General features: G+C 71.5%; 192 protein-coding genes and 6 pseudogenes (2 of these 198 cut by a window edge). 113 read left to right on the forward strand and 85 right to left on the reverse strand.

Annotated features, from left to right (window positions below; translation table 11 throughout):
• Together ACZ6ZP_RS13280 and ACZ6ZP_RS13285 are read left to right on the forward strand one after the other, a co-directional pair.
• On the forward strand, window positions 1-875 hold the final stretch of the coding sequence (locus ACZ6ZP_RS13280; protein ID WP_469406778.1) for a bifunctional sugar phosphate isomerase/epimerase/4-hydroxyphenylpyruvate dioxygenase family protein. It extends 931 nt beyond the left edge of the window; the window shows 875 of its 1,806 coding nt (coding positions 932-1,806); the start codon falls outside the window, past its left edge; the stop codon is at window positions 873-875.
• A 59-nt stretch (window positions 876-934) separates the two neighbouring features.
• Window positions 935-1,612: a TetR/AcrR family transcriptional regulator gene (locus tag ACZ6ZP_RS13285; protein ID WP_351157229.1), complete on the forward strand. Its 678-nt coding sequence runs from the start codon at window positions 935-937 to the stop codon at window positions 1,610-1,612.
• Between the two features lie 16 nt (window positions 1,613-1,628).
• Here the strand turns inward: ACZ6ZP_RS13285 and ACZ6ZP_RS13290 are convergent, their stop codons facing one another.
• Window positions 1,629-2,414 (reverse strand): DeoR/GlpR family DNA-binding transcription regulator, encoded by a 786-nt coding sequence (locus ACZ6ZP_RS13290; RefSeq protein WP_351157226.1) that lies wholly within the window; start codon window positions 2,412-2,414, stop codon window positions 1,629-1,631.
• A 252-nt stretch (window positions 2,415-2,666) separates the two neighbouring features.
• Between ACZ6ZP_RS13290 and ACZ6ZP_RS13295 the strand changes: the two genes are divergently transcribed.
• From ACZ6ZP_RS13295 to ACZ6ZP_RS13340, 10 genes are all read left to right on the forward strand, one after another.
• Window positions 2,667-4,070 (forward strand): MFS transporter, encoded by a 1,404-nt coding sequence (locus ACZ6ZP_RS13295; RefSeq protein ID WP_469406779.1) that lies wholly within the window; start codon window positions 2,667-2,669, stop codon window positions 4,068-4,070.
• A complete protein-coding gene (locus ACZ6ZP_RS13300; protein WP_469406780.1) occupies window positions 4,070-5,632 on the forward strand; it encodes an FGGY family carbohydrate kinase in 1,563 nt (520 codons plus the stop codon). Before ACZ6ZP_RS13295 ends, ACZ6ZP_RS13300 begins: the two co-directional genes overlap by 1 nt.
• On the forward strand, window positions 5,625-5,798 hold the full coding sequence (locus ACZ6ZP_RS13305) for a hypothetical protein (RefSeq protein WP_469406781.1): 174 nt from the start codon (window positions 5,625-5,627) through the stop codon (window positions 5,796-5,798). The genes ACZ6ZP_RS13300 and ACZ6ZP_RS13305 overlap by 8 nt, the downstream gene beginning before the upstream one ends.
• Window positions 5,791-5,955 carry a hypothetical protein gene (locus ACZ6ZP_RS13310; RefSeq protein WP_469406783.1) on the forward strand — a complete coding sequence of 55 codons (165 nt, stop codon included), beginning with the start codon at window positions 5,791-5,793 and terminating at the stop codon, window positions 5,953-5,955. The genes ACZ6ZP_RS13305 and ACZ6ZP_RS13310 overlap by 8 nt, the downstream gene beginning before the upstream one ends.
• Window positions 5,948-7,462, forward strand: coding sequence for an FGGY-family carbohydrate kinase (locus tag ACZ6ZP_RS13315; RefSeq protein WP_469406784.1), 1,515 nt, complete (start codon window positions 5,948-5,950; stop codon window positions 7,460-7,462). The genes ACZ6ZP_RS13310 and ACZ6ZP_RS13315 overlap by 8 nt, the downstream gene beginning before the upstream one ends.
• Window positions 7,459-8,085: a histidine phosphatase family protein gene (locus ACZ6ZP_RS13320; RefSeq protein WP_361472875.1), complete on the forward strand. Its 627-nt coding sequence runs from the start codon at window positions 7,459-7,461 to the stop codon at window positions 8,083-8,085. The genes ACZ6ZP_RS13315 and ACZ6ZP_RS13320 overlap by 4 nt, the downstream gene beginning before the upstream one ends.
• Window positions 8,086-8,126: 41 nt before the next feature.
• Window positions 8,127-9,170, forward strand: a complete 1,044-nt coding sequence (locus ACZ6ZP_RS13325) for a 2-hydroxyacid dehydrogenase (RefSeq protein WP_469406785.1) — start codon at window positions 8,127-8,129, stop codon at window positions 9,168-9,170.
• Between the two features lie 42 nt (window positions 9,171-9,212).
• On the forward strand, window positions 9,213-10,181 hold the full coding sequence (locus tag ACZ6ZP_RS13330; RefSeq protein WP_469406787.1) for an oxygenase MpaB family protein: 969 nt from the start codon (window positions 9,213-9,215) through the stop codon (window positions 10,179-10,181).
• Window positions 10,163-12,400, forward strand: coding sequence for a serine/threonine-protein kinase (locus ACZ6ZP_RS13335; protein WP_361472868.1), 2,238 nt, complete (start codon window positions 10,163-10,165; stop codon window positions 12,398-12,400). The genes ACZ6ZP_RS13330 and ACZ6ZP_RS13335 overlap by 19 nt, the downstream gene beginning before the upstream one ends.
• A gap of 109 nt (window positions 12,401-12,509) precedes the next feature.
• Complete coding sequence (locus ACZ6ZP_RS13340) at window positions 12,510-14,060, forward strand: phytoene desaturase family protein (protein ID WP_469406788.1); 1,551 nt, start codon at window positions 12,510-12,512, stop codon at window positions 14,058-14,060.
• 49 nt (window positions 14,061-14,109) lie between these two features.
• Here ACZ6ZP_RS13340 and ACZ6ZP_RS13345 read toward each other — a convergent pair whose 3' ends face one another.
• Window positions 14,110-15,921 (reverse strand): serine hydrolase domain-containing protein, encoded by a 1,812-nt coding sequence (locus ACZ6ZP_RS13345; protein ID WP_469406789.1) that lies wholly within the window; start codon window positions 15,919-15,921, stop codon window positions 14,110-14,112.
• 175 nt (window positions 15,922-16,096) lie between these two features.
• Here ACZ6ZP_RS13345 and ACZ6ZP_RS13350 point away from each other — a divergent pair, with 175 nt between their 5' ends.
• Together ACZ6ZP_RS13350 and ACZ6ZP_RS13355 are read left to right on the forward strand one after the other, a co-directional pair.
• Window positions 16,097-17,200 carry an NAD(P)H-dependent flavin oxidoreductase gene (locus tag ACZ6ZP_RS13350; protein WP_469406790.1) on the forward strand — a complete coding sequence of 368 codons (1,104 nt, stop codon included), beginning with the start codon at window positions 16,097-16,099 and terminating at the stop codon, window positions 17,198-17,200.
• A gap of 24 nt (window positions 17,201-17,224) precedes the next feature.
• A complete protein-coding gene (locus ACZ6ZP_RS13355) occupies window positions 17,225-18,778 on the forward strand; it encodes an acyl-CoA synthetase (RefSeq protein WP_469406792.1) in 1,554 nt (517 codons plus the stop codon).
• Here ACZ6ZP_RS13355 and ACZ6ZP_RS13360 read toward each other — a convergent pair.
• Window positions 18,775-19,683, reverse strand: coding sequence for a nitroreductase/quinone reductase family protein (locus ACZ6ZP_RS13360; protein WP_361472855.1), 909 nt, complete (start codon window positions 19,681-19,683; stop codon window positions 18,775-18,777). The genes ACZ6ZP_RS13355 and ACZ6ZP_RS13360 overlap by 4 nt on opposite strands.
• A gap of 157 nt (window positions 19,684-19,840) precedes the next feature.
• On the opposite strand from ACZ6ZP_RS13360, the gene ACZ6ZP_RS13365 reads away from it, so the two are divergent.
• On the forward strand, window positions 19,841-20,239 hold the full coding sequence (locus tag ACZ6ZP_RS13365; RefSeq protein WP_383817148.1) for a MarR family transcriptional regulator: 399 nt from the start codon (window positions 19,841-19,843) through the stop codon (window positions 20,237-20,239).
• A 124-nt stretch (window positions 20,240-20,363) separates the two neighbouring features.
• On the opposite strand, the gene ACZ6ZP_RS13370 is transcribed toward ACZ6ZP_RS13365, so the two are convergent.
• Complete coding sequence (locus tag ACZ6ZP_RS13370; RefSeq protein WP_399971787.1) at window positions 20,364-22,784, reverse strand: penicillin acylase family protein; 2,421 nt, start codon at window positions 22,782-22,784, stop codon at window positions 20,364-20,366.
• Between the two features lie 140 nt (window positions 22,785-22,924).
• Here ACZ6ZP_RS13370 and ACZ6ZP_RS13375 point away from each other — a divergent pair, with 140 nt between their 5' ends.
• Entirely contained in the window at window positions 22,925-24,424 is a 1,500-nt protein-coding gene (locus ACZ6ZP_RS13375; RefSeq protein WP_383816574.1) for an acyl-CoA synthetase, read from the forward strand.
• Between the two features lie 23 nt (window positions 24,425-24,447).
• On the opposite strand, the gene paaK is transcribed toward ACZ6ZP_RS13375, so the two are convergent.
• Entirely contained in the window at window positions 24,448-25,734 is a 1,287-nt protein-coding gene (gene paaK / locus ACZ6ZP_RS13380) for a phenylacetate--CoA ligase PaaK (RefSeq protein WP_351157187.1), read from the reverse strand.
• A 179-nt stretch (window positions 25,735-25,913) separates the two neighbouring features.
• Between paaK and ACZ6ZP_RS13385 the strand changes: the two genes are divergently transcribed.
• Window positions 25,914-26,759, forward strand: a complete 846-nt coding sequence (locus ACZ6ZP_RS13385; protein WP_383816578.1) for an alpha/beta fold hydrolase — start codon at window positions 25,914-25,916, stop codon at window positions 26,757-26,759.
• A 49-nt stretch (window positions 26,760-26,808) separates the two neighbouring features.
• A complete protein-coding gene (locus tag ACZ6ZP_RS13390) occupies window positions 26,809-27,438 on the forward strand; it encodes a chorismate mutase (protein ID WP_469406793.1) in 630 nt (209 codons plus the stop codon).
• Window positions 27,439-27,686: 248 nt separating this feature from the next.
• Here ACZ6ZP_RS13390 and ACZ6ZP_RS13395 read toward each other — a convergent pair whose 3' ends face one another.
• Complete coding sequence (locus ACZ6ZP_RS13395) at window positions 27,687-29,300, reverse strand: acyl-CoA synthetase (RefSeq protein ID WP_383816584.1); 1,614 nt, start codon at window positions 29,298-29,300, stop codon at window positions 27,687-27,689.
• Window positions 29,301-29,514: 214 nt separating this feature from the next.
• On the opposite strand from ACZ6ZP_RS13395, the gene ACZ6ZP_RS13400 reads away from it, so the two are divergent.
• The 6 genes from ACZ6ZP_RS13400 (at window position 29,515) to ACZ6ZP_RS13425 (ending at window position 35,044) form a co-directional block, all read left to right on the forward strand.
• Window positions 29,515-30,315, forward strand: coding sequence for a crotonase/enoyl-CoA hydratase family protein (locus ACZ6ZP_RS13400; RefSeq protein WP_361472833.1), 801 nt, complete (start codon window positions 29,515-29,517; stop codon window positions 30,313-30,315).
• Window positions 30,316-30,399: 84 nt separating this feature from the next.
• Entirely contained in the window at window positions 30,400-31,359 is a 960-nt protein-coding gene (locus ACZ6ZP_RS13405) for a Zn-ribbon domain-containing OB-fold protein (RefSeq protein WP_399971797.1), read from the forward strand.
• Complete coding sequence (locus tag ACZ6ZP_RS13410) at window positions 31,360-32,436, forward strand: thiolase domain-containing protein (RefSeq protein ID WP_361472829.1); 1,077 nt, start codon at window positions 31,360-31,362, stop codon at window positions 32,434-32,436.
• A gap of 8 nt (window positions 32,437-32,444) precedes the next feature.
• Window positions 32,445-33,611 carry a thiolase domain-containing protein gene (locus ACZ6ZP_RS13415; RefSeq protein ID WP_351158001.1) on the forward strand — a complete coding sequence of 389 codons (1,167 nt, stop codon included), beginning with the start codon at window positions 32,445-32,447 and terminating at the stop codon, window positions 33,609-33,611.
• A 107-nt stretch (window positions 33,612-33,718) separates the two neighbouring features.
• The gene (locus ACZ6ZP_RS13420; protein ID WP_351157173.1) at window positions 33,719-33,982 is read left to right on the forward strand and encodes a DUF397 domain-containing protein; all 264 of its coding nucleotides are present in this window, start codon (window positions 33,719-33,721) and stop codon (window positions 33,980-33,982) included.
• Between the two features lie 168 nt (window positions 33,983-34,150).
• Window positions 34,151-35,044 (forward strand): universal stress protein, encoded by an 894-nt coding sequence (locus tag ACZ6ZP_RS13425; protein ID WP_469406795.1) that lies wholly within the window; start codon window positions 34,151-34,153, stop codon window positions 35,042-35,044.
• A gap of 327 nt (window positions 35,045-35,371) precedes the next feature.
• On the opposite strand, the gene ACZ6ZP_RS13430 is transcribed toward ACZ6ZP_RS13425, so the two are convergent.
• The gene (locus ACZ6ZP_RS13430; RefSeq protein WP_469406796.1) at window positions 35,372-36,103 is read right to left on the reverse strand and encodes a leucine-rich repeat domain-containing protein; all 732 of its coding nucleotides are present in this window, start codon (window positions 36,101-36,103) and stop codon (window positions 35,372-35,374) included.
• A 173-nt stretch (window positions 36,104-36,276) separates the two neighbouring features.
• Here ACZ6ZP_RS13430 and ACZ6ZP_RS13435 point away from each other — a divergent pair, with 173 nt between their 5' ends.
• From ACZ6ZP_RS13435 to ACZ6ZP_RS13445, 3 genes are all read left to right on the forward strand, one after another.
• On the forward strand, window positions 36,277-39,177 hold the full coding sequence (locus ACZ6ZP_RS13435) for an ATP-binding protein (protein ID WP_399971804.1): 2,901 nt from the start codon (window positions 36,277-36,279) through the stop codon (window positions 39,175-39,177).
• 85 nt (window positions 39,178-39,262) lie between these two features.
• Window positions 39,263-39,763 carry a hypothetical protein gene (locus tag ACZ6ZP_RS13440; protein ID WP_351157164.1) on the forward strand — a complete coding sequence of 167 codons (501 nt, stop codon included), beginning with the start codon at window positions 39,263-39,265 and terminating at the stop codon, window positions 39,761-39,763.
• A gap of 135 nt (window positions 39,764-39,898) precedes the next feature.
• Window positions 39,899-42,232, forward strand: a complete 2,334-nt coding sequence (locus ACZ6ZP_RS13445) for a glycoside hydrolase family 95 protein (protein ID WP_469407247.1) — start codon at window positions 39,899-39,901, stop codon at window positions 42,230-42,232.
• A gap of 69 nt (window positions 42,233-42,301) precedes the next feature.
• Here the strand turns inward: ACZ6ZP_RS13445 and ACZ6ZP_RS13450 are convergent, their stop codons facing one another.
• Window positions 42,302-44,299 carry an N-acetylmuramoyl-L-alanine amidase gene (locus tag ACZ6ZP_RS13450; RefSeq protein WP_351157162.1) on the reverse strand — a complete coding sequence of 666 codons (1,998 nt, stop codon included), beginning with the start codon at window positions 44,297-44,299 and terminating at the stop codon, window positions 42,302-42,304.
• 424 nt (window positions 44,300-44,723) lie between these two features.
• Here ACZ6ZP_RS13450 and ACZ6ZP_RS13455 point away from each other — a divergent pair.
• Window positions 44,724-44,942: pseudogene (locus tag ACZ6ZP_RS13455) on the forward strand (YdcF family protein); the annotation flags it as partial.
• A gap of 78 nt (window positions 44,943-45,020) precedes the next feature.
• Here ACZ6ZP_RS13455 and ACZ6ZP_RS13460 read toward each other — a convergent pair.
• Window positions 45,021-46,064, reverse strand: a complete 1,044-nt coding sequence (locus tag ACZ6ZP_RS13460; protein ID WP_469406798.1) for a hypothetical protein — start codon at window positions 46,062-46,064, stop codon at window positions 45,021-45,023.
• Window positions 46,065-46,611: 547 nt separating this feature from the next.
• On the opposite strand from ACZ6ZP_RS13460, the gene ACZ6ZP_RS13465 reads away from it, so the two are divergent.
• Window positions 46,612-47,049, forward strand: a complete 438-nt coding sequence (locus ACZ6ZP_RS13465) for a hypothetical protein (RefSeq protein WP_469406801.1) — start codon at window positions 46,612-46,614, stop codon at window positions 47,047-47,049.
• A 105-nt stretch (window positions 47,050-47,154) separates the two neighbouring features.
• The gene (locus ACZ6ZP_RS13470; RefSeq protein ID WP_469406803.1) at window positions 47,155-48,069 is read left to right on the forward strand and encodes a hypothetical protein; all 915 of its coding nucleotides are present in this window, start codon (window positions 47,155-47,157) and stop codon (window positions 48,067-48,069) included.
• Window positions 48,070-48,138: 69 nt separating this feature from the next.
• Here the strand turns inward: ACZ6ZP_RS13470 and ACZ6ZP_RS13475 are convergent, their stop codons facing one another.
• Together ACZ6ZP_RS13475 and ACZ6ZP_RS13480 are read right to left on the reverse strand one after the other, a co-directional pair.
• The gene (locus tag ACZ6ZP_RS13475) at window positions 48,139-48,975 is read right to left on the reverse strand and encodes an alpha/beta hydrolase (RefSeq protein ID WP_351157154.1); all 837 of its coding nucleotides are present in this window, start codon (window positions 48,973-48,975) and stop codon (window positions 48,139-48,141) included.
• 144 nt (window positions 48,976-49,119) lie between these two features.
• The gene (locus ACZ6ZP_RS13480) at window positions 49,120-50,313 is read right to left on the reverse strand and encodes an ROK family transcriptional regulator (RefSeq protein WP_351157152.1); all 1,194 of its coding nucleotides are present in this window, start codon (window positions 50,311-50,313) and stop codon (window positions 49,120-49,122) included.
• Window positions 50,314-50,504: 191 nt separating this feature from the next.
• Between ACZ6ZP_RS13480 and ACZ6ZP_RS13485 the strand changes: the two genes are divergently transcribed.
• The 6 genes from ACZ6ZP_RS13485 to ACZ6ZP_RS13510 all read left to right on the forward strand — a co-directional run bounded on the left by ACZ6ZP_RS13485 (window position 50,505) and on the right by ACZ6ZP_RS13510 (window position 59,346).
• Window positions 50,505-52,013 (forward strand): sugar ABC transporter ATP-binding protein, encoded by a 1,509-nt coding sequence (locus tag ACZ6ZP_RS13485; protein ID WP_469407250.1) that lies wholly within the window; start codon window positions 50,505-50,507, stop codon window positions 52,011-52,013.
• Window positions 52,010-53,014: an ABC transporter permease gene (locus ACZ6ZP_RS13490; RefSeq protein WP_469406805.1), complete on the forward strand. Its 1,005-nt coding sequence runs from the start codon at window positions 52,010-52,012 to the stop codon at window positions 53,012-53,014. The genes ACZ6ZP_RS13485 and ACZ6ZP_RS13490 overlap by 4 nt, the downstream gene beginning before the upstream one ends.
• Window positions 53,011-54,021 (forward strand): ABC transporter permease, encoded by a 1,011-nt coding sequence (locus ACZ6ZP_RS13495; protein WP_351157148.1) that lies wholly within the window; start codon window positions 53,011-53,013, stop codon window positions 54,019-54,021. Before ACZ6ZP_RS13490 ends, ACZ6ZP_RS13495 begins: the two co-directional genes overlap by 4 nt.
• Entirely contained in the window at window positions 54,021-55,256 is a 1,236-nt protein-coding gene (locus tag ACZ6ZP_RS13500) for a substrate-binding domain-containing protein (protein ID WP_469407252.1), read from the forward strand. Before ACZ6ZP_RS13495 ends, ACZ6ZP_RS13500 begins: the two co-directional genes overlap by 1 nt.
• Window positions 55,253-56,125, forward strand: a complete 873-nt coding sequence (locus ACZ6ZP_RS13505) for a sugar phosphate isomerase/epimerase family protein (RefSeq protein ID WP_361464175.1) — start codon at window positions 55,253-55,255, stop codon at window positions 56,123-56,125. The genes ACZ6ZP_RS13500 and ACZ6ZP_RS13505 overlap by 4 nt, the downstream gene beginning before the upstream one ends.
• A 98-nt stretch (window positions 56,126-56,223) precedes the next feature.
• Window positions 56,224-59,346 (forward strand): ThuA domain-containing protein, encoded by a 3,123-nt coding sequence (locus tag ACZ6ZP_RS13510; RefSeq protein WP_469406807.1) that lies wholly within the window; start codon window positions 56,224-56,226, stop codon window positions 59,344-59,346.
• A gap of 78 nt (window positions 59,347-59,424) precedes the next feature.
• On the opposite strand, the gene ACZ6ZP_RS13515 is transcribed toward ACZ6ZP_RS13510, so the two are convergent.
• Complete coding sequence (locus ACZ6ZP_RS13515) at window positions 59,425-60,564, reverse strand: aminoglycoside phosphotransferase family protein (RefSeq protein WP_351157142.1); 1,140 nt, start codon at window positions 60,562-60,564, stop codon at window positions 59,425-59,427.
• 234 nt (window positions 60,565-60,798) lie between these two features.
• Here ACZ6ZP_RS13515 and ACZ6ZP_RS13520 point away from each other — a divergent pair, with 234 nt between their 5' ends.
• Complete coding sequence (locus ACZ6ZP_RS13520; RefSeq protein WP_351157140.1) at window positions 60,799-62,298, forward strand: DNA-binding protein NsdB; 1,500 nt, start codon at window positions 60,799-60,801, stop codon at window positions 62,296-62,298.
• Between the two features lie 60 nt (window positions 62,299-62,358).
• On the opposite strand, the gene ACZ6ZP_RS13525 is transcribed toward ACZ6ZP_RS13520, so the two are convergent.
• The 3 genes from ACZ6ZP_RS13525 to ACZ6ZP_RS13535 all read right to left on the reverse strand — a co-directional run bounded on the left by ACZ6ZP_RS13525 (window position 62,359) and on the right by ACZ6ZP_RS13535 (window position 66,127).
• On the reverse strand, window positions 62,359-63,801 hold the full coding sequence (locus ACZ6ZP_RS13525) for a PP2C family protein-serine/threonine phosphatase (protein WP_469406810.1): 1,443 nt from the start codon (window positions 63,799-63,801) through the stop codon (window positions 62,359-62,361).
• 169 nt (window positions 63,802-63,970) lie between these two features.
• Window positions 63,971-64,615, reverse strand: coding sequence for a response regulator transcription factor (locus ACZ6ZP_RS13530; protein ID WP_351157136.1), 645 nt, complete (start codon window positions 64,613-64,615; stop codon window positions 63,971-63,973).
• 12 nt (window positions 64,616-64,627) lie between these two features.
• Window positions 64,628-66,127 (reverse strand): sensor histidine kinase, encoded by a 1,500-nt coding sequence (locus ACZ6ZP_RS13535; protein WP_361464168.1) that lies wholly within the window; start codon window positions 66,125-66,127, stop codon window positions 64,628-64,630.
• Window positions 66,128-66,248: 121 nt separating this feature from the next.
• Between ACZ6ZP_RS13535 and ACZ6ZP_RS13540 the strand changes: the two are divergent.
• Together ACZ6ZP_RS13540 and ACZ6ZP_RS13545 are read left to right on the forward strand one after the other, a co-directional pair.
• Window positions 66,249-66,906 (forward strand): annotated as a pseudogene (locus ACZ6ZP_RS13540) (Orn/Lys/Arg family decarboxylase); the annotation flags it as partial.
• A gap of 206 nt (window positions 66,907-67,112) precedes the next feature.
• Window positions 67,113-67,994 (forward strand): SDR family oxidoreductase, encoded by an 882-nt coding sequence (locus tag ACZ6ZP_RS13545; RefSeq protein WP_468613306.1) that lies wholly within the window; start codon window positions 67,113-67,115, stop codon window positions 67,992-67,994.
• 92 nt (window positions 67,995-68,086) lie between these two features.
• On the opposite strand, the gene ACZ6ZP_RS13550 is transcribed toward ACZ6ZP_RS13545, so the two are convergent.
• Window positions 68,087-69,328 (reverse strand): MFS transporter, encoded by a 1,242-nt coding sequence (locus ACZ6ZP_RS13550; protein WP_469406813.1) that lies wholly within the window; start codon window positions 69,326-69,328, stop codon window positions 68,087-68,089.
• 277 nt (window positions 69,329-69,605) lie between these two features.
• Between ACZ6ZP_RS13550 and ACZ6ZP_RS13555 the strand changes: the two genes are divergently transcribed.
• The gene (locus ACZ6ZP_RS13555) at window positions 69,606-69,965 is read left to right on the forward strand and encodes a winged helix-turn-helix transcriptional regulator (RefSeq protein WP_351157125.1); all 360 of its coding nucleotides are present in this window, start codon (window positions 69,606-69,608) and stop codon (window positions 69,963-69,965) included.
• Between the two features lie 112 nt (window positions 69,966-70,077).
• On the opposite strand, the gene ACZ6ZP_RS13560 is transcribed toward ACZ6ZP_RS13555, so the two are convergent.
• From ACZ6ZP_RS13560 to ACZ6ZP_RS13575, 4 genes are all read right to left on the reverse strand, one after another.
• Window positions 70,078-70,551: a response regulator transcription factor gene (locus tag ACZ6ZP_RS13560; RefSeq protein WP_361464161.1), complete on the reverse strand. Its 474-nt coding sequence runs from the start codon at window positions 70,549-70,551 to the stop codon at window positions 70,078-70,080.
• 820 nt (window positions 70,552-71,371) lie between these two features.
• Window positions 71,372-72,439: a histidinol-phosphate transaminase gene (hisC, locus tag ACZ6ZP_RS13565; protein ID WP_469406814.1), complete on the reverse strand. Its 1,068-nt coding sequence runs from the start codon at window positions 72,437-72,439 to the stop codon at window positions 71,372-71,374.
• 216 nt (window positions 72,440-72,655) lie between these two features.
• On the reverse strand, window positions 72,656-74,005 hold the full coding sequence (gene aroA / locus ACZ6ZP_RS13570; RefSeq protein ID WP_469406815.1) for a 3-phosphoshikimate 1-carboxyvinyltransferase: 1,350 nt from the start codon (window positions 74,003-74,005) through the stop codon (window positions 72,656-72,658).
• A gap of 331 nt (window positions 74,006-74,336) precedes the next feature.
• Window positions 74,337-74,783, reverse strand: coding sequence for a flavin reductase family protein (locus ACZ6ZP_RS13575; protein WP_366461704.1), 447 nt, complete (start codon window positions 74,781-74,783; stop codon window positions 74,337-74,339).
• A gap of 589 nt (window positions 74,784-75,372) precedes the next feature.
• Here ACZ6ZP_RS13575 and ACZ6ZP_RS13580 point away from each other — a divergent pair.
• The 11 genes and pseudogenes from ACZ6ZP_RS13580 (at window position 75,373) to ACZ6ZP_RS13630 (ending at window position 85,137) form a co-directional block, all read left to right on the forward strand.
• Window positions 75,373-76,614, forward strand: a complete 1,242-nt coding sequence (locus ACZ6ZP_RS13580) for an ATP-grasp domain-containing protein (RefSeq protein WP_469406817.1) — start codon at window positions 75,373-75,375, stop codon at window positions 76,612-76,614.
• 58 nt (window positions 76,615-76,672) lie between these two features.
• On the forward strand, window positions 76,673-77,767 hold the full coding sequence (locus tag ACZ6ZP_RS13585; RefSeq protein ID WP_469406818.1) for a DUF1611 domain-containing protein: 1,095 nt from the start codon (window positions 76,673-76,675) through the stop codon (window positions 77,765-77,767).
• Window positions 77,768-77,799: 32 nt separating this feature from the next.
• On the forward strand, window positions 77,800-79,116 hold the full coding sequence (locus ACZ6ZP_RS13590; protein WP_469406820.1) for an ATP-grasp domain-containing protein: 1,317 nt from the start codon (window positions 77,800-77,802) through the stop codon (window positions 79,114-79,116).
• Window positions 79,117-79,251: 135 nt separating this feature from the next.
• Window positions 79,252-80,001 (forward strand): iron-containing redox enzyme family protein, encoded by a 750-nt coding sequence (locus tag ACZ6ZP_RS13595; RefSeq protein ID WP_469406821.1) that lies wholly within the window; start codon window positions 79,252-79,254, stop codon window positions 79,999-80,001.
• Window positions 80,002-80,144: 143 nt separating this feature from the next.
• Entirely contained in the window at window positions 80,145-81,026 is an 882-nt protein-coding gene (locus tag ACZ6ZP_RS13600) for a phytanoyl-CoA dioxygenase family protein (RefSeq protein WP_366461650.1), read from the forward strand.
• A gap of 192 nt (window positions 81,027-81,218) precedes the next feature.
• A complete protein-coding gene (locus ACZ6ZP_RS13605) occupies window positions 81,219-82,319 on the forward strand; it encodes an LLM class flavin-dependent oxidoreductase (RefSeq protein WP_469406823.1) in 1,101 nt (366 codons plus the stop codon).
• 315 nt (window positions 82,320-82,634) lie between these two features.
• Window positions 82,635-82,961, forward strand: a complete 327-nt coding sequence (locus tag ACZ6ZP_RS13610) for a hypothetical protein (protein WP_469407282.1) — start codon at window positions 82,635-82,637, stop codon at window positions 82,959-82,961.
• A 29-nt stretch (window positions 82,962-82,990) separates the two neighbouring features.
• Window positions 82,991-83,569: pseudogene (locus ACZ6ZP_RS13615) on the forward strand (PP2C family protein-serine/threonine phosphatase).
• Between the two features lie 96 nt (window positions 83,570-83,665).
• Window positions 83,666-84,007, forward strand: a complete 342-nt coding sequence (locus tag ACZ6ZP_RS13620; RefSeq protein ID WP_351157098.1) for an ArsR/SmtB family transcription factor — start codon at window positions 83,666-83,668, stop codon at window positions 84,005-84,007.
• A 3-nt stretch (window positions 84,008-84,010) separates the two neighbouring features.
• Window positions 84,011-84,517 (forward strand): SRPBCC family protein, encoded by a 507-nt coding sequence (locus tag ACZ6ZP_RS13625; protein WP_469406824.1) that lies wholly within the window; start codon window positions 84,011-84,013, stop codon window positions 84,515-84,517.
• Window positions 84,517-85,137, forward strand: coding sequence for a dihydrofolate reductase family protein (locus tag ACZ6ZP_RS13630; protein WP_469406825.1), 621 nt, complete (start codon window positions 84,517-84,519; stop codon window positions 85,135-85,137). The genes ACZ6ZP_RS13625 and ACZ6ZP_RS13630 overlap by 1 nt, the downstream gene beginning before the upstream one ends.
• Before the next feature lie 133 nt (window positions 85,138-85,270).
• Here the strand turns inward: ACZ6ZP_RS13630 and ACZ6ZP_RS13635 are convergent, their stop codons facing one another.
• From ACZ6ZP_RS13635 to ACZ6ZP_RS13645, 3 genes are all read right to left on the reverse strand, one after another.
• A complete protein-coding gene (locus ACZ6ZP_RS13635; RefSeq protein WP_351157985.1) occupies window positions 85,271-85,705 on the reverse strand; it encodes a DUF2267 domain-containing protein in 435 nt (144 codons plus the stop codon).
• A 110-nt stretch (window positions 85,706-85,815) separates the two neighbouring features.
• Window positions 85,816-86,205, reverse strand: a complete 390-nt coding sequence (locus tag ACZ6ZP_RS13640) for a DUF2267 domain-containing protein (RefSeq protein WP_351157090.1) — start codon at window positions 86,203-86,205, stop codon at window positions 85,816-85,818.
• A gap of 151 nt (window positions 86,206-86,356) precedes the next feature.
• Entirely contained in the window at window positions 86,357-86,791 is a 435-nt protein-coding gene (locus ACZ6ZP_RS13645; RefSeq protein WP_351157087.1) for an Hsp20/alpha crystallin family protein, read from the reverse strand.
• A 127-nt stretch (window positions 86,792-86,918) separates the two neighbouring features.
• On the opposite strand from ACZ6ZP_RS13645, the gene ACZ6ZP_RS13650 reads away from it, so the two are divergent.
• On the forward strand, window positions 86,919-87,581 hold the full coding sequence (locus ACZ6ZP_RS13650) for a type III effector protein (protein WP_469406827.1): 663 nt from the start codon (window positions 86,919-86,921) through the stop codon (window positions 87,579-87,581).
• 49 nt (window positions 87,582-87,630) lie between these two features.
• Here ACZ6ZP_RS13650 and ACZ6ZP_RS13655 read toward each other — a convergent pair whose 3' ends face one another.
• Window positions 87,631-88,419, reverse strand: coding sequence for a SigB/SigF/SigG family RNA polymerase sigma factor (locus ACZ6ZP_RS13655; protein ID WP_351157082.1), 789 nt, complete (start codon window positions 88,417-88,419; stop codon window positions 87,631-87,633).
• A 305-nt stretch (window positions 88,420-88,724) separates the two neighbouring features.
• On the opposite strand from ACZ6ZP_RS13655, the gene ACZ6ZP_RS13660 reads away from it, so the two are divergent.
• Together ACZ6ZP_RS13660 and ACZ6ZP_RS13665 are read left to right on the forward strand one after the other, a co-directional pair.
• Complete coding sequence (locus ACZ6ZP_RS13660; RefSeq protein ID WP_351157080.1) at window positions 88,725-88,952, forward strand: DUF5133 domain-containing protein; 228 nt, start codon at window positions 88,725-88,727, stop codon at window positions 88,950-88,952.
• 202 nt (window positions 88,953-89,154) lie between these two features.
• A complete protein-coding gene (locus tag ACZ6ZP_RS13665; protein WP_351157078.1) occupies window positions 89,155-89,982 on the forward strand; it encodes a VOC family protein in 828 nt (275 codons plus the stop codon).
• A gap of 60 nt (window positions 89,983-90,042) precedes the next feature.
• Here the strand turns inward: ACZ6ZP_RS13665 and ACZ6ZP_RS13670 are convergent, their stop codons facing one another.
• From ACZ6ZP_RS13670 to ACZ6ZP_RS13685, 4 genes are all read right to left on the reverse strand, one after another.
• Window positions 90,043-91,263 carry a metallophosphoesterase gene (locus ACZ6ZP_RS13670; protein ID WP_351157075.1) on the reverse strand — a complete coding sequence of 407 codons (1,221 nt, stop codon included), beginning with the start codon at window positions 91,261-91,263 and terminating at the stop codon, window positions 90,043-90,045.
• 240 nt (window positions 91,264-91,503) lie between these two features.
• Window positions 91,504-92,175, reverse strand: a complete 672-nt coding sequence (locus ACZ6ZP_RS13675) for a DUF4232 domain-containing protein (RefSeq protein WP_468613284.1) — start codon at window positions 92,173-92,175, stop codon at window positions 91,504-91,506.
• A gap of 294 nt (window positions 92,176-92,469) precedes the next feature.
• Window positions 92,470-95,817 (reverse strand): S8 family peptidase, encoded by a 3,348-nt coding sequence (locus tag ACZ6ZP_RS13680; RefSeq protein ID WP_469406831.1) that lies wholly within the window; start codon window positions 95,815-95,817, stop codon window positions 92,470-92,472.
• A 266-nt stretch (window positions 95,818-96,083) separates the two neighbouring features.
• Window positions 96,084-96,563 carry a CGNR zinc finger domain-containing protein gene (locus tag ACZ6ZP_RS13685; protein WP_366461641.1) on the reverse strand — a complete coding sequence of 160 codons (480 nt, stop codon included), beginning with the start codon at window positions 96,561-96,563 and terminating at the stop codon, window positions 96,084-96,086.
• Window positions 96,564-96,669: 106 nt separating this feature from the next.
• Here ACZ6ZP_RS13685 and ACZ6ZP_RS13690 point away from each other — a divergent pair, with 106 nt between their 5' ends.
• Window positions 96,670-97,536, forward strand: coding sequence for an alpha/beta fold hydrolase (locus ACZ6ZP_RS13690; protein WP_361464128.1), 867 nt, complete (start codon window positions 96,670-96,672; stop codon window positions 97,534-97,536).
• A 77-nt stretch (window positions 97,537-97,613) separates the two neighbouring features.
• Here ACZ6ZP_RS13690 and ACZ6ZP_RS13695 read toward each other — a convergent pair whose 3' ends face one another.
• The 3 genes from ACZ6ZP_RS13695 to ACZ6ZP_RS13705 all read right to left on the reverse strand — a co-directional run bounded on the left by ACZ6ZP_RS13695 (window position 97,614) and on the right by ACZ6ZP_RS13705 (window position 99,670).
• Entirely contained in the window at window positions 97,614-98,495 is an 882-nt protein-coding gene (locus ACZ6ZP_RS13695) for an SDR family NAD(P)-dependent oxidoreductase (protein WP_399971851.1), read from the reverse strand.
• Window positions 98,492-98,989 (reverse strand): MarR family winged helix-turn-helix transcriptional regulator, encoded by a 498-nt coding sequence (locus tag ACZ6ZP_RS13700; protein ID WP_361464125.1) that lies wholly within the window; start codon window positions 98,987-98,989, stop codon window positions 98,492-98,494. Before ACZ6ZP_RS13700 ends, ACZ6ZP_RS13695 begins: the two co-directional genes overlap by 4 nt.
• Before the next feature lie 90 nt (window positions 98,990-99,079).
• The gene (locus ACZ6ZP_RS13705) at window positions 99,080-99,670 is read right to left on the reverse strand and encodes a TetR/AcrR family transcriptional regulator (RefSeq protein WP_361464123.1); all 591 of its coding nucleotides are present in this window, start codon (window positions 99,668-99,670) and stop codon (window positions 99,080-99,082) included.
• A gap of 316 nt (window positions 99,671-99,986) precedes the next feature.
• Here ACZ6ZP_RS13705 and ACZ6ZP_RS13710 point away from each other — a divergent pair, with 316 nt between their 5' ends.
• Window positions 99,987-100,580, forward strand: a complete 594-nt coding sequence (locus tag ACZ6ZP_RS13710) for a dihydrofolate reductase family protein (RefSeq protein ID WP_366461639.1) — start codon at window positions 99,987-99,989, stop codon at window positions 100,578-100,580.
• A 271-nt stretch (window positions 100,581-100,851) separates the two neighbouring features.
• Entirely contained in the window at window positions 100,852-101,274 is a 423-nt protein-coding gene (locus ACZ6ZP_RS13715; RefSeq protein ID WP_351157982.1) for an Hsp20/alpha crystallin family protein, read from the forward strand.
• A gap of 275 nt (window positions 101,275-101,549) precedes the next feature.
• Here the strand turns inward: ACZ6ZP_RS13715 and ACZ6ZP_RS13720 are convergent, their stop codons facing one another.
• The 4 genes and pseudogenes from ACZ6ZP_RS13720 to ACZ6ZP_RS13735 all read right to left on the reverse strand — a co-directional run.
• The gene (locus ACZ6ZP_RS13720; protein ID WP_351157051.1) at window positions 101,550-102,383 is read right to left on the reverse strand and encodes a PIG-L family deacetylase; all 834 of its coding nucleotides are present in this window, start codon (window positions 102,381-102,383) and stop codon (window positions 101,550-101,552) included.
• A gap of 250 nt (window positions 102,384-102,633) precedes the next feature.
• Window positions 102,634-103,050, reverse strand: a complete 417-nt coding sequence (locus tag ACZ6ZP_RS13725; protein WP_361464119.1) for a (R)-mandelonitrile lyase — start codon at window positions 103,048-103,050, stop codon at window positions 102,634-102,636.
• A 91-nt stretch (window positions 103,051-103,141) separates the two neighbouring features.
• On the reverse strand, window positions 103,142-104,422 hold the full coding sequence (locus ACZ6ZP_RS13730) for an MFS transporter (RefSeq protein WP_361464117.1): 1,281 nt from the start codon (window positions 104,420-104,422) through the stop codon (window positions 103,142-103,144).
• A gap of 322 nt (window positions 104,423-104,744) precedes the next feature.
• A pseudogene (locus tag ACZ6ZP_RS13735) lies at window positions 104,745-104,846 on the reverse strand (SDR family NAD(P)-dependent oxidoreductase); the annotation flags it as partial.
• A gap of 281 nt (window positions 104,847-105,127) precedes the next feature.
• Here ACZ6ZP_RS13735 and ACZ6ZP_RS13740 point away from each other — a divergent pair.
• Window positions 105,128-106,012, forward strand: a complete 885-nt coding sequence (locus tag ACZ6ZP_RS13740; RefSeq protein WP_351157045.1) for a helix-turn-helix transcriptional regulator — start codon at window positions 105,128-105,130, stop codon at window positions 106,010-106,012.
• An 80-nt stretch (window positions 106,013-106,092) separates the two neighbouring features.
• Here the strand turns inward: ACZ6ZP_RS13740 and ACZ6ZP_RS13745 are convergent, their stop codons facing one another.
• Window positions 106,093-106,509, reverse strand: coding sequence for a CBS domain-containing protein (locus ACZ6ZP_RS13745; RefSeq protein ID WP_469406833.1), 417 nt, complete (start codon window positions 106,507-106,509; stop codon window positions 106,093-106,095).
• 406 nt (window positions 106,510-106,915) lie between these two features.
• On the opposite strand from ACZ6ZP_RS13745, the gene ACZ6ZP_RS13750 reads away from it, so the two are divergent.
• The 4 genes from ACZ6ZP_RS13750 (at window position 106,916) to ACZ6ZP_RS13765 (ending at window position 115,176) form a co-directional block, all read left to right on the forward strand.
• Complete coding sequence (locus ACZ6ZP_RS13750) at window positions 106,916-109,522, forward strand: hypothetical protein (RefSeq protein ID WP_399971862.1); 2,607 nt, start codon at window positions 106,916-106,918, stop codon at window positions 109,520-109,522.
• 15 nt (window positions 109,523-109,537) lie between these two features.
• Complete coding sequence (locus ACZ6ZP_RS13755; RefSeq protein WP_399971864.1) at window positions 109,538-113,155, forward strand: Hsp70 family protein; 3,618 nt, start codon at window positions 109,538-109,540, stop codon at window positions 113,153-113,155.
• 5 nt (window positions 113,156-113,160) lie between these two features.
• Window positions 113,161-114,345 carry a hypothetical protein gene (locus ACZ6ZP_RS13760; RefSeq protein WP_469406836.1) on the forward strand — a complete coding sequence of 395 codons (1,185 nt, stop codon included), beginning with the start codon at window positions 113,161-113,163 and terminating at the stop codon, window positions 114,343-114,345.
• Between the two features lie 276 nt (window positions 114,346-114,621).
• A complete protein-coding gene (locus ACZ6ZP_RS13765) occupies window positions 114,622-115,176 on the forward strand; it encodes a hypothetical protein (protein ID WP_361464110.1) in 555 nt (184 codons plus the stop codon).
• Window positions 115,177-115,202: 26 nt separating this feature from the next.
• Here ACZ6ZP_RS13765 and ACZ6ZP_RS13770 read toward each other — a convergent pair whose 3' ends face one another.
• From ACZ6ZP_RS13770 to ACZ6ZP_RS13820, 11 genes are all read right to left on the reverse strand, one after another.
• A complete protein-coding gene (locus ACZ6ZP_RS13770; protein WP_366461703.1) occupies window positions 115,203-116,426 on the reverse strand; it encodes a low temperature requirement protein A in 1,224 nt (407 codons plus the stop codon).
• Window positions 116,427-116,640: 214 nt separating this feature from the next.
• Window positions 116,641-117,255 carry a hypothetical protein gene (locus tag ACZ6ZP_RS13775; RefSeq protein WP_351157030.1) on the reverse strand — a complete coding sequence of 205 codons (615 nt, stop codon included), beginning with the start codon at window positions 117,253-117,255 and terminating at the stop codon, window positions 116,641-116,643.
• A gap of 99 nt (window positions 117,256-117,354) precedes the next feature.
• Window positions 117,355-117,942, reverse strand: a complete 588-nt coding sequence (locus ACZ6ZP_RS13780) for a hypothetical protein (RefSeq protein ID WP_366461635.1) — start codon at window positions 117,940-117,942, stop codon at window positions 117,355-117,357.
• Window positions 117,943-118,146: 204 nt separating this feature from the next.
• On the reverse strand, window positions 118,147-118,986 hold the full coding sequence (locus tag ACZ6ZP_RS13785; protein WP_351157026.1) for an endo alpha-1,4 polygalactosaminidase: 840 nt from the start codon (window positions 118,984-118,986) through the stop codon (window positions 118,147-118,149).
• Window positions 118,987-119,112: 126 nt separating this feature from the next.
• Window positions 119,113-119,991 (reverse strand): SIS domain-containing protein, encoded by an 879-nt coding sequence (locus ACZ6ZP_RS13790; protein ID WP_366461634.1) that lies wholly within the window; start codon window positions 119,989-119,991, stop codon window positions 119,113-119,115.
• An 84-nt stretch (window positions 119,992-120,075) separates the two neighbouring features.
• Window positions 120,076-121,386, reverse strand: coding sequence for an alpha-glucosidase/alpha-galactosidase (gene melA / locus ACZ6ZP_RS13795; RefSeq protein WP_361464104.1), 1,311 nt, complete (start codon window positions 121,384-121,386; stop codon window positions 120,076-120,078).
• Window positions 121,383-122,339: a carbohydrate kinase family protein gene (locus tag ACZ6ZP_RS13800; protein ID WP_361464102.1), complete on the reverse strand. Its 957-nt coding sequence runs from the start codon at window positions 122,337-122,339 to the stop codon at window positions 121,383-121,385. Before ACZ6ZP_RS13800 ends, melA begins: the two co-directional genes overlap by 4 nt.
• A gap of 71 nt (window positions 122,340-122,410) precedes the next feature.
• On the reverse strand, window positions 122,411-123,301 hold the full coding sequence (locus ACZ6ZP_RS13805) for a carbohydrate ABC transporter permease (protein WP_361464101.1): 891 nt from the start codon (window positions 123,299-123,301) through the stop codon (window positions 122,411-122,413).
• Complete coding sequence (locus ACZ6ZP_RS13810) at window positions 123,301-124,251, reverse strand: carbohydrate ABC transporter permease (RefSeq protein WP_383816693.1); 951 nt, start codon at window positions 124,249-124,251, stop codon at window positions 123,301-123,303. Before ACZ6ZP_RS13810 ends, ACZ6ZP_RS13805 begins: the two co-directional genes overlap by 1 nt.
• 19 nt (window positions 124,252-124,270) lie before the next feature.
• Window positions 124,271-125,599 (reverse strand): ABC transporter substrate-binding protein, encoded by a 1,329-nt coding sequence (locus ACZ6ZP_RS13815; protein WP_383816696.1) that lies wholly within the window; start codon window positions 125,597-125,599, stop codon window positions 124,271-124,273.
• Between the two features lie 151 nt (window positions 125,600-125,750).
• Window positions 125,751-126,569, reverse strand: a complete 819-nt coding sequence (locus ACZ6ZP_RS13820; RefSeq protein WP_383816698.1) for an endo alpha-1,4 polygalactosaminidase — start codon at window positions 126,567-126,569, stop codon at window positions 125,751-125,753.
• A 269-nt stretch (window positions 126,570-126,838) separates the two neighbouring features.
• Between ACZ6ZP_RS13820 and ACZ6ZP_RS13825 the strand changes: the two genes are divergently transcribed.
• Window positions 126,839-127,597 carry a DeoR/GlpR family DNA-binding transcription regulator gene (locus ACZ6ZP_RS13825; protein WP_383816701.1) on the forward strand — a complete coding sequence of 253 codons (759 nt, stop codon included), beginning with the start codon at window positions 126,839-126,841 and terminating at the stop codon, window positions 127,595-127,597.
• 69 nt (window positions 127,598-127,666) lie between these two features.
• Here the strand turns inward: ACZ6ZP_RS13825 and hemC are convergent, their stop codons facing one another.
• A complete protein-coding gene (hemC, locus tag ACZ6ZP_RS13830; protein WP_351157007.1) occupies window positions 127,667-128,602 on the reverse strand; it encodes a hydroxymethylbilane synthase in 936 nt (311 codons plus the stop codon).
• A 178-nt stretch (window positions 128,603-128,780) separates the two neighbouring features.
• Here hemC and ACZ6ZP_RS13835 point away from each other — a divergent pair, with 178 nt between their 5' ends.
• Window positions 128,781-129,260: a GNAT family N-acetyltransferase gene (locus ACZ6ZP_RS13835; RefSeq protein WP_351157005.1), complete on the forward strand. Its 480-nt coding sequence runs from the start codon at window positions 128,781-128,783 to the stop codon at window positions 129,258-129,260.
• An 89-nt stretch (window positions 129,261-129,349) separates the two neighbouring features.
• On the opposite strand, the gene ACZ6ZP_RS13840 is transcribed toward ACZ6ZP_RS13835, so the two are convergent.
• The 3 genes from ACZ6ZP_RS13840 to ACZ6ZP_RS13850 all read right to left on the reverse strand — a co-directional run bounded on the left by ACZ6ZP_RS13840 (window position 129,350) and on the right by ACZ6ZP_RS13850 (window position 132,990).
• Complete coding sequence (locus ACZ6ZP_RS13840; protein ID WP_469406842.1) at window positions 129,350-130,867, reverse strand: MFS transporter; 1,518 nt, start codon at window positions 130,865-130,867, stop codon at window positions 129,350-129,352.
• A 15-nt stretch (window positions 130,868-130,882) separates the two neighbouring features.
• Window positions 130,883-132,409, reverse strand: coding sequence for an MFS transporter (locus ACZ6ZP_RS13845; RefSeq protein ID WP_383816705.1), 1,527 nt, complete (start codon window positions 132,407-132,409; stop codon window positions 130,883-130,885).
• A 167-nt stretch (window positions 132,410-132,576) separates the two neighbouring features.
• Window positions 132,577-132,990 carry a VOC family protein gene (locus ACZ6ZP_RS13850; RefSeq protein ID WP_469406843.1) on the reverse strand — a complete coding sequence of 138 codons (414 nt, stop codon included), beginning with the start codon at window positions 132,988-132,990 and terminating at the stop codon, window positions 132,577-132,579.
• A 284-nt stretch (window positions 132,991-133,274) separates the two neighbouring features.
• Between ACZ6ZP_RS13850 and ACZ6ZP_RS13855 the strand changes: the two genes are divergently transcribed.
• From ACZ6ZP_RS13855 to ACZ6ZP_RS13880, 6 genes are read left to right on the forward strand one after another with little or no spacing between them, the layout of a single operon-like run.
• Window positions 133,275-134,885 carry an ABC transporter substrate-binding protein gene (locus ACZ6ZP_RS13855; protein WP_351156997.1) on the forward strand — a complete coding sequence of 537 codons (1,611 nt, stop codon included), beginning with the start codon at window positions 133,275-133,277 and terminating at the stop codon, window positions 134,883-134,885.
• Window positions 134,886-134,941: 56 nt separating this feature from the next.
• Complete coding sequence (locus ACZ6ZP_RS13860; protein WP_366461701.1) at window positions 134,942-135,895, forward strand: ABC transporter permease; 954 nt, start codon at window positions 134,942-134,944, stop codon at window positions 135,893-135,895.
• An 8-nt stretch (window positions 135,896-135,903) separates the two neighbouring features.
• The gene (locus tag ACZ6ZP_RS13865) at window positions 135,904-136,776 is read left to right on the forward strand and encodes an ABC transporter permease (protein WP_383817167.1); all 873 of its coding nucleotides are present in this window, start codon (window positions 135,904-135,906) and stop codon (window positions 136,774-136,776) included.
• Window positions 136,773-137,813, forward strand: coding sequence for an ABC transporter ATP-binding protein (locus tag ACZ6ZP_RS13870; protein WP_351156992.1), 1,041 nt, complete (start codon window positions 136,773-136,775; stop codon window positions 137,811-137,813). The genes ACZ6ZP_RS13865 and ACZ6ZP_RS13870 overlap by 4 nt, the downstream gene beginning before the upstream one ends.
• The gene (locus ACZ6ZP_RS13875) at window positions 137,810-138,844 is read left to right on the forward strand and encodes an ABC transporter ATP-binding protein (protein WP_383816710.1); all 1,035 of its coding nucleotides are present in this window, start codon (window positions 137,810-137,812) and stop codon (window positions 138,842-138,844) included. The genes ACZ6ZP_RS13870 and ACZ6ZP_RS13875 overlap by 4 nt, the downstream gene beginning before the upstream one ends.
• Window positions 138,845-138,855: 11 nt before the next feature.
• Window positions 138,856-140,712 (forward strand): gamma-glutamyltransferase family protein, encoded by a 1,857-nt coding sequence (locus ACZ6ZP_RS13880; RefSeq protein ID WP_469406845.1) that lies wholly within the window; start codon window positions 138,856-138,858, stop codon window positions 140,710-140,712.
• Between the two features lie 141 nt (window positions 140,713-140,853).
• Here ACZ6ZP_RS13880 and ACZ6ZP_RS13885 read toward each other — a convergent pair whose 3' ends face one another.
• The 4 genes from ACZ6ZP_RS13885 to ACZ6ZP_RS13900 form a co-directional block, all read right to left on the reverse strand.
• Window positions 140,854-142,116, reverse strand: coding sequence for a cation:proton antiporter (locus ACZ6ZP_RS13885; protein ID WP_469406847.1), 1,263 nt, complete (start codon window positions 142,114-142,116; stop codon window positions 140,854-140,856).
• Window positions 142,117-142,120: 4 nt separating this feature from the next.
• Window positions 142,121-142,606, reverse strand: a complete 486-nt coding sequence (locus ACZ6ZP_RS13890) for a cation:proton antiporter regulatory subunit (protein ID WP_351156982.1) — start codon at window positions 142,604-142,606, stop codon at window positions 142,121-142,123.
• 130 nt (window positions 142,607-142,736) lie between these two features.
• The gene (locus tag ACZ6ZP_RS13895) at window positions 142,737-144,278 is read right to left on the reverse strand and encodes an ATP-dependent DNA ligase (protein ID WP_361464079.1); all 1,542 of its coding nucleotides are present in this window, start codon (window positions 144,276-144,278) and stop codon (window positions 142,737-142,739) included.
• 209 nt (window positions 144,279-144,487) lie between these two features.
• Entirely contained in the window at window positions 144,488-146,020 is a 1,533-nt protein-coding gene (locus tag ACZ6ZP_RS13900; protein ID WP_469406848.1) for a sigma factor, read from the reverse strand.
• 207 nt (window positions 146,021-146,227) lie between these two features.
• Here ACZ6ZP_RS13900 and ssgD point away from each other — a divergent pair, with 207 nt between their 5' ends.
• Together ssgD and ACZ6ZP_RS13910 are read left to right on the forward strand one after the other, a co-directional pair.
• Window positions 146,228-146,641: a spore wall synthesis regulator SsgD gene (gene ssgD, locus ACZ6ZP_RS13905; protein WP_361464076.1), complete on the forward strand. Its 414-nt coding sequence runs from the start codon at window positions 146,228-146,230 to the stop codon at window positions 146,639-146,641.
• A 91-nt stretch (window positions 146,642-146,732) separates the two neighbouring features.
• Complete coding sequence (locus ACZ6ZP_RS13910; protein ID WP_469406851.1) at window positions 146,733-147,476, forward strand: siderophore-interacting protein; 744 nt, start codon at window positions 146,733-146,735, stop codon at window positions 147,474-147,476.
• Here ACZ6ZP_RS13910 and ACZ6ZP_RS13915 read toward each other — a convergent pair.
• Window positions 147,452-148,636 carry a D-alanyl-D-alanine carboxypeptidase family protein gene (locus ACZ6ZP_RS13915; protein WP_469406852.1) on the reverse strand — a complete coding sequence of 395 codons (1,185 nt, stop codon included), beginning with the start codon at window positions 148,634-148,636 and terminating at the stop codon, window positions 147,452-147,454. The two genes, ACZ6ZP_RS13910 and ACZ6ZP_RS13915, sit on opposite strands and share 25 nt — an antisense overlap.
• A gap of 151 nt (window positions 148,637-148,787) precedes the next feature.
• Here ACZ6ZP_RS13915 and ACZ6ZP_RS13920 point away from each other — a divergent pair, with 151 nt between their 5' ends.
• The 3 genes from ACZ6ZP_RS13920 (at window position 148,788) to ACZ6ZP_RS13930 (ending at window position 150,841) form a co-directional block, all read left to right on the forward strand.
• The gene (locus tag ACZ6ZP_RS13920; protein ID WP_351156965.1) at window positions 148,788-149,489 is read left to right on the forward strand and encodes a restriction endonuclease; all 702 of its coding nucleotides are present in this window, start codon (window positions 148,788-148,790) and stop codon (window positions 149,487-149,489) included.
• A gap of 172 nt (window positions 149,490-149,661) precedes the next feature.
• Entirely contained in the window at window positions 149,662-150,489 is an 828-nt protein-coding gene (locus ACZ6ZP_RS13925) for an NAD(P)H-binding protein (protein WP_351157971.1), read from the forward strand.
• Entirely contained in the window at window positions 150,434-150,841 is a 408-nt protein-coding gene (locus tag ACZ6ZP_RS13930) for an MmyB family transcriptional regulator (RefSeq protein ID WP_469406853.1), read from the forward strand. The genes ACZ6ZP_RS13925 and ACZ6ZP_RS13930 overlap by 56 nt, the downstream gene beginning before the upstream one ends.
• Here the strand turns inward: ACZ6ZP_RS13930 and ACZ6ZP_RS13935 are convergent.
• Genes ACZ6ZP_RS13935 through ACZ6ZP_RS13945 form a run of 3 tightly spaced genes read right to left on the reverse strand, consistent with a single transcriptional unit; the run spans window position 150,807 to window position 152,701 of the window.
• Entirely contained in the window at window positions 150,807-151,298 is a 492-nt protein-coding gene (locus ACZ6ZP_RS13935; RefSeq protein WP_351156960.1) for a glutathione peroxidase, read from the reverse strand. The two genes, ACZ6ZP_RS13930 and ACZ6ZP_RS13935, sit on opposite strands and share 35 nt — an antisense overlap.
• 42 nt (window positions 151,299-151,340) lie before the next feature.
• Entirely contained in the window at window positions 151,341-151,886 is a 546-nt protein-coding gene (locus ACZ6ZP_RS13940) for a hypothetical protein (RefSeq protein WP_351156957.1), read from the reverse strand.
• Between the two features lie 32 nt (window positions 151,887-151,918).
• Window positions 151,919-152,701, reverse strand: a complete 783-nt coding sequence (locus tag ACZ6ZP_RS13945) for an ABC transporter permease (protein ID WP_351156954.1) — start codon at window positions 152,699-152,701, stop codon at window positions 151,919-151,921.
• A gap of 182 nt (window positions 152,702-152,883) precedes the next feature.
• Here ACZ6ZP_RS13945 and ACZ6ZP_RS13950 point away from each other — a divergent pair, with 182 nt between their 5' ends.
• The 3 genes from ACZ6ZP_RS13950 to ACZ6ZP_RS13960 all read left to right on the forward strand — a co-directional run bounded on the left by ACZ6ZP_RS13950 (window position 152,884) and on the right by ACZ6ZP_RS13960 (window position 155,508).
• Window positions 152,884-153,969 carry an S-(hydroxymethyl)mycothiol dehydrogenase gene (locus ACZ6ZP_RS13950; RefSeq protein ID WP_351156952.1) on the forward strand — a complete coding sequence of 362 codons (1,086 nt, stop codon included), beginning with the start codon at window positions 152,884-152,886 and terminating at the stop codon, window positions 153,967-153,969.
• Complete coding sequence (locus ACZ6ZP_RS13955) at window positions 153,969-154,598, forward strand: MBL fold metallo-hydrolase (RefSeq protein ID WP_469406855.1); 630 nt, start codon at window positions 153,969-153,971, stop codon at window positions 154,596-154,598. Before ACZ6ZP_RS13950 ends, ACZ6ZP_RS13955 begins: the two co-directional genes overlap by 1 nt.
• A gap of 190 nt (window positions 154,599-154,788) precedes the next feature.
• The gene (locus tag ACZ6ZP_RS13960) at window positions 154,789-155,508 is read left to right on the forward strand and encodes a DUF2470 domain-containing protein (RefSeq protein WP_351156946.1); all 720 of its coding nucleotides are present in this window, start codon (window positions 154,789-154,791) and stop codon (window positions 155,506-155,508) included.
• On the opposite strand, the gene ACZ6ZP_RS13965 is transcribed toward ACZ6ZP_RS13960, so the two are convergent.
• Window positions 155,479-155,769, reverse strand: a complete 291-nt coding sequence (locus ACZ6ZP_RS13965; protein WP_351156943.1) for a DUF1232 domain-containing protein — start codon at window positions 155,767-155,769, stop codon at window positions 155,479-155,481. The two genes, ACZ6ZP_RS13960 and ACZ6ZP_RS13965, sit on opposite strands and share 30 nt — an antisense overlap.
• A 215-nt stretch (window positions 155,770-155,984) precedes the next feature.
• Here ACZ6ZP_RS13965 and ACZ6ZP_RS13970 point away from each other — a divergent pair, with 215 nt between their 5' ends.
• Together ACZ6ZP_RS13970 and ACZ6ZP_RS13975 are read left to right on the forward strand one after the other, a co-directional pair.
• Window positions 155,985-157,184 carry an amidohydrolase family protein gene (locus ACZ6ZP_RS13970; protein WP_351156941.1) on the forward strand — a complete coding sequence of 400 codons (1,200 nt, stop codon included), beginning with the start codon at window positions 155,985-155,987 and terminating at the stop codon, window positions 157,182-157,184.
• Entirely contained in the window at window positions 157,177-157,764 is a 588-nt protein-coding gene (locus ACZ6ZP_RS13975) for an isochorismatase family protein (RefSeq protein ID WP_383816745.1), read from the forward strand. The genes ACZ6ZP_RS13970 and ACZ6ZP_RS13975 overlap by 8 nt, the downstream gene beginning before the upstream one ends.
• A gap of 16 nt (window positions 157,765-157,780) precedes the next feature.
• Here the strand turns inward: ACZ6ZP_RS13975 and ACZ6ZP_RS13980 are convergent, their stop codons facing one another.
• The 3 genes from ACZ6ZP_RS13980 to ACZ6ZP_RS13990 are packed head-to-tail and all read right to left on the reverse strand — an operon-like array spanning window position 157,781 to window position 160,958.
• Window positions 157,781-158,566 (reverse strand): SDR family NAD(P)-dependent oxidoreductase, encoded by a 786-nt coding sequence (locus tag ACZ6ZP_RS13980; protein WP_469406856.1) that lies wholly within the window; start codon window positions 158,564-158,566, stop codon window positions 157,781-157,783.
• Window positions 158,567-158,583: 17 nt separating this feature from the next.
• A complete protein-coding gene (locus ACZ6ZP_RS13985) occupies window positions 158,584-159,276 on the reverse strand; it encodes a TetR/AcrR family transcriptional regulator (RefSeq protein WP_366461621.1) in 693 nt (230 codons plus the stop codon).
• 53 nt (window positions 159,277-159,329) lie between these two features.
• Window positions 159,330-160,958 carry an alpha-amylase family glycosyl hydrolase gene (locus tag ACZ6ZP_RS13990; protein WP_469406858.1) on the reverse strand — a complete coding sequence of 543 codons (1,629 nt, stop codon included), beginning with the start codon at window positions 160,956-160,958 and terminating at the stop codon, window positions 159,330-159,332.
• 85 nt (window positions 160,959-161,043) lie between these two features.
• Here ACZ6ZP_RS13990 and ACZ6ZP_RS13995 point away from each other — a divergent pair, with 85 nt between their 5' ends.
• A complete protein-coding gene (locus ACZ6ZP_RS13995; protein WP_361464060.1) occupies window positions 161,044-161,712 on the forward strand; it encodes a HalD/BesD family halogenase in 669 nt (222 codons plus the stop codon).
• Here the strand turns inward: ACZ6ZP_RS13995 and ACZ6ZP_RS14000 are convergent.
• Window positions 161,709-162,902, reverse strand: a complete 1,194-nt coding sequence (locus tag ACZ6ZP_RS14000; protein WP_469406859.1) for a lactonase family protein — start codon at window positions 162,900-162,902, stop codon at window positions 161,709-161,711. The genes ACZ6ZP_RS13995 and ACZ6ZP_RS14000 overlap by 4 nt on opposite strands.
• A gap of 353 nt (window positions 162,903-163,255) precedes the next feature.
• Between ACZ6ZP_RS14000 and ACZ6ZP_RS14005 the strand changes: the two genes are divergently transcribed.
• Window positions 163,256-163,642, forward strand: coding sequence for an STAS domain-containing protein (locus ACZ6ZP_RS14005; RefSeq protein WP_366461617.1), 387 nt, complete (start codon window positions 163,256-163,258; stop codon window positions 163,640-163,642).
• Window positions 163,643-163,748: 106 nt separating this feature from the next.
• A complete protein-coding gene (locus ACZ6ZP_RS14010) occupies window positions 163,749-164,438 on the forward strand; it encodes a L,D-transpeptidase (RefSeq protein ID WP_469406860.1) in 690 nt (229 codons plus the stop codon).
• 62 nt (window positions 164,439-164,500) lie between these two features.
• Here the strand turns inward: ACZ6ZP_RS14010 and ACZ6ZP_RS14015 are convergent, their stop codons facing one another.
• Window positions 164,501-166,348: a choice-of-anchor A family protein gene (locus tag ACZ6ZP_RS14015; protein WP_399971914.1), complete on the reverse strand. Its 1,848-nt coding sequence runs from the start codon at window positions 166,346-166,348 to the stop codon at window positions 164,501-164,503.
• Between the two features lie 311 nt (window positions 166,349-166,659).
• Here ACZ6ZP_RS14015 and ACZ6ZP_RS14020 point away from each other — a divergent pair, with 311 nt between their 5' ends.
• Both ACZ6ZP_RS14020 and ACZ6ZP_RS14025 read left to right on the forward strand, forming a co-directional pair.
• Window positions 166,660-167,316, forward strand: a complete 657-nt coding sequence (locus tag ACZ6ZP_RS14020) for a TNT domain-containing protein (protein ID WP_469407258.1) — start codon at window positions 166,660-166,662, stop codon at window positions 167,314-167,316.
• Window positions 167,317-167,323: 7 nt separating this feature from the next.
• Window positions 167,324-167,560, forward strand: a complete 237-nt coding sequence (locus ACZ6ZP_RS14025) for a hypothetical protein (protein ID WP_351156913.1) — start codon at window positions 167,324-167,326, stop codon at window positions 167,558-167,560.
• On the opposite strand, the gene ACZ6ZP_RS14030 is transcribed toward ACZ6ZP_RS14025, so the two are convergent.
• A complete protein-coding gene (locus ACZ6ZP_RS14030; protein WP_469406863.1) occupies window positions 167,549-168,721 on the reverse strand; it encodes a GTP-binding protein in 1,173 nt (390 codons plus the stop codon). The genes ACZ6ZP_RS14025 and ACZ6ZP_RS14030 overlap by 12 nt on opposite strands.
• 6 nt (window positions 168,722-168,727) lie before the next feature.
• On the reverse strand, window positions 168,728-168,898 hold the full coding sequence (gene rpmF, locus ACZ6ZP_RS14035; protein WP_351156907.1) for a 50S ribosomal protein L32: 171 nt from the start codon (window positions 168,896-168,898) through the stop codon (window positions 168,728-168,730).
• 153 nt (window positions 168,899-169,051) lie between these two features.
• Here rpmF and ACZ6ZP_RS14040 point away from each other — a divergent pair, with 153 nt between their 5' ends.
• The 9 genes from ACZ6ZP_RS14040 to ACZ6ZP_RS14080 all read left to right on the forward strand — a co-directional run bounded on the left by ACZ6ZP_RS14040 (window position 169,052) and on the right by ACZ6ZP_RS14080 (window position 180,210).
• The gene (locus ACZ6ZP_RS14040) at window positions 169,052-170,560 is read left to right on the forward strand and encodes a membrane-associated oxidoreductase (RefSeq protein ID WP_469406865.1); all 1,509 of its coding nucleotides are present in this window, start codon (window positions 169,052-169,054) and stop codon (window positions 170,558-170,560) included.
• Window positions 170,561-170,688: 128 nt separating this feature from the next.
• The gene (locus ACZ6ZP_RS14045) at window positions 170,689-171,783 is read left to right on the forward strand and encodes a substrate-binding domain-containing protein (protein WP_383816774.1); all 1,095 of its coding nucleotides are present in this window, start codon (window positions 170,689-170,691) and stop codon (window positions 171,781-171,783) included.
• A 91-nt stretch (window positions 171,784-171,874) separates the two neighbouring features.
• Complete coding sequence (locus ACZ6ZP_RS14050) at window positions 171,875-173,206, forward strand: ABC transporter substrate-binding protein (RefSeq protein ID WP_469406866.1); 1,332 nt, start codon at window positions 171,875-171,877, stop codon at window positions 173,204-173,206.
• 109 nt (window positions 173,207-173,315) lie between these two features.
• Window positions 173,316-174,287: a carbohydrate ABC transporter permease gene (locus ACZ6ZP_RS14055; RefSeq protein WP_366461611.1), complete on the forward strand. Its 972-nt coding sequence runs from the start codon at window positions 173,316-173,318 to the stop codon at window positions 174,285-174,287.
• Complete coding sequence (locus ACZ6ZP_RS14060; RefSeq protein WP_469406868.1) at window positions 174,284-175,147, forward strand: carbohydrate ABC transporter permease; 864 nt, start codon at window positions 174,284-174,286, stop codon at window positions 175,145-175,147. The genes ACZ6ZP_RS14055 and ACZ6ZP_RS14060 overlap by 4 nt, the downstream gene beginning before the upstream one ends.
• Before the next feature lie 45 nt (window positions 175,148-175,192).
• On the forward strand, window positions 175,193-176,215 hold the full coding sequence (locus ACZ6ZP_RS14065; RefSeq protein ID WP_469406869.1) for a hydroxyacid dehydrogenase: 1,023 nt from the start codon (window positions 175,193-175,195) through the stop codon (window positions 176,213-176,215).
• Window positions 176,212-178,119 (forward strand): DUF2264 domain-containing protein, encoded by a 1,908-nt coding sequence (locus ACZ6ZP_RS14070; RefSeq protein WP_469406870.1) that lies wholly within the window; start codon window positions 176,212-176,214, stop codon window positions 178,117-178,119. The genes ACZ6ZP_RS14065 and ACZ6ZP_RS14070 overlap by 4 nt, the downstream gene beginning before the upstream one ends.
• Before the next feature lie 55 nt (window positions 178,120-178,174).
• Window positions 178,175-178,987: a MerR family transcriptional regulator gene (locus ACZ6ZP_RS14075; RefSeq protein ID WP_469406872.1), complete on the forward strand. Its 813-nt coding sequence runs from the start codon at window positions 178,175-178,177 to the stop codon at window positions 178,985-178,987.
• Window positions 178,984-180,210, forward strand: a complete 1,227-nt coding sequence (locus ACZ6ZP_RS14080) for a glycosyltransferase (RefSeq protein ID WP_469406873.1) — start codon at window positions 178,984-178,986, stop codon at window positions 180,208-180,210. The genes ACZ6ZP_RS14075 and ACZ6ZP_RS14080 overlap by 4 nt, the downstream gene beginning before the upstream one ends.
• On the opposite strand, the gene ACZ6ZP_RS14085 is transcribed toward ACZ6ZP_RS14080, so the two are convergent.
• Both ACZ6ZP_RS14085 and ACZ6ZP_RS14090 read right to left on the reverse strand, forming a co-directional pair.
• The gene (locus tag ACZ6ZP_RS14085) at window positions 180,207-181,868 is read right to left on the reverse strand and encodes an amidohydrolase (RefSeq protein ID WP_469406874.1); all 1,662 of its coding nucleotides are present in this window, start codon (window positions 181,866-181,868) and stop codon (window positions 180,207-180,209) included. The genes ACZ6ZP_RS14080 and ACZ6ZP_RS14085 overlap by 4 nt on opposite strands.
• A 54-nt stretch (window positions 181,869-181,922) precedes the next feature.
• Entirely contained in the window at window positions 181,923-183,404 is a 1,482-nt protein-coding gene (locus tag ACZ6ZP_RS14090; protein WP_383816786.1) for a purine-cytosine permease family protein, read from the reverse strand.
• 215 nt (window positions 183,405-183,619) lie between these two features.
• Between ACZ6ZP_RS14090 and ACZ6ZP_RS14095 the strand changes: the two genes are divergently transcribed.
• Window positions 183,620-184,189, forward strand: a complete 570-nt coding sequence (locus ACZ6ZP_RS14095) for a TetR/AcrR family transcriptional regulator (RefSeq protein ID WP_361464201.1) — start codon at window positions 183,620-183,622, stop codon at window positions 184,187-184,189.
• Between the two features lie 65 nt (window positions 184,190-184,254).
• Window positions 184,255-184,479: pseudogene (locus tag ACZ6ZP_RS14100) on the forward strand (hypothetical protein); the annotation flags it as partial.
• A 427-nt stretch (window positions 184,480-184,906) separates the two neighbouring features.
• On the opposite strand, the gene ACZ6ZP_RS14105 reads toward ACZ6ZP_RS14100, so the two are convergent.
• Window positions 184,907-186,397, reverse strand: a complete 1,491-nt coding sequence (locus ACZ6ZP_RS14105) for a cytochrome P450 (protein WP_351156870.1) — start codon at window positions 186,395-186,397, stop codon at window positions 184,907-184,909.
• A gap of 108 nt (window positions 186,398-186,505) precedes the next feature.
• On the opposite strand from ACZ6ZP_RS14105, the gene ACZ6ZP_RS14110 reads away from it, so the two are divergent.
• Window positions 186,506-187,117, forward strand: coding sequence for a TetR/AcrR family transcriptional regulator (locus tag ACZ6ZP_RS14110; protein ID WP_351156867.1), 612 nt, complete (start codon window positions 186,506-186,508; stop codon window positions 187,115-187,117).
• 142 nt (window positions 187,118-187,259) lie between these two features.
• Here the strand turns inward: ACZ6ZP_RS14110 and ACZ6ZP_RS14115 are convergent, their stop codons facing one another.
• The 5 genes from ACZ6ZP_RS14115 to ACZ6ZP_RS14135 all read right to left on the reverse strand — a co-directional run bounded on the left by ACZ6ZP_RS14115 (window position 187,260) and on the right by ACZ6ZP_RS14135 (window position 191,556).
• Window positions 187,260-187,451: a DUF5999 family protein gene (locus ACZ6ZP_RS14115; RefSeq protein WP_351156864.1), complete on the reverse strand. Its 192-nt coding sequence runs from the start codon at window positions 187,449-187,451 to the stop codon at window positions 187,260-187,262.
• Window positions 187,452-187,574: 123 nt separating this feature from the next.
• Window positions 187,575-188,030 (reverse strand): hypothetical protein, encoded by a 456-nt coding sequence (locus ACZ6ZP_RS14120; RefSeq protein ID WP_469406877.1) that lies wholly within the window; start codon window positions 188,028-188,030, stop codon window positions 187,575-187,577.
• A 5-nt stretch (window positions 188,031-188,035) separates the two neighbouring features.
• The gene (locus ACZ6ZP_RS14125) at window positions 188,036-188,671 is read right to left on the reverse strand and encodes a hypothetical protein (RefSeq protein WP_351156858.1); all 636 of its coding nucleotides are present in this window, start codon (window positions 188,669-188,671) and stop codon (window positions 188,036-188,038) included.
• 157 nt (window positions 188,672-188,828) lie between these two features.
• Window positions 188,829-190,106 (reverse strand): PucR-like N-terminal domain-containing protein, encoded by a 1,278-nt coding sequence (locus ACZ6ZP_RS14130; protein WP_351156856.1) that lies wholly within the window; start codon window positions 190,104-190,106, stop codon window positions 188,829-188,831.
• 136 nt (window positions 190,107-190,242) lie between these two features.
• The gene (locus tag ACZ6ZP_RS14135; RefSeq protein WP_351156853.1) at window positions 190,243-191,556 is read right to left on the reverse strand and encodes a lipase family protein; all 1,314 of its coding nucleotides are present in this window, start codon (window positions 191,554-191,556) and stop codon (window positions 190,243-190,245) included.
• Window positions 191,557-191,721: 165 nt separating this feature from the next.
• On the opposite strand from ACZ6ZP_RS14135, the gene ACZ6ZP_RS14140 reads away from it, so the two are divergent.
• On the forward strand, window positions 191,722-192,987 hold the full coding sequence (locus ACZ6ZP_RS14140; RefSeq protein ID WP_361464021.1) for an AMP-binding protein: 1,266 nt from the start codon (window positions 191,722-191,724) through the stop codon (window positions 192,985-192,987).
• A gap of 260 nt (window positions 192,988-193,247) precedes the next feature.
• Entirely contained in the window at window positions 193,248-193,988 is a 741-nt protein-coding gene (locus tag ACZ6ZP_RS14145; protein ID WP_469406879.1) for a MerR family transcriptional regulator, read from the forward strand.
• Here ACZ6ZP_RS14145 and ACZ6ZP_RS14150 read toward each other — a convergent pair.
• Window positions 193,954-195,405: an MFS transporter gene (locus ACZ6ZP_RS14150; RefSeq protein WP_469406880.1), complete on the reverse strand. Its 1,452-nt coding sequence runs from the start codon at window positions 195,403-195,405 to the stop codon at window positions 193,954-193,956. The two genes, ACZ6ZP_RS14145 and ACZ6ZP_RS14150, sit on opposite strands and share 35 nt — an antisense overlap.
• Window positions 195,406-195,653: 248 nt before the next feature.
• Here ACZ6ZP_RS14150 and ACZ6ZP_RS14155 point away from each other — a divergent pair, with 248 nt between their 5' ends.
• The 3 genes from ACZ6ZP_RS14155 (at window position 195,654) to ACZ6ZP_RS14165 (ending at window position 202,633) form a co-directional block, all read left to right on the forward strand.
• Window positions 195,654-197,468 (forward strand): fatty acyl-AMP ligase, encoded by a 1,815-nt coding sequence (locus tag ACZ6ZP_RS14155; RefSeq protein ID WP_469406881.1) that lies wholly within the window; start codon window positions 195,654-195,656, stop codon window positions 197,466-197,468.
• The gene (locus ACZ6ZP_RS14160) at window positions 197,465-201,541 is read left to right on the forward strand and encodes an alpha/beta fold hydrolase (protein WP_469406882.1); all 4,077 of its coding nucleotides are present in this window, start codon (window positions 197,465-197,467) and stop codon (window positions 201,539-201,541) included. The genes ACZ6ZP_RS14155 and ACZ6ZP_RS14160 overlap by 4 nt, the downstream gene beginning before the upstream one ends.
• Before the next feature lie 69 nt (window positions 201,542-201,610).
• Complete coding sequence (locus ACZ6ZP_RS14165; RefSeq protein WP_469406883.1) at window positions 201,611-202,633, forward strand: alpha/beta hydrolase; 1,023 nt, start codon at window positions 201,611-201,613, stop codon at window positions 202,631-202,633.
• On the opposite strand, the gene ACZ6ZP_RS14170 is transcribed toward ACZ6ZP_RS14165, so the two are convergent.
• A complete protein-coding gene (locus ACZ6ZP_RS14170) occupies window positions 202,575-203,558 on the reverse strand; it encodes an acyl-CoA desaturase (RefSeq protein ID WP_361464009.1) in 984 nt (327 codons plus the stop codon). The genes ACZ6ZP_RS14165 and ACZ6ZP_RS14170 overlap by 59 nt on opposite strands.
• A gap of 228 nt (window positions 203,559-203,786) precedes the next feature.
• Here ACZ6ZP_RS14170 and ccrA point away from each other — a divergent pair, with 228 nt between their 5' ends.
• Complete coding sequence (gene ccrA, locus ACZ6ZP_RS14175) at window positions 203,787-205,061, forward strand: crotonyl-CoA carboxylase/reductase (RefSeq protein WP_366464167.1); 1,275 nt, start codon at window positions 203,787-203,789, stop codon at window positions 205,059-205,061.
• Between the two features lie 110 nt (window positions 205,062-205,171).
• Complete coding sequence (locus ACZ6ZP_RS14180) at window positions 205,172-205,639, forward strand: VOC family protein (RefSeq protein ID WP_351156827.1); 468 nt, start codon at window positions 205,172-205,174, stop codon at window positions 205,637-205,639.
• Window positions 205,640-205,712: 73 nt separating this feature from the next.
• Here ACZ6ZP_RS14180 and ACZ6ZP_RS14185 read toward each other — a convergent pair whose 3' ends face one another.
• From ACZ6ZP_RS14185 to ACZ6ZP_RS14195, 3 genes are all read right to left on the reverse strand, one after another.
• Entirely contained in the window at window positions 205,713-206,126 is a 414-nt protein-coding gene (locus ACZ6ZP_RS14185) for a hypothetical protein (RefSeq protein WP_351157962.1), read from the reverse strand.
• 2 nt (window positions 206,127-206,128) lie between these two features.
• The gene (locus ACZ6ZP_RS14190; protein WP_351156824.1) at window positions 206,129-207,439 is read right to left on the reverse strand and encodes a polysaccharide deacetylase family protein; all 1,311 of its coding nucleotides are present in this window, start codon (window positions 207,437-207,439) and stop codon (window positions 206,129-206,131) included.
• Between the two features lie 230 nt (window positions 207,440-207,669).
• Entirely contained in the window at window positions 207,670-210,027 is a 2,358-nt protein-coding gene (locus ACZ6ZP_RS14195; protein ID WP_469406886.1) for an ATP-binding protein, read from the reverse strand.
• Between the two features lie 186 nt (window positions 210,028-210,213).
• Here ACZ6ZP_RS14195 and ACZ6ZP_RS14200 point away from each other — a divergent pair, with 186 nt between their 5' ends.
• The 3 genes from ACZ6ZP_RS14200 to ACZ6ZP_RS14210 all read left to right on the forward strand — a co-directional run bounded on the left by ACZ6ZP_RS14200 (window position 210,214) and on the right by ACZ6ZP_RS14210 (window position 213,423).
• Window positions 210,214-212,031, forward strand: coding sequence for an ABC transporter ATP-binding protein (locus tag ACZ6ZP_RS14200; RefSeq protein WP_383816833.1), 1,818 nt, complete (start codon window positions 210,214-210,216; stop codon window positions 212,029-212,031).
• A 69-nt stretch (window positions 212,032-212,100) separates the two neighbouring features.
• Window positions 212,101-212,652 carry a DinB family protein gene (locus tag ACZ6ZP_RS14205; RefSeq protein WP_469406887.1) on the forward strand — a complete coding sequence of 184 codons (552 nt, stop codon included), beginning with the start codon at window positions 212,101-212,103 and terminating at the stop codon, window positions 212,650-212,652.
• 87 nt (window positions 212,653-212,739) lie between these two features.
• On the forward strand, window positions 212,740-213,423 hold the full coding sequence (locus tag ACZ6ZP_RS14210; protein ID WP_383816839.1) for a M15 family metallopeptidase: 684 nt from the start codon (window positions 212,740-212,742) through the stop codon (window positions 213,421-213,423).
• Here the strand turns inward: ACZ6ZP_RS14210 and ACZ6ZP_RS14215 are convergent.
• The gene (locus tag ACZ6ZP_RS14215; RefSeq protein ID WP_351156814.1) at window positions 213,398-214,048 is read right to left on the reverse strand and encodes a TetR/AcrR family transcriptional regulator; all 651 of its coding nucleotides are present in this window, start codon (window positions 214,046-214,048) and stop codon (window positions 213,398-213,400) included. The genes ACZ6ZP_RS14210 and ACZ6ZP_RS14215 overlap by 26 nt on opposite strands.
• Window positions 214,049-214,195: 147 nt before the next feature.
• Here ACZ6ZP_RS14215 and ACZ6ZP_RS14220 point away from each other — a divergent pair, with 147 nt between their 5' ends.
• From ACZ6ZP_RS14220 to ACZ6ZP_RS14230, 3 genes and pseudogenes are all read left to right on the forward strand, one after another.
• Window positions 214,196-214,756, forward strand: a complete 561-nt coding sequence (locus ACZ6ZP_RS14220; RefSeq protein ID WP_361463997.1) for an NAD(P)H-dependent oxidoreductase — start codon at window positions 214,196-214,198, stop codon at window positions 214,754-214,756.
• 365 nt (window positions 214,757-215,121) lie between these two features.
• Window positions 215,122-215,345 (forward strand): annotated as a pseudogene (locus tag ACZ6ZP_RS14225) (TetR/AcrR family transcriptional regulator); the annotation flags it as partial.
• A gap of 102 nt (window positions 215,346-215,447) precedes the next feature.
• Window positions 215,448-215,909 carry an SRPBCC domain-containing protein gene (locus tag ACZ6ZP_RS14230; RefSeq protein WP_383817177.1) on the forward strand — a complete coding sequence of 154 codons (462 nt, stop codon included), beginning with the start codon at window positions 215,448-215,450 and terminating at the stop codon, window positions 215,907-215,909.
• 5 nt (window positions 215,910-215,914) lie between these two features.
• Here the strand turns inward: ACZ6ZP_RS14230 and ACZ6ZP_RS14235 are convergent, their stop codons facing one another.
• The 3 genes from ACZ6ZP_RS14235 to ACZ6ZP_RS14245 are packed head-to-tail and all read right to left on the reverse strand — an operon-like array spanning window position 215,915 to window position 219,188.
• On the reverse strand, window positions 215,915-216,604 hold the full coding sequence (locus tag ACZ6ZP_RS14235; protein WP_383816845.1) for a YoaK family protein: 690 nt from the start codon (window positions 216,602-216,604) through the stop codon (window positions 215,915-215,917).
• Between the two features lie 50 nt (window positions 216,605-216,654).
• On the reverse strand, window positions 216,655-218,196 hold the full coding sequence (locus ACZ6ZP_RS14240; RefSeq protein WP_469406890.1) for a carboxylesterase/lipase family protein: 1,542 nt from the start codon (window positions 218,194-218,196) through the stop codon (window positions 216,655-216,657).
• Entirely contained in the window at window positions 218,193-219,188 is a 996-nt protein-coding gene (locus ACZ6ZP_RS14245) for an MBL fold metallo-hydrolase (RefSeq protein ID WP_469407260.1), read from the reverse strand. The genes ACZ6ZP_RS14240 and ACZ6ZP_RS14245 overlap by 4 nt, the downstream gene beginning before the upstream one ends.
• 177 nt (window positions 219,189-219,365) lie before the next feature.
• Here ACZ6ZP_RS14245 and ACZ6ZP_RS14250 point away from each other — a divergent pair, with 177 nt between their 5' ends.
• Window positions 219,366-220,301 (forward strand): helix-turn-helix domain-containing protein, encoded by a 936-nt coding sequence (locus ACZ6ZP_RS14250; RefSeq protein ID WP_469406891.1) that lies wholly within the window; start codon window positions 219,366-219,368, stop codon window positions 220,299-220,301.
• On the opposite strand, the gene ACZ6ZP_RS14255 is transcribed toward ACZ6ZP_RS14250, so the two are convergent.
• Complete coding sequence (locus ACZ6ZP_RS14255; protein ID WP_351156799.1) at window positions 220,298-221,602, reverse strand: ROK family transcriptional regulator; 1,305 nt, start codon at window positions 221,600-221,602, stop codon at window positions 220,298-220,300. The genes ACZ6ZP_RS14250 and ACZ6ZP_RS14255 overlap by 4 nt on opposite strands.
• A 192-nt stretch (window positions 221,603-221,794) precedes the next feature.
• Here ACZ6ZP_RS14255 and ACZ6ZP_RS14260 point away from each other — a divergent pair, with 192 nt between their 5' ends.
• Window positions 221,795-223,114 (forward strand): ABC transporter substrate-binding protein, encoded by a 1,320-nt coding sequence (locus ACZ6ZP_RS14260; protein ID WP_351156796.1) that lies wholly within the window; start codon window positions 221,795-221,797, stop codon window positions 223,112-223,114.
• 26 nt (window positions 223,115-223,140) lie between these two features.
• Window positions 223,141-223,348 carry the start of a carbohydrate ABC transporter permease gene (locus ACZ6ZP_RS14265; protein WP_383817183.1) on the forward strand. Its footprint extends 785 nt past the window's final position, so only the first 208 of its 993 coding nucleotides appear in the window; its start codon is at window positions 223,141-223,143; the stop codon falls past the right edge of the window.

A 223,348-nucleotide genomic window follows, 5' to 3' on the forward strand; every position in this document is an offset into this window, starting at 1 on the left:
CCTGGAAGCCGGTCGAGCTGTGGGAACAGGGGGAGGCCCGCATCCTGCTCAACACCGGGGTCAGCGGCCGTCGTCAGGACCCGGCGCTGACGGCCATCGGCGTGGAGACCCCCGAACCGCACCGGGCCGCGCGGCGCGCCGAGGCGGTGCTCGCACCTGTGGTGCCGCGCCGTCGGGCAGCACGTGACGCACCGCTTGACGCGGTGGCCGCACCCGACGGCACGGAGGTCTTCTTCTGCCGCACGGACCAGCCCGACCACCCCAGCTGGAGAGGCGACTTCACCGACCTGCCGGCGCGTGCCGTGCCGCCGCAGCGGCGCGAACCGGCCGCCGCCGTCCGCCGCATCGACCACATCGCCCTCACCCAGCCCTGGCACCAGTTCGACGAGGCAGCGCTGTTCCACCTGGGCGTGCTGGGCCTGGAGGCGGACGGCAGCCTCGATCTGGCCGATCCCTATGGCCTCGTACGCAGCCGGGCCGTCGCGTCCCCCGACGGCGGTGTGCGCGTCGTCCTGAACATCGCCCCGGCGCCGGACGCCGAGGGCGCCCGCCTCCAGCACATCGCGCTGGCCACGGACGACATCGTCGGCGCCGCCCGGCGCGTCCTGGACAGCGGCACGGGCCTGCTGCCGATCTCCGCCAACTACTACGACGACCTCGCCGCCCGGTACGAGCTGGAGCCCGAGCGCCTGGCCACCCTCGCGGAGCTCGGCATCCTCTACGACCGGGACGAGAACGGGGAGTTCCTCCACTGCTACACCGCCACCGTCGGGCGCGTCTTCTTCGAGTTGGTGCAGCGCACGGGCGGCTACCGGGGCTACGGAGCGCAGAACGCGGCCGTACGGCTGGCCGCCCAGCACCTTCATCAGCATTAGCCGCCATCAGCACCAGCATTAGACTGACCGGCGCCGATGAGTCCGCCCTGAGGAGCCGCATGGCCGCCGCCGTCCCCCCGCCGTCCCCGCCTGCCAAGCGAACACGGGACGCGGCCCGTACGCAGGGGGAGATCCTCGATGTGGCCACCGAGGAGTTCGCCCGCATGGGCTACGCGGGGGCCAGGGTGGACGAGATCGCCGCCCGCATGCGGACCACGAAGCGGATGATCTACTACTACTTCGGCAGCAAGGACCGGCTGTTCACCGCCGTCCTCGAGCGGGCCTACAAGGTCATCCGGTACGAGGAGCAGCAGCTCGACGTCGGGCATCTGGACCCGGTGGCCGCCATCCGCCGCCTGGCCGAGCTCACCTTCGACCACCACGAGGCGCACCCGGACTTCATCCGCCTCGTCAGCATCGAGAACATCCACGAGGCACAGCACATCGCCGCGTCGCCGAGTCTGGCCTCGCTCAGTTCGCCGGCGATCGACGTCATCGCCTCGATCCTCGAAGCCGGGCGTGAGCAGGGCGTGTTCGCGGCCGAGGTGGACGCCGTCGACCTGCACGCGATGATCAGCTCGTTCTGCTTCTTCCGGGTCTCCAACCGGCACACCTTCCGCACGCTCTTCGGCCGCGACCTCACCGAGGTCTCGCGCCGCGAGCACTACCGGACGATGCTGGGGGACATGGTCATCTCCTACCTGACCGCGGATCTGCCCGGTCCGGACCGGAGTTGACCCCTCGACGGGCGCGTCACCGATCGCGGGCAGGCACCACCATCACCTCGGTGCCGGCCGCGCGCACCGCCCGCACCTGCTCCGCCGCAAGGCCGTCGTCCACGATCAGCAGATCGAAGTCGGTGAGCGGCGCGAGCGCGTACAGACCGTCCTTGCAGAACTTGGTGTGGTCCGCGACCAGTACCCGCCGCGCCGCGCACTCCATCATCGCCCGCTTGACCTGCACGGTCTCCGGCGAGGTGTGGTAGCAGCGGCCGTTGGTGACGGCCGTCGTGGACATGAACAGGACGTCGGCGCGGAAGGCACGGACCGCGTCCGCGGTGTGCAGGCCCATGAAGGCGTCGTACGCCGGGAAGTACGCACCGCCCAGCGTGATCAGTGAGATGCCGGGTTCCTTCGCGAGCGTGGTGATGGCCGGCAGGGAGTTGGTGATCACGGTCAGCGGGGTGTGCTCGGTGGTCTGGTGCGCGAGCAGCAGGCAGGTCGTGCTGTCGTCGAGCAGCACCGTCTGACCCGGCACCAGCAGCGTCGCGGCGGCCCGAGCGAGCAGCTGCTTGGTCTGCGCCATGGTCGCCATCCGCTCCGCGACACTGCCGTGGAACTGCGCCGACGGCAGCCCGGTCGCACCGCCGCGCACCTTGCGCAGCCAGCCCTGTGCCTGCAGGGCGTCCAGATCGCGGTGCGCGGTCATCAGACTGACGCCGAACTCCTCGGCGAGGTCCGCGGTGCGCACGAAGCCGCGCCCGATGACGGCCTCCCGCAGCTGCCGCCGCCGCTCCTCCTGGGCCTCCACCCGGTCCATCGCAGCGCTCCCTCCGGTATCCGCGCCCTGGCCCGCAGGTGGCACGTGTGTGAACTCGCCGCGTTATGTTCGCACGGATCTAACGCGCCCCGCCCGCGGAGCGCGGCGTCGGCGAGCGGCTCCGGTTCGACGCAACACGGCAGGTCGCCGCCCCGATGGGAAGATTCCGGCCGCCATTGACTCGTCTTTCCGGCCAGCTGTTCCATCAGCTCGTCCGTCCCTCCTGCCGCCGCCGCAGAAAGGGGAGAGCCGATGCCGACTCCTCCGACCCCTCCTCCGCGTTCGCTGATCACACGCCTGGGCATTCCGCCGACCCTCGCCTGGGGCTACCTCGGGCTGCTCCTCTTCATGATCGGGGACGGGGTCGAGTCCGGTTATCTCTCTCCGTACCTGATCGACGAGGGCATCTCGCAGCCCCGGGTCGCGCTGCTGTTCACCGTCTACGGAGCCGCCGCGGCCATCGCCGCCTGGCTCTCCGGCGTCCTCTCCGATCTGTGGGGCCCGCGCCGCGTCATGTGGACCGGCCTGGGCATCTGGGGCGTCTTCCAGCTCCTCTTCCTCGTCCTGGCCATCCCCATGACCAGCTATCCGCTGATGATGCTCGGGTACGGCCTGCGGGGCCTGGGCTACCCGCTGTTCGCCTACGGGTTCCTGGTCTGGATCGCCTCGGTGGCGCCGTGCGCCCGGCTCGGCACGGCCATGGGCTGGTTCTGGTTCGCCTTCACCGGCGGCCTGCCCACCCTCGGCTCGCTGGTCGCCAGCGGACTCATCCCGCAGATCGGCGCCTACGCCACCCTGTGGTCGGCGCTGGTCCTGGTGGCCGCGGGCGGTCTGATCGCCCTGCTCCTCGTCCGCGACGACGGGGGCGGGAAGCGGCCGCGGGGCGAGACCGAGGGGCCGCTCGCCACGCTCGTCGGCAGCGTCACGGTCCTGTGGCGCAATCCCCGGGTCGGCGCGGGCTCGCTCGCCCGGGTCATCAACACGGCCTCGCAGTTCGGCTTCTTCGTCATCATGCCGATCCACTTCACGAAGACGGTCGGCTTCAGCCTCACCGAGTGGCTGCACCTGCTCAGCGCGATGTTCGCGACCAATATCTTCGCCAACCTGCTGTTCGGCGTGGTGGGCGACCGGTTCGGCTGGCGCCGCACCATCGCCTGGTTCGGCGGCGCGGGCTGCACCGTCAGCACGCTGCTCCTCTTCTACGTGCCGAACGCGGCGGGCGACAACTTCCCGCTCGCGCTGCTGGCCGCCGCCTTCTACGGCGCTACGCTGGCCGGGTATGTACCGCTTTCGGCACTGGTGCCCTCGCTGGAGCCGCGGCACAAGGGGCAGGCGCTGGCCGCGCTCAACCTCGGCGCGGGCGCCAGCACGTTCATCGGCCCCGCGGTCGTCGCCGTCTTCGTCGGGCCGCTCGGCGTCACAGGGGTGGTCTGGATATTCGCGGGGATGCATGCGGTGAGCACCGTGCTCGCGCTCTTCCTGAAGCTGCCGGACGACGCGGGCGCGGCACCGGCGGACGGCGCCGCGCAGGACACCGGCGCCCCGCAGGACACCGCCGCACCGGAGCACGCCGCGCCGGAGCACGCCGCGCCGGACGCCGCGCCCGCCACCGCCGCGCCCGCCACCGCCTCGGCCGGTGTGAAAGGACTGACCTGATGTCCGTACTGACCATCGACGTCGGCACCACGATGATCAAGTCGGTCGTCTTCGACGACCAGGGCAAGGAGATCGCCGTCTCCCGGCTCGCCACCGAAGTCCTGCGGCCCCACCCCGGCTGGGCGGAGCAGGACATGGACGCCGTCTGGAACGCCGTCGTCCATACTGTCCGCAGCGTGCTCTCCGGCCTCGGCGACCCCGTCTGGCTGGTGTCCTTCACCGCCCAGGGCGACGGCGCCTGGCTCGTCGACGAGGCCGGCCGCCCTACCGGGCCCGCGATCCTGTGGTCCGACGGCCGGGCCGGCGACCTGCTCACCGCCTGGCAGCGCGACGGCGTACTCGAAGCCGCCTTCCGCCGCAACGGATCGCTGACCTGCGCCGGCATGCCCAACGCCCTCTTCAGCTGGCTCGCCGCCCACGACCCGGACCGCCTCGCACGCTCCAGCACCTGTCTGACCGCCGCGGGCTGGCTCTTCCTGCGCCTCACCGGTGTCCGCGCCTGCGACGAATCCGACGCCTCCGCCCCCTTCCTCGACCACTCCACCGGCGACTACGACCCGCGGATCCTCGACCTGTTCGGCCTGAGCGCCTACCACCGCCTCCTGCCGACCGTCCTCGGGGAGTCGGAGCGGATCGCCGAGATCACCGGCGAGGCCGCGGGCCAACTGGGGCTGCCCGCCGGTCTTCCGGTCGTGATGTCCCCGTACGACATCGCCGCCACCGCCCGCGGCGTCGGCGTGGTCAATCCGGGCCAGGCGTGCAGCATCCTCGGCACCACCCTGTGCACGGAGATCGTCCGCACGGACGTGGACACCGGCGGCGAACCCTCCGGCATCAACATCGCCTACCGAGGCCGCGAGCGGGTGCTGCGCGCCTTCCCGACCCTCAACGGCGCCGAAGTCCTCGGCTGGGCCGCGCAGATGCTGGGCCTCGCCGGGCCGCCGGACCTCGCGCGGCTGGCCTTCGCATCGGAGCCCGGCGCCCGCGGGCTGCTGTTCCTGCCCTACCTCTCCCCGGCCGGCGAACGCGCGCCCTTCCTCGACCCGCACGCCCGCGGCTCCTTCTGGGGCCTGTCCCTGGAACACTCCCGTGCCGACCTGGCCCGCGCCGTCTTCGACGGGCTCTCGCTGGTCCTGCGCGACTCGCTGGCCGCCGCCCGCACGGAGGTGAGCGAGCTGCGGCTGTGCGGCGGCGGCGCCAACAGCGACGCGTGGTGCGCGCTGATCGCCGACGCGACGGGCGTGCCGACCGCCCGCTCCGGCGACACCGAACTGGGCGCCAAGGGGGCCTTCCTGACCGGCCTCGTCCGCTCCGGCGCCGAGAGCAGCATGCACACCGCCGCCGCCAAGTACGTCCGGATGCAGAGCAGGTGGGAACCCGACACGGAACGCGCCCAGTTCTACGCCGCCCTGTACGAGGACTTCCTCGACCGGCGGGCCATCGCCCGCGAGGCCGGCTGGCGGGGCCGTGCGGTCTGGCGGGGGAGCAGTGCCACGGGGCCGACCGGGAGCCCACAGGACGGCGACCGTTCCCCCACCGGCCCAGGAGGCATCCATGCCTGAGAGTTCCTCCGCCGACGCCCTCCTCAACGGCACCGGGCAGGCCATCGCCCGCGGGGCCGGCCGGCGGGGCGGCGCGATATGGCAGGGGAGCAGTGCCACGGGGCCGACCGGGAGCCCACAGGGCGGCGACCGTTCCCCCATCGGCCCAGGAGGCATCCATGCCTGAGAGTCCTTCCGCCGACGCCCTCCTCGACGGCACCGGGCAGGCCATCGCCCGCGAGGTCGGCCGGCGGGGCGGCGCGATATGGCAGGGGAGCAGTGTCGCGGGGCCGCGCGACGACGGCGACGACAACCGCACCGACCCGGGAGACATCCATGCCTGAGACCCCCTCTGCCGACCACGCCCCGGGACCCCTCGACGGCATCTGGCTCGGCCTCGACCTCGGCACCCAGAGCGCCCGCTGCGTCGCCGTCGACGGCACCGGGCAGCTCCTCGCCAGTGCCTCCCGGCCGCTGACCAGCCACCGCGACGGCGTACGCCACGAGCAGGACCCCGAGCAGTGGTGGACCGCCCTGTCCGCCGCCTGCCGCGAGGCCCTGGCCGGACTCGACGCGCGGCGCGTCCGCGGGCTCGCCGTCGACGGCACCTCCGGGACGATCCTGCTCGCCGACGCCGCGGGCCGCCCGCTCACGCCCGGCCTGATGTACGACGACGGGCGCGCCGCCGACCAGGCGGCGACCGTCAACGAAGCGGGCGGCGAGGTCTGGCGCGAGCTCGGCTACCGCAGCATGCAGCCGTCCTGGGCGCTGCCGAAGCTGGCCTGGCTCCTGGACCACGACGCGGCGGCGTCCCGGGCGGGGGCCCGCCTCCTGCACCAGGTCGACCTGGTCACCTGGCGACTTGCCGGACACCAGGTCGCCGCCGACGCCAGCCACGCCCTCAAGACCGGCTACCACCTGGTCGACGAGCGCTGGCCGCACAAGGTCATGGCCGAACTCGGCGTGCCCGAGGGCCTGTTGCCCGACGTCGTACGCCCCGGCAGCGTGCTCGGTACGGTGTGCGCCGCGGCCGCGGAAGCCACCGGCATCCCCGAGGGCACCACCCTGGTCGCCGGCATGACCGACGGCTGCGCCGCCCAGATCGGCGCCGGAGCCCTGGAGCCCGGCGCATGGAACGCGGTGCTCGGCACCACCCTCGTCCTCAAGGGCACCAGCCCGCACCTGGTCCGCGACCCGGCGGGCGTCGTGTACTGCCACCGCGGGCCGGGCGACACCTGGCTGCCGGGCGGCGCCTCCAGCAGCGGCGCCGGAGTCGTCTCCCGGCACTTCCCCGGCGAGGACCTGGACGCGCTCACCGCTCAGGCCGCCGCGCTCGACCCGGACGCGGTCGCCTACCCCCTGGTCTCCACCGGCGGCGAACGCTTCCCCTTCCGCGCCCCGCAGGCCGAACCCTTCATCCTCGGCCAAGTCCCCACCCGTGCCGCCGAGTTCCACGCCTACCTGCTCGGCGTCGCCTGCCTGGAACGGCTCTGCCTCGACTACCTCGACCACCTCGGCGCCCCCGTCGACGGCCCCCTCACCCTCACCGGCGGCGGCGCCCGCAACCGCTACTGGTGCACGCTGCGCGCCGAGGTCCTCGGACGTCCCGTACGCCTGCCCGAACAGGCCGAAGGCGCCATCGGCATGGCGGTGCTCGCCGCCACCTCCTCCGGCGCGAGCCTCCAGGAGACGGCCGCGGCCATGGTCCGGACCGGTGCCGAGATCCACCCGTCGCCGGACCGCACCGCCCGCTACCTCCCCGCCTATCTCCGCTTCATCGACGAACTCACCCGCCGCGGCTGGCTCGACCAGGCCGTGGCCGACCACGCCCGCAGGAGGGCAGCGCAGTGACCGACTTCATCCTCGTACGCCACGGCGAATCCGTCTGGCACGCGGAGAACCGCTACGCGGGACGCACCGACGTACCCCTCACCCCGCACGGCCGCGAACAGGCCGCCGCGCTCGCCCAGTGGGCCGTCACCGCCGAACTCACGGCCGTCTGGAGCTCCCCGCTCTCCCGCGCCCGGCTCACCGCCGCGCCCGCCGCCGAGGCCTGCGGTCTGCCCCCGCGCGTCGACGAGCGGCTCAACGAACTCGACTTCGGCGAGGGCGACGGCCTGACCAGGGACGAGATGCGCGAGCGCTTCCCGGAGCAGCTGGCGGCCTTCCTCGACGACCCGGTCGCCCACCACCTCCCCGGCGGCGAGGACCCGCGCAAGGCCGCGGCACGCGCCGCCGACTGCCTGGCCGACATCGCCCGCGCACAGCCGCACGGCAGGGTCCTGCTCGTCGCCCACTCCACCCTCGTCCGGGTGCTGCTCTGCCACCTCCTGGGCATTCCGCTCGCCGACTACCGCCGGGTCTTCCCCCAGCTGTACAACGGCGCCCTCACGGAGATCCGGATCGAGGACGGACACACCGCGCTGCTGCGGCTCAACACCCCCGCGACGCACCAGACCTCCGACATCCGCTGACCGGCCACCCCGCCCCACCGCCCTTCAGGAGAGACCCACCCATGAGCACCACCGTCCTCGCCGCCGGCAACCACTTCATCCGCCCGAGCCTGTTCACCGAGGCCGTGCGGGCCGCCGCCGGGGAGCTGCCGCTGGACGTCCGTGAGCTCCAGTTCCCCTGGCCGCACACGCCGTTCGGCCCGGTCGGAGAGGTCATCGAGGCGTCCGGCAGCGAGGAGGAGATGATCGAGGCGCTCCAGGGGGTGCAGGTCTGCGTCACCGAGCACGGCTCGCTCACCGAGCGCATCCTCGCCAACTGCCCCGACCTGAAGCTGTTCTGCACCAGCCGCGGCGGCCCGGTCAACGCCAACCTCGACGCCGCGACCCGGCACGGCGTGGCGGTCTGCTACGCCCCCGGCCGCAACGCCACCGCCACCGCGGAACACACCCTCACACTCATGCTCGCCGCCGCCCGCGGCGTCGGCGACACCCACACCGCCCTGCGCGAGGGCACCTGGCGCGGCGACTACTACGACTACGACAACTGCGGCATCGAGATCGACGGCGCGACCGTCGGCCTGATCGGCTACGGCGCCATCGGCAGCCGGGTCGCCAAGGTCCTGCGCGCCATGGGCGCCGAGATCCTGGTGCACGACCCGTACGTGCGGCCCGAGGCGCTGGCCGGTGTCGCGGAGCAGGTCTCCCTCGCCGAACTGCTGCGCCGCTCGCGCATCGTCTCCCTGCACGCCCGGGTCACCGACGAGACCAAGGGCATGATCGGCCGCGCGCAGATCGCCGCGATGCCCCGCGGCTCGATCCTGGTCAACTGCGCCCGCGGCGCACTGCTCGACTACGAAGCCGCCTGCGACGCACTGGACTCGGGCCACCTCGCCGGGGCGGGCTTCGACGTCTTCCCCGAGGAGCCCCTGCCCGCCGACTCCCGTCTCCTCACCGCCCCCGGCGCCGTCCTCACCCCGCACATCGCGGGCGGCAGCCGGCAGGTCGCGCACACGGCCGCGAACATCGTCGCCGCGGAGGTCGGCCGCTTCCTGCGCGGCGAGCCGCTGGAGCACTGCGCCAACCCCGAGGTGTTCAAGGCGGGTTGAGCCCGGCAGCGGCGGCGTAGCCTGCGGTCAGGAGGTGGTTGTATGCGCGAGACATCCTCATCGGCGCAGCCGGGGGCGGCGGACCGGCCCCCGGCCGACCCGGGGCTCTTCGGGCCCTCGTCCGTGACCTGGCAGATGCACGGCGACCCGATGATGTGGGTCGCCGGTATCCGCGCCCTGTATCTGCAGGCCCTGCACCCCCGCGCGGTCCGCGGCGTCATGCAGAACTCCGATTTCCGCAAGGACGCCTGGGGCCGCCTCATGCGCACCGCGAACTTCGTGGGCACCACCACGTACGGCACCACCGAGGTCGCCGAGCACGCGGGCGCACGGGTGCGGAAGATCCATACGATGATCAAGGTCACCGACCCCGACACGGGGGAGCGGTACGGCGTCGACGAGCCCGGCCTGCTGCTCTGGGTGCACTGCGCCGAGATCGACTCCTATCTGCACGTCGCACGCCGCTCCGGATTCCGCCTGACCGACGAGCTCGCCGACCGGTATGTCGACGAACACCGCGAGAGCGCCCGGCTCGTCGGCCTCGACCCCGCCGACGTACCGGCGTCGACCACCGAGCTCGCCGCGTACTTCGAGCGGGTGCGGCCCGAACTGGCCGCGGGGCCCGAGGCGCGCGACGTCGACGACTTCCTCCAACGTCCGCCGACCCACCCCCTGTTGGTCCCGGCGCGCGCCCTGCTGTGGCGGCGCGTGGCGAATCTGGCGTACGCCGCGCTGCCGCCGTACGCCCACGAGCTCTACGGCAGGGCGGCCCCGCCGCCCGCCACCGTGACCCGGCGACTCGTCACCACCGGCACCATCCTGCGCACCGTTCCCGCACGTCTACGCTGGCAACTTCCCCCGAAGCACATTCTGCGCGCCATGGCCAGGCTCGGGCCCGGCGCCCGGCCTGCCCCGTACAAACTCGACAGGCGGACAGCCATACTGGACGGGCCGGGGAGGGCGAAGCGAAGCAACGGGGGCGACGGCGGGAGATGGCGGACACCAGGCTGATCCAGGGCCGGTACCGGCTGCTGGACCTGATCGGGCGCGGCGGCATGGGCGAGGTGTGGCGTGCCCGCGACGAGTCCCTCGGGCGCAGGGTCGCCGTGAAGTGCCTCAAGCCGATGGGGCCCCAGCACGACCAGTCCTTCACGCGCGTGCTGCGCGAGAGGTTCCGGCGCGAGGCACGCGTCGCGGCGGCGCTGCAGCACCGCGGCGTCACCGTCGTCCATGACTTCGGGGAGCACGACGGCGTCCTGTATCTGGTCATGGAGCTGCTCGAAGGGCGCAATCTCAGCCAGCTCCTGGAGGACAACAAACAGCATCCGCTGCCCGTCGCGGACGTCGTGGAGATCGCCGACCAGGTGGCGTCCGCACTCGCGTACACCCATGAACAGGGCATCGTGCACCGGGACCTGAAGCCCGCGAACATCATGCGGCTCACGGACGGCACGGTGAAGATCTGCGACTTCGGCATCGCCCGGCTCGGCCACGACATCGGCTTCACCTCGCGCCTGACCGGCACGGGCATAGCGATGGGCACCCCGCACTACATGTCGCCCGAGCAGATCAGTGGCTCCCAGGTCGACCAGCGCAGCGACCTCTACTCCTTCGGGTGCGTCCTGTACGAGATCGCCACGGGGGCGCCGCCCTTCGACCTGGAGGACGCCTGGGCGGTGCTCGTCGGCCACCGCGACACGGCGCCCGAGCCGCCGCGCAGGCACCGCGACGACCTGCCCGAGTACTTCGAGAGGATCGTCCTGGACCTGCTCGCCAAGGAGCCGGACGCGCGGCCCCGGGACGCGCGCGAACTGGGGCGCCGCATCGTCTCCGGCCGCACCGTCCCCACGTACGTCCCCACCGTCGTCACCCCGCCGGTGCGCCGCCCGGAGCAGCCGCCCTCGCGCGAGCCGCGGCTCCCCTCGTGGACGCGCGGCATGACCACCGGGCACAAGGCGAACGGCGCGTCCGAGCTGCGGATCACCCCGCCCGACACGGCCGCGGGCCTGACCGGCGAGTGGATCCCGCGCGCCGACGCGCGCCGGACCGCGACCCCGCGGCAGCCCGAGCGGCCCACCCCGTCACCGGAGCTGGTCGCCACCCTCGTCAGCCGGCACAACGCGGGCCTGAGCCTGGGGCGTCTTGGCCGGTGGGCCGAGGCGGGCGAGGTGCACCGCGCGGTGGCCGCCGAGCGGGAGCACGCCCTTGGCCCCGACCACCCCGACACGCTCGCCAGCCGCTACGAAGTGGGCTTCACGCTCAGCCGCACCGGCCGCGCCGCCGACGCCCTGCGCGAGTACGGCCGCGTCGCACAGGGCAGGGAGCGCACGCTCGGCCCCGAGCACCCCGACACGCTCGCCGCGCGGCAGGAGATGGCGTACGTCATGGGGCAGTTGGGGCGGCACTTCGAGGCGCACCAGATGTACACGTCGGTCCTGGCCGTCCGGGAGCGGACCGCGGGCCCCGACCACCCCGACACCCTGCGCTGCCGGCACAACCTCGCGTACAACCTCAGCAGGCTGGGCCGCCTGGAGGACTCCTACCAGCTGGCCCGCCAGGTCGCGTTGGCCCGCGCGCGCGTCCTGGGCGAGACACATCCCGACACGCTTGTCACCCGCTACGAAGTCGCTTACGCGCTGGGCCAGTTGGGCCGCTGGCCCGAGGCGCTGCAGACCTACCGCGAGGTCGCCGACGCGCGCGTGCGGGCGCTGGGCGCCGACCACCCCGACACCCTCGCCGCCCGCTATGAAGTGGGCATCAGCCTCGGCAGGCTCGGCCGCAGCGGCGAGGCCCTTGAGCTGTACCGCGACCTGATCGACGACCGCACCCGGGTGAACGGCCCCGCCGACCCCGAGACCCTGCGCGCCCGGCACGGCCTGGGCGTCAACCTCGGCCGCCAGGGCCGCTGGGAGGAAGCCCTGGCCGAGGCCCGTGACGTGTGCGCGATACGCGAACGCGTCCTGGGCGGCGACCACCCCGACACCCTGGTCAGCCGCCGCGAGGTGGCCGTGGGCCTGGGCTGGCTCGGCCGCTGGGCCGACGCCCTGACCGAGTACCGCCGGGTCGCCGCCGCCCGCGAGCAGGTCCTGGGCGCCGACCACCCCGACGCCCTGGCCAGCCGCAACGACGAGGCGCACTGCCTGGAACAGCTCGGGCGCGGCACCGAGGCGGTCGAGCTCTACCGGCGGGTGGCGGCCCTGCGCCAGCAGCGGGCCTCCGGCGGGCACTGAGGCGCGGGGAGAGCAGAGGGTTTCGGTCCGTGGGCGCCTGTCGGCGCGTCGTGGGTGGTCGCGCAGTGCCCCGCGTCCCTTCGGGGCCCTCCACGTGTTACCAAGGGCTATGCCTCCTCGCGATCGATACGACGCCGTCATCGTCGGCGGTGGTCACAACGGACTCGTCGCCGCCGCCTACCTCGCCCGCGCCGGACGTTCCGTCCTGCTTCTGGAGCGGCTCTCCGGCACCGGTGGCGCCGCCGTGTCCAGCCGCCCCTTCGCCGGGGTCGACGCCCGGCTCTCGCGCTACTCGTACCTGGTCAGCCTCCTGCCGCGGAAGATCGTCCGGGACCTCGACCTGGACTTCCGGGTGCGCACCCGCACCGTCTCCTCCTACACCCCCACCGAGCGCGACGGACAACCGGCCGGACTGCTCGTCGGCGGGGGAGAGGCACGCACCCGGGACGCGTTCGAACGGCTCACCGGCGGCCCGCGCGAGTACGAGGCCTGGCGGGAGTTCTACGCCATGACCGGGCAGGTCGCCGAGCAGGTGTTCCCCACACTGACCGAACCGCTGCCCACGCGCGAGGAACTGCGTGGGCGGGTCGGTGACGAGGCCGCCTGGCGGGCGCTCTTCGAGGAGCCCATCGGCGCCGCCATCGAGGAGCGGTTCGCCGACGACCTGGTGCGCGGCGTGGTGCTCACCGACGCCCTCATCGGGACGTTCGCCGACGCCCACGACCTGTCCCTGCGCCAGAACCGCTGCTTCCTCTACCACGTCATCGGCGGCGGCACCGGCGACTGGAACGTGCCGGTCGGCGGCATGGGCGCGCTCACCGGAGCCCTGGCCGCCGCGGCCCGCGCGGCGGGCGCCGAGCTCGCCACCGACCACGAGGTCACCCGGATCGAGTCGGACGGGCAGACGGCCGAGGTCACCTACCGCACGCCCGACCGCGAGGCCACCGTCGCCGCCCGGCACGTCCTGGTCAACGCCTCGCCGCAGGAGCTCGCCGAGCTCGTCGGCGACACGCCGCCCGCCCCGGCCGAAGGAGCCCAGCTCAAGGTCAACATGCTGCTCGAACGGCTGCCGAGACTGCGCGACACCTCCGTCGACCCGCACGAGGCCTTCGCCGGGACCTTCCACATCGGGGAGGGCTACGACGAGTTGGCGGCCGCGTACACCCAGGCCGCCTCCGGACAGCTGCCCGCCGCGCCGCCGTCCGAGATCTACTGCCACTCCCTGACCGACCCCAGCATCCTCGCCCCCGACCTCGCCGAGCGCGGCTTCCAGACCCTGACCCTCTTCGGGCTGCACACGCCCGCCCGCCTCTTCGCCCACGACAACGACGCCGTACGGGCCGAACTGCTGAAGTCGACCCTGGCGCAGCTGGACGCGCACCTGGCCGAGCCGCTCGCCGACTGCCTGGCCACCGATGCCGAAGGACGCCCCTGCATCGAGGCCAGGACCCCGCTCGACCTGGAGCGCGACCTGCGCCTGCCCGGCGGCAACATCTTCCACCGCGACCTCGCCTTCCCCTACGCCCAGGACGACACGGGACGCTGGGGCGTGGAGACACGGCACGCGAACGTCCTGCTGTGCGGGGCGGGCGCCGTGCGCGGCGGCGGGGTCAGCGGCATCCCCGGACACAACGCGGCGATGGCGGCGCTGGGGGAGTAGGGCGGCGGGCAGGCCGGCTTGCGGCCTGCCCTCGGTTCCCGGCCCGCCCTCAGTCGGCCGACGAGGTCCAGCCCACCGCCTCGACGCGCGCCGCGTCGGCGGGCCGTGCCTCGTCGAAGGCCGTACGGCCGCCGTCCTCGACCCGCAGCCCGTCGGCGTACGCGCCGCGCCCCACGTAGAGCTGGTCCGTCGCGTACCGCCAGCGCAGCCGCACCCGTTCACCCCGCCGGCCGGAGAGGTCCGCGGCCAGCCGGTGCCAGACGCGCCCGGACCAGCCGGAGGCCGTGCCGTCGGGATGCTGCCGGGGGTCCGACCCCCTGTGCTGCGTCGTGAACGGCACCGGCTGCCACGTCGTGCCGTCGTCGCGCGAGGCCTCCAGGCGCAGCTGGTCCGAGCCCGGCTCGGTGTCCCACCACAGCGAACACCGCAGCCGCGCGCGGTCCGTGGTGAGGGTCAGCGGCGGCAGCGTCAGGGTGGCCGTGGTGGCGTTCGCCATGCCGGAGAACCAGGCGGTGCGCCCGTGCGCGGGACGGACCGGGACGGCGCGGGCCATGCGGTTGGCCGCCGCCACCCTGGGGGCGGAGCCGGAGCGCCAACTGCGCACCGGGTGGACCGAGTTGCCGAGGACGACGAGGAAGGAGTCGGTCGTGGGGTCCAGGACGAGGGAGGTGCCGGTGAATCCCGTGTGGCCCGCGGTGCGCGGTGTCGCCATCGCGCCCATGTACCAGTGCTGGTAGAGCTCGAAGCCCAGCCCGTGCTCGTCGCCGGGAAAGGCGGTGTTGAAGTCGGTGAACATCAGCTGCACGGACTCGGCGGACAGGATGCGGGAGCGGCCGTAGACCCCGCCGTTGAGCAGCGTGCGGCCGAGGACCGCGAGATCCCAGGCGCAGGAGAAGACGCCCGCGTGCCCGGCGACGCCGCCGAAGGCGAAGGCGTTCTCGTCGTGCACCTCGCCCCACACCATGCCGCGGTCCAGGCCCGACCAGGGCAGGCGGGCGTCCTCGGTGGCGGCGATCTTGGGCTGCCAGGACGCGGGCGGGTTGAAGCGCGTGCGGCGCATCCCGAGGGGAGCGGTGATCTCGTCGTGGAGCAGGGCGTCCAGGCCGAGGCCCGTGATCTCTTCGAGGACCAGCTGGAGCGAGATCAGGTTCAGGTCCGAGTAGAGGTACTTGGTGCCCGGCGGGTTGAGCGGCGCCTCCTGCCAGATCAGGCGCAGCCGCCCCTCGCGCGTGGGCTCCTTGTAGAGGGGGATCCAGGCGCGGAACCCCGAGGTGTGGGTGAGGAGCTGGCGAATGGTGATGTCCTGCTTGCCCGCGCCCCCGAAGTCGGGGAGGTAGGAGGCGACCTTCGCCTCCAGCTCCAGCTCCCCCCGCTCGATCTGCTGCACCGCGAGCAGCGAGGTGAACAGCTTGGAGACGGAGGCCAGGTCGAAGACCGTGTCCTCGGCCATCGCGATCTGCCGGTCGGCCGGCAGCTCGACGCCGGTGTCGGTCTTCTCGTCGTACGCCGCGTAGCGCACCGCCTTGCCGATGGGCCGGTGCAGGGCGACCGTGCCGCCGCGGCCCGCGAGCAGGACCGCGCCCGCGTACCAAGGGTGCTTGGGCGAGGGGCCGAGGAACTGCTCGGCGTCGGCGACCAGTTGCCGCAGATGCCCGGCGAGCAGCCCGGCCCGCTCGGGGGTGCCGGGCCGCAGCGTCGGACGCCCGGCGCCGGCCGCGGACCCCGTCACCGCCGCGGCGGGACCCGCGGGGAACGGCACAAGGGCGAGCGCGCCGCCCAATGCCGCAACGCCCGCGCCCAGTTGGCGTCGGCTGAGACCGCCACCGCCCGCTCTGTCCGCCGCCCCGCTGTCCTCGGCCATGACCGTGCCCCCTCCTGGAACGCTCCGGAGCTGAAATTATCTTTCGGGATCACAAGAGACTGCTGAAACTTTCATGTCACTGCCCGGCCCTGTCAACCGCGGGCGCCTGGCAAAGATCTGACACTGCATCAGAAAATCTCTTCCGTCGTCCGGACGGCTGCGGCATCCTGCGCCCATGCAGACAGACCTGAGCAGGAAACTGGGGATCGAGCACGCCATCTTCGGCTTCACGCCCTTCCCCGCGGTGGCCGCCGCCATCAGCAGGGCGGGCGGATTCGGTGTGCTCGGCGCGGTCCGCTACACGGCGCCCGACGAGCTGGCCCGGGATCTCGACTGGATGCAGGAGCACGTCGACGACCGGCCCTACGGGCTCGATGTCGTGATGCCCGCCAAGAAGGTCGAGGGGGTGAGCGAGGCCGACGTCGAGGCGATGATCCCCGAAGGACACCGGCAGTTCGTCCAGGAGACCCTCGGCAAGTACGGCGTACCCGAACTCGCCGAGGGCGAAGCCTCCGGCTGGCGCATCACCGGCTGGATGGAGCAGGTCGCCCGCAACCAGCTCGACGTCGCCTTCGACTACCCGATCAAACTCCTCGCCAACGCGCTCGGCTCACCGCCCGCCGACGTCATCCGGCGCGCCCACGACCACGACGTCCTGGTCGCCGCTCTCGCGGGCAGCGCACGCCACGCGCGCAAGCACGCGGAGGCGGGCATCGACGTCATCGTCGCGCAGGGCTACGAGGCGGGCGGCCACACCGGCGAGATCGCCTCCATGGTCCTGACGCCCGAAGCCGTCGAGGCCGTCGCGCCGCTGCCGGTCCTCGCGGCCGGCGGCATCGGCAGCGGGGAGCAGATCGCGGCCGCGTTCGCGCTCGGCGCGCAGGGCGCGTGGCTCGGCTCCCTCTGGCTCACCACGACGGAGGCGGACCTGCACTCGCGGGCGCTCACCGAGAAGCTCCTTGCGGCGGGCTCGGGCGACACGGTCCGCTCGCGCGCCCTGACGGGCAAGCCCGCACGCCAGCTGCGCACCGAATGGACCGACGCCTGGGACGACCCGAACGGACCCGGCACGCTGCCCATGCCACTGCAAGGGCTCCTGGTCGCCGAGGCGGTGTCGCGCATTCAGAAGTACGAGGTCCAGCCGCTGCTCGGCACACCCGTCGGGCAGATCGTCGGCCGGATGAACAGCGAACGCAGCGTCCAGGCCGTCTTCGACGAGCTGACCCGCGGATTCGAGCGTGCCATCGACCGCGTGAACCGCATCGCCGGACGCGGCTGACGAGACGACGGAGGAGAGGCCCCTATGAGCAGCACGCCCCCCAACGGCTTCTGGGCGCAGGCCCAGGCCGACCCGGACCGTGCGGTACTGATCGCGCCCGACGGCGAGGAGTGGACCGCGCGACGCCTGCACGCGGCGGTCAATCAACTCGTCCACGGGCTGCGCGCCGCGGGCCTCGAACGCGGCGACGCCTTCGCCGTCGTGCTGCCCAACGGCGTCGAGTTCCTCACCGCGTACCTGGCGGCCTCACAGGCCGGTTTCTACCTGGTCCCGGTCAACCACCACCTGGTCGGACCGGAGATCGCCTGGATCGTCGCCGACTCCGGTGCGAAGGTGCTCGTCGCGCACGAGCGGTTCGCCCAAGCGGCGACCGACGCCGCCGACGAGGCGAAGCTCCCCGCCACCCACCGGTACGCCGTGGGCGCCATGGAGGGCTTCCGCCCGTACGCCGAACTCCTCGCAGGACAGCCGGAGTCCGTGCCCCGGGACCGCACGCTCGGCTGGGTCATGAACTACACCTCGGGCACCACGGGACGCCCGCGCGGCATCCGCCGCCCGCTGTCCGGCAAACTCCCCGAGGAGTCCTACCTCGGCGGCTTCCTCGGCATCTTCGGCATCAAGCCCTTCGACGGCAACGTGCACCTCGTCTGCTCGCCGCTCTACCACACCGCGGTCCTCCAATTCGCGGGCGCAGCCCTGCACATCGGCCACCCGCTGGTCCTGATGGACAAGTGGACGCCCGAGGAGATGCTCCGCCTCATCGACACCTACAAGTGCACGCACACCCACATGGTGCCGACCCAGTTCCACCGCCTGCTCGCACTGCCGGACGCCACGAAGGCGGCGTACGACGTGTCGTCCATGCGCCACGCCATCCACGGCGCCGCGCCCTGCCCCGACCACGTCAAACGGGCGATGATCGAATGGTGGGGCGAGTGCGTCGAGGAGTACTACGCGGCCAGCGAGGGCGGCGGTGCCTTCGCCACCGCGCAGGACTGGCTCAAGCGCCCCGGAACCGTCGGCAAGGCCTGGCCCATCAGCGAACTGGCCGTCTTCGACGACGACGGCAACCAACTGCCGCCCGGTGAACTCGGCACCGTCTACATGAAGATGAGCACCGGCGGATTCTCGTACCACAAGGACGAGTCCAAGACGAAGAAGAACCGCATCGGCGACTTCTTCACGGTCGGCGATCTCGGGCTCCTCGACGAGGAGGGCTATCTCTACCTCCGCGACCGCAAGATCGACATGATCATCTCGGGCGGGGTCAACATCTACCCCGCCGAGATCGAGTCCGCGCTGCTCACCCACCCCGCCGTCGCGGACGCCGCCGCGTTCGGCATCCCGCACGACGAGTGGGGCGAGCAGGTCAAGGCGGTCGTCGAGGTGGCGGATGGCCATGAGGCGGGCGACGCGCTCGCCGCCGACGTCCTGGCCCACTGCGAGCGCCAGTTGGCGGGCTACAAACGCCCGAAGAGCGTCGACTTCATCGAGGTCATGCCCCGGGACCCGAACGGCAAGCTCTACAAGCGCCGCCTGCGCGAGCCGTACTGGGAGGGCAGGGAACGGGCGGTCTAGGGGCGGGTGCCGTACAGCGCGGGCAGGAGCTGTTCCTCCTCGTAGGCGAAGTGCTCCTCGAGGCCCGACGCGAGTCGGTCGAGTTCGCCGGCCAGGTCGGGGGCCGCGTCCGGGTCGGCGACGAGCGCCTCCAGTTCGGCCAGGGTCCGAGCGACCGTCTTGTGCTCCTCGCGGAGTCTGGCGATCCCCGGGGCCAGCTCCGGGAACTGGCGCTCCAGGTCGGTGAAGGCGCCGTCCTCGTTGGTGTGGTGCTCGTGGAGCGCGCCGCAGAGGGTGAGGCAGTGACGCGTGAGCTGGTGGCCGAGTGACAGTGCGGGGCGGTCGGCGCCGGTGGCCCGGTGCTCGGCCGCCTCCTCGCGTAAGGCGGTGAGTTCGGCGCGCAGTTCGGCGTGCACGCGGACCAAGTGGTCGGCGATCGCGCGATGGCGCGCCGGGTCGGCCGCGCTCAGGCGGTGCAACGCGATGACGGGGATGGTGCGGGCCGTGCCCTGCTGGTAGGCGGTGAAGGCCGGATCGCGCTCGCACTGCGCCGCGTACTGGCGGTCGCGTTCCTCGCCCTGGAGGGGCTCGGCCGTGGCCGGGAAGCGGTCGATGCCACCTTCGCCGTCGGCGATCTCGACGGTGATCCGTGGGTCGGCCAGGAGGTTGTGGTACCAGTCGGGGTTCTTGTCGCCGCCGCCGTTGGAGGCGAAGACGAGGAGCCGGTCTCCGTCGCGGGCGTACACGGCGGGGTTGCTCCGGGGCTGCCCGCTGCGGGCGCCGGTCGTGGTCAGGAGGACGAGCGGGGCGCCGGCGAACATGCCGCCGACCTGGCCGCCGCCTGCGCGGAACTCCGCCATGAGCTGCTGGTTGAACGCGGCGGGGGAGAAGGGCTGTGCGGGCTCTGCGGGGTGTTTCCCGGGCATGGCTGTGAACCCTTTCGATAGCATCGGCAGCGCAAGCGCGTTTGCTTTGAAAGCGAAATAGCTTTGAGGTCAAAGCTATTGAGGAGGGTGGCGAGTGTCAACCGGCGACCAGGCCGGTCCGGAGGTCGACGACGCCGTCCGGGCCCTGCTCCTGCTGATGCCGCGCATGGTCGGGCGGGTCAAGCGGATCAAGATCCCCGAAGAGCTGCAGTCGCTCGCGCTCGCGCCCCGCCACCTCTCGCTGCTCGCCTACCTCCTCTTCGACGGCCCGATGAGCGTCAACGACCTGGCCGCCCGCCTGGAGGTCGCCCCGACGACGGTGAGCCTGATGGTCGGCGAGCTGAGCCGTAAGGGGGTCCTGGAGCGGCGGGAGGACGAGGTCGACCGCCGGCGCAAGATCGTCAGCATCGCGGACGACCGCCGCGCGGCGATCGACGGCTGGCTCGGCCGCGGCGCCGTCGCCTGGCGCAAGGCGCTCGCCCCGCTGACGGCGGCCGAACGGAAGCTGTTCGTCGACACGCTCGCCGCGTACGAGGACGGGCTCGCCGACGACTGACTCCCTCCGCGCCACGTGGAGCAGTACCGCGCGGAGCCGCACAGCACGAAGCCGCACAGCACGGAGCCGGGCCACACCGCGCTTCAACGCGGCATGACCCGGCCCCAGTCGGTGCGGCGCCGCCTCAGCGGTGCTCGCGCACCTTGACCACCTTCAGCTTCGGGTCGCCCAGGATGTCCTTCTCGCAGAACCGCGACGTCACCCAGCGCTCATCGGCGTACAGCCGCGTCTGATCGCTGTAGTGCGGCGAGTTGGGGTTGGACGACTGCGAGTAGCTCAGGAGCGTGCGCGCCTGCGGGCAGCGCCCCTTGTCCCAGCCGACGGCCTGGATGTGGCTCGAACCGTGCGCCACCTCGGTGTAGCCGCCGCCCTTCGCGTCCCAGACCGGCTCGACCTTGTTCCACACGCCGATCGACTCCGTCCCGCCGTGGATCGGCAGCCGCTCCGCACCGCGTACGACGAACTGGTTCCTGCCCAGCGGCGCGTCGAGCGCGATGCCCGCCCCGCTCAGCTCGGTCACCGTGTCGGCCAGCGCGGTCGCGAAGCCCGGCGCGGCCGTGTTGAGGGTGTTCGGCGTGCGCACCGGGTCGGCGGCGGAGAACGGCACCTTCCACAGCTGGGCGTTCGGCACGGCCGCCACGAGCTTGCGCCAGAACCGGTCGAAGAGCAGAGCGCCCTTGCTGTCGGTGTTCATGCCATGGTCCCAGGCCTTGAGGGCGGCACAGGCCTTGCGTACGTCGACGGCCTTGCCGTCACTGCCCGTCGCGGTGCCCCCGGGCAGTGCGGCACACGCCCGCGCCGCGTCGTCGGCGGCCAGATCGCCCGCGGGCGCGCGGTTGGCGAACTGCTGCTTCTGGAGGTCCTTGACCGTCAGGCCGCCCTCCTTCGCCATCGCCGCCACATCCTCGACGGCGCCGCGCGTCCGCATGGAGCGCTGCGTGCCGATCGTCCCGAAGATCCGCTCGTAGCCCGTGATCGGCCGGTCCGCATTCGTGAGCCAGGCGCTGTCGTTGGAGTTCTCGGCGTACGGGGCGTCCTTGAGCGTGGGCATCTTCGAGGGGCCGAAGATGCCGGGCTGGAGAGCGTCCTCGTCCGAGCCGAGCGCGCAGTCACCGCGCGAACCGTCCAGCACGGCCACGCCCGACGCGGGATACGTCACCTTGCCCAGGTCCGTGGAACAGCGCCGGGCCAGGTCGTCGGTGATGCGGGGCAGCACCTGCGACTGGCTGAGCAGCGAGTGGCCCTTCCTGTCCGCGGCGATGGTGTTGACCCAGGGAAGGCCCTGGGTCTCGCGCAGCGCCTTCAGGACACCGTCGGTGGAGCGGGCCTTGCCGAAGCCGAGGTCGGTGTCGCTGCCGCGCAGGTTCGTGGCGTTGGGGTCGTTCAGGGCGTACGCCGTCTTCGCCGACCACGGCAGCGGGAGCTGTGCGCCCATGCCGGTGGTGACCGGCCCGTACCGGGTCCACCACTGGGTGCGGGTCACCGGAGCGCCGTCCTTGACCGGCACCTGGACCGTCCGCTTCGTCATCTTCTCCGGCTTGCCGTCCACCAGATAGGCGGTCGGATCGGCCGGGTCCAGCGTGAGCTGATGCAGGTTGAGGGTCACCCCGGTCGCCACCGTGTGGCTCCACGCCACATCGCCGTTGAAGCCGATGTTGACCACGCTCGTGCCGAGCAGCGAACCGCCCGAGACGTTCAGCTCGCCCGGGATGGTCTGCTGCGACTGCCAGAAGCGCCGGCCACCCTGCCAGGGGTAGTGCGGGTTGCCGAGCAGCAGACCCTTGCCGTTCGCGGTGGTCCTCCCGCTGAACGCGACGGCGTTGGAGCCCATGACGGCCTCGTCGGCCGAGAACAGCTTGCGGGCCTCCTTCGCGGTGCGCTCGGGGTCGGGCGCGCGGTCCGGGGCCGTCGCGGCCGGCGGCTGAGCGGCGGTGATGCCGTCGATGCCACGCCCCTGACCGCCGAGGACCTGCACGGCGAAGCCCTGGCGGGCCACGTCCAGGGAGGTGATCGGGCGCAGCCACTTGGCGCCCTTGCAGGCCGGGTCGGTGACGCGGTTCTGCTTCAGCCAGGCGTTGTAACCCGCCGCGAAGCCGCGCATCAGCTTCTTCGACTCGGCGCTCGGCCCTGCCGGGGCGGGCTGCTTGAGGAGTCTCTCCACCGTGTGCGTGTCGCGGACCCCGCCGAAGTAGAGGTCGCTGGAGAGGTTCGTCGTCGCCGAGGAGAGCGAACCGTCGGGCTTGCCGTCAGGACCGAAGTGACGTGACCGCTCCCCGCGCACCGTCACGTACCCCTCGGCCAGGGTGCACACCTGGTCGGCGGCCTGCGCCCAGCCGGTGCCGAAGCCGAGGTTCTCGTAATCCTTGGCGAGGATGTGCGGAATGCCGTACTGGGTGTAGCGGACGGTCGCGGACAGGCCGCCACCCGACGGGTGGGCGTCGTGCGCCTGCGCCGCGCCGGCGGTGACACCGGACGACGGCAGGAGGGCCGTGGCGGTCAACACGCTGATGCCGAGGGCCGTCAGGCGCCTGGAGCGGATGCGCATTGGTGCCTCCCAACTGGAGTGAGGGCAGGGGCGGTTGAGCGTACCAATCGGTATGTCCCTTGATCGAGCACCGGGACGGACCAGTTCGTACCGTGTCCGGAACCTTGACCGCCGAGACGCGCGCGGCACAGGATCACGCCATGACGGGTGTACGCAGCAATACGGTCGACGGGGTCCTGCGGCGCAGTGCGCGGCGCGTGCCGGGGCGAGTGGCCCTGCGCTATGGGGAGCGGGTCTGGACGTACGCCGAACTGGACACGGCCGTGTCGCGGGCCGCCCAGGTGCTGCGCGAGGAGGGCCTGGGCCACGGTGACCGCGTCGGCGCCTACGCCCACAACTCGGACGCCTATCTCATCGGCTTCCTGGCGTGCTCGCGGGCAGGCCTGGTCCACGTGCCGGTCAACCAGAACCTCGTCGGCGAGGACCTGGCGTACATCGTGGGGCAGTCGGGCAGCGCACTGGTCCTCGCCGACCCGGACCTCGCCCCGCGCCTTCCCGGTGACGTGCGCGTCATCGCCCTCCGCGACGCGGACGACTCACTGCTCGCACGGCTCCCGGGTGCGGTGGCGTACGACGGTGAGGAGCCCGGCGCGGACGACCTCGCCCAGCTGCTCTACACCTCCGGCACCACCGCAGCGCCGCGAGGCGCGATGATGACGCACCGCGCCCTCGTGCACGAGTACGTCAGCGCCATCACCGCCCTCGACCTCAAGGAGACGGACAAGCCCGTCCACTCGCTGCCGCTCTACCACTCGGCCCAGATGCACGTCTTCCTGCTGCCGTATCTCGCGGTGGGCGCCGAGAACACCGTCATCGACGCGCCCGACGCCGAGCGGATCTTCGAGCTCGTAGAGGCGGGCCGCGCCGACAGCCTCTTCGCGCCGCCCACCGTGTGGATCGGCCTCTCGAACCACCCCGGCTTCGCCACCCGCGACCTCGGCGCCCTGCGCAAGGCCTACTACGGGGCGTCGATCATGCCCGTCCCCGTCCTGGAGCGGCTGCGCGAACGGCTGCCGTCGCTCGGCTTCTACAACTGCTTCGGGCAGAGCGAGATCGGCCCCCTCGCCACGGTCCTGGGGCCCGATGAGCACGAGGGGCGGATGGATTCCTGCGGGCGGCCCGTCCTGTTCGTGGAGGCGCGGGTCGTGGACGAGCGCGGCATCGAGGTGCCCGACGGGACACAGGGCGAAGTGGTCTACCGCTCGCCGCAGTTGTGCGAGGGCTACTGGGACAAGCCCGAGGAGACCAAAGAGGCGTTCCGCGACGGGTGGTTCCACTCCGGGGACCTCGCCGTGCGGAACGAGGAGGGCTACTTCACGGTCGTCGACCGGGTGAAGGACGTCATCAACTCCGGCGGTGTGCTCGTCGCGTCGCGCCAGGTCGAGGACGCGCTCTACACCCACGAGCGGGTCGCGGAGACGGCCGTGATCGGACTGCCGGACGAGCGCTGGATCGAGGCGGTCACCGCCGTCGTCGTACGCAACGGAGAGGTGACCGAAGCCGAACTCATCGACCACGCACGCGAGAAGCTCGCCCACTTCAAGGCGCCCAAACGGGTCCTCTTCGTGGACGAGCTGCCGCGCAACGCGAGCGGGAAGATCCTCAAGCGGGAGCTGCGGGACCGCTTCAGCGCGTCGTAGGCGCTGCGTGGTCGGCCGCTCGGCTACTTGTCCCGCAGATCCACGATCCGCTTGAACTTGCCCACCGACCGCTCGATCGTCTCCGGATCGACGATCTCGACCGCCACCGAGACGCCGATGCCGTCCTTCACCGCCGACGCGATCTCCCGGGCCGCCGCCTCGCGCCGCTCGGGGGTCGTGTCCGCGCGGGACTCGGCCCGCACCGTCAGCGCGTCCATGCGGCCCTCGCGGGTCAGGCGCAGCTGGAAGTACGGGGCGACGCCCGGGGTCCGCAGGACGATCTCCTCGACCTGCGTGGGGAAGAGGTTCACGCCGCGCAGGATCACCATGTCGTCCGAGCGGCCCGTGACCTTCTCCATCCGGCGGAAGGTCCGCGCGGTGCCGGGCAGGAGGCGGGTCAGGTCGCGCGTGCGGTAGCGGATGACGGGCATGGCCTCCTTGGTGAGGGAGGTGAAGACCAGCTCGCCGCGCTCGCCGTCCGGGAGGACCTCGCCGGTGATCGGGTCCACCACCTCCGGATAGAAGTGGTCCTCCCAGATGTGCAGGCCGTCCTTGGTCTCCACGCACTCCTGGGCCACCCCGGGGCCGATGACCTCGGAGAGCCCGTATATGTCCACCGCGTCGATCGCGAACCGCTCCTCGATCTCGCGGCGCATCTCCTCCGTCCACGGCTCGGCACCGAAGATGCCGACCTTGAGGGACGTCGTGCGCGGGTCGACGCCCTGGCGCTCGAACTCCTCCAGGAGCGTCAGCATGTACGACGGGGTCACCATGATGATCTCGGGGCGGAAGTCCTGGATCAGCTGGACCTGGCGCGCCGTCATGCCGCCGGAGGCGGGGATCACCGTGCAGCCGAGCCGCTCGGCCCCGTAGTGCGCGCCCAGACCGCCGGTGAACAGGCCGTACCCGTACGCCACATGGACCTTGTGCCCGGGACGGCCGCCCGCCGCGCGGATCGAGCGGGCGACGACGTCCGCCCACATCGACAGGTCCTGCTCGGTGTAGCCCACGACCGTGGGCCGCCCCGTGGTGCCGCTGGACGCGTGCAGGCGCCGCACCTCGGACTGCTCGACCGCGAACATCCCGAAGGGGTAGTTGTCCCGCAGATCGGTCTTGGCGGTGAACGGGAAGCGGGCCAGGTCGGCGAGCGAGCGGCAGTCGTCGGGGCGCAGGCCCGCCTTGTCGAACGCCGCCCGGTAGAAGGGCACGTTCTCGTACGCGTGCAGCAAGGTGTCCTGCAGGCGCTCCAGCTGCAGCGCTTCGAGCTCCTCGCGCCCGAGGCGCTCCGCCGCGTCCAGCATGGCCGTCATATGGAGTTTCTCCCGTCCCAAACGGGCGACCGATCATTCGGTCGTGGATCTTCTGTCGAGGTCAGTAATCCAGCCCCGGAGGCGGCCGTCAAGAGATCGCACAGGGCCGCTTTGAGCTGGGGCGCCTTGCGGCCCAACGGCATTGTCCGGGTGCGGCGCGAGATGTGATGATCACCCCCATGCCGACATTCACCGCATACGACGGGACCGAGCTCGCCTACCACGAGAAGGGGGAGGGCGAGCCGCTGCTCTGCGTGCCGGGCGGCCCCATGCGCGCCTCCGCCTACCTCGGCGATCTCGGCGGCCTGACCGCGCACCGCCGGCTGATCCTGCTCGACCTGCGGGGCACGGGCGACTCCGCGGTGCCGACCGACCCGGCGACGTACCGCTGCGACCGGCTGGTGGACGACGTCGAGGCGCTGCGCGAGCACCTCGGCCTCGAAGAGGTAGACCTGCTCGGCCATTCGGCGGCGGGCAACATCGCCACGCTGTACGCGGCCCGCCACCCGAAGCGGCTCCGCCGCCTCGTCCTGATCACCCCGGCCACGCAGTCGCTCGGCCTCACGCTGGGCGCGCGGGATCACCTGGACGCCGCCTTCGCCCGGCGGAACGAGCCCTGGTATCCGGCCGCCGAGGCCGCCCTCAAGGAGATCGCGGGCGGGCGCGATCCCCTGGAGGTGTGGGAGGCGATCGTGCCCCTGGCCTACGGGCGCTGGGACGACGCGGCGCGGGCGCACCAGGCGGCGAGCGCGCGGGAGAAGAACGCGGAGGCGGCTGCTCTGTTCTACGGTGACGGAGCGTTCGACCCCGCGGGTACGCGCGCCGCCCTGGCCGGGCTGACGGCGCCGGTGCTGGTCCTCGCGGGGGAGTACGACGCCGCGCCGAACCCCGCGCACGCGCAGGAGTTCGCCGGGCACTTCCCGGGCGGCGTGCGCCAAGTGCAGCCGGCCGGTGGGCACTTCCCGTGGCTGGACGATCCGGAGGGGTTCGCGCGGCGGGTGGCGGGGTTCCTCGCGCAGGACTAGGGCTGCCAAGGCTCGGATCAGCAAGACTCGGACCACCAAGGAGAAAACTGTGCGTCTTACCTCGTCCGCAGGGCGTCTGTTCGCCGCCGGGGCTACGACGGTGGCTCTGTTGGCCGGGAGCGGGGCGGCCGTCGCCGCTGCCGCGCAGCCGTCCGCGGTCACGTCGTCCGTCGCCTCCTCGGGGGCGTACGCCCGGCTCCACCCGCTCGTCGATCTCGCCGCGCAGCGCCTGGCCACGGCCGATCTTGTCGCCGCCGCCAAGTACGGCACCGGTAGCCCTGTCGACGACCCTGCCCGCGAGCAGCAGGTTCTCGACGATGTCGCGCGGCAGGCACGGGAGTTGGGCGCCGATCCCGAGGCGACCGTGCGGATCTTCCGGGACCAGATCGAGGCCAACAAGGTGGTGCAGCGGGAGCTGCACCGGCGGTGGGACGCGGATCCCTCGCAGGCGCCGGGGCCGGGGGAGCGGCCTGACCTTGCGGAGGTGCGCAAGGAGATCAACCGGGTGAACGGGGAGTTGGTGCGGGGGATCGCTCTGTCTTCCGCTGCGCGGTCGGCTTCGTCCTGCCGGGGGCTTGTGGTCGTGGGTGCCGTGCGGGTTCGCCATGAGCGGCAGCTTGATGCGCTGCATGCGGTGGCTTTGGGGCGGGCGCTGCCGTCCGTCTGCGCGGCGGCTTGACGGTCCCTTCCAGACCGCCGCTTCGCGACGGATGCTTTCCCGCCCACCCACCCGATCACCCCGCGGTGTGTCGGCTTGGGTGGGTGGGGTTGTCCGGCGGTGTGTCGGCTCGGGGTGGGTGGGATCACTCCGGGGTGTGTCGGCTCGGGTGGGCAGGACCGCCTCGTGGCGTTGCCGGCTTGGGTGGGTGGGATTGCCCTGCGGTGTGTCGGCTTGGGTGGGTGGCATTGTTCTGCGGTCGTGTCGGCTCAGCCCTTTGCTGCCACCGACTTCGCCCACCGGTAGTCCGCCTTGCCGCTCGGGGAACGCTGGATCTCGGTGGTGAAGACCACGGAGCGGGGGATCTTGTAGCCGGCGAGGTGGGTGCGGCAGTGGGTCTGGACGGCTTCCAGGTCCAGCGGGGGTGCGCCGTCCCGGAGTTGGATCACGGCGGCCACGCGGCTGCCCCAGCGTTCGTCGGGGACACCGGCGACCAGCGCGTCGTACACGTCCGGATGTGACTTCAGCGCCTGCTCGACCTCCTCCGGATACACCTTCTCGCCACCGGTGTTGATGCACTGCGAGCCCCGGCCGAGGACGGTGACGATGCCGTCCTCGTCGACGGTGGCCATGTCGCCGAGCAGCACCCAGCGCTCGTCGCCCTTCTGGAAGAAGGTCTCGGCGGTCTTCACCGGGTCGTTGTAGTAGCCGAGCGGCACGTGGCCGCGCTGGGCAAGGCGGCCCACCTCGCCCACCGCCACCGGCTCGTGCGTGGCCAGATCCACCACCTGCGTACGTTCGTTGACCTCGAGCCGGAAGCCCTTCTCCGGGCCCGAGTCGTCCGTCGCCTTGCCGTTGGACCCGGACTCGGACGACCCGAAGTTGTTCAGGAGCAGGACGTTCGGGGCGAGCTCCTGGAACTGGGCGCGCACGGTCTCCGACATGATCGCCCCGGAGGATGAGACGCTGAACAGCGAGGACAGGTCGGTGCCCTTGAGCGGGCCGTGCAGGGCGTCGATGAGGGGCCTGAGCATCGCGTCGCCCACCAGCGAGACGCTGGAGACCTTCTCGCGCTCGATGGTGCGCAGCAGTTCCTCGGGGACGTACTTGCGGTGAATGGCCACCCGCTGGCCGTAGTTGAAGGCGATGAACGACGTCAGCGTCGACGTGCCGTGCATCAGCGGGGGAGCGGGGAAGAACGTGATGCCCGGTCCGCCCGCCGCGACGCGCTCGGCCAGTTCCTCGGGCCGCTTCACCGGCTCGCCCGCGGGTTCACCGCCGAAGAGCCCGGCGAAGAACAGGTCCTCCTGGCGCCACATGACGCCCTTGGGCATGCCGGTGGTGCCGCCGGTGTAGATGATGAACAGGTCGTCGGCCGAGCGCGCCGCGAACCCGCGCTCCGGCGAACCGGCCGCCTCGGCCCGGGTGAAGGCCACCACGTCGAGCGCGGGCGCGTCGGCCGGCGGGGTCCCCACCCGCACCAGATGCCGCAGCTTCTCCGTACGCGGCAGCGCCGCCGCGACCCGCTCGGTGAACTCCGCGTCGAAGACTAGCGCGGCGAGGTCCGCGTCGCGGTACAGGTAGACCAACTCTTCTTCGACATAACGGTAGTTGACGTTGACCGGGACGAGGCGTGCCTTGAGGCAGGCGAGCACGGTCTGCAGGTACTCGACGCCGTTGTAGAGGTGGAGCCCCAGATGTTCGCCGGGCTTCAGGCCGCTGTCGATCAGGTGGTGCGCGAGACGGTTGGCGGCCCGGTCGAGCTCGGCGTACGTCAGCCTGCGTTCCGCCCCGGTGCCGGGGTGATCGATGTACACGAGCGCCTCGCGGTCGGGGACCACGTCGACGACCGACTCGAACAGGTCGGCAAGGTTGTACTCCACCGCTCCTCCTGACCCCGGCGTCATGTCCTGTGGCGGTCATCAGAGCAGAGGCACCCACAAGTGGGAAGGGTGCTCGTTGAAGAAATCTGACTGCCTGTCAGAAAACTATTGAACTGGCTCCCCGCCTACTGCAACCTGTTCCAGGTCCGAAGCCGACAGCGGACGGTCGACGCAGGCCGGCCGTTGACGAGCCGCTAGGAGAGGGAGCACGGCTATGGGTGGGACGGAACATCTCGCTGTGCGGCGCGAAGGCGCCACACTGATATTCACGCTCAACCGGCCGGAGGCGAAGAACGCGCTCTCGCTGCCGATGCTGGTGGGCCTCTACGACGGATGGGTGGCCGCCGACGAGGACGACGCGATCCGCTCCGTCGTGCTCACCGGAGCGGGCGGCGCGTTCTGCGCCGGCATGGACCTCAAGGCTCTCGCGGGCAAGGGGATGGGCGGCGACCAGTACCGCGACCGGATGAAGGCCGACCCGGACCTGCACTGGAAGGCGATGCTGCGCCACCACCGCCCCCGCAAACCCGTCATCGCCGCGGTCGAGGGGTACTGCGTCGCGGGCGGCACGGAGATCCTCCAGGGCACCGACATCCGGGTCGCTGGCGAATCCGCGACGTTCGGACTCTTCGAGGTCAAGCGCGGTCTCTTCCCCATCGGCGGCTCGACCGTGCGGCTGCCGCGGCAGATTCCTCGTACGCACGCCCTGGAGATGCTGCTCACCGGGCGGCCCTACTCGGCGGCCGAGGCCGCGTCGATCGGCCTCGTCGGCCACGTCGTCCCCGACGGCACCGCGCTGGAGAAGGCCCTTGCCATCGCCGAGCAGATCAACGCGTGCGGGCCGCTGGCCGTGGAGGCGGTGAAGGCGTCCGTGTACGAGGCCGCGGAGATGTCCGAGGCGGACGGGCTCGCGGCTGAGCTGAAGCGGGGGTGGCCGATCTTCGACACCGCCGACGCGAAGGAGGGCTCCAGAGCCTTTGCGGAGAAGCGGCCCCCCGTGTTCCGGCGCGCTTAGGTCCCATCTCGTCTGCGGGGCCGCCGTGGCCGGTCGCGCAGTTCCCCGCGCCCCTTCGGGGCGCTCAGAAACGGAGTTCTGCTCATGGCATCCGCTCCCTCACCCGAAGTGCTGCGTGCCCCGCTCGTCGTCGAGTTTCCCTTCACCCGGTCCCTCGGGCCGGTGCAGAGCGCGTTCCTGACCGGGCTGCGTGAACGCACCGTGCTCGGCGTGAAGACCAAGGACGGCAGGACGCTCGTCCCGCCCGTCGAGTACGACCCCGTCACCGCCGACGAGATCCGCGACCTGGTGGAGGTCGGTGCCACGGGCACCGTCACCACCTGGGCCTGGAACCACGAACCCCGCAGGGGACAGCCCCTGGACACCCCCTTCGCCTGGGTCCTGGTGAAGCTAGACGGCGCCGACACCGCCCTGCTGCACGCCCTGGACGTCTCCGGTCCCGATGCCGTCAGGACCGGCATGCGTGTCCGGGTCCGCTGGGCCGCCGAACGCACCGGCGCCATCACCGACATCGCCTGCTTCGAGGCGTACGAAGGCGATGACGTGGGTGAAGTCGGCGCGCACTCCGGGGAGTTCAGCGAGCCCGTCACCGGGATCGTCGCCGCCGCCCGGCTCGACTACACCTACGCTCCGGGACGCGCCCAGACCGCCTACATCAAGGCGCTCTCCGAGCAGAAGACCGTCGGCGAGCGCTGCCCCTCCTGCCGCAAGGTCTACGTCCCGCCGCGCGGCGCCTGCCCCACCTGCGGCGTCGCCACGGCCGAGCGGGTCGAGGTCGGGCCGCGCGGCACCGTCACCACGTACTGCATCGTCAACATCAAGGCGAAGAACCTCGACATCGAAGTGCCCTACGTCTACGCGCACATCGCCCTGGACGGCGCGGACCTGGCCCTGCACGCCCGCATCGCGGGCATCCCCTACGACCAGGTGCGGATGGGCCTGCGCGTCGAGCCGGTGTGGACCGAGGGCGCACGCTTCCCCGATCACTACCGGCCCACGGGCGAGCCGGACGCCGACTACGACACGTACAAGGAGCTGGTGTAGATGCCGTCCGCGAAGCCGTCCGTGATGCGGCCCGTCCGGGACATCGCCATCGTTGCCTTCGGACAGACCGACCATCTGCGCTCCACCGACGAGCTCTCCGAGGTGGAGATGCTCATGCCGGTGCTGCACGAGGTGCTCGCCGCCACCGGCATGAAGACCAGCGACATCGGCTTCACCTGCTCCGGCTCCTCGGACTATCTCGCGGGACGTGCCTTCTCCTTCACGATGGCGCTCGACGGGGTTGGCGCCTGGCCGCCGATCTCCGAGTCGCACGTCGAGATGGACGGGGCCTGGGCGCTGTACGAGGCGTGGACCAAGCTGCTCACCGGCGAGGCCGACACCGCGCTCGTGTACTCCTACGGCAAGTCGTCCCCCGGGTCGGTGCGTGACGTGCTGACCCGGCAGCTCGACCCGTACTACGTGGCGCCGCTGTGGCCGGACTCGGTTGCCCTCGCCGCCCTCCAGGCGCAGGCCCTGATCGACGCGGGGGACACCGACGAGCCCGCGCTCGCCGGGGTCGCGGCGCGCAGCCGCCAAAACGCCACCGCCAACTCCCATGCCCAGCTGAGGGGTTCGGTGCCGCAAGGGGACTACGTCGTACGTCCGCTGCGCACCGGTGACTGCCCGCCCATCGGGGACGGGGCCGCCGCCGTGATCCTCGCGGCGGGGGACCGGGCCCGTGACCTGTGCGAGCGGCCCGCGTGGATCCGCGGGATCGACCACCGCATCGAGGCGCACGGCCTCGGCGTGCGCGACCTCACCGACTCGCCGTCCAGCCGCCTCGCCGCCGAGCGGGCCGGTGTCTTCGAACGGCCGGTGGACACCGCCGAGTTGCACGCGCCGTTCACCTCCCAGGAGGTCGTCCTGCGCAAGGCGCTGAAGCTGGGCGACGACGTCGCGGTGAACCCGTCCGGGGGTGCGCTCGCCGCGAACCCCGTCATGGCCGCCGGGCTGATCCGGCTCGGCGAGGCCGCCGCCCGCATCCACCGGGGCGAGTCGGACCGGGCCGTCGCGCACGCCACGTCCGGCCCCTGCCTCCAGCAGAACCTGGTCGCCGTCCTCGAAGGAGAGTCGTGATGAGTGGGGTGGGCAAGGAGCCCGTGGCCGTCGTCGGGATCGGCCAGACCAAGCACGTCGCCGCCCGGCGGGACGTCTCGATCGCGGGACTCGTCCGCGAAGCAGCCCAACAGGCGCTCACGGACGCCGAGTTGACGTGGGCCGACATCGACGCCGTGGTCATCGGCAAGGCGCCCGACTTCTTCGAGGGCGTCATGATGCCCGAGCTGTACCTCGCCGACGCGCTCGGCGCGGTGGGCAAACCGATGCTGCGCGTCCACACGGCGGGCTCCGTCGGCGGCTCCACGGCACTGGTCGCGTCGAACCTGGTCGCGGGCCGCGTCCACGGCACCGTGCTGACCCTCGCCTTCGAAAAGCAGTCGGAATCCAACGCGATGTGGGGGCTCTCGCTGCCCATCCCCTTCCAGCAGCCGCTCCTCGCGGGCGCGGGCGGCTTCTTCGCCCCGCACGTGCGCGCCTACATGCGGCGCACCGGCGCCCCCGACACCGTCGGCTCGCTCGTCGCGTACAAGGACCGGCGCAACGCCCTGAAGAACCCCTACGCCCACCTGCACGAACACGACATCACCCTGGAGAAGGTCCAGGCGTCGCCGATGCTCTGGGACCCGATCCGCTACTCCGAGACCTGCCCGTCCTCCGACGGGGCCTGCGCGATGATCCTCACCGACCGTGCGGGCGCGGCCCGTTCGCCCCGCCCGCCCGCCTGGATGCACGGCGGCGCGATGCGCAGCGAGCCGACTCTGCACGCAGGCAAGGACTTCGTGTCTCCGCAGGCGGGCAAGGACTGCGCGGCCGACGTCTACCGGCAGGCGGGGGTCACCGACCCGCGGCGCGAGATCGACGCCGTCGAGATGTACGTGCCGTTCTCCTGGTACGAGCCGATGTGGCTGGAGAACCTGGGCTTCGCCGCGGAGGGCGAGGGCTGGAAGCTCACCGAGTCGGGCGTGACGGAGCTGGACGGCGATCTGCCCGTCAACATGTCGGGCGGCGTCCTGTCCACCAATCCCATCGGCGCCTCGGGGATGATCCGCTTCGCCGAAGCGGCACTTCAGGTGCGCGGCCAGGCCGGCGAGCACCAGATCGACGGCGCCCGCAGGGCACTCGGACATGCGTACGGGGGTGGCTCGCAGTTCTTCTCCATGTGGCTGGTCGGCGCGGAGCCGCCCACGACCTGAGGGGTCCGTCGAGCCGGACAGGCGGCCGTCCTCCTTCCGCGGCCTGTCCGGCATCGGTACCGAAAGCTAGGCTGGCGGGCGGACGACGCATCGGGAGGAGCACGGACGTGGCCGAAGGCACCATTCAGCAGCATCCGCTCGCAGGTCAGCAGCGCCCGCTCACGGGCTGGGACAAGCCGGAGCTCGACCTCAGCACAGCGGACTGGCAATCCAGCAGCGAGGGGCGGGGTGATGTGGAGATCGCCTTCGTCGAAGGCTTCATCGCGATGCGCAACGCAGGCCGCCCCGAGAGTCCGTCCCTGATCTTCACTCCGGCGGAGTGGGGAGCTTTCGTGCACGGCGCGCGTTCGGGGGAGTTCGATCTGACGTAGGCCGTGTGGGGCGTTGTGGACCCTCGTCTCCGGCTGTCGCGGCCGCTCGCGGCTTCCGCCGTGCTGACCTGGTGACTTCGGACTCTGCCCCCGGCCCGCCTGCTGGACGAGGCTGGGACCGGAAGCAGAGCCGGTCGACCTTGGCCTTGCGCCGGAGACGAGGAAGCCATGAGCGCCGAAGCGCCCGTTGAACCTGTTGTGGTGGCCGTCGACGGGTCCGTCGGCAGCGACCACGCCCTGGAATGGGCCCTGACCGCGGCGCGGATGCGCAACGCGCCGCTGCGGGTCGTGCATGTGCGGCAGTACGCGATGCCGCTGGCCGACGGTCCGTACATGCCGACCGTCGACCACCGGCTCGACGCCGACCCAATCATCGACCGCACGCGCAGGGCCCTGGAAAGACGCCCCGAGCTGCCCTCCCTGGACTTCGATGTCGTGGAGGGCGCCCCGGGCCGGGACGTTCCGGGCCTGGGCGACGGGGCGCAGCTGCTCGTTCTCGGGTCGCGCGGGCGCGGCGGCTTCGCCAGCCTGCTGCTCGGCTCGAAAGGGCTCGCGGCCGCCCGGGAGGCGGCGTGCCCCGTGGTGGTGGTGCGGCCGGGCGAGGAGATCAAGGCGGGCGCCGAGCCGTGCGTGGTGCTCGGGCTCGACGTGCTCAACCCGCACGACGACACGATCGGCTTCGCCTTCGCGGAAGCGGCGCTGCGGGGCGCGGCGCTCCGGGTCGTCTGCGCCTATCCGGGGCCCGTCCTCGTCTACACGGCCACCGGCGACTTCGTGACGTCGGCGGAGGCGGACGCGGCGACGTCGGCGCGGTACACGGAGCTGGCGGGCGAGCAGCTCGCGCCCTTCCAGGAGCGGTATCCCGAGGTGGGCGTCGAGAAGGAAGTCCTGCCGGGGGACGCGGCCGGGCTGCTGGTGGAGGCCTCGCGGGACGCGGAGCTCGTCGTGGTGGGGCGGCATCAGAGCCGGATGCCGTTGGGGCGGCTGATGGGGTCGGTGACCAACGCGGTCCTGCTGCACGCGAAGGGTGCGGTGGCCGTGGTGCCCCCGGAGCCCCGCTAGGGCGGCCGGCCTCACAACCGGGCCTCGCCTCATAACCGGGCCTCGCCTCGCAACCGGGCCTTGCCTCGCGACCGGGCGTCGCCTTGCGACCGGGCGTCGCCTTGCGACCGGGCCTCGCCTCATAACCGGGCCTTGCCTCGCGACCGGGCCTCGCCTCATAACCGGGCCTCGCCTCGCGACCGGCCTCGCCTCGCGTAAGGGTCTGTGCCTTGCGTACGGGTCTGTGCCTCTTCGCGCAGCGGACCGGTGCTCCACGCATGGGCCGGTGCTCCACGCATGGGCCGGTGCTCCACGCACGGGCCGGCCCGCACGCCCAGTCCTGATGCCTCACCGCAGCACCACGCACCCCCGTCCCTCCAGCCTCCGCAGCAGTTCCTGAGGCACCGAGACCTCGTTCCAGCGCAGGTCCAGCTTCTCCAGCGCGGGCAGGTCGCCGATCCAGGGCGGAAGCTCCCGCAGGCGGTTGGCCCGCAGGTCGAGCCTGCGCAGCAGGGGCAGGCCGCGCAGCGCCTCCGGCACCGTCGCGAACCGGTTCTCGCGCAGCTCCAGTTCGCGCAGCGCGCTCAGGCGGCCGACCGTGGCGGGCAGCGAGGTGAGGCGGTTGCCGCGCAGCCACAGCTCGCGCAGGGCCGTGAGCCCGCCGAGCGACGCGGGGACCGACGTCAGGTGGTTGTGCTGGGCGCGCAGCTCCACCAGGGCCCGCAGTGAGCCCAGGGTCTCCGGCAGCGACGTCAGCCGGTTCTCGCCCACGTTGAGGTACGTCAGCCGCTTCAGGTCGCCCAGCGCGTCCGGCAGCGACGTGAGGCGGTTGTCGTGGACGTACAGGAAGCGGCTCAGGGCCGTGAGGTCGCCCAGCTCGGGCGGCAGCTCGGTCAGTTGGTTGTGGCCCAGGTCCAGGGTGTGCAGTGCGGCCAGGGCGCCGATCCGCGCGGGGAGCCGCGTGAGCGCGTTGTCGGGAAGCAGCAGGACCTCCAGGGACGGGTGGTGCCACACCTCGTCGGGGACCTCGCTCAGGCCGCCGTGCCAGTAGTTGAGTACGTTCTCGCCGTCGACCGCCACGTGAGGGTCCTTTCGTCCGAAGCCAATGCCGATGCCAATGCCACAGCCAACCGCACCGCTGTGGCCGAATCGGCTCCCGGCGGGCCCCGCGGGCGTAATCTGAAGTGCCTGAAGGCCAAGGCATGCGCAGCGGAAGGCGCCCGGCGCACCACCGTGGCGGGGGGTGTCCCATCGTGCACCACGTCACCCACGGCAAGCGGCCCCTCTTCGAACGCGAGAGTGAACTCGCCGCAGTCGACGAGGCGTTGAGCGAGCTGTGCGGTCTGTCGCGGGACGGCTCCGAGCCCACGGACAGGCCCCGAGGCGCGCTCATCGCCTTCGCGGGGCGCGCGGGGCTCGGCAAGACCTCCCTCCTGGCCGAGGCGCGCCGCCGCGCCGCGGCCAAGGGCTGTACGGTGGCGCCGGCCCGCGGCAGCGACCAGGAACAGCGGGTCGCCTTCCACGTGGCGCGGCAGCTGGTGCAGCCGCTGCTCGCCTCCGTCCCCGACGCGGAACTGCGGGACGTCCTGGGCAGTTGGTACGGCGTCGTCGGCCCCGCCCTGGGGCTCTGTGCCGCGCCGGACGACGCGCCGCCCGACCCGCAGGGGCTGCGCGACGGGCTGGACTGGGTGCTCACCCATCTCGCCGTGCAGCGCGCCCCGTTGGTGGTCGTCGTCGACGACGCGCACTGGGCCGATGCGGAGTCCCTGAGCTGGCTGTCCGCCTTCGCGCCCCGTGCGGAGGCCCTGCCGCTGCTGCTCGTCGTCGCCTACCGCCCCGAGGAACTGCCCGCCCACGCCGAGGAGTTCAGAGGCCTGCCCGGGCGTGCCGGGCAGCGGCCCATCGGGCTCGAACCGCTCAGCGCCACCGCGGTGGCGCGTCTCGTACGCGACATGCTGGGCGCCCGCGCCGACGACGCGTTCTGCCGCGAGTGCTGGGCGGTCACCGCGGGCAATCCGTTCGAGGCCGTGGAACTGACCGCGAAGGTGCACGACCGGGGGCTGACCCCCGACGAGGCGGGCGCGCATCTGCTGCGCGATCTCGCCGCCGCCGTGAAGGGCAGTGGTCTGGTCGCCCGCCTGGAGCGCCTGGGCACCTCCACCGTCCGCTTCGCCTGGGCCTGCGCCGTCCTCGGCACCTCGATCTCCCCGACGCTGGCCGCCGCCGTCGCGGGCATCGGGGAGCGGGAGGCCGACGACTGCGCCGACCGGCTGCGCCGCGCCCGCGTCCTGACCGGCGCCCGCACCCTGGAGTTCGTGCACCCGCTGATCGCCACCGCCGTCTACCGCGCCATCCCCTGCGGCGTACGCGTCGCCCTGCACGGCCAGGCCGCCTGGTCCGTGGTCAACGCGGGGCTCGGCGCGTCCGCCGCGGCCCGCCACCTCCTCGAAGTCCACCCCGACGGCGACACCTGGGTCGTGCAGCAGCTGCGCGCCGCCGCCCGCGAGACCGTCCGCGCGGGCGCCCCCGATGCGGCCCGGCGCTATCTGGCCCGCGCCCTGCGCGAGCCGCCGGCCTGGGAGGAGCGCGCCGCGGTCCTCTACGAGCTGGGCTGCGCCTCCCACCTGACCGAACCGGCCACGACCGTCAACCACCTGCGCGCCGCGCTCGAGGAGCCCATCACCGACCCCGCCCTGCGCCACGGCATCGTCTACCGCCTCTCCCAGGTCCTCGCCCACTCCGACCGCCTGGGCGAGGCCTCCGACACCCTCGCCCGCGAGATCCGGCTCACCACCGAGCCGCGGGTGCGGATCCGGATGCAGGCCGAGCAGTTCATGTGGGACGCCTTCCGGGCCGACGAACCGGACTCGCCGGCCCGCTCACGGCGCCTGGCCCGGCTCGCCGACCGGCTGCCCGGCCGCGACCTCACCGAGCGGTACATCATCGGGCTGCGCGCCTGGGACGCGATGCTGCGCGCCGAGCCCGCCGACACCGCCGTCCGGCACGCCGAGCGCGCCCTGGTCGGCGGGCTCGGCTGGGCCGAGGAGGACCGGGGCTTCGAGGTCCCCGTCCTGGTCGCGCTCACCTTCCTGTACGCGGACCGGCCGGGGCGGGCCGAGGAGCTGTTCGCCGCCGGGATCGCCGACTTCGAGCGCCAGGGCTGGCGCGGCGCCCACCTGTCGTTCGCGTACACGCTTCTCGGGTACGTGCGCTTCCGGCGCGGCCGCCTCGCCGAGGCCGAGGACTTCGTGCGCGCCGGGCTGCGGATCGCCGAGCGGGTGGGTCCGGGAACGCCCGCGCACTGGTACGCCGTGGGCATCCTCATCGAGATCCTGCTGGCCCGCGGCCGCACCGCCGAGGCCACCCGCACCGCCGATGAGTACGGCTTCGGGGAGCCGTTCCCCTCGGCCGTCGTCTTCCCCGACGCGCAGGCCGTGCACGGCGAACTGCTCCTGGCCCGCGGCCTCACCGAGGACGCGGCGGCCGAACTCGCCGCGGCGGGCCGCCGCCTCGACCCGCGTGGCATGCGCAACCCCGCCTGGTGCCCCTGGCAGCTCCACCTCGCGCTCGCCGAGGCCGAGGACGCGCCCGAGCGCGCGCTCGCCACCGCGTACGAAGCGGTCCGGCGGGCCCGCAGGTTCGCCACCGCCTCCGCGATCGGGCAGGCGCTGCGGATCACCGCCGAGGTCGCGTCGGGCTCCGCGCGCATCAAGCTCCTGGAGGAGTCCGTCAGCCACCTGGAGCGGTCGCCCGCGGCGTACGAACTCGCCTGTGCGCTGGTCTGCCTGGGCGGCGAACTGCGCCGCCTGGGCCGCCCCAAGGACGCCGCCGACCCCCTCTACCGCGGGCTCGAAGCCGCCGTCCAGTGCGGCGCGGACGGCCTGGTCGAGCGGGCCCGCGAGGAGCTGGCGGCGGCCGGGCTGCGCCCCCGTCTGCTGCACAGCACCGAGACGGAGACGCTCACGGCGCGTGAGCGCACCGCCGCCGCGCTCACCGTCCGCGGCGAGTCCGCCGCCCGCGTCGCCGAGGAGCTGCACACCGACGAGGCCACCGTCGTGCGGCTGCTGTCCGCCGTGTACCGGAAAGTGGGAACGGATCACTCCGGTCTCGCCGCCGCGCTCGGCGCCCCGCCACCCCCGCTGACCTCGCGCTGAACACAGGAGTGCCCTGTGGTCGTCCCGCGCGGGACCGCCGCCGCCCCCGCGCCGACAAGCACCGCGGGCCACGTACCATTGGCGCATGTCCTTCCTCCGCCGCCGCAGCTCCGCCACTCCCGCTGGCCCGGACTTCGATGTCCTCGCCATGGACCCCGGTGACTGGCCCGGCAACCTCGGCGCGGGCCTGCTGCCCGCCCCCGACGGCAGCTGCCAGGGCGTCTTCCTGCGCTACGACCTCTTCGGCGGCCGCGGCCCCGCGATGATCATCGGCAATCTGCCCGAGGGTTCCCCGGCGCGCGAGATCGCCGACGACGAGGTGCCCTTCGAGGTGGCCCAGCTGCTCCTCGCGCTGGAGAACGACGAGGAGATCACCGTCGTCACCACCGAGGACATGCCGGTGATGCAGGGCGACAACCTCCTGATCGTGCGCCGCCTCAAGCTCTCCGAAAGCCGCATCTCCTGCGTGCAGTTCGACCGCAGCGACGGCGTCCTGGTCACCATCGCCGCCTGGGACCGGCCGATCACCGACGATCTGTACGCCCTTTTGAAGCCGCTGCCCGCCGAGCTCTTCCAGCAGGGCTGACCCACCCCGGACCACCACAGGCCAGCTGCCCACCCCTCCCGCCGAGGGGTGGGTTTTGTCATGCGCCTTGCCAGGCCAGTCATCGGACTTTTAACGTGACCGGTCATGACTCCCGGGATCTCGCGAAGAACCACGATGAAGACCGCCGTCAGCGGAGCAGCCGTACTGGCATCGGGTGGAGGCGTGCTCGCCGGTGTCGCGACAGCAGCCGAACGGCGACGCGACACCTCCGATGAATCGCTGCTCTGGTACACGAAGCCCGCCGCCGACTGGGAGCGCGAAGCGCTGCCCATCGGCAATGGCGCACTCGGCGCCATGGTCTTCGGCACCCTCGCCTCCGAGCGGCTCCAGTTCAACGAGAAGACCCTGTGGACCGGCGGCCCCGGCTCCCGCGATGGCTACGACCACGGCGACTGGCGCGAGCCCAGGCCCGGCGCCCTCGACGCGGTCCGCAAGGACCTGGACGACAAGGGCGCCCTGTCCCCCGACGCGGTCGCCGCCGCCCTGGGCCAGCCCCGCCGCGGCTACGGCGCCCACCAGACCTTCGGCGATCTGCACCTCGACATGCCGGGCGCCCCCGACGCGCCCGACGCCACGTACCGCCGTGCCCTCGACCTGCGCACCGGCCTCGCGACCGTTACGTACACCCACCAACAAGTGCGCCACGAGCGGGAGTTCTTCGCCTCCCACCCCGACGGCGTACTCGTCGGACGCCTCACCGCCGACCGTCCCGGGAGTGTCACCAGCACCCTGCGCCACACCTCGCCCCGCGCCGACTTCACCGCGAAGGCCGACGGCGACCGGATCGTCGTACGCGGTGAACTCGCCGACAACGGGCTGCGGTTCGAGGCGCAGCTGCGCCTCGTGCACCGGGGCGGCACCCGCACGGCGAACGCGGACGGCAGCATCACCGTCAGCGGCGCCGACCACGTCTGGTTCGCGCTCGCCGCGGGCACGGACTACGCCGACACCTACCCCGACTACCGCGGCGCGGACCCGCACACCGACGTCACCCGCACCCTGGACCGGGCCGTCGCCCAGGGCCACGCCGCGCTGCGCGCCCGCCATCTGCGCGACCACGGCGACCTGTTCGGCCGCGTCGCCCTCGACATCGGCCAGGCGGCCCCCGCCGACCTCCCGACCGACCAGCTGCTCAAGGGATACGGGGCAGGCGCGAGCGCGGCCGACCGCGCCCTGGAAGCCCTCTTCTTCCAGTACGGGCGCTACCTCCTCATCGCCTCGTCCCGCGCCGGCTCGCTGCCCGCCAACCTCCAGGGCGTGTGGAACAACAGCACCACCCCGCCCTGGTCGGCCGACTACCACACCAACATCAACCTCCAGATGAACTACTGGCTCGCCGAGGCCGCCAACCTCGCCGAGACCACCGCCCCCTACGACCGCTTCGTCGAAGCGCTGCGCGCGCCGGGCCGGCGCACGGCCAAGGAGATGTTCCGCTCGCGCGGCTGGGTGGTGCACAACGAGACCAATCCCTACGGCTTCACCGGCGTCCACGACTGGTCGACCGCCTTCTGGTTCCCCGAGGCCGCCGCCTGGCTCACCGCGCAGCTCTACGAGCACTACCGCTTCGGCGGTTCCACGGAGTACCTGCGCGCCACCGCCTACCCCGTGATGAAGGAGGCCGCCGAGTTCTGGCTCGACAACCTCCGCACCGACCCGCGCGACGGCACCCTCGTCGCCACCCCCAGCTACTCGCCCGAGCACGGCGACTTCACCGCGGGCGACTCCATGGCCCAGCAGATCGTCCACGACCTGCTCACCAACACCCTGGAAGCCGCCCGCGTCCTCGGCGACTCGGCCGCCTTCCGCGCCGAGCTGGAGAAGGCCCTCGGCAAGCTCGACCCCGGCCTGCGCGTCGGCTCCTGGGGCCAGCTCCAGGAGTGGAAGGCCGACCTGGACTCCAGGACCGACGACCACCGGCACGTCTCGCACCTCTACGCCCTGCACCCCGGACGCCAGATCCAGCCGGGCAGCAAGTGGGCCGACGCCGCGAAGGTCTCGCTCACCGCGCGCGGCGACGGCGGCACCGGCTGGTCCAAGGCATGGAAGGTCAACTTCTGGGCGCGGCTTCGCGACGGCGACCACGCGCACAAGATGCTCGGCGAACAGCTCAAGTCCTCGACGCTGCCCAACCTCTGGGACACCCACCCGCCGTTCCAGATCGACGGCAACTTCGGGGCGACCTCGGGCATCGTGGAGATGCTCCTGCAGAGCCAGTTCGACGTCATCGAGGTCCTGCCCGCGCTGCCCGCGAGCTGGCCCGAGGGATCGGTGCGCGGCCTGCGGGCCCGCGGCGGGGCGCGCCTGGACGTCGAGTGGTCGGGCGGACGCGCCACGCGCATCGTGCTCACCGCGACGCGCACCCGCGAACTGACCCTGCGCAGCGGCCTGTTGAGGGGCGGCGAGAAGACCTTCAAGGCGAAGGCCGGGCAGCGGTACGTCTTCGACTGAGCCGCCGCCTCACAAGCCGGGGCCGGGCCCGCCCCCACGCGGACCCGGCCCCGGCCGGCCTCGACGGCCCTAGGAGCCCGAGCGCACCACCTGGACGTCGGCCGCGCGGACATACGCCACGCGGTGCCCGAACTGGATCTCGTAGTACGTGTCCTTGCCGCGCACCACCTTGTGCGGCGCGGTGTCGAACGTCGGCGCGTAGAAGTACTCACCGGGCACCTTGTCGCCGATGGCGTACTTCTGCCCCGCCAGGAGCTTGTACGGCAGCGGCGTGACCGCCTGCACGGGGACTCCCGCCGGGTACGCCTCCTTCTCCGGGTAGGCGCGCCCGTACACCGGGACCTCCTTGGCGTCGCCCTTGGGCGTCACCACGAGCCCCTTCGCGTCGACGGCGGTCGGCTGCTTCTTCGGGTTCTTGAACCAGGCCTTCTGACCCAGGTACCAGACGGCGGTCCAGTCGCCCTCGCGGTCGGCGACCGCGTACTGCTGGCCGGTGGAGAGCCGCGCGCCGGTGTCGTTCACGCCGATCGTCGACGCGCCGCCACCGGGCCGCAGGCCGATGTCCTTGATGAGCGGGGCGTCGTCACGCGGTTCGGTGTGGACGCGCACCGCGGCCGAACCGTGCGGCACGCACTTCTCGCCCGGCTTGACGCAGCCGGTGTACTCCGGCCGGTTCTCGGAGTACTTGGGCGCCACGGTCACCAGACCACCGTTCGGGCCCGCCGTCCGCTTGAACGGCTTGCCCATCAGCGTGAAGTAGTGCTGCCAGTCCCAGTACGGGCCGGGGTCGGTGTGCATGCCCGCGATCGTCGACGGCAGCGTGCCCGGGACGTTGTCGTGGCCGATGATGTGCTGGCGGTCCAGCGGAATGCCGTACTTCTTCGAGAGGTACTTCACCAGGCGCGCCGACGAGCGGTACATCGCCTCCGTGTACCAGGTGTCGGGCGCGGTGAGGAAGCCCTCGTGCTCCAGGCCGATCGACTTGGAGTTCACGTACCAGTTGCCCGCGTGCCAGGCGACGTCCTTGGCCTTCACGTGCTGGGCGATGTGCCCGTCGGTGGAGCGCAGGGTGTACTGCCAGGACACGTACGTGGGGTCCTGCACCATGTTCAGGACGCCTTCCCAGCGCCCCTCGGTGTCATGGATGACGATCGTGTCGATGCTCTGGCTCTTGGGCCGGTTCGACAGGTCGTGGTTGCCGTAGTCGTCGTTGCCGTTCGGGTCCTTGAACTCCTCGTACGGCGCCGGGATCCATTCGCACGACACGGTGGAGGGGCACTCGGTCCCGCCCTTCGGTGCCTTGCGCAGCCCCATGGACCGCACCTGCGCGGCATCCGGTTCCAGGCCGCCGACCGCGGCGAGCGCCACGTGCTGCCCGGAGTCCGTGGTGCGCTCCTGGCCGTCGTGGATCACGGCGAAGACGTCGTTGGCGTACGTCGCCGCGGTGGCCTGGTCGTCCGCGCCGGAGAAGCGGGCGATCGCGCCGTACCAGTCGGCCGGGTCGTCGCTCAGCGGCTTGCCGAGCTTCTTCTGCGCGGCGGCGAGCAGGGCCGCCCCGCCGCGCACGTTGGCGGCCGGGTCGGTGCGCAGCTTCTCGGCGGACAGCCCGCTGAGTTCAGCGGCGCGAGGCAACGTCTTGAGCCGGTCCGGTAGTTGAGAGCTCTCCGGCACCTTGGCCGTGAACTCCTTGGGCTTGAGGACACCCCGTGAATCGTCGCCGCGCGGGTCCTCGTCGCCCTCGCTGTGGTGCGGGGCGCCGGCGATGGCGGTGCGCGCGTCGGTGAGGTGCATCGGGCCGTAGCCGCCGGTCACGCTCGGCGCGCCGCCGTGCGCGTCCCAGCGGGACTGCAGATAGGACACTCCGAGCAGCACGCTCTGCGGTACGCGGTATTCGGCGGCCGCGGCCGCGAAGGCGCCCTGGAGCCCGTCGTCCGACGACGTCGAGGGCGGGGCGGACGGCGCGGCACCGAGCAGCGGAAGGAGCAGACCGGCGGAGACAAGGGCGCCCGCGGTCCTGACGGCGCGTCTGCGCGCGGCAGGGGTGCGGGCGGTGGCGGATCCTCGCAATGCAGCCTCCTGGGGGGGTGAAGCGTGATGGGGCGTGCGGGGCCGGGCGTGCGTCAGTGGTACCGGCTCTCCGACGATCCGTCAATCATGCCCAGGAGAGAGAATTTCCCACGTCAGCACCGGTCCCGGCGGGTTTCGCCCCGGGAGGCCGCACGGCCTGCGACGCGTCAGTGGATTGGACCAATGAGCAGGTCGAACACACGCCGACGGGCGGGCGGACCGCCTGCGACGTCAGAGGTCCGGTCCACCTGTTCGGGGGATGCCTGCCGCGTTCGCGGTCGGCCTCAGGGCGTTGGAGGGCCGCAGTGTCGCGAGTGTGGCGAACGCCCGGTCGCATCGCCCGCAGCAGCGGCGTGACCGAGTCACCGATGCAACGCGTGCGACTCGTGCACCAACTGTGCAGTATCGAGGGCGTCAAGGCCACGTCGAGATCCTGTGTGCGTCGGAGCCGCTGGAGTTCGACGCCTACGTGAAGTCCATCGGCGACCAGAAGCTCGTCCTGGACATGCACGTCGGCGACCTTCAGCGAGTCGTCGAGTATCCGAAGCTCGGATTCGCCATCGAGCAGGAGGTTCCGCAGGACGTGCATGACGCGTACGAATCCCTCGTCCACGACGGCTTCACCAGCCGACTCATCTCGTGACCTGGACGACCCGGTATCCGCCGTCCGCTGCGGGCCGGATCCAAGGCACGATCCATCCATGCCGGGCAGAGGAGTGCGCTACGGGGTCTTGCCTGCGGCGGCCCTTGCGATGCGGTCGGCAAGGATGGTGGACAGACGGTGGATACGCGTGCTCCGCTGGTCGGTCGGATCGTCCATCTGATGCGCTACGCCGATGAAGGTGCCTTGACGGAAGACCAGGGAGCGGTTGATGTACCGCTCTGCCGGATTGCCCTTGGTGTCCGTGCCGTCTTGGTCGAAGCCCTGGCTCTCATCGCCCCTTCGCTCCAGCTCTACCTTGATCCACCCGGGGTCGGTCCCTTCGATGTCCCGCACGATGTCGAGGTAGGCCAGGTGGGCGGCGGCAGCATCCGGGAACGCCAGGACGAGGAACTCGGCCCGGTTCTCCCCCTCGTTCTCACCTCGACCGAACTCCACCGCGCCGGCCGCGGTGGCATTCTTCTCGCATACAGGTGCTGCCCGGCAGATGGAGAGTCCGGTCGCTGACGTCCTGACCTCGGGTGGCCCATCCCAGGGATACTCCTGGGCATCCATGCTGCTTCGGTCCGGAAGGATCTGACGGACCGTCTCGGTCGTGGGCGGGGGATCAGCGGTGCGGCTGCCGGAGCGCGCAGTGCCGGGTTCTGACGGTGTGTTGCGTGGCGAGTCATCGGTGTCGTCGAACAGCCGCACACTCCCGTAGCCGGCAAGCGCGACCATCAGCACGGCCAGGACGATGCCCGCAACGAGGGACAGCCGTCCGGCACGGGTGTTGTTGATGGTCAGCGGGCCAAGTGATATCTGGCTGCGCGTCACTGTGCTGCCGGTCATGACAACGCTGCCGGTGTGCTGGTGTGAGGGGGCGTGGAGGAGCACCGCGAGCCGTCCGGCGAACTCCGCATCGCTGCTGATCTCTTCGGCAAGGGCAGCTTGCACACCGCTGCTGTCGCCTGGCGCAGTGGCCAGCTCCTCCAGGGCTGCCCGTCCGCGTGCGGAATGGCTGAGCCTGCCTCGCACGAGATCTGACACCGCCGTATTGGCGGCGCCTGATGCCACCGCGGACAGAGTTTGGGCAGCCATCGCCGCCAGGTCGGGTGAATCCATGCTGGTCCCCCCTGTCGTCCCAGTCCCGTCATTATGGTCATGCTCGCGACAGCTGGGGCGCTTTCGGGGGTGGAGATGCTCTCTCCGTCGCAGAGCTGACTCGGGGCCCAGGCCCCATCAGCGGTGCCGTCCGGGAGGCGACGGTGATCTGCGGTAGATCATGGGCAACGGCAGGCGTCACCTGCCGTGCGGCTTGCTCGGTACTGCACTTGGCGCGAGCCCGTGGGCGCGCGCCATCGCCTCGGCAGCCCCTGCCCCGTACGGCCAACTGACGGAGGGGCCCTGATGCCCAACTGGTGCGGTACATCAGGAGTTGTAGCGGTCTGCCGCTGTACCGCGAGAGTTGAGACCACCCTCCATTGCCGGGTTGACGCTCCTTGGCTACGAGCGCCCTAAGTTGCTGGCCACACCGGGGCGAACGGCCGCCCGCAGCATGACGAAGCGGGTGACCCGCCCAGATCAGGTGCCACGGGGCAACAGGTCTCGTTGGTACGCGCTCCGGCCTGAGTGATCCACAGGAATCGTTCTGATGGAAACGAGGAGACGCATGCGTACAGGCAAGCGATGGGCGGCAATCACCGGTCTGGCCACGATGGCGGCTTCAGCCGGACTGCTGCTCGGAACGTCCCCGGCCTCGGCCGACACCAACTGCTCGTCCGGCTACCACTGCGTGTTCTACCAGGGTCTCAACGACTCGGCCCGCCACTCGTACTTCAACAGCGACACCGACTTCCGCAATGACACCTTCAACCAGCTCACAAGCCGTGTGGGCGGCGGCCAGACCGTGCACAACAACGTGGTGTCCGCCAGCAACTCGAGCAACAGCGGATACGAGAGCCACTTCTACACCGGGATCGGCAGCGACTGGGGCGGGTTCCTGTTCTGCGTCAACCCCGGCAGCGAGGTCAACTACATCAACCCGACTCTGCGGGACAGGGCCAGCTCGCTCCGGGTGCGGAGCACGACCAGCATCAACTGCTACTGAGCGAATGCCCCGCAGGTGCCGGGGGCGGCGGCGTGCCACACACCGCTGCCCCCGGCACCACCGCTCATCGCACCCCGATCCCGGACCACGGAGAGAAGATCTGCCATGCCCTCGCTGAAAGTGGGCCACGGGGTGAGTATCACCACTCTGGCGCTCGCCCTCCTCGCCCTTACCGGGACCCTTGTCTGGGCGCTGCACGACAACACGACGCCGCCCGCCCGACAGTCCGCACAGCAGTCCGGTCCTGAGCCTGCCGTACTGCGTTCCCGGCTCCCTTTTCATCCCCTGCTGCACGCACCGACCGCCACCTCCCGCCGCGTGTACGAGGCCCGGCAACGCCTGATCACCCGCTGCATGACCGAGCACGGCTTCCGCTACGAGGCGCCTCCCGTCGATGCCGCGCCCTCGGCAGAGGCCGGCTCAGGCCCGGCGCAGTTCGGCATCGAGACCCTCAACCTGCCAAACTCCGCCGACCGGCCTGGCACGCAGCCCGCAGAACGACCCCGTGGGAAGGCATTCGGCCGGGCGCTCTACGGGGACCCGCAACGCAAGATCTCCGCCCGCAACAAGGAGATCACCGTGAGCCGGCCCGCGACAGGCTGCCTGGCTGACGCCGAGCGACGGCTCTTGGGCGAGGGCGGGCCGCGACGCGCTCTCACTCTGCAGCTGCGGCTCGACCAGGGGGAGCGCGACGCGCTGCGCACGCTGGGAAAGGGTCACGCGTTCCGCGGAGCGACGGCACGCTGGCGTTCCTGCATGCGGCAGGCGGGATTCCCCGCCGCGAAAGACCCACAGCGGCTTGCAGCGGCGCTACGCCCGGACACCCCCCTCGCCGAACAACCCGCGGCCCGCGCCGACGTGACCTGCAAGCGGGCCACCGGCTACCTGGAGCGCGCGTACGCCAGGCTCGCCGTGCTGCAACGGCGCTGGCTCGACGCCAACCCGCAGCCGGCTGTCGAATGGCGCTCCCTGCGCCAGCGGGAGGGCAAGGCTGCCACGAAGGTGCTTGACGCCGGGTGATGTGACGAGAGGGAGAGGCGAATGATCCGGGGACGGAACAAGTAAGGATCATGGCCGATGCGACGTCGGTCAGACGAAACGGCGTACGAACGTCAGCGCCGTGTCCGCGACCTCCTGCCAGCGGCTGTCGATCGTCAGGGCGTGGTCGCGGTCGGCCATCTCCGTGATTTCCGTGATGCCGGAGTTCTCCCGCTGCCTCTTGTACGCGCCGTTGGCCAACGCCCAGGGCACGGCGTTGTCCTTCTCCCCGGAGATGATCAGTAGGGGGCCGCGGCGGGGATTGTGGCAGTCGACCTTCATCTCCGTGCGGGGGTTGATGTTGGCCGCGGCCGCCTGGAAGGGCGGTGCGCACGAGGCCGGGACCGCGTACCTCTCGTAGAGATCCTTGGCTTCCTGCTCGCTGACGGCGTTGGCGTAGGCGTAGCGGAACTGCTCGAAGGTCAGTGGCAGCGCGCGCTTGCGGTTGGCCGGGTTGGCGATGATCGGACGCAGGGAGCGCAGCGTCGACAGGGGCAGCGCCATGATGCCGCGGAACGGCACCGGGTCGATCGCCACCGACGCGGCGGAGAGGCCGCGTCCCGCGAGGATCTGCGTCAGCAGCCCGCCGACGGAGTGCCCGATGACGGCCGGTTTGCGCTCCAGGTCGTCGATCAGACCGGCCAGGTGATCGGCGATGCGCCCGACGGTCTTGCCCGCCAGAACCTCGGGGCGCTGCCTGGCCTCGGTCACCGTCTCCGGATCGTCGGGCCACGACAGGGCCAGGGGCACATATCCGGCGGCCTCGAAGTGGGTCCTCCACAGGTCCCAGCTGCTGGGCAGCATCCACAGACCGTGCACGAACACGACCGGAACGCGCTCGGTGGCGGCGTTGGCACGGTCGATCTGCTGTGCGTCATTGAGGGACATAGCCTGAAGTTACGGGCGCAAGTGCCCCTTCGGTATGGAGGAGTCGGCGGTATGGCCGGTGTTGCATGGTGCTTGTCCGGTCTCTGCGGACCGGGGTGAGCGGGCTGTGGCCGATGCCTCTCGGCGCGCCGCGCCCGCCGCTCCTCAGCGCGCCGCGCCCGACAGGGCCCGGTCCACCTGGCGCGGGGACAGCGCGTGCTCGACCGCCAGGATGCCCGCACCGATCGCCGCCGCGTTCTCGCCGGTGCGGCTCGGCTCGATCCGCAGCACATGGGTGGCCAGCGGATGCGAGCGGCGGTACACCGCTTCCCTTACGCCCGCCAGGAGTTGGTCGTGCACGGCGGCCAGCGCGCCGCCGACCACCACCGTGTCCGGGTTGAAGAAGTTCACCAGGCCCGCGAGCACCTCGCCCACCGCGCGCCCCGCCTCGCGCACCATGCGTACGGCATCGCGGTTGCCGGACTTCACCAGGCGTACGACATCGCTGCCCGAGGTCGCCTCGAGACCGAGCCCGGAGAGCTTGCGGGCGATCGCCGCGCCGCCCGCCACCGCCTCCAGGCAGCCGGAGTTGCCGCACCGGCAGGGGTCGTCGATGTCGCCGACCCGGATGTGCCCGATGTCGCCCGCGCTGCCCTGCGCGCCCCGGTGCAGCCGGCCGTCGGCGACGATGCCGCAGCCGATGCCCGTGCCCACCTTGATGTAGAGCAGATAGCGCGTGTCGGGAAAGGCACGGCGCTGCTCGGCGAGCGCCATCACGTTCACGTCGTTGTCGACGAGGGCCCGTGGGCCGAACCGCTCGGCGAAGAACTCCGGTATGGGGTACTGGTGCCAGCCCGGCATGATCGGCGGGTCCACCGGGCGGCCCGTCGAGAACTCCACGGGTCCGGGCACCCCGACCCCGATGGACTGCAGCGACGCGGGATCGCGCCCGGCCTCGTCGAGCAGGGCGTGCAGCGTCCGCTCGACATGGCCGAGCACCTCGCGCGGGCCGTCGGCGATGGAGAGCGGGTCCTCGCGCAGGGCGAGCATCTCGCCGCCGATGTCCAGGAGGGCGACCCGGCAGTGCGACGCGCCCAGGTCGACGCCCGCGACGGCGTGTTCACGTGTGCGCAGGCGAAGGCGGCGCGGCGGCCGGCCGCCCGTCGACCCGCCGTCCGCCTCCTCGGTGAGGAAGCCGTGCGAGATGAGCGCGTCCACCCGCTGCGAAACCGTCGAGCGCGCCAACCCCGTCACCCGGGCGATGTCGGCGCGGGTCTCCGCCGCCCCCGTGCGCAGCAGGGCGAGGACTTCGCCGGGTGAGGACGGTACGGAAACGGGGTGATCCGGCGCTCCAGACATGGCAGCCACCTTAGGGACGAGTTTCGCTGCTCACAAGGCCGATGGTGTTCGGCGATCGACCTAAGTACCCGTCAACTCCCGTGCTGCGAAAGCTGCTTGGGCCCTTGACAGGTCAAAGCTCCCTCATCACATTGCTCTGCAGACCGCTGCCGAAGGAGCCGAGGGTGCAGGCGATGCAGGCGACGCAAATGATGTTGGCGATGCGCGGGGTGTCCAAGAGCTTTCTCGGAGTGCGTGTGCTGCACGGCGTATCGCTCGACCTCGCCCCCGGCGAGGTGCACGCACTGGTCGGCGAGAACGGCGCCGGAAAGTCCACCTTGATGAAGGTCCTCGCGGGCGAACACGTCCCGGACGAGGGCAGCATCGTGCTCGACGGAACAGAGCATTCCTTCAGCCACCCCGCGCAGGCACAGGCCGCCGGGATCGGCATCATCCACCAGGAGTTCGCGCTGCTCGCGCACCGCACGGTCGCCGAGAACGTCTTCCTGGGCCGCGAACCGACCCGCTACGGCCTCGTCGACCGCCGCGCGATGGAGACCCGCACCGCCGAACTCCTCGCAGAGGTCGGCGTATCGGGCATCACACCCCGCACCTGCATCCGCGACCTCTCCGTGGCCCGGCAGCAGACCGTCGAGATCGTCAAGGCGCTCGCCTCCGACGTCCGCGTCCTGGTCATGGACGAGCCGACCGCGCCGCTCGCCGACCACGAGGCGGGCCTCCTGCACGACCTCGTACGCCGCCTCGCGGCCCGCGGCCTCGGCATCCTGTACATCTCGCACCGCCTGCGGGAGGTCTTCGAACTCTCCCAGCGCGTCACGGTGTTGAAGGACGGCCGCCACGTCACGACGGTGCGCACCGCCGACACCGACACCGACCAGGTCGTTCGCGCCATGGTGGGCCGGGAGCTGAGCGCCTACTACCCGCCGCGCGCCCACGCCGACGACATCGGCGAGGTGCGCCTCACCGTCACCGGTGGCGGCAACGACCGGCTGCGCGGCATCGACCTGACGCTGCGCGCCGGCGAGGTCACCGGCATCGCGGGCCTGGAGGGCTCAGGCCGTACGTCCCTTGCGCGGGCCCTGTTCGGAGCGGCGCCCTTCACCAGCGGGGCCATGACGGTGGGCGGCGACGCCCTGCGCCCCACCGGACCGCGGCAGGCCATCCGCGCCGGGATCGCCCTGGTGACCGAGGACCGCAAGGCCGAGGGGCTCGCCCTGCGCCAGTCCGTGCGCGACAACGCCCTCCTGGTGACCCGCGCCGTACCGGCCCGCGGAGAGCCGCCCGCAGCCCGCGAACTCACCACGCTCCTGGAGCGGGTACGCCTCCAGGCGCGCGGCGAGGACCAGCAGGCCCAGTACCTCTCCGGCGGCAACCAGCAGAAGGTCGTCATCGCCAAGTGGCTCGCCGCCCGCCCCCGCGTCCTGCTCTTCGACGAACCGACCCGAGGCGTCGACGTGGGCGCCAAGGCCGCCATCCACACCCTGGTCCGCGAACTGGCCCGCGAGGGCATCGCGGTCCTGATCGTCTCCTCCGAACTGCCCGAACTCATCGGCATGAGCGACCGCATCCTCGTCATGTCCGAAGGCCGCATCGCCGGAGAACTGCCGGCGGGGGCCGCCGAGGAGGACGTGATGCGGCTCGCCACGACCACGCCGATGGGTGAGCCCACCGCCCTGTCCGGAAAGGATTCCGTCGCGTGAGCGGTACCACCGTCGCCCCACCGTCCGCCTCCCCGAAGACCCGCGCCCCCAGCCGCGGCAGACTCACCGACCCCGCCGTCGGCGTCTGGCTGGCGGCCGGGGCCGTGACCGCGCTCGGCTGGATCGTGGTCGCCGCACGCGGCGGCGACTTCCTCACGCTCTCGAACGTCGTCGGCATCCTGCAGAACTGCGTCGCCCTCGGCCTGGTCGCCGTCGGGCAGACCGCCGTCATCCTCACCGGCTCCCTGGACCTGTCGGTGGCGTACCTGATCAGCCTCGGCACGCTCGTCGCGGCCACCACCATGGAGGACGGCGGCGTCGTCACCGCGGTGCTCGCCGTCCTCGCCCTCTCGGCGGCCGTCGGACTCGCCAACGGCCTCATCGTCACCGGTCTCAAGGTCAACGCGTTCATCGCGACGCTCGGCACCGCGTTCATCCTGCGCGGCTGGATCGAGGACAACTACACGGGCCCGGCGGGCAAGGTCCCCGCCTCCTTCCAGCACCTGGGCTACGACCGGATGGGCCCGATCCCCGTCTCGCTCTTCCTGCTCGCCGCCGTCGCCGCCGCGATGTGGCTGATCACCCGCCGCACCCGCTTCGGGCACCACCTGTACGCCACGGGCGGCGACGAACACGCGGCCCGGCTCTCCGGCGTCCGCACCCGGCGCACGATCATCGCCGCCCACGTCCTGTGCTCGCTGTGCGTGGGCGCCGCCGCCCTCTTCCTCGCCTCACGCCTTGGCGCGGGCGCCCCCTGGGCGGGCACCGAGGCCCGCTACGACCTGGAGTCGATCGCCGCCGTCGTGCTCGGCGGCACCGTCCTGGCCGGTGGGCGCGGGGGAGTGGCGGGCACGCTGGGCGGTGTCCTCGTGCTCGCCGTGCTCGACTCCGTCTTCAACCAGCTCGGCGTCGACCCGTTCTTCAAGAACGTCGTACGCGGCGTCGTCATCATCGCCGCCGTCGCGATCTACGCCCGGCGCGGCGGCAGGAGGTCCGCATGAGCAGCGGTACGGCAATCTCCGTCCCCTACAAGCGAGTCGTACGCTCCCTCGGTACCGGTGCCCCGGTCTACGGCCTGCTGATCGTCCTGCTCGTCGCGCTCGCCGCCACCGACCCCGGCTTCTACGAACCCGACCGCTTCCTCGCCTTCGTCAAGCGCGCCGCGCCCCTGGTGATCCTCGCCGCCGGGCAGTATCTGGTCATCGTCTGCGGCGAGTTCGACCTGTCGGTGGGGGCGATCGTCACCGCGGGAGTCGTCGCGGCGGCGGAGGTCCACGGCTCGTTCCCGGACGCGCCCTGGCCGCTCATCACGGCCGGGCTGCTGCTGGCGGGAGCCCTCACCGGCCTCGTCAGCGGGCTGATCACCACGCGCCTGAGAGTGCCCTCCTTCATCACCACGCTCGGCATGATGCTGATCCTGGAGGGCGCCGTCTTCTTCTGGACGGGCGGCTCCCCGCACGGACAACTGTCGGAAGGATTCCGCCAGTTGGGGCGCGGCACCGCCATGGGCTGGCTGCCCTGGGCGGTCCTGGCCTGCCTCGTCGCGGGGCTGGTCGCCGTCCTGCTCATGCGTTCCGACTTCGGCCGTACGTTGATCGCGACCGGGGACAGCGAACGCGCCGCCGCCCTGGCGGGTGTGCGCGTCCACCGCGCCCGCGTCATCGCCTTCGTCCTGTCCGGCGCGGCGGCGGCGCTCGCCGCCGTCCTCGTCGGCGGCTTCTCCGGGGTCTCCGCGCAGGCGGGCCGGGGCTACGAGTTCGAGGCGATCACCGCCGTGGTCCTGGGCGGGGTCGTGCTCGGCGGCGGCCGGGGCAGCGTCGTCGCCGCGATGGCGGGCGCCTTCTCGCTGCAGGCCCTGTTCACGCTGCTCAACCTCCAGGGCGTATCGGGCGCCCTGGAGTCCACCGTCCAGGGCGTCATCGTGATCGCCGCGGTCGGGCTCGGGGCCGCCGACTGGTCCCGGCTGCGCCGTCGTCGTACCCACTCCTCGGGAGGCAGACCCTCGTGATGCAGACCCTCGTGACGCACATCAAGCCGAACCGCAGACGCACGCTGGTGCCCGCCGCCGCACTCCTCGCGGGAGCCCTGCTCGCCTCCTGCTCCAGCGACACTCCGCCCGACTCGCCCGCCGGAGCCTCGCAGAGCGCGGAGTCCGACCAGGGTGGCGACAAGCCCTCCAAGTTCTTCGAACAGGCCGAGTACGAGCGCCAGTTGGAGCTGGGCAAGGAGACCCCGCAGGGCCCGGACGCCAAGCCCTGGGAGCAGATGCTCGAACCGGAGATGACCGACACCGCCCGGTACAAGAAGAAGGGCGCGGGCGGCAGTCACCTCTGCTTCTCCAACGCCGGTGTCTTCAACCCCTGGCGCCAGGTCGGCCTGAAGAACATGAAGGCCGAGGTGAAACTGCACGACGAGATCAGCGACTTCACCGTCCTGGACGCCCAGGGCAAGGACGACAAGCAGATCTCCGACATCCAGGAGCTGGCGGGCAACAAGGACTGCGACGCGCTGATCGTCTCCCCGAACACCACCGCCACCCTCACGCCCGCCGTGAAGGAGGCCTGCGGCAAGCTCCCCGTGATCGTCTTCGACCGCGGCGTGGAGACCGACTGCGCGGTGACCTTCGTCAACCCCATCGGCGGCTACGGCTACGGCGCGGTCGCCGCCGACTTCCTCGTCGACAAGGTCAAGCCCAAGGGCAAGATCCTCGCCCTGCGCATCTCACCCGGTGTGGACGTCCTGGAGACCCGCTGGTCGGCGGCGAAGCTGGCCTTCGACAAGAGCGAACTGGACGTTGTGGACACCAAGTTCACCGACGGCGACCCCGCCAAGACCAAGTCGATCGTCTCCGACGCGATCTCCCGGCACGGCTCCGTCGACGGCGTCTGGATGGACTCCGGCGCCACGGCCGTCGCAGCCGTCGAGGCCTTCGAGGACGCGGGCGTCGACGTCCCGCCGATCACCGGCGAGGACCAGCAGGACTTCCTCCAGGCGTGGAAGGACAAGAAGCTCACCGCGATCGCCCCCACCTACCCCACCTTCCAGTGGCGCACCCCGGTCATCGCCGCCCTGCGCATCCTGGACGGCAAGCAGGTCCCCAAGGAGTGGAAGCTGCCGCAGCCCACGGTCACGCAGGCCAACCTCGACGAGTACCTCCAGGAGGGCATGCCGCCGCTGCACTACGCGATGTGCGGCTGCCAGAAGATGCCGGGCTTCCCGGGCGACTGGGGAGGCAAGAAGTGACGTACGGAGATTGGCAGTTGGGCGCCAACCCCTGGATCTGGCACTCGCCGGTCAGCACCGAGGCGCTCGGCGAGACGCTGCCGCGCCTGGCGGCCTGGGGCTTCGACTCCGTGGAGCTGCCCCTGGAACAGCCCGACGACTGGGAGCCCGCCGCGGCGGTCAAACTCCTCGACGCCACGGGCCTGACGCCCGCGGCTGTCGTCGCCGTCATGCCCGAGGGGCGCAACCTGGTCCGCGCCGACCCGGGCACGCTGCGCGCCACCCAGGACTATCTGCGCCGCTGCGTCGACGCGGCCCACGCGATCGGCGCCCCCGTCATCGCGGGCCCGGTGTACGCGGCGGTCGGCCGCACCTGGCGGATGGACCGGGCCACCCGCGCGGCGGCGTACGAGGAGTGGCGCGAGCGCATCGCGCCCGTCGTCGAGTACGCGGGGCGCGCCGGTGTCCGCATCGCCGTCGAGCCCCTCAACCGCTACGAGACGAGCCTGTTCAACACCGTCGCCCAGACCCTGGAGGGTCTGGCGGGCCTGCCCGAGGAGTCGATCGGCATCGCCCTGGACACGTACCACCAGAACATCGAGGAACACTCCCTGCCGCAGGCCGTCCGGGCGGCGGCCGGCCGCATCGCCCACGTCCAGGTGTGCGCCAACGACCGCGGCGCCCCCGGCGCCGACCACCTCGACTGGCCCGGCTTCCTGCGCGCCCTGGGCGATTCCGGCTACCGAGGCTCGCTCTGCATCGAGTCGTTCACGGCCCACAACGACGCCATCGCCGTCGCCGCCTCCGTCTGGCGGCCCCTCGCGCCCACCCAGGACGCGCTCGCGACCGACGGGCTCGGCTTCCTGCGCCGGGCCGTGGCCGCCCTCTGACGACCGACCCCTGACATCCGGCAATCCCGCACGTCCGTCCGTCCTTCCGAGCAGACCAGCAGAGAGAGGACCAGCCCATGGGCTGTCATGAACGTGACATGAGACTGCGCGACGCGAGAGGTGTACGAAGAGCGGTGCTCGCCCTGGTGACGGCGCTGCTGCTCGCGGTCGGGTTCCTGCCCGCCACGTCGAGCGCCGCCGACAAGGCCCCCGCCTTCCGCGCGCTGCTCTTCACCAAGGCCGTCGGCTACGTCCACGACTCCATCCCGGCCGGCATCCAGATGGTCAAGGAGCAGGCCGCGGCGGAGAACTTCGAGGTCGTCGAGACGGCCGACGCGACAGTCTTCGACGACGAGAAGCTCAAGGACTTCGACGTCGTCATCATGCTGCAGAACTCCGGCATGGTCTGGGACACCGAAGCCCAGCGCGACGCCATGAAGAAGTACGTCAAGAGCGGCAAGGGAGTCGTCGCCCTGCACAACACGCTCGACATGGGCGTCGAGGACTCCTTCCCCTGGTGGGACGACCTCATCAACGCCGGTGCCCACATGCCCGCCCACTCACCGGGCGTCCTGAAGGGCACCGCCAAGGTCGCCGACCGCGCGCACCCCTCCACCAAGGGCCTTCCCGAACGTTGGGAGCGCCCCGAGGAGTGGTACAACTTCGACAAGAATCCCCGCGGTGACGTGCACGTCCTGGTCACCGCCGACGAGACCACGTACGACCCGGGCGGCTCCAAGATGGGGGCCGACCACCCCATCTCCTGGTGCCGCAACGCCGAGGGCGGCAAGGTCTGGGCCACCGCCATGGGCCACGACAAGGCCTCGTACACCGAGCCCGCCTTCCGCGAGCACGTGCTCGGCGGCATCGAGTGGGCCGCGGGCAACAAGCCCGGCGACTGCGGCGGCACGGTCTGGTCCGGTTACGAGAAGACCGCGCTCGACGACAACACCGCCGACCCGATGGAGCTGGACGTCGCCAAGGACGGCAAGGTCTTCTACGTCCAGCGCAGCGGCGAGGTGAAGATCTTCGACCCGAAGAGCCACTCCACCTCCACGGCCGGCAAGCTCGACGTCTACACCGGCGGCGAGGACGGCCTCGTCGGCATGGAACTCGACCCCAAGTTCGCCACCAACCGCTGGATCTACCTCTACTACGCGCCCGCCAAGGCCACGGACGACGTCAACCGCCTCTCCCGCTTCACCGTCAAGGCCGACAACACCCTCGACCTCGCCAGCGAGAAGAAGCTCCTGGACGTCCCCGCCTACCGCGACCGGACCTTCCCCGAACCCGGACACACCGGCGGCGCCGTCGAGTTCGGCCCGAACCGCACGCTCTACCTCGGCGTCGGCGACGACGTCCCGCCCAACCTCGATCCCGACTGGCAGGGCTACGCCCCGCTCGACTGGCGCCCGGGCAAGCAGATGCTGGACGCCGCCCGCACCGCGGGCAACACCAACGACCTGCGCGGCAAGATCCTGCGCATCAAGCCCACGGACAAGGGCGGCTACACCATCCCCCGGGGCAACCTCTTCGCCAAGGGCACCGCGAAGACCCGCCCCGAGATCTACGCGATGGGCTTCCGCAACCCCTTCCGCTTCACCGTCGACCCCAAGACGGGCTACGTGCACGCCTCCGACTACGGCCCCGACCGCGGCGCCCCCGAGACCAACCGCGGCCCGGAAGGCCTGGTCGAGTACAACGTCATCAAGAAGGCGGGCAACTTCGGCTGGCCCTTCTGTCACGGCAACAACCAGGCGTACGCCCCCTACAACCCCGACACCCAGGAGGTCGGCGCCAAGTTCGACTGCGCCAAACCCACCAACCCCTCGCCGAACAACACCGGCCTCAAGGACCTGCCGACGCTCCAGCAGCCGGAGATCTGGTACGGCTACGGCGCGTCCAAGGAGTTCCCGGAGATGGGCGCGGGCGGCTCGGCGCCGATGAGCGGACCCGTCTACCACTACGACGCCAAGAACCCCTCCAAGACGAAGTTCCCCGCCTACTTCGAGGGCGCCGGCTTCTTCTACGAGTGGGCCCGCGACTCGGTCAAGGAGATCCGCTTCGACAAGGACGGCAAGCTCCTGAAGATCAACGACTTCCTGAAGTCGGCCAAGTTCGCCAAGCCCATGGACATGACCTTCGGGCCCGACGGCTCGCTGTACGTCCTGGAGTGGGGCAGCGAGTTCGGCGGCGGCAACAACGACTCCGGGCTCTACCGCATCGACTACGCCCAGGGCCGGCGCACCCCGCTCGCCCAGGCCAAGGCGTCCGCCACCAACGGCCCCGTCCCGCTGAAGGTCGACTTCTCCAGCGAGGGCAGCAAGGACCCGGACGGCGATCCGCTCACCTTCGCCTGGGACTTCAACGGGGACGGCACCTACGACTCGACCGAGGCCAGCCCCTCCCACACGTACGAGACCAAGGGAGACTTCAACGCCCAGCTGAAGGTCACCGACTCCACCGGCCAGTCGGGCTACGCCAACGTTCCCGTCACGGCGGGCAACACGGCGCCCAAGGTCAAGGTCGAGACCCCGGTCGACGGCAAGCTCATCGAGTTCGGCGACAAGATCCCCTACAAGGTCACGGTCACCGACCCCGAGGACGGCACGATCGACTGCTCCAAGGTCACCGTCAACCCGGCGCTCGGCCACGACGACCACGAGCACCCCACCACCGACATCCCCGGCTGCGAGGGCACCGTGGACACCGGTGACCTGGGAGGCCACCCCGAGGGCGCCGACCTCACCTACGTCCTGAACGCGAAGTACACCGACAAGGGCGGCGACGGCGTCAGCGCCCTCACCGGCTACGGCCGCTCCGTCATGCACCCCAAGCACAAGCAGGCGGAGTACCACGACGACCAGTCGGGCACCCGCATCGTCTCCCAGGAAGGCGCCGAGAACGGCAAGCGCATCGGCGACATCAGCGACGGCGACTGGATCGCCTACAGCCCGATGAGCGTCGAAGGCGTCGGCAAGGTCGGCTACAAGCTGTCCTCGCCCTACGGTGTCGGCTCGATCGAACTGCGCGCGGACGCTCCGGACGGCAAACTGCTCGCCACGACACCCGTGCCCAACACCGGGGGCTGGGACACCTATCAGGCCACACCCGACGTGCCGGTCGAAGCCCTGGCCGGCACCCACAAGCTGTACGTGGTCTTCAAGTCGCCACAGAACAATTCCTTTGACGTAGACGCGGTGCAGTTCACCACGTCATAGTCGCCCGGAAGTCGCCGGGGGCATACGAAGGTCCGCAGTACGCCGCTGTCCAAGGCGTACCGCGGACCTTCATCCCCGTCAGCGAGTACCGACCGCCGCACGCACGGCCCGACGGGCCAGCTGGCAGTCGTCGTGCAGCCGCCTCAGCAACAGCCGCTGTTCCTCACCGGACGGCGCGGCACCGGGGTGGGCCGGTCCCGGTGCCGCCGGGGCCGCGTCGTGCATCGAGCGCTGCACGGCCATCTCGTACGTACGGATCTCCCGGGTCAGCACCAGCATCAGGTTGACCAGGAACGCGTCACGCGCGGCCGGGCCCTGCTCCTGCGCCAGCTGGCTGATCTCGCGGCGTGCCACCGGCGCGTCACCGAGCACCGACCACAGCGTCGCCAGGTCGTAGCCCGGCAGGTACCAGCCCGCGTGCTCCCAGTCCACGAACACCGGACCGGCGGGGGACAGCAGGATGTTCGAGAGCAGCGCGTCGCCGTGGCAGAACTGCCAGGTGCCGTGCTGCCCGGCCGAGTGCGCGATGCCGTGCAGAAGCTTCTGGAGGTCGCCCAGGTCCCGGTCGGTGAGCAGGCCCAGCTCATGGAAGCGGGAGATCCGCTTGCCGTAGTCCATGGGCCTGCCGAACAACTCCTGCGGCGGACGCCACCGGTTGAGGTGGCGGATCGCGTTGAGCGCCAACCGCACGTCCGCGCGTGGCGGCGGCTCCACGGGGTGGCGGGACAGCGCGGCGACGCGTCCCTGCATGCGCTCGATCACCAGCGTGCAGTCCTCGGGGTCCGCGGCGATCAGCCGCGGGGCCCGGACCGGAGGACGGTGCCGGACGAACGAGCGGTAGGCAGCTATTTCGTGCCGGATGCGCTCGGTCCAGACGGGCGAGTGGTCGAGTAAACACTTGGCGATCGCGGTGCTGCGTCCTGTGGTCCCCACGATCAGTACGGTGCGTCCGCTGCGGCGGAGCACCTGTACCGGATTGAACTCGGGACAGATCCGGTGCACCGAGGCGATCGCGGTGCGCAGTTGCGCCCCCTGGGGGCCTGACAAGTCGAGTCTCCCGCTGAGCGGTTGCGTGCCGGGCCCCGGAACGCGTCGCGTTCGGCCGGCGCCGAGCGACCCGGCCGCGGGGCGCGCGGGCTCCAGATACGGGCCGCTGCCCGGCTGTCGGCTGTGCAGCGGCCGGGGCGGGGCGGACACGGAGGACGATGCTGTGTACATGGGCGATACAGATCCCTTCGTGTGCCAGCGAATTGCTGCGCCTCCCGCCCCGGCCCCCTGGGGAGCACCCTGGGGAATGTCCCGCGGTGGGCCGGGTCGGGGTGGCGCTTTCCTACCTGACACCCGGCGTCCCCTGGCACACCATGTGGCGCACCCTGGCGAACCCTGGCGAATAGTCGCTCAGCAACTGACAGAGGGTTACTGTCAACTCAGCCGAGAACCTGGGGGCTTGACGTGAACGGACAACCCAACACCCGACTGTCGGACCTGTTCGGCCTGGCAGGCTGGTCCAAAGGGGAACTCGCGAGACTGGTGAACCGGCAGGCGGCGGCCATGGGCCATCCGCAACTGGCCACCGACACCTCGCGGGTACGGCGTTGGATCGACATGGGGGAAATCCCCCGCGATCCCGTGCCCAGGGTTTTGGCGGCTCTGTTCACCGAGCGTCTCGGCCGTGTCGTGACCATTGAGGATCTTGGTCTGGTCCGGCACGGGCGCGTGGGGAAACGGCGTGACGACGGGAGTGTGGAGAACCCCGACGGCATGCCGTGGGCGCCCGAACGGACAGCCGCGGTCCTCACCGAATTCACGGGAATGGACCTCATGCTCAACCGACGCGGCTTGGTGGGCGCGGGTGCCGCGCTCGCCGCCGGCTCCGCACTCAGCAGCGCCATGCACGACTGGCTGCACACCGATCCGGCCCTCGTTGCCGACGCTCCCCGTACCAACCATCCCCTGCACGCCGACCCCGCTGGGTTCGACCGCTATGAGGCCGCCCCCATCGGGTCGCAGGAGATCGAGGAACTGGAGACGTCCGTCGAGGTGTTCCGGGCCTGGGACGCGGCCCGCGGCGGCGGGCTGCAGCGCAAGGCTGTGGTGGGACAGCTCAACGAAGTGGGCGGCATGCTCGCCTACCGACACCCCGACCATCTCCAGCGACGCCTGTGGGGCGTCGCTGCCAATCTCGCCGTCCTCGCGGGCTGGATGTCGCACGACGTCGGCCTGGAGCCCACGGCTCAGAAGTACTTCGTGATCGCCGCGCACGCGGCCCGCGAGGGCGGCGACCGGCCGCGCGCCGGTGAGGCCCTGTCCAGGGCCGCGCGCCAGATGGTGCATCTGGGGCGTCCCGACGACGCGCTGGACCTCATGAAGCTCGCCCAGTCGGGATCGGGCGAGGAGATGCTGCCGCGCACGCAGGCCATGCTCTACACCATCGAGGCCTGGGCACAGGCATCCATGGGCAAGGGCCAGGCGATGCGCCGCACGCTCGGCATCGCCGAGGACCTGTTCGTCTCCGACAAGGGGGACGTGCCACCGCCCAGTTGGATGCAGATGTTCGACGAGGCGGACATGCACGGCATGCAGGCCCTGGCCTTCCGCACCCTCGCCGATCACGACGCGACCGCCGCCAACACCGCCCAGCGCCACGCCAAGGAGGCGATCGACCTGCGGTCCAAGGGCCGCGACCGTTCGCAGATCTTCGACTACATCTCGCTGGCGTCGGCCTGCTTCATCGGCGACGACCCGGAACAGGCCGACCGGTACGCACGGCTGGCGCTGGTCTCGATGGGGTCGAACTCCTCGCACCGCACGTGGGACCGGCTGCGCGAGATGTACCGCCTGACGGCTCAGTACTCGGACCACGCCAAGATCCAGGACCTGCGTGAGGAGATCAAGATGGCGCTGCCCAAGGCGGCGGCCAAGACCGGAGGTGTCAACCGCATCCAGGCGTAGGGCCCGGCGGGGGTTCGTTCAGGAGCCAGGCGGGGGTTCGTTCAGAGCGGGTCAAGCGGGTCAGGAATGGACCCGTGCGATCAGCAGGCAGGCGTCGTCCTCACGTGGGGCCACGCCGAACTCTTCGACGACCGTCCGAACACAGTCCTGCGCACTTCGCGTGTCCGTCGAATCCGTCGTGCCCGTGAACCGTGGCGCGAGCCCGAGCAGCCGGCTCGTGGCCGCGTCCCTGGTGCGCCGGGGGACCAGTCCATCGGTGTGCAGCAACAGCAGGTCGCCGGGCTGGAGTTGCTCTTCGGCCTGCTCGTACGTGGCGCCGGAGGTCGCTCCGAGGATCACGCCGCCCGGTGGCGTCAGCGCGCGCCCCGTCCCGTCGCGGAACAGCAGCGGGGCGGGGTGGCCCGCCTGCGCCCAGGTGAGGGTGCGGGTGGCCGGGGTGTACTGACAGCAGACGGAGCTGCCGAGGGCCGGTTGCGCGGTCGTGTCCAGTAACTGGTTGAGCCAGCCCATCAGTTGGCCCGGCCGGACTCCGGCGACCGCCATGCCGCGCACCGCGCCGAGCAGCATCGCCATGCCGGACGTGACGGTGACGCCGTGCCCCGTGAGGTCGCCGATGCTGAGCAGGAACTGGCCGTCGGGCAGTTCCATCGCGTCGTACCAGTCACCGCCGATCAGGGCGCTCGTCGAGGAGGGGAGGTAGTGCGCGGCGAGGTCGAGCGCCGCGGGTCCGCCCTGCGGGAACCGCAGGGAGCCGCGCCACGGCGGCAGCACGGCCTCCTGCAGTTCGACCGCGAGCCGGTGCTCTGTCTGCGCGATGTGCCGCTGGCGCTGCAGCGAGTCACGGGTCTCGCGCACCACTCGCTGGCTGCGGCGCAGCTCGCTGACGTCCCGCAAGACCGCCCACATCGAGGCGGTGCTGCCGTCGGCGGCGAGCACGGGCTCGCCCATCATGTGCACCTGTCGCACGCCGCCGTCGTGGCGCACGATGCGGAACTCGCCGTCGATCGGCTTTCCGTCGATCAGGCAGTCCGTGACCATGGCCGTCAGCATCGGCTGGTCGTCGACGTGCACCAGGGAGGGCAGCTCGTCGAGGGAGAGCGGGGGAGCCTGCGGGTCCCGCCCGAGGATCTGGTACAGCTCGCCCGACCAACTCGCCTCGTCGCTCAGGAGGTTCCACTCCGCGCTGCCGACCCGGCTGAGCAGGGAGCCGCGCTGCGGTTCGAGCGGTGCGGGCACGGCCGGAGCGCAGGGCTCCACGGCAGGCGGCACGGGCCCGTCCCGTAACTGCGCCAGGTGGTCGTCCAGGTCGTTGAGCTGATGGACCGCCAGGTCGCACAGGGCGCGCTGCCAGCGCTCCTGCGGGTCGCCGCCGTCGGCCCCGGTGCCACGGCGCACGGCGTCGACCTCGCCGCGGAGCCGACGCGTCTGCGTGATCAGCGCTTCGACCGAGCCGCGCTCGGGCGGCTGGGCGGAAGGGCGGTCCGCGAAGACATGGGACGGCATGAGGTGCTCCGTTGAGGATGCGGTGCGACCAAACGGGCGGGATGGACCGCTAATGACTTTCGCACAGCCGGGGGTGGCTCGTAAGGGATTTGGCAACACACGACGCGGTCATGCTTCTGGCATATGCCTATGTCCTTCGGAGCAGTGCGTTCCGGAAGCACGCCGCCGATCACCCGCGCAAGTAGCGGACAACAGCCAGAACACGGCGGTTGTGGTCATGTGACGCGGGCAGTCCGAGCTTGTCGAAGACGGCGGCCACATGCTTCTCCACGGTGCCCGCGGAGACCACCAGGGCCTGCGCGATCGCCGCGTTGGACCGACCCTCGGCCATCAGCGAGAGCACCTCCCGCTCGCGCTCGGTGAGCGGCGCGAGCTCCTGCGCGCGGCGCCCGGCCCCGGCCAGCTGCGTGACGACCTCGGGGTCCAGCGCCGTGCCGCCCGCGGCCACCCGCTCCAGGGCGTCGGTGAACTCCGCGGTGTTCGCGACGCGGTCCTTGAGCAGATAGCCGACGCCCGCCGAACCCGCGGCCAGCAGCCGGGTGGCGTACTTCGTCTCCACGTACTGGGAGAAGAGCAGCACCCCCGTGCCGGGGTGGTCGCGGCGGATGTCGATGGCCGCACGCAGCCCTTCGTCCGTGTGCGTCGGCGGCATCCGGATGTCGGTCACCGAGACGTCCGGGCGATGCTCGGCGACCGCGGCACGCAAGGCGTCCGCGTCGCTCACCGACGCACAGACCTCGTGCCCGCGCTCCGCGAGCATCTGCCCCAGCAACTCCCGCAGTACGGCGGCATCCTCAGCGATCACGACGCGCATGGCGGAATGCTCTCACGCGTGCAGCGGCAGCTCGACGGTGACCGCCGTCGGCCCGCCCTCGGGACTTTCGACATCCATCCGCCCGTCGACCGTACGTACGCGTTGCAGGAGTCCTGTCAGTCCGCTCCCCGCCGCGGCGTCCGCGCCACCGTGCCCGTCGTCACCGACCCGCAGCAGCAGCCGGCCGTCCAGCCGTGCCACCGTGATGGCGGCCCGCCGGGCCCCGCTGTGCTTGATGACGTTCGCCAGCAGCTCGGCGGCGCAGAAGTACGCGATGGTCTCGATGGCCGGGGTCGGGCGCTCCGGTATGTCCGTCACCAGGTCGACCGGGACGCTGCTGCGCGCGGTGAGCGTGGCGAGCGCGTCCGGCAGCCCGTCGTCGAGGACCGGGGGGTGGATGCCGCGGGCCAGGTCGCGCAGTTCGGCGAGGGCCTCGGTGGCGTTGTGGTGCGCCCCGTCGACGAGTTGACGGAGCCGGACGACGTCCAGATCCAGCGATCCGCTGCGTGGCCCGCCGCCCCGGCCGTCCCCGGTGCCAGCGCCCCCGCCCTCGTTCTCGCTCTTGCTCTCGTCGAGCCGCTGTCTGATCATGTCGAGGCTCATCGCCACCGCGACGAGGCGGACCTGGGCCCCGTCGTGCAGATCGCGCTCGACGCGCCGGAGCAGCGCCACCGAGTCGTCCACGGCGAGCGCCCGCGTCTCTTCCAAGTCACGGACACGATCGGCCAGTTGGCCGGGCCCGAGCAGGGTCCCGACGAGCCGGCGGTCGGCCTCGGTCGCCAGCCGGGTCACCCAGGGCGCGCAGAGCAGGGTGCCCACACCGATGGCGACCGCGAGGAACGTACCGGCGAAGGTGTCCGCGTCCGGACCGCCGAAGGGAAGCGGCGTCAGCACCATCATGCCGTCGGGGGAGCCGGGTTCAGGGTGCTGCCCGAACACCGTCCACCGCAGCGGCGCGGTGGCATCGACCAGCCCCGTGAACCACCAGAGGACGGCGTACGCCTCCAGACAGCTGACCGGCAGCTTGACCAGCACATAGGCGGCCGACCGCCAGCCCGTCCCGTCCCACAGCCGGGCGTCGAGACGGCTGACCAGCCGTCCTCTCGGGCGCAGTCGCGGCGGCGCGGGCGTCTCGTCCCCCAGGAACAGGGCGGCGAGGCGACGGTGGGCGGCGCCCAGCGCGCGGGCCAGCTGGAGCCCCGTGACGAACAGCAGCGCACCGAGCACGGCAAGCACCACCGACACGGTGAACCCCGCGCCCAGGGCCAGCGCCACCGCGAGCAGCACCCCGCCCGCGAGGCCCAGCGGGACCGCGACCAGGCAGTACGCGACTTCGGCCCACGCCCGCCGCGTGAACGGGGCGCGCCCCACGGCTCGCGCGAGCACGCGCGCCCCTCGCGTGCCCGTCGCCGTCCCGGGGTGCACCGGCGTAACGGAGGTGGTGGTGGGCGCTTTGGCGGCGACCGTGGTGTCGATCGTGATGGCGGAAGCCTTCGGGCGGGTGACGCGCATGGTGTCCATTGTCCTGTCAGGGGACCTGTCAGGGGTCCTGTCAGGCGGCACGGCGGGCCAGCGTGCCACCTCGATCCGCGCGTCCTGCACCAACTCCCCCTAGCCTTAAGCGAGGTGAAGAGCTGACGTCTGCGTGACCTCGGTCCACAAGATGGGTGCCGGGCTCGAACAGGGATCGGTCTTTCACCTGCAGGGCGACCTGGTCACGGCACAGACCCTCGCCGCCCGCGCCGACCTGCTGGACACCACCAGCCCCTCGGTGCTCATCTACGCTGCCCTCGATGGGTGGCGCCGCCAGATGGTGGAGCAGGGCCGAGAGCTTCTGGACGACGCTCTTTCGCGGGCGCGTCGCGTGCGAGCGGACATCGAAGGCATCGAGGGCCTGCACGTCAACGACCGGGATGACTTCTGCGGCGACGGACGCGCCTTCGACCTGGACCCCTTCCAGATCGGCCCACTCGGACGAGCTGCCGCCTGCCCCGGAGATCCGCATCCCGGACCCCGGCGACCTCCGTCTTCGGCAGGTGACCCTTCCGCGGGACGCCTTCTTCGGTGAGGTCGAGCAGATCCCCGTGGACCAGGCAGTCGGCAGGACCTGCGCCGAGATGCTCACGCCCTACCCTCCAGGCATTCCTGTGGCCCTCCCCGGGGAACGGCTCAACCAGGAAATGGTGGACTACCTGCGGACCGGTGCGGGCGCGGGGATGCTGATTCCCGATGCCGCCGACAGCACCATCGGCACCATCCGCGTGTCCGTGCACGACGTGGGCGCCGACTGACCGGTCAGCGAGGCCAACCGCCCCGGTGCCTCTCCGGCGCGTATTGCTCTGCTCCCGCATGTGTGGGACCGCGGTCCGCGGAACACCCGGTACTCCGATGGCCGGAGCCCACGCAGGTCGTACGACGTGGGCGATCTCCGGCGTTCGCGCCTCCGCGAGGTGCGGAGCAGGCTGGAGAGAGTGGACCCGAGGAAGGAAGAGCAACGATGGGTGACACCCCGCAGGACCCGACGACGAAGCATCCGCAGCCGGAGTTCGCTCAGCAGGACCAGGCGCCGCCGGGCTGGAGCGGCCCGATGGACCCGCCTCCCGACCACGGAGAGGAGTCCTACCGGGGGAGCGGACTGCTGAAGGACCGGGCGGCGGTCGTGACCGGCGGGGACTCCGGCATCGGCCGGGCCGTTGCTCTCGCCTACGCACGGGAGGGCGCGGACGTCCTGTTCACCTACCTGCCCGCGGAGGCGGAGGACGCCCGCGAGACGACTCGCCTCGTCGAGAAGGCAGGGCGCCGCGGTCTGGCCGTGCCGTGCGACATCCGAGAGGAGGAACAGTGCCGTCGGCTCGTCGAGCGGGCCGTGACGGAGTTCGGGCGCATCGATGTACTGGTGAACAACGCCGCGTACCAGATGTCCCAGCCGCAGGGCATCGCGGACATTTCCACGGAGCAGTTCGACCGCGTCGTGCGCACGAACCTGTACGGCATGTTCTGGCTGTGCAAGATGGCCGTGCCGCACATTCCGTCAGGCGGGTCGATCATCAACACCACGTCGGTCCAGGCGTACAAACCAAGCCCTCACCTGCTCGACTACGCCATGACCAAGGGCGCCATCGTCACCTTCACCCAAGGCCTCGCGCAGATGCTGGTCGACGACGGAATCCGCGTCAACGCCGTCGCTCCGGGGCCGGTGTGGACGCCGCTGATCCCGGCCACGATGCCGGACACCCAGGAGTTCGGGAAGCAGGCCCCGATGGGCCGACCGGCCCAGCCCGCGGAGATGGCGCCCGCGTACGTGTTCCTGGCCTCGGAGCACGCGAGCTTCATCACCGCCGAGATCATGAACGCCACCGGGGGCACGCCGCTCCCTTGATCCTGCCGTTTCCTTTTCCTTGGCCCCGCTGCTCCCTTGCCCCCGTCGCAGGGCAATGGACGTATCGAGCGGGCAGGCGCGTCGCGTTGTGCTCAGCCAGGGCTGTGCGCGCGTGTGCGGTCGGACCAGTTCACGACGAGCGGTATGAACTGGCCGACGACGAGGAGGAGAGCTCCCACGACGAGCCAGCCCGGCTCGCCCCAGCCGATGCAGAGGAGGCCGAGCAGCGGCGGGCCGACCGCGTTGGACAGACCTTGGCCGATGGCGAACAGGCCCGAGTACTGGCCCTGGGCGTGCTCCGGGGCGAGGCCGAAGGACAACTCGAACGAGGCGGCGGCGTGCCACAGTTCGCCCACCGTGTGGACGACCACGCCGAGCACGATGACGACCACGGCGACCCATCCGGGCGCGCCGCCCGCCGCCGCGATGAGGGCTGTGGCGAGGAGGAACGCCACCCCCGCGCGGCGCGCTACCCGGCCGGCCGCCTTGTTGTTGTCGACGCCGCGGCTGACCCGTACCTGTAGGCAGACCACGAGGGCCGTGTTGACCGCCACGCTCGCGCCGACGAACCAGCGCGGCGCGTCGGTGTGCCCGATGATCCACAGCGGTAGGGCGAAGATCAGCACCTGGTTCTGGATGGTCATGAGGCCGTCCAGGGCGGTGAGCACCACGTACGGCTTGTCCTTCATGGCCGGCCAGCGGCTGCCCTCCGCCGGGGCCTCCACCGGCGAAATGGAGGGAATGCGGGAGGAGAGCGCCGCGGAGAGGAGGAACGTGACGGCGGTGCCGAGGAGGAGGCTCACGTACGCGGTCCTGGTGTCCAACTGGACGGCGACGCCGGCCGCGAGCGCTCCGCAGCCGACGGCGATGTTGTTGAGGGCGCGCAGGTAGGAGCGGTAGCGGGTGGGGTTCGGGGCACCCAGGGTGCGGGTCAGCGGGCCGCGGGCGGCCGTACCGGCCGAGGTGGCGAGCTCGACCACGCACACGAACGCGATGAGCGAGAGCAAGGAGTGCACGAACACCAGTCCCGCCACGGCGAGGGCCTGCACGATGACCGCGAGCCGGAAGACCTCGCGCGGGCCGCGCCGGTCGGCCAGGCGGCCCACGGGGATACCGGCGGCGAGCCCGATCAGGGCGGCGGCGCCCAGGGCGAATCCGACCTGGGAGACCGGGAGGCCCACGGAGCGGGTGAAGAACAACGCGGCCCCGGCGATGAAGAGGCCCTTGCCCATCTGGTTGACGAAGGTCGCGGCGGCGAAGACGCGTTTGGGCCTCGTCTCGGGTATGAGCCCGCGGGCCATCAGCCAGGCCGGTAACCCTCCTTCGGTGCCCATCGCGGCTGCGGTCTCGGTCCGTTCGCTTTGCTGGCATTGCCTACTGGTGTCCAACTGGCCGTCCTTCCGGCTCTGGGGATGGCGTGTGCTCGGGTGCCCTCTGCGCCGAGGCCTCCAGGCCCGGCGAGTTGGGCGGCGCTCAGGGTCCGCACTGCGGGGGTGCCGCCCAAGGGCAACGGCGTCCCCGTCCCGTTCCGTGCGCCTCGCTCCCTTTCGTAGGATCGAGTGCCACGGTATGGATTTGATACCGGTACCTTCAACGAAACTGGGGGCCGCAATGGGCAAGGCGTACAACGTGATGGCAGCGACCTGCCCGAGCCGCACGGTGCTGCACCGCATCGGCGCCCGCTGGACCGTGTTCGTCGTCAACGCCCTCGACGACGGACCGCGCCGCTTCAGCGAGTTGAAGGGGCACATCCGGGGCATCACGCCGAAGGTCCTGACGGAGACCCTGCGCTCCCTGGAAGCCGACGGTTTGATCAGCCGCCAGGAGTTCGACGAGAACCCGCCTCGCGTCGAGTACGCCCTGACACCGCTGGGCCGCTCTCTGCTCGTCCCGCTCCGCGCCGTACGACTCTGGGCCGAAGAGCATGTCCCGGACATCGAGGCGGCCCGCGCCCGGCAGCCGATTCTCTGACGCCGAGTCGTCCGCCTGCGTGAAGACGTCCGCACCGCATTGCTCCGGCTCCCCCCCCATGTGGGAGAGGTCGGGGAGATGCCCTGGGAGGGAAGGTTCAGCCGCGGGCCGCTCAGGAAGTCAGGCCGACGCATTGGGCGTAGAGGGCGGCTTGAGTGCGGTGGGTGGCGCCGATCTTCATGTATATGCTGCTGAGGTGATTCTTTACGGTCTTCTCGGATATGCCGAGATGCCGAGCGATGAGCCGATTGCTGAAACCCCGGGCCAGCAGACGGAGTACGCCTCGTTCGCGTGCGGTGAGGGTGGGGCCGGCGGGCGGCGCATCATCTTTGGGGACGGGAGTGAACGCCGGAGCGGGCGGAGCCGCTTCCCCGGGGCCGATCAGGCCTACGTCCCGGGCGTAGAGGGCGGCCTGTGTGCGATCGGTGGCGCCGATCTTCATGTATATGCTGCTGAGGTGGTTCTTCGCGGTCTTCTCGGATATGTCGAGCCGTCGGGCGATGAGCCGGTTGCTTAACCCAAGGACCAGCAGGCGGAGTACATCCAACTCCCGGCAGGTGAGTTTCGCGGCCGGTGATTCTTCCACGTCTTGCATCTTCCTTGCTTCTCCCGAAGGGCATAAGAAAAAATGTCCAAGGACTTCATGCGCGCGGCACCCCCGGTGCTGAGTGATGAGCGCCGACAGATCACCTGACAGGCGTCGGGCGCGGCAGGCTGCCCGGTGTCTCGCCCAGCCGGGCCGTGCGGGCCGAGGGGTGCGGGACGCCGGTGTGACGGCCGGGGAGGGTGCTGGGGGAGAAGGGGCCGGGCGTGACGTGGCGCCCGGGGACCGGGCCAAGGAGTGATCGATTTCCTCTGCCGGGTCGACGACCCTCGTTCTGCAAATCTCGTCATGAACGTCGGAGCCCGGCTGATCGATGGAAAGCATATGTGGGCATGACGGCAATGCAATCTCCCCCGTGTATGCACGCCAGATCGTTCATAGGCGAGAATGGGAACGCCGCAAGGAGTCAGCGGTGCGACTGGAAAGCGGCACGCATCCGGTCGACGGCGGCGTCCCTGTTGACGCTCGAGTCCCGTACTGAAACTGCTCAAGCGCGGTTCAAAAGCTACAGGCTTGTTCGGGCAATTGGCTAGTGTTTCCCGGTTGAATCTTGGACCGCTCTCCCATTCAAGGTCGGAGTGGCGCGGAAACGGCGACGGAATTCCGGGATCTGTCCAAATCCGTCGACGGAATTCTGGGGTCCGTCCAAAGAAGAGGCGGAATTCTGGGGTCCATTCGAGGTCGTCGGCGGAATTCTGGGGTCCGTCCAAAGCTGTCGGCGCCCCTGTCGAGGATTCGTAGCGATCTGGACGGCGGATTCCTCGCCGAGATGACGCTTTTGACGTCGCCGCCGGCGGGGGCCCTACACCCGCCAGGCGCCCGCGATCTTCAGCAGATGGTCGTTCTCCCCGGGAGTGCCGATGGTGATCCGCACCCCCTCGTCGCCGAAGGGGCGCACCATGACTCCCGCCGCCTCGCACGCGTCGGCGAACGCCGGCGTACGCGAACCGAGGCGCAGCCAGACGAAGTTGGCCTGGCTGTCGGGAACGCTCCAGCCCCAGGACCGCAAAGTGCGGGTGACCCGGGCGCGTTCGGCCACCAGGGTCTGAACCCGCCCCAGCAGTTCGGAGCCCGCGTTCAGCGAGGCCCGCGCGGCGGCCTGGGCGAGTCCGCTGACGCCGAACGGCACGGCGCAGGCCCGCAGCGCGGCGGTGACCGGCCGATGCGCGACGGCGTAACCGACGCGCAGCCGCGCCAGCCCGTACGCCTTGGAGAAGGTGCGCAGAACGGCGACGTTGGGACGGTCGCGGTAGAGCGCGATGCCGTCCGGTACATCGGTGTCGTCGACGAACTCGCGGTACGCCTCGTCGAGCACCACCAGCACGTGGCCGGGCACCCGGTCGAGGAAGCGCCCGAGCTCGCCGCGGCGCACGGCCGTGCCGGTCGGGTTGTTGGGGTTGCACACGAAGATCAGACGCGTGCGGTCTGACACCGCGTCGGCCATGGCCTCCAGATCGTGCCGCTCGTCATGCAGCGGAATCCGCACGGCAGTCGCCCCGGTGGCCCAGACGAGCAGCGGGTACGCCTCGAACGAGCGCCAGGCGAACAGCACTTCGTCCCCTTCGCCCGCCGCGGCGCGCAACAGGTCCCTGGTGACCCCAAGAGATCCGGTGCCGGGCACGAGGTGCTCCGGGGGCACCGCGAGAACCTCGGACAGCTCCGTGACCAGTTCACTGCTCGTCGGATCGGGATAGCGGTTGACGCGCCCCAACTCCTCGCGCATCGCGGCGACGACCGACGGCAGCGGGGGATAGGGGTTCTCGTTCGACGACAACTTGTCCACCAGGTCGCTGGGTGCGGCTCGGCCGGGGACGTAGCGAGGCACCCCGGAGGCATCGGCGCGCAGCCGGGGGACAGGTGTCGGTGACATCGAGGGCACCTCCTGGGCGGGGGGCGAGCGGACGACGGCGCGTGGGCGTTCGTCGAGGGCTCCGGAGCCACGCGTCGCGACGGGGCGCGCGGGCAGGAGATCCAGCCCGCGCGCCGACACCTCTGTCAGGGGCGACTGCGCGTCTCGCTCGCCTCTCGGGTCCTGCCGTGCGCGCCGCTGCGGCACAGCGGGGCGCCGGGGTCACCGCGGGCAGGGTCAGCCGACGGCACCAGCCGGTGCGGTCTCCTCCTCGACGGCAGCGGTCCGTACCCCTGCCCTGGCGAACTCCTCCAGGAACGTGGGAAAGGACAGCCGGACGTCCTCGAAGCCCGAGAACCGGTTGGCGGACCGCATCCGCAGGCCTGCCACGAACAGCGACATGAAGATGCGGTGGTCGCCCCAACTGGACAGCGTCACTCCGCCGGGGTACGTCCGCGCGCCGCGGACCTCGAAGCCGTCGCAGATCCCGTCGTCGTACAGGACCTCGATGTCCACGCCCGCGCGGGTCAGTTCGGCGGCCATGGCCTCGATGCGTGACGCCTTGTGGAAGCGGGTGAGGCGTCCGCCCGTCACCCGCAGGCTGCCCTGCACGTACGCCCCGATGGCGGCGAGCGTGGGCACGATGTTGGGGCAGTCCCGCACATCCACCTCGAAGGCGCCGCACAGGCTGCCCGGCGGGTTGTCGACGGTCAGCGACGAGGCGGCGCGGTCGAAGGTGACGCTCACCCCGAGCCGCTCCAGGATCGGGACGATCGCGAACTCGCCCTGCATGCTGTCGCCGTACACGTTGGTCAGGACGGTTCGGCCGGGGAAGAGTGCGGCGGCGGCCAGCAGATACGAGGCCGAGGTGTAGTCCTCGTGCATGGTGACGTCCTGGGCCTGATAGGCGGAGGGTTCCACCTGGTAGTGACGCAGGTCTTCCGACGCGGAGACCTTGATACCCGCGTCGGTCAGGCTCGCCAGCGTCTGCCGGATGTACGACTGGGAGTAGACCTCGCCCGTCACCTCGATTTCCACCGGGCCGTCGGCCAGCGGCGCGGCGAACAGGATGGCGGTGATGAACTGCGAGCTGATGTCGCCCGGCAGCCGGCACGTGCCGCCCTTCAGGCCGCGTCCCCAGTTGACGATCGGAGCCTTGTTCTCGCCGACGATCGACTCGATGTCCGCGCCGAGTTCGCGCAAGGCCTCCAGCAGCGGCTCCATCACGCGGTTGCGCAGGGTCGCGTCGCCCGTCACCACGACCGGCGACAGCTGCACGGAAGCCAGCGCCGTCACGACGCGGAACACCAGGCCGGAGCCGCGGGACTGGATGACGCGCCGGATGTGCGGGAGCGACTGTCCGATGCCATGGATCTCCAGTAATCCGTCGTGCTCGGTTATCTCGGCACCGAAAGCACGGCAGGCGTTCTTCATGGTCTCCGTCTCGTCGCACCGGAGATCATTGAAAACCCGTGACGTGCCGTCGGCCAGCGTGCCGGTCAGAATGGCCCGTTGCGTCTCCGGTTTCGAAGAGGGGACGCGGAACGTTCCGGCGAAGGAATCGACCGGATCAACCTGAAGCAGCATCCTCGTATCTCCCGTTTCACATCATTCGCCGTCTGATATCTGTGCAAGCGATGTCGCTTTGACGTCCGGGCCGGCGATGTCCGCGGAGCGAGAACATGTCATCCCACCGCTTGGCGCTTCGATGTCGGGGCGGCGGTGCAGGAAAGCATCCTGGCGCGCACGACAGCCCTCCTCCGACGGGGGGGGGCGCGATATGAATTCTGTGTCCCGCGCGAGACGCGGGCAATAGGTCCATCTGCCCATGGCATTTCCGGCACCAGATGCTCCGGACATACCCCGTGGCGGGTCGCGGGCCAGGATTTCCTGCTCCGCCGGGCCCGCTGTCCCTCGCTCAGGCCAGGAACCGGAAGGACCTCTCGTAATAGACCATGGGGGTCCTCGCGCCCTCGCCCAGGCGCGCGCCCGATACCTGGCCGATCAGGATCGTGTGGTCCCCAGCCGGATGCCGGGCATGCATCTCGCAGTCCAGCTCGACGAGCGCGCCCGCCACGGCCGGCAGTCCGCCGGGCGTACGGGACAGACCGTCCGATGCGAACTTGTCGGCGCCTTTGGTCGCGAACCGTTCTGCCAGCGGCCTGTGTTCGGGGCCCAGCACGCTCACCGCGAAGTGCCCGCAGGAGGCGAACGCCCCGAAGGAATCGGCCGAGTTCGCCAGGCAGACCAGGACCAGCGGCGGGTGCAGCGACACCGAACAGAACGAACTCGCCGTGAAGCCGCGGGGCAACCCGCCCTCGCCCAGCGTCGTCACCACCACGACCCCGGCCGCGAACCGGGCCATCGCGGCCCGGAAGTCCTCGGAGCTCGCCCGTCGTACGGTCTGTGTGCTCTGCGTCACGGCAGCACCACCACCTGTCCCGTGCAATTCGGTCCGGTTTCGAAGCCCGTCCGCGGGGCCGTGTCCCAGCCGTGTGCGGCAACGGCGATATCCGTTGAGCGAGAACATGTCATCCCGCCGTTCGGCGCTTCGATGTCGGGCGGCAGTTCGGGAACAGCATCCTGGCGCGCACGACAGCCCTCCTCCGACGGTGGAGGCGCGATAGGAATTTTGTGTGCCGCGCGATGCACGGGCAATAGGTCCATCTGCCCATGGCGCCGACGTGCCCCGCAGACTCTGGCCGAGCTCGCCCAACAGTGGGTGCCCGACTGCTCGCGCACCCGCTCCCGGGGGCGCTGGGACTTAGGTCCTATTCTGACCAGGCCGGTCCCGTGCCAGGCTGAGGCAGCGCGAAACAACGCGTCGGGAGCCGTTCCCGGGATTCAGGTTCGGGTTCATTCTCCGGTTCCGAAAAGGCCCGCCGTCGCCGCCTTTGACCGGCCGCTCCGGCCGGGCACATCCATGCATCCTGTGAACCGTTAGGACGAATTCCATGTCCGGCGCCATCCTGTTCTTGACCCGCTGGCCCTTGTACGAGGACGAGCGCCGCTGGGAGAACCGCCTCGCCGCCCCCGAGATCGTCTTTGGCCCGGAGACCGACCGCGTCACGTACATATGCGACGAGGGCGGCCGCAGCGGAGTGCCCGCCGACGCCGAACGGGTCCACGTCGTAACGGACTTCGGCGACCTGGACGGCGTGCTGGGGCTCGTCGACGCCGTCGTTCGCGACGAAGGCCCGTTCGACCACGTCATCGCCTTCTCCGAAATGCTCCTCGACCTCGCGGCGACGCTGCGCGAGCGGTACCGCATCCTGGGCCCGGGCCCCGAGGAAACCTCCCGGTTCCGCGACAAGACCGTCATGAAGGAGACGGTGTCGCGGGCCGGTATCCGAGTGCCCCGTTGGGCGTCCTGCCGCACCGAGGACCAGATCCTCGCGGCTGCCGAGGAGTTCGGCTACCCCGTGGTCGTCAAGCCGGTGCGCGGGGCGTCCAGCCAGGGTGTGCGCGAGATCGCCTCGGCGGAGGAGCTGCGGGCCTTGTGCGCCGAACGGAGCCTGCACGACCTCGAGGTCGAGGAGTTCGTACGGGGCGAGATCCTGCACGTCGACGGCGTCCTGGACGCGGCGGGCAAACCGCTGTTCCTCTGTACCTCCCGCTACGTCTCCACCTGCCTGGACTTCGAGCTCCAGGGCGAACCGCTCGGCTCCGTCCTCCAGACGGACCCCGCGGTGCGCGGCCGCTGCGAGGACTTCGCCGTGGGCTGCCTGACCGCGCTCGGCCTGCGGAGCTCCGCCTTCCATCTCGAACTCTTCGACACCGGCGACGAGTTGGTGTTCCTGGAGGTCGGAGCCCGGGTGCCGGGCGCCGACGTGCCGTACGTCATCCACGACGTCCATGGCGTGAATCTGTTCCGGCTGTGGGTGGACGTGCTGCTCGGCCGTCCGGTGGACCCGCCGGTCCCCGACCCGGAGCTGAGCGGCGGCTGGCTGATCGTCCCAGGTCCCAGGCCGCTGCCCCAGAAGGTCACCGCCGCCACTTCGCTCCTGGGTGAAGTTCCGTACGTGTACCGGGAGTTGGTGCCGAGGGCGGGCGAAGTCCTGGTCTCCCGGCCCGGCTCGTACGCCACGCTCCAAGGCGGCCGCTTCCTTTTCCGGGGTGGCACCCAGGAGCAGATCGAGCAGGCCGTGCGCCAGGCGCGTGCGCAGTACCGCCTGACGACTGAGCCTGCCCCCTGAAGAGCCTGAACCATCTCGTGCCATCGGCAATCGAACCGTCGAGTCTATGGAGGAAAACGTGGATCAGTCGAACCATGCGGAGCTGGTCGACAAGAACTTCGTGCTGTTCGCCGAGGGGTGCTTCGGCCTCTTCACGAGCAAGATCGCCGCCTCACTGATCCGCTACCGCGGGGACCGCTGCGTCGCCGTGATCGACAGCCGCAAGGCCGGCCGCACCGTCCAGGACGTCCTCGGCTACGGCGGCGCGATCCCGATCGTCGGCCGCGTCGAGCAGGCGGTGAATCTGGGACCCGAGGTCATGGTCGTCGGCAAGGGCCTGCACTCCGCCGAATTGCCCTCCGGCTGGAAGCCGCACCTTCTAGCGGCCGTCCGGAACGGACTCCACCTGATCAACTCGATCCACTACCGCCTCACCGACGACCCGGACATCGCCCGCGCCGTCCGTGAGAAGGGCATCACCGTCTGGGAGACCAAGGACTCCCCGGCCGTGCCGCTCAACAGGGCCCGCGTCCTGGACCTGGACACCTGGGTCATCCACACGTGCGGCAGCGACTCCAACATCGGCAAGAAGACCGCCGCCCTGCAGATCTGGAACGAGGCCAACCGCAGCGGCATCCCCACCGGCTTCGCCGCCACCGGCCAGAGCGGCATGCTGATCTCCGGGCACGGCCTCGCGGTCGACGGCGTGCCCGGCGACTTCATGGCCGGCGCGGTCGAGCACGTCGTGATGGAGGCCGCCGCCGGCAAGGAATGGGTCGTCGTCGAGGGCCAGGGTTCCCTCAACCACATCGGGTTCAGCGGCGTCGCCCTCGCCATCCTGCACGGCGCCCTGCCGCACGCCCTGGTCTTCTGCCACCGCCTCGGCGCCGAGCGGACCAAGGCCTGGGAGACGCCCATCATCCCCATCCCCGAGCTCATCCGCATGAACGAGGAGCTCACCGTCTTCGAACGGCCCGCCAAGGTCGCCGCCGTCAGCGTCAACAGCGTCGGCTTCACCGAGGAGGACTACCGCCGCGAGGCCGAGAAGCTCGAGGCCGATACCGGACTGCCGGTCGTCGACCCGGTCCGTGCGGGCGGCGCCGCCCGGCTCGTGGACATCCTGCGCGCCCACCAGCGCGAGACCGCGGACCGGCAACTGATCCGCCAGTACTGAGGGCGGGCCCAGGACTCCGAGGAGATGCACCGATGAAGACAGCGATTCTGCTGCTCATGCACCAAGGCAAGTCGTACACCGAGGAGATCGCCGCGGCCACCGCCGGGCTCGGCCTGACCCTGGTCGCCCTCAGCTCCCAGCCGGAGACGCCGGGGGTCCTGGACGCGAGCCGCCGCCATGTGGCGGACTGCGTGGTCACCGAGGAACCCGAACTGCGCTCCGGCGACGTCGAGAAGGCCGTACGCGAACTCGCCGACCGGGGCTACCAAGTCGAGGCCGCCATCGCCACCTTCGAGGGCTACCGGCTCCTGATGGCCGAGCTCAACGAGCGGCTCGGCGCGCGTGACTCCGCCGAGTCCGCGCTGCGCCTCTGCCTCGACAAGTACGAACTGCGCCGACACCTCTTCGCCCAGGGACTGAGCGAGGTCCGTGTCCACCGCGTCACCCCCGGCGTGCCCCCCGAACTCGACTCCTCCGCACGCTGGTTCGTGAAGCCGGTGCGCGGTGCCTCGTCCTTCGCGACCTTCGTCCTGGACGACGTCGACGACCTGGCCGACCTGCCCGCGATCCAGGAGCAGATGCGCGCCGACCGGCGCATGAAGGCGATCTTCATGGACCGGTACGACTTCCTGGTCGAGGAGTACGTCGAGGGCCCGGAGTTCAGCTTCGAGACCTTCGTCCTCGACGGCCGCATCCACCACCTGTGCGTCCACGAGAAGGCCCGCGTGGAACGCCTGGAGCGGACCATCCTGGAGGGGATGTCGGTCAGCCCGCCCGTGAGCCTCGACAACGAACTCGTCCTGGAGGGAGCCGGCCACGTCACCCGCTGCCTCGCCGAGCTGGAGAGGCACGGGCTGACCGACGGCGCCTTCCACGTCGAGGTCAAGTACTGGGAGTCGAAGAAGCGCTGGGAGATCATCGAGATCAACCCCCGGATGGGCGGCAGCCTCATCAACGCCAGCGTCCAGACCGTCACCGGGCACTCCCTCCTCGACCTGTGGACCGAGTCCCTGCTGCTGCCCGACGGGGAGCGGGACGCCTTCCACGACCGGCTCTCCCGCGCCTCCCAGCTGGAGGCCCTGCGCACCGACGCGTCCACCCGGGCGACCGTGTTCCTCAGCAAGTACGGGGAGAAGGGGCGGACCGTCGACACGATCCGCTTCGAGCCGCCCACCCGCCCGCCCCGCATCCTGCGCGTCCACGTGGCGGAGGGAACCGAACTCGAGGCGTCCGACCGGGGGATCTGCCTGATGGACGCCCTGTGGGACGTGGCGGCCGACCACCTCGAGGCCGAGACCGCCTTCCTCGACCGACACGCGACGGAGCACTTCCATGTCCGCTACCGCTGACCGCCAGGGCTCACCCGGGTCGGCGAGCGGATCGCCCACGACCGGCCGCCACCGCGCCGGCCGACCCACACTCCGACCCGTCCGTGAACCCCGTCCGTGAACGCCCCACGCGAACCCTCTGGTGAAGGAGACACGATGAACCGCGTGCAGAACACCGGGATCACCCACCCGAAGCCGTTCTACAACGAGGAGCAGAGCCGTCTGAAGAAGGCCGAGCTCGACCGCTACATGGACAAGAAGATGGCGGAGTGGAAGGCCACCGTCCCCTTCGCCTCCCACCTGACCGAGCCCGAGGTCCACCGGGCGTACTACCGTCGCACCCTCATCGAGCACGTGTGGCGGATCCGCCTCTCCCGGGTGAGCCAGTCCAAGGCCATCTGCAAGATCGCCCAGGTGTCGCCCAGGGCCGCCCGCGACTACGCGCAGTACCAGGCCGACGAGATGCTGCACGACAAGCTGTACATCAACGACGCCGCGGCCGCCGGTGTCACCGAGGAAGAGATCCTCGCCACTGAGCCGTACCTCTCCACCCGCCTCTTCGAGGGCTTCTTCTACTACGCGCTGGAGCACGAGTCGGCCCTCGCCCCGGTCGTCTCGAATTACTTGGTGGAGTACACCCAGGTCAAGCTCCAGCCGGCCATCGTCGAAAACCTCCAGGAGCGGCTCGGCAAGGAGAACGTCAAGGGGCAGGCCGCCCACCTCCATGTCGACACCACCGAAGACCACTCCCAGGAGATGTGGGACATCCTCCGCCAGTTGATCTTCAGCGAGGAGGACTTCCAGAAGGTGTTCAAGTACATCGACGACGTCCAGGAGATCCTCGCGATGTTCTTCCGGGAGATCTACGCGGACACCGTCGCCCGGCACGCGGAGACCGCTGCGTGACCCGTACGTCCCGTCCCGGACCCACGTCGACGGCAGGACCGGCACGCGGTGCGCCTGAGGGTCCGGCCGGCAGCCGTCGCCCGGCGAGCCCGAACGGACCCCATCCCACCGCACCCGCCGCCCAGTAGAGAGGAACCCCGCGAATGTCCGCTCCCAACACAGCCGCGCTCGTCAAGGAGTACCGCGAAAACGGCTTCGCGGTCGCCGAGCGTCTCTTCGATCCGAGCGAAGTCGGCGAGCTCAACACCGCCATCACGGAGATCCTGGACGTCCCCGACATCGGCTCCGTCGCCGAAGTGGAGCCGGGTGACAACGGCATGGCCCGCCGGATCTGGTCGCCCACCAAACAGCACCCCGCGTTCGAGCGGGCCGCCGCCCACCCCGAACTGCTCGACCACGTCGAGGCACTCATCGGCCCCGACATCCTGTTCCACTACAGCAAGCTCCACCTCAAGGCCCCGCAAGTGGGCAGCGTCGTGGAGTGGCACCAGGACTTCGCCTACTACCCCCACACCAACACCGACCTGGTGACGGCCCTCGTCTACCTCGACGACACCACCACCGAGAACTCCGCCCTCCAGGCCGTCCCCGGCTCCCATCGGCGCGGCCTCGCCGACCACTACGTCGACGGCTACTTCCGCGGCAAGGTAGCGGGCGCAAGCGCCCCCGAATCAACGCTCGCCGTGCCCATCGAGGCGCCCGCAGGCAGCGTGGTCTTCATCCACTGCCTGCTCCTGCACTACTCGTCGCCGAACCGCTCCGACCGGTACCGCCGCGCCTTCCTGCCGGCCTACCGGGCCGCCGACGCCTACCCGATCCACTTCGGCCCGCACGCCGGCCACAACGAGCCCGGAGTGAAACTGCTGCGCGGCAGCGTGTCGGACACGGCACGGGTGGAAGCCGGGGCGTGGCGTCTCCCGCTCGCGGAGCGCCCCTTCGGCTCGCTCTTCCAGCTCCAGGAGGGCGCCAACCAGACCGCGACGGCGAAGAGCACCGGGTACGCCACGCTGGGGGAGGCGAAGTGACAGCCCCCTGAGTACGCCGAACGTGACGGTCGTCCGTGCCTGCCCGCGGGGCGGCGCGGACGGCGGCCACGCCACCGTCACCGCCACGGCGGGCCGGACGGGAGGCCGTACTCGGCTGCACCGCACGGGTCCTGACGGAGCAAAACCATCAGAATCGAGCGATCGGAAGGTGAGAACGTGGTCGTCAGTGGCTTGTCAAGCCAACCGCGGTCGGACTCGGACGAGTTGAGAGTCCACTGGAACTCGCCGCTCAGTGGGCAGCAGAAGGCGTCGGGGAAATACCAGGTCGGCCAGCTCGACTTCGAGGGAATCGTCGACTTCGCGCAGGAAGCGGACCGCCTGGGTGTCGACTCGCTCCTCATGGGGATCGGCTTCCACATGCCTGATCCGCTCCCGATGCTCGGCGCCCTGGTCCGCGAGACCCAGCGCGTCAAGTTCCTCCTCGCCTACCGTCCCGGGCTGCTCCCCCCGACGCTCTTCGCCCAGGTGGTCAACACGGTCTCTTGGATGGGGGACGGGCGGATATCCCTCAACCTGGTCGCCGGTACCTCCCCGGTCGAGCAGGCGTTCTACGGAGACTTCCTCGCCCACGACGAGCGCTACGCACGCTCCAACGAGTTCCTGGACATCCTGCACCGGTTCTGGCGCGGTGAGACCCCGCTGTCCTACGAGGGCGACCATTATCGACTCAAGGACGCGCAGGTCGGCCTGGGATACAAGGGCGGAGGCCGTCCCGAGATATACATCAGCGGGGCATCCGACGTGGCGCAGCGGACCGCCGTGGACCACGGCGACTGCTGGCTGCGGTACGGCGATACTCCCGAGGGAATGGCCGCGGCGGCGAAGCCCGTCCTGACGCGGGGCGGCCGTGTGGGAACTCGTATGCATGTGCTGGCGAGGGAGAGCCGCGCGGAAGCGCTGGCGGATCTCGCCGACATGATGCGCGACCCCGACGAAGAACACCGGAAACGGATCGCGGATGCCGTGGCCTCCTCCGATTCCGTGGCAGTGAACACTTCCTTCCGCCTGGCCGAGTCCGCGGACTCCGGCTGGCTTTCCCCCATGCTGTTCTCGGGTGCCGTGGCATATCGCGGCGGGCCGGCCCTCTGCGTGGTGGGCAGCTTTGAGGAAGTGGCGGCGTATCTCTACGAGTACAAGGAGGCCGGGATCAGCGAGTTCATCTTCTCCGGCTGGCCGACCCGGGAGGAGATGCGGATCTTCTACACCCGCGTGCTGCCGCTGTTGCGCCAACTCGAACGCGCCGGGTCTCCCGCGGGCCGCGCGGCGCCGTGAACTGATCGTCGCGACGCCTGCCAGTGGGCCTTTGTAGGCTCCGGCCCATGACGGCAGAGCTGGCCCATGACCCGCGTCCGACCTTCGCCCGAGCACGTGATCAAGCGGGGGAGCAGGTCGCGGCGACACCCGCCTGACCACCGTTTGGCATCCGGGCACGGGCAGCCCTGAAGGTTTCTACCTCGGGCTCGGATTCCGCCCGAGGGGAACCTCAAGCGGTTTGGCGAGTACTTCACCCGACGTGCCAAGAAGGCGACGGCCGCTCGCAAGCGGACCGCCCAGTGCGAACTGCGACTGCCCAGCAGGGGCGGGCGCGTGATCCGGATGACGGCCGAGCCCCTCCGCATCGCGCCCGGGAGCCTGGTGTGGGCCGTGCGCGGCGTCCTCGTCGACGTCACGGGGGACCTGCGCCACCGTGCCGAGGCCGAACGGGCCGAGCGCGAGGCGCGCCGTCAGCGCGAGCGCGCAGAAGCGGTCGCCGAGGTTGCGGACGCGCTGCGCGAGGCGGTACTGCCGCACTTCCGGGACGAGCTGGCCGCCTACGGACTCGAAGCCGCCGCCGTCTACCGCCCCGATGCGCGGGAGGCCGGGTCGGCGGCGACTGGTACAAGGCGCGCAGGCTCCCCGGCCGCCGCCTGCTGATCACCCTCGGCGACGCACGGGGCCACGGCCTGGAGGCGGCCACACTGATGGCGAAACTGCGCTACGCGCTGGCGGGGCTCGCCTGTACCGATCGGCCGGTCGAGCAACTGACCTACTGGCTCAACGAGTTGGCGTGCGCCGACGGCATCGAATCCACCGCCACCGCGATCATCGTCCGATTCCACCCCGAACGCGATCTGCTGCGCTGGACCTGAGCGGGCCATCCCCGCCCCGTGCTCGTCCGAGCGGGCGAGGTCACCCAGCTGCCCGAACCGGAAGGCGGGCCCGGACCGCCGCTCGGAGTGCTCCCTGGTACCGACTGCACCGCTGCGGCCGTCTCGCTCGAGATCGGCGACATCGTGCTGCTGTACACCGACGGCCTGACCGAACGCCGTGACCACGACCCGGACGAGGACACCCGCCGCTTCCTGACCGCCGCCGGCAGTGCTTCGCCCAACAGCCTCCCGGCGCCGGGCACGACGGCTGACGACTACGCCCGCCGCCTGGCCGCCCATCTCGATGGGCCGCACCGCACGGACGACGCAACCCTCCTCGCCCTGCGCCGCATCCACCCGAGCCAAGGAGCCGACAAACAGGCACTTACTTGAGCCTGGACTCGTCGGTGCGTGGCAGGATCCGGCAAGCCTCACCCGGCCCGTCGTGACCCGCTTGACGTATGCCGATATGGGAATACGATGGCTTCCATGGCACGAGCAGCGACGACGTCGGATGTCTTCAACGCGATCGCCGAGCCGCAGCGCCGGGACATCCTGGCGCTGCTGCGGGCGGGGGAGCGGCCGGTGACCGAGCTGGCCCAGGAGCTGGGGATGAGCCAGCCGGGAGCGTCCAAGCATCTGCGGGTGCTCCGGGAGGTGGGCCTTGTGCGGGTCCGCGGGGCGGGCAAGCAGCGTCTCTACGGCCTGGACGCCGACGGGCTGCGGCCGGTCCACGAGTGGGTCGGCGGCTTCGAGCGGTTCTGGAACGAGAGCTTCGACCGGCTGGACGCCTATGTGCAGGACCTCAAGCAGACGCAACAGGAGGAATGACCGATGACAGGGGCAAGGCAAGAATCGCGGGCGGAATCGGCGACGGCCGACCGGGAGACCGTGATCTCCAGGGTCATCGACGCCCCGCGGGAGCTGGTGTTCACGGCGTTCACCGAGGTCCGGCACCTGTCGCGGTGGTGGGGGCCTGAGGGGTTCACCACCACCACGCGGTCGTTCGAGTTCCGCGTCGGCGCGGAGTGGGACTTCGTGATGCACGGACCGGACGGGACCGACTACAGCGAGTGGATCACCTGGACCGACATCTCCGCGCCGGAGCGCATCGAGCTTCTCCATGGTGCGTTCCGCGGCGACCCGAACGCCTTCGAGACGGTCCTGACGTTCGAGCCCGACGGCGCGGCGACCCGGATCGAGATGCGCACGGTGTTCCCCACCAAGGAACTGCGCGACGAGGCGGTCGAGAAGTACCACGCGGTCGAGGGCGGCCGGCAGACCCTGAGCAACCTGGCCGCCTACGTCGCCGACCTCGCGCGGAAGGGAGCGGAGGGCTGATGGCCGGCAAGGTGTTCTTCAGCGTGACGATGTCGCTCGACGGGTTCATGGCGCCCGAGTCCGTCGAGGACTTGATGCGGCAGCAGTGGATGGAACTGCAGCGGTGGGTCTTCCCGCAACGATTCTTCCGGGAGAACCTGAAGCTCGGCGAGGGCGGCGAGGAAGGGCGCGACAACGACATCGTGCGGGAGACGTTCGAGCGCACCGGCGCAAGCGTCATGGGCAAGCGCATGTTCGACGCCGGCGAGCGGATGTGGCCGGAGGAGGCGCCCTTCCATACGCCGGTCTTCGTCGTGACGCACGAGAAGCGCGACCCCTGGGAGCGGGCCGGCGGCACCACGTTCCACTTCGTCAACGACGGCATCGAGACCGCGCTCGACCAGGCCCGCGAAGTCGCCGGCGACCGCGACGTCCGCATCGCGGGCGGCGGCGCGACGATCCTGGAGTACCTGAACTCCGGTCTGGTCGACGAGTTCTCGATCGCGCTGTCACCGGTGCTGTTCGGCGCCGGCATCCGCCTGTTCGACGGCGTGGACGCGTCCAGGGTCGCTCTGGAGCAGGTCCGCTCGGAGCCGTCCCCGCGGGTGACGCACCTGACCTACGCCGTGCACCCACGGTAGCCACACCACCGCTCCAAGGGCACGCGGGCAGGGCTTCGACAGTGTTCTCGCCGGAGCCCTTGCCCGGTGCCCGGTGCGCGCTCACTCCTCAGTCGCTACGGCTGCCGGTGCCACGTCTCCCGCCAGGCATCGTTCATGCGGCCTGGGTGAGTTCGGCGCGGCCGAACAGCAGCGCGTAGCCGGACGGGAGTTGGGTGAGGACGCGATCCAGGAGGCCGGGACCTGCCAGGTGGCCGACGGCGGCGAGAACGGCTCCGGTGTCCCAGCGGGCCGTCGCGGGGGTGGCGCCGGTGCGGGTGGCGAGATCCTTGACGAAGCCCCATCCGGTGAGCCGTTGGGTGTCGGGGACCTGGCCGGTGAAGACACGTGCGGCCTCGAAGGGGAGGCGGGCGGCGAGGTCGACGCGTTCGTCGCCGGTGAGTTGACGGCCCAGGGCGGCCAGCACGGCACGCGTGACCTCCTCGGCCCGCTCCCGGGTGGGATAGGCGCCCTCGTAACGGATTCTCTCGACCATCTGGTCAAACGTCATGCCGACCCGTGCGGTAGCCGGTGCACGCAGCGGAAGCATCGCGAAGTGACTGCCTTTCTCGTCCAAGGGTGTTTCTCGCCGGGGAGGGCCGGCCGGGGGAGCGGTGGCCGACTCTGCCGATGTGGTGGGCGGGTGATGGTCCGGTGGGTTCAGGTGTGTTGGGGGCGGCCGAAGAGGAGGTCGTAGCCCGGGGGCAGCTGGAGCAGGATGCGGCGGGTCAGGTCCTCGCCCGCCGCATCGGCGGCCACGCTCAGTACGGCGCCGACGTCCCAGGCCGCGGTCTGTTCGGTGGCGCCCTCGATCCACGCCGCACTCGCCCGCAGGAACCGCTCCGGCGGGAGCGGCTCGGGGGCCTGGAGCGGGTTGAGCAGGATCATGGCGAAGGTCTCCGGGAGGCGGGCGGCCAGCTCGGCCCGGACCTCACCCACCAGATGGGCGCCCAGCAGCGCCAGAACCGTACGCGCGGCCCGCTCGGCTTCCTGGGGGGTGGCGTACTCGCCGCGTTCCTGCACGTGACGGAGAAATGCTTCCCATCGCATGGCCACTACTGCCCCTTTCGCTTCGGGGTGCGAAGTGCGAAGTGCGAAGTGCGGAGTACGGGGTGCGAGGGCGAAGTGCGGAGGGCGGAGCTGGAAGGGGGAGCTTGGTGCCCGCCCTCCGCTGTCGGCGCGGTCGAGAAGCGCCGGTTCCTCAGCCCCTGATCTGCTGGTGCCTGGTCTCCCCGCCGATCGCGATCTTGCGGGGCTTGGCGCGCTCGGCGATCGGGATGCGCAGGGTCAGTACCCCTGCTTCGTAGTCGGCCGTGATGCGTTCGGTGTCCAGCGTGTCGGCCAGGACCAGCTGACGGGAGAAGACGCCCAGGGGGCGCTCGGCGAGCTCGAGCTGTACGTCGTCCTCCTTCACCAGAGGCCGGCGCTCGGCCTTGACGGTGAGCATGTTCCGCTCGACGTCGATGTCGATCGCGTCCTTGGCGACCCCGGGCAGATCGAGGGCGATCACGTACTCCTCGCCCTCGCGATAGGCGTCCATCGGCATCGTCGAGGGCCGGGACCACGTGCCGCTCACACCCGTCAGCTGCTGGGCGAGGCGGTCGAGTTCGCGGAACGGGTCAGTGCGCATCAACATCACGAAAACACCTCCACAGGTCTGGCAGTAACTGCCAATGCGCTTCGTCTGACACGGTTGTAACATGTCATCCAAACGATGACAAGTTCCGGTGTCATCCAACGGGTGACGCCCTGAGAGGATCTCCATGAACGCTTCTCCCGAGCCCCGTGACCCCACCTCGTTCTTCGCCGCCGCGGCAGCACTGAGCGCCATCGACGAAGCCATCCGCACCGCCCAGACCCCGCAGGCAGGGCCCCGCCCGGAGGACGGGCAAGCCAGTGCCGACCAGGCGCTGGCGGCCCTCCTCCTCCTGCGTGAACTGCGTGACCAGCTCGCAGGATGGGAACCCTCGCTGATCGACGCGGCCCGCACCGCGGGCTCCAGCTGGGCGGACCTCGCCCACCCCCTGGGCGTCGCCAGCCGCCAGGCCGCGGAGCGGCGCTACCTGCGCGTACGCCCCGGAAAGCCCGGCACCACCGGCGAAGAGCGCGTCCAAGCCACCCGAAGCCGGCGCGCCGCCGACCGCACCGTCACCGCCTGGGCGCGGAGCAACGCCGCCGAACTTCGCCAACTCGCAGGCCAGATCACTGCCCTCTCCGACCTCCCCGCCCGCGCCCGCGCACCCCTGGCCCGGCTCACCGAAGCCCTCGCCGACAACGACGCCGCCCGCCTCATCACCCCACTCGCCGACACCCACACGCACCTCAAGAGCAGCCACCCGGACCTCGCGGCCCGCATCGACGCCATCACCCACGACACCGACCGACTCCGCCAATCGGACGGCGACCGCCGGGGGCCCGCCACCTGACGTCCCAGTCCACCGCGGCGAACCGATACGGCCCGTGAGTAGGCCGGGGTCAAGCAGCCTGCTGGACGTACAGATCGCGGCTGACGTCTTCGCGGACCTTCTCGCAACTGCTGGTGATGAGGCGGGAGATGTGCATCTGGGAGACGCCCATTTCCTCGGCGATGCGCGATTGCGTCATGTCCTTGAAGAAGCGCAGGTAGAGGATGGTGCGTTCCCGCTCCGGGAGCTTCTTCAGGCCCACTTTCGCGGCTTCCCGGTCGGCTATCAGGTCGTAGCGGGGTTCGGCCCGGCCGAGGGTGTCGGCGAGGCTGTACCCGTCCTGTGCGGTACCGATTTCGGCGTCCAGGGACAGGCTGCTGTAGCTGTCCAGGGCTTCCATTCCGTCCCGCACCTCGTCCGGCGTGAGCCCCGCCTGCGCGGCGATGTCCTCCACGCCGGGTTCGGTGCTGCGGCCGGGCTGGAGCATCAGGTCCCGTCGGGCGGTGCGGACCTTGTTCCGCAGGTCCTGGACCCGGCGCGGAACGCGTACGTCCCAGCTGTGGTCGCGGAAGTGGCGGCGCAGTTCCCCGGTGATGGTGGGGACGGCGTAGGCCTCGAAGGCCCCGCGGTCGGGGTCGTATCGCTCAACGGCCTTGACCAGGCCCAGGGCTGCCACCTGTTGCAGGTCCTCGAGGCTTTCGCCCTTGTTGCGGAAGCGACCGGCAAGGCGGTGGGCCATCGGCAACCAGGCCTTCACCAATTCCTCGCGCAGCACATCGCGTTCACGGCCCTCAGGTGTGGCGGCGAGACGCTGAAAGACCTGCTCGGTGTCGGGGGCATCGTGGTGGCGGGTGGCCATAGAACACTCCTCATGACGGTGGTCAGCGGGAGGACCTGCGGAATTGAGTCCTGGTCCCTCCTTGAGAAGCGCCTGTTGTCCCAAGCACTTGATGACCGCCTGCCCCTCGGCCCCGCCGACAAACAACGCCGACAAACAACGCCGGCGAGCGAACGCCGCGGGCCGGCCGGTGGTGGCACGACGCCCGCGACCGAGGGCTTGAACGGGCCGGGCGACAGAGCGAAAGTACGGTCGAATACTGGTTTGGTCTTGGGGCACAAGGTGCGTGCAACCCCTACACATAGAGGCTTTGAGGGAGGCCCCTGATGTTGATGGCACACCCGGTCGTGCTGAAGAACCTGCTCGAGCAGTACGAGACGCTGAGCGCCCTGCATGCCGAGAAGGGCACCAAGGAAGCGCGTCAGCGCATGGAAGATGTCGCCTACACGCTGTGCGTGTCGACCGGTACCCGCAACATCAGCGCCGCCCTCATCGCCGCCCGACGCCGGCTTTCCGCGGCGCGCGTCGAAGACGACTCCGTCCCCGCTTCCTGACCGGCGCGTCTGCCGCGCCGCAGCAGACCCACGGCTGGGGCCCGGGGCGCAGGTCCGGGCCTCAGCGGACGCCCGATGCCGGATAAGATGGAGAAAGCGGGTAAAACCGGGCGATCAAGCCCTCCGGATGGGCTTGGCGTGGCAACGCGCGAGACGCGGCTGACCCACTCCCGCGTCTCCTTGCCCAGGGATGTCGAGTGCGATGACCGAACACCGAACTGCCACCCATGCCGCAGACGCGACCCGCAGCCGCGAGATCGTCGGCGCGCCCTGCTGGACGAGCTTGCTGACGCACGACCTGGCGGCCGCGGAGTCCTTCTACAGCGCGGTCTTCGGCTGGACGTTCCGCCCGGCGAGTCTCGGCGAGGACTTCCGCGTCGCCCTGCACGAGGGCAAGCCCGTGGCCGGCATCGGAGCTTTCGCCTCGACGCTCAGGGTTCCTGTCGCCTGGACGCCCTATTTCGCGGTCGAAGACGCCGACGAGACGGCCGCACGGATCCGTGAGCGCTGCGCCACGGTCGCCGTGGGGCCGCTGCGTTTCCCCGTAGGCCGGGGCGCGCTCGCGGCGGACCGGGACGGCGCCGTTTTCGGCATCTGGGAGGGTCAGCTCATCTCCGACTGGCACTCCTGGCGTGCGGACGCCCCCGTCTGGCTGCGCCTGCGGTCACCCAACCCCTTCGAAGCGGCCATTTTCTACGGCCAGGTCCTGGACTGGGCCTGCGAACGTCCCGGCTGCTGCGACGTCGGCTACGAGCACGACGAAGTCGTCCTGAGCCAGGAGGGTCAGGTGCTCGCCCGACTCGGATCGGGCGCCGTCGACGCCGCCCCCAACCCGGCGGACCTGCCCCGATGGGACGTCTACTTCACGGTCGCCGACCCTGAGGCCACCGTGCGTGCGGCCCTCCGCCATGGCGGATCCGTGGTGCGACACGGTGACGAGCACACCCCTGCGACTACCCTGTGTGACCCTCAGGGCAGCATGTTCACCGTGACGGGACGCGCGGAGCCTCGGAGCGAGAATCTGCGCTGATCCGATCCTGTCTGCCGCGGCGGCCTGCGCGATCGTCGGCACGCTCCGTGTCAGGGCGTGTCAGGGCGTGGCGGGCCGCTGCGGGGAACGGAGCACGAGCAGGGTGATCTCGCTGGGGGCGAAGACGCGGAACGGCGGGCCCCAGAAGCCGGTGCCGCGGCTCGTGTAGAGGAGGGTGCGGGTGCCGTGGCGGCTGAGGCCTGCGAGGGCGGGCTGGTCGATGCGGACGAGGTGGTGGAAGGGCCAGATCTGGCCGCCGTGGGTGTGGCCGGAGAGCTGGAGGTCGACGCCGCCCGCTGCGGCCCGGTCGACGAACTTGGGCTGGTGGGCCAGGAGCAGGACGGGCAGGTCGGGGTCGGCGCCGTCCAGGGCCCCGGCGAGGTGGGCCCGGTGGCCGGCCAGGCCCGAGGACTCGGCGGTGACGTCATCCACGCCGGCGACCACAAGGGTGTCGCCGCCGCGTTCGAGCAGCAGATGGCGGTTGCGCAGCGGCTCCCAGCCCAGCTCGTCCATCAGGTCGACCCAGCCCTGGGCCTCGCTGTAGTACTCGTGGTTGCCGGTGACGTAGACCCGGGCCCGGGTGGCTCGCACGGTGCCGAGCGGGGCGGCCTGGGCGCGGCGGCGTTCGGCCGTGCCGTCCGCGATGTCGCCGGTGTGGCAGACCAGGTCGGCTTCCAGGGTGTTGACCGTCTCGCAGACCCGCTCCGACCAGCGGGCGCGGTCGAGCGGGCCGTAGTGGGTGTCGGTGATGAGGGCCACGCGGGTGCCGTCCAATCCGGCTCCCAGGCGCGGGAGTTGGACGTCGAGCCGACGCACCCGGGGCACCCGGCGGGCCTCGGCGTATCCCCAGGCGAGCAGCACGGCGGCCGTGCCGAGGACCGCCCAACTGACGATCCGGGCCCGGCTCTGCCCGTCGCCTACGCCCGCCACGGTCAGGGCGAGGCGCAGCAGGACGCCGAGCAGGACGGACCAGGTGAACAGTACCCAGGCCGCCCCGAGGAGGGTGTCTCCGACGATCGCCGCCCGGTCCTGCTGTCGTCGGCCGTGGCCGCGCGCCATCGCGAGAGGCATCCCGATCAGACCGAGGGCGAAGAGCGCGGTGCCGCCCAGTGCGACGGGGAGCGGCCAGTGCTGGCCGGTGTGGAGCAGCACCCAGCACGGCACGGTCCACAGCAGGACGGGAGCGATCAAAGGGATGTAGCGCATCAGGCGGCGCAGTCGGCTCTGCTGGGCCGCATGCGCCGCACTGTCCGCGGATCGGGCCTCGCTGGTGTCGGTCACGCTTCCCCTCCTCAGGTAGCCAGGCTGCAGGCGCGCACTGTACCCGGTCGCCCTGGTGCCCTGAGCAGGTCCCGCTCCGCAACCCCCTGGCCCAGGACGGCGAGTGCGGCCTGATGACCCGTGACGGCTGCACCGCACCGTTCCCCGATGACGATCTTCTGCTACTTGCTACTTGCTATGTGCTGAAGACCGTCCCGGAGCGGAACAGCGGACCACGGGCGCTGTCTATGGCCGCGACCTCTACTTGGTGGTGTGCGTGGGGAAGACCTGAACATCGGTGTAGGCGCCCTTGATGTCCCCCGCGTCCGCGGGCCACCGCAGGGTCACGGTGTGGGTCTCGTTCGGGGGCGTCACCAGGATGTTGGTCGGGTGCGAGAGGGTGTCGCCGGTGGTGTCGATGTCGTAGGCGAGGTTGAAGACAGCGGCGTCGCCGGGCTTCAGGGTGGTGACACGCGGCTGGGCCCGGCCGCGCTCGATGGGGTTGGAGGTGTTGTCGGCGTCCTTGATGTCCACGCCCGCGAAGCCGGTCGCCGAGCAGGTGGCCGAACCCCGGTTGATCATGGTGATGTCGATCCGGCCGGAGGCCTCGTCGGGCGCGGCGTCCTTGGCGTCGATGGCCAGGTCCTCCGTCTTGCAGAACGTGACCTTGCCCCCGGTCTTCGTCGCGCCGTTCGCGGCGCCGGCCTTGGCGTCCTGTCCGGAACCCGACTGTGTGTCGCCGGCCTCCGACTTCGAGCTGTCGGAGCCCGAGCCGCTCTCCGACTGTGAACCGTCCTGCGAGGACGAGGAAGACGAGGACGAGGAGCCCTTGGAGGACGAGTTCTTCCCGGAGTCATCGCCGCCACAGGCGGTGAGCGAGAGGCTGGCGGCGACGCCGATGGCGGCGAGAGCGGCGATGCGGGTGTGCTTCACGGTGTTCCCCCAGGAGGAGCTCGGTGCGTGCGGTCTGAAGTATTTGTATCCCGCACCGAGTTACAGGCAGTCCTCAGCGACGTCCTCGTTCTGTCACAGGCAGCGGACGCAGCGGACGCAGCGGACGCAGCGGACGCAGCAGATCACCGGGCACCTCGGGATCGCCCGCCAGGTCCCGGAGGCTTCGCCTCAGCCGACAAAAGGGGCCGGGCCACGGGAAGTGTCCCCGTGACCCGGCCCCGACCCGGCCTCATGATGTGGCCGCTGGGTCTGTGCTGAGTGCAAGCTTCCCCGTTACGGGGCGAGCCGGTAGGCGTTCGTGATCGTCTCGGTCACGGTGTTGCCGGTCGTGTCCTTCAGGTACACGCGGTACGACACGGCCTTGGCCGTCGCCGGGTGCTTCACGCTCGCCGTACGCGCCCCCCTCGTGTCGGTCGTGACGGGGGCCGACTTCCACGTGCTGCCGCCGTCGTAGGAGACCTTGACGGTCAGGCCGGCGATCCTGCCGGTGCCGGCCGCCGCTCCGGCCACCTTCAGCGGCACCGTGAGCGTGCTGCCTGCCCGGGCCGTGCCGTTCAGTGCCAGTTTCGGCGCGAGGCGGACGGTGGACAGGGGCAGCGCGGTGGGCGGGGTGTCGGGCGTCTTGGCCGACTTGAACGTCCAGACCGCGGCCACCTTGGTGCTGGTCGTGGAGACCTTGGCCGCGCGGGTGGCCTCCATGATCAGGCGGTAGGAGGCGGAGGCGGCCGGGAGTTCGGCGCTCACCGCGCCGGGACCGCCCTCGGCGATGGTGCGGCCGCCGGACTCCAGCCGGGTGAAGCCGCCGGTCGTCACGGAGCTGCCCGCGTGCCCCGCGCCGTCGCTGAAGAGCTGGACGTACGCGTCCATGGCGTTGCCCGCGCGGCGCGCGCCCTGCCCGTCATCGGCGTCGAGATCGGGGCCGACGACGCCGGTGTTGAAGTTCAGCGTGTAACGCTTCCCCGCCTTGTACGCGACCGCGTCGGTGCCGTAGTCGATGGTGGAGTCCCCGGCGTCGTCGAGCTGCGCCATGGACCAAGTCCAGCGCAGGTCCTTGGTGTTGACGTAGCTCGTGCCGGAGGCCGGAAGCTTCAGCCGTGTCACCGGCTGGAGCGGCGGGTTGTAGTCGTTCGTGCCGATCGGCGTGGCCGACAGCGTGCCCTTGCGCCCGGCGGCGGAGGCGCCGACGCCGTACTTCACCTCGGCGAGTTCGGCCTTGGTGGTGGCGTGCTTCAGGCCCGAGAACCAGCTGCCGCTGCGGCTGAAGCCCAGCCGGTAGTCGACCTTCGTCGCCGCTGTGCCCGAGGCCTTCCAGACGCCGTTGTACTGGGCGTTCAGGGTGGGCGAATCGGGGCCGATGCCGAGGGTGCGGATGACGGCGCCGTCGCCGAGGCTCCAGCTGCTCGCGATACCGAGGGTCGCGTCGTCGTAGCTGATGTGCGACGCCGTGAGACGCGCACCGGCGTCCGGGGTGGTGACGGCGACCGGCTTGGCCTTGCGGGAGTCCAGCGTGACCGTCGTCTTCGCGCCGATCTTCAGCTTCGGCTGGACGAAGACCGCGAAGCTCTTGGTCAGGCCGTAGACGGAACTCTCCAGCGCGTACGTGCCCTTCGGCACCCGCAGGGTGACCGGTCCCTCCCGGTAGGGGACCTCGATCTTCCGCTGCGTGCGGTCGGTGAGCGTGGTGACGTAGCTGGACGAGTCCTTGCCGTTGACGTCGAGGTGCCCCAGCGTGAGGTCGTACGACTCGATCTCACGGTCTACGACGAGACCGGTGCGCACCTCCTGGCCGTCACCGGCGGCCAGGAGTGTCCCGCCGTAGACGCCGTCGGCGGAGCCGATCCTGGTGTCGGCGGTGACGGTGGTCTTCGCGGTGCCGCCCGCGGGGACGGTGAGTTCGGCGTCCTTGACGGTGAACATGCCCGCCGGGCCCGGGCGGCCCTTGGGGTCCATGGATTCGGCGGAGAGCGTGAGGGTGACCGCCTTGGTGCCGAGGTTGCGGTAGGTGACGGTCTTGGCGACCGGCTTGTCGTCGGTGTGCGGCCAGGCCTGCGTGCCGAAGGCGAGCGTGCCGGGCTCGGGGACGACGGACGCGGTGACGGCGCGCGTCAGGTCGACGCGGCCCGCCCCCTGGTGATGGGCGTTGAGCGTGGGGTGGGGCGTGGCCGAACCGGTCAGCGCGGCCTTGAGCTGCGGGCCGGTCCACTTCGGGTGCTGCTGGAGGAGCAGGGCGGCGGAACCGGCCACGTGCGGAGTCGCCATCGAGGTGCCCGACAGGGCGACATAGGGGTCGTTGTCGGAGCTGTCGGGGATCTGCGTGGAACGTGCGGCCGTGATGTCGTCGCCGGGAGCGGTGAGGTCGGGCTTGGCGACCCCGTCGGCCTGCGGGCCCCGGCTGGAGGTCTCCGCGATGTTGTCCTGCTTGTCGACGGAACCGACGGTCAGGGCGGCGGGAGCGCTGCCGGGCGAGTTCAGCGTGCCGGGCTCGGGGCCGTCGTTGCCCGCCGCGATGACGAAGAGGGCCTTGCCGGAGAGCCGTGCGACGGCTTCCTCCATCGGGTCGGTCCCCGGGGAGTCGAGGCTGCCGAGGCTCAGGTTGACGATCTTCGCGTTGCTGTCGACCGCCCACTGCATGCCGGCGATGATGCTGGAGGCGGTGCCGGTGCCCTCCACTTCGGAGATGACCTTGCCGTCCATGATCTGTACGTCGGGCGCCACGCCCTTGTACTTGCCGCCCGACTTGGCCCCGGAGCCCGCGAGGGTCGAGGCGACGTGCGTGCCGTGGCCCATGCGGTCCTTGGCGTCGGGCGCGGACTCGGTGAAGTTCTTCTCGGTGACCTCGACGTTCTTGAGGTCCGGGTGCGTCTGGTCGACTCCGGTGTCCAGGACGGCGACCTTGACGCCCTTGCCGGTGAATCCGGCCTGCCACATGGTGGGGGCGCCTATCTGCGGCACGCTCTTGTCGAGGGCGGGGCGGACCTTGGCGTCCAGCCAGACGTGCGCGATGGCCGGGGCCGCGGTGGTCCGCGCGTTCGTACGGCCGCCTGTCCCGCCGGTGAGCTTCGACCAGACGTCGTCCGCGCCGGACTTGGGCGCGTCGAACGCCTCACCGCCGATGGCGGCAAGCGTCCGGCGGTCGCGGGCCAGGCCCTGGAAGGTGTCGTCCGAGCGGCTGTTGGCGCGTCCCGGCCGGTATTTGACGATCAGCGGCAGCGAAGTGCGGTGGGCGTCACCGTACTTGTCCCTGACGAGCCGTGTGACGTCGAAGAGCCGCCGGTCGAGCCTGCCCGCAGTGATCAGTGACTGGGCGTCCTGCGGCACGACGTACGTGTGCCCGGCCTCGCGCCGTACCGCGATCGCGACCTCCTCGCGACCCTCGCCGCGGATCAGCCGGACGACCTGCTTGCCCCCTGACCGGACGACCGCCCGGTCGCCGGTCAGCAGCGTGACGGTCTCCGTCTTCCCGCCCTGCGCTGCCCGACCGGTCTTGGTCTCCCCACCGGTACGTGTGCCCGCGGTACGGTCCGGCCCTGGCCCGGAGTCGGCCGAGGCCACCCCCGCGATCAGCGCGCCGGACACCACGGCGGCCATCGCCGCCGTCCCCACCCTCGATATGACTGCCACCCGATTTTGCCTGTCTTTTGAGCGTGCCTGTTGTGGTCGCCCGTAACACGTGATCTTTGAGGTGTTTGGTTCTGGGGAGCCGGAAGATGGTCCTGAGATATTTTTGGTAATGGCGGTTGACATCCCGTCAGGGGTGACCAAATCCCCCTAAAGGCAGGCAGTTCGACGGGAGGCGTAAGGCCGCCGGAGTGTGGCGGAAACGGGCGACCGGCGTGATCCGGGGGAACGTGACGGCTTCGGCGTGGGGTGGTGGACGGGGTCAGGGGTCAGCGGGTGCGTTCGTAGTGGCGACGTGCCTTTTCGCGGTTGCCGCAGACGGCCATCGAGCACCAGCGCGCGCGGTTGGCGCGGCTGCGGTCGAGCAGGAACAGCCGGCACGCGTCGTTGGCGCAGGGGCGCAGCCGGCCGGGCAGTTGCTTCTCGGTGGCGGCCCAGGCGAGGACCGCCTCGACGGCCAGCCGGGAGTGCGGGGGAGTCCGGGTCGTCCACTGGAGACCGTCCGAAGTGATCTCCGGGGTCTGGTGGACCCCTTCGAGCAGCGGGCTCAACGCGGCGGGTGCGCTTTCTCCGCGCACGATGTCCTGCAGGACGTCCCGCGCCTCCCGTAGCCGCGCCAGTTCCGCGAGGCTGCCTTCGCCGCCGTGCTCCCGCGCCCAGCGCCTGCCTCCGGCCGGGTCGCCGAGCGCGTCCTGTTCCTCGCCGTCGACCAGTGGCCTGCTGTTGAGCAGGTCCAGCAGCGTGTCCATCGGGTGCCACTCTCCCTCTAACCGGATCGAGTCGTTTGACAGGTTAGCCCATGCGGTGCTTGCATGGCGAAGAGCTAACCGGATCAAGCGTTTGAAGGGGTTAGAAATGAACTCGGTGCACCATCGGACCGCCACCGTCGACGGCCATCAGATCTTCTACCGCGAGGCCGGCCCCGCCGACGCCCCCGCGATCGTCCTGCTGCACGGCTACCCGACCAGCTCGTTCATGTTCCGCGACCTCATCCCGCTGCTGGCCGACGACTACCACGTCATCGCGCCGGACCACCTGGGCTTCGGCCACTCCGACGCCCCCCTCGTGGAGGAGTTCACCTACACCTTCGACGCCCTCGCCGAACTCACCTCCGGACTGCTCGACCAACTGGGCCTTGACCGCTACGCCCTCTACGTCCAGGACTACGGCGCCCCCATCGGATGGCGCCTCGCGCTCAAGCACCCCGAACGGATCTCCGCCCTCGTCACCCAGAACGGCAACGGTTACGAGGACGGTTTCGTCGAGTCGTTCTGGACCGACGTCTGGGCCTACGGGGCGAATCCCGGCCCCGACACCGAACCCGCCGTCCGCGTCGCACTGGACGTCGACGCCATCCGCTGGCAGTACGTGCACGGCGTGCCCGACCCGAGCCTGGTCGACCCGGACACCTGGGAGCACGACTTCGCCCTCGTCTCCCGCGAGGGCAACGACGAGGTCCAGCTGGCGCTGTTCCGCGACTACCCGAACAACCGCCCGCTCTACCCGCTGCTGCACGAGTTCCTGCGCACCAGCGAGGTCCCGGTGCTCGCCGTGTGGGGCCGCAACGACGAAATCTTCGGCCCGGCCGGCGCACGAGCCTTCGCCCGCGACGCCAAGGACGCGGAGGTGCACCTGGTCGATGGCGGTCACTTCCTGCTGGAGAGCCATCTGGACGTCGTCGCGGGATACCTGCGCGGCTTCCTCGGGCGGGTGTTGGGGTAGGTGGGATCGGGCTGCCCGGCAGCGAACGCTGCTGGGCGAGCTGGGCGTCCGCCGGGTGGTCGATGACCGCCAGGGCCCTACCTCGTGAGGGGCTCCACCCCGAGGAGGGCCGCGGTCTTGACGTAGACGGTGCGGGCGAGGGTGTCGTCCAGAGCCAGGCGTGAAGGGGTGTCCGGCTGCGACTCGCTGAAGAAGCCGCCGCTGGGACGCGGTGCGGGCAAGGCGCCGGCGAGCCAGACGGGGGTCCGCACCCCTTCGTCCGGGGTGATGGCGAACGGGCGGAACAGTGGGGCGGTCAGTCGCATCAGGCCACCGGCGTTGCTGTTCATCGCGGTGCCTTTGACCATGCCGGGATTGGCGTTGTAGACGCTCATGCCGTCGGGCAGGCGGTGGGCGAGTTCACGCGCGGCCAAGAGGCTGACGAGTTTGCTCGTCGCGTAGACGTTGATCTGGTTGTAGAAGCGCTTGCTCCACGATGTTCCCGTGACGTCCGGATCGGTGGCGTCGAGTTTGCCGCGCTTCTCCACGAACGAGGACATGTTGATGATCCGCGCTTCACGCGTGAGCACTCCTTCGGCCAGGAGCGCGTGGGTGAGCAGGAAAGGGGCGTGGTGATTGAGCGCGTAGGTGAACTCGACGCCGTCCGGCGTCTGCTCGTACCGGGGGAACGCCGCCCCCGCGTTGTTGATGAGGACGTCCACCCGGTGTCCGTCGGCGGCGAGTTCCGCCGCCAGTGCCCGTACCTGCGACCACTGTTTCAGGTCGGCGGTGTACGTCCTCGGCGGTACCGCGTCACTGCCCGCGGGAGCCAGGCCGCGCAGGCTGTCGGCGGCGGCCCGGGTGCGCGTCGCGTCCCGGCCGACGAGGACGACGCTCCGACCGGCCTCGATCAGGTGGCGTGCCGTCACCAGGCCCAGGCCCGAGGCTCCGCCCGTGATGACCGTGCTCTCGCTGCTCACTGCTGCTCCTCGACCTCGGTGCCCTCGACGCCGGCGGCCTCATGTGTCGGGCTGAGGCCGTCCTCCCCTTTCGGGCCGGGGCCGTCGATCACTTCGCGGAGAAGTGCGTGCAGGCGCAGCCTGCTCTCGTGGTCGAGGAGGGCGAAGGGGGAATGCTCGACGGTGTGCTGGATGACGCGATCGCGCAGCGCGCATCCCTCGGGGGTGAGTTGGATGACTTTCGCCCGGCGGTCGATGGGGTGGGGCACACGGCGGACCAGGCCGCGCTTCTCCAGCCGGTCGATCATCGACGTGGCGGTTGAGGCGTCGCACTGCAAGAGGTCGGCCAGACGACGCGCGGTCATCTCCCGCCCGCGGCTCAGCCTCCACAGCGCATCGGTCTGCGTGTCGGTCAGCCCCGCTTCCCGGGCCAGCTCCTTGAGCTCGCCGTGCACCTGGGCACGGATCGCGAACAGGCAGTCGTAGAGCTCTTCGGTCAGCTGCCGATCATCCATGACCCGACAGTACATGGAAAATCCAATCATTGGAAAATCCATGTACTTTGCGGGGGTGTGGCGCTGATCCCTCGCGGCGGGCCTCTGGAATCAGTCGTCAGCGCCCGCGCCCGTGCCCACCACGCGCCGCGCCAGCTCGTCGATCAGCTTGTCGACGGAATGCGGCTCGAGCAGATCCGGCACGGTCAGGTCGTCCACGATCAGGCCGACCATGGCGAGATACATCAGGATGACGCCGGTCCGGTCGCCCGGCAGGCCGCTGTCCAGATGGAAGCTGATGTTGGCATCGAGCTGGGCGGTGAAGAACCGGGTGAGCTCGGCGTGCAGTTCGGGGCGGCGGGTGGCCTCCAGGCGCAGCTCCATCAGGGCGAGCCAGCTGCCGCGGTCCGCGCGCATGCGGCCGAGGAGCTGCTTGAGCAGGGTGGCGACCAGCTCGACGGAGGGCTTCTCGTCCATGGTGTCGGCGAGTTGGGACTCCTCGGGCGTCAGACGCTCCTGGATGCGCGTCATGACCTGGGCCAGCAACTCGGCGCGGTTGGCGAAGTAGTTGGTGGTGGTGCCCTTGGGGACCTCGGCCTGGGTGTCGACCGCGCGCAGGGTGAGGCCGCGTGAGCCCTCGCGGGCCAGGACCTCGATCGCGCCATCGAGCAGGGCGGCCCGTCGTGCGGGGTTCTGACGCATGACATTTTCCTTTCGGAAACCTGTTGACACCACTGCGGGTGCAGTACTAAGTTCTAACCACTTCACTCAGAGTACATCACTCACCGTGCCGCCGATGCTTCCCGAGGAGCGCATTGCGAAACCAGCCGAAGTCCCAGCCGAGCGCCCGATTCCCCGTTCCCGCCAAGCCCCGCTCGCTGCCCCGCCCCCGCCCGCTGCCCAAGCCGGGTACCCGCCGCTGAAAGGCCGGATGACAGACCCCATCGCGCACTCCACCGAAGATCACCGCGTCGAAGCAGGCCGCGGCCCCGGATTCGCCGACCACGAGGAGACCTCCATGCGAAAGCTCACCTACTTCATCGCCGTCAGCCTCGACGGATTCATCTCGGGCCCCGACGGCTCCGACCCCACCTCGGGACCGGGCGCCTTCTGGCCGATCGGGCAGGACTACATCGAGCACCTCGTCGCCGAGTACCCCGAGACGCTGCCGGGCCCGGCGCGGGACGCGTTCGGGGTCAGTGGGAACGGTGCGCACTTCGACACCGTCATCGAGGGACGCAGGTCGTATCAGAACGGTGTGGACGCCGGAGTCACCAACGCCTGGCCCCACTTGAGGCACCTCGTCTTCTCCCGCTCCCTCGCCGAGTCCCCCGACCCGGGCGTCGAGCTCGTCGCGGGCGACCCCGTGGCCAAGGTGCGCGAGCTCAAGCAGGAGGACGGCAAGGGCATCTGGCTGTGCGGGGGCGGTGAGCTGGCCGGGGCGCTCTTCTCGGAGATCGACCAAATGGTCGTCAAGCTGGCGCCGATGGCGATCGGCTCGGGAACACCACTGTTCGGGCAGAAGCAACCGTTCGACCCGACGTTCTTCACGCTGGCCGACAGCAAGATCATGGACAGCGGCACCATCTTCCTCACGTACGCGAAGAAGTGAGGGCGCCCCGGGTGGCGGCCAGGCGGCGTCGCGGGGCGGAACTCGCCCCGCGACGGCCGCCTGGCCCGCCGCCGGTGTCGCTTTCACCTGGAGCCCTTCCGTCAGGAACGGGTTCTGACTCATCGTGGGGGGGGGGGTGTAGGTGCCCGATCGCTGTCGACGTAGCCTCGGCGCTCCACAGATTGAGTCGAGGGTTGTCAACTTTACTGCGGCGAGGTATATAGGTGGTGTCGTCATGTGCATCCCGTCTTCGGGAAAGGAGTGAGTGATGATGCTCATGCGAACCGACCCCTTCCGCGAGCTGGACCGGCTCACCCAGCAGGTGCTGGGCACCGCGGCCAAGCCGGCCGCCATGCCGATGGACGCCTTCCGCGACGGCGACACCTTCGTCGTCGAGCTGGACCTGCCGGGCGTGGACGCCGAGTCCATCGACCTGGACGTCGAGCGCAATGTGTTGACCGTGAAGGCCGAGCGGCGCCCGCGCAGGGGTGAAGACACCGAGGTTCTGATCGCCGAGCGGCCCGCCGGATCCTTCAGCCGCCAGCTGTTCCTCGGGGAGACGTTGGACACCGACCGCATCGACGCCGCCTACGACGCCGGGGTGCTGCGCCTGACGATCCCGGTCGCCGAGCAGGCCAAGCCCCGCAAGATCACCATCAGCCGCGACGACACACGCAAGCAGATCAGCGGCTGAGCCCGGAGGCGAGGGGCGGGAGCCGAGCCGTCTGGGGCTCCCACCCCTCGCACCGCCCCTCCGTGAGGGCGTCCAGCGAGGGCGTCCAGCGCGTGGACCGGGACGCGTCGGCGGGCGGGTCAAGACCGCTGTCAACTGCCGTTCGCCCTGCGGGCACTGACGCCTGACTCATGAGTGCGGACGCGTCCGTCGGCGCCCGCGCGGTGTCGGGCCGGCCCCGCAGGCCCTCGTCGACGCCGCCGACGAGGGCCGCCACGCGGGGTGGACGGACAGGGTCAGCGCAGTCCGGCGAAGAGGTCGTTCTCGGGCAGGGCCGCGCCGGTGGCGTCCTGGACCCGTACGAAGGTCTCCATGCCCATCAGCTCGCCGAACCTCTCCTTGCCCATCTTGAGGAAGAAGATGTTCTCGCCCTGACTGGCGTGCGCGGCCAGCGCGTCGAACTTCTGACCGCTGTAGGCGATGGTGTCCACCCACGTGCTGATCTCGTCGTCGGGGAGGCCGATCTTGGCCATCTCGGCGACCTCGGCGGGATCCGGCTCCGGCATGTCCTCGCTGAACTCGCGCATGAGCTCGCCGAACCGCTGCATCCCCGAGTGGGGCATCGTGGTCCAGTACACCTTCGGCGTCAGCTCGGTCATCTCCAGTGCCGCCATCGTGATGCGGTGGGCCTGGATGTGGTCGGGGTGGCCGTAGAAGCCGTTCTCGTCGTAGGTGACGACCACGTCGGGCCGGTAGTGCCGCATGAGTTCCGCAAGCCGCGCGGCGCCTTCCTCCACGGGGGTCTGCCAGAAGGAGCCGGGAGCATCGTTGCTCGGCCAGCCCATCATCCCGGAGTCGGCGTAGTCCAACATCTCCAAGTCGCTGATCTCGAGGACCGCACAGCTCGCCTCGAGTTCCTTTCGACGCATCGCGGCGACGGCCGCCGGGTCGTGCCCGGGATCGCCCGGCTTGGAGCCCCCCGGTCCGTCACCGCAGCCGCCGTCGGTACACGTCACGAGAACCGTACGGATGCCTTCCGCCGCATACCGCGCGAGGATTCCTCCGGTTCCGGTGGCCTCGTCGTCGGGGTGGGCGTGCACTGCCATGAGGGTCAGGGGCCGGTCAGTCATCAAGCAGTCCTTCTGTAGAAAATCGCCTCGGTCCGAGTGCGCGGCGGCGTACCGCGATCCCGGGGGCCCGGATCCTGACAGGGTGGACGACCTTGTGCTCGCCGTGTCCCCGCCCGTGCGGCGCCGGTCCCTCGGTCGATGCAACCGTGCCGGGCGGACGGCTTGTTCCCGGCACGGCTGCTCGGACTTCGTCGGATCTGACGTCCCTGCGGCACCAGCCGTGAGATTCCGACACGAGATTCTGTGTTGGTCAGCTCTCGTTCGTGCTGCCGAGGGCGTGGGTGTACTGCTCGTCGGTGACGGGTTCGAGCCAGGTGGTGCCGTCGCCGTCCGCGTCGCCCACGACCATGGCGATGTGCGCCATGAGCGTGGTGTCGGTGCCGCCGTGCCAGTGCTCCTCACCGGCCGGGCACTTGACGGTCTGTCCGGCGCCGACCCGCGCGACGCTGCCGTCGCGGGTGCCGACCAGGCCGATCCCGTCGGTGATGTAGAGGGTCTGGCCGTTGGCGTGGCTGTGCCAGTTGGTGCGGGCGCCAGGGGTGAAGCGGACCAGGGCGGCGGCGAGGCGGGCGGGGTCGGCAGGGGCCTCGATCATGTTGAGGTAGACGTCGCCGGTGAATCGCTCGGCCGGTGCCTTGGCCGTCGGCGTCGAGGTGATGTGCTCCATGGTGGTCCTCGTCCTTGTCAGGTGGGGTTGTCGTGGTTCTTCGGGTTCATGGGGGGACCCGGTAGGTGAGGTGCGGGACGGCCCGACCGGTTCAGCTCCGCGTCGACGCCGCTTCAGCCGTCTCCCGCGCTGCCGGGACAGCATGTGCTGCGGGGACAGAGCCGTCGGGAACGCCATGGGCGACGGCGCGCGTCGTCCCGCGCTTGGTGGTGACGGCCAGGGCGATCAGCGGCAGCAGGGTCAGGCCCGCGAACACGGCGCCGACCAGGGCGGGTCCGGTCACGCCGAGGGAGGAGCCGAGGGCCTGTCCGGCGAGCGCGGAGCCGACGGCGATGCCGGTGTTGTACGCCGACGTCGTCAGCGCCGAGGTGAGAGTGGGGGCGTCACCGGCGAAGCGGACGGCGAGGGCGGTGACGACCGGGTTGATCGTGAACCCGGCCAGCGCCATGAGGAAGATCAGGGCGATGGCGGCGGCCGGCACGGCGGACAGCGGGATCAGCGCGAGCAGGATCAGCGCGGTCACCGTGGCGGCCGGGATCGTCGTGGCCATCGGGCGGCGGTCGCCGAACCGGCCGCCGATCGCGGTGCCGCCCAGCGCACCGGCGCCGAACGCGATCAGCACCAGCGGCACGGCACCGTCCGGGATGCCGGCCCGGTCGGTCAGCAGCGGGGTGATGTAGGTGTAGACGGCCAGAACCCCGCCCATGATCAGTACGGCCGAGGCCAGCGCCAGCCACAGCGGGCCCTGTCGCAGCGCCCGAACTTCATCCCGTACGGAAACATCGGCGCGCTGCTCCGTGCGGGGGATGAAGCGCCCGATCACGGTGGCGGCGAGGACGGCGAGCGCGGCCAGCGCCCAGAACAGTCCGCGCCAACCGGTGACGTGACCGACCAGCGACCCGGCGGGGACGCCCACGACGTTCGCCAGGGTCAGGCCGCCCATCATCACGCTGACGGCCCGGGTGGCGTTCGCGGGCCCGGCGGCGGTGGTGGCGATGACGAAGCCGACGGCCCAGAACGCGCCGGTGGCCAGCGCGGTGACGAACCGGGCGGCCAGGACGACGGTGAAGGAACTGGTGAGGGCTGCCACGACGTGCCCGGCGGCGAAGACCGCCAGGGCGAGGACGAGGGTGAGGCGCCGGGGCAGGCGCAGGGTGGCCAGGGCCATGGTCGGACCGCCGACGATCATGCCGACGGCGAAGGCCGTGATCAGCAGGCCGGCGTGGGAGACGTCGGCGCCGAGGTCGGGGGCGATGTCCGGGAGGATCCCGGCGATGACGAACTCGGTGGTACCCATCAGGAAGGTGCCGACGGCGAGCACCCACACGACGAAGGGCAGCTTGCCCGGCGCACGAGCGGCGGGAGCGGACATACGGGGAACTACTCCTTGGGACGAGGGGACGAGGGGACGGGGGGCAGGGGAGACGTGGGCAGAAGTCAGGGGACGGGGGCAGGAGAGGGTTCGGCCTCTGGCTGGTCCGTCGGCTGGTCCATCGGCTGGTCCGTCGGCCGGTCCGTCGGCCGGTCCGGCGCGGACTGCCGCGGTGAACCCTGGGGTGCCGACGCCGCGTGCGTGGTGTCCGGCGTGGTGCTACACGCCGTGACTGCCAGGAGCAGTGCCGCGGCCGGGACCGCGTGAGAACAGAGAGGGTGCAGGGCGGAGCGGGGCACGAGCACGACAGAACGCCTCCGGGTCAGCCGGGCATCGGTTCGGCGTAGTGCCGGAAGCCGTCCCGATCGGTGTGCAGGCCGTACAGCCGCTCGGCCGGCGCGCTCGGGCTCGACGGCCGGATGGAGGATCTTGGGGTCGTCCAGCCTCTCGAAGCGGATGTCGCCGGGGGCGTAGATCATTGCGCCGCGCATGAGAGGGGGTTCCTTCGCGTGCCGAGGCGACGTACCGGGGGAGTGGCCGTCGCCGAGTGCAGAGCCGCGGGCCTTCCGTCCGGCCGGTTCGTGGCCGGGCGAGAAGCCCCACGTCATCCAGGTAACCCGCTCCCGGCGCGTGCAGCGAGGCACGGTCAAGGGGTGTACCGCCAGTACATCCCTTCCGCCGCGGACGGGACGTACCGTCGAAGGCGTGGACAACCGAGCAGAGGTCCGCGAGTTCCTGACCTCGCGGCGAGCCAAGATCACCCCCGAGCGGGCGGGCCTGCCCTCCGGCAGCCGGCGCCGGGTGCCCGGCCTGCGCCGCAGCGAGGTCGCCGCGCTGGCCGACATGAGCGTGGAGTACTACTCCAAACTGGAACGCGGCAACCTCGCCGGCGCCTCCCCGGCCGTCCTGGAAGCCCTCGCCCGCGCCCTCCGGCTCGACGAGGCCGAACGCGCCCACCTCCTGAACCTGGCCCACGCGGCAGACGGCTCCGATGCCCTCACCCGCCCCCGGCGCCGCTCACCCCAGTGGACGGCGCACCGCAGCCTGCAATGGGTCCTGGACGCCGTCACCGCGGGCCCGGCCTTCGTGCGCAACGGCCGCATGGACCTGCTCGCCACGAACCGGCTCGCCCGCGCCTTCTACGACGACGTCTACGCAGCGCCCCACAACCAGGCCAACCTGGCCCGCTTCAACTTCCTCGACCCCGCCTCCCGCCGCTTCTACCCCGACTGGGACCAGGCCGCCGACGTCGCCGTGTCGATCCTGCGCACCGAAGCCGGCCGCAACCCCCACGACAAGGGCCTGCACGACCTGGTCGGCGAACTCTCCACCCGCAGCGACGACTTCCGCACCCGCTGGGGCGCCCACAACGTCCGCCACCACGGCACCGGCACCAAACGCTTCCACCACCACGCGATCGGTGAACTCACCCTCGCCTACGAAGGACTGGAGATGGCCGCCGAACCCGGCCTCACCCTCACCATCTACACCGCCGAACCCGGCTCGCCCTCCGAAGAGGGACTGCGCCTCCTCGCGTCCTGGGCCGCCACCCGAGACGCTGACGCGACGGAGCCCTCCACAACGAACTGAGCCCAGTGTTTCGACAGGTAAGAGGCGAAGCTCGTCGGAGCTTCGCCTCAGGAAGGTCGCAGGCCGGGCCCGTGGGCCGGTCAGTCGGTGGAGAGTGCTTCGATGAGCTGGCCGGCCTTGGGGTCCTGGAGCGCCCGCGCGGCGTCGGCGAGGGAGACCATGCCGACGAGGCGGCGCCCGTCGATGACGGGAAGCCGCCGCACCTTGTGATGCGTCATGGTGGCTACGATCTCGTCCGTGCTGTCGTCGGCGCCGATGGTGACGGCCTCGCCCTGGGCGAGTTCGCCGGCCGTGACCGTGGCCGGGTCCTTCGACTGGCCCAGCACCTTGACGACGATGTCCCGGTCGGTCAGGACGCCCCTGAGCCGGTCGTCGGTTCCGCAGATGGGCAGTGCGCCCACGCCCAGGTCGGTCATCTTGCGGGCGGCGTCGAGCACGGTTTCCTCGGCGCCCACGCACTGGGCGCCTCCGGTCATGATGTCGCGGGCAGTGGTCATGTCAGGCTCCCTCACTGACTGTTGGCAGCGCCTCCTACGGGCTGTCGGGCTCTCCGGGTGCCCGATGGGCCCGGGCGCTAACCCGGGAGTCGCGCAGCGGGGGGAGAAGTCGCCACCCATGCCCGAAGCCCCCGGCACGGAAGGCACGGAAGGCACGGACGGCCCGGACGGCCCGGACGGCACAGACGGTCCGCACGGCCCCGGTTTCGGTCGTGGTTCCTGAGTGTCAGGAAAAGGCTCAAGTGTGTACAACTGAGAGCGAATTCAGTGAATTTGTCACAGACGGTTGTCGCGTGGCTGTCGGCGCGGCACATTGCCTTCAGCGTCGTAGTGCCAGGGATTGATGCGGCTCGAACCGTGACCGGACGATCCTTGCCGGGGGAGGCGCGGGGGGAGGCCCAGAGCCATGGGCAGCGACACGGACAGCTATGTCCAATGGGCGGTCGGGATGCTGGAAGCCCTGGACAGGGCTCCGTCGGACGGCTCCGCGGAGGATCGGGAACTGCACGCGGGACGTGAGGAGTTCCGGGCCGCTGTGGCTCAGCTGCTGCGGGAGGCGCGCGGGCCGCTCTCGGTCGGTGTGGTGGGGGAGTTCAGCGCGGGGAAGTCTCTGCTGATCGAGGCGCTGCTCGGGCTGCCCGGGCTGCTCTCGGTGAGCGATGTGGCGACCACCGGGAACGTCACCGCCCTTCACATCGGCCAGCTCACGGGCGGCGAGCGCACGTCGCGTCTCGACGGGCGGGCCGTCGTGTACTGCACGGCCGCCGAGACCGCCGAGCTGATGACTCATCTGCACGGCAGGCTCGAGGAACTCGCGCCGCTCGAAGGGCCGCCCGACCAGCGGTCCCAGGCGCTGCACGCGGCCCGGCCCGGCCCCGACGGCTGGGCGCCGCTGGTCGAGTGGTGCGGCCGGCACGGCTCGGCCCTGCACGGTGCGCGGATGCGTGCGGTCGCGGCCGAAGTGGAACTCCTGCACACGGCGTACGAGGTCGGGACGCCGATGCTCGGTCGGCGCTACGAACTCTCCGAGGCCCAGGCCAAGCGCGCCATGTCGCTGCCGGGCGTGAAACTGGAGGCGGGCGGCGGCGACAGCCCGGCCCTGCGGGTCAAGGAGGGTGAGGGACACCGGATCCCCGACGACGTCCTCGCCGCCTGCGTGCCGCTCATCCGCCGGGTCGAACTGCGGGTGGGGGTGCCGCGCGGCATCTGGGACCTGGCGGGCGCGCGCGCCCTCACCCTGATGGACTTCCCCGGCCTCAACAGCCCCGAGTCCGGGGAGCGCGACCGGTTTCTGAGCCGCCGCGAGCTGCGCGACATCCACACGGTCCTGGTCCTCATGAACGGCCAGCGCGGACCGGTCGCCCAGGAGCAGGACTTCTTCGACATGCTCCGCGAACCCACGGCGGACGGCCGGGAACGCAAGTCGGACAAGGTGCTGCGCGAGAGCCTGCTCGTGGCGGGCGGCCGGTTCGACCAGATGCCCGTGGACCCCTCCGCCCTCAAGGCCGCCCTTCTGGACTCGCCCGAGCGCCTCAAGGAGCAGCGGCTGCGCGGACTGCCGGACACGGCGGTCCTGGACAAGATCGTCGAGGCGGCGCACCGGCTGCTGCCCGCCGGCCAGCGCAAGCAACTCGTCCTGGTCTCCGCCATGGTGGGACTCGACCGGCTCGCCAGGTCCCAGGGCGTACAGCTCGACGAGGCCCTGCGGGCGCGGCTGCGTTCGGGCGCCGAGGAGCGACTGCAGATCACCGAGCTGTGGGCCAAGGCGGCGGCACGCCTGGCGGCGGACGACCCGGGATCGCCCCTGAGCACGGCCCTGCGCGAGTTCGCCGAGGACGGCGGACTCGATCTGCTCCGCCGACAACTCACCCAGCACGCCGAGAAGTACGGCGGGGACATCCGCCACGAGGCCGTGCGGCGGCGGGCCGCGGTCGTCGACCGGATGCGGGTGGAGCTGATCTCCAGGGAGCAGGCGGCCCACCCCGAGGAGGCCTGTCCGCCCGAGTACCGCGAGATACAACGGACGCTGGACGAGACACGGCGCTCCCTCGGAGACCTGCGGGACAGCCTGGTCGTGGGCATGGGACCCGGCAACGCCTGGGCCGACGACGAGCTGCGGCAGTACATCGACGGGGAAGCCGCGACGATGGTCGCGGGCTGGCCGCTGTGGAAGGAACTGTTCGCCTCGGTCGACCGGGAGAAACAGCTGATCTCCGTGCGGCGCGCCGACCGGACCGCGGCGGACGAGGCGTTGCGGCGCAGGGTGCGGGAGCGGGCGAGGGCACGCAAGTTCGTGATCGCCGACTCCGGCGGCACGGACACCCGGGGCCCCGCGGCGGCGGACGAGCCCGAGGCGCTCCTGCCGTTGTTCCGGCAGTGCTACGAACAACTCCTCGCGCTGGTGCGCGACTGGGCCCGCGCCGCGTACGAGCAACGACTGGAGCGCCACCGGGGCGCCCTGGACGAGCTGTTCCAGATGTGGGAGAGGGTCATCGAGCGGGAGCAGGAGCGGGGCGCCGTGGGTCAGGAGCACGCCGACCGCCTGCTGGTGCTGCAGGACATGACCGACGTCGACGTGTGGCGCACCGCGTTCCGGGACACGGCATCACCCGGCCCGGACCTGGACGAGGCGGACGCCGCCTACCCGCTCCGTCTCGACCGCGGCTTCCCCTGGCACCCGGAGTCGCCCGACGGCCGTGACCCGTGGGAACGCCACATCGTGCACGCCGTACGCATCCGCCGGGAGCTGGTCACCGCACTCCTGAACCTGGTGTACAAGCAACTGGCCAAGGAACACATCGTGCTGGCCTCGGAGGCCAAGGGCCTGATCGACGCGTACGAAGAGGCCGTGGGCGCCTCCGACACCCTCGACCTCCTCGTGTCCGGCCTCAGGGGAGAGGGCGGCTCACCCGGGGCCGCCGTCCTGGACCTGGCGGGTCACCTGGACGTCATGCCCGCCCCGGGCTCCAGGTACGACGCCGCCCATGCCCCCATCCCGCGCCCCCGGCCCTGACCCAGGGAGACCCTCATGGGACTGCACGCCCAATTCGTCGCGTCAGGACCGTTCTGCGTGGCCGATCCCGGCGGGGACGGCTTCACCCTGACCGGGGTGGCGGGCGCACTGGAACTGCCCGCGCTGCGGCTGGTTCCCTCGCCCGGCAGCGCCGCGCTCATCCGTGCGCTCGAGGTGGTCGCGCCTCCCGACCTGCCCAAGACGCAGCTGCCCGCCCTGCGCGGACTGTGGAGCGAGGCCAGGGGCAAGGTCGTCGACGAACCCTCCGTCTTCCGCGGATCGGGCCCCGTGCCGCTGCCCGCCCCGCCCGCCCCGGAAGACCTGCCCCTCCAGCTGCGGATCACGTACCACGAGATGAACACGGTCACCGGACGTCCGGTGGGGGCCGACCACCGCACGATCGAACTCACCACCACGCTCCATCTCGCCCCTGCCGAGCCGCCCGACGATCCGTCCACGCGGCGACAGGAGCAGCCCCACATCGAGGCTGACCCCGGGCAGTGGTACCACCCCCGGCAGTGGTCCGCGCCCGTCACGAAATCCGTGCCGGACCCCGTCCCGGACCCGGCCCCGGAGCACACCGTGCACCCCGCGCACCCCGCTCCCGAGACCGTCGGCGCCCGACGCGGCGAACGCATGGACCGCGTCCCGGCCGGTGCCGTACGCCATCTCGGCTTCGCGGCGGTCGACTTCGGGACGACCAATTCCACCGTCACGATCCACGACATGCAACAGCTCGCCGTACGCGCCATGTCCCGGGACCAGGAGACGAGGCTGCGGGCCGAACTCGTCGCCCTGCTCGGCGATCCCGCCACGCCGGGACCCGAGCGGGCCCAGTGGCGCGAACTGCTCGGCGATGTCGTGCGCCAACTGCTCCAGCGCGACAGCACGGCGTACGACGCCACGACGGGCAGCGGACACCGCGACACTCCCCGGCCCGCGTCCGGCGACGATCCGGGGCGGGCCCTGGTCGACGCCCTGGAGGGCGGATACGGCGGCGAGGCCTGGCCGCACGCGCTCTACACCGCGCTCGAACTGCGGCTCGCGGCCCGGGACGAACGGCTGCGCCGGGCCGTCGCCCCCCGGCTGCACGCCTGCTACGACCGGGTCTTCAGGGAGGTGCCGCTGGACGTGCTGCGGCTCTTTCCCGCCGACCTCGACCAGTCCGGCGGCACCGAGCTCGCCAGCCGCATCGAGGTGGTCGACACCTTCCCCGAACTGCGGGTGCGGATGGGCGAGGAGCGCGTCGCGGTCGGCACGCAGCAGGGGAGCGCGCCGCGCGCCTACCGGGGCCTCAAGCAGTACCTCGCCCGGCACCACGAGCTGCCCGAGCTGCCGACGCGTCCGGACGGCTCCGCGACCACCGCCGACGACCTCATCCGCGAAGGGCTGAGGCACCTGCTGGATCTGAGCGACGAGTACATCGGCGCCAACCCCAAGGAACTCCACCAGGGAAAGATCGACCACGTCGTCATGACCTACCCGACCGTCGCCCCGCCGGCAGTGCGCCGCAGACTGCGTGAACTGGTCGGATCGGGCGCCGAGGGAGTCGACGGGCTTGGCGTCACGATCGTGGACACCCGGTTCGACGAAGCGGTGGCGGCGGCGCTGTTCTTCATCATGCGGGACTTCGGCGGGGACTTCGCGGCGGGAGTCGAGGCGTTCCGCGCCCGCTGCAGTCCGGTCGCCGGCACGGACCGCTGGGGGCAGAACATCCTGGTGGTCGACATCGGCGGCGGCACGACCGACCTCGCCGTGATCAACCTCCAGTTGAAGGACGCCACCCCGGACCCGCTGCCCGGCCAGGACCCCCGGTTCACCGGCCGCCTCTACGTCCTCACGCCGACGCTGCTCGGCTCGACCGGCAGCCTTCAGCTCGGCGGCGACCTCATGACGCTGCACCTCTTCCGCTGGTACAAGGCGGCCTTCGCGGACCATCTCCTGACCCGGTGGCCCGACCGCTTCGAGCTGGTCATCGCCACGCAGAAGGAGAAGGAGGGAGGCTACGTCGACGACGGGCGGTACGTGGCGGGGTCGCTGCTCAACAGGAGCCCCGACGAGGAGAAGTACCCGCACGACCTCGTGGAGCAGGTCGTGCCCACGCGCTGGACGGGGGAGCGCGTCCTTGGCGGACCCCGCGAGGAGTCCGAGCAGACGTTCTGGCTGCTGTGGCGGATCGCGGAGGAGGCAAAGATCCGGCTGGGCGCGGGGGACGACGCCTACCTGCCGCTTCCCGAAACCCTTGACGCCGTCCTGGGGCGCCTCGGTGCGCCCGAGACGACGCGGGACGCGGAGTGGGCGCCGCGGATGGACACGGAGATCTTCGAGGGTCTGATGGCCCCCGTCCTGAAGGACATCACGGACCTGGTCGCCTCCCTGGCTAAGAACGCCCTGAAGGAGAACCAGGAGCTCGACCGGATCTTCCTCACCGGCAAGAGCAGCCGGATGCCCCTCGTCCGCCGCTCCCTGGAACGGCGGCTGCGCCAGGAGACCGAGGTGCGGTGGAACCCCGCGGGGATCGAGGTGGAGGAGGAGTACGGCAAACTCGCCACGTCGATCGGGGCCTGCTGGGGCTACCACATCCGCCGTTTCGCCCACGCCGAGCAGGCCGCCCGCGGCGTACTGGGCCGGGGCCGCTACGTCCTGCGCATAGAGGTGGACAACCTCAGCTACTACCTGCCGTGCGACTTCGGCCCGACCTTCCAGCTGGAGGCGGGCGAACCGACCGACACCCTCCTGCGGATGAGCACGGAGCTGAGCCCGATCGGGCCGGGCGGCGCCTGGGCGGTGCGCAGCGAGTGGCGCAACCTCACCGAGAGCCTGCGCATCCACCGCAACACCGGCCCCAAATGGCAGGCGTGGGGCTACTTCGACCCCGATGCCTGGGTGCGCCGCGAGGAACCGGGGTTCCAGCTGAACATGGAGGAGTGGGTCAACCAGGCGAAGTTCCAGCTGGAGGTCGACGCCGATCTGAACCTCTACATCCACCTGGCGCGCGGCGAGGCCCATGACGAGGTGGGCGGCGCGGCCCCGATCCGGGTGGATCTCGGGGGCGGCGCGGACGCTCCCTGGACGCCTCTGGAGATCGTCGTCGACAACCGGGTGGCCGGGGACCGCCCGGACGCGGGAACCGTCGTCTTCCGGCTCACGGAGAACCCCTGGCTCCCGGAGGCCGATCCGCCGCCCCCGGACGACACCTCGCCCGGTGCCCCGCCGAGCGACCGGTTCGACAAGTGGTTCCGGGGCAGCGGCGCCCCCGGAAAGGCCGCGGTGCGGGGCATGGAGAGCAAGCCCCTGGTGCCGCCCGGTCACGACGGCTGGGTCTTCTACCTGCGCAGGCCCGGGGAACCGGACCGGGAGATGGAGTGCGTCGACGCCGTCCCGGTCCCGCGCCACGGCCCGGCGCCGGCGGAGGGATGGAACGGACCGGACGTACCGCACGGAGGGAGCAAGTACGTGGCCACGCTCGACGAGTACGGCGGACTGCGGGTGCACCGGATGCCGGTGCCGTACTGGGAGGCGGGTTCCGTCGCCGAGATGTGGACCAACCCGGGGTCGGTGTTCCGGGTGACCATGGAGGACGCCACCTCCGAGCACATCGCCGAGCGCGATCCGTTCAACGGCAGGCACTGAGCGCCGTGGACGCGCTGCGCGCACTGTGTCTGACACCCGGATCGCGGCTCGGCACCGTGGCCAGGGCCCAGCTCGCCGGGCTGCACACCACCTTGGACGAACTGCTCCGTGCCTGGCCCGACGACCCGGGCGCCGAGCAGTGCAGGGCGGTCCTGCGGGAGGTGGAGAAACTGCTCGCGTCGGAAGGGGAGGAGTCGCGGGAGGAGACGCCCGCCTTCACCGGCGCGCGGCCCGTGGCCGTTCCGGCACGAGGTCCGGCGGGCCCCCATGCCGCGGCGGACGCCGAACTCCTGGCCCTTTGCGGGGAGTTGGTGAGCAGCCCGGAAACCTCCGAATACCTCGGACCGCTCCGGGCCCCCACCACAGCCGACACCTCCACCCGCTGGCTCTGGCTCCACACCACACTGCTCCGGCTGCCCGCCGCCTACGCGACGAAGTGGCGGGAGCGGGCGCAGCTGTCGGCGGCGTTCGCCGCGCCGGACCCGGCCGATGAACGATGGATCGAGTGGTGGGCGTACGACCGTGAACAGGTCCTCGTCCCTCCGCTGTCCCGCTTCGGGGCGCCCGGCGTCCGGCTGAACGCCGCCGGTGTGCGGCCCGACTGGGCGCTGGACGCCGCCGAGGCCGCCTGGGTGCCACCGGCGGTGGGCGCGGAGGACCGCGCACCGCTGGAGGTGTGGGTCCAGCTCGCCGGCTGGGTGGCGGAACTGGCCCGGCTGGACGGCCAGTTGCACCACTGCCTGGAAAGCCTCACCCACCGCGGCACGCTTGCGCTGCACACCCCGGAACATCTCGGCGCCTACCGGCACGAGGTGTCCCAGCGGCTCACCCGGCTCGCCCGCGCGCCCCGGGACTCTCCGGCGGAGCTGCGGGCGGCGCTCGCCGTCGACGAGGCGCTGTGCTCCGTGATCCACCTGCCGCCTGCCGCCCCCGGCAGCTGGTGGGCCGAGGTGGCGGAGACCTCCCAGCGTGCCGTACTGGGGCTGCGCCGCAGGGTGCAGGGCAGCGGATCGGACGTCGAGGTGAAGGCCCTCGCCCCCTCCGCCTACCGCGACGCCCGCCAGCGCACCGGCGGCAACGACATCCCGCTGGACGCCGGGGGCCGCAAGGGGCAGGTGCTCGCCGGACTGCGGCTGTGGGCGCGCGTCGAGGGGCGGGAGCTGCCGGGGCGGGTGGTGTACCGGGGGTGACCGGCGCACGGGTGCCGTACTGTCTGCTCGTCGCAGGCGAAGCGGATCAAGGGGGCGGCGACGGTGTGGACAGGGTGCCGTAAGGCGGCGGGTGCGGCGGTGGCCGCCGGGGTGTTCGTGGGTGTCGCGGGGTGTTCGGCCCAGGGTGCGGTCGATGCCACGGAGCGGAAGGGCGGGGCGTCGGCGTCCGAGGCGGCCTCGCACTCGCGGTCGTCATCACCGTCGTCATCGTCATCGCCACCGCCGTCCCGGGCCAAGCCGCTGACAGCTGGGCAGTTGAAGTCCCTCCTGCTGCGGGAGGGGGATGTGCCGCGGGTCGCCAGCGCGCCCGTGCAGGGGCCTGTTCCCCCGTACGATCCGCGGGTTCTGGTGGCGGGGCCGGGCTGCCAGGACGTGTTCGACGTGCTCGTCGCGCACGACGCGTCCGCCTCCGTGATCCAGGACTTCTGGTGGAAGGACAACCGCTGGGGCGGCCGGACGTGGCTGGCCTCGTATGCCGGAACCGGGGCGGCGAAGCGGTTCCAGGAGTTCACGGACGGACTCAGGACCTGCAAGACGCTGGTCGGGCAGACCCCCGAGGGCAAGCTCAACTCCCGGATCACCGTGAAGAAGGCGCCCGCACTCGGTGACGAAGCCGTCGCCTTCGACCTGAGCATGGACGGCCCGGGGCGCACCGTACGGACCGACCACCACGTCCTGGTGCGGGTGGGAGCCCTCACCGTGAACATCGGCGACCGCGGCGCGCAGCGCGACCCCGGGTTCCCTCTCGACGTGGTGGTCGACAAGCAGCTCGATCGGCTCACGGCGTCTCCCGCCCCTGCGGGGCGCTGACCCGGCCGCCCAGCTGACCGCCTCCGTCAGCGAGCCCCCGTACCGAGTCCTTCGAGCATCTTCTGCTGGTGGCGGTAGCCCACCGTCTCGTAGCCGATCACGGTGACGAACGGGGCGAGCATCACGACGAGCAGGCATACCGCGATCGCGACCCCGGCCGCGGCCAGGAGGACGGCCACGAGCAGCACGGCGAGCGTGAGCGAGATCAGGAGCAGGTGGAACCGGTCCGCCGTCGACAGCAGCAGGGTGTGCAGCAGGTAGACCATCAACAGGTAGAGACCGACCGGGACGGCCAGGGACAGGACCACGGCCACGTCACCGAGCTCGGCGTGGTGCTCCAGATGGAGGCCCGCCACGTGCAGCCCGGCACCGGCACCGGCGATTCCGATGAACAGGGGGATGTGTCCGTAGCCGAAGAGGTAGCCGCGGCCTCGGCGGTGGGCGAGGACCTCGCCGAAGGGCGTGGTGAAGTAGACCCACCACATGCCGAAGGTCAGTCCGACGCCGGCGATGACGACGGCGATCGCGTTCCCGCTCCAGTGCGTCCCGTCGCCGCCTCCCAGGAGGTCGCCGGACGAGGCGATGGTGCCGACCACTCCTTCGCCGAGCGTGATGATGGCGAACAGGCCGTACCGCTCCGCGACGTGGTGCGGGTGCCACGGGGTGTCGCCCGCGCCCCCCTGGGTGAGCACCGGCAGCGCCAGTTCCAGCGCCCCGAGCAGGATGAACGCGGCGAACACGGCGGCGAGCGGCAGATGGACGAAGGCGATGACGATCCAACCGGCCTGCACGATCACGGTCCAGCGGATGTTGGCCATCCCCACGTCGTGGAACGCGGGGGACTCCCGGGCCGCCCGCCACCACTGGAGCACCATCGCGATCCGCATCACGACGTAGCCCATCACCATCGCGCGCAGTTCGAGGTGCCCGCCCTCCTCGACGGAGTGGAACATCGCCGGCAGCCCGAGCGAGAACACGACGACGCCGACCATCTGCAGCATCGTCAGGGCGCGGTAGAGCCAGTCGTCGGTGCCGAACGCGGAGGCGAACCAGCTGAAGCTGATCCAGGCGACGCTGATCGCGAACATCGCGAGGACGAACGCGGTCACCGCCTGCCCGGCGTGCCCCTCGGCGACCATCTCGGCGAAGTGGGACGCGGCGGTGCCGACGGCGACCACGAAGGTGAGGTCGAACAGGAGCTCAAGCGGCGAGGAGACCCGCCCCTGTTCGTCCGGATCCCGGCCGGTCATCGGGATCAGCCGTCGGGACAGGCCACGCTTTTCGGCTCCTCCGGCCTTGCCGGTCTTGCTGGTGTTCGGGTGATCGTTCATGCGCTGCATCATTTCCGACGCCGCTGCATCACGCACTCGCGCCGCACGGAGTGGGGGTGTGCGGCCGCCGAATGATGCAGGAAGAGGGCCACAGGCCGTTGCTGCATCATTCGGCGGCAGGGGCGGTGGTGCGTCAGCCGCAGTGTTCGGCCTTCTCCTGCTCCGTCATGGGGCGGGTGTGTTGCGTCTTGGTGCTGGGCGCGTCCGGCTTGGGACCCGTGGCGTCGAAGGGGACGTACCAGATGTAGTGGCCGTGGAACCTGTCCGGGAAGTGCAGCTCGTAGGTGCCCTTGACCTGCTGCAACTGCGACTCGCGCGTGACCCAGCCGACCTCACCGGGGCGGACGTCGACGTTCGTGGTGTCGGTCTCGGTGTGCGAGCTCTCCCAGGTGTGCCCGTACGAGGTCTCGATGCTCACCTTGAAGACCTCGGCGAAGCCGTACTCCGCGCTGAGCGAGACTCCGACGCTGTTGGACTCGCCCGTCGTGTCGGCCCAGGAGATGCTCGAACGCTGAAGGTCCGACGTGCAGTTGTAGGCGCTGTCACCCACCTGATGGGCCTCGCCCATCGAGTCGGTGCCGGGTCCTTCGGGGTGGAAGACGCACGAGTCGGTGCCGTTGTCGCACTGGTCGAGCAACTCGCGGGTGGTGGGGGGCTCTTCGTCGGCCTGCGCGGCGGGCGCGAGGGCCAGGCCGCCCGCGGTGGCCATCGCCGCCAGCAGGACGGTCAGACGGGTACGGGTGATCATGTGTGATCTCCAGTGGGGGGAAGGTGAAACAGGTGGGGGGTACGGCGTGCGCGCGAGCGCGGCAGCGCTCCGGCCGACGCCGATGGACGCGGCAGCGCTCTAGCTGAAGCCGATGGACTGGGTGCGGTCGTTCATCATCTGGCCGACGTCGGCGGTGTTCTCGTCGAACGGTCCGTCGCGGTCGCCGCCGAGATCGGGCTCGGGGTAGAGCCAGATCGCGCAGTTGCCCCAGGGCTGTACCGAGGAGATGCGGTTCTTCCAGTCGTCGCCCAGGTCGTGCTGCCAGTTGACCCAGCCGTCCTTCTCGCACAGCGAGGGCCCGCTGATGGTGAGCGAGTCACCGGCGAAGTCCGGGTCCGTGAAGAACGTTCCCTGGATGACGTCCCCGGCCGCGGCGACGTCTCTCTTCGCCGCCGTGCCGGACACCTCGGCGCGGAACCCGGGCGACGTGACGGCGGCCCGCGGGGAGGCCGGGGCGTCGGTGACGCGTCCGTCGGTGGCTCGGTCCACGGCTTCGGTGAACGTGCCGAAGCAGCGCTGCTGTCCGGACGTCGCGTCCAGGACGCAGTGGCGCGCGGCGCCTTCGTCGGCCCCGGCGGGCTGCGCCGACAGGGTGCAGATCAAGCCCGTGGTGACGGCGACCGCGGCCCCCGCCAGACGGGTGCGGTGCGTGGTCCGTATCGCCATACGGTTACCTCTTTCTCCGGCGTGAACAGATCACCATCCTGTGTAGTGGCTCCGGTCAGCTTCTGCGGTTGGAATCCCGAATTCCGTTGGCTGTGACGGGGGTTGAGCCAACTCGGGCACGCCGCATCCCCCTTCGGGCGCGGGGAAGGGGGAAACGGGCAGCAGGCGGGCAGAGAGTGGTCAGGGCCTTCGGCGCCGCGCCCTTCAGCACTGCGCGAAGACGTACCCCTTCGTGCCCTTGGGGTTGACGTCGCGGTCGCGCAGGGTGACGGACAGGCGGGGGCCCCAGGCGTCGCAGGCGGCGCGGTAGTCCTTGCGGGTGTACTCGACGGCGAAGACCTTGTCGTCGTAGGCGTCGGCGAAGTCCCCGCACTCCTTGTACGCCGCGCACTCCTCGACGACGGCGAAGTCGAACCCGACGCGGCGGCGCTCCGGAAGCAGGTCGGTGGTGTTCTTCTGGGCAATGGCAAGACCGCGCCTGTGTGCCCGCTCGGCGAGCAACTCGGCGAAGGCGGCGGCGTGTTCGGCCGTCAGGAGATCGTCGGAACGCTCGTAGGAGTCCAGGTTGTCGGGCTCGACCGCGTCGTAGCCCTTGTCGGCGCAGCCGTCGATCCACGGCCCGACGACGTCCATCAGTTCCCGGCGCTTGCCCGGCGTGGAGATGTCCAGGAGCGGCTCCTCCCAGTCGGTGTCGATCACCAGGGAGCCGTCGTCGTCCTTCAGGAGCAGGTCGGGGTGGTTCTTCTTCCACCAGGTGATGGCGTCGCCCGGCTGGGTCTGGAAGGCGTTGACGTAACAGACGTTGTACAGGCCCTCGGCCGGCTCGGCGGAGCGGTCGCGGGAGACCGCCTCGACGGCGTCGTCGGGCGGGTAGGGCCCGCCGAGCTGGTAGTCGAAGACGGCGTCGGCCTCCGGCGGACGCACGGACGGGCGGTCCGTGGCCTTGGTGTCCTTGCCGCCGTCGGTGGTGCAGGCGGCGGCCAGCAGGAGGGCGGCGGCGCAGGTGGCGAGGCGGCCGAGGCGCGAGCGGTACAGGCGGTGCATGGAGGGCTTTCGTTCGGGGCGGCGGCCGGTGGGGCGCGATATGCACGGCCTTGGTGAAGACCATGCTGAAGCGTGCTGAAATGTGTGCCGATGTCGATCTTACGTAGGACGGCCGGAGCGCGTCGATCAGGGCAGGACGACGGAGCGGGTCAGATGGGCCGGGCGGTCCGGGTCGCGCCCCGCGGTCTCGGCGAGCCGCACGGCGAGACGCTGGGCGAGCACCAGTTCCGCCAGCGGGTCGAGCTCCGGACGGCGCAGGTGGGCGCCGGTGGCCTCGATCTGGGCGGCCAGGTCGGCGGGCAGCGGGGACAGGCTCCACACGGCCCGCCCGGGACCGGCCACCGCGATGGGGCCGTGGCGGTACTCCATCACCGGGTAGGACTCGGTCCAGTGGGCCGCCGCCTCCCGCACCTTGAGCGCCGCCTCGTGCGCGAGCCCGGCGTGCCAGCCGTCGCCGAGGAAGGTGATCTGCTCCGCCGCGAGGAGTGGCGGATCCAGCGGAGCGCTCAGCGCGGTGGTGACATCGGTCAGGGCCTGATCGACGCCGTGCCCCAAGTGGGCCAGCAGCAGCACCAGTTGCGTGGTCGGGTAGCGGGTCTGCACGACGGACTGCTCGTCGGCGTGGTCGAGGATGATGACGTCGTCGGCGGCGTGCGCGGCGGGCGATCGAGGCACCGCCGTGATGGTGGTGACCCGCGTGGAGGTGGGCGCCGCCTCGAGGGCGGTGAGAATCTCGGTGGTGGTGCCGGAGCGGGTCAGGGCCAGGATGCGGTCGTAGGGGCGGTGCAGTCGGGCCGCCGACGCGGGGAACGCGTCGGTGGGGCCGTGCCCCGCGTCCTCCCGCAGGTGGGCATAGGCCTGGGCCATGAACAGCGACGTACCGCAGCCGATCACGACGACCCGCTCGCCCTTGGCGGGCAACGCCTGCGCGTATTCCGGCAGTTGCTTCAGCGCGTACTCCCAGCACTGCGGCTGGGTGTCGATTTCCTGGCGTGTGAGCGACATGGAAGGTGCTTTCTCTGTGCGGGGGATGGTCCGGGGGATACGACGGATACAAGGGATACGAGGGATACGGCGACGACCGGCCGGTCAGTCACCCAGCAGTCGGCGCAGGGAGGGCTGGAGGCGGTCCGCGTGCGCGCTGACCATGTCGTCACACAGCCGCCAGATCTGCTCCACGGTGAGGGCCGCGGCGGTGGCCGGGTCGGTCATCGCCGCGTGCCGGATGTGGCGCGGCTCATCCTCGATGGCGGCGCGCACGACCAGGTCGTTCATGCTCAGGTAGGTGCGGTTGAGCGCGGCGAGCTGCGGGGGCAGGGAGCCCGCGCGGGTGGGCTGGATGCCGGAGGCGTCGACGAGGCAGGGCACTTCGACCACTCCGTGGCCAGGGAGGTTGTCGATCAGGCCGTGGTTGGGGACGTTGCCGTAGACGGTGCGCGGGGTGCCGGTCACGATGCTGTGGATGATCTGAGGGGCGTACTCCATGGTGCCCTCGACGGCGAGCGGTTCGCCGGCCGCCAGGGCATCACGGGTGTGGTGGTAGGCGGCGACGTTCTCGTCGACGATGCCGAGATAGGCGCCGATCGGCAGGCGCAGGCGCTCGATCTCGCTGTCGTGGTGCAGGTACCACGGGACGTACTCGGAGGAGTGCTCGCTGGTCTCGGTGGGGTAGTAGCCGAGCCGCCGGTACATGTCGACGCGGACCCGGCGCCGCAACTGCGCGTCCTGGGCGATCAGTTCGTCGAGCCGGGGATAGAGGTCGCTGCCCTGGTGCTCGAAGCGCAGCACCCACGCCTGGTGGTTGACGCCCGCCGCCCGGTAGGTGATCTCCTCGTACGGGACGCCGACCAGCTCGGCCAGGTCCCGCATGGTCCAGTACACGGAGTGGCACAGGCCCACCACTCGCGTGAGGCCGGTGGCCTCGGTGAGGTACTGGATGTTCATGGCCATGGGGTTGGTGTAGTTCAGGAGCCAGGCGTCGGGGCACAGTTCGGCGATGTCCTCGCCCAGCGCCTTCAGGAGCGGGAAGGTGCGCAGCGCCCGGAAGATGCCGCCGATGCCGAGGGTGTCGCCGATGGTCTGGCGCACCCCGTGGCGGGCGGGGACCTCGAAGTCGGTGCGGGTGGCCTCGCCCATGCCGACCTGCACGATGTTGATGACGAAGTCCGCGCCCGTCAGGGCCTCGCGACGGTCGGCGTGGCTCGTGATGGTGGCGTGCGCGCCGAGGTGGTCGGCGATGTGGTCGGCCGCGGCCTGCGCGGTGCCCAGCCGTTCGGGATCGATGTCGTGCAGGGCGATGTGGGCGCCCTTCAGCTCGGGGAAGGCGAACAGGTCGGCGAGCAGGCCTTGGGTGAAGACGACGCTGCCGGCACCGATGAAGGCGATCTTGGGGTGGGTCATGAGGCGTGCGCTCCGCTCGGGGTGGTGTGGGCGAGGACTTCGTCCCGCGTGGGCTGGGCGGGGGTGCCGCCGTGCGCGCGGGTGGACAGGGACCCGCAGGCCACGGCGAACCGCAGCGCCTCCTGCGGGGGCCGCCCGTCGAGGAGGGCGGCGATGAACCCGGCGTCGAAGCTGTCTCCGGCGCCGACGGTGTCGACCGGGGTCATGGCGAGGCCCGGTGAGGTCAGCAGGGTGTGGCCGTTGTGGCACAGGGCGCCTTCGGCGCCGTTCTTGACGACCGCCAACGGGACGCGGGCGGCCAGGAGTTCGGCCGCCAGCTCCGGGGTGCCGGACGAGAGCCCGGCCAGGCGCAGGGCCTCTTGGGCGTTGGGCAGCAGGATGTCGGTCTCGGCGAGGACGGCGTCGATGGCCGCCGGGTCCCACTGCCCCGACGGGTCGTCCTGGGTGTCCAACGACGTGCTCGCGCCGTGCCATCGCGCGGTGCGCAGCAGCCTGGGCAGGTCGGCGGCGAGGCGGGGCTGGAGGAAGTACGAGGCGGCATGGACGTGCCGCGCGTCGGCGAGTAGTTCGGGGGGTACGTCGTCGCCGCTGACGGCGGTCAGGGTGCCCGGCGAGGTGAGGATGGCGCGGTCCTCGCCCTGGGTGAGCACGACGGTGAGCGGGGTCGGCCGGGAGGCGTCCATCCGCAGGGCCCGGGTGTCGACCCCGCGGGCGGTCAGCGCGTCGCGCATGTAGCGGCCCGCGTCGTCGTCGCCGACGCGCCCGGCGAAGGCCACCTTCAGGCCCAGGCGCGCCGCCCCGCACGCCATGATCGCGGCCGAGCCGCCGAGGGTGAGGGACCCGGCGTCGACCAGCTGTTCGCGCTGGCCGAAGGCGAGGGGGCCGGTCAGCGGGCCCAGGATCACATCGGGGTTGGCGTCCCCGATGACGAGCAGGTCGTACGAGTGAGGCATCGCGTTCCTTCGGATCGTGCGGGGGGAGTGGGGAGTGGGGAGTGGGGAGCGAGGAGAGGGGCCGGGGAAGGTCAGCCCTTCAGGCCGCTGGAGGTGACCGAGCGGATGAAGGCCTTCTGCGCGACGAGGAACGCGAGCAGGACCGGAAGGACGGTGATGACGTTGCCCGCCATCACCGCGGACCAGCGGGTGTGGTGCTGCCCCTGGAAGGTGGTCAGGCCCAACTGCAGCGTGTACTGGGTGTCGTGGTTGATCGCGATCAGCGGCCAGGTCAGGTCGTTCCACGTGGTGAGGAACGTCAGCACGGCCACCGTGGCGAGCGCGGGCCGCGCAAGGGGCAGCACGATCGCGTAGAGAACCCGCAGCCTCGAACAGCCGTCGATCCAGGCGGCCTCCTCCAGCTCCCTGGGCAGGGAGAGGAAGAACTGCCGCAGCAGGAACACCGCGAACGGCGTGACGAGGGAGGGCACGATCAGCGCGCCGAGCGTGTCGATGAGCCCCAGCTTCTTCATCACCAGGAAGGTGGGGATCATCGTCAGCTGGAAGGGCACCGCCATGGTCGCCAGCATCAGTACGAGCAGTGTCCGCGAGCCGCGAAAGCGCATCCGCGCGAACGCGTAGCCGCCGAGGGCGCCGAAGACGAGGTTGGACGTCACGGCGACGGCGGAGACGATCGCCGAGTTCAGCAGCCAGCGCGGGAACATGGCGTTGCCCAGGACATAGCGGTAGCCGCCCAGGTCGATCCCGGAGGGCCACAGCGCGGGCGGGAACCGGTTGATTTCCGCGTTGCTCATCACCGAGCTCAGGAGCAGCCAGATCAGCGGCACCGCGAAGAGCAGCGCCAGCGGTGCGAGGAGCACGTGCCAGGCACTGAAGGGCAGCCGGAAGCGGCGCCGGCGCAGGGCTGCGGGCTCGGACGCCTGGCGGGCGGTGGCCTTGGGCGCGGTGGTGGTCGCGGTCATCAGGCGGCTGCTTTCGTACGAAGGGTGCGCTCACGGCCGCGGGCCACGCGCAGCACGGCGGCCACGACGAACAGGGCGAGCGCCAGGACGTAGGCGGCCGCGGCGCCGTACCCGGCGGTGAAGTTCTTGAAGGCCTGCTCCCAGATGAAGTAGACGATCACCGTGGTCGAGCCGAGGGGCCCGCCCTTGGTGGTCACATAGACCAGGTCGAAGACCTGAAGGGACTGGATGGTCTGCCACAGCAGCAGGAACACGCTGACCGGGGAGAGCGCGGGCAGCGTCACGTGCCGCAGCAGCTGCCACCGCCCCGCGCCGTCCAGGCGGGCCGCCTCGATCAGCGACTGATCCACGTCCTGCAGCGCGGCCAGGTAGATGACCGTGCACAGCCCGGTGCCGCTCCACAGGGTGATGGCGACCAGCACGAACAGCGCCTGCGACGAGTCGGTGAGGAAGCCCTGCGGTGAGATCCCCAGGTGATGAAGGACGGAGTTGGCCGCCCCGAAGTCGGGATCGAGGATGAACGAGAACAGCACGCCCTGGGCGGTGGCCGAGATGACGAACGGCACGAAGAACAAGGTGCGGTACAGGCCGACGAAGCGGATTCGCCGGTTCAGCGCCAGGGTGAGGGCGAGTCCGATGGCGATGCTCAAGGGCACGTACAGGAAGGTGTAGAGCAGGGTGTTGCGCACGGCCTGGCTGAAGTGCGGGTCCTGGGACAGTGCCCGGTAGTTGTCGAGGCCCACCCAGCGGCTGGGCGTGACCAGGTCGTTGGCCTGGAAGGACAGCAGCAGCGACCACACGACCGGCAGGACGCTCAGGCCGAGGATGACGAGCACGGCGGGGGAGACGAACGCCCAGGCGGTGGCGGTCTCACCGTGGCGCCGGCGGCGCAGCGCACGTCGGCCGGACGGGTCCGGCGGCAGGGTCAGGGGGCGGGGAAGTGTCGGCATATCGATGTCCTCAACGTCCTCAACGCGGGATCAGCAGGGCGGCGTTGGCCTCCTCGGCGCACGAGCGCACCGCGTCGGCGGGGCTCTTGCGGCCGAGCAGCACGGAGACGACCGCCTGCCCCAGGGACTGGGAGATGCGGGGGTAGGCGGCGTGCACGGGACGGACCCTTGCCGAGGCGACCGCATCGGTGAACACCTCGAGGCCGGGCATCCTCTCGGCGTGCTCGCGCCAGGCCGGACGGTCCTGGCTGCGGCGGCTGAGCGGAAGGCTGCCCGCCTCCACCGCCCACCGGCTGTCCTGGCCGGGCTGGTTGAGCCAGGTCACGAACGTGCGGGCCGCCTTCGAGCGGGCCTCGCCGTTGTCGAAGACCGTCCAGGTGTCGGGCCCCGAGATGGTCACCGGGCGGCGGCTGAAGCTGGGCAGCGGCACCACGTGGTAGTCGATCTTCGCCTGGGTGATGTCCGGCAGCTGCCAGGGGCCGGTGGGCACCATGCCCATCCGCCCGGACAGGAAGACCTGGTACATCTGCTCGCTGCCGGGCTTGGGGTCGATGTAGACGCTCTTGTCGCGCGCCAGATCCCGGACGACCTCCAGCGCGCGTACGCCCTCCTGCGCGAAGCCGATGCCGCGCCCGTCGTCGGCGATCACGTCGCCGCCCAGGTCCCACACCAGCGGCCACATCCGCCACACGGTGTCCTCGTCGCCGACGCCGGGCCAGCCGGTGCCGAACCGTCCCCGGGAGGCATCGGTCAGGCGCCGCGCGGTGTCGGTGAACTCCTGCCAGGTCCAGCCCGCCTCGGGCAGATCGATCCCGGCCTCGGCGAACAGCGTCTTGTTGCAGACCACGGCGAGACAGTCCAGCACCGCGGGCACCGCCCGGACCCGGCCGTTGACGGTGACGGCCCGCCGGGCCGGCGCCAGGAAGTTGCGCCAGGGCGTCGGCCCCTCGCGCACGTGCGTGGTCAGGTCGACCACCTCGGGGCTGCGGGCGACGCTGGCCAGGTCGGAGCCGAAGACGTAGGCGACATCGGGGTAGGAGCCCGCGGCGAGCGCGGCGGTGACCTTCTGCAGCATGGCGTCGGCGAGCACACCGCCGCCCAGGTCGACGCGGATGTCCGGATGGGCGCGCTGGAAGTCGGCGACCAGGCTCTTGACGACCTTCGCCGCGGAGTCCGTCTGGCCGTGCCACAGCTGGATGGTCACCCGGCCGTCGGGGCCGACCCCGTCGGCGGGCCCCGTGCCGCAGCCGGCCAGCGCGCCCCCGCCCGCCGCCATCGCCGCCGCGCCGCCCGCACGCAGCACACTGCGCCGCGACGGGCTTCCCGGCGCTCGGGGTCCTGCGGTCATCACTGCCTCCAGGGGATCGGGTGCCGCGCCCGCGGCGCGGAGAGTCCATGGCACGGAACGTCCATGGCAGGGAGGTGGAGCGGGAAGCCCGATTCCGGGCGAACCGCGCGCCCGGAATCGGCGCGGCATGGACGCCCGGAAGGGCAGGGGGTCAGCAGGTCTGGCGGACGTGGCCGCCGCTGCCCGCGGGCGACACCTCGATGTCGCGGCGCACGATGCTCAGCCGCTCGCCCCACCCCGAGCAGGCCTTGCGCAGACCGTCGGCCGTGTACTCGACGACCAGTACGTCGTCGCCGAACGCGGCGGTGTACTCCCCGCACTCGTCGTACACGCCGCACTCCTCGGCGACGGCGAAGTCAAGACCGGTCCGTTCGCGCGCACCGGCCAGCTGGGGCGTGTTCTTCTGCGCGGCGGCCAGGCCCTGTTCGTGGGCGTGCGCGGAGAGCAGCGCGACGTAGGAGGTGGCCTGATCGGCCGTCAGGAGGTCGGGGAAGCGGGTGAAGGTGTCGAAGTTGTCCGGCTCGACGGCCTGGAAGCCCTTGTCGGCGCAGCCGTCGATCCAGCCGCCGACCTTGGCGGCGATCCGCTCGCGCTTGTCGGCGGTGCGGATGTCCAGGACGGCCTCGCCCCACTCGCCGTCGTAGACGACCTCGCCGTCCGCGTCGCGCAGCAGCAGGTCGGGATCCCAGTCGCCTTCCGCGCCGGGCTGCGCCTGGAACGCGTTGAGGTAGCAGATGTTGTACAGGCCGGGCGCGGGGGAGGCGCCCGCGTCGCGGCTGACGACCTCGACCCCGGCGGGCGGCGTGTACGCGCCGCCGATCTGGTAGTCGAACCCGGCATGCGGCGGTGGCGGCGCGGCGGCACCCGCACCGGCGGAGGCGGTGGAGGAGGTGAGCAGACAGGTGACCGCGGTGGCCGTGAGGGCCGCGGACGCGGCGATGCCCCTGCGCAGAACACGATTGAGGCTCATCTGAGAGCTCCAGATGTCCGAGGGCACGTCCCCGCCTCGGACACGTGAAGGGTCCTGGCGACTTAGTCCGGGCTCATGGCCGAGGCCAACTACCGGCTGGGCGTACCTCTGCGCCGAGTGCTCGGCATCGGCGTGCCAGGGAGTTAAGCGAGCAGCTTCGGTCATGTCAAGAGAAAGGGACTGAGGAGCACTTGGCGTATCCGCGCAGAAACGCGCAGCGATTCTGCGAGACCCTGCTCGTATCGGCCGTCCCGGACTATGCTCGCCCAGTGCTGAGAAGCGACCGCCAGGCGCGGATACTTGAGCATGTCGCTGCCCAAGGCAGCGCGGACGTCACGCAGTTGTCCCGGCTGCTGGGGGTCTCGCAGGCCACCGTCCGCCGTGACCTGCGGCAGTTGAGCGACCAGCGGCTGCTCGAGCGCACCCACGGCGGCGCGGTGCTCGGCGGCCTGAGCATCGAGGTGCCGCTCCAGCACCGGATCGACCAGCGCTCCCCGCAGAAGCAGGCGATCGCCCAGGCGGCAGCCCGCCTGGTCCCCGCCGGTGCGGTGGTCGGCCTCACCGGCGGCAGCACCACCACGGAAGTGGCCCGGCTGCTGGCCGACCGCGGCCCCGTCACCATCGTCACCAACGCCGTGAACATCGCGGCCGCCCTCGTGCTGCGCCCGACCGTCACCCTGATCGTGATCGGCGGCACCGCCCGCAGCGAGAGCTACGAACTGGTGGGCCCCATCGCGGAGAAGACCCTCGCCGACCACCACACCGACATCGCGTTCCTCGGCGTGGACGGCATCAGCGCCGCCCACGGATGCACCACGCACGACCAGTTGGAGGCGGCCACCGACCGCGCCTTCGCCGGACACAGCGGCCGCACCGTCGTGGTCGCCGACCACTCCAAGATCGGCAGGGCGACGTTCGCCAAGATCTGCCCGACGGCCGGCGTGCACACCCTCGTCACCGACGCAGGCGCGCCCGAGGGCGAACTCGACGCCATCGCCGCCGTCGGCGTGCAGGTCACCGTCGTCTGAGACACAGAAGGCGCAGAAGACACACAAGGTGCAGAAGGCGTACGGGACGCATCAGCCCTCCGCGTACGGTCAGTGCGCGATGGAGTCGATCAGCTCGCGGGCGCCCTGGCGCAGCAGCGTCACCGCCACGGACGTGCCGAGCGTCGCCGGGTCGAGCGGCCCCGCCCACTCGTGGGCGTTGAGGACCGTCTTGCCGTCCGGGGTGAAGACGCGGGCGCGCAGCGACAGCTCGCCGCCCCGCTCGCAGCGCGCGTACCCGGCGATGGGCGAGTTGCAGTGGCCCTGAAGGACGTGCAGGAACATGCGCTCGGCGGTGGCCTCCCGCCAGGCCTCGGGGTCGCCGAGGCCGGACACGGCGTCGATGGTCTCCGTGTCGTCCTCGCGACACTGGAGCGCCAGGATCCCCGCGCCGATCGGCGGGCACATCGTCTCCACCGACAGGACCTCGGTGACCACGTCCATCCGGTCGATGCGCTCGAGGCCCGACACGGCGAGCAGCAGCGCGTCCGCGTCGCCCGCGGCCAGCTTCTCCATCCGGCGCCCGGCGTTCCCGCGCATCGGCACGCACTCCAACTCCGGGTGCGAAGCGGCGAGTTGGGCGATGCGGCGCACCGACGACGTGCCGATGCGGGTGCCCGCGGGCAGTTCGTCCAGGGTGAGACCGCCGGGGTGGATGAGCGCGTCACGGATGTCGTCCCGCTTGAGGAACGCGGCGAACGTGGTGCCCGCCGGGAGCGGCCGGTCCGCCGGTACGTCCTTGACGCAGTGCACCGCGAGGTCCGCCTCGCCGGCGAGCAGCGCCGCGTCGACCTCCTTGGTGAACGCGCCCTTGCCGCCGAGCTTGGCGAGGTCCCCCATCCAGCGGTCCCCGGAGGTCGTGACCGGCACGACCTCGGTGCGGATTCCGGGGTGCAGGGCGGTGAGTTCGGCGCGTACGCGCTCCACCTGGGCCAGTGCCATGGGGGAGGAACGGGAGACGATGCGGATCAGCTCAGGAGCGGACATGCGCACCACGATAGGCGCTCGCAACACAAGCCTGTTAAAGGGCTCCACGGTTCGGCCAGGGGACCGGTGGTGCGCGTTCCCGGCGTGCGCCGGGCCCGCGGCCCTCATAGCGTGAGAGGCAGTCGGCCGCCGTGCCCGCTTCCGTGCAGGTCCCGGCGTCAGTACCCCGGGAGGTCCCATGTCCGCCGCCGCAGCTCACCAGCGGTCCCCGATCGTCCTCGAACGGATGGCTCCCACCCATCTGGCCGACGTCCTCGCCCTGGGGCGTGAGCTGTACGACACCTCGGTGAAGCCGTACACGTCCTGGTCCCTTTCGGCGATCGCCGGGCACATGGACGCCGACGCGTCCTCCTGCTGGGTGGCGCTCGACGGTGAGGATCTGGCCGGGTTCGTCCTCGGCTCGATGGGCTTCGACCAGCGCACGGACTGGGGGAACCTGGAGTGGATCGCCAGCGCCCCCGCCTATCAGGGGCAGGGCGTCGCCAGCCATCTGGTGCAGGCCTGCTGCGCCACGCTGACCGCCGCGGGCGCCACCGCCGTGGTGACCGACGTGGAGTCGCGCAACACCGCGTCGGCCGCGCTGATGCGGCGCAACGGCTTCGAGGAGAGCGTCTCGGTCACCCTCTTCGTGCGCGAGGCGCCCGACGCGGCGGTCTGACGGGAACCCTCCGAGGAGAAGCTCCTGCCGGGAAGCATCTGGAGGGAAGCTCCTGCCGGGAAGCTTCTGGCGAGAATTGACCGGCGTCCTCAGCCCGCGCAGTCCTTGCCCGGCTCCAACGGCGGTGCGCTGACGCCCAGATGGGACTTGCAGCGCGGCGTGTTCCCCGCGTCCTCGTGCCAGGAGGCCGGACGCGGGCGGATGAAGACCGCCGCCGCTGCCGCCGCGAGCACGAACAGGCCCGCGCAGCCCACGGCCGCCTTGCCGAACGCTGTGTTCAACGCGTCCGGATCCGCGTACGCCGTCCCCGAAAGGCCCACCGCCAGCGGCAGCGCGGCCACGACGAGCATCTGGGCCACCCGCGCCGCGGTGTTGTTGACGCCGCTCGCCAGACCCGCGCGCCCCGCGTCCACCGAGGCGAGGACCGTCGCCGTCAGCGGAGCGACGAACACGCTCATCCCCAGGCCCAGCACCACGACCGCGGGCAGCACCTCCGTGACGTAGGCGGCGCCGGGCTCGATCCGCAGCATCAACAGCGCCCCGGCTGCCGCGATCAACGGGCCCGCGATCAGCGGCAAGGTGGGGCCGACCCGCCGTGACAGATCGCCCGCCGCGGCCGAGAGCAGCAGCATCATCACCGTGATCGGCAGTGTCGCCGTGCCCGCCTGCAACGCGTCGTAGCCAAGGGTCGTCTGCAACTGCACCGGCAGCATGAACAAGAGCCCGCCGATGGCCGCGTACAGGCACAGCGTCATGACGTTGGCCGCGCTGAACAGGCGGGAGCGGAACAGGGAGAGCGGCAGCATCGGGTTGCGGCGGCGATGCTCGACCATGACGAAGGCGACGCCCGCCGCGAGCCCGCCGAGCCCCGGCAGGAGCGCCGCCGCCTTCGACGAGTCGCCCGACGCGCCGATGAGCGCGAAGCTGATGCCCGCGAGGAACAGCGCCGCCAGGCAGGCCCCCGTCACGTCGAAGGGCTTGTCCGCGGCGCCTTCGGCCCGGCTCTCCGGCACGTGGCGGACCGCGAAGAGCACGAGCGCGGCCAGCGGAATGTTGATCAGGAAGATCCACCGCCAGCCGGGCCCGTCGATCAGCCAGCCGCCCAGGAACGGCCCGACCGCGCCCGCGACTCCGCCCAGCCCCGACCACGCGCCCACCGCACGCGCCTGGTCCTGCGGTCTGAACGACGTACGCACCAGGGCGAGCGAACCGGGCGTGAGCAGCGCGCCGCCGATGCCCTGGAGCGCCCGCGCCGCGATGAGCATCCCCGCGTCCTGCGCGAGCCCGCACAGGGCGGAGGCGAGGGCGAACCACACGACGCCGATGACCAGGGTGCGCCGCCGCCCGATGCGGTCGCCGAGCGCCCCGCCGAGCAGCAGCAGCGCCGAGAGCGTGAGCATGTAGGCGTTGACGACCCACTGCAGGGAGGCGATCGAGGCGTCCACGTCGCGGCCGAGCGTGGGCAGGGCGACGTTCACCACCGTGCCGTCCAGCATCGCCATGCCCGACGCGAGCACGGCGCAGGCGAGCACCCAGCGGCCCCGCGCCGACTTCAGCGCGACGCCGCCGTCGGCGCTGTCCGTCGCCGAAGCCTCCGTCGAAACCATCTGCCCACCGCCGCTCTACATGTGCACCGCGCCGCCGCCCGCCTCGGAGTGGACCGGCGCGCCCCGGCGGTACAGGACGACCGTAACGAGCAGTCCGACCGCGAAGAATACGGCCGACCACGTGTACGCGGTGGAGTAACTCTCCATCGCCGACTGGGCCTGCACCTCGGGCGTGGGCTGCTTGCCCACGAGGTAGTTGGCCGCGGCGCTGGTGGCCAGGGAGTTGAGCAGGGCCGTGCCGATCGAACCGCCCACCTGCTGGCTGGTGTTGACCATCGCCGATGCCACACCCGCGTCGTGCGCGGCCACGCCCGCGGTCGCCATGCTCATCGCCGGGGCGAAGACCAGACCGAGGCCGAGACCGGCGACGAGCAGCGGCGGCAGTACGTGGGCCGCGTAACCGCTGTGCACGTCCAGGGCGGTCAGCCAGGCCATCGCGGCAGCCGCGAGCCCCATGCCGAGCGGCACGATCGGCTTCGCGCCGAACCGCGGCACGAGCGAGTTGGTCGTGACGACCGAGATGACCACCATCACGGCGACCATCGGCAGGAAGGCGAGGCCCGTCTTGACCGGGGTGTAGCCGAGGATCTGCTGGAGGTAGTACGTCAGGAACAGGAAGACACCGAACATGCCGGCGCCGGAGATGAACATCGCGAGGAACGAGGCGCCGCGGTCCCGGTCGAGCACCACCCGCAGCGGGAGCAGCGGGTGCTCGGCGCGCGTCTGCCACCAGGCGAAGGCGGCCACCAGGACGGCGCCGACCACGAGGAAGCCCCAGGTGTCGACGTCGCTCCAGGCGTGCGTCTCGGCGTTCGAGAAGCCGTAGACGATGCAGAACAGACCCGCGGAGACCAGCAGGGTGCCGGGCACGTCCAGCTTCGGCCGGTCGGCGGGCCTGCCGCCGTGCAGCAGCCGGGCGCCGCCCAGCATGGCGAGCACGGCGAAGATCAGGTTCACGTACAGGCACCAGCGCCAGTCCAGGTACTCGGTCAGGACGCCGCCCAGGAGCAGACCGACGGCGCCGCCCGCGCCCGCGATGGCGCCGTAGATGCCGAACGCCTTCGCGCGCTCCTTGGGGTCCGTGAACGTCGTGGTGAGCAGGGACAGTGCGGCGGGCGCGAGGAGCGCTCCGAACACGCCCTGCAGGGCGCGGGCCACCACCAGCATGGTGAAGCTCGTCGCCGCGCCGCCGAGGGCCGAGGCGAGCGCGAAGCCGGCCAGACCGGCGAGGAACACCAGCTTGCGGCCCACCAGGTCGGCGATCCGCCCGCCGAGCAGCAGCAGGCTGCCGAAGGCGAGTGCGTACGCGGTGACGATCCACTGGCGGTTGCCGTCGCTGAACCCGAGGTCCTGCTGGGCCGATGGCAGCGCGATGTTCACGATCGTCGCGTCGAGGACCACCATCAGCTGGGCGATTCCCACGATGCCGAGGATCAGCCAGCGGTGTTCGTGGCTGCCACCGCTCGGATGTGGGGGAGCGGAGGCCGAGGATCCTGCGGTCTGTACCGCATCGAAGGGTTCCGGCGCGGGTGAGCGGTCCATCGCTGGCCTCCAGACGCCCCCGTCACTCAAGACATCCCCGTCACACCGTAGGCGCGCTGGTCAGAGCCCGCGACCGGGGCCCGGCAGGGCCGGGCCCCGCACGGAGGAACGCATGAGGCACCGCCCGGCGGACCGCTCGGAAATCCGCTCGGTTCCGCTGGTGGCGGTCAGTTCTGCGGCTCGCTGATGTTGACCATCCAGGGGATGCCGAAGCGGTCCGTACACATGCCGAACACGTCGCCCCACATCTGCTTCTCCAGCGGCACGGAGACCGAGCCGTCGGCGGACAGCTTCTCCCAGTAGCGGCGCAGTTCGGACGCGTCGTCCCCGCTGAGGCTCACCGAGAAGTTGTTGCCCGGGGTGTGCTGCATGCCGGGCGGGGTGTCGGCGCCCATGAGGGTGAAGCCGTTCGGCGCCTCCAGCATGGCGTGCATGATCTTGTCGGCATCGGGGGTGCCCTGCTGGCCGGCTTCGCCGAAGGTGTTCAGCGCCAGTTCGCCGCCGAAGACCTCCTTGTAGAACTCCATCGCCGGTCGGGCATCGCCACCGAAGCTGAGATACGGGTTGAGGCGCGAGACCATGAAAACCTCCCAGAACGGGGTGAACGGTCAGTTGCGCGGAGAGTAGCGCGGGGCACTGACAACGGCCCGGCGAGTGGCTCTGGGACGTGTCGTCCCTGGATGGACGGAAAGTCCGCCGAAGGCCGACCCCGGTCATTTGTCGCACCCGGTTATTCAATCTTCATCAAATCCGGTCCGGCATCCGGACGGACCTCTTGTGTGCGGACTGTATGCGAAATACGTTCTGCCGTATTCCTTGATCGTCCACGATCAGCCCGGAACCACCCTGGCGGAGGTACCTACTCGTGCGCCGAAAAGCGGTTGCCCTCGCGGCGGTTGCCCTGGTGATGTCCCTGACGGCGGGCTGCGGCTCCCTGCAGTCCTCGGCCACCGAGGTCGGCGGTGAGCGCATGACCGACGACCGTCCCGTGCGCGACGGCGGCACCCTCACCGTCGCCCTCAACGCCGACCCGGACAAGCTCGACCCGACCCTCGCGCAGACCCTGGTGGGCCGCACCGTCTTCGCCGGGATGTGCGAGAAGCTCTACGACATCGACGAGCACGGGACCGTGATCCCGCAGCTCGCCACCGCCCTGCCCAAGACGTCGAAGGACGGCCGCACCGTCACCTTCGGCCTGCGCAAGGGCCTGAGGTTCAGCGACGGCGGCAAGCTCGACGCGGCCGCCGCCGTCACCTCGCTGCTCCGCCACCGCGACCTCGCGGGCTCGGCGCGCGCCACCGAACTCGCCCCGCTCGCGGGGGCTCGGGCGACCGGACCGTACACGGTCGAGCTCACCCTCAAGCAGGCCTACGTCCCCCTCACGGCCGTCCTCGCGGACCGCTCGGGCATGGTGATGTCGCCCGCCGCGCTCAAGAAGTACGGCAAGAACTTCACCAACCACCCCTCTTGCGTGGGCCCGTTCAAGTACGTCGAGCGCGTCGGCGGCGACCGCATCGTGCTCGCCAAGGACCCGAACTACTACGCGGCCGACCGGGTCCACCTCGACAAGGTGATCTACAAGCCGATACCCGACGGCAACGTCCGCCTGGCCAACCTGCGCTCCGGCGACATCCAGATCGGCGACCAGATGACCCCCGTCGACGTGCGCAGCGCGCTGACCGAGCCCGGCCTCCAGCTCTTCAACTCGCCCTCGCTCGGCTACCAGGGCATCGGCTTCAACGTCGGCAACGTCAAGGGCCTGGGGGAGAAGCCGGGGCGCGTCGACACGCCCCTCGCGCGCGACCCCCGGGTCCGTGAGGCCTTCGAGCTCGCCATCGACCGCGACCTCATCAACAAGGTCGTCTTCCAGGGCATGTACGAGCCCGCCTGCGGCCCCGTCTCGCCCGAATCCGCCATCGCACCCGGCGTCAAGGCGTCCCAGTGCCCCGAGCGGGACGTGGCCAGAGCCAGGAAGCTCCTGCGGCAGGCCGGGGTGAAGACCCCGCTGCCCATCGAGCTGAAGGTGTCCACGACGCCCGAGTCCAGCCGCCTGGGACAGGTCGTACAGGCGATGACCAAGGAGGCGGGCTTCGCCGTCACGCTGCGCCCCACCGAGTACGCCACGATGCTCGAAGAGACCGACGCCGGGCACTACGACGCCTTCACCAGCGGCTGGTCGGGACGCCTCGACCCGGACGGCAACATCGCCAGCTTCCTGCAGACACGCGGCGCGATGAACGCCTACGGACTCTCGGACCCGGCCATCGACCGCCTCGTCGAGCGCGGCCGCGCCGAGGCCGACCCGGACGAACGCACCCGGATCTACCAGGAGTTGACCGAGCGCGCCCAGGAACGGCGCGGGCTCATCTACCTCTACCGGCAGAAGAACTACATCGTCGCGGGCAAGGACGTCGCCGGCGTCCGCGTCTACGGAGACGGCCTGGTCCGCGTCACGACTGCGGGGTACACCCGATGAGCCTGAGCCCCCCGCGCCCGAAGACCACGCGCCCGATCTCGATGCGCCTGAGCCCCATGGCCTCCTATGTGCTCACCCGCGTCCGCCAGTCCCTCATCACACTCGTCCTGGTCAGCATGGTCGTCTTCGCCGGCATCCGCGCGCTGCCCGGCGACCCGGCCCTCGCGCTCGCCGGCGAGGAACGCAGCCCCGAGGCGCTCGCCGCGATCCGCGAGAGCTACGGCCTCAACGACAACATCGTCGTCCAGTACGGGCGGTTCATCGGCCACGCGATCACCGGTGACCTCGGCACCTCGTCGCGCACCGGCCTCCCCGTCACCGACGCCATCACCGCGGCGCTGCCCATCACCCTCGAACTGGCCGCCCTCTCCCTGCTGCTGGCGGTCGTCGTCGGCATCGGCGCGGGCATCGTCGCCGCCGTGCGGCGCGGAAAGCCCGAGGAGTGGCTCGCCAACGCCCTGGCCCTGCTGGGGCTCTCCGTCCCCACCTTCTGGCTCGGCATCGTCCTGGTCCTCGGGTTCGCCATCGCCCTGCCGGTCTTCTCGGCCTCCGGATACGTGCCCTTCGGCACCGACCCGCTGGACAACCTGCGCCGCATGGTGCTGCCCGCGATCGTCCTCGGCTCGGGTCTCGCGGCCGTGGTGATGCGCCAGACGCGGGCGGCGATGCTCGACTCGCTCTCCGCCGACTACGTACGCACCGCAAGGGCCAAGGGCCTGTCCCGGCGCGAGGTCATCGGCGGGCACGCGCTGCGCAACTCCCTGGTCACGGTCGTGACCGTGCTCGGACTCCAGCTCGGCCACCTCATCTCCGGCGCCGTCGTCACCGAGCAGATCTTCGTCCTGCCCGGCTTCGGCAAGCTCACCATCGACGCCGTCTTCACCCGCGACTACGCGACCCTGCAAGGCGTGGTGCTGTGCACCTCCGCCGCGTACATCCTCATCAACCTGCTGGTCGACGTGGCGTATTCGGTCATCGACCCGCGCATCCGGCTCGGAGGTGCCCGGTGACCACAGCGGTGCTCACAACACTGGGGCGGATACGTTCCGCGGGGGCGGGCAGCGGCAAGCTGCGCGCCCTGCGCAAGAACCGCCTGGCCATGACCGGTGGCGTCATCGCCGCCGTGTTCGTCCTCGTGGCGCTCTTCGCGCCGCTGGTCGCGCCCTACGACCCGGCGCGCCCCGACTTCGCCGACGCCCTCGCCGCGCCCGGCTGGTCGCACTGGCTGGGCACCGACGACCTCGGCCGCGACCAGCTCTCCCGCGTCGTGTACGGGGCGCGGGCGTCCATGCAGGTCGGGGTGGTGGCGGTGGCGCTCGCCTTCCTCGTCGGCGTACCCCTGGGACTGCTCGCGGGCTACTACGGCAAGTTCACCGACAGCGTCGTCTCGCGGCTCACCGACACGATGCTGGCCTTCCCCTTCCTGGTCCTGGCCGTCGGGCTCGCCGCGGTGCTCGGCCCCTCGCTCACCAACGCGACCATCGCGATCGGGATCTCGCAGATCCCGGCCGTCATCCGCATCACCCGCGCGGAGACACTGCGGCTGCGCCACGTCGACTACGTGGCCGCCGCCGTCGCCAACGGAGGCGGCGACGCCACCGTGCTCTTCCGGCACATCCTGCCCAACGCCACCTCGGCGCTGACCGTCCAGGCCACCGTCGGCATCCCCGCCGCGATCATCGGCGAGGCGCTGCTCAGCTTCCTGGGCCTCGGCGTCCAGCCGCCGGAGGCCTCCCTCGGCGTGATGCTCTCCGGCGCCCAGTCCTTCCTCGCGCCCGCGCCGTGGATGGCGGTCTTCCCCGGACTCGCCGTCGTCGCGGCCACCCTGGCGTTCAACCTGCTCGGCGACGGCCTGCGGGACGTCCTCGACCCCCGAGGAGCCACCCGATGACCCAGCCAGTGACGACCGAACCGGTACTGAGCGTGCGCGACCTGTCGGTCTCCTTCCGCTCCGACACCCGCACCGTGCACGCCGTCGACCACCTCTCGTACGACGTCGCACCGGGCGAAGTGCTCGCGGTGGTCGGCGAGTCGGGATGCGGCAAGTCCGTCACGGCGATGGCCGTGATGGGGCTCCTGCCGCCCACCGCGCACATCGAAGGGTCGATCAGACTCGGCGGCGCCGAGATCGCCGGAGCGAGCGAGAAGGAGCTCGGAAGGGTCCGCGGCAAGGACATCGCGATGATCTTCCAGGAGCCGATGACCTCGCTGAACCCGGTCCTGACCATCGGCCGGCAGATCGGCGAGGTGCTCCGGCGCCACCAGGGCCTGTCGAAGAAGGAGGCACGCGCGCGTGCCGTCGAACTCCTCGACCTGGTGGGCATCCCGGCCCCCGCCCAGCGCGTCGACGAATACCCCCACCAGCTCAGCGGCGGCATGCGCCAGCGCGTCATGATCGCCATCGCGGTCGCCTGCGACCCGTCCGTACTGATCGCCGACGAGCCGACCACCGCCCTCGACGTCACCGTCCAGGCGGGCATCCTCGAAGTCCTCCAGTCGCTGCGCGAGCGGCTCGGCACCGCGATCGTGCTGATCACCCACGACCTGGGCGTGGTGGCCGACGCCGCCGACCGGGTCCTGGTCATGTACGCCGGCCGCCCCGTCGAACAGGCCCCCGTGCACGAACTGTTCGCCGAGCCCCGCCACCCCTACACCCGCGGCCTGCTGGGCGCGGTCCTTCGCCCCGGCGGCGAGGGCAAACGGCGCCTGCCCGAGATCCCCGGCCTGGTGCCGAGCCTGGACGCGCAGCCCGACGCCTGCACCTTCGCCCCGCGCTGCGCCCACGCCGACGACCGGTGCACGACGCGCAAGCCCGGCTTCAAGGCCGTCTCCCTGGACGCCGGAGCCGACGCCGCGCACCGGGCGGCCTGCTGGCACCCGCAGGACGCCGCCGTGCTCACGCCCACCATCCAGGAGGCCGGACAGTGACCCCGACACCCGTTCTTGAACTGCGCGACCTCCAGCGGCACTTCGCGGGCCCCGGCGGCACCGTGCGCGCCGCAGACGGCGTCACGCTCACCGTCGGCAAGGGCGAAGTCGTGGGCCTCGTGGGGGAATCGGGGAGCGGCAAGTCGACCGTCGGGCGCTGCGCCGTCCGGCTCGACGACCCCACCGGTGGCACCATCCGCATCAACGGCACGGACGTGACCCGCCTCTCGCGGCGCGCCCTGCGGCCCCTGCGCAAGGACTTCCACCTCGTCTTCCAGGACCCCTCCTCCTCGCTCGACCCGCGCATGACCGTCGGGCAGATCATCGCCGAACCCCTGCGCCTGCACTCCATCGCCAAGGGGGACGCGGCACGCGCGCGCGTGGCGGAACTCCTCGCCCAGGTCGGCCTGCGCCCCGAGCACGCCGACCGGCATCCGCACGAACTCTCCGGCGGGCAGCGCCAGCGCATCTCCATCGCCCGCGCGCTCAGTGTCGACCCGGACCTCCTGGTGGCCGACGAACCCACCTCCGCCCTCGACGTCTCCGTCCAGGCCTCGGTCCTCAACCTCCTGGCCGACCTGCAGCGGGACCGCGGCTTCGGGTGCCTGTTCATCACGCACGACCTGGCCGCGGTGGAGTTCCTCGCCGACCGCATCGCGGTCATGTACCTCGGCCAGATCGTCGAACAGGCGCCCACCGTCGAGCTGTTCGCCGACCCCAAGCACCCGTACACCCAGGCGCTGCTCTCCGCGGCGCCCGTACCCGACCCGGCGCTCCAGCGCACCCGCGAGCGCATCGTCCTCAGCGGCGAACTGCCCAGCCCGCTCGCCCCGCCGCCGGGCTGCCGCTTCCACACGCGCTGTCCGCTGGCCGTCGACCGCTGCCGCGTCGAGGTGCCCGAACTGCGCGAACTTCCCGGAGAGGGCCACCGCCAGGTCTCCTGCCACCTGGTCGCCGACGACGGCAAGGCTCCGGACGCGGCCGCCGCCCCGACCCTCCGTACGATCCCCAGTACCCGCACCGCACGCTAGGAGCAGCTCACTTGTTCACCACTAGGCCGACCCTCCAAGGCACCTTCGGCATGGTGTCCTCCACCCACTGGCTCGCATCGCAGTCCGCGATGGCCGTCCTGGAGGACGGCGGCAACGCCTACGACGCGGCCGTCGCCGCGGGTTTCGTCCTGCACGTCGTCGAGCCGCACCTCAACGGGCCGGCAGGAGAGGTGCCGATCATCCTGGCGCCCGCCGACGGTGAGGTGCGGGTCCTGTGCGGGCAGGGCGTCGCGCCCGCCGCAGCGACCGTGGAGCACTACCGCGCGCTCGGCCTCGACCTGGTGCCGGGCACCGGGCCGCTCGCGGCCGCCGTACCCGGAGCCTTCGACGCGTGGATGGTGCTCCTGCGCGACCACGGCACCAAGTCCCTCGCCGACGTCCTCAAGTACGCCATCGGATACGCCGAGGACGGCCACGCGCCCGTGGAGCGCGTCGGCGAGACCGTCGAGACCGTGCGCGAACTCTTCACGACCGAATGGCCCTCGTCGGCCGAGGTCTACCTGCCCGAAGGCCAGGCCCCGCGCCCCGGCGAACTCCTGCGCAACCCGGCGCTCGCCGCGACCTGGCGCCGCGTGATCGAGGAGGCGGGCAACGGCTCGCGCACCGAGCAGATCGAGGCCGCGCGGAAGATCTGGAGCGAGGGCTTCATCGCCGAGGCGCTCATACGCCAGGCCGCGGTCCCCACGATGGACACCAGCGGCTCCCGGCACACCGGCACACTGACGGCCGCCGACCTCGCCGGATGGGAAGCGACCTACGAGGCCCCGGCGACGTACGACTGGAACGGCTGGACGCTGTGCAAGGCGGGCGGCTGGAGCCAGGGCCCGGCCTTCCTCCAGCAACTGTCGCTGCTGCCCTCGGAGCTCGCGGACCTGCCCGCCTACGGCTCCGCCGACTACGTGCACCTCCTGATCGAGGGCTGCAAGCTCGCCATGGCCGACCGCGAGGCCTGGTACGGCGACGCCGACGGCACCGGCACGGTCCCCGTCGCCGAGCTGCTGTCCGCGGCCTACAACGACGAGCGCCGGACGCTCATCGGCGAGAAGGCCTCGCACGAACTGCGTCCCGGAAGCCCCGGCGGACGCACCGCGAAGATCTCCGCCCACGCGCGCGCCGTGGCCGACAAAGAGCCCGGCTTCGACGCGCTCGGCCTGCCCGGAGCGGGCGCAGGCGAGCCGACCGTCGCCAAGAGCGGCACCTCGCCCGTGCCCGGCGAACCGGCCGTCTCCGCGGACGGCGCCACCCGCGGCGACACCTGCCACCTGGACATCGTGGACCGCTGGGGCAACATGGTCGCGGCCACGCCGAGCGGCGGCTGGCTCCAGTCCAACCCGGTCGTGCCCGAGCTGGGCTTCCCGCTCGGCACCCGCCTCCAGATGGCCTGGCTCGAAGAGGGCCTGCCCAACTCCCTGGTGCCGGGCCGCCGCCCGCGCACCACGCTCACCCCGTCCCTCGCGCTCAAGGACGGCGTACCGGTGCTGGCCTTCGGCACCCCCGGCGGCGACCAGCAGGACCAGTGGCAGGTGCACTTCTTCCTCGCGGTCGCGCTGCGCGGCTCCGTACGCGGCGGACTCGATCTGCAGGGCGCCATCGACGCCCCCAACTGGCACAACGACAGCTTCCCCGGTTCCTTCTACCCGCGCGGCATGCGCCCGGGAAGCGTCACCGTCGAGTCCCGCATGGAAGAGGGGGTCATCGAGGAGCTGCGGCGGCGCGGGCACGACGTGACGGTCGGCGAGCCCTGGTCGGAGGGGCGGCTGTGCGCGGTGGCGCGTGATCCGCGCACCGGGGTGCTCTCGGCGGCGGCCAACCCGCGCGGGATGCAGGGGTATGCCGTGGGGCGGTAGAGAAAGCGGGGAACTGCGCGAGGACGGACCACGATCCGCGTCCGGCGACGGCGCGAACCCGGCCGACGCAGCTTCGGGGAAGCCCTGCGGCACGGCCGGGTACGCGGCGCGCGACGCCGCGTACCCGGCCGAAGGCGGGCGTCAGGACCGGCCGCTCGTCTCCTGGCCGTCCAGCGATTCCTTCGTCGACTGATCCGGCTCCCGCGGCGAGGGCAGGGCCACGGTGGCCGCGGCCTCCCGGCGGCGCGACACGGCGCCGCCCACCAGTGCGGCCACCGGCTGCGCGAAGCGCGCGGTCAGCGGGCCGACGATCACCAGGATCAGGACGTACGCCGTGGCCAGCGGGCCGAGCGACGGCTCGATGCCCGCGGTGACGGCGAGCCCCGCGATGACGATGGAGAACTCGCCGCGCGCCACGAGGGCGCCGCCCGCCCGCCACCGCCCCTTGACGGAGATCTTGGCGCGGCGTGCCGCCCAGTACCCCGTGGCGATCTTCGTGCACGCCGTCACGACGGCGAGCAGGAGCGCGGGAAGGAGCACCGGCGGGATGCTCGCCGGATCGGTGTGCAGACCGAAGAAGACGAAGAAGACGGCGGCGAACAGGTCCCGCAGCGGCGCCAGGAGACTGTGCGCGCCCTCGGCGACCTCGCCGGACAGGGCGATGCCGACCAGGAACGCGCCCACGGCGGCCGACACCTGGAGCTGCTGCGCGATCCCGGCGACCAGGATGGTCAGGCCGAGGACGACCAGGAGCAGCTTCTCGGGGTCGTCGCTCGACACGAAGCGCGAGATGACGCGGCCGTAGCGCACGGCGAGGAACAGCACCAGACCGGCCGCCCCGAGCGCGATGCCCAGGGTGAGACTGCCCGCGGCCCAGCCGACACCGGCCAACAGGGCGGTGATGATGGGCAGATACACGGCCATCGCCAGGTCTTCGAGGACCAGGATGCTGAGGATGACGGGCGTCTCGCGGTTGCCCAGGCGGCCCAGGTCGTTCAGGACCTTCGCGATGACCCCGGACGACGAGATCCAGGTGACGCCAGCCAGGACGACGGCGGCCACCGGACCCCACCCCATGAGGAGCGCGGCGATCGCGCCCGGCACGGCGTTGAGCCCCATGTCGACCAGACCCGCCGGGTACTGCGTCTTGAGATTGCTGACCAGATCGCTGGCGGTGTATTCGAGCCCCAGCATGAGCAGCAGCAGGATGACGCCGATCTCGGCGCCGATCGCGACGAACTCCTCACTGGCGCCCAGCGGCAGCAGACCGCCCTCGCCGAACGCGAGCCCGGCCAGCAGATAGAGCGGGATGGGGGAGAAGCGGAACCGTCCGGCGAATCTGCCGAGCAGCCCGAGCGCGAGAATGATCGCGCCGAATTCGATCAGGAAGACAGCGGAGTGCATCGAATCACTCCCGCCCGAGTATCGCGGCGGCGCTCTCCACACCCTCGCGGGTGCCGATCACGATGAGGGTGTCCCCGCCCGCGAGACGGAAGTCCGGCGTGGGCGACGGAATGGCCTCGGCCCTGCGAAGTACCGCGACGACGGAGGCACCTGTCTCGGTGCGCATCTGGGTCTCGCCGAGCACCCGCCCGTTCCAGTGCGAGGAGCCGGCCACCTCGATGCGCTCGGCGACGAGACCGAGATCGGTGGTGTGCAGGAGGTTCGGGCTGTGGTGCGAGGGCATCAGCGCGTCGATCAGCGCGTCCGCCTCACCCGAACTCAGTCGCAGCGAGAGCGCGCACTCGTCCGGGTCGTCGGCTCGGTAGGCGCTGAGGGTGCGCGCGCCGTCCCGGTGCGCGACGACCGAGATCTGCCGATGTTCTCGGGTGGTCAGGTCGTACCGGATTCCGATGCCTGGAAGTGGCGTCTGGCTCAGACGTGAAGCGGGCACAGCTCTTCCCCTAGGTGCTGATCGGGCTGATGGGCGTCAATACGGCGTTAAGGTCACCCTATCGGCCCACTCTTTGCCAGAACTTGGTGGTAGAGGTCCCGCGCCCGGACTAGTGCGGAATCGGCCCGGTCTAGGGCTGACGTTCCGCCAGCACCGTCTCGACGGAATCGGCCTCCGCGGGCGACTTGTCCTCGCGGTAGCGGACGACCCGGGCGAAGCGGAGCGTGACGCCGGCCGGATAGCGGGTGGACTTCTGCAGCCCGTCGTAGGCGATCTCGACGACGAGCTCCGGACGTACGGTCACCACAAAGCCGTCGTCGCCGACCGCGAGCTCACGCAGCCGCTCGGTCTGCCAGGCGAGCATCACGTCGGTCATGCCCTTGAAGGTCTTGCCGAGCATGGCGAACGTGCCGTCCGGTCGGCGGGCGCCCAGGTGGAGATTGGACAGCTTGCCGGTCCGCCGCCCGTGCCCCCACTCGGCGGCCAGGACCACGAGGTCCAGGGTGTGCACGGGCTTGACCTTCAGCCAGCTCGCACCACGCCGCCCGGCGATGTACGGAGCGTCGAGGGACTTGAGCACGACGCCTTCATGGCCACGGCGCAGTGTGTCGGCGAAGAACTCCTCGGCGGCGCGGAGTTGGGCCTCGTCGGCGGGGTCGGCGACGACGGTGCGCCGCACCCGCATCGGCTCGGGAACGAGCCGCGCCAGATGGCTGTGCCGCTCGACGAACGGCAGGTCGAGCAGATCCCGCCCTTCGGCGTACAGGACGTCGAAGAAGACGGGGGACACGGGAAGTTCGGCGGCGGCGGTGGCGACATCGACACGGGACCCGACGCGTCCGGCGATGTCCTGGAAGGACCGGGGTCTGCCGTCGCCGTCGAACGCGATGACTTCCCCGTCGAGAATGAAGTCCCCACCCGCCAACTGCTCTGCGCCAGAGGTGAGTTCGGGTAGCCGGTCGGTGATGTCGTCGAGGGTGCGGGTGTACACACGGACGCCGTCGGCATCGCGGTGAACCTGCACACGGATACCGTCCAGCTTCTCCTCGACGGCACAGGGCGCACCCAGCTTTTCGACCCCTTCGGCGACGGAGCCGGCGCCGTGCGCGAGCATCGGCAGCACGGGCCGCCCGACGCTGAGCCGGAACTCCTCCAGGGCGCTCGGCCCCCTGGCGAGCAGGGCCTCGGCGACGGGTGTCACCGCCCCGGCCAGCATCACCGCGCGGCGCACGGCGGTCGGCGGGGCCTCGGTGGCCCGGGCGAGCCCCTCCACGGCGATGGCGTCGAGCGCGCCCTGCCGGACCTCACCGGTCAGCAGCCCAAGGAGGAACCGCTGCTCCTCGGCGGTGGCAGCCCCCATCAACTCCCGTACGAGTCGCTTGCGTTCGGCCTGCGAGCCCTGCCCGGAGAGCGCACCGATGGCGGTGAGCGCGGCGTCCGTGGCCTGGACGGTGAGGGTGGGCTCGGCGGCGGCCGGAGGCGGCTCCTTGAGGAGGCTCCACCCGATACCGAGCCTTCCCTGGGGGAGGCGTCCGGCGAGGTAGGGAATGACGATGGGGGCGTCGGCGGGGCCGGCGGCCCGGAAGAGGTCGGAGAGGAGGGCGATCTTCTGCGACCGGGCGGGGGTGGTGGCCACGGTGGCGGACACGTGGGCGAGGCGGGCTAGGAGCATGCGATGTCCATTCCCCGATCGGGCACCTTTCCGAAACCAGGGGGCTCAGGGATGGAATTCAGCCCGTCCGGCGTTCGAGGGCGAACTCGGCGGAGCCGGTGATCGACGGCCACCGAGGCCCCTGCGCCAGAGTGGCCCGCGGCGGAGCCGCACATGTCACAGCCGGGAAGGGGCGGGGCTGGGGACTGAGTCCGTTGCCCGCACCCCCACTACGGGCTGTGGCAGACATAGATCGGCCCGACCCAGCGCTCGCAGACCGGCTCAGGCGGAGACGTGGGCTCGACAGGGGTGGGCTCCACGGGCGTCGGCTCCACCGGAGTAGGCACCGGGGTGGGCGTCTGGGTCGCAGGGGGAGGCGTGGGCGTAGGGGTAGGCGTCGGGACCGGCGGAGTGGCCGGTTCCGACGGCTCGGCAGGAGCCACCGGCTCCGCAGGGACCGGCGCCTCGGACTGATCCGGCGCCACAGCCTCGGGAGCCTCCGGCTTTGCGGGAGCCTCTTCGGCGGCAGGCTTATGCTCCGGGGCTTCCGCCTCCACCTCCGCTTCTGCTTCCGCCTCCGCAGGAGGAGAACCAGGCTCCGGCGCATCCGGCGCATCCGGCGCATCCGGCGTATCCGGCGCAGGAGCCGCCGGAGCTGCGGGAGCCGTCGGAGCTGCGGGAGCCACCGGCGCCGGAGCCTGCTCCGGCACCCCCCTCTCCACAGAAGCGGCTCGCTGCGGCGGCACCGCGTGGCCCGACCCCGACCCCCCGAGCAGAAGCCCCGCCGCCACAGCCGCCCCCACCAGGGACGCCCCCACAGCTCCCACCGCGGCAACGGGCAGCTTGCCGCCTCCGGTGAGGGCATGACGTACGCCGTGCAGGAAGCCGCCGTGCCCACCCGAGCCGGCAGCGGAGCCCGCCCCCACCGAACCTGCCCCCACCGAACCCGCCGCCAGCGGCACGAGGAACTTCCCCGCACCACCCAGAACGAAGATCAGCAGCGCAGGACCGACCAGCGCGGGCAGCCGGTCGTTCGCGCGGGCGAGCAGCGCGAGCCTGCCCCGGCAGTCGGCGCAGCCGTCGAGGTGGGCGAGGAGCCGCTCGGACTGCCGGGCGGAGGCCTCGCCGCGTATGTGGCCGGGTATGCGGTCCCAGTGCTGTTCGCACGCGGGGTCCTCCGGCGTGCCGGGATGCGCGCGCAGGAACGCCTGCCGCATCCCCTCGCGGGCCCGGTGGAGCAGGACGGCGGTCGCACCCTGCCCGGCGCCGATCCTGCGGCCGACCGTCTCCAGCGGCTGTCCCTCCGCCTCGGCCAGCCACAGTGCCTTCACCCAGCGCTCGGGCAGCTGACCGAGCACCCGGCCCAGCAGATCCACGGACGAGACACGGTCACCCGGGTCATCACCGACGCCTGCCACCCCACCGAAAGCACCGAAGGCCTCTACGGCCTCGACGGACTCCGGGGCATGCGGATCATGCGGCGTCTCGCGCGCGGAGCCGCGGCCCACGGTCACCGCGAGGTTCCGCACGGTCGTCATGAGGTACGCCGGTACGTTCTCGATCTCGTGACCCGCGGACAGCCGCCGCCAGACACGGAAGTGCGCCTCGGCGACGAGGTCGTCGGCGACCCAGGCGTTGCCGGTCAGCGAGCGCGCGTAGGCGACGAGGCGCGGCTGTTCCTCCTCGTAGATACGGGAGTACGTGGCCGTGGCGGGCGTCGTGACGGGCCCGTCGGCGGATGCGTCGGCGGATACGTCGGTCATGGCAGAGCACTCTCCCGGTCCCACTGCGGGTGGTTCGGACGAGTTCCAGAGCCTAGGTGTTAAATGTCCGACTTGTGGGGCTGGAGTGGCATACGTCACAGAGATTGTCCCGCGTGGCGCGTAATGAACCCCCTGGTCGCGGACTCGAACAGGCACGGAAGAAAGCAGAGTGCGCAGCGGGAGCTGCGACAGCAGAGGAGTCCGATCATGGCCGTCACCCTTGAGCAGCCCGCCCGTGCCCGTCTGGTCGCCCCCGAGGGGCGCGAGCGCGCGCTGCCCGTGACCCTGCGCTACGCGGCCGACGACCCCCTGGCTGTCCAGATCGTCTTCCCGCCGGAGGCCTCCCTCGATGGCGCGGAGGTCACCTGGATCTTCGCCCGCCAGCTCCTCGAAGAGGGCCTTCGCGCCCCCGCGGGCGGCGGTGACGTGCACATCTGGCCGTGCGGGCGGGCGCGCACGGTTCTCGAGTTCCATGCGCCGCAGGGTCTTGCCCTGGTGCAGTTCGACAGAGCCGTGCTGCAGCGGTTCCTGGTGCGCACCTACGCGGTCGTGGGTGCGGGGCGCGAGGTCGCGGGGCTCGACCTGGACCAGGATCTGGCCCGTCTGCTGGGTGGAGTCTGAGCGCGACGTACGCACCCATCCGCCATTAGGTTAGGCTTCCCTAACTTAATCATGGTGGGTGGTTTTCGGCCGCCCAGGGGAGGGGAATCCGATGGGGCATGGCTGGGAGGGAGTGGTCCTCAAGCTGTTCCGCGGCAAGGACTTCGAGTTCACCGTGACCGGGGCCGAGGACGTCACCGAGCACTACCGGCGCCTGCACCTCACGGACGGCGGCATGCTCGCACTGACCGGGGTGCATCCGACGATGTGGGTCCGCCTGTGGATCGACCAGGCGGACGGCAAGCATCATCAGCGCGCCTACACCCTGGTGGACCCCGACCCCGCCGCCGGGACGTTCAGCCTGGAGTTCGCCCTGCACGACGGCCGCGCGAGCGACTGGGCGCGCAAGGCGGGGCCGGGCGACAGGATCGAGGCCACGCTCCAGGGCACCGGCTTCGACGTGCCCGAGCCGCTGCCCGCGCGGCTCCTGGTGATCGGGGACACGGCGGCGGTCCCGGCCGTCAACTCGCTCCTGACGGCCATGCCCGACGTGCCGGCGACCGTCTGGCTGGAGACGCAGCACGCGTCGGACCACGACCTCGAACTGCGCCTCGACCCGGCCCTGCACGACCTGCACCGGGTGGAGCGACGCGACGCGGGCAGTCACCTGGTCGACGAGGTCAAGGCGGCGCTGCCCGCACTGATCGAGAACGACGGCGACAGGGCCGACGTGTACGTATGGATCACCTGCGACACGACGACGACCCGGGCCCTCACCTCCTACGTACGCAAAGAGCTCGCGATCCCGAAGCAGCGCGTGCACGCGCTCGGCTACTGGCGCCCCGAGAAGCGGTAGACGCGGGCCCTCCGCCGCCGGACCACCACCACCGCACCGGCCGCCAGAGCCGCCGAACCCGCGGCGGCGAGAAGGATCACGGTCCAGTCCGGGCCGTCCGCGTCGTGCGAGGTGGCGACGGGCTCGGCGGCGGGCGCGGGGCCCTGCGCCGTGCCCTGCCGTTCGCTCCTGGGGAGCAGCGAACCCACCGGCCTGACGTGCCCGGCGGCCCTGAACCCCCAGTCGAGAAGCGACCTGGTCTCCTCGTACACGCGGTATCCGCCGCTCGCCTGAGGGTTCATCACCGACACCACGAGGGTGCGACCGCCGCGCTGCGCCGCGCTGATGAGGGTGTTGCCCGCATGGCTGGTGTAGCCGTTCTTGATGCCGAGCAGGCCGGGGTAGGGGGCCACGCCGTCGGCGCCGGTCAGCAGGCGGTTGGTGTTCTGGATGGGGTAGGACCAGTTGCCGTGCGGGAACTTGGCGACCGACGTCGAGCAGTAGCGGGCGAACTCCGGGTCCGCGAGCCCCGCCCGGCCGAAGATCGCCAGGTCGTACGCGGATGACACCTGCCCGGCCGCGTCGTAACCGTCGGGCGAGACCACATGGGTGTCGCGGGCGCCCAGCGCGCGTGCCTTGGCCCGCATCTGACGGACGGTCTGCTGCCAGCCGCCGTTGAGCTTGGCGAGCACGTGCACGGCGTCGTTGCCGGAGCTGAGGAACACCCCCCGCCACAGGTCGGCCACGCTGTAACTGCGTCCCGCCTCGACCCCCACCAGGCTGCTGCCGTCACCGACGCCGTCGAGCTCGCTCTGGGTGACCCGGTGCCGGGCGACGGCGTCCAGGTGGGGCAGCGCGGTGAGGGCGAAGAGCGACTTCAGGGTGGAGGCGGGCGGCAGTTGACGGTGCGCGTTCCGGGCCGCGAGCACTTCGCCCGAACGGGCGTCGGCCACCACCCAGGAGAGCGCGGAGACGTCGGCGGGGACGGCGGGGGCGCCGGCGCCGGGACGGGCCTGGATGCCCGGCCGGTCGAGAAGGTCGGAGGAGTACGCGGGACCGGGCCCCGGCGGCGTGGGCTCGGCCGCGGCGGCCGAGAAGGGTGTGGGCAGGAGGACCAGGGCGGCGACCGCGAGGGCCGCGGTGCGGACGGATGAGGAGCGCGGGAGGTACCTGATGACCATTCAGCCACCGTATGAGCGCCGCCCGAAGACCGCAGGTCAGCTTGGTCCGGCTGGATGTACGGGGGCGGTCGCGGACCGTGCCCGCGTGCGCTCTTCCCGAACCCGCCGTCCTTGCCCACACTGCTGGGCAGGGACGGCGGAGGGGGCTCGGATGGCCGCTCGACGGGGACGGCGAAGCGCGGTGCGGAAACGGCACAAGGCGCTGTGGAAGCCGGTGGCGGTGTTCGGCGGCATCCTGGCCCTGGAACTGATGCTGCTCTGGTCGCCCCTGCGGCCTTACGTGGCCGGGGCGTTGATCCTCGGCCTTCTCGGCGCCGTGCTGTGGTGGCTGTGGCGCACGGACCGCCAGGCACGCCGGGGAGATCGGGCCTGGCGGGAGAAGGAGGCGGTACGCGCGGGCCACCGGACGCTCGCCGAGGTGGACGCGATGACGGGCACCCGGTTCGAGGAGCTGGTCGCCGGACTCTGCCGCAGGGACGGCTGCGCCGAGGTGCGCCGCGTGGGCGGGGCGGGGGACAACGGCGCCGACGTGGTCGGGCGGCTCCCGGACGGCCGGTCCATGATCATCCAGTGCAAGCGGTACGCACCGAGCCGCACCGTCGCCGCACGCGATCTGCGCGATCTCCTGGGCTCCCGCGTGCACTTCGGGGCCGACGTGGCGATCTGCGTGACGACCGCGCGATTCAGCCGCCAGGCCCAGACCTTCGCGACGGGGAACGGCATCGCCACCCTGCACCGCGACCACGTGGGCCTGTGGAACAGCGGGGCCGCGCTGGAGTCACTGATCGGGCTCGGCGGCGCGGGCCAGGGGGACAACCGGCACCGGGTGCGCTGGAGGAAGACGTACGGATAGCTGCGTACGGGCCCACCCGCCAAGGGAGTTGTGAGCTCGGTCACGAAAACCCCCTCTCCCCAATACTTTCCCCTAGGTACCTACTGCACCTGCGCGGATAGCTTCCATCGAGTCAGCGCACTCAGCGCACTCAGCGCACAACGACTCGGGAGAACGACTCATGGGAGCGAGAATGATCGTGGTGACCGGAGCGACGGGCAACGTCGGCAGGCCGCTCGTACAGGCCCTCGCCGAGGCGGGTGAACAGGTCACGGCCGTCTCGCGCGGGATAACGGCGACGGACGTACCCGAAGGCGTCCGGCATCGACAGGCCGACGTGGCCGACCCCGCGGGCCTCGAACCCGCGCTCGACGGCGCCGACGCGCTGTTCCTGCTGACCTCCGGGGACCTGGTGCTCGGCGGCGGAAGCATCGACGGCGCCCTCGAAGCCGCGCGGTCCAGTGGCGTCCGGCGGGTCGTCCTGCTGTCCTCGCAGGGCGTCGGGTCGCTGCGGCACCCGCCGGTGTTCGAGGACGCCGTCAAGCGGTCGGGCCTGGAATGGACGGTGCTGCGCCCGGGAGGCTTCGGCTCCAACGCCTACCAGTGGGCCGATGCGGTCCGTGAGCGGCGGGAGGTGGCCGCGCCGTTCGGCGATGTCGCGCTGCCGGTCATCGATCCGCTCGACATCGCGGAGGTCGCGGCCGCCGCGCTGCTCGACGGCGGCCACGGCGGTGCGACGTACGTACTGACCGGCCCGGCGCCCGTCACGCCCCGGCAGCAGGCGGCGGCGATCGGGGACGCGCTGGGCGAGCCCGTGCGGTTCGTCGAGCAGAGCCGGGCGGAGGCACGGGCGCAGATGGTGCGGTTCATGCCCGCGCAGGTGGTGGACGCCACGCTGGCCATCCTGGGCACTCCGTTCCCCGAGGAGCAGCGGGTGAGCCCTGACGTCGAGCACGTCCTTGGCCGTGCGCCCCGCACGTTCGCCGAGTGGGCGGCGCGGAACGGGGCCGCCTTCAAATAACCGCCGCGAACCGGTCCTCCGGCAGGTCAGGCGGCCGTGGATACCGCCCGCCATCGTCACCGAACTGGCCACGCTCAGCCCCGAGTTCCGGCGGATCTGGGGCATCGGGGAGGCCCTGATGTGCGCGGCGGGCCGCAGGCGGCTGAGGCACCCGGCGGCCGGGCTGCTCACCCTGGACTGCGAGCCCCTGCACGTGCCGGCCGCGCCCCCGCGAGACGGGGCTTGTGGTGCACGTGTTCAGGGCCGAGGAGGGCAGCGCGGAGGCCGACGCCCTCGCGGGCCTTTCGTAGCGCCGCGCGAGGACGAGGCCGTAGGGGTTACTTCGGCAGGTTCGCCTCGATCGCGGCGATGACCTCGGGAGCGTCCGGCTCGGTCTTCGGACCGAAGCGGGCCACCACGTCGCCGTCAGCGTTAGTGAGGAACTTCTCGAAGTTCCAGCGGACGTCGCCGGTGTGCCCCTCGGCGTCCGCCGTGCCCACCAGGTTCCCGTACAGCGCGTGCCGGTCGTCGCCGTTCACGTCGACCTTCTCGGTCATCGGGAACGTCACGCCGTACGTCGCCGAACAGAACTCGGCGATCTCGTCCGACGTACCGGGCTCCTGGCCCATGAACTGGTTGCAGGGCACACCGAGCACGGTGAAGCCACGGCCCGCGTACTGCTCGTGCAGCCGCTCCAGACCCGCGTACTGCGGGGTGAGCCCGCACTTGGAGGCGACATTGACGATCAGGACGGCCTTGCCGAGGTACTGATCCAGGTTCGCCGGACCGCCTTGCAGGCTTTCGATCTTTACTGCGTCATAGACAGACATGATCCGGAGCCTACGCTTCGGACGCCGCGGCCTTTGCGTCGCCTACGTCGACAGTTCGGCGCGCCATTGGCGTGGCCATTGTCCCGAGGGCGGGGGAGCTCCGCCGATGCCGAGGTCGGTGCGTGCCCTTTCGTAGAACTGGTCCCGTGCCGCACTGGCTATCTGGTGTGCTTTGGTCCAGTCGCTCGGTGCGCTGACGCCTTCCCGTACGAGTAGTTCTATGCCCCATACCGCTTCGTGCCATTTCCGGGCCGCGGCGATCGTGGACGCGTCTCCGACCAGCAGCATCGATTCCCATTCGGCCGCGCGCTGGGACTCGGCCTCGGCCAGGTCGGCGAAGCCGCGCTCCGGCTCCAGGGGGTCGGTCACGTCCGCGTACCCCAGGGCCGCGCCGATGCGCCACGCGATCCGCAGCTGCGCCTTGAGGACGTTTCCGTAGCGGCTGTACGTCTCGAACCGCTTCTCGTCCCACCGCTCCAGCTTCTGTATCTTCCACTTCCGCCGCTCGGTCAGGCTCTGGGCCGCGTAGGAACCCACGGAACCCACTACGACGCCGATCAGTGCCGGCAATTGGTCTGCAAGCGACATGGTCCCCCCTCGTCGTTCCAAGATGGTTGCCATCAGATGATGGCTCGCCGGTTCAGGCGGCCGCAGGCGATCAGCTCGACGGTCGTGGCCACCGCGATCGCCTGGACCGCCATGAGGGCGATCAGGACGAACAACTGCACCGCGCCCGCCAGGACGGGTGACGCGCCGCCCAGGAGCATGCCGACGAAGGCGCCGGGCAGCGTGACCAGGCCCACCGTGCGGGTCTGGTCGAGGCCGGGGAGCAGGGCGTCCGACGCGGCGGGGCGGATCACCTCCAGTCGGGCGTCCCGGTCGAGCAGGCCGAGGGCCAGACCTGCCTCGAACTCGCCGTGGCGGGAGTCGAGTTCGCCGAGGGCCCGGCGCCCGCCCAGCACCGTCGCGGTCAGCGCGCCGCCGATCAGGATGCCCGTCACGGGGATCATGGCGATGCCGCGCACCGGCAGGAGTCCCGCAAGGACCAGGCAGGTCACCACCGGGACGACCGGGCCCGCGATCGGCAGCGCCGCCCACCACCAGCTGCCGTTGGCGGTGATGCGTCGCCCCGCGGTGCGCGCGGCGACGGCGAACATCAGGAGCAGGAAGGCGAAGAGCGCCACGACGTGGTGGATCACCCAGCCGATCGCCAGGGACACCACACCCAGCTGTACGGCCGCCCGCACCCCGGCCACGAGGATCTCCCGCGCCCTGCCGTGCGAGCCGTCGGGGGAGAGGCGGAACACGGCGGCGGTCGTGGCCGCGGCGAGCAGCAGGACGAGGAGCGCCACGCCGAGCGTCGCGTTCACCGGAAGGAGAGCCTGAGCAGCGAGATCGCGCACGCGCCCACCCTAGGCGGCGATCTCGCCGCACAGATCGGAACACAGATCGGAACCGGGAACGCACCGGAGATCGGAACCCGTGCGTCCGGGGTCGTCGCGGACGGGCCCGGTCTGTGAGGATGCGGGAAGAACATGTGTTGCCGGACGAGCAAGCAACGCCGGAAGAAAGAAGGGCTGACCTCATGGCGCAGCAGGTACAGGGCGTGATCGCGCGCGCGAAGGGCGAGCCGGTACGGATCGAGACGATCGTCGTGCCGGATCCGGGGCCCGGGGAAGCCGTGGTGAAGGTGCAGGCCTGCGGGGTCTGTCACACCGACCTGCACTACCGCGAGGGCGGCATCAACGACGACTTCCCCTTCCTCCTCGGCCACGAGGCGGCGGGCATCGTCGAGTCGGTCGGTGACGGTGTCACGGAGGTCGCGCCCGGCGACTTCGTGATCCTCAACTGGCGTGCGGTGTGCGGCCAGTGCCGCGCCTGCCTGCGCGGTCGCCCCCAGTACTGCTTCGACACGCACAACGCCAAGCAGAAGATGACCCTTCTCGACGGCACGGAGCTCTCGCCCGCGCTCGGCATCGGCGCCTTCGCGGAGAAGACCCTGGTCGCCGCCGGGCAGTGCACCAAGGTCGACCCGGCCGCCTCGCCCGCCGCGGCGGGGCTCCTGGGCTGCGGGGTCATGGCCGGTATCGGCGCCGCCATCAACACGGGCAACGTGGGCCGCGGCGACTCGGTCGCCGTCATCGGCTGCGGCGGTGTGGGCAACGCGGCGGTGGTGGGCGCGCGCCTGGCCGGAGCCGCGAAGATCATCGCCGTCGACATCGACGACAAGAAGCTGGAGACGGCCAAGGGCCTGGGCGCCACGCACACCGTCAACTCCCGCTCGGCCGACCCCGTCGAGGCGGTCCGCGAGCTGACCGACGGCAACGGCGCGGACGTGGTCATCGAGGCGGTCGGCCGTCCGGAGACCTACGAACAGGCCTTCTATGCCCGCGACTTGGCGGGCACGGTCGTCCTGGTCGGGGTGCCGACACCGGAGATGCGCATCGACCTGCCGCTCCTGGACGTCTTCGGGCGCGGCGGCGCGCTCAAGTCGAGCTGGTACGGCGACTGCCTGCCCTCGCGCGACTTCCCCATGCTCATCGACCTCTATCAGCAAGGTCGCCTCGACCTGGACGCGTTCGTCACGGAGACGATCGCGCTGGAGGACGTGGAGAAGGCGTTCGAGCGGATGCACCACGGGGATGTCCTGCGTTCGGTGGTGGTCCTCTGATGGCCGCGCGCATCGACCACCTGGTCACCTCGGGCACATTCTCCCTCGACGGGGGCACCTGGGACGTCGACAACAACGTATGGATCGTGGGCGACGACAGCGAGGTCGTCGTCATCGACGCCGCGCACGACGCGGACGCCATCGCGGCCGCGGTGGGCGAGCGCCGGGTCGTCGCCATCGTGTGCACGCACGCCCACGACGACCACATCGACGCGGCCCCCGCGCTCGCCGCCCGCACCGGCGCGCCGATCCTGCTGCACCCCGCCGACGCGGAGCTGTGGAAGCAGACCCACCCCGACCGTGCCCCCGACGGCGAGCTGTCCGACGGGCAGGAACTCACCGTGGCGGGCACGCGGTTGCAGGTCATGCACACCCCGGGCCACTGCCTGGGCGCCGTCAGTCTCTACGCGCCCGCGCTCGCCACGGTCTTCACCGGCGACACGCTCTTCGCGGGCGGGCCCGGCGCCACGGGCCGCTCGTTCAGCGACTTCCCCACGATCGTGGACTCGATCAGGGACCGGCTCCTGACGCTGCCGCCGGAGACCGAGGTGCGCACCGGCCACGGCGACAGCACGACCGTGGGCGCGGAGGCGCCGCACCTGGAGGAGTGGATCGCCCGCGGTCACTGACCGCGCCGAACGAGGCCGCCGACCGCGCCACCCGCGGCCACCGGCCGCATCAACTGACGTACGCGACCGGGCTCCTGCCCGGTTCGTCCGACCGGCCCCGCGTGGTTCGCCGCGCGGGGCCTTCCGCGTACTGGCCCTGATCCACGATCTCCGATAAGTTAGGCAAGGCTTACCTAATGGAGGTTGAAGGATGGGTGTCCGTCACGCCAGCACGACCGTGCCCACTGCAGCGGCACGCGCTCGCTCACTGCTCACCACCGCCTGGTCCTGTGCGGTGACCACGGAGATCGGCAGGGATGAACTCGTCGGCGCGCACAGCGTCACGCCGGAGGGCATCCTCCTGCTGTCACCGCCCCCGGACAGCGCGCTGGCCACCGCGATGATCTGCGCACCGCGCGGCGAACCCTCCACGCTGGTGGAGTTCGCCGATGTCGCCCCCGTCCCGGTCAGGGACCGCATCCGGGCCCGGCTGTGGCTCTCGGGGTCACTGGTGCCCGACGGCGAGGGATTCGTCTTCGCCCCGACCTGCGCCGTGCTGCACGACTCCACCGGCGGCCGCATCGGCATCGACCTCGACGAACTCGCCCTGGCCGCACCCGACCCGCTGGCCGAGGCCGAGGCACGGCTGCTCACCCACCTCGCCGAGGCGCACGAGGACGCCGTCGAGCAGCTGACCCGGCTCGTGTGCTCGGACAGCCTGCACGGCGTGGTGCGCGTACGCCCGCTCGCCATCGACCGCTACGCCCTCACGCTGCGCCTGGAGAAGGCCCGCAGCCAGGCGGACGTCCGGCTGGCCTTCGACGAGCCCGTCGAGGACGTCACCCAGGTGACCGAACGCATGCACCTCCTGCTGACCAAAGCCCGGCACCTGCGCCGACCCCTACTGCGCCCCTCGGCTCCCGACGCCTGAATTCGCCGACCGCATCGACCGCAGCGCCAGCACCAGCACCCCGATGTCGTCGAGGAAGACCGGGTCGGGCAGCAGATCGGCCGGCAGGACGAGATAGGCGACCGCGCCCCAGAACACCCACTGGCGCTCGACCGGCAGCCCCGCCGCGCGCAGCGTCCGGCGCGTGCGGATCAGCCGTACGAGCAGCGCGATCGCGACCGCGAGTGTGGCGGCCACCAGGATCGCGCCGGCAACGAGGAGGACCGTGACTTCCGTGCTCATCAGACCTTGACCTCCGTCCTGCGACGTCCCGAGACATCCCGTGCGGGCACTCGGCCCAGGCTATGGGTACCCCCGGGACGCCGCGCGAACATCCCGTCCCGCCTTTCCGTGAGTGACCTTCTGCCCTCCTTCGACGGACCACTCGCCCTCCCATGACGGACGATGGAGGCCGGCACCACCGCCAGCTCCTCCAACTCCTTCCGGGAAAGGCAGAGATGAGCCAGACGAGCCAGACGCTGCTGACGGCAGGGCGGGTTCTGACCGGGCCGCGCGGCCGGTACGTCACGGACGGCGCCGTACTGACCCAGGGCGCGGACATCGTCGCCGCGGGCGCCCGGGCCGATGTCGAGCCCCTGGCACGCGGCGTGTCGCAGCGGTACGCGCTGCCCGACGCCACGGTGCTGCCCGGACTCATCGACGCCCACGTCCACCTGGTCTTCGACGCGAGCAAGGACCCCGTCGCGGTCCTGGACGCGCACAGCGACACCACCCTCATGGCGGCGATGGAGGAGCGGGCGCTGCGGTTCCTGCGCAGCGGTGTCACCACGGTGCGCGACCTGGGCGACCGCGGCCGTCTCACCCTGCGGCTGCGTGATGCGATCGCCGCTCACCGGGTGCCGGGCCCGCGGATCGTCGCCGCCACCACGCCCCTGACCACCAAAGGCGGCCACTGCTGGTTCCTGGGCGGTGAGGTCGAGGGGGAGGACGAGATCCGCGCCCTGGTGCGGCGCAACGCCGAGCTCGGCGCGGACGTCATCAAGGTCATGGCCACCGGCGGCGGCCTCACCCGGGGTGGCCCCGCCACCTGGCAGGCCCAGTTCGACGCCCCCCAGATCCGTGTGATCGTCCGTGAGGCGCACCGGGCGGGGCTGCCGGTCGCCGCCCACGCCCACGGCACCGCGGGGATCGTGGCCGCCGTCATGGCGGGCGTCGACACCATCGAGCACTGCACCTGGATGACGCGCAAGGGCCTCGGCCTGCGCGAGGACGTCCTGGACGCCATCGTCGACAAGGGCATCCGGATCTGCCCCACCGTCAGCCCGAACTGGCGGATGCTGCCGATGTTCTTCGGTGCCGAACGGGCCAAGGAGATGTTCGACCAGGTCCGCACGATGGCGGAGCACGGCGCACGGCTGATCGCCGGGACGGACGCGGGCGTCCAGCGGGCCGGCTGCGACGGCCTGGCCCAGAGCCTGGGCTTCTACCAGCACCTGGGGATCGAACCGGGCCGCGTCATCGACATGGCGACCACGGAGGCCGCCGACGCCCTGGGCATCGCCGACCACGTCGGACGCCTGGCGCCGGGCTACCGCGCCGACCTCATCGCGGTGCACGGCGACCCGCTCACCGACGTGGAGGCCCTGGGCGATGTCCGCCTGATCATGGCGAACGGCAGACTGGTGGACCATGAGTGAGTCATCGGCATCTCCCACGAAACCCGTCCAGGCACTGATCGTCGTCGACATGCAGTCCGCCTTCGTCACCGGGGACGGCGCCGTGCCCCAAGCGGCCCGCGTCCTGGACCGGACGACCGACCTGATCACGCGGGCCCGCGAGGCGGGCGCCCTCGTCGTCCAGCTCCAGAACGACGGCGAGCCCGGAAGCGTGGACGAACCCGGCACCCCCGGCTGGCGCATCCACCTCCCCACGGACCCCGACCGGGGCGAGAAGGTCCTGCGCAAGAGCGTCGACGACGGCTTCGAGGAGACCGGGCTCGCGGAACTGCTCGCCGAGGCGGGCGTGCACGACCTGGCCATCTGCGGGGTGCAGTCCGAGATGTGCGTGCTGGCGACCGCGCGTACCGCCTTGGAGCTGGACTTCCGTGTCGTCCTGCCGCACGACGCGCACGCGACGTACGACATCCCGGCCGCCGAGGGCATCAGTGACGTGGTCCCGGCGGCGATGGCGTCCCGGGTCGCCGAATGGGCCCTCGGCGACGAGGTCGAGATCGTCGCGAGGGCCCAGGACGTCGACTTCACCAAGCCGTTGGCCTGATGGCGACCGCGGGGGATCAGCGGGCGGTGTACGCGCCGTCCACCAGGTGGTAGCTGCCGTGGATGAACGAGGCCCGCTCCGAGAGCAGGAACACGATCAGCTCGGCGACCTCCTCGGAGTGACCGAGGCGGCCCGCCGGGTGCAGGGAGACGAGGGCGTCGTACGCCTCCTTGTCCATGTTCTGCAGGAGCGGGGTCTCGATGAAGCCGGGGCCGACCGCGTTCACGCGGACGCCCTTGGCCGCGTACTCGGCGGCGGCGGTCTTGGTGAGGCCGACGACGCCGTGCTTGGCGGCGACGTAGGCGGGGGAGCCGGCGAAGCCGACGGAGCCCAGTATCGAGGCGACGTTCACGATGGCGCCCGCGCCCGCGGCCTCCAGGACGGGCAGTTCGTAGCGCATCGAGTAGAAGACGCCGTCCAGGTTCGTGCGGATCACGCGGTTGTAGACATCGATGTCGTACGCGCCCGTCGGCTTGCTCTCGCCGCCGATGCCCGCGTTGTTCACCGCGAGGTCGAGCCCGCCGAACGTGTCGACGGCGAACCGCACGGCGGCCTCGACCGATGCGGGCTCGGTGACGTCCACGGCGACCGCGGCGGCCTTGATGCCCTCCGCGAGCAGCTGCGCGGCGGCCTTCTCGGCGCCCTCGGCGTTGTGGTCGGCGATGACGACGTTCGCCCCACCGGCGCCCAGGCGACGGGCGGTGGCCAGGCCGATGCCGGAGGCGGCGCCCGTGACCAGGGCGGTCTTGCCCGCGAACTCGGTGGCGTAGTCGGGGACGGTGGTGGCGGGGGTGGTGCTCATGGTGCTCTTCACTTTCCTCATCCGATGTGGGGGGCCGCGACGGCGGCCTCCTCGGTCAGAACGGCGTAGGCCCGCTCCACATGCGCGGTGAGGTCTGCGTCGTTCTCGTGCCCGCCGCGCGCCCAGCTGCGCAGGGCGGCGGTCAGCACTCCGGCGGCGGCGCCGACGACGACGGCCGGGCGCTGGTCCCGGACGGGGTCGGTGCCGAGCCGGTCGGCGATGATCCGGACGGACTCGTCCTGGGCGTCGACCCGGACGCGTTCGTACGCGGCGAACAGCGCGGGCTCCGTGTCGACGAGCGCCAGCAGCGCCCGCGTGCGGGACCTGCGATGCAGCCCCGGGGTCCGCGGGTCGGCGAGCCACTCCCGCACCGCCGCGCGATAGGCGGCCAGCGGGGGCTCGTCGGCGGGGCGGGTGCGCAGGGCGGCGTTGATGCGGTCGCCGTCGGCGCGGGTGAAGTCGAGCGCCGCGGCCTCCTTGCTGCCGAAGTGACGGCTGAAGGTGCGGCGCGTGACGTCCGCGCGCTCGGCGACGGCCTCCACGGTGACGGCCGCGAGGCCGTGCTCCAGGATCAGGTCGATGGCCGCGTCAGCGAGCGCTTCCCGGGTCTGCCGGGCCTTGCGCTGCCTGCGGTCCTCGCCGGCCCGGCCGGTCGGGTCGCTCCGGCCCGGGGCCGGGGCTCCTGGGCCGGATTCCGTCGCCTTGTTCATGTCTTCGACTGTACACCCATGATGTCCCAATGGGACACCTGTCCCGTCGGGACTCAATCAGAGGCGGCGGCTGAGGCGGCGGCTAGGGGATGCCGCAGATCGAAGACGCCGTACCCGAAGCCCCGCGCCGTCACGGCGCCGCCCGCGGCCTCCACGCCCGCCGCCTCCAGCGCCCGCGGTCCCCTCCCGGCCGCGAGGCCGGTGGTGAACGCCGCCGGTTCGCCGCGGGGGTTGATCACCACGAGGTGGCGCCCGCCCCTGACGTACACGAACGGGTAGCCGGTGTGCAGCACCTCCACCGAGCCGTCCGGGCCCAGCTCCGGGGTGGACTTGCGCAGGGCGATCAGGCGGTGCACGAGGTGCAGCAGCGAGGTCTCGTCGGCCCGCTGGGCGGCGACGGTGGGGCGGAGCGGGTCGGGGTCGAGGGGGAGGTAGAGGCGGTCGGCCGGGGCGGTGGAGAACCCGGCGTTCGGGCCGTCGTCCCACTGCATCGGCGTGCGCGACCCCGCCCGGTTGTAGCGCGGGCCGAGCACGCTGCCCTCGGTGTCGGGCAGGCCCGGGACGTAGCGCATGCCGATCTCGTCGCCGTAGTAGATCGCCGGGAGCGTGGGCCAGGTGAGCTGGAAGGCGAACGCCGCCGGGAGCTGCTCGGCGGTGCGCGGGCCGCAGTTGAGGCGGGAGAAGTCGTGGTTGGAGGTGGGCAGCGAGACATGCCCGGCGTCCCCCATGGCCTCATGGGCCGCCTGCCACGCCTCGACGAACGTACGGGCCGAGCCCTTGCCGCTCGGGTCGAAGAAGCAGTCGACGGGGTCCCACGCCGTGTCGTCGGTGCCCTCGCCGTTGTTCCACAGGGAGCGCAGGGGGCCGCCGTTGGTGGGGCCGCCGAACTGGAGGAAGAAGTCGGCGTGGAACCCGGCGGGCACGGACACGGCCGGATCGCCCCACTCCGAGAGCAGCACCGCCTCCGGATGGGCGGTGTCCAGCCAGCCGCGCAGCTCGGTCCAGATCGCGGCCGTCGCGCTGCGGTCCGGGTCGTCCTTGACCAGGGAGTGCGCCATGTCGACACGGAATCCGGCCAGGCCAAGGCGCAGCCAGTGGTCCATGACGGCGCGCAGCGCGGCCCGGTTGGCGCGCGGCCCCTCGGCGTCGACGGGCAGGCGCCACGGCTCGGCCGGATCCTTGCGCGCGTATCCGAAGTTGAGGGCGGGCTGGGAGTCGAAGAAGTTCGGCAGATACGCGCCGGGGCGGCTCCCCGGGGACCGCACGAAACCGTCAGGACAGCCCTCGGGCGCCCAGATGTAGCGGTGGTCCTGCGGGTCGTCGGCCGACGCGACGAACCACGGATGCCGGTCGGAGGTGTGCCCGGCCACGAGGTCGAGCAGCACCCGGATGCCGCGCCGGCCCGCCTCCTCCACGAGCCTGGCCAGGTCGTCGTCCGTGCCGTAACGGGGCGCCACGGAGAGGTAGTCGCAGACGTCGTACCCGGCGTCGCGGAACGGCGAGGCGAAGCAGGGGTTGATCCAGACGGCGTCGACCCCCAGCCAGGCGAGGTGGTCCAGACGCGCGGTGATTCCGTTGAAGTCACCGATGCCGTCTCCGTTCGAGTCGGCGAAGGACTGCGGATAGATCTGGTAGAAGACGGCGCCGGAGAGCCAGGCGGGGGCGGGACGAAACGAAGTCATGGCGGGGACGGGGCCCTTCTCTCGTACGGGTACGACGGCTGAGGCGGCGCGGTTGTCCCGATGCGGGCAGGGGTAGGTCCGCCCGGTGCTTTCCTTACCCATTCCTGCCCCGCCGCTGAGCGATCACTTCGCCGCCGAGGGCTGTCTGCGACTGCCGTCGCTCGTTCCGCCGCATCTGCTGGAGGAACTGACGCGTGATGTGGAGCGGCTGGAGAAGCTCGCCGTGCGCCGGGACTTCGCCATGGCGGCGACGGCCGATTCGCCCCGCCACATGACCACCCTCGGCGGCCACACCATCGACCGGGAGTCGACCCTGATCCCGCGCCTGTACCGCGACCGTGAACTCCTGGCCTGGCTGGGCGACGTCTCCTCGCTGGCCGCGGTCGAGGTCGCCGACCCCCTGGAGCGGCACGTCCTGAACATCCTGCACCGGCCCGGCGACACCCATGGCGCCCACACCGACGACTACCCCCTGGCCCTGGTGCTCTTCATCGAGGCGCCCGCCGACCCGGCCGACGGCGGGCTGCTGCACTACACCCCGCGCAGCGGCGCCCTCGACGCCCTGGACGCCACCGCCGAGCGGGCGCATCACCGCAGTGGCGACGGCTATCTCCTGCGGGCCGACACCACGGCCCACCGCGTCACCGCGCTGCGCAGGCCGGGCATCCGTCGTACGGTCCTCAACTTCGCCTACACCACCCCTGACCGGCAGCGGGCGCGCACGTCGACGGCCTCCGCGTTGTACGCGCCCTAGAGCGGCAGCGCGCACACGGCCAGCGGAGCGGCGAACGGCTTTCCCGCCAGGCGCAGTTGGCCGGACTTGCCCACCTGGAAGACGCTCACCGAGTTCGACTTCTGGTTCGCCGCGAACAGCAGTCGCTGCGAGGGCGAGAAGGCGATGTGCCGGGGAAAGTCGCCGCCGACGGGGACCGTGTCAAGGAGCCGCAGCCGGGCGCCGCCCGCTTCGACGGCGTACCGCGTCAGGCTGTTGTGCCCGCGGTTGGCGAGGAAGGCGAAGGCGCCGTCACGCGTGACGACCAACTGCGCCGGATAGCTGGTGCCTTCGCCCGTTCCGGTGGACTGCGGAGCGCCGGGCGTCAGCCGCCCGGTCGCGGGGTCGTAGGCGCAGACGACCACCGTGTCGTCGAGCTCGTTCGCCAGGTAGGCGAAGCGCCCGGAGGGGTGGAAGGTCAGGTGGCGCGGTCCCGCACCCGGGCGCACGGTGGCGTACGAGACCTGGGTGAGCTTCCCCTTCTTCGGGTCGAGGCGGTAGCTGTAGACGGTGTCGTTGCCCAGGTCCACGGCGAGCACATGGCCGCCGTCCGGGCTGGTCACGATCTGGTGGGCGTGCGGCCCGTCCTGCCCGGGGCCCGGGGGCGGGCTGGAGTGGGCGACCAGATCGCTCAACTCGCCCAGGGCGCCCGAGGGTTGGATCGGGTGGACGGCCACGCTCCCGGAGAGATAGTTGGCGCTGAGCAGCCAGCGCCCGCTCGGGTGCACGGACAGATGGCAGGGCCCGCCGCCGCCCGTGCCGCGCGCGCCCAGGACCTCGGGCCCCGACGGCGAGAGCGCGACCGCGGTCACGCCTCCCTTCTCCCGCTCGTTGACGGCGTACAGCGTCCTGCCCGAGGGATGGAGGCAGAGGTAAGAGGGATCGGGTACGCCGGTCAGCGCGCCGGTGTCCGTGATGCGCCCGGTCGCCTCGTCGTACGTCGCGAGGCCGAGACCGGTGCCGCCGCCGTCCTGGGTGGTGTACGTACCGAGGAAGAGCCGTCCCGTGCGGCGCGGGCGCCGTTCGGGGAGCAGGGCGGACGCCGATGCGGGCGCGGGTGCGGCGAAGGCGGCGGCGGTGGCCGTGGCGGCGACGGCCCCGATGAACCCGCGCCGTCCCCAGCCGCTCGCTTCGGGCCGTCCCTCGGACCCGCCGTTCATCCCTGCCGCCATGTCCGCTCCTCGATCCAAGTGTCGGTAGTGAGGCGTGTGGCAGACAGCGTGATGCCCAGAACCCACACGATCAAGAGGCGCAACCCGAGTTGCACTCCGCGCAACGCTCGATCGGCGTGGTGTACAACGTGTTAACTACGTAGAGTAACAATGGCCGACTTGCTGCGCATATGCGCCGTGCAGTGGCCGGTGATACCACCCTGAGGTATGAACTGGCCCTGAGCGGGCAAGATGTAGGTGCCATTCGCGGTGCCGCCCCAGTCCCCGGCGGCGTCGGGCGCCGGCCTCCGGGCCGCGCCGCTCGCGTTGTCGTAACTCTTCGTATGCGGGGTGTAGGGAATTGGGGGTGGACCATGGGTACGCCCGACCCGGGCTTTGGACTGCACCACCATGTGGTGGACGGATCGATCGTTCTGACGTTCCGCGGTGAGCTGGACGCGTGGGCGGACCTGGAACTCACGCCGCGCATAGCGGAGTTACTGGACCGTCCAGGCGTGGATGTGGTGGTGGACCTGCGGCAGGTGTCCTTCCTGGACGCCGGCGGCCTGCGGCTGCTGGTGCGCATCAAGGGCCTGGCCATCGCGAGACAGCGCTCCCTGCGGCTGGTGCGCAGCAGCCCACGCGTCTGGCGGGTGCTGCGCATCACTCGGCTCGACCGCAGTTTCACCGTTCTGGACAGCATGCCCGTCGGCCTGGACACGCCCGACGACCGTGAAGGAAACCTGAACAGACCAGCCTAGAAGGGGAGCAAGTGGCAAATCTGATTACATGATTCGCCGCAGCCCCAGCCGAACCTTCAGCCGCAGCCACAGCCGGACCTTCACTGGTCCAGGTCCTGGCCTTCGCATGCCCACGTCCCCCTTCCCGCGCTCCCTGCTGACCGCGACCGTCCTGCTCCTGGCGCTGCCCGCCGCCCCGGCAGCCGCGACAGCCGCCCGCCCCGAGCCGCCGTGCACCGCCGGAACCGCCCCCTACCAGCGCCAGCTGGAGCGCGAGCTGCGCAGACCGGTCGACGGGGTCCAGTCGCCGGAGGACTGCGCGGCGATCCGCCGGCTTCAGCGGCGGCTCGGCGTCTCTCCCGCCGACGGGCGCGCCACGCTGCGCACGTACCGGATGGTCGTCGCCGACCAGGCGCGGCGCGACCCCGTGGCCCGCCGAGGCTGTCCCTCCCGGGCGTACCGCGTGGTCTGCGTGGACCTGACCCGGCAGATCCTCTGGGTGCAGGTGGGGCAGCGCCTCGTCTTCGCGCCGGTGCCGGTGCGCAGCGGCCGCGACGGTCTGGAGACGCGGCGCGGCTGGCACCGGATCTACTGGAAGCACCGGGACCACTTCTCGACGATCTACAACGTGCCCATGCCCTACGCCCAGTTCTTCAACGGCGGCCAAGCCCTGCACGGCACCCGGCACGACCTCTTCTCCTCCGGATCGGGCGGCTGCGTGAACCTGACGGTGGCGGACGCGAAACGCCTCTACGGATTGCTGCACAAGGGTGACCGGATCTACGTGTGGGGCACGAAGCCCGGCACCGGCGGCTGACCGGCCGTCAGCCGCCGGTGCCGGGCCTCACTCAAGGCTCGGACCGAGCCCTCGATGGAGGCTCAGCCCCTGCCGCCCTGCCCCTTCCCCTTGAGTCCCTTGTCCCCCTTGCCCGTGTCGTCCCGCACATTGCTGAGCTTGACGGTGACGCCCGCGGTGGCGTTCTCCTTGGTCAGCCGGTAGGGGCCGGTGACCTTGGGGGAGGGCAGGCGATAGCCGTCCGGTACGGCGGTCTCCTTGAGGTAGTAGGAGCCGAGCGGCTGGTTGGTGAAGTCGCAGCGGCCCCGGCCGTCCGTGGCGCAGCCCTGCCCCCTGCGGGTGTCCGGGTCTGCCCCTGAGGTCTGCAGTCCCGCCCTGCCGTTGGTCTCGCGCCACAGTTCGAACACGGCCCCGGCCAGCGGTCGGCCGCTGGTGCGGTCCGTCTTGACGACGTGCAGGGAGCCCACCGTCTCGCTGGCGGGCGTCTTCTTGTTCTTCGCGGTCACCCTGACGCCGTCACGCGCGTTGGCCGCGGTCACGACGAGCGGGCCGAAGGAGGCCGGTGACGGCAGGTCGTACCCGTTCGCGGGCTTGGTCTCCACCCAGTAGTACGTGCCCAGCGGCACCGTCCGGCCGCACTCGCCCCGGGCGTCCGTGGTGCACGGCTCGCCGACCTGGACATCGGGGTCGGCGCCCGAGGTCTGCACGCCGGGGACACCGTTGGTCTCGTGCCAGAGCTCGAAGACCGCCCCGGGCAGCGCCTTCCCGTTCTCCGCGTCCTTCTTGGCGACCTCGACCACGCCCGTCTCCGTCGGGGCGGCCCCGCACTCGGGCAGGTCACCCACGAAGGGGTAGTTGTGGAACTCCTGGCCGCCCCCGCCACTGGCCGAGCTGGTGTGGGTGAGGGAACCGGTCGTGAAGAAGCGTCCGTTGATGCCGGGCACGCTGACCGTCGTGTTCGAAGCGTTCTGGCCGATCAGTACGCTGCCCTGGAACTGCCCGGTGCCCTTGATCTCCACGTCCGTCGCGTCCGGGAAGTTCCACAGCAGGCGCTCCCGCAGCCGGTTGAGCGGATCGGTCGCGTCGTCGATGCCGCCGCTGTAGGTGTTCACGACCCGCCGCGTGCCCAGCACATTGACCAGGACCGTCGCCCCGTCCGGAATGTTCGCGAACCGGACGCCCTCCTGCCCGCCGCTCGCACCGGCCAGGTCGAAGTCGACGTTGAACACCTGGAGCGCCGATGTGCCGTCCCCGGTGAACACCGTCTCGCCGCCCCCGTGCACGGCCGTACCGGTCGGCGTGCGCGTGCCGGCCTCCCCGTGCGCGTAGCACTGGCTGGCCACGTTCAGCTGGCCGCGCAGCGCGGTGTACGGCGCCGCCGCGCCCGCGTCCTCGGTCACGTCCCGGGCCAGGATCGTGCCGCTCGCCGCGCCCGCGTGGCGTACGACCCCGCCCTCGGCGAGGAGCCGCTCGCCCGCGCCGACCGTGACGCGGCCGCCGGTGGTGAGCCAGTCGGAGCCGATCGGCGGCGCGACCCGGGAGCCGACGCCCGCCTCGCCGACGTTGTAGGCGGCGCTGACCCCGGCCGCCTTGTCCTGGTCGAAGTCGCCGAGGACGACGACGCGCCCCTCTGCCTCCGCCGCGCTCCCGCGCACCAGGAAGTCGCCGCCCGCGAAGACGTTGATCGCGTTGTCGCGGAACCGGACCGGATCATTGGTGACGGGCGGGTAGGGGCCCGGCGGGCAATTGCCCGGGACGCAGGGCCCGAGGCCTCCCGGAAGCGGCGCGGCCGCTGCCCGGTCGGCCGGTGGGTCACCGGCTGACGCGAAGGCGTTCCCGGAGGGGAACAGCGGGACGGACGCGGCGGCGAACGCACAGCTCAAGGTGGTCAGCAGGCGTCCGGCGCGGTGCGTTGGGAACAGTCCGAGCATGTCGATTACCAGCTCCTCAGGCGATAGGAAAGGCTCCTCGCCAGGCAGCTTGCGACAGCCTCCCGCCGGGCTCGGTGCGGCAGGCCGCGTTCTCCCGGGGAGCGGGCCAACTTCCACTCTCACGGCGGCTCCCGAAACCCGATGGCCGGTTCTGGCTCGCCGTGACGGAAGTTGACCACTGACAGCCACCGCTCGGATACGGTGTGCGAGCTGTCTTTGTTTCCCGTGGATACGCGAGGAGTTGCTGAGTGGACCGCAGTTCTGTGATCCGGATCCGTACTGTTCTGGCCGCTCTGGGCGTGGCGACCGCGATGGCGGCCGCGCCCACCGCGACGGCGGCGGCGGAGCAGAAGCCGACGCCGACGGCGGGGTCGGCGGGGTCGGCGGGGGCGCCGTCCTCGGCGCCGCACGAGCCCTGCACCGGCGAGTTCCACAAGGACGCCCGCCTCGGCCCGAAGTGGCTCCCCAAGAAGTGGCAGGAGCCGGTCGGCCCGCTGCTCAAGGGATGGAAGCGCACGGGCGGCCTCTCGCCCTCGTCCTTCCTGAAGAAGTACTGGGAGGGCCCCGCCGACACGGGCAGCTGGAAGTATCCGCCGAACGACGGCTTCGAGACGGTCAACGGCCAGATCGACAAGCACCCCGAGGAGCTGGAGGAGGGTGAACTCCTCGACCGCTTCGGGTCGGAGTTCGGCTCGTTCCTGGCCCCCGCGGGCGACTCGTACGCCGAGCGCGCGCTGCCCCCGCAGAACCTCAACACCCGGGACGCCGCGGTCGCCTGCGACTACCGCGTCTACGAGGTGAGCAAGCCGTTCTACGTCTGGCAGGGCGGCATCGCCCCCTGGTTCGCCCAGCCCGGCGGCGGCCAGCAGATCAAGCTCGACCCGGTCTTCCTGGACCCGGGCGAGGGCCAGCGCCTGAACGTGAAGTGGCTGCTCCAACACGGCTACCTCGAGCCCGCGAACGACTAGCGCGCCGATGGACGTCCGTGGACTGCCCGCCGCGCTGCGCGCAGCCGGTGTCGCCGAGGGCTACTACTGGATCGAGGGCGTCCACGAACCGGCCCCCACGCCCCCCGACTTCGTCTACCTGCGCAGAACCGAGGACGGCGAGGCGTGGGAGACCGGGACGTACGAACGCGGAACGCACCACCCCCTCGCCCGGCACACGGACGAGGGGGAGGCCTGCGCGCAGCTGCTGCGCCTACTGCGGTGAGACGGCGAGGGCCTCGTGCTCACAGGCCTCGTCGATGCCGTACGTGTCCCACGCGGGGAACGGGTCGTCCGCCGGTGCCGGACGGCCTTCGCCCTCGGTCATGAGGCAGTCGGCTAGCGCCGCGCGCAATGCGTCGGCGCGCAACCGCGTCCCGATGAAGACCAGTTCCTGCCCGTGGCGGTCGCCCGCGTCGCGTGCCGCGGACGGCTCGAAGCGCGCCACGGACCCCGCCTGGGACCACAAACCGGTCACGTTCGGGCGGCTGGCGAGCCAGAAGAAGCCCTTGGACCGCAGCACGTCGCCGAAGGCCCCGCTGTCCAGGCCCTCCGTGACGAAGGTCCACAACCGGCCCGGATGGAAGGGCCGTTCGGCGCGGTAGACGGTGCTGGAGATCCCGTACTCCTCGGTCTCCGGCACATGGTCACCGTTCAGCTCCCGCACCCACCCCGGGGCCTGCTGCGCCCGCTCCAGGTCGAACAGGCCGGTACCGAGCACCTGCTGGGGATCGACACGGCCGTGGGTCGCGGTCACGACGCGGGCGGGCGGGTTGAGGCGGGAGAGGGTGGCGATGAGCCGCTCGGCGCTCTGTGCGTCCACGAGGTCGAGCTTGTTCAGGACGATGACGTCCGCGAACTCGATCTGGTCCATCAGCAGATCGCTGACGGTGCGCTCGTCCTCCTCGTACTGATCGAGACCGCGCTCGACCAGACCGTCCCCGCCCGCCAGTTCCGGCAGGAAGTTCGCGGCGTCGACCACCGTCACCATCGTGTCCAGGCGGGCCAGGTCGCCGAGCGTGGCGCCGTCGTCGCGCGGGAACGCGAAGGTGGCCGCGACCGGCATCGGCTCGGAGATGCCGCTGGACTCGATGAGGAGGTAGTCGAACCGGCCCGCTCGCGCCAGGCGGTCGACCTCCTCCAGGAGATCGTCGCGCAGGGTGCAGCAGATGCACCCGTTGGTCAGCTCCACGAGCCGTTCCTCGGTCCGCGAGAGGGCGGCGTTGCCGCCCCGCACGAGCGCGGCATCGATGTTGATCTCGCTCATGTCATTGACGATCACCGCGACGCGCAGGCCTTCGCGGTTGCCCAGGACATGGTTGAGCAGGGTGGTCTTGCCCGCGCCGAGGAAGCCGGACAGGACGGTCACCGGCAGGCGTCCGGCCATCTCCGGTCAGCCCTCGGGCCGCAGCAGGCCGCGCTCGTACGCCTTGGCGAGCCGCTGGGGCACCAGGTAGGCGGAGCCGTCGACGGTGATCGGCACGAGCTGTGGGGTGCTGGCCTTCCACTGGGCTCGGCGGTGGCGGGTGTTGCTGCGGGACATCTTCCGCTTGGGTACGGCCATGGTTCCGGGTCCTTTCTCGGCGTGCGATGCCGAGTCTCGGCGGTGCGGTGCCGAGGCTATATGAAAATGGTTCCCGTTTCGAATTAGGGAGGTGCCGGCCGGTCCCGAGCCCGTGGTTGACAGGTCGAACGCGCCCGCGACAGCATCCGGGCGATGGAGATCACCGACCTGACACCGGCCGAGCACCGCGTCTGGCAGGCGTTCTCGCTCGGCGAGGGCGTCGACTTCCGCGAGAGCCCCGACGACGACGCCCGGGCCGGCGCGTCCTGGGGCCCCGAGCGGACGCTGCGCGCCGAGGTGCTGCGGGCGCTGCTGCTCAACGGGCCGACGCGGGAGGGCGAGACAGCCGGCATGAAGGTGACCGGCGCGCGGATCACCGGGCGGCTCAACCTCATGTACGGGGCGGTCGAGCATCCCGTACGGCTGCGGTCCTGCCACTTCGAGGAGGTGCCGGACCTGTACGGGGCCCAGGTCCGCGCCCTGGTGCTCAGCGACTCGGTCCTGCCGGGCCTCACGGCGGGAAACCTCCGCGTCGAACTGGTCCTGCGGATCAGCTGCTGCCGAATAGCGGGCCCCGTGCGGCTCGCGGGCGCGCAGATCGCCGGCGCCTTCTTCGTGAACGGGGCGGAGCTGGGCACCCCGAGCGCTCCCGACGAGCCGCCCGCACCGGACTCGCCCGACCCGGAGGGGGAGGCGGAAGCGGTCCTCCAGCTGAACCACGCGGTGATCGGCGCCGATGTCTGGGCCGTGGGGCTGGTGGCCCACGGCCAGGTCCGACTGAACGGCACGACCGTCGCCGGGCAGGTCAACCTCGACGGCGCCGTGCTGAACGCCCCCGGTGGCGTCGCCCTGTACGCCGAGACCCTGTCGGTCGGCACCGATCTGCGGGCCATGCGGCTGCGCGCCCGCGGCACGCTCAACCTGAGCGGTGCCAGAATCCCGCGGCACGTCAATCTGGCCTACGCCCGCCTCTCCCGCCCCGGTGGGACGGCGCTGCGTGCCAGCAGCTGTGTCGTCGGCGAGTTGTGGCTGCGGGAAGCCGCCCCGGTCCAGGGTGCCGTGAACCTGCGCCGCTCCCAGTTCGACCTGTTGCACGTCCCTCCGGAGGTGTGGCCCGGCGAGGTCAAGCTCGACGGCCTCGCGTACCAGCGGTTCGCCCCGCACCTGCCCGCGGAGGCGCGGCTGCCGCTGCTCGAGCGCGAGGCGGCGGGCTATCTCCCGCAGAGCTACGAGCAGTTGACCGCCGCGTACCGCACGGTGGGCGACGAGGCCGCCGCCCGCACCGTGCAGCTGGCCAAGCTCCGCCGCCACCGGCGCACCCTGCCGCCGTACGCCAGGATCTGGGGCCACCTCCAGGACGTGACGGTCGGCTACGGATTCCGCCCGATGCGCGCCGCGGGGTGGCTGCTCGTCCTGCTGCTCATCGGCGCGCTCGTCTTCGCCCTGCACCCTCCGCGCCCGCTGAAGTCCGACGAGGCCCCCGACTTCAACCCCGTCTTCTACACCCTCGACCTGCTCCTCCCGATCATCGGCTTCGGTCAGGAGCAGGCCTTCGCGCCCGAGGGCCGGTACCAGTGGCTCTCGTATCTGCTGATCGCCACGGGCTGGGTCCTGGTCACCACGGTGGCGGCCGGTATCACGCGCTCGCTCAGCCGCCAGTGACCGACAGCGGTGACCCATCGCCGGTGACGAACATCGCCGACCCGCATACAGGCGGAGCAATGATCGATATCCTCCAGCGAAACGCTCAAACGAACACCTGACGGGTACGTCGCGAGGGGGTCGGCAGCATGCGGGAGCCGAGGGATGTCAGGCGGCAGCGGATACTCGCGGTCGTGCAGTCGCGGGGTGAGGCGCGGCTGAGCGACCTCGCCGACGATCTCGAGGTCTCGGTGATCACCGTGCGCCGGGACGTCGAAGACCTCGCCCGCGAGGGCAAGTTGCGGCGCGGCCACGGGGTGGCGCGGTCGGTCGGGCCCGTGGAGCGCGGCGCGGCGCCCGCCGAGCCGGTGACGGGCGGCGGGGCCGTGGCGCTGATGGTGCCCGAGCGGCACACCTATCTGTACGAGACGATGCACGGGGCCCGGGGCGTCCTGAACGAGGCCGGGATGCGGGTCGCGCTGCACATCGCACCGCAGGTCGAGGGCGCCGAACGGCCGCTCGTGGAGCGGGTGCTTGCCGAGGACGTGCGCGGGCTGCTCATCGCCCCGCGCTGGCGCACCGCGGCCGAGGAGGAGGCCGACTACGCCTGGCTGGCCGCGTCCGGCGTGCCCACGGTCCTGATGGAGCGGCGGCCGCGTGCGGGCAGTGCGCTGCACGCCATGGACTCGGTCTGCACCGACCACTGGTACGGCATCCACCTCGCCGTCGACCACCTCGTGCGGCTGGGCCACCGGCGGATCGTCCTGGCCGCCCGTGACGACAGTCCGACGGCCCGCGCGCTGCGTGCGGCCTTCGCCGAGATCGCCGCGTCCAGGCCCGACGTCGAGGACTGGAGCGTGATGCTCAGCGCCGAGGGCGCCGGGCCCGGCCGGGTGCGCGAGCCGCTGGACCTCGCGGCGCGGCTGCGCGAGCACGGGGCGACGGCCGCCGTGCTGCACGGCGACGTGGACGCGCTGATGCTCGTGCAACAGCTGATGGACCGCGGGGTGCGGGTTCCGCAGGACTGCTCGGTGGTGGCGTACGACGACGTGGTGGCCGCGCTCGGCAGCACTCCGCTGACGGCCGTCTCCCCGCCGAAGCACGAGGTGGGACGGACCGCGGCCGGACTACTGCTGCGCAGGCTGGGGGAGTTGGCGGGACCGGGTGCCGGGACGCCGCAGCGGGTGCAACTCCTGCCGGAGCTGAAGGTCCGTGGATCCACCGCTCCTCTGCGGATCGTTTGACCGCTTGAGTTTCTTTTGATCGGTCTATTGACCGGCACCGTTCACGCGATCAGGATTCCCGTGTCCCGAACAAGAGCCGCGGGAGGCACCCATGCCTGGTCGACCGAGCCGCCGGTCCCTGCTCGCCGTGACAGCCACAGTTCCCATGACAGGTGCGCTCAGCGCCTGTTCGGGCAGCACGGGCGGCACGTCGAGCGGCAAAGGCGGCACCACACGCATCACCTTCTGGTCCGCACTGCGCGGAAGCCAGGAAGTGGTCGACGCGTTCAACAAGACCCACGACCGCATCCAGGTCGAGTTCCAGCAGATCCCGTCCGGCGCCATGGGCGGCTACGCCAAACTCAGCAACGCCGCCCGGGCCGGAAACGCCCCGGACGTCGCCACGATCGAATACCCCCAGGTCCCCGGCTTCGCCATCGACGGCGTCGCCCGGGACATCACCTCCCTGGTGAGCGACCGGCTGCGCGCGAAGCTGCTGCCGCAGGCCCTGTCCCTCACCACCTTCGAGAACCGCGTCTACACCGTCCCGCTCGACGTCGAGCCGATGGTGCTGCACTACCGCGCCGACCTGTTCGACCGGTACGGCATCGAAGTCCCGCGCACCTGGGACGAGTTCGCCGAGGCCGCACGCACCGTGCGCGACAAGGCGCCCGACCGGCGCATCGCGCTCTTCCCCACCGACGGCGGCACCCAGTTCGCCGCCTGGGCGTGGCAGGCGGGCGCCCAGTGGTTCGACACCCGTGGCGGCGCCTGGAACGTCTCGCTGACGGACCGTCCGACCCGGAAGGTCGCGGTCTACTGGCAGCGGCTCATCGACGAGGAACTGCTCTTCGTCAACGCCAGCGAGAGCAGGCACTACGACTCGCAGCTCGCCGAGGGCCTGGTCCTGGCCCGGCTCAGCGGCGCCTGGGACGCGGGGTCGCAGATGAACGCACGTCCGGGACAGAAGGGCCTGTGGGCCGTGGCCCCGCTCCCGCAGTGGGACCCGAAGAACCCGCTGGTCGGCACCCACGGCGGCTCCACCTTCGCCGTCACCAAGGACAGTCGGAAGCCCGAGGCCGCCATGGAGTTCATCGAGTGGCAGGTCTCCCACCCCGACGCCCTGCGCGCCCGTCTCTCCAGCGGCACCAGCAGCCAGTACCCGGCCGTCCCCGACCTGGTCTCCGTGGGCCGCAAGGCCTTCGACCGCACCTACTACTCGGGCCAGGACATCTACCGCCTCTTCGAGGAACAGGCCGAGACCATCCGCGACGGCTGGGTCTGGGGCCCGCGCATGACCGCCACCCAGAAGGTGATGCAGGACGGCTTCGCCCGTGCCGGCGGCGGCAAGGGCTCGCTCATCGACGCCGTACGCGCCGCGCACGACGGAACGCTGCCGGACCTCAAGGCGCTCGGCCTCTCCATCACCGAGCACAGCACATGACCGGCTTGAGCGTCCGGAGCGGGACCGAAGCGCCGGCGCGACCGAAACCTACGGAGCCGCAGCAGCCCCGTACGCCGACGAGCACCAGCAGAAAGGCAGGTGACCCCCGATGACCACGACCGCGCCCCCGGCCCGCGCCACCCGCACCGCCGACGCCCCCGCTCCCGCACGCGGCGCCCGCACGCGTGCGCGACGCCGTGAACACATGGCGTGCGGCGTCCTGATGACCCCCTTCCTGATCCTGTTGGTGACGGTCTTCCTGATACCCGTCGCCACCGCGGTCTGGCTGAGCTTCTTCAGCGACGACCAGCCGGGCCTCGGCTTCGGCCCGGAGAAGACGGTCTTCGTCGGCCTGCGCAGCTACACGGCCGTCCTCACCGACCCGACCTTCCTCGGCAGCCTCGGAATCGTCGCCCTCTACTGCCTGATCTACATCCCGCTCATGGTGATCGGCGCCCTCGCCCTCGCGCTGCTGCTCGACTCGGGCGTCGTACGGCTGCGCGCCTGGGCCCAGTTGGGGCTCTTCCTGCCGCACGCCGTGCCGGGCATCATCGCGGCCCTCATCTGGCTGTACCTCTACACGCCGGGGCTCAGCCCGGTCGTCGACCTGCTCTCCAAGGGCGACATCCACATCGACTTCCTCGGCGTGAACACCGTGCTCCCGTCGATCGTGAACATCGCCCTGTGGAGCAACCTCGGCTACAACATGGTGATCTTCTACGCCGCCCTCCAGGCCGTGCCCCGAGAGGTCATCGAGGCCGCCGTGGTCGACGGCGCGGGACCGGTGCGCACCGCGCTCCAGGTCAAGGCACCGCTGGTGCGCTCCTCGATCGTCATGGTCGCCATGTTCACCCTGATCTGGGCGATGCAGCTGTTCACCGAGCCCATGCTGCTCAGCCAGTCATCCCCGATGATCAACACACGCTTCTCGCCCAGCATGTACATCTACGACGCGGCCTTCACCCGCAACAACTACGGCCTCGCCGCCGCGGCTTCGGTGATCCTGCTCCTGTGCACGGTCGCCCTCTCCTACGGCGTCACCCGCTGGACCAACCGCTCCCAGAAGGAGGCCGCACGATGAGCGCCGACACCCTCACCGCGCACCGCCCCCGCCTCCTGAGCCGCACCGTCGTCAACACCGTGGTCGGCATCGCGGTGCTCTACACCCTGCTGCCCGTCCTGTGGCTGGTCCTCGCCGCGTCCAAGAACCGCGACGCGCTGTTCAGCAGCAACTTCTTCACGCTGGCCGACTTCTCCTTCGTGCAGAACCTGCGCGACCTGTTCGCGATGGACGGCGGCCTCTACGGCCGCTGGTACACCAACAGCCTGCTGTACGCCGTCCTGGGCGCCGCGATCAGCGCCCTGGTGAGCGTCGCCTGCGGCTACGCCTTCGACAAGTACCGCTTCCGGCACAAGGAGAAGATGTTCGGCCTGGTGCTCGCCGCGGTGATGGTGCCGCAGACGGTGCTGGCCCTTCCGCTGTATCTGATGGCATCGGCCACGGGTGTCGTCGACACCTTCTGGGCGGTGTTCATCCCGGTCCTCTTCAACCCGTTCGGCGTCTATCTGGGCCGGATCTTCAGTCAGGGGTACGTGCCCGACGAGGTGCTCGAAGCGGCCCGGGTGGACGGCGCGGGGGAGCTGACCACCTATGTGCGCGTCTCCCTGCGGATGCTGGGACCCGGCCTCGTCACGGTGTTCCTCTTCCAGCTCACCGCCATCTGGAACAACTTCTTCCTGCCCATGGTGATGCTCTCGGACGAGAAGCTGTACCCGGTCAGCCTGGGCCTCTACACCTGGAACAGCTCGGCCACCGTCTCGCCCGAGTACTACCCCGTGGTGATCATCGGTTCGCTCCTCGCGGTGCTGCCACTGATCCTCGCCTTCATCCTGCTGCAACGCTTCTGGAAGTCGGGCCTCACCGCCGGCTCGGTCAAATGAGCCACCGGTGAGCCACACGTGAGTCATGTGAAAGGGAATGTGCCGATGAACGGCAGCAGCCACCGCCGTCCGCGCACCGCGCTCGCCATGGCGCGGGACGCGGCCACGGCCGTGCTCGGCCCCGGCGCCCTGGCCGCACTCGGCCAGGTCTGCGATCTGGAACCGGACACCGTCCTGGACGACTTCACCACCGAGCGGGCACGCTCCGTGCTCCGGGACGTGGAGGTCCTGGTCACCGGCTGGGGCTGCCCGCCGCTGGACACCGCCGCGCTCGCGGCCGCGCCCCGGCTGCGGGCCGTCGTCCACACCGCCGGGTCGGTACGCGGCCACATCACCCCGGAGTGCTGGGAGCGCGGCATCGAGGTGTCGTCGGCAGCCGCGGCCAACGCCCTGCCCGTCGCCGAGTACACCGTCGCCATGATCCTGCTCAGCGGCAAGCAAGTCCTGGAGCGGGCAAGGGAGTTCAAGGCCACGCGCCGCCGCGACGAGTGGCTCGGACTCTCGCAGGGCGTGGGCAACTACGGCCGCGGCGTCGGCATCCTCTCCGCCTCGATGATCGGCCGCCGCGTCATCGAACTCCTGCGCCCCTACGACCTCCAGGTCCTGCTGCACGACCCGTACGTCTCCGACGAGGAGGCCAAGGCGCTGGGCGTACGGCCGGTCGGCATCAGGGAGCTGTTCGCGAACAGCGACGTCGTCAGCGTCCACACCCCGCTGCTGCCCGCCACCCGCGGCCTGGTCGGCCGCGAACTGATCGCCGCCATGCGCCACGAGGCGGTGCTCATCAACACGGCCCGCGGCGCGGTCCTCGACCAGGACGCCCTCACCGAAGCCGCCCTTGCCGGCCGCATCCGTGCCGTCCTCGACGTCACGGACCCCGAAGTCCTGCCCCCCGAGCACCCGTTGTGGGAGTGCGACAACGTCATGATCACCCCCCACCTGGCCGGTTCCCAGGGCAACGAGTGGGGGCGCCTCGCCGACCTCGCCGTCGCCGAAGTCGGCCGCTGGGCCGCGGGCGACGGTTTCGCCCACGCCGTACGACGCGAAAGGCTGGCCTACCTCGCATGAGCATCCCCGGACTGCCCGAAGACAACCGGGAGTTGAGCCCGTACACCGGCTACACGCGCGAGCACTGGGAGGCCGCGGCCGACGGTCTCCTGAGCGCCGCCTGGCAGTGGGCGACTCCGCGCGGCGCCCTGCTCGACCTGCCGGGACGGCCCTCCGCGTCGGGCGTGCGATCGGACGGCCTGGAGGGATACGCCCGAACGCTGCTCGCCGCCGCGTTCCGAGTGGCGGGCGCCGAGGGCAAGGACCCGCACGGCTGGCTCGACCGGTACGCGGAAGGGTTGGCCGCGGGCACCCGCACGCCCGGCCGCGACGACACCGAGTCCTGGCCGGTGATCCTGGACCACCACGTCCAGGGCCAGCCGATGGTCGAGTCCGCCTCCGTCGCCCTGGGCCTGCGGCTCACCCGCCCCTGGCTGTGGGACCGGCTCGACACCGACGTACAGGACCGCGCGGCACAGTGGCTGCGCGGCGCGATACGCCACGTCCCCGCGCCCAACAACTGGTACCTCTTCCCCTACACCGTGGCCGGATTCCTGGAGTCGGTGGGCCGCGGCGACGCACAGACGGCCAGGGCGCGCGAACGGGCGCTGGCACTCCTGGAGTCCTGGGACCGCGGCCAGGGCTGGTACGCCGACGGGGACGGCCGCGCCTTCGACCACTACAACGGCTGGGCGCTGCACCTGTACCCGACGCTCGACGCACAACTGACCCGCGATCAGGACGAGTTGGCCCGTCATGGCGCCCGCCTGCACGAGCATCTGGAGAGCTTCGGGCTCCTCTTCGGCGCCGACGGCGCCCCGATCCACTTCGGCCGCTCCCTGACCTACCGTTTCGCCGCCGGAGCCTCCGTGGCCCTCGGCGCGCTCACCGGCCACACACCCCTCACCCCCGGCACCTCGCGCCGCATCCTCAGCGGATCGCTGCGCTACTTCCTCGACCGCGGCTCCGTCGGCGCCGACGGCCTGCTCAGTCTCGGCTGGCACGGCCCGCACGACGCGACCCTTCAGCCCTACTCAGGCCCCGCGTCGCCGTACTGGGCGTCCAAGGCGTTCGTCGGACTCCTGGCACCGGCCACCCACCCTCTGTGGACCGCCACCGAGGAACCCGCCCCCAGCGAGACCCGCGACCAGATCCTCGCGCTGCCCGCGCCCGGCCTGCTCGTGCAGAGCACCCGCGCCGACGGGATCGTACGGCTGCACAACCACGGCAGCGACCACGCACGCCCGCACGAGGCCGAGACGGCGTCCCACGAGGACCCGCTCTACGCGCGCCAGGCCTACTCCACCAGGACAGGACCCACGGCACGCGGCAACACCGCGGACAACCACATCGCCGTGGAAGTGGCGGGCGTACGCAGCGCCCGCTGCCGCATCCACCCGCTGGGCGCGGGCCAGGGCGAGGGCTGGGGATGGGCCGCGTCCCGGCACACACCGGCCTTCGTGAGCGGTCCGCCCATGGTGCCGGGGCTGCGCGTGGAGAGCGTCACCGTGGCCAAGGGCCCTCACGAACTGCGCGTGCACCGCGTCGTCGGCGCGCCGCACGGCGCCCACGTCACCCACACGGGCTGGGCGACAGGCCCCGAAGAGTCCTTGCACTCGGCGCTCCACCCCCTGCACGGCTGGACCGGCCAGGACGAACAGCGCGCGCCCCAGGGCACGGCCTTCACCCGGTGGGCCCACCTGCCACGGCTCACGGCCGACGTGGAGGGCACGGCCGTGTACGCGGCTCTGGCGATGCTCACCTCGGAGCAGGAACCCGCGGCCTTGGCGGACACGGCCACCGTGGTGAGCGCGACCCGGGACACCGTCGAGGTGCGGTGGACGGACGACGGCTCCATCACCCGGATCGCCTTCGAGCCGCTGACGGTCGAGCACGGGGGAGGGGCGATCACCGGACCCGGGTGACTTGACCCTCACGTCGCGTCAGGCCGCAGGCTGTACGCGACGAAAGGCGAGGTCCATGAGTTACACCGTGGGGCAGGTCTCCGGGGTCGCGGGGGTCACCGTCCGTACGCTCCATCACTACGACCGGTCCGGGCTGCTCGTGCCCAGCGAGCGCAGCCCGGGCGGGTACCGCCTGTACGGCGAGGCGGATCTGGCGCGCCTCCAGCAGATCCTCTTCTACCGCGAACTCGGTTTCGCCCTGGAGGAGATCGCGGAGATCCTCGCCGACCCGCAGGCCAACGCGCTCGACCAGCTGCGGGCGCGGCACAAGGCGCTGGTGGAGCAGATCGGCAAACTGGACCGTCTGGTGGAGGTCGCCGAGCGGGCCATGGAGGTGCAGCAGACCGGCGTGCGGCTCAGCCCCCAGGAGCGGTTCGAGGTGTTCGGCGAGATCACCTTCGACCTGAGCTACGCCACCGAGGCCGGGCTCAAGTGGGAGAACAGCGCGGGCCACCAGGAGGCGATGAGCCGCGCCGCCGCCCACTCCAAGGAGGACTGGGCCCGCATCATGCGCGAGGCGGCCGCCTGGCGGGCCGAACTCGTCAAGGCGTACGACGAGGGCGAACCCGCCGGGGGCAGGCGCGCCATGGCCCTGGCCGAGGAGCACCGGCAGCACATCACCCGCTGGTTCACGCCCTGCCCGCCCGCCATGCACCGCCGCATCGCCGACGACTTCGCCGAGGACCCCCGCGCCTTCGCCCTCGTCGTACCGCCGTCGGAGCAGCGCCCCCGCCTCGCCGCGTTCCTGCACGCGGCGGTGCGGGCCAACGCTTCAGAGAGCGAGAGCGAAAGGGAGAGCGAGAGCGAGAACGGGGCGGGGAGCCGATGAGAATTCTGCTGGCCGCCGCCGGGTCGTACGGCGATGTCGCCCCCTACACCGGCCTCGGTGCCCGGCTGCGTGCGGCCGGCCACGAGGTCGTCCTCGCCACGCAGGAGTCCTTCGCGCCGCTCGTGCGGGCCGCCGGACTCACCTTCCGTCCGCTGCCCGCCGACACCAGCGCGGGAGGCGGGGGAAATCGGCAGCTGATGCGCACGGCCGCCGCGTTCGTACGGGAGCTGGGGGCCGGGCTCGTCGCCGCGGCGGAACCCGGCGCCGACGTGCTGCTGCTCTCGGCCACCACGGCGCCCCTGGGCTGGCAACTGGCCGAGGCCATGGACGTACCGTCCCTGGGCGTCTACCTGCAACCCACCCACCCCACACGGGAGTTCGCGCCGGTGGTCGGCGGTGGCAGGTCGCTCGGCGGCCTCGGCAACCGTGCGCTCGGCCGCTTCTCGCTGCGGATGGCCGACCGCGTCTACGCCGACGCGGTCGCGGACCTGCGGGCACGCCTTTCGCTGCCCCGCGTAGCGCGGGGCAGCGTCCGGCGCCGCCAGGAAGAGACCCGGTGGCCGGTCCTGCACGGATTCAGCACCGCCGTGGTGCCCCGGCCCGCGGACTGGCGCGAGGGTCTCGACGTCGTCGGCAACTGGTGGCCGCACCACGACCCGGACACCCCGCTGCCCGCCCTCTTCGAGGACTTCCTGCGGGCCGGGCCGCCGCCCGTCTTCATCGGGTTCGGCAGTATGGCCGCGGGCGAGGGCGCGCGGCTGAGCGAGCTGGCCGTCTCCGCGCTGCGCCGGGCCGGGCTGCGGGGAGTCCTTCAGGAAGGGCGGGCGGGGCTGATGGCGCACGGCGACGACCTTCTCACCGTCGACGAGGTGCCCCACGCGCTCCTGTTCCCGCGGATGGCAGCCGTGGTCCATCACGCGGGCGCGGGCACCACGGCGGCGGGACTGCGGGCGGGCGTACCCGCGATCCCGGTGCCCGTGCTGGCGGACCAGCCCTTCTGGGCCGCGCGGCTCGCCGGTCTCGGTGCGGCCACGCGGCCCATCCCCTTCGGGGAACTCACGGCGGAGCGCCTCGCCGAGCAGCTGGGGCGTGCGGTGCGCGAGGCCTCGTACCGGCAGGCCGCCGGTGCCGTCTCCCGCCGGATGGGCACGGAGGACGGTGCCGGTCAGGTCCTCAAGGCGGTCGAGGCTCGGCTGGTCCGCAGGCGTCCGGTCAGCGGCTAGCCGACCGTCACCACCCCGCCCACGACCACGACCTCCGCCTTCGTCCCCGGGATGTCCTCGGGGCGCACCCGCAGGATGTCCCGCGACAGGACGACGAAGTCGGCCAGCTTGCCCACCGTCAGCGAACCCCGCTCGTCCTCGAGGAAGTTGGCGTAGGCGGAGCCCATCGTGTAGCCGTGGACGGCCGTCTCCACGTCGAGTGTCTCGGTGGGCTGCCAGGCTTCGCCGCCGCCGAGGGGGCGACGGGTGAGGGCGGTGTAGATGCCCGCCATCGGGTCCATCTCGGCGACGTTCCAGTCGCTGGAGAGCGCGAGCACCGCCCCCGCCTCGTGCAGGCTGCGCATCGGCCAGGCCTTGTGCCACCGGTCGGCGCCGATGTTCTCGGCCCAGTCCTGGCCGGGGCCCGCGATCTCGGGGGCGCAGTGGCGCGGCTGCATGCAGGCCACCACGCCGAGTTCGGCGAAGCGCGGGGTGTCGGCGGGGTCCAGGCACTCGACGTGGACGACCTGGTGGCGGGCGTCGCGCGGGCCGTTGAGGGTGCGGGCGTGCTCGACGGCGTCCAGGACCGTGCGGATGCCCCGGTCCCCGGTGGCGTGCACGAAGCACTGGAAGCCGCGGGCGTCCAGTTTCGCGAGCAGCTCCGCGAACTCGTGCGCGGGGTAGAACGTGTCGCCCCGGTGCCGCCCGCACCCGGTGTACGGCTCCAGGAGGGCGGCCGTGCGGGGCTCGACGACGTCGTCGATGTACAGCTTGAGCGGCCCGACGCGCAGCCGGTCGTCGGCGAACTCCCGTGCCGCCGCGGCGAAGTCGTCCAGGTCGGCGTCGGAGGTGCCGCGCGGATGGAAGAGCGCGGCGACGATGCGCGAACGCAGCCGTCCCTCGGCGCGGGCGCGGGTGAACAGTTCCAGGTCGTCCAGGGAGTTCTGCGGTTCGACGACCGTGGTGATGCCGAAGCCGATCGCGTCGTCCAGGCTCTTGGCCAGGCGCCCGTACTGCCGGTCGGGCGACGCCCACGGCAGGCCGAGCTCCCGCAGCGCCCGGTGGCCGTCGCGGGAGAGACCCTTGACCGCGAAGTCCTTGATGAAACCGGTGGGTTCGCCCGTCTCCGGGTCGGTCTCGGCGCGGCCGAACGGCAGCGACGTACGGTCGCGGTCGACGCCGAGACGGCGCAGGGCGGCCGTGTTGAGCCAGGCGGTGTGCACGTCGTAGCTCAGGACGAAGGCCGGGGTGTCGCCGGTGACGGGGTCGAGGTCGGCGGCGTTCGGCATCCGACCGCCGGGGATCGCGGAGTAGTCGAACGCCTCGGCCTCGATCCAGTCCGCGCCCGGGTTCTCGCCGCGCCAGGCGCGGATGCGGGTGTGGATCTCGTCGAGGGAGCGGGCGCCCGCGAGTTGGACGCAGGCGTCGTCGGAGCCGAGGCGCACGTGGTTGTGGGCGTCGATGAAGCCGGGCAGGACCAGGCGCCCGCCGCCGTCGACGACCTGCGTCCCCTCGCCGGTCCAGGAAGCCGCTTTCGCGTCGGGTCCCAGCCATGCGATGCGCCCGTCCAGGACGGCGAGCGCCTCGGCCGACGGGAGGTCCGGGTCGACGGTGTGGATGCGGGCGTTGCGCAGGACGAGATCCGCGGGCCTGGGGGCGGTGGAGGTGGTGCTGGTCATGAGAGGTGAACTCCTGGGGCGGTACGGGTGGTTCGTTGGGTGACGGGGGATGTCTCAAACGGAGGCGGAGGCAGGCCCGGTCGCGGGAACGCCGCGGCGGGCCAGCGCCCAGTACGTGAGCCCGGCGACGACCGACCCCAGCAAGGTGAGGTCACCGCCGCCAAGGGGCGCGACCAGCGGTCCCGTCCACAGCTCCGAGTCGCAGGTCAGCGCGGCGAAGGCCATCCCGGCGACGAGGGCGGCCATCCCGGCGGGGTGGAAACCGGACCGGTACCAGTAGGCCCCCTCGCGTCCCGTCGTGTGCAGGGCTCCGGTGTCGTACCGGCACCGGCGCAGCAGCATGTCGGCGAGGAACACCCCGCCCCACGGCGCGAACACGATGATCAGGAGCGAGAGGAAGCTGAGCAGCGACTCGGTGAAGTCGGTGAGGAACAGGGCGCCGAGCGAGCCGAGCGCCGTCACGGCGACGCTGATGACGATGGCCTTCGCGCGGCTCCACGGGATGCCGAGCACCTGGAGGTTGAGGCTGGAGGAGTAGAGCGTGAGGATCGAGTTGGTGACCGAGCCGCCGAGCACGAGCAGCAGGAACACCGGCTGGAACCAGCCCGGAAGCAGCTTCTCCACCCCCGCCACCGCGTCCGTCATGTCGGCCTGTGTGGCGGCCGCGACGCCCGCGACACCGAGCGCCACGGACGAGACGAGACCGCCGAGCGCGCCGGTGACGGTGAGGGAGCGCAGCGAGGTCTCCCGCGGCAGATAGCGGGTGTAGTCGGCGGGCATCGGCAGATACGAGAAGGGCCCCGCGAGCATCACCACGAACGCGAGCGTCCAGCCGGAGAAGCCCGCGCCACCGCCCGATGCGGCACCGAAGTCGGCGTCGGGCAGCACGAAGACGAGCAGCACCCCGAAGCCGGCGGCGAGCACGTACGCCATCCAGCGCTCGGCGAGCTGCACGGTGGCGTGCCCCCACATGGCCACCGCGAAGGTCATCGCGAGGGTGACCGCCAGCGCGAGGGCGCGGGCCGCGTTGCCGCCGCCCGTCCATCCGAGGTCGGTGAAGAGGGCGTCCAGGGCGAGCGTGCCGACCACGGTGTTGACGATGGTGTAGCCGATGGAGACCACCCAGTTGAGCAGCCCGGCGGGGAAGTTCCCGAGGAAGCCGAAGGCGGCGCGGGAGATGACCAGGGTCGCGGTGCCGGTGCGGATACCGCTCAGTCCTGCCGCGCTGATGGCGAAGAAGGAGAGTCCGCCGATCACGACCACGGCGGTGGCCTGCCAGAAGCTGAGGCCGAAGCTGACGGCGAGGGCGCCGTTGATGACGTAGGTGAAGGTCAGGTTGGAGCCGAACCAGAGCCAGAACAGGTCCTTGGCGCTGCCGTGCCGGTCCTCGTCCGGGATCGGGTCGATGCCGTGGGTCTCGACCCGGAACACCTCGTCGCTGGTGACTCCGGTGCTGATCCCGGGGCCGGTTCCTGTCGCCGTCGTCGCCGTCGTCGCTGCCGTCGTCCCAGCGGTATCCGGGGCCTGTCGCGTCATGCGGGCACCTCACTCTCCGGCACCCAGACTTTGAATGCCGTTCTATGACCTAGAACGGCATTCAAAATGCGCCACGGGCCCGGGAGCCGTCAAGACCCTGCGGGAAATCGGTCGCGGACCTCCGGGGATAGGGTCGGCGGGTGGAGCAGGACGCGGGGACCGGAACGGGAGCAGGCGTGGCACGACGGCGGGACGGGCAGGTCGCGCGGGACCGGATGCTGGAGGAGGCGATGACGGCGATCGCCGAGAACGGCCTCGCCGCGCTGACCATGTCCGCGCTGGCCGAGCGGCTCGGCACCAGCGGCGGCCACATCCTGTACTACTTCGGCAGCAAGGACCGCCTGCTCCTGGAGGCGCTGAGCTGGAGCGAGGCCGCGCTCACCGAGGAGCGCCGGGCGCTGCTCGCGGGCCGGGCGGCGCCCGCCCGCAAGCTCGACCGGTTCCTGCGGATGTACCTGCCCAAGGGGCCGCGTGACCCGCGCTGGATGCTGTGGATCGAGCTGTGGGCGCGGGCCGGCGCGAACGAACCGCTCCGCGCGGCCCAGGATGATCTGGACCGCGGCTGGCAGGCGGATCTGGAGGCCCTGCTCGCCCAGGGCGCGGCTCAGGAGGCCTTCGCGGTGGACGACGCCGCGCGCCGCGCCGGTGAACTCCTCGCACTCCTCGACGGCCTGAGCACCCGTGTCGTCCTCGGGCAGCGCGGCGCCGACCGCAAGGGGGCCCTCGCCTCGGCGCGCTCGGCGGCCGAGCGGCTCGTCGGGCACCCCGAGGCGACCGGTACGTAGCCCGAGCGGCCGAACGGGCAGGTCGTGATGGTCATGACGGAGCCGGAGCGTGGAAGCCTCCAGACATGACCGAAAGCGCGAACCTCTATATGGCGAACCCTCGGATCACGGTCCTTGGCGTCAACCCCGGCCGACCGCCCTTCCGCATCGTGGAGCTCGACGGCGAGGTGGTCGGCGAGGCCAGGGAACTTGTCGACGTCCTGGAGGTGGCCGCCCAGCTGGGGGTCGTCGTGCACGACGTGGACGATCCGGACCTGGTGCGCTGGGTGGGCGGCGACAAGTTCACCTGGAAGCCGAAGGAGCCGAAGGAGCCGATGGAGCCGATGGAGCCGCCGGAGCCTGGGGAACCGAAGGGGCCGAACTAGCCGACGCGGGGCGCCGGCGGGGATCGGGGCAGGCCCGGGGATCGGGGTGGCCGGGATCGAGGTCGTAGATCCTGTTCAGGAGCTCGGCCTCGTTGCCCGTCAGGCCCGCGCGGCGCAGCGCTTCGTCCGCCTCCGCGATGGGTCCTGCGAGCAGCGAGGCCGCGGCGGCCGGTGAGGGGCCGGACAGCGCGGCACGTGCGGTGTGCAGCAGCCGCAAGCAGGCCTGGGCGGCGGCCAGTTCGGGGGTCGGCGTGCTGGTCATGTCGAGAGCTCCTCTGCGCGGGGGCGGACGGTCCGGTGGTTCGCACCGGTGGACCCTCCACTCTTGCGCACGGGTCTGACAATCGTGTCCCTACGCGGCCGTGGCGCGGCGGGTGAGCCGCAGCGTGAGGCCTTCGGGCATGAGGGTGAGGCGCTCGGCGACCCGCAGGCGGTAGCCGGGGTCGGCGTGCAGGTCGTAGCGGCGCAGGAGCAGGCCGAGGACCAAGGTGGCCTCGTGCAGCGCGAACTGACGGCCGATGCAGGCCCGTGCGCCGGTGCCGAACGGCTTGAAGACATGGGCGGGCCGCGCGCGCACCGCCGCGGGGGTGAAGCGGTCGGGGTCGAACTCCTCGGGCCGCTCGCCCCACGCCGCCGGATCGCGGTGCAGCAGCGTGGCGAGGACCAGCGCCCAGGCCCCCTCGCGCACGGGGTGCACGCCGCCGAGCGTCGTGTCGTGCAGGGCCTGGCGGGAGAAGCCGGGCGCGGTCGGCCACAGCCGCAGCGACTCGTCCAGGACGCGGCGCAGATAACGCAACTTGGCGACCTGCCCGTAGGCGGGTTCGTCCGCGTCGCCCCAGACCTCGTCGACCTCCGCCTGTGCGCGGGCCAGGACTTCGGGGGAGCGCGAGAGGTAGTGCAGCGCGAACGACAGGGCGCCCGAGGTCGTCTCGTGCCCGGCGACCAGGAAGGTGATGACCTGACGGCGGATGTTCTCGGCGGAGAGCCGCTCGCCCGTGTCGGGGTGGGCGACCTCCAGCATCCGGTCGAGCAGATCGCCGTCGCCGGGACCCGGCGAGGCGCGGCGGGCGGCGACCACGTCGTCGACGGTGCGGTTGAGGTAGGCCATGTCGGCCGCGTTGCGCCGGGTGGCGCCGCGCAGCAGCAGCGGGGCGAGCGCGGGCGGCACGACGTTGCGGCGCTGGGCGTAGGAGAGCGTGCCGACCATGGCCGACACGAAGGGGTGCGGCCTGGACCGCTCGAAGGAGCCGAAGTCGTGCCCGAATCCGGTGCGGGCGATCGTCTCCAGGGTCAGCTTCGTCATGTCACCGGGCACGTCCACGGACCGGCCCGCCGCCTCCCGCTCGTCCCAGCGGGCGGTCAGCTGCCGGGCGACGTCCAGCATCAGCGGGTGGTAGCCGGCCATGGCGTCCCGGCTGAAGCCCGGCGCGAGTATGTCGTGCGCCAGCTGCCAGTTGGGCTCGTGGTTGTACGCGGTGAACAGGCCGTCCCCGGCGACCGGCCGCAGATTGGCGACCCCCAGGCCGACATGCTTGGCGAACCGCGACTCGTCGGCCAGCTCCGCCGCCAGCTCGGCACCCCAGACGAAGACGATCTCCTTGCCGAAGGCCTTGCGGCGGAAGATGGGCCCCAGGCTGCTGCCGATGCGCATCGAGTCCTGCACCGGGGTGCGGACGTTCGCGCCCAGGATGTCGCCGATCAGGGGCAGGCGGCGCGGCGGATGCGGGATGAGGTCCAGACGCGGCCACCCGAGCTCGGCGCTGCGGAACCCTTTGGCGGGCCCGGCGGTACCGGCTGTCCCGGCACCCTCTCCGACCTGCGATGTCTGCGACACCTGCGCCATGTGTGCCATCTCCCTTGTGCCGCAGACCCGTTGAGCCTGTTGTACGCGGATTCAATAAGGAGTTCAGTCTGGTCCCGCTGTTGAATCCACGTCAAGTAAGGTGCTCGCATGGTCGCGAACCCGCAGCAGCGCACGCGCCGCAGACTCAGCACGGAGGAGCGCAGGGAGCAGCTGCTCTCGGCCGGGGCGCGGCTCTTCGCCCAGAATCCGTACGACGACGTCTGGGTCGAGCGCGTGGCGGAGATCGCCGGGGTCTCGCGCGGCCTGCTGTACCACTACTTCCCGACCAAGAGCGACTTCTTCGCCGCCGTGGTGCAGCGCGAGAGCAGGCGCATGCTGCGCCTGACGGCGGCCGTGCCCGGAGTGCCGGTGCGCGACCAGATCGGCAGGGGCCTCGACACGTTCCTCGCGTACGTCGAATCCCATGCCGAGGGCTTCCGTGCCTTCCACCGCGCGGAGGAGACGGGCGACGCCACGGTCCGCAGGATCTACCGCGAAGGCCTGGCGGCCCACGAGGACCAGATCCTGCAGGCCCTGGCCGCGGACCCCGAGACGGCGTCCACCGCCCACGAACTGCCCACCCTGCGCCTGGCCGTGCGCGGCTGGCTCGCCTTCATGGTGACCGTCTGCCTGGAGTGGCTCGAGGAGCCGGAGCTGCTGCCCCGCGAGCAGGTGCGGGACCTGTGCGCCAGAGCGCTGCTCGGCGCGATCGCGCCCTGAGGCGCCCTCGGGGGTGAGGTTCGGGGCCGGCCGGCTCCTGGTGAGGGCACTTCCTCTTGCGGCACCCCGCCCGCGCGTACGTATACGCAGAGGACCGGGGCCCGAGCGCGACCAGGACCGGGGCCCGAACGCGACCGTGTGGTCAGGCCGCCATCGCCAGGGTCCTCGTCACCGCCACCACCCGTCCGTCCGGCAGCAGTTCGCCGGTGTCGTCGAAGACGATCGTGCCGTTGCACAGCAGGCTCCAGCCCTGTTCGGGGTGGGCGGAGACGACGCGGGCCGCGAGGTGGTCGGGGCTCTCGGCGGGCGGGCACTGGGGCTGGTGGGCGCACATGGCGTACCTCCGGGTGGGGGTCGCGAACCTTGCGCGCGGCCCGGTCTTGTTCGGTTTCTCCTTGTGTGAGTCAAGACTCTGGAGGAGGCATCAACTCATCGCTCGGAGAGGCTACTTGCCACCTCATGCGGGGAGGAAACCGGCCCGGAAGTGCGCCAGGAGTGTGGTACGTGAGGTGGCGTCCCCGTCCGTGAGCCGGCCCGCCGCCCAGAGGAAGAAGTCGTCCCCTTCCGCGTCCATCCCGTCGTACGTCGGGTCGAAGGGGCCGGGATCCGGTGCCGGGTAGAGGAGTTCGAGGGCCGTTCCCCGCGCGCCCTCGACCGTGAAGCGCCGGGTGCCGTTCGGCCCCGTGGACTGATGTGCCGTCACCGTGGCGCAGTCCCAGCGCCGCCCGCCGTACTGGAGCCAGAGAGTCGGCTCCGCCTCGGACGGGTCGGCGTACAGCGCTGCCGTCGCCTCGTCGCCCGCGTGGACGAAGCCGTGGCAGCGGCCGGACGCGGGGGGCGCGGGGGAGAGGAGCCCCGTGCGGGGGTCGAGGGCCCACGTCCGGCCGTGGCGGTCGTAATCCTGGAGCAGCATGGAGGTCAGTCGCGCGGCGGGATGCCGAGTTCCTGGTCGACGGCGGCGCTGGTGCGGGTCGCCGCCTTGATGACCTCGGCCCAGCTGCCGTACTTGGCGAACTGCTGGTCGGCCGTCGGGCCGAGCGGGTTGCCGTACTTCTTCATGTTCCGCTCCTCCAGGGCCCGCACCGCCTCGGGGGTCATGCCCGCTCGGGTGATGTCCTTGGCCTCGTTGCGCATGTCGACGAGGACGCGGGCGATCTCCTCGTCGGAGCGGCCCTCCTCGTGCATACGGTCCGCCACGTGCTCCATGGTGTCCAGCAGCCCGTGGTAGCGCAGCCGTACCTCGCGCGCCCGCTCCCGCTCCTCCGGGCTCATCTGCCGGATCAGGCAGACCGCGGGGTCCTTGCTGGTGCACGGCTCATCGGGTGCGGGCGGCGGGGCCAGCAGCCGGGTGGCGGACGGCGCGTGCTGCACCAGCGCGTCCGCGTGGGCGTGGGCCGGGGCGAGCAGGGTGCCGCTGAGGGTGGTCAGCAGGGGGAGCAGGAAGAGGACCACGAGGCGGGGCAGGAGCCGCGGGGGGATCCGGGGGGTCCGCTTCGTGGCTGGGGCGGTCGGGGCGGTGGGTGCGGTGGCAGCGGCCATGAGAGGGGCACGCACGTAAGAACTCTCCTTCGCCTGGGAGTTGGGGCGAAGGGGACATTACGGCTTGATAACGGCCACGGACGGCCGCCCTCGCGGCGCGTCCGGGTGACGTACCGCGGCTACGTACGGACGACCCCGGTGCGCCCGGGCCGGCCTCCCCACCGCATCCGGCTCACCGCACCGCCCGAACCTCACCGGTGGCCGGCCGCAGGCTCAACGCGTGCAGCGCCAGCTGCATCTCGAACTGCGCCACCGGATCGTGCAGCCGGTCGCCGAACACCTCGTCCAGCTGCCGCAGGCGGTAGCGGACCGTCTGCGGATGCACGGCCAGGCGCGTGGCCACCTCGCTCGCGTTGTGCCCGCACCGCAGCCAGCACAGCAGCGTCTCGGCGAGGCGCTCACGCTGCGGTGAGCGCACCTCCTTCAGAGGCAGCAGATGCCGCTGCGCCAGCGCGTCGATCAGCGCCTCGTCCTGGAAGAGCAGCAGCGTCGCCAGATGGTCGGCGCAGTGCAGCAGGCCCGCACGGGGCAGGATGCCGCGCCGGGACAGCTCCAGGGCGTCCAGCGCCCAGCGCAGCGAACGCGCACCGGCGTGCAGCGCGACCGTGGGACCGATCACCGCGCGCAGCCCCTGGAGCGCTGCGGCGATCGAACGGGCCCGCCCCGGACCCTCCGGGTCGGGCACCACGATGCAGCCGGGCTGCTCGGAGAAGCGCGCCAGGAACTCCGGCGGCACGATGGGCCTGGTGGTCTCCGGGGTGAAGGCGTGGTCGATGACGACGACGGCCACCTCGCGCGGGATGGGCCACTGGGCGGCCTGCGCGAGATCGGCGATGGCCTCCGCCGACGCGGGAGGATCGGCGGTCAGCAGATCGATGAGCCGCGCCCGGCGCTGCTGGAGCTCGCCCGCCGCGTGCAGCCGGGCCTCCGTGTAACCGGCGGTCGTCGCCGCGGCCATCTCGTCCAGGTGCAGGAACAGCGCCTCGCCGAAGGCGGCGAGGACGTGCCGGGGCAGCAGGTCGGCGTCGACCAGGGCGTTGACCCGGCGCCAGGTGACGCGCGCGCCCAGGCGCAGCGCCGACTGGAAGGAGTCGAGGCTGCGGCCCTCGTCCGCCTCGCCCCGCCCGATGTTCTGGTAGGTGGCCTTCACCGACTCCCAGTCGGTGTCCGGGTGGGCCATCCGGGCCAGGAACCCCTCCAGGGCCTGCTCCACACCCCGGTTCACGACATGCATGTACGTGTCGTTCGTCGGGCGTGCGTACTCCGGTATCTCTGTGCGGATGGCCCGCACCACCTCCGATGTGATGTCGTCGAGAAACGGCCTGACGTGATCGTGGAGGCCCGAGGGAAAGGCCCGGAACGCGGCGTACGACTCCTCTGCCGGGGTGCCCGCGGATGCGGGGGCGCCTGCCGGGGGTATACCGGCGGGCAGCGTCGAACCGTTCACCATGGAGTGCTCCCTCTGCGCACGGGGGACAAAGGTTTGGTGAAGACACCGCCGCGGGTGCGCGGCGGCCCATCAAGGACGGACACATGATGCTGCCTCTTGTCGCCCTGGCGACAAGAGGCAGCGCGTGCGAACTTGGTCACGGAAGCAAGCAGTTGCCGAACTCCGGCTTGCCCTCGAAGCGGTCGCCGAGCCACTTGACCGCGTCGTCCTTCGCCAGCTGGTCGGTCGTGAGGTGCTCGCCCGGGTACACCTTCCACTGGGTGGCGATGTTCGCCTTGCAGTACGCCTTGCGCGTGGCGTCCTCGGTCTCGATCGGGATGACCTCCTCCAGCGCGCCGCGGTACTGAAGGACGGGGAAGTCGATCTCGTACGTGGCGCCGGAGCCCGCGCGGCCGATGCCGACGCCGAGCTTCTGCGCGTCGACGACCTGGCCCCACGTCCTGCCGTCCGTGCCCTTGAGCGCGTAGAGCTGCTCGAGGCTCAGCCCGTCCTTGGTGTTGTCCTCGATCTTCTGGCCCGCGAGGGTGGAGATCGTGCCTACCAGACAGTGCGACCTGGCCTTCTTCAGGGTCTCCTTGCCCTGGTCGTTCATGAGCTGCTCGAAGGGCATCTGGGGATGCGCCGATGACAGGCCGAGCACGGCGTCGACCATGAAGCCCGCGAACGGGCCGCCGTTGAGCGCCTTGGCCACCACCTTCAGGTCGCCCGGCACACCGCCGGACGCGTCGCCCACGACGTTGAGCTCAGGAGCGTACGAAGCCGCGAGCTGCGCCGCCCACAGGCTGGCCGCACCGCCTTCCGAGTAGCCCCACAGTCCGACCTTGGTCTTCGGGTCCAGGCCGCTGCCGGGGATCTCGGGCGCGCTGCGCGCGATGTCCAGGAGCGCGTGCCCGGCGTCGGCGCCGGAGACGTACGGATGGGTCTGGCCGTCCAGATAGCCCGCGCCGTCCGTCGCGGCGACGGCGTAACCGGCCTTCAGGAGTGCCGCGACGTTCTCGCCCTCGTACTCGTCCTGGTAGGCGCCCGCGAGCTGCTTGGAGAACGCGCACTGCGAACCGAGCCCCAGTGTGCCCGGGTTGAAGGCCACGACGGGACGGCTGCCCCGCCCCTTCCACTCGGCGTCCGGCACGGCGACGGTGCCGGAGACCGCGACCGCCTTGCCCGTGTTGTCCTTCGAGCTGTACTGGACCTTCCAGGCCCGCATCGGGATGTTGCCCGGCACGTGGGGGAGTGCGGTCTTCCGGCAGGCGATGACGCTGCCGGGGTCGCTCGGGACGCCGCCGGGCACCTGGTAGATCCGTTCGTCCGGGGCGTCGCACGCCGCCGACGCGTCCGGGGCCGCCGCGGCGCCCGCCGTCAGGGCCGGCACGCCGAGACCCAGGCCCGCCAGGGCGACGGCCGCGGTCAGCGCGATCAGCCTCTTCTTCCGTTTCGCTCGTGGCCTGCGCACGGGGGCTCCTTCGTTTCGGGGGGACGCGAGGGGAGAGTGCTGTGCACGCTGTGAAGTTACGGATCGGTAACCGGGCGTTGATAGTCAGTGGAACCACAGCCCGCCGGGCCGGAACTGTGCGTGGGGCACAAGTGACGACCCGCCCTCCTGCGCCACGATCAGGTCATGACCGAGCCACAGGTGACGGCCACGGACCCACGACCGTGGCTCCGCTTCTACGCCGCCGGGGTACCGCACCGCCTGCACGTACCCGACGTCACGCTCCCCGGCCTGCTCGACGCCGCGGCCCGGCGCCACGGCGGCCGATCCGGCCTCCGGGGGCTGCACCGCGCGGTCGGCACCTGCGCCGAAACGCTGCGGACGCGCGGCATCCGGCACGGTGACCGGGTGGCGCTTGTGCTCCCCAACTGCCCGTGGTTCGCGGTGGCGTGGCATGCGGTGCTGCGGCTCGGGGCGGTCGTGGTGGCCATCGATCCGCAGGCCTCGCGGCAGGCGTTGAGGCATCAACTCGCGGATTCGGGAGCGGTGCTGGTCATCGCCGCCGACTCCGCGGGGGAGCGGCTCGATGCGGTGCGCGGCGACACCTGCGTACGCGACGTCATCACCGTGGCGGTCGACGGGGAGTGGCCGGGGCGCGGCGGTCTGCGCAAGCCGGTCCGGTCGTCGAAGTCGGCGGCGGGAGGGCCGGAGTCGGGGGATCCGGCCGTCCTCGCCTATGTCGCGGACGACGGGCCCGCGGCCATGCTCACGCACGCGAACCTCGTCGCCGCGGCCCATCAACTCGCCCTGTGGCACCCGCAGTTGCGTGACGGACAGGAGACCGCTCTGGCCGTCACGCCCCTGTGGCGCCCGCACGGGCTGCTGTTCGGCCTGACCGCCCCGCTGCTCACCGGGACGCGAACCGTCCTGCTTCCGGACCCCGAGCCGCAGGCACTCCTGCGCACGGCACGCCGCAGGAAGGCGACCCTCCTGTCGGCCGACCCCGCCTACTGCCGACGCCTTCTCCAGCGCCCCGCCCACGAGCTGGAGGCCCTGGCCACCGTGCGGACCTGGCTGACCGAGACGCTGGACGCCGAAACCGCCGACCGCATCCGGGACGCGGTCGACGCGGTGCTCGTCGAGGGCCACGGAATCCCGGAGGCGGCGGGCGCCGTCCTCGCCAACCCGCGCGGCGCCAACGCCCGCCCCGGCACGTCCGGCCTGCCCCTGCCGGGCACGGAGGTCCGCATCGGCCAGGAGGGCGCACCGGGGGTCGAGCTGCCGTCCGGGCAGGCCGGTGAACTCCTGGTGCGCGGGCCGCAGGTGTGCGCGGGCTACTGGGGCGACCCGGCGGAGACGGGGCGGAGGCTGCTGCCGGGCGGATGGCTGCGCACGGGGGACGTCGCGGTGCTCGGGCCGGACGGCTATGTGACCGTGCTCGGTGACACCTAGGGCTTCGGCCGCGCCGGGAGCTTCGGTGGCCCCCTGGGTGCCGCGGCGTCACACCCCGCCCGGGAACGCCCCCGTCCGTGACCCGCGCGCCCGCGCGATCGCCTTCGGGGCGCCCGCGGCCACGATCTGGCTGCCCGCCGCGCCGCCTTCGGGGCCCAGGTCGATGACCCAGTCGGCAGCGCGGACGGCGTCGAGATGACAAGACTTCTGTGCCGCTAACCTTCAATTCGGAGGTTCAGCAGCAGTCAGGAGAGGGCCCCATGAGCCGAGCCGGGACGACGCTGCGGCCCGTCGATCTGGCGCGGGCCGCCGGTGTCTCGACCCAGCAGATCCGCAACTACGCCGACGCGGGCATCCTGCCGCCCACCCCGCGTACGCCCGCCGGATACCGCAGGTTCGACACCCGCCACCGCGACGCCCTGCTCACCTACCGCGCGCTCGTCCCGGGCTACGGCCTCGACACCGCCCGGGCGATCATGCGGGCCGTCCACGCGGACGATCTCCCGCTGGCGCTCACCCTCGTCGACGCCGGGCACGCCGCACTGCACGAGCAGCGGCTCTCCCTGCGGACCGCGGGCGAAGCCCTGGAAGCCGTCGCGAGGGAGACCCCGGACGACACCGGGCCGCACGCCACGCCTCCGCGCCTGCGCATCGGTGAGGTGGCCGCCCGCCTCGGTGTGCGCACCTCGGCACTGCGGGTGTGGGAGGCGGCGGGCCTGCTCGCGCCCGAGCGCGAACCGGGCACCCACTACCGCTGGTTCGGCCCCGCCGACGTACGCGACGCCCGCATCGTCAGCATCCTGCGGCAGGGCCACTACCCCCTGCCCCAGATCCACGCCGTCCTCGACGGCCTGCGCGAGACGGGCAGCCCCGACGCGCTCCGGGCGGCCATCGCGCAACGCCTCGCGGGCGTGTCCGCGCGCGCGACCGCCATGCTGGCCGCGTCCGGCCGACTGCACCAGTACGTCACCGCCGCACCGGGCGACGCGTCGTCCCCTTGACCCCGGCGGAGGAGCCCGGACGCCGGTGCCGGGCGCGCCGCCGCAGCGTGACGGCCGTGACCGCGGCCCCCAACAGGACACACGCAGCCGCCAGTTGAAGCCCCGTGTCGTAACCGTCCAGGAAGGCGCTGCGCGGGTCGGCGCCGTCCCGCAGCGCCGAACGTTCCGTGCGGGTGAGGACCACGCCGACCAGGACGACCCCGAACACCCCGGAGATCTCACGTGCCGCGCTCACCAGACCCGAAGCCATGCCGGTGCGCGTCGCGGGGACGTCGGCGACGGAACGTACCGTCAGCGGAGTCGTCAGGGCGGAGCCCGCGCCGATCAGGAGCAGCCCCGGCTGCAGATCCCAGTACTCGGCGTGCAGCCCCGTCCCCGACACCCACACGAGCCCGCCCGCGACCAGGACGAGTCCCCCGGCGATCGACCAGTGCGCCCCCACCGCCTTGGCCGCGCGCTCGGCGAACGGCGTCGTCACGAGCAGCGCGCCGGCCAGCGGCAGAAAGGCAAGCCCCGCCTTGGTGGGGGAGAAGCCGAGCACCCGCTGGAGGTAGAGCGCGGTGAAGAAGAACACGCCGTTGACGCCGATGCCCCACAGCACCTGAGCCGCCGCGCCGCCGCTCAGCGAACGGCTGCGCAGCAGCCGCAGATCCACCAGGGGCAGGAACGTCCGCGACTCCACGACGAGAAACGCGATCCCGGTGGCCGCCGAGAGCCAGAGGCAGAGCGGCACGGGCGGCGTGCTGAAGCTGTGCTCCCCGCCCCGGACCAGTCCGTACGTGAGGAGAAACAGCGAGGTCGTGGACAGTGCCACGCCCGGCAGGTCGAGCAGCGGCAGCAGGCCGTGCCGCACGCGGGTGACGGTGCGCGGGACCGCGGGCACCAGGAGCAGGGCGAGGACGCCGAAGGGAATGTTGAGCAGGAACACCCAGCTCCAGTCCCACCGTTCGGTGACGAAGCCGCCCACCACGGGGCCGAGCGCAAGGGCGACCGCGAGCGCCGCCGTCCACAGGCCGACCGCCATGGCGCGCCTGCGGGCGGGCAGATCGGCGGCGACCACCGCGAGCGAGGCCGGGATGACGAGCGCCGCCCCCACGCCCTGCACCGTGCGTGCCGCGATGAGCGTCCCGCCGCTGTCGGCGAGGGCGGCCGCAAGCGAGGCCGCGGTGAAGACGACGATCCCCGTCGCGAGGACGATCCGGCGGCCGAGCAGATCCGTGAGCCTGCCCCCGGCCGGAAGGAGCGAGCCGAAGCTCAGGACGTAGCTGGTGGCCACCCACTCCAAGTCCGTGACGGTCAGGCCGAGGTCACGCTGGACCGTGGGGAGGGCGACGTTGATCACCGTGTTGTCCAGCGTCGTGATGAAGCCGGCCAGGGCGAGCATCGCCAGAAGAGCGGTCAGCCTGGCCCGGCCCACGTGCGGCTCCCCTCGGTCGCGCGATGCGGTTCCGCTGCCGGATTCTCCGGGGCGCCGACACGTCGCCGCTCCTGCCCGTGACGCCGAATCCCCTGCGGGTGCTTGTCAGTTGAGTGACAGAGGGTGTCAGACGATCTGTCAGCAAGCCGTCTTACTCGCGTGTCACGTCCGGGCGGAACCTGGTGCACCGCTCGTCCCGGTCCCCGCGACGCCCGTTCCGGTCCCCGCGCCGTCCAGTTGGAGCCGCCATGTCCAGTCCCCAGTCCCCTCAGCGGGCCCCTCGGCCGCCCGAAGGCGCCCTGCTGACCGACCACTTGGCGCACTGGGCCGCCGACCGTCCGCACCAGCGCGCCTTCACCTACGTGGAGTTCCCCGACCCGTCCTCACCCGGCCTGCACCACACCCTCGGCTGGCAGGGCCTCGACGTCCGCGCCCGCGCGATCGCCGGACGGATCGCGGCGAGCGCGGGCCCCGGCGACCGGGCGGCGCTGCTGCTTCCGCAGGGCCTGGACTACACGGCGGCGTTCCTCGGCTGTCTCTACGCCGGAGTGATCGCCGTCCCGCTGTTCGGCCCCGAACTACCCGGCCATGAGGGGCGGTTGGCCGCCGTCCTCGCCGACTGCGAGCCTTCGTGCGTCCTCGCCGACTCGGGCACCGCCGCAGGGGTCGAGCGCTTCATGGCCGAGCAGGGGCTGCCGCGCGTGCCGGTGGTCCTGGTGGACCGGCCGAGCGGGAACTCCGCTACCGCCCCCACGGAGCGGCCCGAACTCCCGGAGCGGCTCGAACCGGACGACATCGCCTATCTCCAGTACACCTCCGGCTCCACCCGCAGCCCGGCGGGCGTCGTGATCAGCCACGCCAACGTGGTGGCCAATGCCCGCCAGGCCATCGATGCCTTCGCGGCCGACGCGGCGAGCAGCACGACGGTCGGCTGGCTGCCGCTCTTTCACGACATGGGCCTCGTCCTGAGCGTGGCCGCGCCCGTCGTCGGCGGCTTCCCCTCGGTCCTGATGGACCCGGTCGCCTTCCTGGAGCACCCGGTGCGCTGGCTGCGGCTGCTCGCCGCGTATCCCGGCACGATCAGCGCGGCCCCCAACTTCGCCTACGACTACTGCGCGAGCAGGATCGACCGGGACGAGGCCGCCGAGCTGCGGTTCGACCGCGTCAAGGTCCTCATCAACGGCAGCGAGCCCGTGCGCCCCGGCACCGTCGACCGCTTCCGCGACGCCTTCGCCGAGGCGGGCCTCGCACCCGAGGCGCACTGCCCGGCGTACGGCCTGGCCGAGGCCACCGTGTTCGTGACGACCGACTCGTTCGCCGCACCGCCCACCATCCTGGCGTGCGATCCGCTCGCCCTGTCCGAAGGACAACTCGCCCTACGGGAGCCGACGGACCCGGAAGCCACCCACCTGGTCGCCTGCGGCACCCCGGCAGGGCAGGAACTGCTCGTCGCCGACCCGTCGACCGGCGCCGCACTGGGGCCGGGCGAGGTCGGCGAGATCCTGCTGCGCGGACCCAACGTCGGCCTCTGCTACTGGAAGCGCGGCGGGCTCTCCGAGGAGGTGTTCGGCTTCCGCCCGCCCGGCTCCACGGGCGCGGACGGCGACGCGGGGTGGCTGCGCACGGGAGACCTCGGCGCGCTCCATGAAGGGCGGCTGTACGTCACCGGGCGGCTCAAGGACCTGATCATCGTGGACGGCCGCAACCACTACCCCCAGGACATCGAGGAGACCGTGCAGTCGGCCGTCGATCTCGTACGACGGGACCGGCTCGCCGCGTTCTGCGTGCCCTGGACGGGTACGCAGACCGACGTCCTGGTCGTCGTCGCCGAGCACCGGCGCGGCGCGGAGCCCACCGAACAGGACGCGCTCGCCGCGCTGCGCACCGCCACGGCCGCCGTCTCGGCCCGGCACGGACTGCGCCTGGCCGAACTCCTGCTCATACCGCCGGGCGCACTGCCCAGGACGAGCAGCGGCAAGGTCGCCAGAGCGGCGGGCCGGGCGCGCTACCTGCTCGGCGCCTTCGGCGAAGGGGGCCGGGGCGGCGCGGAGGGCGCGCGATGAGGGGGGAGGCGCACGCGGAGATCCGGGCCGCGATCGTCGAGAGCCTGAGCGCCTGGTACGGCCTGGCGGCCGAGGAGATCGCCGACGACCGCCCGCTGGCGGAGCTGGGCCTGACCTCGCGGGACGCGGTCGTCCTCACGGCGCGCCTCAGCGACCTGGCGGGGACCCGGCTGCCCGCGACGCTGCTCTGGGAGGCGTCGACGATCGGCGCGCTCGCACAGCGCGTGGCGCGCGGCGAACCGGAGCACGGCGGTGCGCCGTCGGAGCAGGTGAGTACCGACCTGCCGTCCGCGCGGGGAGATGCGCCGGTCGCGGTCATCGGCGTCGGCTGCCGGCTGCCCGGCGGCGCCACATCGCCCGCCGCGTTCTGGCGGCTCCTGAGCGAGGGCCGCGACGCCGTGGGCACCGTCGGCGACGACCGCTGGGCGCCCTTCGTGCGGGAGGGCAAGAGCCTGCCGGACGAGATCAGCAGACACGGTGGCTTCCTCGGGGACGGGGACATCGGCGGCGTGGCCGGTTTCGACGCCGAGTTCTTCGGCATCGGCGCGCACGAGGCCACCGCCATGGACCCCCAGCAGCGCATGCTCCTGGAGGTCGCCCGCGAGGCCGTCGACCACGCGGCCCTGCCCGCGCCGTCCCTCGCGGGCACCCGTACCGGCGTCTTCGTGGGCATCAGCGGCAACGAGTACGCCCATCTCACCACCGCGGACCCGGAGTCGGTCGGGGCCTGGACCCCGCCGGGCGCGGCCCTGAGCATCGCCGCGAACCGCCTGTCCTACCTCCTGGACCTGCGCGGCCCCAGCATGGCCGTCGACACGGCGTGCTCCTCCTCGCTCGTCGCCGTGCACCACGCGGTACGCAGCCTCGGCGCGGGGGAGAGCGACATGGCGCTGGCCGCCGGGGTGAACCTGCTGCTCTCGCCGGCGGTGACACTCGGCTTCCAGCGCGCGGGGGCGCTGGCCGCCGACGGCCGGTGCAAGGCGTTCGACGCGAGGGCCGACGGCATGGTGCGCGGCGAGGGCTGCGGCGTCGTCGTCCTCAAGCGCCTCGCGGACGCCGAGCGCGACGGCGACCGCGTCCTCGCGGTCATCGAGTCCACCGCCGTCAACTCGGACGGCCGCTCCAACGGCCTCACCGCCCCCAGCGCGGAGGCCCAGCGCACCCTCCTGGAACAGTGCCACGGCACCGGACCCGCGACCGTGGACTACGTCGAGGCGCACGGCACGGGCACAGCCCTGGGCGACCCCATCGAGGCGTCCGCGCTCTCGGCCGCGCTCGGCGCTGGGCGCGGGCGTGCCGCAGACCAGCCGCTGCTCATCGGCTCGGTGAAGACGAACATCGGCCACCTGGAGGCGGCTGCGGGCATCGCCGGGCTCATCAAAACGGTCCTCGCCCTGCACCACGACGAGATCCCGCCCCACCTGCACTTCACGGCACCGGGCCCGCACGCCGACCTCGACGCACTGGGCCTGCGCGTCGTCACGGGCCCCGAGCCGTGGCCCCGCTACTCGAGCACCGCACGCGCGGGCGTCTCGGCGTTCGGCTTCGGAGGCACGAACGCCCACGTGGTCCTGGCGGAACACCGCGTGCCGCGCGGCGCACGCCCGGCCGCGACCGGCCCCGTCATCACCCTGCTCGACGGCGTGACCGAGGACCGGGTACGCGCGTACGCGGGCGAGTTGGCCCAGTGGCTGACCGGACCGGACAGCCGCGCCGTCCGCCCGGCGGACCTGGCCCGCACCCTCGCGGGCCGCGTGGGGCGGGGCCGCCACCGGGCGGCGGTCGTCACCCGCGGCCGGGAGGAACTGACCACGGCGCTGGCTCGGCTGGCCGGGCGGGAGCCCGACGGGCGGGTGCTGGTCGGGGCGCCCGCGCCCGGGGGCGGCCCCGGGGCGGTGTGGGTCTTCTCCGGGTACGGCTCGCAGTGGGCCGGGATGGGCGGCGAACTCCTCGCCGCGGAACCGGGGTTCGCGGCAGCCGTCGACCGTCTCGAACCGCTGCTGCGCGAGCAGGCCGGCATCTCCCTGCGGGACTGCATGGCCCCCGGCGCCGATCTGACCTCCCCCGACGTCGTCATGCCCGCCCTCTACGGAATGCAGGTCGCCCTCGCCGAGCTGTGGAAGGCGTACGGCTTCGAGCCCGCGGCCGTGATCGGCCACTCCATGGGCGAGATCGCCGCGGCCGTCGCCTGCGGCGCCCTCGACGCGGCCACCGGCGCGCGCGTCGTCGCGATCCGTTCACGGCTCCTCGCCGGACTCACGGGCGGGGCCATGGCCGTGGTGGACCGCCCCGGCGAGCACATCGAGGCCCTGGCCGCCGACTTCCGCACGCTGCAGGTCGCCGTTCACGCGTCTCCCGCGCAGAGCGTGGTCACCGGCTCCGCCGAGGACGTGCGCGGACTCATCGACCACGTCACCCAAGAGGGCGGCTTCGCCCGTTCCCTGCGCGTCACCGGCGCCGGGCACTCGCCCGACGTCGACCCGCTGCTCGCCGACTTCGCCCGCGAGCTCGGCACCGTGCGGCACGCGCGCCCCGGCTGCCGCCGCTACTCCACCGTCCTGTCCGACCCGCGGGACCCGTGGCCCTGCGACGTCGACTACTGGGTGGCCAACCTGCGGCGACCCGTCCGCTTCAGCCAGGCGGTACGCGCGGCGGCGCAGGACGGCCACCGGGTGTTCGTCGAAGTCGCCCCGCACCCCACGCAGTTGCACCCGCTGACCGAGACGCTGCGGGACGCGGGCGCCGAAGGCTCGCTGATCCTGCCGACCCTGCGCCGCGACACGGACGACGCGCTCACCTTCCGTACGTCACTGGCTTCCCTGCTGGTGCGAGGCGTGGGCGTGGCCGGACCACGTGAACGTCTGCATCCCGGTGCGCGCATCGTCGACGTTCCCACGCCGCGCTGGCGCCACCGCCGGTTCTGGGCGGGGGAGGCTCCCGGCCCGCAGGAGGGGCCGCGTCACGCACCGGCGCCCACCCGCGCCTCGGGCCCGCTCGACCGCCTGCGCGGCTGCGTGGCCGACGTCATGGGCTACACCCCGGACCGCATCGACGCCGACACCCCTCTGACCGACCTGGGCCTCGACTCGCTCACCGCGGCACGCATCCGGACCGCCGTGGAGCGGGAGTTCGGGGTGCGGGTGGAGCCCGGGGTGCTGCTGCGGCAGGCGACGCTGAGGGGGGTCGCGGACCTGCTGCCGGATCGTGGGCCCGACGGGCGGGGCGCGGCTCCCGACAGGGCGGCGGAGAAGCCCCGGGCAACGCGCACGGACGGGCCCCTGCGCGTCCTCGCCGACGCCGGGCGCGGCACCCCCCTCTTCCTGGCCCACGCCGCAGGCGGCACCTCCGAGGTGTACGCACGCCTCGCGGCACGCCTGTCCGGGACCCGCCCGGTCTACGGCTTCGACAGGCTGGCCGCCCCCGAGGATCTCCAGCCCCGCGCGGAGCACTTCGCGGAACGCATCCGCGCGCTGTCCCCCAACGGGCCATGGTTGCTGGGGGGTTGGTCCTACGGCGGTCTGCTGGCCCAGGAAGCCGCAAGGCTCCTCACGCCACACGGCACCGTCAAGGCCCTGGTCCTCCTCGACTCCGTACTGCCCCTGCCCGCGCCCCCAGGCCTGAGCCCGGCAGAGGAAGCCCGCCGCCGGTACGCCGATTTCGCCACGTACATAGGCCGTACGTACCGCGCCCATCTCCCGCTGCCCTACGAGCAACTGGCGCGCCTGGACGACGCCGAGCAGATCGCTCTCGTCATGAAGCTGCTCGAGCAGGCCGTCGACCTGCCCCGGGCCGTCCTCGACCACCAGCGCACATCGGCCCTCGACCTGCGCAGCGGCGAACGCCACACACCAGGGCCGTACGCGGGCCGGACGCTGCTCTACCGGGCCACCGAACCGGCCCCGCACACCGTGCGCGACATCCGCTACGAACGGGACGACGCAAGCCTCGGCTGGGACGCCCACTGCACCGACCTCACGGTCACCCCCCTGCCGGGCCACCACCTGTCCCTGCTGGACCCCCCGGTCGTGGACACGCTCGCGGAGCTCCTGGCCCGCGACCTGCCCGACGACTGACCCGGCCCACGACCGCCCCCGCCGACCCCTGACCCGCCCGCCTGTACCCCCGCCGAGAGGACCGCCCCCATGCGTCACAAGCACCGCAGACCACGCAAGAAGCTGGCCGCCCTGGCCGCGGTCGCCGCCCTCCTCGCCACCGGCGGTGCCCTGGGCACCTCCACCGCCCTGGGCACACCCACCGCGGCGCCCGCGGCGGCCCGAGCCGCCGACAGTCCGCGCGTCGTCGGCGAGAAGTGGCTCGACTCCCGCACCGTCGACCTCACCATCGACTCACCCGCCGTGGGCAAACAGCTCCCCGTGCGCGTCATCCTGCCGACCCGCTTCAAGGAACAGCCGGACCGCACCTGGCCCGTGCTCTACCTCCTCCAGGGCGCCCACGACGACTACACCTCCTGGACCCGCGAGACGGACGTCGAGGAGTTCCTGGCCGACAAGGACGTCATCACCGTGATCCCGGCGTCGGGCCCCACCGGCATCCCCACCGACTGGTGGAACCACGGCAGCCCCACCGCACCCGACTACGAGGCCTTCCAGGTCGAGGAGTTGACGGGCCTCCTGCGCGCCACCTATCGCGCGAACGGCACCCGCGCCGTCGCCGGAGTCTCCACCGGGGGCTACGGCGCCATGGCGTTCGCCGCCCGGCACCCCGGCACCTTCGGCGCGGCGGCCTCGTACAGCGGCGTCCTGGACACCACGGCCCTCGGCATGCCGACGGTCATGAACGCCATCGTCGCCCGGGAGCTCCAGCTCCCCTCCGCCCTCTGGGGCAGCCCCTTCCTGCACCGCGAGAACTGGAACCGCCACAACCCCGCCGCCCTGGCCAAGCACCTGGCCGGAACCCGGCTCTACGTCTCCCAGGGCAGCGGCATCCCCAGCAGCGACTTCGGCAACCTGGAAGGGGCGGTCCTGGAGGGCACGCTGTGGGGCCAAGCACACGGTTTCACCCGGCAGTTGGACCGCGCCGGAGTTCCGGCGACGGTCCACTTCTACCGCGGCGGCTCACACGCCTGGCCCTCCTGGCAGCGGGAGTTCAAGGCTTCCTGGCCGACGCTGGCGGCGGGCCTTGGGCTTCCCGCGCAGGCGTCCTGACATCGGCGGACAGGCGGGCGAGGCGCCGCTCGTCCGGCCAGCGCACCGCGCTGGCCCACGAGGCCAGTTCGAAGAGGCGTATCAACCGGGCGCTGGAGTCGATCTGGCCGCGCAGCACCCCGTGCCGGGCGGACGTCGGGTCGGCGTGGTGGAGGTTGTGCCAGGACTCACCGCCGGAGAACGGGGCGAGCCACCACACGTTCCCGGAGCGGTCCCGGACCCGGAAGGGCCGGTCCCCGCTGATGTGACAGATCGAGTTGATCGACCAGGTGACGTGATGGAGCAGACCGATGCGGACGAGCCCGGCCCAGAAGAAGGCCGACCAGGCGGCGCCGGAGTCCCAGGCGCCCTCGCCCCAGAGCCCTCCCGCCACGGCGGGCGCGCCGAACGAGAACAGCACGATCAGCGGCTGCCAGCGCGCCACCAGGGCCAGGTCGCGGTCGGCGAGGAGGTCGGGGACGTACTTCTGCTGGTTGGTCCTGTCGTTGTTGAAGGTCCAGCCGACGTGCGCCCACACCATGCCCTTGAGCAGCGCGCGCACGGAGGTGCCGAACCGCCAGGGGGAGTGCGGGTCGCCCGGCTGGTCGGCGAACTGGTGGTGGCGGCGGTGATCGGCGCACCAGGTGATCGCGTCACCCTCGACGGCCATCGTCCCGGCCACCGCGAGGGCGATCTTCAGGGGGCGGGCGGCCTTGAACGCCTTGTGCGTGAACAGGCGGTGGTAGCCGACCGTGATGCCGTGCACGGCGATGGCGTACATCACCGCGCCGATCACCAGGTCGTGCCAGGTGACGCCCCAGCCCCACAGCACGACGACGGACGCGATCACCGCGACAAAGGGAATACCGACGAACACCCCCACCACGACCCGGTCAGCTGTGCCCATGCGTTCGCCCCAAGCGGCGTTCGCGCTCTCTTCTGCCATGGGTTTCCTCACCTTTCCGTGCGAGTGAGCCGGACATTAGCGAGGGAAAGGGAGAGGCTTCTACTCGAAAAGTGATGACAGGACGGCGATTCGATTGGCGATCCTGGTGAATTGGAGCCGATCTGCTTGTGGGATGCGGGTGTTCCGCCGCAATGTATGAACCCGGAACAGTAGGCACGCACCGCACGAACCCCGACCACCGGACAGCTGTGCCGAAGGAGGAACGTCATGGATGTGCTAGCAGAGGCAGTCGTCGCGGGAGCCGACGCGGACGAACTGCGCCGACTTCCCTTACCCGCCGAATTCACCGCCGCGCATCTGCGCAAGGAAGACGTGGAGAGTTTCACGGGGGTGGCGGACAAAGACGTCCGAAAAACACTCCACGTGGGATCAGTGCCGATGCCCGAACTCGCCCCGGACGAAGTCCTGGTGGCCGTCATGGCGAGCGGGATCAATTACAACACCGTGTGGTCGGCGATGTTCGAGCCGATATCCACCTTCTCCTTTCTGCGGCATTTCGGCGCGAAAGGCGGCTGGGCGGCGCGGCACGATCAGCCGTATCACGTGGTCGGTTCGGACGCGGCCGGCGTGGTCGTCCGTACGGGCGCCGGGGTGCGCCGCTGGAGCGTCGGCGACGAGGTCGTGGTCACCCCCGCCTACGTCGACGACGAGGAACCTGCGACCCACGCCGACGGCATGCTCGGCGACTCCCAACTGGCCTGGGGCTTCGAGACCAACTTCGGTGGACTCGCCCACTACTGCGTGGCCCGCGCGAATCAACTCATCGCCAAATCACCCAAGTTGACCTGGGAAGAGGCGGCAGCCAACCCGCTGTGCGCGGGCACCGCCTACCGCATGCTGGTCAGCGACCGCGGCGCGCGGATGACCCAGGGCGACATCGTGCTGATCTGGGGCGCGGCGGGCGGCCTCGGCGCGTACGCCGCGCAGCTCGTGCGGGGCGGTGGCGGCATCGCGGTGGGCGTGGTCGGCAGCGAGGAGAAGGCGGAGCGTGCCCGCGCCTTCGGCTGCCACGCGGTGATCAACCGCGCCGAGATCGGCCTGACCGGCACCGCTCCGGCCGACCCGGCGGCGGTCGGCAAGAAGCTCGGCAAGCGGATTCGCGCCGAGGTGGGGGAGGACCCGCACATCGTGTTCGAGCACGTGGGGCGGGCGACCTTCGGGGTCTCCGTCTTCGTCGTCCGCCGGGGCGGCACCGTCGTCACCTGCGGATCGAGCACCGGCTATCTCCACGAGTTCGACAACCGCTACCTCTGGATGCGCCTCAAGCGTGTCATCGGCAGCCATGGAGCCAACCTCCAGGAACAGGCCGCCGTGGCGCGTCTGCTCGACCTCGGTCACATCCGGTCCGCCCTGTCGGTGACGTACGACCTGAGGGACACCGCCGAAGCCGCCCGCCTCGTCCAGGCCAACCGGCACACCGGGAAGGTCGGCGTCCTGGCGCTCGCGCCCCGGGCCGGGCTGGGCAGGAGGGGCGTGGCATGAGGCGTTGACCTGAAGTTTGGTCGAGGTTCTACGGTCGAGTTGTTCGCGGGGCGCACCCGCCCCGCGGCGACCTTCAGGACCGCAGGGCCCTACGACTTCAGGAGACACCGATGACCACGAACGAGCAGCTGAACCGCCGCGACGTCCCCGGCCGTTACCGGTACTCCGTGATCCCGCACGTCATGGTCGACGGCGCGGCGGCCGCGATCGACTTCTACGCGGAGGCTTTCGGCGCCAAGGAGCTCTTCAAGCTCCAGGCGCCGGACGGGCAGGTGATGCACGCCGAGATCGAGATCAACGGCTCGGCCCTGATGCTGGGAGATGCCGCGGGCGTGTTCACCTCTCCGTCGGGAGCGGGTGGCCCGTCGGTCGCGCTGCACGTGTTCGTCGACGACGTGGACGCCCTCGCCGACCGGGCCGTCACCGCGGGGGCGGAGCTGCTCCAGCCGCCGACGAACATGTTCCACGGCGACAGGACCGCGATCCTGCGCGACCCCTACGGGCACGTCTGGGTCTTCCTCACGCACCTGGAGGACGTGTCCCCGGAGGAGATCGTGAGGCGCGCGGCCATGGTGTGAGGGTGTGACCGCTGCCCGGTCATGGCCCGTGAGCGCATGACCGGGTGCGGGCGTACGGGCGTATGGGCCCGGCTCAGCGGACCGTCACATAGACCACGGGCGAGATGGCGCCGCCGCCGACGATGCGCAGGGAATTGCGGCCCTTGAGGCCGAGCTTGACCCGCATGTTGTACGCACCGGAGCGTGCGGTGTACACCGACGCGGGCAGCGACACCCAGCGCTTGCCCTGCTTCTGCTGAAGCGTGACGCGCGTACCGGCGCGCATGTGGTGGCCGACGCCGTAGATGCGGAAGTCGTGCCACGCCCGCACGCTGCCCACGGTCGACTTCGCCGTCAGCGTCGGGCGCGGAGCCGCGGTCACGGCGGCCCCGGGTGCGTGCGAGGAGTGCGGGCTCACGGCGCCGGCGCCGGCCACCGCGGGCCCCGCCAGGACGGTGAGGGCCGCGATTCCCGCCACCGACACCTGCTTCAGCTTCAACCGGTTCACGGTCAACGTCTTGTCTCCATCTCTCTGTTGATTTCTCGCTTGGTCGCTTTGCCGAGAAAGCTCTGCCAGCCGCCCGCGGGCTGCTCGCCCACCTGAAGTCCGCGCAGCCTGGCGAGGACGGCCGGGTCCTGGACGTCGAGCCAGTCGACGAACTGCCGGAAGGAGACGAGGCGTACGTCCTTCTTCCCGGCCATCCCCTTGAGGGCTTCTTCGACGGCGTCCATGTAGATGCCGCCGTTCCACTCCTCGAAGTGGTTGCCGATGAAGAAGGGGGCACGGTTCGTCTCGTACGCACGCCGGAAACCGGCGAGATACGACTGGGTCGCCTGGGTGCGCCAGCCGGGATAGTTGTACGAGGGCGCCCGCGTCGAATTCTTCGACTGGTTGGCCAGGACGTTGTAGTCCATGGACAGGACCTCGAAGCGGTGCCCGGGGAACGGGATCTGCTGCAACGGCAGATCCCACACCCCCAGGCGTTTCTCCGGCCACCGCTGCGATCCGCCGGGGGACGAGGAGTCGTAGCGCCAGCCCCGTTCGCGGGCGACGGGCAGCAGATTGTTCCGGCCGAGGAGGCAGGGCGTACGGCCGCCGACGAGTTCCTTGTCGTAGTCGAAGGGCAGTGACGGCAGATCGGTCCAGCCGGTGTTCGTGCGCCATTCCTTGACGAAGCCGGCGGCCTGGTCGATTTCGCTCTGCCATTGCGCGGGTGTCCAGTGGGCGACGCTTCCGGTGCCGGTGCAGAAGTGTCCGTTGAAGTGCGTGCCGATCTCGTGGCCTTCGAGCCAGGCCTGGCGGACGTACTTCAGCGTCTCCTTGATGTGACCGTCGGTGAGATAACCGATGTCGGACGCGCCGACCGCGTTGTTCGGCGGCTTGTAGAGCCGCTTCTTGGATTCGGGAAGGAGATAGAGCCCGGAGAGGAAGAACGTCATCTTCGCGTCGTGGTCCTCGGCCAGCTTCAAGAAGCGCGGGAAGAGACCGTTGCCGACCTCGCCCGCACCGTCCCAGGAGAAGATCACGAACTGCGGGGGCGTCTCACCCGGCTCCAGGGGGACAGGGGAGTCCGGCTGCATCGGCTGCTTGCCCGTGAACGCCGTCGAACCGTCGCCGATCGGACGCGCCGGTGCCTGCTTCAGCTGCGCGCCGTGCCGTCCGCCCTCTCCCTCGTGCCCGTGCCCCTGCGCCGCCCCGGAGGGCGACGGGGACGCCGAACCCTTGGATACACGCTCCTCGGCACCGCACCCGGCAAGGCCCACGCCCGCTGTCACCGCAAGTCCGAGCCCCAGCGCGTGCCTTCGGCCGACCGAGCGCATACCCACTCCGTTCACTCGCTTCCTGGTCTCACCATGTGTAGACCGCAAGAAGATGAACGAATCAGATGACGGTATGTCTTTTGCCGGATTTGACCCGAAAAGGGCAGTTGCTGGGGGTGTGGTAGATGGGGCGCTGGGCTGCTGGTCCGACCGGTCGGTGACGGAGCGTTAGAACTGATGGCCCATCAAAGTCCCCGAATGGGAGCGCCAGTGGTCGACTGCCGGGCCCGTCAAGTCCCTGGTGGATCCCACCCGCACGGAGGGGTCCACTGGACACCGCCGAGCACTGGCTCCCCTTCGATCACGTCGATCAGCTGCTGCACCGAGACGCCGCCGAGCGGCCCGGCCACGGAGACGACACCGGCGAGCGCCTTGTGCGCCCGGCGCCAGGCGCGGCTGCGACGGCCGCGCAGATGCTCCACGAGGGCGTGCGCGTACTGCGTCATGGCGCGCGTCCACATGTCGTGCCGCGTCTGCGTGCCGGCCGACGCACGGCGGACACTGCGCAGCGCGTCGGCCGGGCGGACGCGTGCCTGGGCCACGGCGAGCTCGGCCCAGCTGATCGCGGCGGGCGGCCCGTGGTCCGCGTGGGCCGGGATGGTGTGGGCCGCTTCCCGCAGGTGCTCGATGGCGCGTTCCGTCTCTCCGTCGCGCAGCGCGATGATGCCTTGTACGTGGGAGACCCGTCCGATGGTGGCGTCGTCCCCCGCGAGGACGGCCACGCGCCACGCCTGGCCCAGGAGTTCCTCGGCCTCGGGGGCGCCGGTGCACGCCGAGAGCCAGCCGGCCAGCCAGAGGGCCTGCCCGCAGCCCACGGTGCCGGCGCGTGCGAGGGGCAGCAGCCGCCGCAGATGCTCGCGCCCCTCGGCGGCGTGTCCGCACACCGCCCACCAGAACCACAGGTCCACGACCATGCCGAGGGCGGCCGCGCTCTCGTCGGCGGTGTGCGGGCCCCGTTCGAGCGCGGCCCGCAGATCGGGCTCCTCGTCGCGCAGCAGCCGGGTCGCCTGCTCGTGCCGTCCGGTGCTCCACAGCTGATGGGCCCTGGAGGCGACGGTGCGGTACCAGGCGAGGTGGCGGGCGGCCGCCGCGGCGGACTCCCCGACGGATTCGAGGCGTTCGGCGCCGAACCCGCGGGCCGCGGCGGGCAGCCGATAGCGGGGCTGTAGTACGCCGCCGGGGTCACGCACCGGTTCGAGCACCGAGGCCAGGGCGAGCCGCGCCAGGCAGGACGCCACCCGCGCGGGGGCCAGCCCGCCGCCCGCGCACACATGGACGGCGGCGTCCTCGTCGAACTCGCCCGCGAAGACGCTGAGCCGCGCCCAGACGCTGCGCTCGGCCTGCCCGCACAAGGCATAGCTGGCGCCCACGGCGGCCCGTAAGGACCGGTGCCGCCGCACGGGTGCTTCGGGCGAGCCGAGCCACCCCTGGGCGGGCCGGAGCATCCGCGCGAGCTGTTCGGGCGGATGCAGGGCGGTCTGCGCCGCGGCGAGCTCCACCGCGAGCGGTACGCCTTCCAGCTGGGCGCAGATGTCGCTGACGGCGCGCAGTTCGGCTGCGTCGGGCAGGGCGGGTGTGGGGGCGGAGCCTCCGGCGGCCGACCGGGCGTCCGCCCCGCTCCGGAGAGAGCGCGCCCGCTCCATGAACAGCCGCACCGCGGGCCCCGGTTCCTCGTCCGCCCCCGGTTCGCTGACCGGGAGCGGTCCCAGGCGCAGGACCAACTCCTGTCCGAGCCCCAGCGATTGCCTTCCGGCGGCGAGAATCCGCACGCCCGGGGCGCGCTGCAGCAACGACCGCACCAGGCGCGCGCACTCATCGCGTACGGGATCGAAGTCGTCGAGAACGATCAGCACCCGCCGCGCCCGAAGCCGCGCCATGAGCTCCCGCTCAGCACCTCCTTGCTCGCTTCCGGCGGCGGACGGGCCCTGCTCGTCCGCATCCGTCGCAGGCGGACGCTGCTCGTTCGTACTCGCCGCGGGCGGGGCCTGATCACCCGCGACCGCCGCGAGCCGCCGCCTCTGCTCGCTTCGCCCCGCGGCGGGCCGCTCCTGCTCGCCCCTACCCGTGGCAGCAGTCGGGTCCTGCCCGCCTCCATCCACCGCGGGTAGGCCCTGCTCGCCCTCACTTGCCGGGGAGGGCGCCTGCTCGTCGTCCCCACTTGCGGGGGAGGGCGCCTGCTCGTCGCCCCCACCTGCCGGGGAGGGCGCCTGCTCGTCGCCCCCACCTGCCGGGGAGGGCGCCTGCTCGCCCCCACCTTCCGGCGAGGTCGCCTGCTCGTCGCCCCCACCTGCCGGGGAGGCCCCCCGCTCACCTCCACCCGCCTCCCCGTCCATCGCCTCGACCACCGCCCGTGCCACCGACTGCCCCCGCGCCGGGCCGCCGCCGTCCCACCAGCGCACGATCACCACCGCGTCCGTCAGCTGGCTGCCCACCGCTGCCGCGGCATGCGCCGCGAGGGTGCTCTTGCCGATGCCCGCACCGCCGACCACCGTCACCAGCCTGCTCTGGGCCAGCAGCCTGCGGAGTCTCGACAGTTCCTCGGTCCGGCCCAGCAGGCCACCCCCGCGCACACGCACTCGCCCCGTCATCCCCTTCACGCTCGGGCCCTTCCATGCCGCGAGCCCTGCCGCCCGCCGCATGCCACACTCGCCGTGCAGAATCGTCACTGCAACGAATTCGCCAGATCCTCTAACTCCGTGTCCCGATCTGGGTTACGGGGCGAAGGGCCCGGCGGTCTGTCAGGCAGATCACCCTCCACCGGCGTCCTGCCTCACGTGACCAAGAACGAGCCGGAGCAGCCGGCCCCCGAGCGGCCGACACCCGAAGGACCCCAGAAGGAGAGACCGGCGCAGGAGCGGCTCTCCGCCGCGGAGACCTGGCGGGCGCTGTACCGCTACTTCCGCCCGCACCGCTGGGTCGTCGCGTTCGGCGCCCTGTGCACGCTGATCGGCGCGGCGACCGGCCTCGCCCAGCCGCTCGCCGCGAAGGCCCTGGTGGACCGGCTCGGCAGCGACGAGTCGATCGCCGGGATCATCCTCCTGCTCACCGCGCTCGTGGTGCTCGGCACCGCCATCGAGTCCGTGGGCGCGTACGTCCTCGAACGTACCGCCGAGTCCGTGGTGCTCGCGGCCCGGCGCACCCTGATCGGGCGGCTGCTGCGGCTGCGTGTGCCCGAGGTGGAGCGCACCCAGCCCGGCGACCTGATGTCCCGGATCACCTCGGACACCACACTGCTGCGCGCGGTCACCACACAGTCCGTGGTGTCCGCCGTCGCGGGCGGACTCTCCTTCATCGCGACGATCGTGATGATGGGCCTCATGGACGTCGTCCTGCTCGGCGTCACACTCGGCGTGATCGTGCTCATCGGCGGCGCCGTGGCCCTGGTGATGCCGAAGATCGCGCGCTCGACGGAGCGGGCCCAGGAAGCGGTCGGCACCATCTCGACCGCGCTGGAGCGGGCCTTCGGCGCGTTCCGCACGCTCAAGGCATCGGGCGCCGAGGAGCGCGAGACCGCCGCCGTGCAGGCCGCCGCGCAGGAGGCCTGGCGGCACGGCGTACGGTCCGCGAAGTGGCAGGCGGTGGCGTGGAGTTCGGTCGGCTTCGCCGTGCAGGTGTCGTTCCTCGCCGTCCTCGGCATCGGCGGCGCCCGCGTGGCGTCCGGCGCGATCTCCGTCTCGACGCTCGTGGCCTTCCTGCTCTTCCTCTTCTACCTGATCGACCCCGTGTCCCGACTCGTCGAGGGCGTCTCGCAGTACCAGGTCGGCTCGGCGGCGATCGCCCGGATCGTCCGGGCCGAACGCCTGGAGACGGAGGACGTCACCGAGCCCGCGACGCCCACCGGGCAGGACGGCCCCGCCGCCGTCGCCTTCGAGGACGTCACCTTCCGCTACCGCGAGGGCCTTCCGTACGTCCACCACGGTGTGAGCTTCGACATCCCCGGCCCCGGCATGACCGCCTTCGTCGGCCCTTCGGGCGCGGGCAAGACCACCGTCTTCGGCCTCCTGGAGCGCTTCTACGACGCGACGGGCGGCCGCGTCCTCGTCGACGGCCGCGACGTGCACGCGTGGCCGCTGGCCGAACTCCGCTCCGTCATCGGCTACGTGGAGCAGGACGCGCCCGTCCTCGCGGGCACCCTGCGCGAGAACCTCCTCTTCGGGGCGCCCGGTGCGACGGACGCGGAGATCGGGGACGTCCTCGTACGCGCCCGACTGGACACCCTCGTCGAACGGCTGCCGGACGGCCTGGAGACGCTGGTCGGACACCGCGGCTCGCAGCTGTCCGGCGGCGAACGCCAACGCGTGGCGATCGCCAGGGCGTTGCTGCGCAAGCCGCGCCTCCTGCTCCTCGACGAGGCGACGTCGCAGCTCGACGCGGTGAACGAAATGGCGCTGCGCGATGTCGTCGCCGAGGTCTCCCGGGAGGTGACGGTCCTCGTCGTGGCGCACCGCCTCTCGACGGTGACGCTGGCCGACCGGATCGTGGTGATGGACGCGGGCCGGGTCCGCGCGTCCGGCACGCACGAGGAGTTGGTGGCGGCCGATCCGCTGTACGGGGAGCTGGCGGCGACGCAGTTCCTCGCGACGACGGCATGATCGCCGTACAGTGGATCGGCCGCCGATAATCGCTGGCCCCGTAGGCGACCTCCAGGTTGGATGGCGGGCATGACCAGTGGACGCAGACGAGCGCAACTGTTCGTGGACGAAGAGCGGGACGGCCGGCTCGACGCCCGGACCACCGGCGAGGAGCGGCTCATGCTCGCCGATTTCCTCTCGGCCCAGCGCACCACGCTGGAGCTGAAGTGCGCGGGCCTGGAGGCCGAGTTGGCCCTGCGGTCCGTGGAGCCCTCCACGCTCTCGCTGCTCGGCCTCGTCCGGCACCTCGCCGACGTGGAGCGCCGCTGGTTCCGCCGCGTGCTGGCCGGTCAGGACGCGGCGCTCCTCTTCAGTACGGACGCCAACCCCGACCAGGACTTCGACGGCGCGCGGCCCGAACCCCACGTGATCGCCGAAGCATGGGAGGCCTGGCGCGCCGAGGTGGCCTTCGCCGACCGCTTCGTCGCCGAGGCGCCCGATCTCGACATCGAGGGCCACGACGGCTGGCGCGGAACGGTGTCGCTGCGCTGGGTGCTCATCCACATGATCGAGGAGTACGCCCGGCACAACGGCCACGCCGACCTCCTCCGCGAACGGATCGACGGCGCGATCGGCGTGTAGCGGTGCGTCTCCTCCGCAGAGAAGGGAACTCCGTCCCAGGTCGCGGAGGGTGAAGCACCACCCGGCGTCAACGGCGATGATCTCTCCATGAGTTCGAGCGAGATCACATTGATGTCCGACCCGAAGGTGGCCGCCGTACCGGTCCAGGAGTGCGGGGAGCGCCTGGTCGACGTGCGCCACGCAGGCACGCTCCTGGTCGACACCCGCGCCCAGGACGCCGACGACGCCTTCGCCCGGCTGCGCGAAGGCGTCCTGGCCCGCATCCTGCACGCCCAGACGCTGCTGCCCGACGGGCTGCGCCTGCTGTTCGTCGAGGGCTACCGACCGCCGTGGCTGCAGCGCGGCTACTTCGAGGAGTACGAGAGCCGGCTCCGGGACTTGAACCCCACGTGGACCGCCGAGCGGCTCCACACGGCGGCGAGCCGCTATGTGTCGCCGCCGGAGATCGCACCGCACAGCGCGGGCTCCGCCGTGGACCTCACCCTCGCCGACGCCGACGGCCGCGAACTCGACCTGGGCACGCGGATGAACGCCTCCCCGGAGGAGAGCGATGGCGCCTGCTACACGGATGCGGACAACATCACCGCCGCGGCCCGCCGGAACCGCGAGATCCTCGGCGCGGCCCTGCGGGGCGCGGGCCTGGTCAACTACCCCACCGAGTGGTGGCATTGGTCCTACGGCGATCGTTACTGGGCGCTGGCAGAGGGCGCGCCGCACGCCCTCTACGGGCCGGCCGGCGCGGAGGCTAGCGCGCGGTCGTCAGCCGGTTGACGAGGTCGTGCCACCCGGCTTCCACACGGTCGAGCGGCATGCCGAGCTCGACGGTCAGGTGGTGGACGAGAACGCTGTCGACGGAGCCGAGCAGGGCGTGCGCGAGCAGCTCGGCATCGCCCGCCACGCCCGCCTGGCGCAGCAGCATCGTGACGTGCGTGTGGCGCAGCCGGTTCGCCGGGACGGCGTAGGTGCGCAGCGGGTCGGTCCGGGAGGACAGGACCAGTTCGTGGTGGTCGCGCTCGTGACGAATGAGGGCGGGACCGAACGCGTGCAGGCGCTCCAGGGGCGGGGCGTCGGGGCCCAGCGGGGGCGGGCCGGAGAGGAAGGCGGCCTGGAGCTGCTGCTCGCTGTGGTCGAGCAGGGCGACGAGGAGGCCGGTGCGGTCGCCGAAGCGCCGGAAGACCGTTCCCTTGCCGACTCCGGCCGCCGCGGCCACCGCGTCCATGGTCAGCTGCGCGGCTCCGCACCCGGCCATCAGCTGTGCGGCGGCCTCCAGCAGGCGCGTGCGGTTGCGCGCGGCGTCGGCCCTGAGTGACGGCTCGCCGGCCGGGGTGAGGACGAGCTCGGTCGCCCCGCGCGGTGCGTCGGGCGAGGGGAGGGGCGGGAGAGCGGAGCCGGTCATGGGTCCAGCGTAACGCTCCGCGGGGACAAGTGGACCGTGGTCCGGATAGGTGGTACAACTTTAAACGGACCCCGGTCCGCTTGTCGCGTAACCCGTAGTCGCAACCCGTATATGAGTTCCGTCCGCACGTCTTTCAGGAGTTCCGCCATGTCTGTACGCATCCTCGCCCTCGTCGGCAGCCTCCGCGCCGGCTCCCACAACCGTCAGCTCGCCGAGGCCGCCGCCAAGCACGCGCCCGCAGGCGTGCACATCGAGCTGTTCGAGGGTCTTGCGGACGTGCCCTTCTACAACGAGGACATCGACGTCGAGGGCGGCGTCCCGGCCGCCGCGGCCCACCTGCGCGAGGCGGCCGGCGGCGCCGACGCCTTCCTGCTCTTCTCGCCCGAGTACAACGGCACCATGCCCGCCGTCCTGAAGAACGCGATCGACTGGCTGTCCCGCCCGTACGGCGCCGGTGCGATCTCCGGCAAGCCGGTCGCCGTCGTCGGCACCGCGTTCGGCCAGTACGGCGGCGTGTGGGCGCAGGACGAGGCCCGCAAGGCCGCGGGCATCGCGGGCGGCGCGGTCATCGAGGACGCCAAGCTGTCCATCCCCGCCTCCCTTACGCGCTTCGCCGAGACCCACCCGGCGGACGACACCGAGGTGGCCACGGCCCTCACCGAGATCGTCGCCCGCCTCACCGAGCAGGCCACGCCCGTCGCAGCCTGACGCTTGCACGCAGGGCCGCCAGGCGCGGGTGCGGCAGCCGAAGAGGGAGCCCCCGCAAGCGCGGGTCATCCTTCGCCGGCGCGTGGCGCGCCTGGGGGCGGGGCTCCCGGCCGAGGGTGACGCCGCCGTCAGGCGACGGGGGGCTTGGTCACCTTCGTCGCCGCGTAGAGCAAGGGCTCCGTACCCTGCTCGACCCCTGCGAGCGCAGGACGCCCAGTGAGGCGAGCGGGGAGAACCTCGGCTTGTCGCGGCCCAGGCTCGCGCCTGCCGTCTGGAGGCTGGTGCGCGTGCAGCCGGGGTGGGCGGCGTGCTAAGGAGCGGCGCGCCCCGTCCTGTGCGACCTGATCAGCGCGCGGGCCGCGGTCCTGGAACGCGATGTCTCCCCGAAGACCGCCGCGGAATACAAGCGGGCCGCCATCGCGAGCGTCGGCGTACCGGCCGGACTCGTGCGCGCCCACGTGCCGGAGCTCACGAGGGCGACGGGATGCGGTCCGCCGCCTACACCGTCAGGGTGACGGGCGCCGCCTGGGCGCACTCGCAGCCGTCCGCCGCGATGCCGGTCGCGTACGCAGCAGATCCCGAACTGGCAGTGATGCGGCTCGACTTCGCGCCGGTCGTCCGCGAGTGCTCGAAGTGCTGCGCAGCGGGTTGCTCGCACGGGCCGCGCGGTCGGCGCCCTAAATTGGTCCTCATGTACTCGACACGAGTGTCCGGGCACGTGAACGCCCCGCGCACGGCCGTCTATCAGGCGCTTCTGGACGCGGACGCGATCGCGCGCTGGCGCGTGCCGGACGGCATGAGCGGCCAGGTGCACACCTTCGACGCCCGCGAAGGCGGCCGGTTCCGCGTCTCGCTCACCTACGAGGCGCCGACCGGCACCGGCAAGTCGGCCGCGCACACCGACACCTACCACGGCCACTTCGCGAAGCTCGTACCCGACGAGCAGGTGGTCGAGGTGCTGGCCTTCGAGGCCGCGGATCCCGCGCTGCGCGGCACGATGACGATGACCACCACGCTCACCGACGCCGACGGCGGAACCGATGTCCTCGTCGTGCACGAGGGGATTCCCGACAGCGTCCCCGCCGCCGACAACGAGACGGGGACGCGCATGGCGTTGGCGAACCTCGCCCGGCTCGTCGAGGGAGCGCGGTAGGCGGCTCAGCGGACACGCAGCTCGGCCACGCCCCGCAGGTACGCCGTCAGGGCGACGGCGGCGAGCAGCAGGATCGCGGGCGCGAGCGCGGCGGACGTGCCGTGGTGGAGCTGAAGGAGTCCGCCCGCGAGGGCGCCGGCGAACATCGCGGCGACGGACACGAACCTGCGCACGGACGCCGGGCCAAGCCGGTCGGAGGCCAGGCCCGTCAGGGTGCGGGTGAGGACGGTGGTGGTCAGATCGGGTACGGCCAGCTTGCCGACCACGGCGTTCTGCAGCCCCATGCCGAGCGCCAGGAGCACGATCAGGACGTGTCGCGCGTCGGCGGCGAGATCGAGCACCAGGGCCGCCGCCACCAGCACGGCGTGCCCCGCGACGAGGAGCGCGAACAGCCGCAGCGGCTCGGTGACCCGTGGTGCGATCCGCCCGCCGGTCCACGCGCCGACGACGAACGCGCCGACCGCCAGAAGCGACGCCGTGGCGGACAGCTGCACGTCACCCGCGAGCGCGAAGCCCAGGAAGACCACATTGCCGGTCATGTTGGCGACGAAGACGCGGTCGAGGCCGAGGTAACTGACGGCGTCGACGAGACCGGTGACGAAGGTCAGCAGGACGAGAAGCGGGGGCAGCACGCCGTGGTGGCCCGCGGTTTCGGGGAAGAGGCGGGCGGCGGCCCGGTCGAGCAGTGAGTTCATACCGTCTCTTCGGCAGGGACACCCCGCGGCCCGACCGCCCCGGGCCCGCCTCACCGCTCCCAGACCCGGCGCACCTCGCTTCCGGGGTCGTCGCGCACCGTCCAGCGCCGGCCGATGACCGCCGTGGCCCGGCGGCGGGTGTCGTACCGGGCCCAGCCGGGGTCTCCGGTGCGGGCGAAGCGGATCCACGCGGCATGCATGCGGGGAGCCAGATCGGCAGGAGGGCTGCCGGGGCCGAACAGCGCGTCGGGGCCGCGCAGCCGATCCGGGTCGAGGCCGAAGACGAAGGGGAGTTCCACGGTGTGGGTGGCGCCGAGCAGCCCGTCGAAGGCGCCGGAGCGCCAGTCGAACAGATAGCTGTAGGTGGCCCCCGAGGACCGCTCGGCATGAGCGTCGGCCAGGGCACGGCTCCCCGCGCCGAACAGGGCGTCGCCCATGACGGCGGAGCGCAGCTGCCCGGGGGCGGCCCCGGGGTACGCCGCGCGATAGGCGTCGACGAGCACGTCCGGTTCGGGGTGGGAGCGTTCGGCGGCGGCCCGGACGTCGGCCATGGTCGAGTCGGCGTAGGCGCCGGAGGGGACGAGGTAGAGGTTGCCCTCCTCGGTGTTGGTGCCGACGAGGAGATCGATGTCGGTGCTGCCGTGTCCGGCGGCGACGGCGTCGGCGGGCTGGCGGTCCGCGACCACGCTGAAGGGGCTGAGTCCGATCAGCGGGTCGTACGCGGTCGCGGTCCGAAGGTCGATGCCGCCGAGTCGGGCCGCGGCCTCGACCAGGCGCGCGTCGGGGACGGCGGCGAAGGCGTCGGCGTGCGGCGCGATGTCCAGAGCTGCCGCTGCCGCCCGCGTCACCCGGGCGGCCTGTTCGGGCGAGAAGGCGCCCAGGCCGCTGCCGCTCTGCACGACGGCGCGCTGGACGAGACCCCTGCTCTGTGGCGCGGCGATGACGGCACCGGTCAGGGTGGCTCCGGCGGACTGGCCGAAGAGCGTGACCCGGCCGGGGTCTCCTCCGAACGCGGCGATGTTCTCCCGTACCCAGCGCAGGGCGGCGAGGACGTCGAGCAGACCACGGTTGCGCGGCGCTCCGGGCAGGTCGAGGAAACCGGCGATGCCCAGGCGGTAGTTGACGGTCACCAGGACGACGCTGTCGCGCGCGAAGGCGGTGCCGTCGTACAGGCCGGCCCGGGTCGAACCCGCCACGAAGCCTCCGCCGTGCACGAAGACCATGACCGGCAGGGCCTCCTCCGAATCCCGGCGCCCGGGGTGGTCGGGGGCCCAGACGTCGAGGGTGAGGTAGTCGTCACCGGGCACCCAACCGGGGCCGAAGTAGGGCGACATGTCGATACCGCCCAGGTTCCGCTCGGCCTGCGGCGCGGTCGGCCCCGCCGCGGTCGCGTCCCGTACGCCGTCCCACGGGGCGTGCGGTTGCGGCGCGGCGAAGCGTCCGGCCCGCACCGGGGGAGCGGCGTAGGGGACGCCGCGGAAGACCGCGACGCCCGCGTGCCGGGCACCGGCGACCACGCCCTGAGCGGTGGTCACGGTGCGGGTTTCGATGCGGGGCCCGGTGCCGGGCCCGGTGCGGTTCTCGGTGGTCATGCCGTCGCCCCCCGTCCCTCGTTCGCCTCGTGCACCTTGTTCGCCTTGTGTGCCGCGTTCGCCTGGTGTGCCTCGCGCCCCTCCGTACGCACGTACGGAGTGAAGGGAGCCCACCCCTTGATGGCGAACGCACTGCCCGAGCGTTCGACCTCGGCGGCGCCGTGGCCGCCCAGGTGTGCGGGAACGACGAGCGCGTTGTGGTCGGCGGCCCAGCCCAGGATCCGTCGGCGCGTGGCGCGGGCGCCGACCGGGTCCTCGCAGAAGCAACTGTTGTGCTCCGGATCGACGAGCTGGACGGGACTGTGCAGCATGTCGCCGACGAAGACCGCCCGGTCGGTCCCGGCGGCGAGGGTGAGCACGCTGGATCCGGGGGTGTGCCCGGGGGCCGCTTCCAGGCGCAGGTTGGCGTCGATCCGGTGGTCTCCTTGCCACAGGTGCACCTGTCCCGCCTGGTGCACGGGGGCGACGCTGTCCTCGAAGACGTTCTGGTTGCCGCGGCCGAGCAGGGGAGTGTGGCCGTTCGCCGGGTTCCAGAAGTCGTAGTCGTCCTTCGGTAGCAGGTAGGTGGCGTTCGGGAAGGTGGGGACCCAGTCCCTGTCGTCCAGATAGGTGTTCCAGCCGACGTGGTCGACGTGCAGATGCGTGTTGATCACGATGTCGACGTCCTCGGGGGCGACACCCGCACGCGCCAGGTCGGCGAGGAAGTCGGTGCGCAGGTGGCTCCACACCGGGGAGTAGGGGCGCTCCTTGTGGTTGCCGACGCCCGTGTCGACGAGGATGGTCTTCCCCTCGCTGCGCAGCAGCCAGCTCTGGACCGCGGAGTTGACGATGTTCGTCCGCGGGTCGAGGAAGTGGGGCGGGTGCCAGGCGGCGTCGTCGCGCCAGGCGTCCTCCGCGGCGGTGGGCAGGAACTGGCCGGGTGTCATGTCGACGGGGCCGTAGTACTCCTTGACGCGGGTGACGGTGACGCCGCCGAGTTCGATCTGTTCCAGCGGTTCGGGCTGATCCATCTGTTCCATCTGGTCCATCGGGGTGCTCCTGAGGGCCGGGGCGGTCGGGCTTTCGATCACCACCACCGTCGTCGGGGCCGCGCAGGTGAGCCAGACCCGCCGCTGCCTACCCCGGACAGGGTCAGGCTGGCGCGCACGGGCCGATGCAGACTGGGGGACATGAGCGAACGAGGCCGACTCGGCGACTTCCTGTACGCGCGCCGTTCCCAGCTGCGTCCCGTGGACGTCGGCCTGAAGGACTACGGCGACCGGCGGCGCGTGGCAGGCCTGCGCAGGGAGGAGCTCGCGCTACTCGCCGGTGTCAGCCCCTCGTACTACACGCGGCTGGAGCAGGGCCAGTCGGTGGGGGCGTCCCCGGAGATCCTGGACGCCGTCGCCAGGGCCCTCTGCCTCGACGCGTCGGAACGGAGACATCTGCACGACCTCGCCGACGCCGGCCGACGGCGAGCCCCGGCCCGTCGGCCGCGGCCCGAGCAGGCGGGGACCACCACGCTCCACCTGCTGAGCACCCTGGAGAGCGTTCCGGCGCTGGTCAGCGACCGCCGCACCGACGTACTCGCCTGGAACCGTCTTGGCCACGCACTGTTCGCGGCGCACGTCAGCCCCGACAGCCCTCAGCGGGTGGCCGAGCGCCCCAACCTCGCCCGGATGCTCTTCCTGGACCCGCACACCCGAGCGCTGTACGCCGACTGGACGGCGAAGGCCAAGGCCGTCGTCGAGAATCTGCGGATGGTCGCCGGACGCCACCCCGACGACACGCTGCTGACCTCGCTCATCGGTGAACTCACCGTCAAGAGCCCCGAGTTCGCCGCCATGTGGACCGGTCACCAAGTACGCCCCTGCGACTTCGCCCGCTACGAGATGCGCCACCCCCTCGTCGGCACCCTCACCGTGACCCAGCAGAGCCTTCACCTCCCCCAGGCCGAGGACCAGCACCTCGTGCTCGCGGTCACCGAGCCCGGCTCACCGTCGAGGGAAGCGGTGACCCTCCTCGGGCAAGCCGCCTCCGCCGCCGACCACCACCCGGGCTCCGGCGACGAGCGGGCCGAGGGCCGCGCCCACCTCCGCGCCAACCTCCGCGCGGACCAGCCCTAGGACGGCTGGCGCCCCTCCAACGCGGTCTGCCAGCCCGGCAGTTCGGCCGCACGCGCCGGTGCGGCCCGCCGCCCGCCCCGCGCGAAGAAGTCGGCCAGCGGAAGCGTCGCGGCGCCGACCGTCACCGCGTCCGGACCGAGGCGGCCCAGGCCGATGGTGACGCGTCCCGCCGGGTAGGAGAGGGCGTAGGTGGGGATGTGGCGCTTCACCGCGGTCAGGAAGCGCTCCCCGAGCTGGAGCCCCGCCCAGCCGCCGACGAGGATGCGCTCCGGCTGGAAGAGGTTGATCAGGTCGGAGAGGCCCGCGCCCAGGTACTCGGCGGTCTCCTCCAGCACCGCCAGGGCCGTCGGATCGGCCGCTCCGCCGCTCTCCGGATAGGCGGCGTCGAGCATGGCGGTGAGCGCGCTCTCCTCGTCCGTGCCCCCGGGCGGGCGCCCGCCCGCCTCCTGCCACCGTTCGAGCAGCGCCTCCGCCCCCGCGTACGCCTCCAGGCAGCCGAGGGAACCGCACCGGCACCGTCTGCCCTGCACCCGCACGGTGAGGTGCCCCCACTCGACGGCGCGGCCCTGTTCCACGTCCTCGGTGACGACGCACGCACCGACACCCGAACCGAACAGGACGACCACCGCGTTGCGCGTCCCGCGCCCCGCGCCGAACCACATCTCCGCCTGGCCGAGCGTCTTGGCCCCGTTGTCGATGAAGTACGGCACGGAATCGGGGAGTTGAGCAGCCCCCCGGGCGGTCTCCCGCAGCAGTGACTCCAGCGGGACCGCGTTCCAGCCGATGCTCTGCCCGTGCACGACGGCGCCGAGCTCGCCGTCGCGCGCGACGATGCCGGGCACGCCGATCCCGACGCCGAGAAGCCCCTCCTCGGTGACGCCCGCCGCGCCGAGCACCTCGCCGATCCCGTCGCGGATGTGCTCGGCGATGCCGCCGACATCGTGGCCCTTGAGCGTCAACGGCCGCTCCGTCCTGGCGAGTTCGGACAGGGAGAGGTCGAAGAGCTCGACGCGCACGCGGGTCTCGCCGACGTCCACGCCGATCAGCTGACCGCGGCCCGGCGCGACCCGAAGGAGCGTACGCGGGCGCCCGCCGTCGGACTCCACGCTGCCCGCCTCCTCCACCCACCCCTCCGTCACCAGCTCGGCCACGACGTTGCTGATGGAACCTGAACTCAGCCCGGTGGCCGGACCGAGCGTGAAGCGGCTCATCGGCCCCTCGAAGTACAGCCGCTGCAGTACGGCGGCGCGGTTCTCCCGCCGCAGGTCGTGCACCGTACGCCCGTTGCGCTGCCCAGCCATGTGGTTCCTTCCGGCGTGCTCTGCCTCGAAGTTGGTTCTGTGTGACCCCTTGACGGTATCTTCCCTGCCGGTTTAACTCACGTCCTAAATTAAGTCATGAGGGCATTCAAGAGTTGAACGCGGCGCCTGCTCGACCCGGCGCTGGGCCAGCCGTCCTCCCCATGACTCCCTCCGGAAGGGACACCTGGAGCCATGCGCAGATTCCGAGCCGCCGCCTTCGGCGCCGCCACTCTCTCGATCGCCCTCACCGCCTCCGCCTGCGGCGGCGGTTCGACGACGGGCGGCGAGGGGTCCAACGACTCGCCGAAGACGCTGACCTACTGGGCGTCGAACCAAGGACCCAATCTCGAGGCGGACAAGAAGATCCTCAAGCCCGAACTCGCCAAGTTCGAGAAGCAGACGGGGATCAAGGTCAAGCTCGAGGTCATCCCCTGGTCGGAGCTGCTCAACCGGATCCTGACCGCCACGACGTCGGGCCAGGGCCCCGACGTCCTGAACATCGGCAACACCTGGAGCGCGTCCCTGCAGGCCAGCGGCGCCCTGCTGCCCTGGGACGCGAAGAACTTCGAGAAGATCGGCGGCAAGGACCGTTTCGTGGAGTCCGCCCTCGGCTCGGCCGGCGCACCGGACAAGGACCCGGCCGCCGTGCCGCTGTACTCCATGGCGTACGCCCTCTACTACAACAAAAAGATGTTCAAGGACGCGGGCATCGAGAAGCCGCCCGCCACCTGGGACGAGCTGGTCGAGGACGGCAAGAAGATCTCCAAGGACGGCAAGTGGGCCCTGGGAGCGGAGGGGGCGAACCTCTCCAACAACATCCACCAGGTCTTCGCCCTCGGCAAACAGCACGGCGCCGACTTCTTCACCGAGGACGGCAAGGCCGACTTCACCTCCGCCGGCGCGGTCGCGGCCGTGAAGCAGTACGTCGACATGATGGCGAAGGACAAGATCGTCGCCCCGGGCAACGCCGAGTACGCGCAGAACCAGTCCCTGAGCGACTTCGCCAAGGACAAGACGGCGATGGTGCTGTGGCAGGCCGCGGCCACCACCTTCAAGTCCCAGGGCATGAGCGAGGACGAGTGGGGCGTGGCGCCCGTGCCCGTCCAGTCCGGCACGCCGGGCCAGGGCAAGGCCACCAACTCGATGGTCGCCGGCATCAACATGGCCGTCTTCAAGAACACCAAGAACATCGACGGCTCGCTGAAGTTCGTGAAGTTCATGACGAGCGACGCGGAACAGAAGATCCTCTGCAAGTCCTACGGTTCCGTGCCGCCCGTCAAGGCCGCACAGGAGGACGCCGCCTTCGACCGCCCCGAGCTGAAGGTCCTGCGCGACACCCTCGCCCAGAGCGCCGCGCCCCTTCCCCAGGTGGCCAACGAGTCGCAGTTCGAGACCGCGGTCGGCACCGCCGTCAAGAACCTCTTCGCGAGCGCGGCGGACGGACGTGAGGTCACCACCGCGTCCGTGAAGGCCGAACTGGTCAAGGCTCAGCAGCAGATGTCCCAGCAGTGAGCGACACGTCCATGACCGACACGTCCATGACCACGACCATCGTTCAGGACGCGAAGGAGCCGTCCGTGGCCGCCCCGGGAAAGCAGCGGGGGCCGCGCCGCCCTCCCGGACGGCTCCGCCGCATCGGCCTCCCCTACCTCCTGCTGCTCCCCGCCCTCCTGCTCGAACTCCTCGTCCACCTGCTGCCGATCGTCATCGGCACCGTGATGAGCTTCAAGGAGCTCACCCAGTTCT

The sequence above is a fragment of the Streptomyces sp. NPDC054047 genome, from assembly GCF_055585065.1.

What these genes read in the sequence shown, in the direction of transcription:
- ACZ6ZP_RS13665 (WP_351157078.1), top strand. Translation starts at nt 89,155, where the DNA reads ATGACCGAACACCGAACTGCCACCCATGCCGCAGACGCGACCCGCAGC.
- ACZ6ZP_RS13870 (WP_351156992.1), top strand. Translation starts at nt 136,773, where the DNA reads ATGACCCAGCCAGTGACGACCGAACCGGTACTGAGCGTGCGCGACCTG.
- aroA (WP_469406815.1), bottom strand. Translation starts at nt 74,005, where the DNA reads ATGCTGCTTCAGGTTGATCCGGTCGATTCCTTCGCCGGAACGTTCCGC.
- ACZ6ZP_RS13810 (WP_383816693.1), bottom strand. Translation starts at nt 124,251, where the DNA reads ATGCCGACACTTCCCCGCCCCCTGACCCTGCCGCCGGACCCGTCCGGC.
- ACZ6ZP_RS13770 (WP_366461703.1), bottom strand. Translation starts at nt 116,426, where the DNA reads ATGACCGGCCGGGATCCGGACGAACAGGGGCGGGTCTCCTCGCCGCTT.
- ACZ6ZP_RS14105 (WP_351156870.1), bottom strand. Translation starts at nt 186,397, where the DNA reads ATGGCGCAGGTGTCGCAGACATCGCAGGTCGGAGAGGGTGCCGGGACA.
- ACZ6ZP_RS13745 (WP_469406833.1), bottom strand. Translation starts at nt 106,509, where the DNA reads ATGACCACTGCCCGCGACATCATGACCGGAGGCGCCCAGTGCGTGGGC.
- ACZ6ZP_RS14010 (WP_469406860.1), top strand. Translation starts at nt 163,749, where the DNA reads ATGCCCACGTCCCCCTTCCCGCGCTCCCTGCTGACCGCGACCGTCCTG.
- ACZ6ZP_RS14215 (WP_351156814.1), bottom strand. Translation starts at nt 214,048, where the DNA reads ATGACCGGCTCCGCTCTCCCGCCCCTCCCCTCGCCCGACGCACCGCGC.
- ACZ6ZP_RS13885 (WP_469406847.1), bottom strand. Translation starts at nt 142,116, where the DNA reads ATGCACTCCGCTGTCTTCCTGATCGAATTCGGCGCGATCATTCTCGCG.
- ACZ6ZP_RS13940 (WP_351156957.1), bottom strand. Translation starts at nt 151,886, where the DNA reads ATGTCGCTTGCAGACCAATTGCCGGCACTGATCGGCGTCGTAGTGGGT.
- ACZ6ZP_RS13410 (WP_361472829.1), top strand. Translation starts at nt 31,360, where the DNA reads ATGCCGTCCGCGAAGCCGTCCGTGATGCGGCCCGTCCGGGACATCGCC.
- ACZ6ZP_RS13955 (WP_469406855.1), top strand. Translation starts at nt 153,969, where the DNA reads ATGGCCGCGCGCATCGACCACCTGGTCACCTCGGGCACATTCTCCCTC.
- ACZ6ZP_RS13300 (WP_469406780.1), top strand. Translation starts at nt 4,070, where the DNA reads ATGTCCGTACTGACCATCGACGTCGGCACCACGATGATCAAGTCGGTC.
- ACZ6ZP_RS13310 (WP_469406783.1), top strand. Translation starts at nt 5,791, where the DNA reads ATGCCTGAGAGTCCTTCCGCCGACGCCCTCCTCGACGGCACCGGGCAG.
- ACZ6ZP_RS13750 (WP_399971862.1), top strand. Translation starts at nt 106,916, where the DNA reads ATGGGCAGCGACACGGACAGCTATGTCCAATGGGCGGTCGGGATGCTG.
- ACZ6ZP_RS13375 (WP_383816574.1), top strand. Translation starts at nt 22,925, where the DNA reads ATGACGGGTGTACGCAGCAATACGGTCGACGGGGTCCTGCGGCGCAGT.
- ACZ6ZP_RS13545 (WP_468613306.1), top strand. Translation starts at nt 67,113, where the DNA reads ATGGGTGACACCCCGCAGGACCCGACGACGAAGCATCCGCAGCCGGAG.
- ACZ6ZP_RS14000 (WP_469406859.1), bottom strand. Translation starts at nt 162,902, where the DNA reads ATGGCGGCAGGGATGAACGGCGGGTCCGAGGGACGGCCCGAAGCGAGC.
- ACZ6ZP_RS14115 (WP_351156864.1), bottom strand. Translation starts at nt 187,451, where the DNA reads ATGTGCGCCCACCAGCCCCAGTGCCCGCCCGCCGAGAGCCCCGACCAC.
- ACZ6ZP_RS14195 (WP_469406886.1), bottom strand. Translation starts at nt 210,027, where the DNA reads ATGACGGGGCGAGTGCGTGTGCGCGGGGGTGGCCTGCTGGGCCGGACC.
- ACZ6ZP_RS13690 (WP_361464128.1), top strand. Translation starts at nt 96,670, where the DNA reads ATGAACTCGGTGCACCATCGGACCGCCACCGTCGACGGCCATCAGATC.
- ACZ6ZP_RS13850 (WP_469406843.1), bottom strand. Translation starts at nt 132,990, where the DNA reads ATGGTCTCGCGCCTCAACCCGTATCTCAGCTTCGGTGGCGATGCCCGA.
- ACZ6ZP_RS13325 (WP_469406785.1), top strand. Translation starts at nt 8,127, where the DNA reads ATGAGCACCACCGTCCTCGCCGCCGGCAACCACTTCATCCGCCCGAGC.
- ACZ6ZP_RS13815 (WP_383816696.1), bottom strand. Translation starts at nt 125,599, where the DNA reads ATGACCGCAGGACCCCGAGCGCCGGGAAGCCCGTCGCGGCGCAGTGTG.
- ACZ6ZP_RS14145 (WP_469406879.1), top strand. Translation starts at nt 193,248, where the DNA reads ATGAGCCGAGCCGGGACGACGCTGCGGCCCGTCGATCTGGCGCGGGCC.
- ACZ6ZP_RS13580 (WP_469406817.1), top strand. Translation starts at nt 75,373, where the DNA reads ATGTCCGGCGCCATCCTGTTCTTGACCCGCTGGCCCTTGTACGAGGAC.
- ACZ6ZP_RS13405 (WP_399971797.1), top strand. Translation starts at nt 30,400, where the DNA reads ATGGCATCCGCTCCCTCACCCGAAGTGCTGCGTGCCCCGCTCGTCGTC.
- ACZ6ZP_RS14080 (WP_469406873.1), top strand. Translation starts at nt 178,984, where the DNA reads ATGAGAATTCTGCTGGCCGCCGCCGGGTCGTACGGCGATGTCGCCCCC.
- ACZ6ZP_RS14170 (WP_361464009.1), bottom strand. Translation starts at nt 203,558, where the DNA reads ATGGCAGAAGAGAGCGCGAACGCCGCTTGGGGCGAACGCATGGGCACA.
- ACZ6ZP_RS13895 (WP_361464079.1), bottom strand. Translation starts at nt 144,278, where the DNA reads ATGCTCCTAGCCCGCCTCGCCCACGTGTCCGCCACCGTGGCCACCACC.
- ACZ6ZP_RS14070 (WP_469406870.1), top strand. Translation starts at nt 176,212, where the DNA reads ATGAGCATCCCCGGACTGCCCGAAGACAACCGGGAGTTGAGCCCGTAC.
- ACZ6ZP_RS13475 (WP_351157154.1), bottom strand. Translation starts at nt 48,975, where the DNA reads ATGTCCCTCAATGACGCACAGCAGATCGACCGTGCCAACGCCGCCACC.
- ACZ6ZP_RS14190 (WP_351156824.1), bottom strand. Translation starts at nt 207,439, where the DNA reads ATGCGCTCGGTCGGCCGAAGGCACGCGCTGGGGCTCGGACTTGCGGTG.
- ACZ6ZP_RS13925 (WP_351157971.1), top strand. Translation starts at nt 149,662, where the DNA reads ATGATCGTGGTGACCGGAGCGACGGGCAACGTCGGCAGGCCGCTCGTA.
- hisC (WP_469406814.1), bottom strand. Translation starts at nt 72,439, where the DNA reads ATGTCACCGACACCTGTCCCCCGGCTGCGCGCCGATGCCTCCGGGGTG.
- ACZ6ZP_RS14235 (WP_383816845.1), bottom strand. Translation starts at nt 216,604, where the DNA reads ATGAACTCACTGCTCGACCGGGCCGCCGCCCGCCTCTTCCCCGAAACC.
- ACZ6ZP_RS13805 (WP_361464101.1), bottom strand. Translation starts at nt 123,301, where the DNA reads ATGACCGCGACCACCACCGCGCCCAAGGCCACCGCCCGCCAGGCGTCC.
- ACZ6ZP_RS13365 (WP_383817148.1), top strand. Translation starts at nt 19,841, where the DNA reads ATGCCGCGCATGGTCGGGCGGGTCAAGCGGATCAAGATCCCCGAAGAG.
- ACZ6ZP_RS13635 (WP_351157985.1), bottom strand. Translation starts at nt 85,705, where the DNA reads ATGCTTCCGCTGCGTGCACCGGCTACCGCACGGGTCGGCATGACGTTT.
- ACZ6ZP_RS14260 (WP_351156796.1), top strand. Translation starts at nt 221,795, where the DNA reads ATGCGCAGATTCCGAGCCGCCGCCTTCGGCGCCGCCACTCTCTCGATC.
- ACZ6ZP_RS14045 (WP_383816774.1), top strand. Translation starts at nt 170,689, where the DNA reads ATGCGGGAGCCGAGGGATGTCAGGCGGCAGCGGATACTCGCGGTCGTG.
- ACZ6ZP_RS13460 (WP_469406798.1), bottom strand. Translation starts at nt 46,064, where the DNA reads ATGGATTCACCCGACCTGGCGGCGATGGCTGCCCAAACTCTGTCCGCG.
- ACZ6ZP_RS14165 (WP_469406883.1), top strand. Translation starts at nt 201,611, where the DNA reads ATGCGTCACAAGCACCGCAGACCACGCAAGAAGCTGGCCGCCCTGGCC.
- ACZ6ZP_RS14250 (WP_469406891.1), top strand. Translation starts at nt 219,366, where the DNA reads ATGAGCGAACGAGGCCGACTCGGCGACTTCCTGTACGCGCGCCGTTCC.
- ACZ6ZP_RS13470 (WP_469406803.1), top strand. Translation starts at nt 47,155, where the DNA reads ATGCCCTCGCTGAAAGTGGGCCACGGGGTGAGTATCACCACTCTGGCG.
- ACZ6ZP_RS13530 (WP_351157136.1), bottom strand. Translation starts at nt 64,615, where the DNA reads ATGCGCGTCGTGATCGCTGAGGATGCCGCCGTACTGCGGGAGTTGCTG.
- ACZ6ZP_RS13425 (WP_469406795.1), top strand. Translation starts at nt 34,151, where the DNA reads ATGAGCGCCGAAGCGCCCGTTGAACCTGTTGTGGTGGCCGTCGACGGG.
- ACZ6ZP_RS13485 (WP_469407250.1), top strand. Translation starts at nt 50,505, where the DNA reads ATGTTGGCGATGCGCGGGGTGTCCAAGAGCTTTCTCGGAGTGCGTGTG.
- ACZ6ZP_RS13990 (WP_469406858.1), bottom strand. Translation starts at nt 160,958, where the DNA reads ATGACTTCGTTTCGTCCCGCCCCCGCCTGGCTCTCCGGCGCCGTCTTC.
- ACZ6ZP_RS14230 (WP_383817177.1), top strand. Translation starts at nt 215,448, where the DNA reads ATGTACTCGACACGAGTGTCCGGGCACGTGAACGCCCCGCGCACGGCC.
- ACZ6ZP_RS13440 (WP_351157164.1), top strand. Translation starts at nt 39,263, where the DNA reads ATGTCCTTCCTCCGCCGCCGCAGCTCCGCCACTCCCGCTGGCCCGGAC.
- ACZ6ZP_RS13575 (WP_366461704.1), bottom strand. Translation starts at nt 74,783, where the DNA reads ATGGCCCGGTTCGCGGCCGGGGTCGTGGTGGTGACGACGCTGGGCGAG.
- ACZ6ZP_RS14180 (WP_351156827.1), top strand. Translation starts at nt 205,172, where the DNA reads ATGACCACGAACGAGCAGCTGAACCGCCGCGACGTCCCCGGCCGTTAC.
- ACZ6ZP_RS14205 (WP_469406887.1), top strand. Translation starts at nt 212,101, where the DNA reads ATGACCAGTGGACGCAGACGAGCGCAACTGTTCGTGGACGAAGAGCGG.
- ACZ6ZP_RS13510 (WP_469406807.1), top strand. Translation starts at nt 56,224, where the DNA reads ATGAGACTGCGCGACGCGAGAGGTGTACGAAGAGCGGTGCTCGCCCTG.
- ACZ6ZP_RS14020 (WP_469407258.1), top strand. Translation starts at nt 166,660, where the DNA reads ATGGCGGCCGCGCCCACCGCGACGGCGGCGGCGGAGCAGAAGCCGACG.
- ACZ6ZP_RS14025 (WP_351156913.1), top strand. Translation starts at nt 167,324, where the DNA reads ATGGACGTCCGTGGACTGCCCGCCGCGCTGCGCGCAGCCGGTGTCGCC.
- ACZ6ZP_RS13980 (WP_469406856.1), bottom strand. Translation starts at nt 158,566, where the DNA reads ATGAGCACCACCCCCGCCACCACCGTCCCCGACTACGCCACCGAGTTC.
- ACZ6ZP_RS13335 (WP_361472868.1), top strand. Translation starts at nt 10,163, where the DNA reads ATGGCGGACACCAGGCTGATCCAGGGCCGGTACCGGCTGCTGGACCTG.
- ACZ6ZP_RS13445 (WP_469407247.1), top strand. Translation starts at nt 39,899, where the DNA reads ATGAAGACCGCCGTCAGCGGAGCAGCCGTACTGGCATCGGGTGGAGGC.
- ACZ6ZP_RS14240 (WP_469406890.1), bottom strand. Translation starts at nt 218,196, where the DNA reads ATGACCACCGAGAACCGCACCGGGCCCGGCACCGGGCCCCGCATCGAA.
- melA (WP_361464104.1), bottom strand. Translation starts at nt 121,386, where the DNA reads ATGACCCACCCCAAGATCGCCTTCATCGGTGCCGGCAGCGTCGTCTTC.
- ACZ6ZP_RS14095 (WP_361464201.1), top strand. Translation starts at nt 183,620, where the DNA reads ATGCTGGAGGAGGCGATGACGGCGATCGCCGAGAACGGCCTCGCCGCG.
- ACZ6ZP_RS13370 (WP_399971787.1), bottom strand. Translation starts at nt 22,784, where the DNA reads ATGCGCATCCGCTCCAGGCGCCTGACGGCCCTCGGCATCAGCGTGTTG.
- ACZ6ZP_RS14015 (WP_399971914.1), bottom strand. Translation starts at nt 166,348, where the DNA reads ATGCTCGGACTGTTCCCAACGCACCGCGCCGGACGCCTGCTGACCACC.
- ACZ6ZP_RS13710 (WP_366461639.1), top strand. Translation starts at nt 99,987, where the DNA reads ATGCGAAAGCTCACCTACTTCATCGCCGTCAGCCTCGACGGATTCATC.
- ACZ6ZP_RS13620 (WP_351157098.1), top strand. Translation starts at nt 83,666, where the DNA reads ATGGCACGAGCAGCGACGACGTCGGATGTCTTCAACGCGATCGCCGAG.
- ACZ6ZP_RS13495 (WP_351157148.1), top strand. Translation starts at nt 53,011, where the DNA reads ATGAGCAGCGGTACGGCAATCTCCGTCCCCTACAAGCGAGTCGTACGC.
- ACZ6ZP_RS13385 (WP_383816578.1), top strand. Translation starts at nt 25,914, where the DNA reads ATGCCGACATTCACCGCATACGACGGGACCGAGCTCGCCTACCACGAG.
- ACZ6ZP_RS13685 (WP_366461641.1), bottom strand. Translation starts at nt 96,563, where the DNA reads ATGGACACGCTGCTGGACCTGCTCAACAGCAGGCCACTGGTCGACGGC.
- ACZ6ZP_RS13790 (WP_366461634.1), bottom strand. Translation starts at nt 119,991, where the DNA reads ATGTCGCTCACACGCCAGGAAATCGACACCCAGCCGCAGTGCTGGGAG.
- ACZ6ZP_RS14050 (WP_469406866.1), top strand. Translation starts at nt 171,875, where the DNA reads ATGCCTGGTCGACCGAGCCGCCGGTCCCTGCTCGCCGTGACAGCCACA.
- ACZ6ZP_RS14110 (WP_351156867.1), top strand. Translation starts at nt 186,506, where the DNA reads ATGGTCGCGAACCCGCAGCAGCGCACGCGCCGCAGACTCAGCACGGAG.
- ACZ6ZP_RS14220 (WP_361463997.1), top strand. Translation starts at nt 214,196, where the DNA reads ATGTCTGTACGCATCCTCGCCCTCGTCGGCAGCCTCCGCGCCGGCTCC.
- ACZ6ZP_RS13350 (WP_469406790.1), top strand. Translation starts at nt 16,097, where the DNA reads ATGCAGACAGACCTGAGCAGGAAACTGGGGATCGAGCACGCCATCTTC.
- ccrA (WP_366464167.1), top strand. Translation starts at nt 203,787, where the DNA reads ATGGATGTGCTAGCAGAGGCAGTCGTCGCGGGAGCCGACGCGGACGAA.
- ACZ6ZP_RS13550 (WP_469406813.1), bottom strand. Translation starts at nt 69,328, where the DNA reads ATGGGCACCGAAGGAGGGTTACCGGCCTGGCTGATGGCCCGCGGGCTC.
- ACZ6ZP_RS13295 (WP_469406779.1), top strand. Translation starts at nt 2,667, where the DNA reads ATGCCGACTCCTCCGACCCCTCCTCCGCGTTCGCTGATCACACGCCTG.
- ACZ6ZP_RS13700 (WP_361464125.1), bottom strand. Translation starts at nt 98,989, where the DNA reads ATGGATGATCGGCAGCTGACCGAAGAGCTCTACGACTGCCTGTTCGCG.
- ACZ6ZP_RS13355 (WP_469406792.1), top strand. Translation starts at nt 17,225, where the DNA reads ATGAGCAGCACGCCCCCCAACGGCTTCTGGGCGCAGGCCCAGGCCGAC.
- ACZ6ZP_RS13720 (WP_351157051.1), bottom strand. Translation starts at nt 102,383, where the DNA reads ATGACTGACCGGCCCCTGACCCTCATGGCAGTGCACGCCCACCCCGAC.
- ACZ6ZP_RS13480 (WP_351157152.1), bottom strand. Translation starts at nt 50,313, where the DNA reads ATGTCTGGAGCGCCGGATCACCCCGTTTCCGTACCGTCCTCACCCGGC.
- ACZ6ZP_RS13835 (WP_351157005.1), top strand. Translation starts at nt 128,781, where the DNA reads ATGTCCGCCGCCGCAGCTCACCAGCGGTCCCCGATCGTCCTCGAACGG.
- ACZ6ZP_RS13655 (WP_351157082.1), bottom strand. Translation starts at nt 88,419, where the DNA reads ATGGCCACCCGCCACCACGATGCCCCCGACACCGAGCAGGTCTTTCAG.
- ACZ6ZP_RS14140 (WP_361464021.1), top strand. Translation starts at nt 191,722, where the DNA reads ATGACCGAGCCACAGGTGACGGCCACGGACCCACGACCGTGGCTCCGC.
- ACZ6ZP_RS13960 (WP_351156946.1), top strand. Translation starts at nt 154,789, where the DNA reads ATGGGTGTCCGTCACGCCAGCACGACCGTGCCCACTGCAGCGGCACGC.
- ACZ6ZP_RS13400 (WP_361472833.1), top strand. Translation starts at nt 29,515, where the DNA reads ATGGGTGGGACGGAACATCTCGCTGTGCGGCGCGAAGGCGCCACACTG.
- ACZ6ZP_RS14160 (WP_469406882.1), top strand. Translation starts at nt 197,465, where the DNA reads ATGAGGGGGGAGGCGCACGCGGAGATCCGGGCCGCGATCGTCGAGAGC.
- ACZ6ZP_RS13900 (WP_469406848.1), bottom strand. Translation starts at nt 146,020, where the DNA reads ATGACCGACGTATCCGCCGACGCATCCGCCGACGGGCCCGTCACGACG.
- ACZ6ZP_RS13705 (WP_361464123.1), bottom strand. Translation starts at nt 99,670, where the DNA reads ATGCGTCAGAACCCCGCACGACGGGCCGCCCTGCTCGATGGCGCGATC.
- ACZ6ZP_RS13525 (WP_469406810.1), bottom strand. Translation starts at nt 63,801, where the DNA reads ATGCCGTCCCATGTCTTCGCGGACCGCCCTTCCGCCCAGCCGCCCGAG.
- ACZ6ZP_RS13625 (WP_469406824.1), top strand. Translation starts at nt 84,011, where the DNA reads ATGACAGGGGCAAGGCAAGAATCGCGGGCGGAATCGGCGACGGCCGAC.
- ACZ6ZP_RS14085 (WP_469406874.1), bottom strand. Translation starts at nt 181,868, where the DNA reads ATGACCAGCACCACCTCCACCGCCCCCAGGCCCGCGGATCTCGTCCTG.
- ACZ6ZP_RS13915 (WP_469406852.1), bottom strand. Translation starts at nt 148,636, where the DNA reads ATGGTCATCAGGTACCTCCCGCGCTCCTCATCCGTCCGCACCGCGGCC.
- ACZ6ZP_RS14055 (WP_366461611.1), top strand. Translation starts at nt 173,316, where the DNA reads ATGACCACGACCGCGCCCCCGGCCCGCGCCACCCGCACCGCCGACGCC.
- ACZ6ZP_RS13715 (WP_351157982.1), top strand. Translation starts at nt 100,852, where the DNA reads ATGCTCATGCGAACCGACCCCTTCCGCGAGCTGGACCGGCTCACCCAG.
- ACZ6ZP_RS13785 (WP_351157026.1), bottom strand. Translation starts at nt 118,986, where the DNA reads ATGCACCGCCTGTACCGCTCGCGCCTCGGCCGCCTCGCCACCTGCGCC.
- ACZ6ZP_RS13645 (WP_351157087.1), bottom strand. Translation starts at nt 86,791, where the DNA reads ATGTTGATGCGCACTGACCCGTTCCGCGAACTCGACCGCCTCGCCCAG.
- ACZ6ZP_RS14065 (WP_469406869.1), top strand. Translation starts at nt 175,193, where the DNA reads ATGAACGGCAGCAGCCACCGCCGTCCGCGCACCGCGCTCGCCATGGCG.
- ACZ6ZP_RS13775 (WP_351157030.1), bottom strand. Translation starts at nt 117,255, where the DNA reads ATGATCACCCGTACCCGTCTGACCGTCCTGCTGGCGGCGATGGCCACC.
- rpmF (WP_351156907.1), bottom strand. Translation starts at nt 168,898, where the DNA reads ATGGCCGTACCCAAGCGGAAGATGTCCCGCAGCAACACCCGCCACCGC.
- ACZ6ZP_RS13650 (WP_469406827.1), top strand. Translation starts at nt 86,919, where the DNA reads ATGAACGCTTCTCCCGAGCCCCGTGACCCCACCTCGTTCTTCGCCGCC.
- ACZ6ZP_RS13910 (WP_469406851.1), top strand. Translation starts at nt 146,733, where the DNA reads ATGGGGCATGGCTGGGAGGGAGTGGTCCTCAAGCTGTTCCGCGGCAAG.
- ACZ6ZP_RS14120 (WP_469406877.1), bottom strand. Translation starts at nt 188,030, where the DNA reads ATGCTGCTCCAGGATTACGACCGCCACGGCCGGACGTGGGCCCTCGAC.
- ACZ6ZP_RS13340 (WP_469406788.1), top strand. Translation starts at nt 12,510, where the DNA reads ATGCCTCCTCGCGATCGATACGACGCCGTCATCGTCGGCGGTGGTCAC.
- ACZ6ZP_RS14005 (WP_366461617.1), top strand. Translation starts at nt 163,256, where the DNA reads ATGGGTACGCCCGACCCGGGCTTTGGACTGCACCACCATGTGGTGGAC.
- ACZ6ZP_RS14210 (WP_383816839.1), top strand. Translation starts at nt 212,740, where the DNA reads ATGAGTTCGAGCGAGATCACATTGATGTCCGACCCGAAGGTGGCCGCC.
- ACZ6ZP_RS13920 (WP_351156965.1), top strand. Translation starts at nt 148,788, where the DNA reads ATGGCCGCTCGACGGGGACGGCGAAGCGCGGTGCGGAAACGGCACAAG.
- ACZ6ZP_RS13360 (WP_361472855.1), bottom strand. Translation starts at nt 19,683, where the DNA reads ATGCCCGGGAAACACCCCGCAGAGCCCGCACAGCCCTTCTCCCCCGCC.
- ACZ6ZP_RS13965 (WP_351156943.1), bottom strand. Translation starts at nt 155,769, where the DNA reads ATGAGCACGGAAGTCACGGTCCTCCTCGTTGCCGGCGCGATCCTGGTG.
- hemC (WP_351157007.1), bottom strand. Translation starts at nt 128,602, where the DNA reads ATGTCCGCTCCTGAGCTGATCCGCATCGTCTCCCGTTCCTCCCCCATG.
- ACZ6ZP_RS13600 (WP_366461650.1), top strand. Translation starts at nt 80,145, where the DNA reads ATGTCCGCTCCCAACACAGCCGCGCTCGTCAAGGAGTACCGCGAAAAC.
- ACZ6ZP_RS14130 (WP_351156856.1), bottom strand. Translation starts at nt 190,106, where the DNA reads ATGGTGAACGGTTCGACGCTGCCCGCCGGTATACCCCCGGCAGGCGCC.
- ACZ6ZP_RS13800 (WP_361464102.1), bottom strand. Translation starts at nt 122,339, where the DNA reads ATGCCTCACTCGTACGACCTGCTCGTCATCGGGGACGCCAACCCCGAT.
- ACZ6ZP_RS14030 (WP_469406863.1), bottom strand. Translation starts at nt 168,721, where the DNA reads ATGGCCGGACGCCTGCCGGTGACCGTCCTGTCCGGCTTCCTCGGCGCG.
- ACZ6ZP_RS13985 (WP_366461621.1), bottom strand. Translation starts at nt 159,276, where the DNA reads ATGAACAAGGCGACGGAATCCGGCCCAGGAGCCCCGGCCCCGGGCCGG.
- ACZ6ZP_RS13730 (WP_361464117.1), bottom strand. Translation starts at nt 104,422, where the DNA reads ATGTCCGCTCCCGCCGCTCGTGCGCCGGGCAAGCTGCCCTTCGTCGTG.
- ACZ6ZP_RS13660 (WP_351157080.1), top strand. Translation starts at nt 88,725, where the DNA reads ATGTTGATGGCACACCCGGTCGTGCTGAAGAACCTGCTCGAGCAGTAC.
- ACZ6ZP_RS13590 (WP_469406820.1), top strand. Translation starts at nt 77,800, where the DNA reads ATGAAGACAGCGATTCTGCTGCTCATGCACCAAGGCAAGTCGTACACC.
- ACZ6ZP_RS13950 (WP_351156952.1), top strand. Translation starts at nt 152,884, where the DNA reads ATGGCGCAGCAGGTACAGGGCGTGATCGCGCGCGCGAAGGGCGAGCCG.
- ACZ6ZP_RS13515 (WP_351157142.1), bottom strand. Translation starts at nt 60,564, where the DNA reads ATGTACACAGCATCGTCCTCCGTGTCCGCCCCGCCCCGGCCGCTGCAC.
- ACZ6ZP_RS13330 (WP_469406787.1), top strand. Translation starts at nt 9,213, where the DNA reads ATGCGCGAGACATCCTCATCGGCGCAGCCGGGGGCGGCGGACCGGCCC.
- ACZ6ZP_RS14255 (WP_351156799.1), bottom strand. Translation starts at nt 221,602, where the DNA reads ATGGCTGGGCAGCGCAACGGGCGTACGGTGCACGACCTGCGGCGGGAG.
- ACZ6ZP_RS14060 (WP_469406868.1), top strand. Translation starts at nt 174,284, where the DNA reads ATGAGCGCCGACACCCTCACCGCGCACCGCCCCCGCCTCCTGAGCCGC.
- ACZ6ZP_RS13860 (WP_366461701.1), top strand. Translation starts at nt 134,942, where the DNA reads ATGGCCTCCTATGTGCTCACCCGCGTCCGCCAGTCCCTCATCACACTC.
- ACZ6ZP_RS13840 (WP_469406842.1), bottom strand. Translation starts at nt 130,867, where the DNA reads ATGGTTTCGACGGAGGCTTCGGCGACGGACAGCGCCGACGGCGGCGTC.
- ACZ6ZP_RS13935 (WP_351156960.1), bottom strand. Translation starts at nt 151,298, where the DNA reads ATGTCTGTCTATGACGCAGTAAAGATCGAAAGCCTGCAAGGCGGTCCG.
- ACZ6ZP_RS13305 (WP_469406781.1), top strand. Translation starts at nt 5,625, where the DNA reads ATGCCTGAGAGTTCCTCCGCCGACGCCCTCCTCAACGGCACCGGGCAG.
- ACZ6ZP_RS13755 (WP_399971864.1), top strand. Translation starts at nt 109,538, where the DNA reads ATGGGACTGCACGCCCAATTCGTCGCGTCAGGACCGTTCTGCGTGGCC.
- ACZ6ZP_RS13465 (WP_469406801.1), top strand. Translation starts at nt 46,612, where the DNA reads ATGCGTACAGGCAAGCGATGGGCGGCAATCACCGGTCTGGCCACGATG.
- ACZ6ZP_RS14040 (WP_469406865.1), top strand. Translation starts at nt 169,052, where the DNA reads ATGGAGATCACCGACCTGACACCGGCCGAGCACCGCGTCTGGCAGGCG.
- ACZ6ZP_RS13595 (WP_469406821.1), top strand. Translation starts at nt 79,252, where the DNA reads ATGAACCGCGTGCAGAACACCGGGATCACCCACCCGAAGCCGTTCTAC.
- ACZ6ZP_RS13285 (WP_351157229.1), top strand. Translation starts at nt 935, where the DNA reads ATGGCCGCCGCCGTCCCCCCGCCGTCCCCGCCTGCCAAGCGAACACGG.
- ACZ6ZP_RS13630 (WP_469406825.1), top strand. Translation starts at nt 84,517, where the DNA reads ATGGCCGGCAAGGTGTTCTTCAGCGTGACGATGTCGCTCGACGGGTTC.
- ACZ6ZP_RS13290 (WP_351157226.1), bottom strand. Translation starts at nt 2,414, where the DNA reads ATGGACCGGGTGGAGGCCCAGGAGGAGCGGCGGCGGCAGCTGCGGGAG.
- ACZ6ZP_RS14090 (WP_383816786.1), bottom strand. Translation starts at nt 183,404, where the DNA reads ATGACGCGACAGGCCCCGGATACCGCTGGGACGACGGCAGCGACGACG.
- ACZ6ZP_RS13970 (WP_351156941.1), top strand. Translation starts at nt 155,985, where the DNA reads ATGAGCCAGACGAGCCAGACGCTGCTGACGGCAGGGCGGGTTCTGACC.
- ACZ6ZP_RS14155 (WP_469406881.1), top strand. Translation starts at nt 195,654, where the DNA reads ATGTCCAGTCCCCAGTCCCCTCAGCGGGCCCCTCGGCCGCCCGAAGGC.
- ACZ6ZP_RS13975 (WP_383816745.1), top strand. Translation starts at nt 157,177, where the DNA reads ATGAGTGAGTCATCGGCATCTCCCACGAAACCCGTCCAGGCACTGATC.
- ACZ6ZP_RS13640 (WP_351157090.1), bottom strand. Translation starts at nt 86,205, where the DNA reads ATGCGATGGGAAGCATTTCTCCGTCACGTGCAGGAACGCGGCGAGTAC.
- ACZ6ZP_RS13780 (WP_366461635.1), bottom strand. Translation starts at nt 117,942, where the DNA reads ATGGCGATACGGACCACGCACCGCACCCGTCTGGCGGGGGCCGCGGTC.
- paaK (WP_351157187.1), bottom strand. Translation starts at nt 25,734, where the DNA reads ATGACGGCCATGCTGGACGCGGCGGAGCGCCTCGGGCGCGAGGAGCTC.
- ACZ6ZP_RS13555 (WP_351157125.1), top strand. Translation starts at nt 69,606, where the DNA reads ATGGGCAAGGCGTACAACGTGATGGCAGCGACCTGCCCGAGCCGCACG.
- ACZ6ZP_RS14075 (WP_469406872.1), top strand. Translation starts at nt 178,175, where the DNA reads ATGAGTTACACCGTGGGGCAGGTCTCCGGGGTCGCGGGGGTCACCGTC.
- ACZ6ZP_RS13345 (WP_469406789.1), bottom strand. Translation starts at nt 15,921, where the DNA reads ATGGCCGAGGACAGCGGGGCGGCGGACAGAGCGGGCGGTGGCGGTCTC.
- ACZ6ZP_RS13820 (WP_383816698.1), bottom strand. Translation starts at nt 126,569, where the DNA reads ATGAGCCTCAATCGTGTTCTGCGCAGGGGCATCGCCGCGTCCGCGGCC.
- ACZ6ZP_RS13500 (WP_469407252.1), top strand. Translation starts at nt 54,021, where the DNA reads ATGCAGACCCTCGTGACGCACATCAAGCCGAACCGCAGACGCACGCTG.
- ACZ6ZP_RS13725 (WP_361464119.1), bottom strand. Translation starts at nt 103,050, where the DNA reads ATGGAGCACATCACCTCGACGCCGACGGCCAAGGCACCGGCCGAGCGA.
- ACZ6ZP_RS13315 (WP_469406784.1), top strand. Translation starts at nt 5,948, where the DNA reads ATGCCTGAGACCCCCTCTGCCGACCACGCCCCGGGACCCCTCGACGGC.
- ACZ6ZP_RS13535 (WP_361464168.1), bottom strand. Translation starts at nt 66,127, where the DNA reads ATGCGCGTCACCCGCCCGAAGGCTTCCGCCATCACGATCGACACCACG.
- ssgD (WP_361464076.1), top strand. Translation starts at nt 146,228, where the DNA reads ATGGCCGTCACCCTTGAGCAGCCCGCCCGTGCCCGTCTGGTCGCCCCC.
- ACZ6ZP_RS13845 (WP_383816705.1), bottom strand. Translation starts at nt 132,409, where the DNA reads ATGGACCGCTCACCCGCGCCGGAACCCTTCGATGCGGTACAGACCGCA.